This window comes from Saccharomonospora amisosensis, from assembly GCF_011761185.1.
Taxonomy (GTDB): domain Bacteria; phylum Actinomycetota; class Actinomycetes; order Mycobacteriales; family Pseudonocardiaceae; genus Saccharomonospora_A; species Saccharomonospora_A amisosensis.
Window position 1 is genome coordinate 961,069 of sequence record NZ_JAAOYM010000001.1, and the last position, 228,887, is coordinate 1,189,955.

Consider the following 228,887-nt stretch of genomic DNA (forward strand, 5'->3'; position numbering starts at 1 on the left):
CGGTGGCGCTGGCGAAGCGGTACGCGGCGCTGGTCGACGCGGACGAGGCGGCGGCGGTGAAGGTGGGGCCGTTGCTGCTGGACTGTCTGCGTGAGCTGCGGATGACGCCGAAGGCGCGGGCGGCGGTGGTGAAGGGAGCGGACGGTGACGGCGGTAAGCCTCGATCCAAGCTCGACGAGTTGCGCGAGCGTCGTCGGCAGCAGCGAACCGCGGATATGGACACCGCCACTTCGTGAGTTGACGCCGGCCACGAGCTACGGGTTCGACGTGATCGAGTTCGCCGACGGCGTGCTCGGGCAGCCGCTGGACCCGTGGCAAGAGTGGCTGGTGATCCATGGTGGTGAGTTGTTGCCGGATGGGCGGCCGAGGTTCCGTCAGGTCGTGGTGTTGGTCGCGCGGCAGAACGGCAAGACGCATCTGCTCGTGGTGCTGAGCCTGTTCTGGCTGTTCGTGGAGTTGCGGCGCACGGTGCTGGGCACGTCGACGAATCTCGGGTACGCCAAGGAGAGTTGGGAGAAGGCGGTCGGGATGGCCGAGTCGTCGCCGGAGTTGGCCGAGGAGATCGCGCGTGTGCGGCGGGCTGCTGGCGAGGAGTCGCTGGTCACTGTGCACGGGTGTCGGTACAAGATCGCTGCCAGCAACCGCAAGGGTGGCCGGTCGTTGACGATCGACCGGCTGATCTTGGATGAGTTGCGTGAGCATGATTCGTGGGATGCGTGGAACGCGGCCATTCCGGCGATGAACGCGGTGCCGGATGCTCAGGCGTGGGCGATCACGAACCAGGGTGACGACAAGTCGGTGGTGTTGGAGTCGCTGCGTGCGTCGGCGTCGCGGTTCTTGGACATGGGTGAGGGTGATCCGCGGCTGGGGTTGTTCGAGTGGTCGGCGCCGGATGGTGCCGAGCCTGACGACGCCTCGGCGCTGGCGGCCGCGAACCCGAACTTGGGGCACCGGGTCGAGCTCGACGGGCTGCTGGGCGACGCGCGCCGGGCGAAGGCGGCGGGTGGTGAGGAGTTGGCCGGGTTCCGGACCGAGATCTTGTGTCAGCGGGTCGCGAACCTCGATCCCGCGATCAACGGTGAGGCGTGGGCGGATTGTCTGGAGCCTGGCACGCTCGACGAGCTGCGCTCGCGGGTGGCGCTGTGTTGGGATGTGTCGCTGGATGGTCGGCACGCGACGCTCGCGGCCGCGGCAGTGCTGCCGGATGGTCGGGTGCGTGTCGAGGTTGTCGCGGCGTGGGATGGCACGGCGGCGCTGCGGCGTGATCTGCCGCGCGTGGTGGGGCGGGTGCGGCCGCGCGTGGTGGGGTGGCTGCCGGATGGCCCGTCGGCGGCTGTCGCCGCTGATCTGGCCGAGCGGAAGGGCAGGTCGACGTGGCCGCCTCGGGGTGTGACGGTCGAGGAGATCCGGGGCGAGATCAACGCCGTGTGTATGGGGTTGGGTGATCTCGTCGACGCGCGGCAGCTCGCGCACAGTGGTGATCCGCTGCTGGATGCTCAGGTGCCGGCGACGGAGAAGAAGCGTGTCGGTGATGGGTGGCGGTTCACGCGCAGGGGCGCGGGTCACTGTGATGCGACGTATGCCCTTGCGGGCGCGGTGCATCTGGCGAGGACTTTGCCGGCGACGGTGGGTAAGCCGCGGCTGGTTGTGGCCAGCGGCGACACGTGACATGCACGTCGGTTCATGTGTCTAGGTAGTCAGGTATCGTGCGGGGTGTGGGATGGTTCCGCACGCTGTTGCGCTGGTCTGAGGCGCCGTCGAGCGCGTCGACCAGTGATGCGGTGACGTTGGAGGCGCCGCCGCCGCGTGCACGGTTCGGTGTGGATGTGCCGTCGCAAATTCTGGAGGCGGCTACCGGTGGGGGCGCGATCGCGGCGCGGGTGTCGCGGGATGAGGCGCTGCAGGTGCCGGCGGTGTTGCGGGCGCGGAATCTGATCGCGGGCACGTTGTCGACGTTGCCGATGCGGTTCCACGACCGGGATCGGCGGCAGGCGACGCCGACGACGCTGCTGGAGCAGATCGACCCGGATGTGCCGAACTCCGTGACGATGGCGGCGACGTATGAGGATCTGCTGTTCGAGAGCGTGTCGTGGTGGCGGGTGACGCGGTTCGGGTGGCATGGCTATCCGGTGGAGGCGCAGCACGTCCCGATCGACAGTGTGCATGTGAGCGGCACGGGCCGCCTGCCGTCGCAGATGCTGATTTCGCCGGATGTGCCGTACCCGTCGGATGGGCAGGTGTTCATCGACGGGATTCCGGTGGACGACCGTGAGGTGATCCGGTTCGACAGCCCGAATCCGCCGCTGTTGGTGCACGCTGCCCGCGCGATCCGCACGGCGCTGCGGCTGGATCGGACGGCGTCGTCGTATGCGGATGAGCCGACTCCGCAGGGGCTGTTGTTGCCGGAGGACGGCACGGAGCCGCTCGACGACGGCGAGGTCGACGATCTGATGGATCGGTGGTCGACGGCTCGCCGCAACCGCACGTGGGCTTATCTGCAGGGGGTGAAGGCGCAGACGCTGCAGTGGTCGCCGGAGCAGTTGCAGTTGGCGGACGCGCGGCAGCACGCGGTGTTGGAGATCGCGCGGGCGACGGGTGTCGACCCGGAGGATCTGGGTGTGTCGACCACGTCGCGCACGTATGCGAACGCGGAGTCGCGGCGGCTGGCGCTGCTGGATTTCACGTTGGGCGCGTACGTGACCGCGGTGCAGGAGCGGTTGTCGATGCGGGATGTGTTGCCTCGCGGCTACTACGCGAAGGTCGATTTCGCCGGGTTCTTGCGCTCGGACGCGCGGACCCGCATGGAGACCTACGAGGTGGGGCTGCGGGTGGGCGCCTACACGCATGACGAGATTCGTGAGCTCGAGGACAAGCCGCTGTTGACAGGTGATGAGCGCGCCGAGATCGAGCGGCAGCGGGCTACCGCGCCGCCGGCGGAGGAGGACAACGAGATGCCACCGACCATGCACTTCGGCGCGGGAACGGCCCAGGTGAGTTTCGATGCCGCGGAGACGGTGTCGACGTTCCGGGTGAACACCGAGAAGCGGACGATCTCCGGTCTCGTGGTGCCGTGGGGCAAGGTCGCGAACAACGGCGAGGCGAAGTGGCGGTTCGCTGACGAGTCGCTGCACTGGGTCGATGAGACCCGCACCAAGTTGAATCTCAACCACGATTCGACGCAGGCGATCGGGTATGCGGTTCGTCTGCAGAACACGTCGGCCGGTTTGGACGCGACGTTCAAGATCGCCGATGTTCCTGAGGGAGACAGGGCGCTGAAGCTCGCTGAGGGCAAGGTGTTCGACGGGTTCTCTATCGAGGTCGATCTGGAGGACGGGTGGGAGAACGACCCGTCGGATCGGTCGGTTCGGCTCGTGCAAAGGGCCAAGTTGCGGGGTGTCGCGCTCACAGCGATGCCCGCGTTCGACGACGCCCGCGTGTCAGCGGTCGCCGCATCACTGGACAAACGGAAGGACACGGGTATGGGTGGCGAGGTCACCGCGGAGGCCGGTAAGACGGAGCAGTTCGACTTCGCGGGCTACATGAAGGGGCTCGGTGACCAGATCACCGAGTCGCACAAGAACCTGACGACCGAGCTTGCCGGTTCGATCGGCGAGTCGGTGTCGGAGGGCGTGAAGGCCGCGCTGGAGCAGTTGCCTGCGCCGCAGGACGGGCCGCAGGGGGTGCGTGCCGCTCGCTACACGGTGGGCCGTGAGGCGCCGGTGTACAGCTTCAACGGGTTCGGGAATTCGCTGGTGCGGGACGCCTGGTATGCGGCGCGTGAGCAGGATTCCGATGCGACGGAGCGGCTGCGGAAGTACCGGGCGCAGATGGATGAGATGTCGAAGTTGGCGGCGGCGAACTTCGCGCCGCAGTCGACGACCAGCGCGTCGCAGATCATTCCGCCCGGGTACCGGCCAGATCTGTATGTGCCGGAGTTGACGCGTGGCCGGCCGCTGGTGGGGTTGTGTTCGCGCGGGATGATCAGCAACGCGACTCCGTTCCTGGTTCCGACGTTCGGGTCGGTGACGGGCGCGACGGCTGATCACGTCGAGGGCACGAACCCTGCCGATGGGTCGCTGACGTTTGGTGAGGTGACGGTGACGCCGGGCGCGATCTCGGGTCGGTTGACGCTGACCCGCGAGATCGTCGACTCTTCGAACCCGGCGATCGATCAGATCGCGCTGGCGGCGATGCGCGAGTCGTACAACCAGCAGACCGAGGCCAAGGTCTACACGGAGATCAACGGGAAGGCGACCACCACCACGACATACGCGGCCGCGTCGGTGATCACCGATGTGCGGGACCTGCTCGCGCAGTACCCGTTCGTTCGGTTCGCCGCCCCGACTGGTGCGGCGATGAACCAGAAGGTGACGCGGGCGTTCGCGACCACGAATGGCAGCGATGGGCGGCCGCTGCTGCCGAGTGTGGGTGCGGAGAACACCTCGGGTCTCGGCAACGCGGTGAATCAGGGTTGGTTCATCGATGGGTTGACGTTCGTGCCCGCGTGGTCGATCGGTGACGCGTTGACCAACGATGTGGTGCTGATCGTGAACCGGTCGGATGTGTGGGTGTGGGAGTCGCCGCTGCTGTCGTTCCGGTTCGAGGAGAAGCAGGGTCCGGCGAACATCGAGATGAACGTGTTCGGGTATTTCGCCACCCGTGTGCTGCGCGCGTCCGGAATTTTCGCGATCAGGAACCCGTGAGGTCGACTATGCCATACAAGAATGTTGTTCTTGACTCTCATCTTTCTCCGGACGGGAAGATACATATCTTCGTCATCCAAGAAGATGCGGTGTCACTCAATGATTTTCGCGTGATATGCGACGCGGGATCCGATGAGACCACATCGAGATTGATCAGGAATTCATTGAATGCTTCAGAGACGGTGTGATTATGGTTGCTTCGAGGAGGAAGGACCCGCCAGAGTCGGCGGAGATCGAATCACCTGAGCCTGTCCAGCGGAAACGGTCCGAGCCGACGGTGTCTCAGGCCGATGCGATCGCCAGGGAACGGGCCAAGAATCTGCACCGTCGCGCCCGCCTGGGTCGCGTCGGGGATCGGAGGTAGATCGTGGCGCTGCTGGCGGTTCAGGATGCGACGGAGGGCGCGGCGGTCACTCTCACCGCAGCTTCGGCCGGTGGTGATCAGATCCCGCAGGGTGTGCGGGCGGGTGGCTGGCAGCTGGGACACCTGCTGCTGGTCATAAACGGTGGCGCGGCGGCGATCACGGTGACCGTCGCCGGAATGGCTCCGGTGAGTGTGCCCGCCGGCGGGACGGCGGTGATCCCGGCGTACGGGATCTATCGTGGATCTCCCCGCGACATCACCTACAGCGCGGTCACGTCGGTGACGGTCGCGGCGGTCCGGGTGTCGGGCTGATCATGGTGTGGCAGCCGGATTACGTGACGGTCACGGAGCTGGCCGACTATGTGCATGCCGACGAGATCGTCGACGGCGCAGAGTTGGGTTTGGCTGTGGCCGCCGCGTCCCGTGCTGTCGACCGGTTCACTAAGCGCCAGTTCGGACAGACCGACACGGCGGAGGAGCGGTTCTACACGCCCTACTGGTCGGAGCGGCGTGGTGTGTGGCTGGTGTTGACCGACGACGTGGCGGTCGCGCCGACCGATGTGGCCACGAGCAGCGATGGGGTCACGTTCACCGTGGTGGCGTCCGCGGTGTTGTTGCCGCGGAACGCGGCCGCCGAGCAGCGGCCGTGGACGATGCTGCAGCTGCCGGCGACTAGTGCGGGGATTGCGGTGGATGGGGTGCGGGTGACCGCACAGTTCGGGTGGACCGCGGTACCGGACACGGTGAAGCAGGCGACCCTGTTGCAGGCGTCGCGGGTGTTCACCCGTCGTGACGCGCCATTCGGGATCGCTGGGTCGCCGGATCAGGGTTCGGAGATGCGGCTGCTGGCGAAGTTGGACCCGGATGTTCAGGTGATGCTGGCGGATTATCGGCTGCGGCCGGTGAAGGTGGGATGACATGGCTGTCCTGAGTGTGCAGCAGGTACCGATCACGGGGTTGGCTGCGGTGACGTTCACCGCCGCCGATGTCGCCGGCGATGAGGTTCCCGCGAACCGGGGCGTGCTGTTGTTGGTGCGCAACGACGACACGCTCGCCAAGACCATCACTGTCGCGACACCAGGCACGGTGCGTGGCTTGGCGATCGAGGACCCGCAGGTGAGCATCGCCGCCGGCACCATCGGCGCGATCAGCGTGGTGCGGTCGGTGTTCGGGGCGACGGCGCAGATCACCTACAGCGCGGTCACGTCGGTGACGGTGGCCGCGGTTGTCGTGGACATGTAGGGGGCCGTCGTGAACCTCGCCGGTGTGATGGATGAGCTCGGGGCCGCGTTGGAGACGATCGGCGGGCTGCAGGTGTTTCCGTATTGGGCGGACAGGGTGACGCCGCCGGCGGCGGTGGTGGGGTGGCCGGATTCCTACAGTTTCGATGGCACGTATGTGCGGGGCGCGGATCGGATCACGGTGCCGGTCACGGTGCTGGTGGGTCGGCTGACGGCGGCCACGTCTCGGGATCGGTTGGCTGCCTACGCCGATGGGTCCGGGCCGTCCAGCGTCAAGCAGGCCGTCGACGGGCACGCATCGTCGGCGTACGACACGGCGACGGTCGCTGAGGTCACGGAGTTCGCCGTGTACACGGTGGCGGGTGTGGAGTATCTCGGGGCGACGTTCAGCGTCGACATCATGGGAAGCGGGAGCTAGCAATGGCCTTTGTGCACGGTCGTAACACGTATGTGTCGCTGGACGGCAACGACCTGTCCACGTATACGAACAACACCGAATGGTCGCGTGAGGCTGACACGCACGACACCACCACCTACGGCAAGAACAGCAAGGTGTATGAGGGTGGGTTGAAGGACGGCACGGCCACCATCTCAGGCACCTACGACAACACGGCGGTGACGGGCCCGAAGGCGGTGATCGAGCCGCTGCTCGGCACGAAGGTGGTGTTCGTGATGCGGCCGGAGGGCACCGGCACGGGCAGACCGGAACGCACGGTGGATGTGGTGGTGTCCTCCTATGAGGAGACGCTGCCGGTGGCGGACATGGTCACGTGGAGCGCGGAGCTGCAGTTGTCCGACGACGTGACCGACACCGCGCAGATCTGACGAGGAGCGACACGATGGCCGTGGACAAGGATCTGCTGTTCGAGCCGATGTTCGACGAGGACGATTTCGAGATCCCGGGGCGCGGCTCGATCCGGGTGCGTGGCCTGTCGTCGGCCGAGGTGCACAAGATCAAGGACGAGCCGCCGAAGAAGGCGGAATGCATGATCGTGGCGATGGCGTCGGTTGATCCGCTGTTCACGGAGGAGGAGGCGGCCCGGCTGCAACGCAAGTGGTCCGCTGGGTTGTGGAAGCGGCTGGTCGAGCAGGTCCAGCGGCTGTCCGGTTTGGCGGATGATGCCGCCAAAAGCGACGTACAAGAAGTTCGAGAGTGAACCGGGACTGGAGTTCGAGTTCTACCTGGCTGACCGGCTGGGGATGACGGTGGCGAGGTTGCGGGCGGAGATGCCGCATCACGAGCTCGTCGCCTGGCACGTGTACCACGGGCGCAAGGCGCAGCGGCGGGAGTTGGCGGAGAAGCAGGCGGCGAATCGGCGGCGGAGGAGGTGACCGGGTGGAGATCGAGCCGGTGAAGATCGAGGGGCTGAAAGAGTTCGTCGCTAATCTGAAGAAGATCGACGGGGAGCTGCCGAAAGCGGTGCGGCTGGCCGGGAACGAGGCCGCCGGGCTGGTCGTGTCCACAGCGAAGAAGAGCGTGCCGTTGGGCCCGTCGCGTGGCGGGCACGCTCGTAACTCGATCAAGGCGAAGTCGACGCGCACCGAAGCTCGCGTGCAAGGCGGCGGGAAGCGGTTCGCGTACTACCCGTGGTTGGATTTCGGTGGCCGCGCTGGCCGCAACAGGAAAGTGCGTCGCCCGTTCATCCGCGAGGGCCGCTACATCTTCCCTGCCTACTCCCAGCATGCCGACGAGGTGGTCGGCCGGTATGTGGAGGCGCTGGTGGATGTGGCGCGGCAGGCCGGGATCGAGCTCGACTGATGGCCGGCCCTACCGTCACGCTCACCTTCGCTGGTGACGAGAAGCAACTCACCAAGGCGTTCGGCAAGGTCGAACAGGCCGCCGAGAGCATGCAGGCCGAAGTTGGCAGTGCCGCGAAGAGCATGGCTGGCGACTTCGACAGCTCCGCGAAGAAGATGAGCTCGGCCGCGGACGATTCGTCACGCCGAATCCGCGATCACGGTGACGGGATGGAACGCTGGGCGGACCAGGCCGACAGCGTCGACACCCGGGCGATGGGGTTCCGCGACACGCTCACCGGTGTCCAAGACGGGCTGGCTGGTCTGCGTGGTGAGGGCGAGTCCACATTCGAGAACCTGATGCTGTTGGGATTCGGTATTGGTGACCTCGCATCCGGGTTCGCGAATTTCCTCATTCCCGCCATGGCGTCGTTCTGGGGATGGCTGACCAGCACCACCGCTGCGACGTGGTTGGCCACTGCCGCGCAGACAGCATGGGCCGCGATCACGAAGGGAGTGACGATCGCGACCGCCGCGCTGAATGCTGTCATGCGCGCGAACCCCATATTGTTTGTTGTTGGTTTGATCGCGGCACTCGTTATCGCGTTCGGCACTCTGTGGAACAAGTCGGAAGGGTTCCGCAACTTCTTCATCGGTATGTGGAACACGATCAAGAACGTCGTGTCCGGCGCGGTCAATTTCATCAAGAACCTGTGGAATGGTATCCCCGGGTTCTTCCGGGGCATCGTTTCCGGCATTGGACGCGTGTTCGGCGGGATCGGGAACGCGATCAAGAACGCGTTCAAGGGCGCGATCAACTTCGTCATCGACCTGTTGAACGGTGCGGTCACCGCGGTCAACGGCCTGATCGGCGGGATCAATCTCATCCCTGGTGTCAGCATTCCTCGAATTCCGCACATCCCGAAGTTTCACCAGGGTGGCATTGTTCCCGGAGCTCCGGGCTCGGAGACGCTGGCGATCCTGCAGGCAGGCGAGAGGGTCATTCCAGCCGGACGAGCAGACCGAGCCGGTGGCCAAGCGCAGATGTCGGTGGGATTCCACGGCAACACCGACAGCGCGGTCGCGACCTTGATCATGGGGTTGATCCGCTCTGGTGACATCCAGATCGCGGGGGTGGCGTGATGGCCGTGCCGCTGCTGCCGAACCAGCTCGACGGGGCCGAGTTCGCCGTGGAGGTGGCGTGGGGCGCTGACCCGAACCTGGTCGACACCAGCAGCTGGGTGTGGTCGGACATCACCGAGGATGTGCGATTCAGCGGCGGCCCCATTGGGATCACCACCGGTCGTGGTGACGAGGCCAGCCAGTCGCAGCCCGCGAAATGCGCGCTCACCCTGGACAACACGGGTGGTGCGTACAGCCTGGGTGGCCAGTCGCCGAACTATCCGAACGTGCGCCGTAACACCCCGGTGCGGGTGCGGGTGCTGGGGCCGCTGCGGGGGCTGATCCTCGACGGGCACCAGAGCTCGTTCGCGTCGACACCCGACGCGGCGGCGCTGGACATTCTCGGCGACATCGACATACGCGCCGACGTTCACCCCACCTCGTGGCGTCCCCGCTACTACCAGCTGATCGCCTCGAAATACGACGACAACAACCAGGCGTCGTGGACGTTCGCGCTGCTCGACTCGGGGACACTGGAATTGGGTTGGTCCAGCGACGGTGTCAATCGCGGAGTGCTCGAGTCCACGGTGCCCGTGCCGACCGACGCGGGGCGCCTCTCGGTGCGCGTGACCCTGGACATCGACAACGGTGTGGGACAGCACGTGATCACCTTCTACACGGCCGACACGATCGACGGGCCGTGGACACAACTTGGTGATGCGATCCTAGCTGTCGGCCAGCCGACAATCTTCTCCTCCACGGCGGCGGTGGTGGTGGGTTTCGCCGATACCTGGTTCTCCAGCATCGCGGGGGCATTCGACGGCACCGTGCACCGTTTCCAGCTGCGCAACGGGATCAACGGCACCGTGGCCGCCGACGCCGATTTCGACACACCCACCCCGGGTGCGTCCTCGTTCACCGACAGCACTGGCCTGCCATGGACGATCGCGGGGAACGCGGCGCTGTCGGCGGTATCGCTGTTCCACGGCTACGCCACGAGCTGGACACCGTCGTGGGATCTGACCGGCCGCATCCCGACCGTGACGCTCACCGCCGCCGGTGGGTTACGTCGATTGAAGCAGCGGACCAAGCCGGTGCAGTCCACGATGTTCCGGCAGCTGTCCACCCAGCCGGAAGTGGTCGCCTACTGGCCGATGGAAGAGGGTAAGAACGCGGCCGCGTTCACGTCTGGGCTGGGTAACGACACCACGATCCTGACACCCACCGGTGACGTGACATTCGCGGCGTCCACCGATTTCGTCGGCTCGGATCACATCCCCACCGTGCGCATCGGCAACATCCGTGGCAACACGCCCTCGTTCACTGGGGCCGCCGATCAACGATTCCTGACGCTGGCGTTGGTGCCCGAGGGTGGTGTCGCTGGGACGCGGCTGCTGTTCCGCGTGTGGACATCCAGTGGTGTGGTGCGCCGCTGGGATGTGGATGTCGACGCGGCCGGGTTGCTGCGGCTAGCCGGCTACGACGCGGAGAGCGTGAACGTGTTCACCTCCGCGTGGTTCACGTTCAACATGAACGGGCGGCCGCTCATGGCGTCGCTGTGGCTGTCGCAGGTCGGGGCGAACACCCAATGGCAGATCTCGACGTGGGACATCAACAGCGAGGGCGTCGCGGGGGACAGCTACCCCACCACCTACGGTCGGATCGTCGCCGTGCACCTCGGCGACAATTCCGGCGACCTCAACGGCACCGCCTACGGGCATGCCGCGGTTCTCAACGACGAGGTGCACGCGATCTGGGATGTCGCGCAGAACGGGTTGCGGGCCTGGTCGGGGGAAACCGCGGTGAACCGGGTGGACCGGGTGGCCCGCGAAAACCAGGTGCCGCTCGTCGTGCACGGCGGCAGCGACCTCACCATGGGCCCGCAGGGCCTGGACACGGTGTTGGAGCTGCTGCGCGAGTGCGAGATCACCGACCAGGGTGTGCTGTTCGACGGTGTCGGCCCTGGCCTGTCCTACCGGGCGCATGACCTGCGGGAAAACACCAACCCCGCACTCGTCATCGACGCGGCCGCCTCCGAGTTGGCACCCGTGTTCGCGCCGGTCGACGACGACCAGCGCACAGTCAACGCGGCCACCATCAAACAGAAAAACGGGAGCCAGGTCACCGCCGCCGACGAGGCGAGCATCGCCGCGATCGGGCTGTACGACGCGTCGGAGGAGATCTCCACCGATGACGCCGCCATGCTCGACCAGTACGCGTCATGGCGACTGCACCTGGGCAGCCTGCAGGGATACCGCTACCCGCAAGTGACGGTGGATGTGCGCGCCACACCAGGCCTGGCCGGGCAGGTGCTCGCGCTGCAGCCATCCGGACGGATCGACGTGACCGGTCTCGGTGGCGTGCTCCTCGGCCACCCCGCCGACACAGTGCCGCTCCTCGTCGAAGGGTTGTCGCATTCGATCAGCCCGCTGGAGTGGACGGTCACCGCGCAGTGCTCCCCATACGGGCCGTGGCGCATCGTCCAACTCGCCGCCGACACCAGCGACACCAGCGAATACGTGGGGCACCTCGACACCGACGGTTCCCAACTGGCCGCCTCGGCCGCGGCGGGGGCCGTCACGCTGTGGGTGACGACCCTGTCCGGGCCGGTGTGGACCACCACCCCCGACGACTTCCCGTTCGAGACCGAGATCAGCGGGTGGGTTGTCACCGTCACCGCCTGCGCCAGCGCGATCGCCGACACCTTCACCCGCACAGTCACCAGCGGCTGGGGCACCGCCGACAGCGGCCAAACCTGGACCACCAGCGGCGGGTCAGCCACCGACTTCTCCACCTCCGGCACCACCGGCGACATCACCCTCACCACCGTCAGCGTCGCCCGGTGGGCGCTGCTCGGCCTGGACCTCACCAACGTCGACCTCACCGCCACGGTGTCTCCCAGCGCGGTCGCCACCGGCGACTGGATCACCACCTCGCTCATCGCCCGCCGCGCCGACGCGAGCAACTACCTGTCCGCGCAGGTCGAGTTCAAACACACCGGCAACATCGGCATCGGCCTCTACGCCATCGTCGGCGGGACAGTCACCTTCCTGTCCGGCGCGGAAATCGGCACCTACAGCGCCGGGGCACAGTTCGGGGTGCGGATGCAGGTCGACGGCGACACGATCCGCGCGAAACTGTGGCCCGCCGCCAGCACCGAACCCACCGCGTGGACCGTGTCCAGCACCGGCGCCGACGCGTTCGCCTCGGGCGACACCGGCATCCGCGCGGCACTCAACCCCGCCAACACCAACATCAACCCCGTTGTGTCGTGGGACGACCTGACCGCCCCCAGCATGCAGCGGTTCACCGTCAACCCGCTGCCAGCCGTCCTGTCGGCCGGTGCGTCCGTGTCCGTGCACAATCCACCAGTATTGGGGCTGTGAGAGATGCCGTTCTTCGCTGGGCAGAAACTGCGCGCATCCGACCTGATCGCGTTGTCCATCGACGCGCACGGCCGCTGGTACGCCCCCGGCGGACAATCCATCGCCGCCAGCACCGACACCCCACTGCAGTTCAACAACATCACCACCGCCACCCCACTCGTGACGGTAACCGGAACCGGGAACTCGATCTTCACGCTGCAGCGGGACGGGGTGTGGGAAATCCACGCCGGCATCCGACACAACGGCGCCAACGTGCTGCAACTGTCGATCTACGAGGGTGCCGGCGGGTTCTCGTTAGCCGCGCTCCGCGCTTCCGACTCCGGAACCCCCACCGCAGCCTGCTCGCTGAACCGATATTTCACCGCCGGCTCCGCGATCCGCGTCAACGCCTGGCATCCCACCACCGCCGCCACCGTGTCCAGCACCGGGGAGTCCACCCACCTCGACATCACCTACCGCGGCATGTGGCTGTAACGGGAAGGGGGGAATCGACGTGCATTTTCTGGCCGGACAGAAACTGCGTGCTTCTGATCTGAATGAGGGCCCGTGGGTGCCGCTGACGCTGCTGGCCGGGTGGGTACAGCGCACCGGCTACTACGTTCCCGCGGTCCGGTTGTTGATGGACGAAAGCACAGTGCAGCTGCGCGGCGGCCTGTCCGGCGGCACCGTCACCGCCGGCACCGTGTTCGCCACGCTCGCCGCCGAGTTCCGGCCGGCCGCGTCGGTATCGTTCGCCGTATCCGCCAACGACTCCGGTGCTGGCGGCGCGGCCGGTAACCCGCGCGTGTTCGTGCGCACGAACGGGAACATGGAGATCTGGGGGATAGCCGGCACCTCACCGTTCCACATCGACGGTTGCAGTTTCAGCATCTAGGAGCACGTACATGGGTGATGACACGGTCGGTGAGCGGCTCGCCACGATCGAAACGAAGCTCGATCTGTTGATTGTGAAACGCGACGACCACGAAATACGGCTGCGGAAACTCGAGCGGTGGGCGTGGGTTGTGGCCGGCGCGGCCGGCGCGATCGGCGGCAGCATCGCACGACTACTCCCAGCGACAGGAGGCTGACATGCGGATCATCCCTCGCGAGGAGTGGGGCGCGCGGCACGGCGACGGTCGCTACTGGACGACGCTGCCTGCGTCGGAGGTGTGGCTGCATCACTCGGTGACGGTCGCGCCGGACACGGTGCCGCCGTGGACGGACGACTTCGAGGCCATCCGCACGATCGAGCGCATCGGCGCGCAACGCTTCGGCAGTGTGTACGGGTTTCCCTATACCTTCGGCATCACCCCGGCAGGGCTCATCTTCGAGGGCCACCACATCGCCAAAACTGGGGCGCACACGTACGGCCACAACACGATCGGCCGCGCGATCTGCCTGGTAGGCAACTACGAGACCGACGAGCCCACCGAGCTGCAGCTGGACGCGGTGGCATGGCTGCTGCGGCACGGCCAGGCGCAGGGATGGTGGCGCGAGGCCAGACTGGACGGTGGGCACCGGGACCTCACGGCCACCGCATGCCCCGGACGCCATGCCTACGCCGCGATCCCCCGCATCAACGCTCGCGCCACCCAACCCATCGGCGGTGGCGGCGCTTCCCCATCGACCGGTGGCGCACAGCGCCGCTACCTACAGGAGGAATCCACTATGCAGCTGCAGCCCGGCAAGCACGGCCAGTACCGGTCCATCCCCGACGGCGCCACGCGGGTGATCGTCGGGTGCCCGCACGGGCAGATGTCGGCCCGGATCATCTGGCACGGTCCCGGCTACCCGTCGACGCACGACATGGACACGCGGTGGCCGGATTTCGACTGGGTCGCGAAGGACGCGGTCCACAACACGATTCACCGGCTGCGGCCGTGGCGGGTGCCGATCCCGGAGAAGGCGACGGGGTTCGCGCTGTACTGGGATTACCCGCCGGTCGAGGGCCACTACGACGACTACACCGGAGAGGTGTCGTTCGAGTTCTAGGGAGGCAGCATGATCAGGGGCAGGATCGGCCGGATCGCCAAGGCCGTGGTCGCGGCGGTCGGCGGTCTGGCGACGGCGTTGACGCCGGTGGTGGCTGACGAGGTGATCGGGCTCGACGAGCTCGGCACCGTCGTGTCGGCGATCGTGGTGGCGGTGGGCACGGTGGCGGCGGTGTGGCGCGTCCCCAACCGGAGCAGCACCGATGGGTAGGGGCCAGCGGTCTGACGGTCGGGTCCCACCGACCCGGGACGGGCCGCAGACACCCCCGCCGCCACCCGAGCCGAAGAGGTGTGGCTGCCGCTGCGGTTGCCGCTGCTGAGACGTGAACCGCAGCCAAAAACTTCCCGCGACTGCAGTAAGTTTTCCGACCGTCCCCTGAGTGTGGTACTCAGGTGGCTGTTGCTTACTGCATGTCAGCAGTCGACGAGTTCAGCAGGCTGGACGCGGACGTTGTAGGTGTCCTCCACCGGCAGGCCTCCACGGTCCGTGCCGTCTATCCATCCACCAGTGAAGCCGCCCGCCTTATGGATCGCCGAGCGTGCCACGACAAGAGCCTGGCCGAACGCTGCCTGGTCATCGTCAGCGTCGATATACATGTTGATCCACACATTGCCAGTGGAGAGTTCGGCAGCGAGGTCGGCGTCCGTGGCACCCGGCTCCTCGACGAGAGCGTCCATCAGGTTGTCGAGGTCCTGATCCAGCGCATCGGGGGAGTCGGTGCGTACTGTGAACCCCAGTTCGATGTAGTACGTCATCGTTCCTCCTGCCAGCAAGTGCGACGCTTGAGTTGCATCCGCACGTTCAGGTTATAACTCTTATTGGGTGTGATACGGATCGTCTTCTTGTGACGATCCGGACATGAGCAGTACGCCTTGTAGTAGCCCTTGCCGCGCCATACCCTCCAGCCCTGCCGCTCCAGACTCTTGAGTAGCTTCTCCAGTTCAGGATCGGGATGTCTAGGGCGCGACATAAGACTCCATTCGGGCGATCTAGTACTTCCCGCTGCTCTGGGAGCATCGCAGTGGCTCGCTCACTCGTTAAGGTGATACCCCCAGTCGTGACATGCCTGTTATGTATCGGGCCGCCCACCCCCAGGGGCGGCCTCGGTCAACAACTCACTTTGGACGCGGATACCGGTCGGCGCACGCGCCACACTGCGGCGCGTCCCGCAGCCGCGCATCCAGCACCGACGGCCACACCAGCCAGCCGCACGCCGTGCGGCAGTACAGCTCACCGTCGTGGTCGCGGCCGTGGCCGATGACCGCGTGCCAGCCCTGGCCCACGATCCGCCACTGCGCCGTGGTCACGTGCGCAGGCAGGTCTCGCAGGGCTCGGCGTCGGCGGGTCTGTCGGCGAGCGGCAGCACACGACCACAGCAGGTCAGCACGACAATGTCGTCGTCGTGGTCGCGGGTCCAGCCGGCGATGTCGTGACGGGCACCATCGGCCGGCGCCAGTGTCGTGGTGCGAGTGCGCGCATCCATGCAGGTCACTGTAGAGCGCGTGGGGACGCGACCGTAAGCGTGCTCACCCGAATGGACGAGTGAGCGTAGGTTTGGCCGCGACACGTCCGGCTACGTTCCCGCGCGTGAGCGTCCCACCATTCGAGCCTGACCACGCGAGCCCGCGCTACCTGTATCAGCAGATCGCCGACCACGTGCAGGCACGCATCGAGGCCGGCGAGCTACCTGCAGGTGCACGATTGCCGCGCGAGACGGAGTTCGCCGACGAGTACGGGGTGTCGCTACGCACCGGCCGCCGAGCGGTGCAGGAGCTCCGCGAGCGCGGCCTGGTCTACACGGTGCCGATCAAGGGCACGTTCGTGGGCAAGCGCGACGAGTAGGCCTACATCGCTTGCTCGGCCTGGTCGTCATCGTCGTCGGGTCGCTGCCGAGCGCGCCGCACCCACTCCGTGGCCACGACCACCGGCGCGGCGATCAGCATCACCAGCTCCACAGCAGCCCGCAGCACCAGATCGAGGACGCGGGTCACCAGTCGCTCCACAACTCGTCGCCGTCGATGCCGGTGGCCTCGCACGCGGCGCACGGCACCCGGATGGTGCCGTCGTCGACGGTGACCTCGAGGAAGCCGCTCCCGCCGCAGGGGGCGCAGCTGGACGGCGCGGTCACCGTGTCACCGCCTGCAGCAGCGCGACGAGCTCGTCGCGGTCGACGGGGGTGTCGTCGGTGCGGTGCCAGCCGATCAGCCAGTGCAGCCCGTTCTGCAGCGCTTGATAGCGGTGCTCGAGCTTGGCGTTGTCGAGTAGTTGCTGGCGGCGGTACTCCGGCAACACGGCGCGGGATTCTTCGGCGGCGAGGGTCTCGGCGACGAGGCGGTCGCGGTCGGCGATGTCCTCGGCGAGTCGACGGAGCATCGCGACGACGGCGGGCTGCTCGAGGGTGTCGCTCATCGGTCGATCACCACCCGCTGCACGGGCTGGACCGAGCCGGTGAGGGCGCCGGGCTGGGTGAAACCGATCAGCGTGATCGCGATCGCGGTGGCCACGAGCGGCCAGGCGGCGAGGCGCTTGAGGTTGCGGCCCGCGGTGCGGCGCCGCCGTGAGTGTGGCCGGTCAAGGAAGGCGAAGCAGGTGTTGATCTGCCTGGCATGGGACATGGGTACCTCTTGGGTGGTAGACCCTTCGGTCCCACGTTTGTCCCATGCCAGTGTTTTGCTAGATCATCTTCTGCTACCTATTTGAGCTGGTAGAGATGAACGCCGCGAGGTCGGCCGACTGCCGCATCCGCGAGGGCTCGTGTACGTACATCATGTGACCCGCCGGGTAGTAGGCCGTCTCCACATTGGACCGCAACTCTTCGGGGATGCGCAGGGCAGCGATGACGTGCTCGGCGGCATAGTACGGGGTCGCGCCGTCGTAGTGGCCCAATGCCACGTGCACCTTCAGATGCGGATTCGCCCGCATCGCCGTGCTGAGACCCTCCACCACCGACACCGGCCGACCCTCGAAGTCCGAGTACGACCATTCCTTGTTGACGTCCAGCGCCAGGATCTCGTACGGAAGGTCGTTGGCGTACTCGAGTTCCGCACGGACATAGTGATTGAACGCGGCGGAGTAGGCTCCCATGATTCGGGAGATCGACGCGTCATCGCTCATGTGTTCCCTGCCGCCGTCGGGCTCCCACGTCGTGAACCGCCCGTCCATCCGGCCCGTGGTGAGTCCCTGGTCGCGCAACAGTTCGGTGAAGAAACGCACGTGCTCGATCCGGAGCCCTACGCGGTCTACATAGGACTCGCTGAGACCGGTGAGCGAGGCCAACCGGGAAACGACATCGGCGCGCTCGGCAGCCGAGAGCCTGGCACCCTGCCGCAACGCCCACGGCAGGTCACGCGAGGCGAACTCCTCGGCCTCGGCCAGCACCTCTTCCAGCGGGCGGTCACCGTGCTTGCCGTGGTAGTGGGCGATCGCCGCGTACGTCGGCACGTACAACGAGTACGGCAGGTCGTTGCCCTCGTGGAACATGATCGTGCCGAGATCGAGTACCGAGGAGATGAGCAGCAGCCCGTTGAGGTACAGGCCGTGTCGCTCCTGCAGGTGCGATGCCAGCGCGGCGGCACGCAGCGTTCCGTATGACTCACCCGCGACGAACTTGGGCGAAAGCCAACGCTCGTTGCGCGACGTCCACAGGCGGATCACCTCGCCGACCGACTCCACGTCGGGAGCGAACCCGTGGTACTCCTTCGGCGATTCGCCCGTCGCGGCACGCGAGTAGCCGGTTGACACCGGATCGATGAACACCAGGTCGCTGTGCGCGAGCAGGGTTTCGGCATTGTCGGCGAGCTGGTAGGGCGGTGGCTCGGGGTCGGCCACATCACCGGAGACCACTCGGCGAGGGCCGAGCAGTCCCATGTGCAGCCAGATGCTAGACGACCCGGGACCACCGTTGAAGGCGAAGGTCACCGGGCGAGTGGACGTGTCGGCGCCGTCGAGCGTGTACGCAGTGACGAAAACCTCGGCCTTCGGCCTGTGGCCGTCGAACTTGCCCTCGGTGAGCACTTCCTTACGCAACACGATGCGCCCCGTTCTCACGGTGTAGGCGAGCTTGCGGCGCTTGAGGCTGAGGGTGTGCCTCGTGGTGACCAGGTCGTCGGTAGGTTCGCCGTTCGAGGCACCGGCGGTCTTGCCCGCTGCGGCCTCGTCCTGGGTCTGTGGTTCCTCGGCTGTGTTGTCTGGCATTGCCCCAACCTAGATCAAGGCACAATGGCTGGTGTGGCGATTGCGGTGACGTCGATACCGGCACTTGACGAAGCGGTGAGCCAGTGCCGTGCCTGCCCGCGGCTGGTGGCGTGGCGTGAGCAAGTCGCGCGAACGAAACGTGCCTCGTACGCGGAAGAGACGTACTGGGGTCGCCCTGTGCCGGGCTTCGGTCCTGCGGACGCGGCGTTGCTGATCGTCGGTCTCGCGCCCGCGGCGCACGGTGGCAACCGAACCGGCCGGATGTTCACCGGCGACCGTTCCGGTGACGTGTTGTTCCAGGCGCTGTACGACGTCGGACTCGCCTCGCGGCCGACGTCGGTCCATGCGGGCGACGGGCTGCGACTGCGCGGAACTCGCATTACCGCTCCGGTTCACTGCGCCCCGCCCGGCAACAAGCCGACCCCGGCCGAGCGCGACACCTGCGGGATGTGGTTGCGGCGGGAGCTGGAGTTGCTGCGGCCGACGTTGCGTGCGGCCGTAGTGCTCGGCGCGTTCGGCTGGCAGGCGCTGCTCACCGCGCTCGGCGAGGCGGGCTGGTCGGTGCCGCGCCCCCGGCCACGGTTCGGACACGGGGTCAGGGTCACGCTGGCAGGTCCGGTGCCACTGCAACTGCTCGGCTCCTACCACGTGTCACAGCAGAACACCTTCACCGGGAGGCTCACGCCGGCGATGCTGCGTGACGTCCTTGCCAACGCGGCTTCACTCGCGGAACTCGACTGAATCGGTTACGCGACCGTAGCGACCCTGGTCACAGCGGAATAGGGGCCACGAGCGTCCAGCCGAACACGGTGCAACCATGGAGTCATGGCAGTCAAGTCGGAACCGACGCGGATCCTGATCCTCGGCGGCGGGTATGTCGGTCTCTACACGGCCCTCGGCCTGCAGAAGAGGCTGCGCGCCAACGAGGCTTCGGTGACGATCGTCGACCCGCAGCCGCACATGACCTACCAACCGTTCCTGCCGGAGGCGGCGGCCGGGGCCATCGAACCCCGGCATGTCGTGGTGCCACTGCGCCGATCCCTGCAGCGCTGCCATGTGCTCACCGCGCGCGTGACCAAGATCGATCACGAGCGCAAGAACGTCACGGTGGAGGCCGCCGACGGCCACATCGAGCAGCTCAGCTACGACGTGCTCGTGGTGGCGCTCGGCTCGGTCGCCCGGCTGCTGCCGATACCTGGCCTCGCTGAGGAGGGCATCGCCTTCAAGACCATCGGTGAGGCCATCTACCTGCGCAACTACGTCCTGACGAAGCTCGACCAGGCCGCGAGCACGCTGGATCCGGAGCTGCGCAAACGCTTGCTGACCTTCACCGTGGTCGGCGGAGGGTTCGCGGGTATCGAGGCGCTGGCCGAACTGGAGGACATGACCCGCTCGGCGACCCGCTACTACGAGAACATCGATCCCGCCGACATCCGTTGGGTGCTGGTGGAAGCCGCCGGGCGCATCCTGCCGGAGGTGCGGGAGACGCTGGGGGTGTGGACGGCCGAGCAGCTGGAAAAGCGCGGCATCGAGGTGTACCTGTCGACGGCGGCGAAGTCGTTCGAGAACGGCCACGTGGTGCTCTCCGACGGCACCGAGTTCGACAGCGACACCATCATCTGGACCGCGGGCGTGAAGGCCAATCCCGTTCTGGCGAACTCGGACCTGCCGCTTGACAAGCGCGGCAGGCTGCAGGCCACAGCGGCGCTGCAGGTGGTCGGCGTGCCAGGCGTGTGGACGGCGGGCGACATCGCCGCGGTTCCCGATCTGTCGCGCACCGAGGACGATCCGACCGCCACCTGCCCGCCCAACGCGCAACACGCGGTGCGGCAGGGCAGGCATCTGGCGAGGAACATCGTCCGCGTGCTGCGTGGCGAGGCGCCGACCGACTACTCCCACAAGAACCTCGGTTCGGTCGCCAGCCTCGGGCTGCACAAGGGTGTCGCCGACATGCTCGGGCTGAAGATCAAGGGTCTTCCGGCGTGGCTCTTCCACCGCGCCTACCACCTGAAGGCCATGCCTACGGTCAACCGCAAAACCCGCATCCTGTTGGACTGGCTACTCGGCGGGTTGTTCCGCCGCGAAGTGGTTTCGCTCGGCCAGATCAACAATCCGAAAGAGGAATTCGCCAGGGCTTCCAAGTCATGACGGCGGTGGGGGCTTAAGCTGCAGGTGCCCCCGTAGCCCAATTGGCAGAGGCAGTCGACTTAAAATCGATTCAGTGCGGGTTCGAGTCCCGTCGGGGGCACTTCCTGGCCGGTCAGCGGTTCGCGGTAACCGGATCAAGATCACTTCCCCGGTTTGTCCCCGGAATACTTCGGATCAACCGCGCGTAGCGGTGTAGCGCGATCATGTTCGGGCTCGGTCGTGCCGAGTACCAACGGTGTTGCGCCGTGCGTCGTCCCAGGCCGCCTGGCCTACAACCAACAGATTGATCGTGAACTCGGCCTGGTCGCTGGTTCTTGCAGTCGATCTCTGCAAGCCCAACATCGACCGCGCGAACCGGTCCCGTGCTCGCCCATGGCCGGATCGTAGACATAGAGCATGTCTAGGTGTTGCGCATCTGCTGGCAGACATCTGTCGCGCGTCGCCTGTCGGTTCACAGAATCCGCCGCACGCCGTGTGTTCCAACTTTCTCTACTTCTTCAAGGCGGCCCCGTCAGGGCCGCCGGCCTACTGCCCTTCTGCTCCGACCGAGCCTGCGCGGGGCGTGCGGCTGGCGCCGGTCCCCGCGCATCGGCCGGGGCCGTGGCTCGGCTGGTCCACGCGGCCGCAAGGCATCCCAAATCCCACGCTTTCCGTGCGATCGGCAGCGACAGCAAGCGCCGCACCATAGGGCGCGTATCGCAGGCCGATCCCGTCGCATCGACCGCAATCGATAGTTGCCTAGATCTATGACTGTCGATACGGTCGGTGCGATCAATCGATGACAGTCGATGAAAGGTGTCTCATGAGCGAGTATCCGGTGGTTGTGGTGGGCGCGGGCCCGGTTGGCCTGGCCGCGGCGGCCGAGCTGGCCGAGCGGGGAATCGAGCCGGTGGTGCTGGAACGTGGGGCCGAGGCGGGGGCCGCGGTCGCTCAGTGGCACCACGTGCGGCTGTTCTCGCGTTGGTCCGAGCTGGTGGCCCCGGCCGCTCGGCGGTTGCTCGACGCGGCGGGTTGGCGGCCGCCCTCGAGTGAGGCCTACCCGACCGGCGCGCAGTGGGTGAACGAGTACCTGCGTCCGCTCGCGGCGGCCCTTGGCGCGCGGGTGCGGTTCGGAGTGGAGGTGGTCGGTGCGGCCCGCAGGGGCAGGGACCGCGTGGTGGACGCGGGCAGGCACAGCGAGCCACTGACCGTCCACATCCGACACCGAGACGGCCGCGAGGGGCTGCTGACGGCCCGTGCGCTCATCGACGCGTCGGGAACCTGGGGCTCGCCGAATCCGCTCGGGGGCGACGGGCTACCCGCGCCCGGGGAGCGCGCGGCGGCGGATCGCGTCAGCTACCGGATGCCCGACCTGGCCGACGAGCTGACAAGGGCGCGCTACACCGGACGACACGTGGTCGTGGCGGGAAGTGGTCACTCGGCGCTGACAGCGCTGGTCGCGTTGGCAGGTCTTCCGGAAACGCGGGTGAGCTGGCTGCTGCGCCGAGGTGAGGTCGGCGACGCGTTCGGCGGTGGCGAGGCCGACCAACTGCCCGCGCGTGGGGCACTGGGGTTGCGCGCGAGGGAAGCCGTCGCCGCCGGTGGGGTGGAGGTGGTCACCGGATTCCGCACCGAGGCTGTACGGCGGCAGGACGATGGGCTACTGACACTGGTGTCCGCCCACGATCACCGGGTCACCGACGTGGCCGAGGTGGTAGCGCTGACCGGCTTCCGGCCGGACTTGAGCTGGCTGTCGGAACTGCGACTGGAGTTGGACGCGACGTTGCAGGCACCGGTAGGGCTCGCACCGCTGATCGACCCGAACGTGCACTCGTGCGGCACTGTCTACCCGCACGGCGCGCGCGAACTGTCCCATCCGGAGCCGGGTGTGTTCCTGACCGGAATGAAGAGCTACGGCCGCGCACCCACCTTCCTCGCGATGACGGGCTACGAGCAGGTGCGCAGCATCGCGGCGCACCTGGCAGGCGACCAGGAGGCCGCCGAGCGGGTGGAACTGGTGCTGCCCGAGACCGGGGTTTGCGGCGGAGCGGGATTGTTCGACGAGCCGGACTCCTCGGTGGCCGGAGGTTGTTGCGCCGACTCGGAGCCGCTCAGCCTGTCGACTCCCCGCACCGAAAGCTGATGGTGCTGCGGCGCGACAAGTAGGGCTATGACACGCGGCTGCCCGCCGGGCCCGCGACCCGGAACTCCAGCACGGCGGGCAGCGTGCTCAGGTCCAGCGCCTGCCGCAGCCGGGGAAGGCCGTGGGCCGCGATCTGCTCGCGGACCGCGGTCAGGTCGGCATCCTGCTCCGTGGTGACCACCAGCGACAGCAGCGGCGATTCGCGGTTTCCCGCCAGTGTGGCGTCGGCGGTGTGCACGCCCGGGTAGCTGACGATGTCGTGGACGAGCGGCTCGACGGCGGTACCCGGTGCGATATCGGTGTGTCCCCGTGCCGGGTCCGTCTCGAGGTGCCACGTCCGGGTTCTCGGTTCGCGGGTGAACTGGGCGGCCAGCCACAGCAGGCAGGCCACGGCCACCAGCACCGCGACCGCCGCCGTGACGTAGAGCGCCCACGTCGGTGGCTGTTGGGTGCCAGGTACGAGGGGCGCGGTCGGTTCGAACAGACCCGACCAGCCGAAGTATGTGCTCAGTGCGACCCCGCCTCCCGCCACCAGCACCGCCCCGACGACGGCGAGCAGGCTCCGGTTCAGCCGCGATGGCCGGTTCACACTCTTCACTGCGCGCTCCTGGTCGTCGCGATCCTGACTCGCAGGGCAGGGCGCGTGGCAGGTGAGATCCGGTCGAGCCGCTGCCGTAGCGCGCCGCCCACCGCCTCGACGAGTCCGCCGGTCGTCCCGCGGTCGGTACGTACCTTGGCGACGACCACGCCACGCCGCAGGCTCAGCTTGGCCCTCGTCACCCCGTCGACCGACTTCGCCGCGGCACGCAGGTCACGCAGCATGCTGTGGCGGGACACCCCCGAATCCAGCTCCGCCGGATCGTCGCTCAGCGGGAGCACTCTCGCCCTGCCCGGCAGGACCACAGCCACCAGTAGCGCCAACCCGAGCGCAACGGCGAGTGCGCCGAAGACGGCGACGACAAGGTCGTTCCACGTGGTGGAGTTCAGCGATCGGGCGATGGCGTCGTAGTCGAGCACCGGCGGGCTGTTCGTGAGCAGTTGGATGGCCGACATCGCGACGAGAACCGAGATCACCAGCAGGGCGAGCGCGGTGAGTGTCGCGGGAACGCCGCGGCGTGGGCGGCGAATCACTGGACCGTCCTCCGTGGTTCGGTGTCGCCGTGCAGCGCGGTGACCGTGACGTCCACGCGGGACACCTCGAGACCGGTCAGCTCGGTGACCCTGCGCATGATGTGGTCGCGGGCCCGCTCAACGGTGCGGGCCACAGACGTCGGGTACCGCACGGAGAGCTGTACCCGCAGCGAAGCGCTCCCGCCGCTCACGTGCGCGCTCGCCTGCACCGAACGCCGCGGTGCCTCGCCGGTGACCCTGACACCGAGCAGGCGGCGTGCCGACCCGCCTACCCCTTCCACCTCGCGGGCCGCGTGGACGGCGAGGCGTTCGACCACGCGGTCAGCGATCGTGGTCCGGCCCCTGGTTCCGCGTTCCTCGGCGAGGTCACTGTCGACGCTGTCGGTGAGTCGAACGGTGTCGGGCATGGTGTTGGGCATGGTGTCGGAAGCTGTCATGGGTCAGCGTCGACCGGTGAACTGGGAGACGTTGAGCTTCCCGTCGGCGACCAGGCCCACGAGGAGTCCCAGCGCGCCGAGCACCAGTACCAGCAGGAAGGCGCTGAAGCCCCCGAACGCGGCCGCGAAGCCCAAAGCGATGCCGGAGAGCAGCGCGAGTGCGGTGAAGTTCACGGCATTCTCCTTGCTGAGCCGACCGCTACCTGATCTTCGCTGGCCGAAGCCGTGCGGTCGGTCGTGTTCGTGTTCGTGTCGGCTTTGATGTCCATTACCGCGACGTGCACGGGCCGGTCCACGGGCCCGACCGCGGTGCGGACCGCGTCAGCCATCTCCGCGACGGTCGCGGGGTAGCGCCCGACGATCCCGACGGTGATGTCCGCTGGGCGTACCCGCACGCCGGTGACCCGCCGTCCGGGCAGGTAGGTGGCGATCTCGCCGAAACGGCCACCGTGCAGGTCCGCGACGGGCGGGCGCTCCCGGACCGCCGCGGCGATGCGGTCGACGTCGAGTTCGACGCCAACACTCACTGAACCCGTCCGCTCGATTCGGAGGACTCTTCCTCGTTGTCGTCGCCGGGCAGGTGGATGTCGTTGACGCTCAGGTTGACCTCGACGACCTCGAGACCGGTCATCCGCTCGATCGAAGAGATAACGTTGCGCCGTACGGCCTGCGCGAGGTCGACGATGGACACGCCGTACTCAACCAGTAATTCAAGGTCGACAGCGGCCTGCTTCTCCCCGACCTCGACGGCCACGCCCTGCCCCGCGCTGGCGGACGCGCCGGGAATGCGCTCCCGCAGCGCTCCCATCGCGCGTGCGGCGCCACCCCCCAGGCTGTAAACGCCGCTGACCTCACGTGCCGCCAGTCCTGCGATCTTTTGCACCACAGCGTCGGCGATCGTGGTGGTGCCCCGCGAGGTGCTCAACTCGTTGCCCCTTCGCTGGGCGTCGGCGCCGTCACCCGCCGTCCTGTCGGTGTTCTTCTGCGAGGTTGGAGTGCTCATAACCGCGGTCCTTCTGCTAGGCCATGGATCTTGGCTGCCGGTCGGGTGGTTGTGCGAGGTTGGCGAACTCGACGCCCGACACGGCCGATCGAGTGGACCTCAGCCGGCGTCGTGAGATCCGAAAGCGCTCACCGGGGAGCACACGATCGTAGATACGGCATACCCCACCACCGGTTCGATACACCTGACGAACCGGACAAACTCCCGGACCAGCGGGTCGCGCTCCGAGGCTGAACCACGACCGCACCGATGTGGGCATTCCGACTCTGTGCGGCCACCGTCGGTGTGGCGAGCATCGAAGCCGTGAAGAAGACCAAGCTCGCCGCCCTCACCACGGGCGCCCTCGCGGGCGCGATCACCGCCGCCGTCGCGTCCTACCCGCTGCTGTGGCGACAGTGGTGCCTGACCTGGGGGGCCACGGTAGAGGAAGCAGGCAACGCGATGCCGGGGGACGACCTCCTCGCGGGGCCGGACATGCTGGCGACAAGGGCCATCACGATCGAGGCGCCGCCTTCGGACGTGTGGCCATGGCTCGTTCAGATGGGCAGTGGCCGTGGCGGTGCCTACACCTACGACTGGGTGGAGAACCTACTTGGGCTCGACATGCACAGCGTTGCCGAGATCGTTCCCGAACTGCAGAACCTCCGGGTCGGTGACGTGCTCCCGGTCGGCTCGAACGGTCCCGCGCTGCGGGTGCAGATCCTTCGGCCTGAGCAGGCACTGGTGTTGCGTTCCGAGGACGGCCAGTGGGTGTGGGCGTTCACCCTTGCCGCCGTGCTCGAAGGCACCAGGCTGATCAGCCGAAACCGCATAGCCACCCCGGGCGCCTCGCCGCCGAGGAGGGCGTTCAACTTCGCGGTCATGGAACCGGGCAGTCTGATCATGGAGCGCAAGATGCTGCTCGGCATCAAGGAGCGCGCCGAGCGCCTGGCAGGCACTCGCTCCGCCGATCGCTCGATCGAGGTCCGTAACAGCTCGGATGTGTCCGCTGTGGACGGTCAAGGTTAGTCGTGCTCGGCGCCGAGGTCGCCAGGTCGATCGCGGCACGTGTTCGCCCGGCCGGTTGAAGCTCGGGGCACGGCCGGGGTGTGCCGCGTCCGGCCCGCGCTATCGAGGTCCATGCTCGGGGCCATGCCCCGCCGAGGACTTCCACGACCATGAACGCGGCCAGGAACGCGGCCAGGAACGCGGCCAGGAACGCGGCCAGGAACGCGGCCAGGAACGCGGCCAGGAACGCCCAGCCTGCCGAGCGCGCGACCAGTGGCGTCGAGCGGGTGGTGGCCTTCAGCGACGGCGTGTTCGCCATCGCCATCACGCTGCTGGTACTGCCATTGGCGCAGGCGCGGTTTCGTGAGGGTCACGTCGAGGAAGATCTGCTGGGGCTGCTGCCCGAGTTCGGTGCGTTCGCGTTGAGCTTCGCGGTGATCGGGCGGTTCTGGCGGGTACACCACCGAGGGTTCCTGCGCATCGCCCGTGCCGACAGCGTCCTGCTCACGCTAAACCTGGTGTTCCTGTTCTGGGTGGCTGTGCTGCCGTTTCCCACGGCCGTGCTGGGTCAGCACGGTGACAGCGTCGCCGCGGTGCTGCTCTACGCACTGAGCATCATCCTCACCGGCCTCAGCTCCAGCGGCGTGTGGTGGTATGCGGCGCGGGGGCGGCCAAGGCTGCGCCGGGGTACGCGGCCGCTGACACATCCCGACACCGACCCGGCGGAGATCCGGATGGCGCTGGCGAGGGGACTGGGTGCGGTGTCGGGATTCGTGCCCTCGCTGGGACTGGCGTTCCTCTCCACGACCGTCGCCGAGTTCTCCTGGTTGCTGGCCATCCCGCTGACCGTGCTGGCGGCACGGTTCGCGAGGCGGCGCCGCGGATAGGCCATCAGAGCAACTTGCCCAGCGGTGTCCGGGTGACCGCCAACCAGCCCAGTCCGAAACACGCCACGATCGCGAGTACCGCCAGCAGTGGCCCCTTGACTTCCGCGGGCAGTGGAAGCGGGCGCATCGCCACGGCGAGCAGGATCAGCACCGGGCCCTGAATCACGAAGGCCGCGAACGAGCCCCGTGCCGCTCCCGTGATCACCGGTCCGGTTCCGGAGAACCGTCGCTGCGCGAACCCCAGCAGCCACATCGACCCGGCGACAACGAGAGTCGCCTCGACAGTAGCCAGCAGCAGCGCCTGCCAGTGCCAGCCGCCGAGGAACGGATCGGCCTGCGCGGCGACGTCACCGACGCCCACCACCGCCGCCAGCACCGGAAGCGCGAGGATCACGCCCGCCACGGCAACACCGCAGCCGTGGTAAAGCCTGGTCGGCACCCGCTCACGCAGACCGGTGTGCGACTGGGTCACCCCGAGCCAGAACATCACGGCAAGCTGCGGCCACTGCCAAAGGTGCAGGTCGAGCACCTCCGTGGCGCGTGCCTGGGTCCACAGCCGCACGACGAAGGTGACCAGCGCAAGCGCGATGCCGACAACGACCAGTTGCTTGCCCGTGATGAGGCCCCGTGACCGCTGTTCACCGGTCATCGTCCGCCACGAGGCATAGGCCAGCGAGAACACCAGCAGCACCTCGGCGAACCACAGCGCGCCGGAGTCGAGCATTCGCTCCCGGCCGACGAGCACCCAGCCGAAGGTCACCGATCTGCCCGCCGCGTAGTAGGCGAGCCACACCGACAACGGCCACAGCACCAGCAGGCTGAGCACGAACGGCAGGCCGAGACGGACGGCCCTGTGCCCGGCGAACTTGGCGGGCCCCCTCCTGGCGAGCGGTCCCGGTGTGAACAGTCCGGCGATCATGAAAAAGGTGCCGAGTACGAACAGTGCCGACGGCCCGAGTATCCCGATCAGCACCAGTTCCACCACAGGAGTGAAAGTGACCTCGTTGACCTCGTCGTATGCCCAGCCACCGACCGCGGAGTAGCCGAGCAACGCGTGCCCGCCGATGATCCAGGCGACCAGCGCGGCCCGCAGGGTGTCGAGGGCGGGCACCCGCCTGGTCCGCTGATCGGTCACGCCGCCGTTCGCCTTGTCGTCGTGTGCTTGCCTGGCCGCGGTCACGTGTGCTCCAGTCGGATTCTCGTGTGGTTCCGGCCCTCACTGTGGGTGTCGGCAAGGGACCACGACAAGGGGCGAACTGCCCTGTGCCCTCGGGACTTGCGCGCCACCACACCGCCTGGTCGAGAGCCGGTGAGCGCGGCCGGGTCGGGTTACCGTCGGCTGCATGGCCAGGGATGCCGACCGAACCGAGGACAGCGCGGGAGGGGCAGTCGACCTGGAGGTCGGCACCCGCACCGTGCGCATCACCAACCCCGACCGCGTGTACTTCGCCGCGCGCGGGGAGACCAAACTGGACCTCGCGCACTACTACCTCGCCGTTGGTGAAGGGATCGTGCGTGCCCTGTACGAGCGGCCATGCATGCTGCACCGGTTCCCGTCCGGAGTGGCGGGGCAGAAGGTGCACCAGAAACGCGTTCCGCGCGGTGCGCCGCCATGGCTGCGGACCGTGCGGGTGCACTTCCCGCGCTACGGCAGGTACGCCGACGAACTCTGCGTTACCGAATTGGCCAGTGTGATCTGGGCCGTGCAGATGTCCACGGTCGAGTTCCACCCCTGGAACTCGCGCAGCGCCGACACCGAACACCCGGACGAGTGGCGCATCGATCTGGACCCGATGCCGCGCTGCCCGTTCGAAAGGGTCCGCAGGGTCGCCGGCGTCGCCCACGAGGTATTGACCGAACTGGGTATCGTCGGCTGGCCCAAGACGTCCGGTGGCGACGGAATGCACATCTATGTGCGCATCGAGCCGAGGTGGGGCTTCTCCGAGGTGCGCAGGGCCGCGCGTGCCTTCGCGGTGGAGGTCGAGCGGCGTGCGCCGAGGGATGTCACCACCGCGTGGTGGCGCAAGGACCGCGACCCGACGCTGCTGTTCGTCGACTACAACCAGAACGCCCGCGACCACACCATCGCAGGCGCCTACTCGGTGCGGGGCGTGCCGGAGGCCACCGTTTCCACGCCGATCAGGTGGGACGAGATCGCCGACGTGGAGCCTCGTGAGTGCACGATCGCCACCCTGCCGCGACGGTTCGCCGAACTCGGCGACCTGCACAGCGGCATCGACGACGTCGCCTACTCGCTTGAGCCGCTGCTGGAGTGGGCCGACCGCGACGGCATCGAGCAGTGAGTCGCTCGATCGGCTGGTCCACGCGGTGACAGCCCGTCACTCGCTGGTCGTGGGGTGACGATGATGGGATGCGATGCGTCGTCTTCGGTGCAACCGGGTACATCGGGGGGCGCCTGGTGCCCTGGCTGTTGGCGGAAGGACATTCGGTCCGTGCCGTGGCGAGAACCCCTGAGAAGCTGGCGGGTGTCGACTGGCGCGGCCGGGCGGAGGTCGTGCGTGGGGACGCGACGAATCCGGAAGACGTGGCGGCGGCGCTCGCGGGGCAGGATGTCGCGTACTACCTCGTGCACTCACTGCACCAGCGTGACTTCGTGGACGTAGACCGGCGCGCGGCGGAGATACTCGCGGGCGCCGCCGCCTCGGCGGGGGTGTCGCGCATCGTCTACCTCGGCGGCATCACCCCTGAGGGCGGGGAGCTTTCCGCGCACCTCGGCTCGCGCGCGGAGGTCGGCCGTATCCTGCTCGACTCCCCGGTGCCGGCAGTGGTGCTGCGCGCCGCGGTGATCATCGGCTCGGGCTCGGCCAGCTTCGAGATGTTGCGCTACCTGACCGAGAACCTACCCGTCATGATCACGCCACGGTGGGTGCACAACCGCATCCAGCCGATCGCGGTGGGTGATGTGCTGCACTACCTGGTGCGGGCGGCGACGATCGAGCGCCGACTCAACGGCGCCTTCGACATCTGCGGCCCCGACGTGCTGACCTACCTGGAGATGATGCGCAGGTACGCCAGGGTTGCGATGCTGCGCAGGCGCCTCGTGGTGCCGGTACCGGTGCTGACCCCGTGGCTGTCGGCGCAGTGGGTCAATCTCGTCACCCCGGTGCCGCGCAGCATCGCGGTGCCGCTGATCGAGTCGCTCGTGCACGAGGTGATCTGCCACGACCACGACGTCGAGCGCTACATTTCCGACCCAGACGGCGGACTCACCGGATTCGACAACGCCGTGCAGATGGCGTTGGCGAGAACCCGTAAGGCCGACGTGCCGACCCGCTGGTCGGACGCTGCGGCCCCCGGTGCCCCCTCCGACCCGCTGCCGACCGACCCCGACTGGGCGGGCGGGACACTCTACGAGGATGTGCGCGAGCAGCGGACCAGTGCGGACCCCGAGACGTTGTGGCAGATCGTGGAGTCGATCGGTGGGGAACAGGGCTGGTACTCCTTCCCACCTGCCTGGTCGGTGCGCGGCTGGCTGGACCGGTTGGTCGGCGGAGCTGGACTGCGCAGAGGCAGACGTGACCCCCGGCGGCTCCGGGTCGGCGAGGCGCTGGACTGGTGGCGGGTCGAGCGGCTGGACCGGCCGACGTTCCTCCGGCTGCGGGCCGAGATGCGGCTACCGGGGCAGGCCTGGCTCGAGCTGTCGGTGACCCCGACGGACTCCGGCGGCTCGCGGTACCGGCAGCGCGCGCTGTTCCAGCCGCATGGCCTGGCGGGGCACCTGTACTGGAAGAGCATCGCGCCGTTGCACGCGGTGGTGTTCGGTGGGATGGCCCGCAACATCACCGGAGCCGCGGAGCGTCGCGGCGGTTGAGGCGCTACCGCTGCGCCTGCTCGATCTCGAACAGCGGCAGCAACCCGGCGATCTGCAGCACCCTGTGCGCGAATCGGTCCACGTTGACCAGTCTCATGGTCCCACCGCGGTCGGTGATGGCGGCGTGTGCGCGCACCAGGGCGCTGATGCACGCGGAGTCGAAGAAGGAGAGCCTCGCGAAGTCCACCACCAGTCGCCGCGCCCCACCGGAGAGCAGCCGTTCGAGCGCGTCGTCGAGCTGCGGCGCTATGCCGTGATCGACCTCTCCGGCCAGGGTGATGCGTCCTTCGTCGCTGACGAGTTCGGCACGGACCGTCGGGGTCGGCGGAGGTGCCGGATTCTCGTCGTGTGTCATCGTGCGCCATCTCCCGTGAAGCTGGGGCCGGTTGAAACAGGGCCGCACCCCCGGTGGAGGTTCACCGTCTTGTGGCCTAAGTTTGCCAGGGAGCTAGGAAATCTTCAGTACGTGAGCCGCTGACGGCGTTCTTTGCGATGCGGGAGTTCGGATGACCCTCGACCCAGGCCAAATAGTTAGAGACCGCCTGGCTGAATTCCTGACGGAAAACCAGGAGCGCATCGCGCGAGAATGGGCGGCGACGCCGCTGTTCGGTACGCGCAATCCCGCCGACGCCGCCGAGGAGTCGGCGGCGCTGCTTTCCGGGGTACGGAAGGTGATCGACACCGGCGCGGAGGAGGACCCTTCGGCCGAGGGGTTCGCCGCGGTCAGGACCGTGCTCGGCTCGCTGGCGTCGCGGTCGGCGGGCGGGCCGTCGGGCAGCAAGCGGCCCGACGTCACATTGCTGAAGGAGCCGCTGCTGCGGCTGTGGGAAGAGCAGGACGTGCCTGCCGACATCGCGCAGCACGGCGCGATGGCACTGTCCACGGCACTCAACACGCTGCGCATCGCGCTGCTGGAGATCGAGCTTTCCGCGGGCGCCGACACGATCCTCGCCCAGCAGGAACAGCTCGCCGAGCTGTCGACTCCGGTGATAAAGCTGTGGAACGGTGTGCTCGCCATCCCGCTGATCGGAACGTTGGACAGCATGCGTAGCCAGGCGGCGACGGAGAGTCTGCTGCAGCAAATCGTGGCTCAGCAGGCACGTGTCGCGATCCTGGACATCACCGGAGTGACCGCCGTTGACACACTGGTCGCCCAGCACCTCCTCAAGACCGCCATGGCGGCGAGACTGATGGGCGCGGAGTGTGTCATCAGCGGAATCCGCCCGCAGATCGCACAGACGATGGTTCAGCTCGGGATCGACCTCGGCGAGGTCGCAACCCGCGCGACGCTTGCCGACGCCTTCGCCTACGCGCTCCGAAGCATCGGCATGTCCATCACCGCCACTGAGCGCGGGGTGGGATAGCCGTCATGAACGCGACCTCCGTTGTGGGCCTTGGCGACGTTCTGCTCGCCACGATCCGAGGCGAGCTGACCGATCAGGACGCTATCGGACTGCACGAGGAGCTGACCGCGCGAGCCGCGGACTCCGGCGCACGGGGGGTACTCATCGACATCTCCGGACTGGAGATCGTCGATTCGTTCTTGGCCAGAACACTGCACGACATCGCGGGCGCGTGCGACCTCCTCGCCGCGAGGACGGTCGTCGTCGGCATGCGCCCCGAGGTGGCCATCACACTCGTCGAACTCGGCCTGACGCTGCCGGGCATGCGAACCGCGCTCTCGGTGAGCGCGGGCATGTCCTTGCTGGACAGCGCAGGTCCGCGATGACGAGTCTGCTCACCGTGCACGAGGTCGCCATCCGCGATGAGGTCGACATCGTGCAGATCCGGCAGGCCGTTCGCGAGGTCGCGGTGTCGGTGGGTTTCTCCCTGGTGGAGCAGACGAAGCTGGTCACGGCGGCCAGCGAACTGGCCCGCAATACCCTCAAGCACGGCGGCGGCGGTATGGCCGAGGTGGAGCTGGAGCAGGACACCCACCGAGCCACGCTACGGCTGGTGTTCCGTGACGAGGGGCCTGGCATCGCCGACGTCGAACTTGCCCTCACCGACGGCTACAGCACCGCGGGAGGTCTCGGACTGGGTCTCACCGGCGCCAGGCGGTTGGCCGACGAGTTCGAGTTGAGGACGCAGCCGGGTCAGGGAACGACGGTCATCGTGGGCTTCCACACGGGTAGAGCGGCACCAAGATGACCGGTATGGCACTGCCGGTGCGCGAACCGGTGCACGTCAGGCAGGCCCGCCAGCAGACCGGTGTTCTCGCGCGCGAGGCAGGGCTCGCGGAACGGGAAGTGGAGCGGGTTGCCGTAGCGGCTACGGAGCTGGCGGGCAACCTGGTGAAGTACGCGGTGGACGGTCTGCTGGTGGCGGTCGGGCGGCTGGGCGCCTTCGATCTGATCGCCACCGATCGCGGCCCCGGCCTTCGGCACGTCGAGGACAGCATGCGCGACGGCTACTCCACTTCGGGAACGCTCGGGATCGGCCTCGGTGGCGTTCGCCGCATGGCCGATGAGTTCGACATCCTATCCCGCTACGGTGAGGGCACGGTTGTGCTGGCGCGTTGGCTCGTGGGTCCGCGGCCCCGGCTCGGTGTGCGGCCGGGGGTCGCCATGTTCACGGCGCTGGGAGAGACGGTGTGCGGGGACAGTTGGGTGGTGGCCGAGCGTGACGGCATCACTACGATCGCGGTCAGTGACGGGCTCGGGCACGGTCCGGAGGCGGCGATCGCGAGTGCGGCTGCCACGGCGCACGTCACAGCCGACCCCACTACGTCACCCAGCGAGCTCATCGCCGCGATGGACGCCGACGGTACGGCGCGACGCGGTGCGACGGTGGCCGTTGCGCAGTTCCACCCGGCACGCTCCAGCATGCTGTTCTGTGGGGTCGGCAACACCACCGTTCGGCTGTTCTCACCCCAGGGTGATCACGAGACACTCGTGTCGGTACCGGGGATCGTGGGAAGGAGGCAGCGCCGGGGCAAGCGGGTTCAGCCTTTGACGCGACCGTGGTCCGAAGGAAGCTGGCTGATCATGCACACCGATGGTGTCTCCGAACGATGGGGCGACGCGGAGTTGGCCGGTGCGTTCGACCGCGACCCCGCTACTGTGGCTGGGTGGCTGCTCGGGCGGCATGTGCGGCGCAGGGATGACGCCTGCGTGCTGGTGGCGGCAGGAGGTGCGGGGCCATGACGAAGGATGCGGGCGCCGAGCTCGGTCGGCTACTGCGGGGCAGGGAACTTCCACCAGGCGCATGGCGGGCCGTCGAAGCCGAGTTGGCCTCGGCGGGTGAACTGAGCGAGGTATTGAAAGCGCTCGTGGATGTGATCAACGAGCGTGACCGCGAGCTGCGCTGGCACCAGTCGGAGCTGGAACAGACCAATGCCGGACTGTTGGCACTGCACGCCGAGATCGACAAGCAACGGCAACGCACCGCCTTTCTCGACAAGGTCAGCCGGGCCTCGGCGACCTCGCTGGACCGCACGCACCTACTGGACGAGATCGCCGAATTGCTCCAGTCGCACGGATTCGCCGACTGGATCTGTGTGTGGACCGCGCTTGACCACCGGCTGAGCTGCGCCGCCGATCCTGGCCTCGAACCGGACGCGACCACGGTCGCTGCGGTGCGTTCGCAACGGCCGGAGTGCGAAGGCAGGCACAGGGTTAGCGTGCCTCTCACGGTGGGCCCACGCGTACTCGGGGTTTTCGACCTGCACCGCGACTCCGCTGAGTTCACCACCGACGACATCAGCCTCGCGCAGGGGGTCGCCAATCGAGCGGCCGCGGGACTGCGTAACGCCAACGAGTACGAGCGGGAACACGAATTGGCCGAACGGTTGCAGCGGGCCATGCTGCCCGTGCTCGGCCCGTACCGCGATCTGGGGCTGGTCGCCCGGTACCTTTCCGCGACAAGCGGGGTGCACGTCGGCGGCGACTGGTACGACGCGGTCCAGCGGGCCGACGGTACCGTGGTGCTCACGGTGGGTGATGTCACCGGTCACGGTGTGGATGCTGCCGTGGTGATGGGAAAACTGCAGAACGCCCTGCGGGCCTACGCCCTGGAAGGGCACGGCCCCGCCGTGTCGTTGCGGCTGGTGCACGAACTTTTGCGCGGTGCGGAAACGTCGCTGTACGCCACGGCTGTTGTCGTGGAGATCGAACCGGGCACCGGGGTGATGCGCTGGGCGAGCGCGGGACATCCGCCGCCGCTGCTGGAGGACGCCTCCGGCAGGATCGGCTATCTGGAGGCCGCGCACGCGCCCATGCTGGGCATTCATCTGCTTCCAGGTACTTCGATCCCCGAACACGAGCGAAAGCTGTCACCCGGCTCGGCTGTTGTGCTGTATACCGACGGCCTCATCGAACGCAGGAACAGCGATCTCGACGCCGGCATGGCTCGACTGGTGCAGGCCGTGCGCGGGTGTGAGCAGCGAGAACTCGATCATCGCGCCGAGTACGTGCTGCGGGAGATGCTCGGAGCCAGCGACCACGACGACGATGTGTGCCTGCTGATGTGTACGTGGGGGCAGCCCGCCGCCGACGAAAGCCGGCCTCGACTGTCCTATCGCGACGGTCATGGGCGTGAGCCGGTTTAACATGCTCCGTCCGAAACGGACGCCGAGAGTTGGTATGAGTACGTCGCGGGCATGGCGTCGGAGCTGACGGGATAGGGCGAGGCATGCTCGCCCAGGTTCGTGCCCGTCACCGTGAGGCACGCTTGCTCGTCGCCGTCGCCTGTGACCACGTAGTGCTCGACGAGTTGGTCACCCTCCTGCTGTGCGCCGCCCGCTTCCGTCTCGGTGACCTCGTCGTCGGCCCTGGTTACCCGTAGCATGACGGCGTTGTCCTTGGCCGTGGCCGATTCCCGCACCGCGTCCTCGACGTAGGGTTGGAAGCTGTCGAAGGTCACGCCACCGGCCAGCACGCCGTCCTCATCGGAGGCGAGCGCCCGCGCGGCCTCCTCGGCGGCCTCGTGTACCTCACCGCCGCTGAGCGACAGTTGTTGCGCGGAGTTGAAACCAGCACCGCGCCGGTGGCCATCGTCGCGGAGGCGATGAACCAGCCGGCGCGACGTGCCGTGAAGGCGACCTCGGACGGTTCGTTCGCCTTCGGGTCCGCGTGCCAGGGTGCGTACAGGGTCCACCACAGTTCCCGCTGGTCGCGGGTACCGAGGAAGGCGAAGAGCAGTGCGAGAGCGCCGGCCAGCAGCGCGACCACGAACATGCCGGTGGGACGTCGGTGGTGGCGGCGCCGGTTCCGTGAATCGGCGCCTTACGAGGTCAACCGGTCCGCTTCGCCGAAGGGCGTCTACGACCTCACGACCGGCGACAACCAGGCACTAGGCGTCGCTGACCGCCAGTTCGATGACGGCCACCGGAGCTCCGTCCGATTCCCTGACCGTCTGGCTGCGCACCTCGCGGACGAGCGCGTTCAACACGTGCCAGCTGAAGCCTTCTTGCGGCGGGGTCGCGCCGTCTTCGCAGGCGACCTCCGCGCGCGCGGTAATGGTGCGTTCGGAAAGCGTGAAGCGGCAGCGCAGCGTGGCCGGGGTCGCCGCCTGTTTCAGCAGTAGCCCGCAGGCCTCGTCGACCGCCAGTCGCAGGTCAGCGATGGTGTCGAGTTGCAGGTCCATCCGAATGGCAAGGTCGGCCGCGACATTACGGATCACCGGAACCAACTCTGGTTCCGCGTCGACGGAGACCTCCACGGACCGGTCTGTCAAGGTCGCCCCTTTCCTGACCAGTGCACGGTATGACTTCCGACCGGTAACTCTCTACCCGGCGAAGTGATGAGAGTGAAGTCTTTCTCGTCACACTCCGCATATCCTGCCAAGGGTCGGCTGAGCGACGCGGTACGGCTCGCATGACCTCGCACGACATTGTGCGGCTCAGCCCGCCTCGGCCCCAGCTGCTCCGTGGCGGGTCCTGAGCGCGCCGCCACGCCCTCACGACCTCGGCTGTGCCTTCGCCAGCTCGGTGTCTTCCTCCTGCACGGGGTGCAGCGCGGACTCGCCCTGCTGCAACACCTCGTCGGCCTCCCTCAGCCTGGCACGGGCCTCCTCGCGGATCTTGGTAAGGCGGGTGACCGTGGCGTTGGCCTCGGCGGTTCGCCGGTCGGCTTCCTCCGTGGCCTCCCTGACGAGCTTGCTCGCCTTCTCGGTAGCCTCCTCGACGAGCCGCTTGGCCTCCGCGGTGGCCTCCGCGACGCGACGCTCCGCGTCGCGCCGACTGGTCTCCTTCTGCTCGGTGATCTCTTGTTCGAGTGCCTGGCGCTCGGTCGTCATTCGCGACTCGAACTCGGTTTCGATGGCGCGCCGCTTCTGCTCGGCTTCGGCGTCCAACTGCTCGCGGCGTTTCACCGCCTCGGTGGTCATGCGCTCCACCTCGGCCCTGGTGGAGGCGAGGGCCTCCTCGTGCTCGCGCTGCAGCGCTTCGGCGTGTCCGTCGAGCGTCTCCAGCAGCTTCATGTATCGCTCGTGCAGCTTGTTGGACACCTCGCTGCTGCGCGCCCAGTTCTGCTCCGCTGCGGCCTCCGCGCGAGCGACGATCTCCCCGGCCTGCGTGTTGGCCAGTTCGACGGTTCTGCGCATCCGCTCGTCGAGATCCTCGATGCGCTCCGGCGGTTTCTTCAGCTCCTCGACGCGTTGCCGCAGTTCGGCGATCTCGGCTTTCGCGGTTTCCAGCTCTCGAGAGACCGCGGTCGTACGCGCGACGGCGGAATCGCGCTCCGCCATGAGCCTGCGCAACTGCGTCTCGAGATGATCGAGGTACTGCGCCACCTGATTGCGGTCGAATCCGTGCCATGCCTGGCCGAACTCCCGTCGCAGCGGGAGCAGCCGGTTGTCGTGGTCGGAAGCCATGCCCAGACCGTACCCCCGTACCTGGTTTCGTCACCGTCAGGCTGGCCGAGTGGGTGATCGATGTCCGTCCATCTCAGATTTTGCCTCCGAGGGGCGTCGCGAGCGGGGATTCGCGGTTCTACCAATGGAACCCACGGGTCAGTTTGACCAGCGTCGCGGCGGCTCGCGACAGGTGCCGCTCGCCCTTGCCGAGTTTGACCCGACCCGACCCGCCTGCGGCCGTGGAGTCCGGGAACACGCGGTAGCCTTCGTACGCGACGGCGTTGACAAGTCCCGGTGCCACAGCGTAGGCGGCCTGGATGAGATAACCCTCCGGCGTCCCGATGTGCTTCGGCCTTCGCCGCAACGCCCGCACCACCATGTCGGCGGCCTGTTCTGGGGATTTCGTCGGAAACGCGTCGTATATCTTGGTCGGCCGGATCATGGGGGTGCGCACCAGCGGCATATGGACGGTCGTGAAGGTGACGCCGTCGCCGTGCGTCTCGGTAGCCGCGATCTTGCTGAAGTAGTCGAGCGCGGCCTTGGAAGCCACGTACGCGGAGAACCTCGGCGCGATTCCCTGGACACCGATCGAGGACACGTTGACGATGTGGCCGAACTTGCGTCGCGTCATATGCGGTAGCAGTGCCAGGATCAGTCGCACCGCACCGAAGTAGTTGATCGCCATCGCCCGTTCGTAGTCGTGGAAGCGGTCGTAGGACAGCCGAATCGATCGCCGGATCGAGCGGCCCGCGTTGTTCACCAGCATGTCGACGTATCCGTGGTCGGCGAGCATCGCGTCGACGGCCTTGCGCACCGATTCGTCGTCGGTCAGGTCGGCCGGGTACACCGAGGCCTGCCCGCCCGCGGCAACGATCTCGTCGCGCACCTCCTGGAGTTCGTGCACGCGACGAGCGACGAGCAGCACCACGCCGCCCTCGGCCGCGACCTTCAGCGCTGTCGCCCTCCCGATACCCGACGAGGCACCCGTGATCGCGACGCGGCGCCCGTCGAGTTCACCGCGCGGGCCCGTTCTGCGAGCGCGGAACGGGTCGAGGTGTTCCCGCCAGTACCGCCACAGCACCCCTGCGTAGCTGTCCAGGCTCGGTACGTCGACACCGGAGCCCGCGAGTGCCCTTCGGGTGTCCGCCGAGGCGAACACCGAGGGAAAGGTGAGCGTGTTCAGCAGCACGGGCGGGATTCCGAGGCGTTCGAGAGCGGCGTCGCGCGCGAGGCACACTCCCGGCACGTGCTCGCTCAGCCGCGCCGCGCCAACCAGCCCGAGGGACAGCCGCCTGCCGAGCCGCACCCGGACGGTCGGCGCCCCCGCGGCCCTCGCGAACGCATTGTACACCTCCAACACCGGCTGCGGTTGCGGGTTGACCAGGTGGAAGGCGCGGCCGTCCAGGCCGTTCTTCGTCACCAGTTCGAGCAGAGCCTTGGTCACGTAGTCGACGGGAACGATGTTGGTGTCGCCGATGTCGGGTCCCACCGCGGGCAGGCTAGGCAGCGAGGCAAGCCTGCTGATGCCACTGAAGAAGTAGTAGGGACCGTCCACCTTGTCCATTTCGCCCGTCTCGGAGTGTCCGACGACCACGGCGGGCCGGTAGACCCGCCACGGCACGCGATCCTGCTCCCGTACCAGTCGCTCCGCCTCGAACTTCGTGCGGTGGTACGGCGTGGGCAGGCGCTGTCCCGCGTCGAACATCTCCTCGGTGAACACGCCCTCGTAGTCGCCCGCGACCGCCACCGAGGAGACGTGGTGCAGGCACCCTGCCCTCACGTCCTCGGCCAGTTCGACGACACCTCGGGTGCCCGCCACGTTGGCCCGTGCGCTCTCCTCGTCGTCCGCCGTCAGGTCGTACAACGCCGCGAGGTGAACGACGTGGTCGACCTTTCCCCGCAGCTCCTCGCGCATGCGCTCGGTGACTCCCAGCCGTTCGGCCGCGAGGTCGCCCGCCACGAGCGTTGTCTTCTCCGGGTGCGGCCACTGCCGGACCAGCTCGGCCAGCCGGGTCATGGAACGCTCACGCACCAGCAATGTGACGTGCTCGGTGTCCTCGCGCGCCAGCAGCGACCTGGTGAAGTGGCGACCGATGAAACCGGTCGCCCCTGTGACGAGATACGTGGCCATGATCGCCCCTTCGTCGCCTCGGCCTCGGACAACCGGACAACGCGCATTCTGTCAGCGCGATGCGCCTCAGCTGGTGGTTCGCGCCGGTTGAAAAGATCATTACCGATGGTTGGCACAGCCGGCCGTGCCGCTGGGCCCACGGTCGCCGCAGGTCACGAGCACGATAAGCGGTATCCCGCCGTGATCGTTCGGGCGGCCGGTGAGATACCCGGGTAGGCAATCGACCAGCCGGTTGACGTTTTGTGGGACGATCCGGGGAGGCACCATTACCGTTGGTGTACGGCCATCCGGTTCGATGTGGGTAAAGTGACCTTTACTGACCTACGGGAACCGGCCAGCACGAGCGGTCGTTATACCCAATGCAAGTGCCAGGAGATCCAGGAGGATCAGGTGCGAACCTCTAGCAACCCCGCATTCCGCAACCTGCCGACGGCTGCGGCGCGGGCACCCTACGCGGGCTTCAACCAGCCGCACGGTGGGGTACCCGGCTATGGCGCCCCGCAGACGGCAGAAGGCGCCGCCGACCGCCCGATGACCGTCGACGACGTCGTACTGAAGACCGGTGCGAGCCTCGGGGTGACCCTGCTGGTCGGGGTCATCACCGCGATCTGGGCGCAGTCGCAGGTCGCCGCCAACTCGATGGGTGCCGTCACCGGCGCGATGATCGCCGGGATGCTCGTCGGCCTCGTGCTCGCGCTCATCATCACCTTCAAGCAGCTGGCCAGTGGGCCGATGACGCTGGCCTACTCAGCGGCTGAGGGCGTCTTCCTCGGCGCGATCACCGGCGTTTTCGAACTGATGGTGCCGGGTATCGCGCTACAGGCCGTGCTGGCCACCGCGGCGGTGTTCACGGTGATGCTGGTGGTCTACAAGACCGGCGCGGTCAAGGTGACGCCAAAGCTCACCAAGTGGATCATCGGCGCGCTCGGTGGCGCGCTTGTCCTGATGCTCGCGAACCTGGTGCTCGGCCTGTTCGGCGTCAACATGGGGCTGCGTGACGGCGGCCCGCTGGCGATCATCTTCAGCCTTGTGGTGATCGGCATCGCCGCGTTCAGCTTCCTGCTGGACTTCGACATGGCCGACCGGATGATCCGCGAAGGTGTGCCCGCCAAGTGGTCGTGGTACGTCGCCTTCGGTCTGATGGTCACCCTGGTCTGGCTGTACCTAGAGATCCTGCGCCTGCTGTCGTACCTGAACGGCAGCGACTAGCACCCAGCCACTCCTGGTCCGAGGGGGCGCCCGGCTCGAGTAGCCGGGCGCCCCCTCGTCGTATGAACCTGTGCCCGGTCGAGGGCGGTCATCCGGGTTGTCGGTCACCCGGTGTTAGATGACAGGGTCCTGTTCGCCTGAAGATCGTGTGAGAGGTTCGTGGTGACGGTTCCGCCATACCCTGGTCAGCCGGACTCCGGCAGACCGAACCCGTACAGCCCGTCACCGGCTGGAGGGCCGTCCTACGGTCCGCCAGCCGGGCAGCAGCCGTACGGGCAGCCCCCCGCGGGGCAATCGCCGTTTCCGACCCCGCCGGGGCAACCCGGTGGCTTCGGTTTCGGCCAGCAGCTGCCGGGGCAGCCGCCTTACCCGGGCCAGCCGGGCATGAACCAGCCGCCGCTGCCGCCACCGCCGAAGAAGCGCGGGCTGTGGCTGAAGATCGGGGTGCCTGTGGCCGTGGCGGTCGTGGGCGCCGTCGTGGCACTCGGGGCGATCGGGCTGCGCAGCGTCGGATGGAACGCCGAGGTGGGCGACTGTCTCCACGTGCCGGAGTTCTCCTCTGACGCCGAGGAACAGCCGACGAAGGTCGACTGCGGCGACGACAAGGCCACGGTCAAGGTCGCAGTCAAACTGGACGAGGGGACCGGCAGTTGCCCGGACGGCAACTACGACGAGATCTCCTACGAAAGTGGCGCCAAGTTCTGCCTCATGATCAACGCGAGGGACGGTGACTGCTTCGCCAACGTGACCTCCCCGACCAAGGGCTACGAGCGCGTGGCGTGTACCGACCCGGCCGCGGAAGTGGCGATCGCCAAGGTGGTGAGCGGCACGACCGATATGGAGCAGGTTTGCGCGGAGTTCGACCAGGCGCAGGGCATCTACTACGCGGAGCCTGCCACGGTCGTCTGCCTGACCCCGCCGACCTCGGTCTGACCCCGTTCGAGCACAACGGCGTGAGTGTTCAGTGGCGCCTGGGGCCTGCTGAACACTCACGCCTTCCGGTCAGCTCAGCCGCTCCAGCACCATCGCCATGCCCTGGCCACCGCCGACGCACATGGTCTCCAGCCCGAACTGCTTGTCGTGGTGCCGCAGCGAGTTGATCAACGTCGAGGTGATGCGGGCACCGGTCATGCCGAAGGGGTGTCCCACGGCGATGGCGCCACCGTTGACGTTCAGCCGGTCGATGTCGATGCCCAGGTCACGGTAGGAAGGGATGACCTGCGCCGCGAACGCCTCGTTGATCTCCACGAGGTCGATGTCGTCGATCGACATCCCTGCCCTTGCCAGTGCCTGCCTGGACGCCTCCACCGGTCCGTAGCCCATGATCTCGGGGGACAGCGCGGAAACGCCGGTCGAAACGATCCTGGCCAGTGGTGTGATCCCCAGTTCCTTCGCCTTGGTATCGCTCATGATCACCAGCGCGGCAGCGCCGTCGTTCAGCGGGCAGCAGTTGCCAGCCGTGACCCGGCCGTCCGGGCGGAACACCGGCTTGAGTGCGGAAACGCCCTCCAGCGTCACGCCGGGGCGCGGACCGTCGTCGGTGGTGACCACGGTGCCGTCCGGCAGCGTGACAGGGGTGATGTCCTTTGCCCAGAAGCCGTCGGCGATGGCCTTCTCGGCGAGGTTTTGCGAGCGCACCCCGAAGGAGTCCATCTCCTCGCGGGAGACGTTCTTCAACAGCGCCAGGTTTTCCGCGGTCTGGCCCATCGCGATGTAGACGTCGGGCAGTTGGCCGCTCTGCCTCGGGTCGGACCAGCTTTCGGCGCCCTGCTCGGCGGTGCGGGCCGTGCGTGCCTTCGCGTCGGCGAAGATCGGGTTGTGCGTGTCGGGCCAGGAGTCCGAGCTGCCCTTCACCGAGCGGGACACGGTTTCGACGCCCGCCGAGATGAACACGTCACCCTCGCCCGCCTTGATCGCGTGCATGGCCATTCTGGTGGTCTGCAGGCTCGAGGAGCAGTAGCGGGTGATGGTGCATCCGGGCAGGTGGTCGTAGCCGAGTTCGACCGCGACCACCCTGGCCATGTTGAAACCGGACTCGCCACCCGGTAGGCCGCAGCCCAGCATCAGGTCCTCGATGTCGGAGGGGTCCAGCTGCGGCACCTTGTCCAGCGCGGCCCTCACCATCTGCGCGGTGAGGTCGTCTGGCCGCATATCCACCAGCGAGCCCTTGTTCGCACGGCCGATGGGCGAGCGAGCGGCGGAGACGATCACGGCTTCCGGCATGGCGGCACTCCTTCAAGTCTGCTAAGCGATTGCTTAGTAATATCGTGCATCCTCGCGGTTGGGAAGGCCAGGCGTCCCTGTGGCCGGGACGCGACACGGTGGTCTTCGTCGCACGGTCTCGCACAGCACAGCACAGCACAGCACAGCACCCGCTGCCGACGCGCGCCCGACAGCGGAGTCCTGTTCGGACCGTTGCACCGTCGCTCGCGCGGTGGGGGAGCGCATCGCCGGTGTCTAGGCTGACCACATGGACTACGTGGACCACGTCATCGACCTTGTGGGCAACACCCCGCTGGTCAGACTCAACGCACTCGCCGAAGGCCTGAGCCCACTCGTGCTGGCCAAGGTCGAGTACTTCAACCCCGGTGGCAGCGTGAAGGACCGCATCGCGCTGCGCATGGTGGAGGCCGCAGAGGCGTCCGGCGAGCTGCGGCCAGGTGGAACCATCGTCGAGCCGACCTCGGGGAACACCGGAATCGGCCTGGCCATGGTCGCTCAGCGCAAGGGATACAAGTGCGTCTTCGTGTGCCCGGACAAGGTCAGCGAGGACAAGCGCAACGTCCTCGCGGCCTACGGCGCCGAGGTGGTGGTCTGCCCGACGGCCGTGCCGCCGGACCATCCCGAGTCCTACTACAGCGTCTCCGACCGGCTTGCGCGGGAGATCGAGGGCGGCTGGAAGCCCAACCAGTACGCCAACCCGGAGAATCCGGAGAGTCACTACAGCTCCACCGGGCCGGAGATCTGGCGGCAGACCGAGGGCAAGGTGACTCACTTCGTCGCCGGAGTCGGAACTGGTGGCACCATCTCGGGCACGGGGCGTTACCTCAAGGAGGTGTCCGGCGGCCGGGTCCGCGTGGTCGGTGCCGATCCGGAGGGATCGGTCTACTCCGGCGGCGGCGGGCGGCCCTACCTGGTCGAGGGCGTGGGAGAGGACTTCTGGCCCGCGACGTACGACAGCGACATCGCGGACGAGATCATCGCTGTGTCCGACGGCGAGTCCTTCAACACCACCCGGCGGCTGGCCATGGAGGAGGGGCTGCTGGTCGGTGGCTCATGCGGCATGGCCGTCGCCGCCGCCCTGCGGCTGGCGCAGCGCTGCGACGCCGACGACGTAATCGTGGTCCTGCTCCCCGACGGCGGGCGCGGCTACCTCGGCAAGGTCTTCAACGACGCGTGGATGTCGTCGTACGGTTTCCTCCCGCCGGACTCCACCGGTGCCACGGTGGGCGACGTACTTCGTCGCAAGGACGGCACGCTGCCCGAACTGGTGCACAGCCACCCGAACGAGACCGTCGCCGAAGCGGTGGCCATCCTTCGCGAGTTCGGCGTGAGCCAGATGCCCGTGGTGAGCGCCGAACCACCCGTGATGGCCGCGGAGGTGGTCGGCGCGGTCAACGAGCGCGACCTGCTCGAAGCCCTGTTCACCGGTAAGGCGGCGCTGGCGGACCGGCTGGAGCGGCACATGTCGCCTCCGTTGCCGACCATCGGCTCCGGCGAGCGCGTCAGCGCGGCGATGAAGGCGCTGGGTTCGGCCGACGGTGCGCTCGTGCTGCTCGGTGGCAAGCCGGCGGGAGTGATCACGCGGCAGGACCTGTTGGCTTTCCTGTCCGGCCACCAGTGACCGCCGGTAACTCGGTGACGGCAATCGCACCAACTCTGTGGGGCATTGCGACCAATCCGGGCTCCCATCCGATAGCGTGTGCGCGAGCGAAATCACCAAGGTCCTCGTCAAGGGGGTTCAAGACCCACATGAGTGCTCCGCAACCGCCGAACCAACCCTGGGGCGGCGGGCAACAGCCACCTCAGGGCCCTCCCAGCGGCCCACAACCGCAGCAAGACAGCCCGTTCGGTTCCTCGGAGCCGACCCAGGCGGTGCAGCCGTCGCAGTCGCAGGAGGAGCAGCCGTTTGGCGACAATCCTGAGCAGACCCAGGTCGTGCAGCCGGGGTCCGGCCAGGAATCGGGAGAGCAGCAGGGCGAGGGCGGCGGTGCCGAGTCGACCCAACTCGTCGCGCCAGGGTCTGGTCCGCAGCCTTCGATCCCCTACGCGCCCCCGCCCAGCGCGGCCGACAACCCGGCCGCGATGAACCCCCAGGGCTTCGGGCAGCAGGCCCCCTTCGGTCAGCAGGGTGCTCCAGGTGGTTTCGGCGCTCCTCCACAGCAGCCGCCTCAGCCCGGCTTCGGCCAGCCAGGTGGTTTCGACCCCGCGCAGGGCCAGGGTGGGTTCGGCGCGCCGCCCCCCGGCCAGCCGTTCGGCGCACCTCCCGGGTTCGGTGGTCCACCGCGCGGCGGTGGAAACCAGCTGTTCGCCTGGATCGCGGGCGGTCTCGTCGCGGTGCTCGGCATCATCGGCGCGATCCTCGCCATCACGCTGCTCTCCGACATCGGGGCGCCGGGTGGTTCGCAGGTTGACCAGGCCGTCCAGCAATGTGCGCAGAGCAGTGGCATGAGCGAGGACGAGTGCCGCTCCGCCATCGAGGAGCAGATCGACAGTGCGATGAGTGAGATCCCCGGCCGGATCTACTTCTACCTCATCATGCTGTTGGTCGGCGGTGTGCTCGCGGCGGCGAGCGGGGTGGCGCACGCGCTCGTCGACAAGGTCGGTGCGGGGCTGAGGAAGTTCATCCCCTACGTCACCATCGGCGGTGGCTTCTTCCTGTTGCTGTTCTCGATCCTGCTGATGTCGGAGGGCGGTGAGCCGCCGACCCGGATCGTCTTCACGCTGATCTTCGGCATCTTCATCCTGGCCGTGGGCGTGCTCGCGGTCATCCCGCAGACCGCGTCCTACGTCGGGCTGGGAGGCCAGGGTCGACCGGGTCCGGGAGGCCCTGGCGGTCCGGGAGGGCCTGGCGGTTTCGGCGGCCCGGCAGGGTTCGGACCTCCTGGGGGTGGCTTCGGCCAGCCCGGCGGTTTCGGCCAGCCCGGTGGGTTCGGGCAACCGGGTCAGCCGCCGCAGCAGCCCGGCGGGCAGTACCCGCCGAGCGGTGGGTTCGGACAGCCCGGTCAGCCGCCGCAGCAGCCCGGCGGGCAGTACCCACCCAGCGGTGGGTTCGGGCAACCGGGTCAGCCGCCGCAGCAGCCCGGCGGGCAGTACCCGCCGAGCGGTGGGTTCGGACAGCCCGGTCAGCCGCCGCAGCAGCCCGGCGGGCAGTACCCACCCAGCGGTGGGTTCGGGCAACCGGGTCAGCCGCCGCAGCAACCAGGCGGGTTCGGTGGTCAGCCGCCGGGGCAGCCCGGCGGGTTCGGCCAGCCAGGTCAACCCGGTCAGCCACCGCAGCAGTGGTGATCCGCTGAAGTACCAGAACCGGCATCGTGCCCCCTGCCGACTCGGCAGGGGGCACGATGCCGTTGTGGCTGTGGGTCCGGCAGGCCTGCCGTCCACCGCCTGGGCCTAGGCTGGACCCATGGTTTCCGACCCTTCCGGTTACGGCTTCGAGACCCGCGCCATCCATGCCGGTCAAGAGCCCGATCCCCGCACCGGCGCCGTGATCGTGCCGATCTATCAGACCTCCACCTACGCCCAGGATCGTGTCGGCGAGACTCGTGAAGGCGGCTACGAATACTCGCGCACGGCCAACCCGACGCGCACCGCGTTGGAGCAGGCCCTTGCCGCGCTTGAGGGCGGGCGACACGCGCTGGCCTTCGCGTCAGGAATGGCGGCGAGCGACGCGGTGCTGCGCACCGCCCTTCGGCCCGGTGACCACCTGCTGCTCGGCAACGACGCCTACGGCGGCACGTTCCGGCTGATCGACAAGGTGTTGACCGGGTGGGGAGTCACCTACAGTGTGGTGCCGCTGTCCGACCCGGACGAGGTCAGGGCCGCGATCCGGCCGGAGACCAAGCTGATCTGGTGTGAGTCGCCCACGAACCCGTTGCTGGGGATCGCCGACATCTCGGCGCTGGCCGCTCTCGCGCACGAAGCAGGCGTGAGACTCGTCGTGGACAACACCTTCGCCACCCCCTACCTGCAGACGCCGTTGGCGCTGGGTGCGGACATCGTGGTGCACTCCACGACGAAGTACCTCGGTGGACACTCCGATGTGGTCGGCGGCGCGGTGGTGACCGATTCCGAGGAGATCGCGGAGTCGCTGTTCTTTCTGCGTAACTCCGCCGGCGCGGTACCGGGCGCGTTCGACGCGTGGTTGACACTGCGCGGGCTGAAGACGCTTGCCGTGCGGATGGAGCGGCACTGCGACAACGCCGAGTTCATAGCGCAGGCACTCACCACGCACCCGAAGGTGAGCAGGGTCTACTACCCGGGACTGCCGGACGACCCGGGACACGCGCTGGCGGCCAAGCAGATGCGTAGGTTCGGCGGCATGGTGTCGTTCACCCACGCGGACGGCGAGCAAGCCGCGCTCGACATGGCCGCACGGACCACGCTGTTCGTGCTCGCGGAATCGTTGGGTGGCGTGGAGTCGCTGATCGAGCATCCCGGCCGGATGACGCATGCGAGCGTGGCCGGTTCGATGCTCGCGGTGCCCGCCGAGTTGGTCCGGCTGTCGGTGGGTATCGAAGACCCCCGCGATCTGCTGGCGGACCTGCGTGCCGCGTTGGAGGATCAGGGACGGTAGTTGCTGTGTGAGGCTCCGGCGGTGCCGGTCGAGCCGTTGCTGGGTGTTTGGCCGAAACCGGACTCGCGTAGCTGTTCACCGTCGACGCAGCCGCCGACGAGTTCGACGTGGCTGTCGTGGCGGACGTACTGGCCAGGCTCGCAGGCAGCCTGGCCGACCGTGTAGACGGCGGCGCCGGTCAGTGCCAGCGCGGAGGTGAGGCCGGCCAGCAGGGAAAGCATGCCTACGGGACGTGAACCAGATGACGCTCTCGCCCGTGCCATGCCACATGACTCCCGCGTTTGGATACCGATTCGTGACAAGAGTACCCAATGGGGATTCAGGGCATGCAGGTAACCGTCCTGTCACGGTGTGCGCAGTGACATGATCTGTTGAATGCGACTCGTCACCGTGGACCAGATCCGCCAGGCGCGGCACCTACTCGAAGGAGTCGTCCGGAGAACACCGGTCGAGCACGCCCGCGACCTCGAGGGCTCCGTCGGCGGAGGGGTGTATCTGAAGTGCGAGAACCTGCAGCGGACCGGTTCTTTCAAGATCCGGGGTGCCTACACGCGCATTCACGGGCTGAGTGAGGAGGAACGCTCGCACGGTGTCGTCGCCGCGAGTGCGGGAAACCATGCGCAGGGGGTGGCGCTAGCCGCCAAGTTGCTCGGCATCAAGGCGACGGTGTTCATGCCCGAGCGTGCCCCGTTGCCGAAGCTGGCCGCCACTCGCGGGTACGGAGCCGAGGTTCATCTGCACGGCGAGGTGCTCGAGGAGACCCTTGCCAAGGCCAAGGAGTTCGCCAGCAGCACGGGTGCGCTGTTCATACACCCCTTCGACCACCTCGACATCATCGCCGGTCAGGGCACGGTCGGTCTCGAGATCCTGGAGCAGGTGCCCGACGTGGCCACGATCCTGGTGGCCACGGGCGGCGGCGGCTTTGTGGCCGGGGTGGCGTGCGCGGTCAAGGCGCTGCGCCCCGAGGTGCGCGTGGTGGGCGTGCAGGCCGAATCCGCAGCGGCGTTCCCTGCCTCGCTGGCGGCGGGGAAACCGGTACGGCTGCGGAGCATGCAGACGATGGCGGACGGGATCGCCGTCGGGGAGCCGGGACCGTTGACGTTCGAACACGTGTCCACGCTGGTTGACGACGTTGTGACGGTGAACGAGGAGTCGCTGTCGCGTGCCGTGTTGCTGTGCCTGGAACGGCGAAAGCTCGTGGTGGAACCCGCGGGAGCGGCGGCGGTGGCCGCGCTGCTGGAGCACGCGGGCGCGTTCGAACCGCCGGTGGTGGCTGTGCTTTCCGGTGGAAACGTGGACCCGCTACTGCTGCTACAGATCATCCAGCACGGTATGACCGCGGCGGGTCGGTACCTGAGCCTGCGGCTGTGCGTGCCAGACCGGCCGGGTTCGCTGGCCGGTGTGCTGACGCGGGTCAGCGAGCTGGGGGCCAACGTGCTGGACATCGAGCACTCCCGAATCTCGGGGAGGTTGGCCATGGGCGAGGTGGAGATAGCGCTGAAGCTGGAGACCCGAGGTGCGCAGCACTGCGAGGAAGTGGCCTCGCAGTTGCAGCGCGCGGGTTACACGGTGATGCCGTGACGTCCGTGCGGGTCCTCACGCGGACCCGCACGGACCGGGACGCGGGCTACAGGTTGACTACAGGTTGCCCCTGCGCTCCTGCTCGCGCTCGATGGCTTCGAACAGCGCCTTGAAGTTGCCCTTGCCGAAGCCGAGTGAGCCGTGCCGTTCGATGAGCTCGAAGAACACCGTAGGCCGGTCACCGATCGGTTTGGTGAAGATCTGCAGCAGGTAGCCGTCCTCGTCACGGTCGACAAGGATGCGGTGTTGCTTTAGCGTCTGGATCGGTAGGCGGACCTCACCGATTCGCCGCGCCAGCTCCGGGTCGTCGTAGTAGGAGTCGGGAGTGTCCAGGAACTCGACGCCCGCGGCGCGCATGGCCGACACCGTCGCGACGATGTCGCTTGTGGCCAACGCGATGTGCTGGCAGCCGGGACCGCCGTAGAACTCGAGGTACTCGTCGATCTGCGACTTCTTCTTGGCGACGGCGGGCTCGTTGAGCGGGAACTTGACCCGGTGGTTGCCGTTGGAAACCACCTTGCTCATCAGCGCGGAGTATTCGGTGGCGATGTCGTCGCCGATGAACTCCGCCATGTTCACAAAGCCCATCACCCGGTGATACCAGTCGACCCAGTAGTCCATCTTGCCGAGCTCGACGTTGCCGACGCAGTGGTCTACAGCCTGAAACAGCCGCTTCGGCGCGTCCGGCGGCCGCGTGACCGTGTTCTGCCTGGCCTGGTAGCCCGGCAGGTATGGGCCGGAGTAACGGGAGCGGTCCACCAGCGTGTGCCTGGTCTCGCCGTAGGTCGCGAGCGCGGCGAGCCGCACGGTGCCGTCCGCGTCGGAGACGTCGTGCGGTTCCTCCAGGATCGCCGCACCCTGCGCCCTGGCGTGCTCGACGCACTTGTCTACATCGGATACCGCGAGTGCGAGGTCGGTGACACCGTCGCCGTGTCTGCGATGGTGGTCGAGCAGCGGGGAGTCGGGACGCACGCCGCCGTTGATCACGAAGCGAGCGGCGCCGGACCGCAGCACGAACGACTTGTGGTCGGGGTTCCCGGTCTCGGGGCCGGAATAGGCGACGAGGTCCATGCCGAAGGCGGCCTGGTAGAACCACGCGGTCTGGGTGGCGTTGCCCGCGGTGAACACAACGGCGTCCAATCCCGTCACCGGGAACGGATCGGCCGAGATGTCGTGGTCGACGAGGCCGACGAGTTGCCGCAACTGGTCGTAGCTGAGGTCGTCGAGAGCGGGTTTGGTCATGTTCGGCAGGATGCGCCTGGCCGAACACATTGTGCAACACTAGGGAAGTTCACTGGACAATCTGCCCAGTAAAATCCAAGATTGATTGATCAGGTTGAGCAGATTGCGCAGGAGGGCGAGTGGACCTCGACGAGCTTGACGCGCGCCTGCTGCTGTTGCTCACCGACACTCCACGGCTGGGTGTGCTCGAATGCGCGCGCAGGCTCGGGGTGGCGCGCGGCACCGTGCAGGCACGGCTGGATCGCCTCACCAGCGCAGGGGTGCTGAGAGGCTTTCCTCCGGAACTCGACCTTGCCGCCATCGGTTACGGCCTCACCGCTTTCGCGGTGCTGGAAATCGCGCAGGGCCGTAGATCGGAGGTATCGAGCGCGCTCGCCGCGATCGACGAGGTCTGCGAGGTCCACGCGACAACGGGACAGGGTGACCTGTTCGTGCGGATGGTCGCACGCTCCAACGACGACCTGCAACGCGTCATCGACGAGGTGGTCGGTGTGCCGGGGGTGCGTAGGACGTCGACCTCCATCGCGCTGTCCACGCCGGTGGCGCCAAGGGTGCGGCCGCTGCTCGAGCGCGTCGCGCGAGGTCAGCCCACTCGCTCGAGGTAGCGCTGCACGGACCGGCGCACAACCTCCTTGCCGCCCGCGCGCACGACAGCGTCCCACCAAGCCCCGTAGATCTCCTCGAACTCCAGCGGTTCGAGCAACTCGGCGGCACGCCTGACCACAGACGGGCGCTCTGGAATGTAGTTGGGATAGCTGTACATGAAGGCCACGTGCGTGCGATCGGGGATCACCTGGACGATGTCGCCGCTGAACAGGGCCGCGCCGCCTGCCGTTCCTTCGGCACGGTGCAGCACCGTGCCTCCCGCGAAGTGCACCCCGAGATTGATCAGCGTGAACCCCTCGGCGAGGCGGTGGCTGACACCGTTCCACAGCCGGATGCGCTCGTGTGGCCTGCCGATCCACTGCTGGTCGTCGGCGTGCAGGTAGATCGGCGCATCGAAAGCCTCCGCCCACTCGACCATCGTCGTGTAGTAGTGCGGATGGCTGATCGCGATGGCCGAGACGCCCCCGAGCTCGTCGACCTGGGCGATCAGGTCGTCGTCGAGGTAGGCGACGCAGTCCCACAGGATGTTGCCCGAGGGAGTCGGAATCAGCAGCGCCCGTTGCCCGATCCCGAAGGACGGGTCCGTTCCGATGCCGACGATGCCTTGCCCCTGTTCGGCGAGCTTGCCGGTGTAGTCACCCGCCCGCAGTTCGGTGAGACTGGTCCAGCGCTGACCGCCCGCCGGTACGTACTGGCGCTCGTCCAGGCAAACCGGGCAGTCCGGCCGAGGAGCCGCGTACTGCATGGCGCAGGTACCGCAGATCGGCAGGTCAGTGGTCATGGGATGACGATAGCCGCCGGTATGTGCCCGGCGCCGTCACGCCGGGCACATACCGGGACACGTCGCTGGTCAGCCGCTGTAGGGCACCGCCTTGACGAGGGTCACCTTCTGGGTCTTGCCGTTGGGCAGGCTGTACTCGCGCGACTCACCCTCCCTGGCGCCGAGCAGCGCCTTCCCCAGCGGGGAATCGGGCGAGTACACCTCCATCGGGCCCTGCCCGCCCTCCTCGCGGGTCGCGAGCAGGAAAGTCTCTTCGTCGTCGTCGCCGTCATAGCGCACGGTGAGTACCATGCCCGGCTCTGCGACGCCGGAATTCGTGGGCGCCTCGCCGACCTTCGCGGTGCGAAGCAACTCCTGCAGGTGCCGGATGCGGGCTTCTTGCTGACCCTGTTCCTCACGAGCGGCGTGGTAGCCACCGTTCTCCTTGAGGTCGCCCTCCTCCCGGCTGTCGTTGATCTTCGCAGCGATGACCGGACGATTCTCGATCAACTCATCGAGCTCGCTCTTGAGCCTGTCGTAGGCTTCCTGGGTCAGCCAGGTCACCTTGGTGTCGCTCACGGTCACCATCTCCTCCTAGGGCCTGCCGATCTTGGGTATACAAGCCGGCCGCCACATTGGCGTGGCTGGAATATAAGGAAAGACACGGCCCGCCTGGGCCGTGCCGACGTATCAGGATAACACGCGAGGCGCGTCAAATGTTCCCGCTTTTTCCGCTGAGCGGACATTCAGCGCTCTATTCACCCCGTTGGCCGCTACGAGGTTGACATGTATTTGGGGACATTGTAAGTGCACCCGAACACGTCAGCGGTGACGGGTCGGTCGATGCCGCGGATCACCGTGGAGACCTGCTCGACACTCGGCGGGATGTAGACCTCTTTTCTCCCGCTCTCCGCGCCGGAGATGTCGCGTACCCGCACGATGCACACCCCGGGGCGGTTCTGGTCGTCGCGCCGGACGGCGATGGTGATCTCCATGGCGTTACCCGGCCGCTCCTCGAACCCGACCCGTTCAGCCTCGATGGGTGCGGCGCCGAGGTTGCGGTAGGCGATGTAGGTCAGGGCGGCTCCCGCGCCAAGGACCAGCAGCACAAGCAGCCACAGCCGCCAGCCGTGCGGCATTCGAGCGGAGCGACGGGTACGACCGTAGCGGTCCTGTGGCACGGTGGGCTCCGGCGAAACCTGCTGCGGTCGTCCGTGTGCCGAGTCGGCCTGCCCGTAGCTCAACCATGGCCTCCCGTCGGCTGTTGTCGTGGTCGTGGGGAGAATGAACAGCGCGTCTGGTGTGTTGAGTATCCGTGTAGGTGTTAAAGGCGTGGGCCAGGGGGTCCGCACGACGACGGGTGACCGGAGGGGTCATGGCGGTGTCCGAAAGCAAGGCGACCGGTGCAGAAGAGCGACTGCGGCTGATGGCGGTGCACGCGCACCCCGACGACGAGTCGAGCAAGGGCGCGGCCACGATGGCCCGCTATGTCGCGGAGGGCCACGACGTCATGGTCGTCACCTGCACCGGGGGCGAGGCGGGCAGCGTGCTCAACCCCGCGATGGACAAACCCGAGGTCCACGCGAACATGCCGGAGCTGCGCAGGGAGGAGATGGCGCGCGCCGCCAAGATCCTCGGTGTGCAGCACCGCTGGCTGGGCTTCATCGACTCCGGCCTGCCGGAGGGCGAGCCCATGCCGCCGTTGCCGGAAGGCTGCTTCGCTGCGATCCCGATGGAGGAACCGGTCCGCGAGCTCGTGCGCGCGATCCGCGAGTTCAAGCCGCACGTGGTAACCACCTATGACGAAAACGGTGGTTACCCGCATCCGGATCACATCCGGTGCCACGAGGTCTCCGTTGCCGCCTACGACGCCGCCTCGGACCCCGAGCGGTTCCCCGAGGCGGGACAGCCGTGGCAGCCGTTGAAGCTCTACTACTCGCACGGATTCTCCAGGGCGAAACTCACCGCCTTCCACCAGGCGCTGACCTCGCGTGGGCTCGACTCGCCGTACAGTGAGTGGCTCAGCCGGTGGGACCCGGACAAGGCTGACGTCATCGAGCGTGTCACCACCCGAGTACGCTGTGCGGAGTACTTCGAGGTGCGCGACGAGGCGCTCAAGGCGCACGCCACCCAGATCGACCCCAACAGCCGTTGGTTCGCCGTGCCGCTGGAGGTACAGCGTGAGGTGTGGCCCACCGAGGAGTACGAACTCGTGCGTTCCCTTGTCGACACGACCTTGCCGGAGGACGATCTGTTCGCGGGGGTCCGAGAGAAGGTGACCACATGACGCTTCCGGCCTTCGTGGCCGTTCCCGCGATGTCCGGCGCGGCCGTGCTCGCGCAGCCGGAGGGCGACGGCGGTGGCCAGGGCGCGGACTTCGGCAAGTCCTCGCCCGTCGGCCTGCTGCTCCTGCTGCTGTTCTTCATCGCCGTCGTGTTCCTGATCCGGTCGATGACCAAGCACCTCAAGCGCGTGCCCGCCTCGTTCGAGGAACCCGAAAAGGGGGCGCCCGGCTCGGACCCGGTGGGCGCGGCGGATTCGGTGAACTCAGTGGCTGAAAGCACGGTGGCGGCGGACGGAAAGCGGGAAGAACACCGCGACTCCTAGGCAGGCCGGGCGGTACCCCGTTGTTGCGGAGGCCTGCGCCGCCGCGGGCCTCCGAGTACGGGGCGGGTGACCCCGCGCGAGCGTTCGAGTTCGGGGTCGCGGGGCTGCTCGACGGTGTTGAAGTGCTCGTCGAACAGGCGGCACGGCGGGAACTGCGAGCTGACAGTGCGTGCGAGACGGGGCGTGTGAGACGCTGTCGCTGTGAACCGCCTAGCCAGCGCCACCTCGCCGTACCTGCTGCAGCACGCCGACAACCCGGTGGACTGGTGGCCGTGGAGTGCGCAGGCCCTCGACGAGGCGAAGCGCCGCGACGTGCCCATCCTGCTGTCCATCGGCTACGCCGCGTGCCACTGGTGTCACGTCATGGCCCACGAGTCGTTCGAAGCGGACGAGACGGCCGCGTTCATGAACGCGCACTTCGTCAACATCAAGGTGGACCGTGAGGAGCGGCCGGACATCGACGCCGTCTACATGACCGCCACCCAGGCGATGACCGGGCAGGGCGGCTGGCCGATGACGTGCTTCCTGACCCCGGACGGCAAGCCGTTCCACTGTGGCACCTACTACCCGCCGACGCCTCGACACGGGATGCCGTCGTTTCGACAGGTGCTCACGGCGATCGCGCGCGCGTGGTCGGAACGCGCGGACGAGCTGCGCCAGGGCGCCACCAAGATCGTCAGCCACATCCAGGAGCAGACGGCACCGTTGGCGCAGCGGCCTGTAGATGAGGAAACCATCGCGACCGCGGTGTCCACTTTGCGGGGACAGATCGATCCGGGTCACGGCGGCTTCGGTGGTGCCCCCAAGTTCCCACCCTCCATGATCATGGAGTTCCTGCTGCGCCACTACGAGCGGACCGGGTCGGCCGAAGCGCTGTCCGTTGTGGAGCTCACGGCGGAAGGTATGGCGCGCGGCGGCATCTACGACCAGCTCGCGGGTGGGTTCGCCAGGTACTCGGTTGACGCGGCGTGGGTCGTGCCGCATTTCGAGAAGATGTTGTACGACAACGCACTGCTGCTGCGCTGCTACGCCCATCTCGCCCGCCGCACCTCCTCCGCGCTGGCCACGCGTGTCGCCGCGGAGACCGCGGAGTTCCTGCTTCGCGACCTGCGCACGCAGGAAGGCGGGTTCGCTGCTTCGCTGGATGCCGACACCGAGGGCGTCGAAGGGCTGACCTACGTGTGGACCCCGGCGCAGTTGGTCGAGGTACTCGGGCCGGAGGACGGCTCGTGGGCGGCCGAGGTCTTCCGGGTGACCGAGGAAGGCACCTTCGAGCACGGTGCCTCCACGCTGCAACTGCCACGCGACCCCGACGACACGGCTCGGTGGTTGCGGGTGAGCACGGCGCTGCTCGAGGCGCGTGGCGCTCGGCCGCAGCCCGCGCGAGACGACAAGGTGGTCACCGCCTGGAACGGGCTGGCGATCACCGCGCTCGCCGAGGCCGGTGTGGCCCTCGAGCGACCGGACTGGGTGGAGGCGGCTGTCTCTGCCGCCGAGTTGCTGCTCGACCGGCATCTCGTTGACGCACGGCTGCGGCGCAGTTCTCGTGATGGTGTGGTCGGCGAGGCCGCGGGGGTGTTGGAGGACTACGCATGCCTTGCCGAGGGGCTGCTGGCGGTGCATCAGGCCAGTGGTGAGCCGGTGTGGCTGACGCAGGCGACCCTGCTGCTCGACACCGCGCTGGAGCTGTTCGCCGACGACGAGGTGCCTGGTGCGTTCCATGACACGGCCGCCGACGCCGAAGCACTGGTGCACCGGCCGTCGGACCCCTCCGACAATGCCACGCCTTCGGGGGCTTCCGCGCTGGCGGGGGCGTTGCTCACGGCTTCCGCGCTGGCGGGCCCCGACCGGGCGGGTGACTACCGGGAGGCCTGTGAGCGGGCGCTGGGCAGGGCGGGGACGATCGTCGCGCAGGCACCCCGGTTCGCAGGACACTGGCTGTCCGTGGCGGAGGCACTGCTCGCGGGACCCGTCCAGGTCGCCGTCGTGGGGCCGGACGCGGCTACGCGATCCGGTTTGCTCGTCGAGGCCGCGCGCGAGGTGCATGGCGGCGGCGTGGTGCTGGCGGGGCCGCCCGAGGCTGGTGGTGTACCGCTGCTCGCGGACCGGCCGCTTGTCGACGGGAATGCCGCGGCCTATATCTGCCACGGATACGTGTGCGAGCGCCCGGTGACGACACCGCAGCGACTGGCGGCGGCGTTGTCGACGCCCATTCGCCAGTAGTGAACAGCCCTGTCACATCTCGTCGGCCCGGCCTACCGTAAGCATTGGTGTAATCGTGTAATCGGGAGGCATCATGGGGCAGCGATGGCGTGGGCGTGGCGGCCAGCAGGGTGAGATGCCCAGCGCGGACGATGTGCCCGCGTGGTTCAGCGGAAGGCTGCCGGACGGCTGGTTCATAGGCGAACCGGAGATCACCGTGGACCGCGAGGAGATCATCGTGGTCGGTGAGTTGCCTCCGCTGACTCAGGAGTTCGGCGACGAGGTGGCGCGCGCGGCGGCCGAGGAGGGGCGGATCAGCCGGTTCCGGGAGGAGACCAGGGACCAGCGCATCGAGATCGCAAGGCAGGCCGAGCATCGCTACCGGAGAAAGGTGGCCTGGGGCGCCCGGCTCGGCGATACCAGGCAACTGTTCACCACGCTTTCGGTGCCGGTGATGACCCGGTTGCGGCAACCGGAGCGCCGGGTGCTGGACACGCTGGTCGACGCGGGCGTGGCGCGGTCACGTTCGGAAGCGCTTGCGTGGTCGGTGAAACTGGTCGGGCAGCACGCGGACTCGTGGCTGGCCGAACTTCGCGAGGCGATGTCGGAGTTGGACGATTTGCGGGCGAAGGGTCCCGACCTGGGCTGACCCGCGGGTGCCGATCATGCGGTCTCGCGAGTGCCGTCAACGCGAATGGCCGCGCCGTTCGAGGTCCTCGATGGCTTGCTTGGCTTCGGCCAGCGTGGCACCCGTGTGCTTTCGGTACTCCTTGATGGCTTGAATCCGCTTGCCCTCCAGGATCAGCGAGTTGACCCGCGCGAGCTCGGGTCGTGGCGCCGCGATCCCGAGGCTGTCCAACATGGCGTCGAGCTTGGTTTCGATCCGCAGGGTCTGCCGCGCGAGTCGTCTCACCGTGCGTTCGACGAAACTCAGCACAAGGATCGTCATTCCGAACAAGCTGCCAACGATGATGATGAGGGCGCCGTAGTCCACGGCGGCGCAGTGTACTGGGCGGGTGAGAAGGATTCGCCGTTTCGCCGCCGTCAGGCGTAGATGGCCAGCCAGATCGCGATGTAGTGGCAAACGGCGGCAAGCACCGTGCAGGCGTGGAAGAACTCGTGGTAGCCGAAGGTCGTTGGCCAGTAGTTCGGCCACTTGGTGGCATAGAACACTGAGCCGACCGTGTAGAACAGTCCACCGACGAGCAGCAGCACCAACGCGGCGATTCCCGCTGATCTGGCGAGTTCGGGCAGCACGAACACCGCCACCCAACCGAGCGCGATGTAGATTGGCACGCCTAGCCAGCGTGGGGCCCTCGGCCACAACATCTTCAGCGCGACACCTGCCACCGCGCCGCCCCACACAACGCCGAGCACGACATAACCGGTCGGTTGCGACATCGCGAGCAGCGTGAACGGTGTGTAGGTGCCCGCGATGAACAAGAAGATCATCGAGTGGTCGGCGCGCTTCATCCACTCGTACGCCCGCCTGCTCCAGACGCGCCGGTGGTAGAGGGCGCTGACGCCGAACACGCCGACCACGGTGACGCCGTAGACCGACGTGGCGAGTGCGGCCGTCGCTGACACCGTCGACCCTGCCAGCACGATCAGCGTGGCGGCGGAGGCCAGTGCACCGAAGAAGCTCCAGAAGTGGATGTGCCCCCGAAGCCGGGGCCGGTGATAGGCGGCGGACGGTACCGGAGGGGTATCGGTTGCTGCACTCACGACGCTCAGATTACGGAAATCGTAGCCGGGACCGCACCCGCCGACGGCAGGAGCGCCGCGAACATCACTTTCGGGCCAGGCGTACGCTCCCGTGACGTGAGCCTTAGGTCCTTCGCCTCGCGCATCGTCTACAGCGTGTACTCGTGGCGCCTGATCCAGCAAGCCGGAGGGCGGCATCCGCGCCACATCGGCGTGATCCTCGACGGCAACAGGCGCTGGGCGCGGGAGGCAGGCTTCACCGACGTCAACGGCGGCCACCGGATGGGCGCACAGAAGATCGCGGACTTCCTCGGCTGGTGCAGGGAGGCCGATGTGGAGGTGGTCACGCTGTGGCTGCTGTCCACCGACAACGTGCGCAACCGGTCCAACGAGGAGGTAGCCGCGCTTCTGGAGATCATCCCGGACGTGGTGGACGAGCTCGCCGCACCGGGAAACCCGTGGCGGCTTTCGATCGTCGGCGCACTGGACATGCTGCCTACCGAGGTCGCGGCAAGGCTCACCGCCGCCGCGCAGCGCACCGACAACCGCCGCGGCATGGTTGTCAACGTCGCCGTCGGCTATGGTGGGCGGCAGGAGATCGCCTATGCCGTCCGCAAACTGTTGAAGCAGCACGCGGACGAGGGAACCTCGATCCATGAGCTTGCCAAGATCCTCGACGTCGATCACATCTCCGAGCACCTTTACACCTCGGGGCAGCCTGACCCTGATCTGATCATCCGGACCTCCGGCGAGCAGCGGCTCTCCGGATTCCTGCTCTGGCAGTCGGCGCATTCGGAATTCTGGTTCACCGAGGCGTACTGGCCCGCGTTTCGCCGCGTGGACTTCCTGCGGGCACTGCGTGACTACGCCGTCCGAAACCGCCGGTACGGCGGCTGAATCGATCCCGACACGGCGGGCGGCCGAGATTTCACGGCGCGGTAGCCCAGTACCGGCCGTGAGGTGACGAATCGGCGAATCACCTACCTGGCTGTCTGCACGAACCGGCCGTCTGCAGGTAGCTTCCGTGGTGACGGGTCGCGAACCCATGTGGCTCGTCACGGGAGGCCCTGGTCGTGGCAGTGCTAGTGCGAGCGGCGAAGCCGTTCACGAGACGCACGAGGGGGCCGGCACCGGGCCCTCGTGGGCGCACACCCTGACGCCGCGGCGTCAGGGAAGCGACCAGCCAGGGCAGTGCCCGGCCCAGCGAGTGCGGGCGTGGTGCCAACGCCCAACGAGGGAGATGCCGTCGTGACTGCGCAGCGTTTGCCCCGAAAGGCCTCCGGCCACTCTTCGACCAGTGCTCTCGGTACTGACGGACCGTCCGACCCAGCCGGCTTACCGCGTTGCACCTATGTGCTCGACACCTCGGTTCTGCTGTCGGACCCGTGGGCGGTTACCAGGTTCGCGGAGCACTCCGTGGTGTTGCCGTTGGTTGTGATCAGCGAGTTGGAGGCCAAGCGGCACCACCCGGAGCTCGGCTGGTTCGCGAGGGAGGCGCTTCGGTTGCTCGACGACCTGCGGCGCACGCACGGTCGGCTGGACGCCCCCGTGCCCATCGGCGATGAGGGTGGGACCGTCCACGTCGAGCTGAACCACTCCGATCCCACGGTGCTGCCACCCGGCTTTCGTACCGACTCCAACGATCACCGCATCCTCGCCTGCGCGCTCAACCTCGCCACCGAGCTGGAGTTGGTGACGCTGGTGACCAAGGACGTGCCGCTGCGTGTGAAGGCGGGTTCGGTCGGGCTGACCGCCGACGAGTACCGGGCACAGGAGGTCACGCCGTCCGGTTGGACGGGCATGGCCGACCTCGATGTGCCGCAGGAGGCGCTCGACGCGCTGTTCGCAGGCGGCGTGGCTGATCTGGCGGAGTTCGGGCGGCCCGAGGTCGGCGAGTTGCCGTGCCACACCGGGCTTCGGCTGCTCGCGGGGACGTCGAGCGCACTGGCCAGGGTCACGCCGGAGAAGAAGGCAAGGCTGGTGCGCGGCGATCGCGAGGCGTTCGGGCTGCACGGGCGGTCGGCCGAGCAGCGCATCGCGCTCGACCTGCTGCTCGACCCTGACATCGGGATCGTCTCGCTCGGCGGCAGGGCCGGTACGGGTAAGTCCGCGCTGGCGCTGTGCGCTGGTCTGGAAGCCGTGCTGGAGCGCGGTATGCACCGCAAGGTCGTGGTGTTTCGCCCGGTCTACGCCGTCGGGGGGCAGGATCTCGGCTACCTGCCTGGCTCGGAGAGCGAGAAGATGCAGCCGTGGGCTCAGGCGGTCTTCGACACCCTCGGCGCGCTCGTCAGCCAGGAGGTGCTCGACGAGGTCTTCGACAGGGGGATGCTCGAGGTGCTGCCGCTGACACACATCAGGGGTCGCTCCCTGCACGACTCGTTCGTGATCGTCGACGAGGCGCAGTCACTGGAGCGCAATGTGCTGCTCACGGTGCTGTCCCGGCTGGGGAGCGCCTCGCGGGTCGTGCTGACCCATGACGTGGCTCAGCGGGACAACCTGCGGGTCGGCAGGCACGACGGTGTCTCGGCCGTCATCGAGAAGCTGAAGGGGCATCCGCTGTTCGCTCACGTGACGCTGACGCGTTCGGAGCGTTCGCCGATCGCGGCGCTGGTCACCGAGATGCTGGAACACCACGGGTAGCCGCTAGCCGACGTTCGTCGGCCGCGCTCGCCCGCTGCCCACCGGCCTCACCAGCCCGTGGGCAGCGGGCGACCCTCCGCGAACCCCGCGGCCGACTGCACGCCGAGCACCGCACGCTCGTGGAACTCTTCGAGGTTGGGCGCGCCCGCGTAGGTGCATGCCGACCGAACCCCCGCGATGATCGAGTCGAGCAGGTCCTCCACGCCGGGGCGCAACGGTTCCACCGGCATGCGAGAGGACGAGATGCCCTCCTCGAACAGTGCTTTGCGGGCCTGCTCGTAAGGGCTGTCCGACCGGGTGCGCGCGGTGACGGCTCGCTTGGACGCCATTCCGTACGACTCCTTGTAGGGCCTGCCGTGCTCGTCGTAGCGCAGGTCGCCGGGAGACTCGTGGGTGCCCGCGAACCAGGAGCCCACCATCGCCGCTGACGCACCCGCGGCCAGGGCAAGCGCGACATCGCGCGGGTGACGCACGCCGCCGTCGGCCCACACGTGCTTGCCGAGGCGTCTCGCCGCGGCGGCGCAGTCGAGCACGGCCGACAGTTGTGGCCGTCCGACGCCGGTCATCATCCTCGTCGTGCACATCGCGCCCGGACCCACGCCGACCTTCACAACGTCGGCGCCTGCCTCGATGAGGTCCGTCGTGCCATCGGCGGTCACGACGTTGCCCGCCACCACCGGCACCGAAGGCGAGAGCGATCGCACCGCCTTCAGCGCCGACAGCATCTTTTCCTGATGCCCGTGTGCGGTGTCCACAACCAGCACGTCCACCCCGGCGGCGAGCACGGCCTCCGCCTTGGCGGCGACGTCGCCGTTCACCCCGATCGCGGCGGCGATTCGCAGCCGCCCTTCGCCGTCGACCGCGGGCTGGTAGATGCCCGCGCGCAGCGCGCCCACCTGGGTCAGCACCCCGGCGAGCCTGCCGTCCCCGGTGACTCCCAGCGCCAGCTTCCCACCGTGCTCGTGCAGGGTCTCGTACACCTCGCGCTGTGGGGTGTCCAACCCGAACGTGGGCACAACCGGGTCGACGACGTCGCTGAGGCGTGCGAACCGGTCCACGCCGGCGCAGGCTGCCTCGTCGACGATCCCGACGGGTCGGCCTTCGCCGTCGACGACGACCACCGCGCCGTGTGCGCGCTTACCGACGAGGTTCAGCGCGTCGGCGACCGCGTCGCCGGGTGTGAGTACCAGCGGGGTGTCCCACACGACGTCGCGGTCCTTGACCCACGCGGTGATGTCGGCGACCGCCGCCGGGTCGACATCCTGCGGGAGTACGACGAGCCCGCCTCTGCGCGCCACGGTCTCGGCCATGCGCCTGCCTGCGACGGCCGTCATGTTCGCCACCACCACCGGGATGGTGGTGCCCGTCCCGTCGCTGGTGGAGAGGTCGACGTCGAAACGCGACTCCACCGCGGAGCGGTTGGGCAGCAGGTAGACGTCGTCGTAGGTCAGGTCGTGTACCGGCCGGTGGCCTTCCAGAAACCGCACGAGATCTCAGCCTACGTGGTTTGTCCGGTCTTCGCGTGCGCGCTACGGCTGCTCCCAGTCACGTGAGCCAGCCTGCTCGGCCCCGATCGTGGTGTCCTCGCCGTGCCCGGTGTGCACCACTGTCTCGGCGGGCAGCTCGAACAGCCGCCGCGTGATGGACGCCACGATGGTCGGGTAGTCGGAGTAGGAGCGGCCGGTGGCGCCAGGGCCGCCGTGGAACAGCGTGTCACCGGTGAACACCACGCCGAGGTCGGGCGCGTGCAGGCACACCGCGCCGGGAGCGTGGCCGGGGGTGTGCAACACTCTGAGTTCGGTGCCCGCGACGCTCAGCGACTGCCCGTCCGACAGTTCGCCGTCGGGGGCCCGGCCAGGGTGGGTCAGCTCCCACAGCACGCGGTCGTCGGGGTGAAGCAGGATCGGCGCCGCGGTCCGTTTCGCCAACTCAGGGGCTGCGTTGACGTGGTCGTTGTGCGCATGGGTGCACACGATCGCGCGCACGGTCGCATCGCCGATCGCATCGGCGATGCGGGACGCGTCGTGTGCCGCATCGATGACGATCACCTCGGTGTCGTCGCCCACGATCCACACGTTGTTCTCGACGTCCCAACTTCCGCCGTCGAGCTGGAAAACCCCGGAGGTAACCACATTTCGCACTGTCGCTGCCATGGGCAGACCCTAACCGTCAACCACGCAGCATCGCACGCACGGATTCGATGGTGTCGGCGTCGGCGGGCTCCTTGTCCGGCCGGTAGCGCAGCACCCTGGCGAAACGCAGCGCCACACCGCCGGGGTAGCGGGAACTGCTCTGCACCCCGTCGAGTTCGACTTCGACCACGAGTTCCGGCCGCACGTACACCGTCGCGCGGTCGCGGGCGGTTTCCATGGTCGGTAGCCGTTCGGTCTGCCAGGCGAGCAGTTCGTCGGTGAGGCCCTTGAAGGTCTTGCCGACCATGATCGGTGGACCGCCCGCCGGGTCGATGGCACCGAGGTGCAGGTTGGACAGGTAGCCGGTTCTCCTGCCGTGACCCCATTCGGCACCGAGCACGACCAGGTCGAGCGTGTGCACCGGCTTCACCTTCAGCCATGACCTCCCCCTGCGGCCCGCGGCATATGCGGAGTCGAGGGACTTGACCATGACACCCTCGTGTCCGTCGTCCAGCGCCCGCGTCAGGATGGCCGCCGGGTCGGCCGGCTCGCTCTGCCCGGGGATGACGTGCTCGCCCGCGACCTTTCGCAGCGCGTTGTTGCGCTCCCTCAGCGGTGCGTCCAGCAGGTCGGTGCCGTCGAGGTGCAGGCAGTCGAAGAAGTACGGCCGCAGCAGCAGCGCGCGCAGTTGCTCCTCCCTCGTGCTGCCGAACCGCGACATGGTCTCCTGGAACGGTCGAGGTCTGCCCTCGTCGGTGAGCGCCAGCGTCTCCCCGTCGAGCACCACGGAGTCGCACGGCAGTGACCGCACCAGTTCGGTCAGCTCCCCGACCCGCGCGGTGACGTCGCGCAGGGTACGGGTGTAGACGTGCACCTCGTCCCCTCGGCGGTGCACCTGGATGCGAGCGCCGTCCAGCTTGTACTCGACGACCACCGGCCCGAGTTCGGCCAGCGCTTCCTCCAGCGCCTCGGCGGGCGAGGCCAGCATCGGTCGGATCGGCCTGCCGACCTGTAGGCCGAACTGGCCGAGCGCGGCGCTGCCGCCGGACATAGCCGCCGCGGCCGTCGTCGGCAGGCTGCCGGAGAGCATGAAGGCCCTTCGCACCGCGTCGGGGGGCACTGCGACCGCCTCCGCGATGGCGTCCACCATGACCCCCTCCAGCGCGCCCTGCCGTAGTTCACCGGTGAGCAGCCGGAACAGGAACTCCTGCTCGGTTCGCGTCGCGTCGGCCAGCAGGCGGCGTAGAACGTGCGCGCGCCGCGCCGCCGAGCCGCTGCCGACGCTTTCCGACACCTCGCCGAGCGCGGTGTCGACCTCGGTGACAGTCAGCCTCGGTTCGGCGGAGGGCGGCGCGCGAAGTTGCGAAAGGGTGCGCCAGCCGACACCGATCCGGCCCTGCGAAGGCTGACCGGTGAGGAACGCCACCGCCGTGGCGAGTTCGCTCGCGGGCACGGCGCTCAGCAGTTCGGCGAGGATCGCCGTCTTGGCCCTTCGAGATCGTGTGGCTGACAGCCCTGCCGACGCGGCGACGACATCGTGGAACAGCATGTCGCCATCATCTCCTCCGGCACCGACATTTCGCGTCGCGAGCGCGGCGCGGTCGCGACGGCGACGCGGCGGACGGCGGGTCCGAGCAGGCCGGTGAGGCTCACGCATTCGCCGAACATCTGCCACGCCAGCACCGTGAACGCGACGGCACTGGCCGAACACTGGATCACCAGCGCCTCGCCCGGCGGCAGCTTCGAGCCTGCCTTGCGTTCGACGAAGGTGCCCCCGACACCTCCAACGTAAACCGACCGGTATGGTTACTAGACCTACTAAACCGATCGGTATACCGTCAAGGGGTGACCGAGGACCTCACCCTGACCCCGGCCGCCGAGCGGGTGCTCGAGGTGGCGGGGAAGTTGTTCTACGAGAACGGAATCCATGCCGTCGGCGTCGAAGCGATCGCGAGCGAGGCCGGAGTCACCAAGAAGACTCTCTACGACCGGTTCGGCTCCAAGGACGCCCTCGTCGGCCACTACCTGCGCCGCAGGGATGAGCGCTACCGCGAACACGTGGCCACCGTCGTCGGCAAGCGCGGGCGCATCACGCCCGCGCGCAGGATACTGCTGGTCTTCGACGCGCAGGAGGAGTGGATCTCCACCGAGAACTCGCGTGGCTGCGCCTTCGTCAACGCGCAGGCCGAGTTGACCGACGCCACCCACCCCGGACGAGAGGTGATCCGCGAGCAGAAACAGTGGTTACTCGACTACCTGCGGACGCTGGCTCGTCAGGCGGGCGTTCGCAACCCGAGGAAGTTGGCGACGTCGCTGCTGATGCTGCTGGAGGGCGCCACGGTGACCGCCTCACTCGGTGTCGTGCCAGGAGCGGTTGGCAACGCCAAGGAAGTCGCGAGGCAGCTCATCGAGTCGAGCTAGCGACGGCAACGCAGGCAGGGGAAGCGACGCGCTCAACCTTCACCCCCACCGTCGCGTTCGCCCCTTCGTTTCGTGGCGACCTGCACCGCTCCCACGACAACCTTGGCGATCACGCCCACCGCGATCACGCCGACGACCATCTGCACCATCGTCACTAGCCTGGCGCTCTCGGTAACCGGCACGATGTCGCCAGTGCCGACCGTGGAAAAGATCGTGACGGTGTAGTAGAGGGCATCGTTGCGGCTGAGCGACTCGGTGAATGATCCGGGAGTGCTGCGTTCCAGCACGATGTAGCTGGCCGAGAACAGCACCAGCAGGAACGGCAACCCAACGGCGACCGCTTCCATGGCACGCAACCGTGGTCTCGACGACTTGAGAATGACCCTGACCTGCCAGACCACGAACGTGGTGAAGACCAGCAGTCCCACCGCGAACTTGGTCCAGGCACTGATTCCCAGCTCGTGATCGAGCGGTATCAGGTAGTAGGCCACCAGCACGAGCGCGACCGCACCGGTCGAACGCAGCATCGAGATCGCGATCTCGCGACCGCTCAGTTCTTGGGGGTGGCCGTTAAGGTGCCTGCGCCGCAACGGATGCCGCCTTCTGCTCGTTCACCGTGATACCCGGTCCCGCCGGCGCGAGCCGGTGCCGGTTGCCTGTGCGCATCCGGCACCGGCTCGCGCCGTGTCAGCCGTGGCCACCGCGAGCCATCCGCAGTACGTCCAGTGCCTCGTCGAGTTGCTCCTCGGTGAGCTTTCCCTCGGCGACGTGCCCACGTTCCATTACGACCTGCCTGATCGGCTTAAGCTCCGCGAGCGCCTGCTTGGCGACCGCGGCGGCTTCCTCGTAGCCCAGGTACGCGTTCAACGGCGTGACGATCGAGGGTGAACCCTCCGCATAGGCGCGGGCCCGATCGATGTTCACCCGCAGGTCCGCGAACACCTTGTCCGCAAGCAGCCGTGACACGGCGGCGAGCAGCCGAGCCGACTCCAGCACGTTGCGTGCGATAACGGGCAGGTTCACGTTGAGTTGGAAGTTGCCCTGCGAACCCGCGAACGCCACCGCGGCGTCGTTGCCGATCACCTGCGCGACGACCTGGAGGGTTGCCTCCGGGATCACCGGGTTCACCTTGCCGGGCATGATCGACGACCCCGGCTGCAGGTCCGGCAGGGCCAACTCGGCCAGCCCGGTACGCGGTCCGGAGCCAAGCCAGCGCAGATCGTTGGCGATCTTGTGGAGTGAGACGGCCACCGTGCGAAGCGCTCCGGAGGTCTCGACCACGCCGTCCTGGCTCGCCTGTGCCTCGAAGTGGTTCCGTGCCTCGGTCAGCGGGAGGCCGGTGACCTTCGCCAGCTCCTCGGCCACCGCGGAGCCGAACCCGGGTGGTGCGTTCAGGCCCGAACCGACCGCGGTACCACCGATCGGCAGTTCACCGAGGCGGGGAAGACAGCCGCGCAGCCGCTCGATGCCGAATCGCACCTGGGCGGCCCAAGCACCCGCCTCCTGGCCGAGGGTGATCGGCACCGCGTCCATCAGGTGCGTGCGGCCGGACTTCACCACGTCCGCCCACTCCGCCGCCCTGCGCTCGACGACCGTCGCGAGGTGGTCGAGCGCGGGGATCACGTCCTTGAGCACGGCTTCGGTCGTCGCGACGCGAATCGAGGTCGGGAAGGTGTCGTTGGACGACTGGGACGCGTTGACGTGGTCGTTGGGATGAACGTCTCGGCCGAGTGAGCGCGAGGCGAGCGTGGCGATCACCTCGTTGGCGTTCATGTTGGACGACGTACCGGAACCGGTTTGGAAGACATCGATCGGGAAGTGCGCGTCATGTTTGCCGTCGGCGACCTCGTCCGCGGCGGCCGCGATGGCGGCGGCGAGGTCGGGTTCCAGCACGCCGAGCCGGGCGTTCACGCGCGCGGCGGCGGCTTTGACCAGGCCGAGCGCCCTGATCTGGGCACGCTCGAGGCCACGGCCGGAGATCGGGAAGTTCTCGACGGCGCGTTGGGTCTGCGCGCGGTACAGGGCGTCGGCCGGAACTCTGACCTCGCCCATCGTGTCGTGCTCTGTCCGGTACTCCTGTTCAGCCATGTCGCCAGTTTGGCGCAGCCGCGTGAGCCCCGCCCGGTGTGTTCGGGCACTAGGATCGTTTCGGACTGCCACCAGCATCGAAGGGTGGTGAGCCGATGAGCTCGCCCGAGACGTTGTCGGTCGACGTGTTGATTGTCGGGGCGGGACCGACCGGTCTGTTCGGCGCCTATTACGCGGGTTTCCGTGGCCTGTCCACGGCGATCGTGGACTCGCTTCCGGAGTCGGGAGGGCAGGTGACCGCGATGTACCCCGAAAAGATGATCTACGACGTCGGCGGGTTCCCCGCTGTCCGCGGCCGCGACCTCGTCAAGGGACTGGTGGAGCAGGCCGGGCAGTGGAACCCGACGTACCTGCTCGGACGCAAGGCCGAGGAATTGCGCACCGTCGACGACGGTCTGGAAGTGACGCTGGACGGTGGCCAGGCCGTGCGCACGGGCGCCGTGTTGATCACGGCGGGGATCGGGGAGTTCACCCCGCGCCCGTTGCCAGCGGGCGACGGCTGGCTCGGCCGGGGCCTCGTCCACTTCGTACCGTCGCTGGCCGCGCACGCCGGCAAGCACGTCGTGGTGGTCGGCGGAGGCGACTCCGCGTTCGACTGGGTCCTCGCCCTGCGGCCGATTGCCGCGAGTGTCGCGCTGGTGCACCGCAGGTCCAGGTTCCGCGCGGCGGAGTCGATCGTGCGAGAGGCGCGCGAGGCAGGAGTGCGGATCATCACCGACGCCGAGGTGACCAGCCTTCGCGGCGGAGACGACGGCGAACTCGCCGAGGTGGAACTCAGAACGAGGGCAGGGGAAGACATCGTGCTGCCCGCGCAGACCGTGATCGCCGCGCTCGGGTTCACCGCCGACCTCGGGCCCATCGAGAGCTGGGGCCTCACGATCGAGCAACGGTCGATCCAGGTGGACACCACGATGGCCACCGCGCGCGAGCGCGTTTACGCCGCCGGGGATGTGGCGGCCTATCCGGGCAAGGTGAAGCTGATCGCGACCGGATTCGGTGAGGCGGCCACCGCGATCAACAACATCGCGGTGCTGCTCGACCCGGCCGCACGGCTGTTTCCCGGCCACTCCAGCGACAAGATGTGAGCATGGTTTCGCCCCGCCACGCGCCCAGCCGTCTGGGTGCGGTGAGGTGGCCACGCCACCGAAAATCCGTTATGTGCCTCGTGCGCCACCTCGTGGCTCAGGGAAGCGGCGGGACCTCGTCCTCGCCGCCTGCGCTGCCGTCGAAGTCCACCGACGAGTAGGCGCGAAGCTTGGTCAACCGGTGGTAGCCGTCGATCATCCGCACGGTCCCCGACTTCGAGCGCATCACGATCGACTGCGTGGTGGCGCCGCCCGCGCGGTAGTGAACACCCCGCAGCAGGTCACCGTCGGTGACCCCGGTGGCGCAGAAGAACACGTTGTCTCCGCGAACGAGATCGTCGATGGTCAGCACGCGATCGAGGTCGTGTCCCGCGGCGAGAGCCTTCTCGCGTTCCTCGTCGTCCTTGGGCCACAGCCTGCCCTGCAACTCGCCGCCGAGGCACTTCAACGCGCATGCCGCGATGATGCCCTCCGGTGTGCCACCGATACCGAGCAGCATGTCGACGCCGGTGGTCGGGCGGGCCGCCGCGATGGCGCCTGCCACATCGCCATCGGTGATGAACCGGATGCGGGCACCCGCCGCGCGAACCTCCTTCACGATGTTCTCGTGCCTGGAACGGTCCAGGATGCAGACCGTCACGTCCGACGTGGAGCTGTGCTTTGCCTTGGCGACCCGCCGGATGTTCTCAGCGATAGGGGCGGACAGGTCCACCGCACCGGCCGCTTCGGGGCCCACCGCCAGCTTTTCCATGTAGAAGACAGCCGAGGGGTCGAACATGGCGCCCCGCTCGGCGACCGCGAGCACGGCGAGTGCGTTGGGCATACCCTTCGACATCAGTGTGGTGCCGTCGATCGGGTCGACGGCGACATCACACTCCGGCCCGTCGCCGTTGCCCACGACCTCCCCGTTGTAGAGCATGGGCGCCTCGTCCTTCTCGCCCTCGCCGATCACGACGACGCCCCGCATCGACACGGTGCCGATCAACTGGCGCATGGCGTCCACGGCGGCACCGTCACCGCCGTTCTTGTCTCCCTTTCCGACCCACCGGCCCGCGGCCATGGCGGCGGCCTCGGTCACCCGCACCAGTTCCATGGCGAGGTTGCGGTCAGGAGCCTCTACTTTCCTCGAACTACCGGCGGACTGGCTGGCGGCGGTCATGGTCCCTCCCGGATGGCGTTGTTCGGCGACAGCGTCGAGGAGATCTAACGGCCTTAACGGCCTCGGCCTCCCGCCGGTGTCGTGGACGTCACTCCGAGTTGCCGGCCACGTCCTCGGAGACCTCGACGTCAGGCGTGTCCTCTACCGTAGCCAGCGCCGCTTCGATGCGCTCGCGTGCACCCTCCAGATGTCGCTCGCACAGCCTGGCCAGCCGCTCGCCCCGCTCCCACAGCGCAAGGGACTGCTCCAGGGACAGCCCGCCGCTCTCCAGCTCCCTGACAACCTCGATCAGTTGGTCCCGCGCCTCCTCGTAACCGAGGTCGGCCAGTTGCTCGCCGTCCGCTTCACTCACCGTGTTCGTCTCACACTCTCCGCTGGCCGCCCTACCCGGTTATTCGCGCACACTACCGCTCTGGCCATCGCGTGGTCGTAGCCGACGAACGCCCTGGCGAACTCCTGGCCGTCGGCGTCGGCGATCGCGTCCTCGATATCTGACTGGGCGTTCGCCACGCGCCGCCGGTGAACCGCGCCGTCGGTCAACCACCAGCGAGAGCCCGCGTACAGCGAGGTCGCCTCCGACAGTTCACGCAGGCGGGGGGTCAACTCCCAGCGCACCGCTGAGTCACAGCCCGCGAGCAGCGCCGTCCAGCACCGTGCGGCAGCCGCCTCCGCTTCCGCGGCTCTGCGTCGTACCGTGGTGGCCCGGCCTCGCGCGTTCTCACCCAGGGCTTCCCGGCACAGCCGTGTGGCGACCTCGGTGGTCAGCGGAAGGAACGCACAGCTTTGCATCTGCCTTCACTCCTCTTGCGCGCCCGCGATCGCTCGGATGGCGCCGTCGGCGACCCGCACGCGAAGCGGTGTCCCTTCGGCTACTTGTGAGACCGATCGGAGCACCGCGAGGTTGCCTTGCTCGTCGTGGTACTGCACGACGGCGTAGCCGCGGGCGAGCGTGGCCGAAGGGCCGAGGGCATTGAGCCTCGCCCTTGCGGCGGCCAGCGCTGCCTGCTCGTTACCGACGACCGTGAGTATGGCGCGCCTGCCTCGCTCCAGATGGGTCTGGACATCCGCGGCGCGGCGCTCGATCGGCTCGAGTGGCTCGGCGAGCGACGGCCTGCTGCGCAACTGCTCGAGCAACCTGCGCTGGGTGTCCACCCACCCGTGTAGTGCGCGGCGTGCGCGGTCGCGAAGCTGGTGGACCCGGGCGGTCTCCTCCCGCACGTCCGGCACGACGCGCTTGCCCGCGTCGGTGGGGGTGGAGCAGCGCAGGTCGGCCACATGGTCCAGCAGCGGCGAGTCCGGCTCGTGACCGATCGCGCTGACAACCGGGGTTCCCGCCGCGGCCACCGCTCGACACAGCGTCTCGTCGGAGAACGGAAGCAAATCCTCGACGCTGCCACCACCGCGAGCGATGACGATCACGTCGATGTCGGGGTCGGCGTCCAAAGTGGATAGCGCGCGGACGATCTGTGGTACCGCCGCCGGACCCTGCACAGCGGTGTTCACGACCCGGAAGGCGACGGCAGGCCAACGTGCCTGCGCGTTGACGAGCACGTCGTGCTCGGCGGCGGAGGCCCTTCCGGTGATGAGCCCGACGCCTTTTGGCAGGAACGGCAACCTGCGTTTGCGTTCCTGCGCGAACAGCCCCTCGGCGGCGAGCAGCCTGCGCAGTCGCTCGATGCGAGCGAGTAACTCGCCGATGCCGACGGGACGGATCTCGTTGGCCCGCAGGCTGAGCGTCCCCCTGTTGAGGTAGAACGTCGGCTTCGCGTGCACCACCACCCTCGCCCCGTCACGCAACGGCGGATCGCAGTCACGTACCAGGCTCGCGGCACAGGTAACCGTCATGGACACGTCGGCGGCCGGGTCGCGCAATGTGAGGAACGAGGTCTGCGCTCCCGGCCGGGCCGAGATCTGCGTGACCTGGCCCTCGACCCAGACCGCGCCAAGGCGGTGGATCCAGTCGGCGATCTTGCGAGCCACCGTGCGCACCGGCCACGGGCACTCCGCGGTGGACGGCTCGGCCGTCCGTCTGGTGCGTTCGGTGCCGCTGCTCACCGCGCGGTCGAGCCTTCTGACCCGTCCTGCGGGGACTGCTGGCGCATGTTGCCGATCCGGCGGCCGAGCATGCCGACGAACGAGGGGCGGTTGGCATGCTCGCGCTCGTAGGTCAGCAGTTCCTCCAGTTGCTCGAGCGAGAGCGTCCGAAGCCGCGCTCGGACCTGCGGAAGGGTCAGCTGGTCGTAGCCCGCCAGCCCGCCCGGAGCCGCGGCGGCGCCCGGTGCGGTGGCCATGGCGTCACGCACCCTCACCTGCTGCTGGGTGGGTGGCTCCGGGCTGTCGAACTCGCCCTCGGAGTGCTCCTCACCGAGCGCGCGCTCTTCCAACGCCCACGGGTCGTCATCGCGCGATCGGGTGGTTTCGGTGCCGCCGTATCGCTGCCCGTTGCCGCCGGGCTCGTCCGTCGGTGGCTCGATATCCTCGTCAAAGGTCGCCCAGCTCGGGGTCTCCTCGACCGGGCGAAGGGTGGACAGCGCGTCGTCGCCCTTGATCGCCAGCTCGGTGACGTGCTGCTGCACTCGCATGGACGCCTGCAGCACCTGACTAGCGACGGTCACGGGCAGCTCCGTCAGTTGCTTGGGCAGGTCTCGCACCCGCTCCACCGTCGTGACGGCAAGTCCTGCGGCTACCCGGAGCGGGAACGGGAGATGCTTCATACCCCTAAGCGTGCCGCACATAGCCCTCCCTGCCCAGCCGAACGGGTTAACGCGTGTCGTGTATCCCAGGACATCGTCTCGGGTCTTGCCGTCCGGAGTCGGCCCGTACCCTGGTGGCATGAGTGCTGCGAGTCCAGGAACAGAGCCTGCCACCAGCGTATCGGTCGAGGGCGGCCAACCAAGCCCTTCTACCGGTGGTAAGCGCGTTCTGCTGGCCAAGCCGCGCGGTTACTGTGCCGGGGTCGACCGTGCCGTCATCACGGTCGAGAAGGCTCTGGAGAGGTACGGCCCGCCGATCTACGTCCGCAAGGAGATCGTGCACAACCGGCACGTCGTGGACACGCTGCGAGAGCGTGGGGTGATCTTCGTCGACGAGACGTCGGAGGTGCCGGAGGGCGAGTTGGTCGTGTTCTCGGCCCACGGCGTCTCCCCGGCCGTGCACGCGGAGGCGGAGCAACGCAACCTGCGCACGATCGACGCCACCTGCCCGCTGGTGACCAAGGTGCACAAGGAGGTCACCCGGTTCGCGCGGGAGGACTACGACATCATGCTGATCGGCCACGCCGGGCACGAGGAGGTCGAGGGCACTTCGGGTGAGGCGCCGGACCGGGTCCAGCTGGTGGACACACCCGAGGATGTCGACAAGGTAGCGGTCCGAGACCCCTCCAAGGTGGTGTGGCTTTCGCAGACCACGCTGAGCGTCGACGAGACGATGGAGCGTGTCGAGCAGCTGAAGCAGCGCTTCCCCGAGATCGCCGACCCGCCGAGTGACGACATCTGCTACGCGACCTCGAATCGGCAGGTGGCGGTCAAGGCGATGGCCGCCGAGTGCGACCTCGTGCTCGTCGTCGGCTCGGGCAACTCCTCGAACTCGCGTCGCCTGGTGGAGGTGGCGCTCCAAGCAGGGGCGAGCGACGCCCGCCTCGTCGACTTCGCCCATGAGGTTGACGAGGCATGGCTGGACGGCGTGCAGACCGTCGGTGTGACCAGCGGGGCGTCCGTTCCCGAGGTGCTTGTGATGGAGCTGCTGGAATGGCTCGCCGAACGCGGCTGGGCCGATGTCCAGGAGGTCACCACCGCGAACGAGAAGATCTCCTTCGCCTTGCCGAGAGAACTACGGGGTGATAGCGCGCGCAGCAGCGTGCGCTGACCGAACCGAGGTGCTGGCCAGGGCAGGGCTCAACCGCGGTCGTCCTCCCAGGGGCGGTTGCGGCGCGGCGGCATGCCGGACCGGCCGCCCCGAGGCTGCTGCGGCGGCTCCGGCTTCCTGCCGCGAGGGGGCTCCTCCGGGGGTGTAGGCCTTGGACGCCTCGGCCCGCCTCCGGCATCGGGCGGGGCAGGTGGGCGCCGGTGTGGACTCTTGGGCGCGCTTCGGCCGAGGTCGGCGCGGGTGGGATCGATCCTTACCGACTCGCGCTGGGGCCGGTCATCTTTGCCGCGCTCGCCACCACGACCCTCTCCCGGCCGACCGCGGCCACGCCTTGCCTGCTCCTCCTGTGGCTGGCGGCGTCCGCCCTGACCTGCTGCCGCACCGGGTCCGGGACGCCGTGGCTCGTCCACTCCGTCCCTGGGCCGCTTGCCGCCACCCGAACCACCGCGGCCACCCCTGTCGCGATCCTTGCCACCCTGACGAGCTGAGTCGCGTTCGCGCTTGGAATCCGTCCTCTGCTGGCCGTGCGGATCGCGCTCGCGGTAGATGCGGTAGAACCCGATGCCCACCGTCAACCCCGTCGTGATGGCCATGATCGGAAACGCATTGATCAACGGGGTACTGATGGCCAGGATCTTGGCCAGGGTGTCGCTACCCGATGGCAGCCCCGAGGCGGTCAGCACGAGCGTGGGCACGGTGACCGCGAGAACCAGTGGCGGCGCGACCATGGGTCCGAACAAGTTCCCCCTGCGGACCGCGGCGATGGCGGCAACCGAACCCACGAGGTAACAGCCCTGGAACAGGGCACCGATGGAGTCGGTGATCTGCAGGTCAACGATGGCGCCTACCACGGCGGTGCCCAACGCGACGAGCACCGCTGCCCACCACTGCAACCCGCGGCGCGAGCTGACAACGGAACGCTCGGCCCACGGGACAACAGCGTCGTCGGCAGCGGCTGGGTCGCTCCGGCGGTCTCGAATGGCGGTCACGAGGCAACACCGTATCCCTTGGCCGACCCGAACTCTTGACCACTGTGCAGATCCAGTGGTCGCCGTCCATCAATTCGAGTTCCGTGGTCCGGACCTTTTGGCGCTGCCTTCCCACGCTCGCTCAGCCGTCCGGATACCGGCGAGAACGCCCTGCGACTCCACAACCCCGCTGCACGCATGCCATGTGAAGTACCACACAGTGGGTCTTCTATGCCGCGTCGTCCAGCGATCGCGCGGACGGACGAGGCATGACGTCGTCAGGTGGTCGTCACGTCATCAGACCTCCGCACCGCGGCGACCGGCGAAGGGCTGGCCGCGGCCTCGCTGAGCGGGGCCACGCTGGAGCGGAAACTTTCCAGCGCTTCAAGTTCCCTGCGGCGTGCGGACAGGAAGCGTTGCAGGTGCGTGCTCGACAGGTTGACGGCCTCGACGGCGTTGTCAGCGGCGCGGTGAGCCGAGGCCGCCCGTGCCCGCACCTGTTCCACGTCCTCGAGCAGCGTGCGTTCGGTCGCCGCGAACATCGCGGCCGACGCGACCACCGCGAAACCGGTGGGCCCGCACAGGAACACGCGGCGGTCCAGCAACCAGCGCAGCAACTCCGGGTCGGTGTCCAGTGCCGCAACCACCGCCGCGTCGGAGGGCACGAACATCACGGTGCCGTAGATGGCGTCCGCCCACCGCTGGTACCCCTTGCCTGCCAGTTCCGCGGCACGGGAGCGCAGGTTGCGCACGTGCACCCGCAGCGCGTCAAGTCGTTCCTCCGGATCGTCGGTCTCCACGGCCTCAGCCCAGCAGGCCAGGCTCGCCTTGGCGTCGACGGGCACGGTTCGGCCGCCGCCGACCATCAGCACCATGTCGGGCTTCGCCGCGCCGCCTCCGGCCAGATCGGTCTGCAACGTGAAATGCAGCCCCTCCCGCAGCCCGAGCGCACGTGCCGTCTCGACAAGGACCTGCTCACCCAACTCCCCTCGGCCGCTGATCGAGGCGAAGGCGACCTCGTAGCGCCGAAGCGCGGCCTGCTGCTCATCGACCCTCGCGCGCTCGGCTGCCACCTGCCGCGCCGCCGCGTCGGCCCTGCGCATGCCGTCCTGATACAGGCGCCACAGCATGGCGACCGCTGCCGCCAGCAGCAGGGCGACCACGGAGGCGGCCGTGGCGAGCACAGCCGGAGTCGCAGAAGCCGCAGAAGCCGCAGAAGCCGCAGAAGCCGCAGAAGCCGCAGAAGCCACCGGGTCGCTCCTTCCTCGTGACGGGACCGGCCCATCATGGCGCAGCGGGCCGACGGAAAACGACCAGCCAGACAGTCGAACACACGTTCGAGTGACACGCCGAGGATTTGTCCGGTGTTCTGTCGGGTCCGGCCTCTACGTTGATCGCGTGCGCCTGCTGCATACCTCCGACTGGCACGTGGGAAGAACGTTCCACGGTACGGACCTGCTCGCCGAGCAGGAGGCCGTTCTTGATCACCTCGCGGCCGTAGTGGTCGACGAAGCGGTCGACGTCGTACTGGTCGCGGGTGACGTCTACGACCGCGCGGTCCCTTCGGCCGAGGCGGTACGGGTGGCCGGTGGAGCGCTCAGCCGCATCCGCGACGCGGGCGCGCAACTTGTCATCACGTCGGGCAACCACGACTCGGCCGCCAGGTTGGGTGCCTTCGCGGACTTCGCCGCGCGGGGCGGGCTGCACCTACGTACCACCGTGGCAGCCATCGATCGTCCGGTCGTGCTCGACGACGAACACGGTCCGGTGGCTGTGTACGGCATCCCTTACCTGGAGCCGGAACCGGCAAGGCACGCACTGGGCGTGCCGGAAGCCAGGGGACACACCGGAGTGCTCACCGAGGCAATGCGTCGTATCGGTGCCGACCTCGCGTCCAGGCCTGGCCGCACCCGCTCGGTGGTGCTGGCGCACGCGTTCGTCACCGGTGCCGCGCCGAGCGAGTCCGAACGCACCATCGCGGTCGGCGGTGTCGAGCAGGTTCCCGCCTCGGTGTTCAACGGCGTGGACTACGTCGCCCTCGGGCACCTGCACCGACCGCAGCGCGTCACCGAACACCTCAGGTATGCGGGCAGCCCGCTCGCCTACTCCTTCTCCGAGACCGCTCGCAAGTCGGTCTGGCTGGTCGACCTCGACGCCGACGGCCTGGCCGAGGTGCGGCGAAGGGAATTGCCCGTGCCGAGGCGGCTCGCGACGGTGACCGGCCCGCTGGAACACCTGCTGCGGGCCCCGGAGTACGACGACGTCGTCGACTGCTACCTGTCGGTGACGCTGACCGACCGGGTGCGTCCGGTCGACGCCATGCGCAGGCTGCGCGAACGGTTTCCCTACGCGGTGCATCTCGACTGGCGGCCCGAGACGGGGGCGGAGACGGTGCTGCGTTATGCCGAGGCGGTTCGAGGCCGCTCGGACATAGAGATCGCCTCAAGCTTTCTCACCGATTGCAGAGGAGCTCCGCCCACCGAGCGGGAGCACGCGCTCCTCGCCACCGCGCTGGAGGCGGCGGGCAAGGCCGATCCGGGAGAAAGGGACCGGGAATGAGACTGCACCGGTTGGAGATCGCCGCGTTCGGGCCTTACGCGCGCCGCGAGGTGGTCGACTTCGACGCGCTCGGCGCCGACGGGCTGTTCCTGCTGCACGGCGACACCGGCGCAGGCAAGACGACGCTGCTCGACGCGGTCGCGTTCGCGCTCTACGGCACGGTGCCAGGGGCGCGTGGACAGGTGAAGCGCCTGCACTGCGATCTCGCCGAGCCCGACACCGACACCGAGGTCGCTCTCGAACTCACCGTGCAGGGACACCGCATTCGGATCGTGCGCGGCCCCGAATACCGCAGGCCCAAGCGGCGAGGTGACGGGTACACCACCCAGCAGGCGCGCGCCTCGCTGACCTGGTTGAGCTGCCCGCCGCACGGCCACGCGGCCGAGGGTGTGACTCGCATCGACGAGGTCGGTCGCACTGTGCAACGGCTGCTCGGGATGAGCGCCGAGCAGTTCTTCCAGGTCGTGCTGTTGCCGCAGGGCGAGTTCGCGCGGTTTCTGCGGGCCGAGACCACCGAACGCGAACAACTACTGGAGCGGCTGTTCGGCACGCAGCGCTTCGCCGACGTCGAACGCTGGTTTCGTGACCTGCGGACCACTCGCGGCAGGGAACTCGAACGGCGACGCGCTGCCGCACGAGAATGGGTCGCCAGACTCGCACAGGTCGCGCAGACGGAGGCGCCGGAAGAACCAGGGCTGGACTGGGCCACCGAGATCAGGCAGCATGCGACCGCCGCACTGGCCGCCGCGCGGGGGGAGGAGCGCGCCGCGAGCGCGGCGAGGCGGGACGCCGAGGCCACGTTGCAGGAGCGCCGCGCGGCCGCCGACCGGGTGCGCAGGGTGCGGGCCGCGCACCGCAGGCTGGTCGAGTTGTGGGAGCAGGCCGACCAGCGCGCGAGCTGGAAGTCGGAACAGGCCGCGGCGCGGCGGGCACACCCGGTAGCGGAGCTGGCAGCCGAGCTGGATCGGGTGACCGAGCGGCTTGAGCACGCACGGCGGGACGAGACGGTGGCCGAGCGAGCCTGCCTGGCCCTGGGGTTCGAACAGCCGCAGGCCGAGGTCGCTGTGCTACGGGCCAGGGCGGCGGCGCTGCGGGAGCAGGCAGGGCAACTGGCAGGTCTGGTCGAAGAGGCCGGGCGGCAGACCGGGGACCGCGACCGGTTGGCCCGATTCGAGGAGCGGGCTGCCTACGCGGCGGAACAGGCGGCAGCCATCAGCCAGAAGCTGGAAGGCTTCCCCGAGCGCATGAGGCAGCTCAACGCCGAGTACGAGCTGGCGAGGCAGGCGGAGGCCGGGTTTGAGGCGATCCGGGCGAGGGAACAGGAGGCGGCGGCCGCGCTCGCCGACGCCGACCGGCTGCCCGAGCTGGAGCGGGTTGTACAGCACGCGCTGGACGCGGAGCGCGTCGCCGTCGACGACCATCAGTCGGCCCGCGCCACGCTGCTCGACCTGCGCGAGCGGCGGTTGGCAGGGATGGCGGCCGAGTTGGCGGCCGGGCTGGCTGACGGCGCGCCTTGCCCGGTGTGCGGCTCGGCTGAGCATCCGGCACCGGCCGAGGCGAGTGCCGACTCCGTGGGCGATGCCGAGGAGCGTGCCGCGGCCGAGCGGGAGCGGCAGGCCGAGCAGCGCCGGGACCTCGCCGTGGACGCGCGCTACCGAGCGGAAAACGAACTCGCTCTCGTGAGGGAACGACTGTCCGGCCAGACCCGCGAGCAACTCGCGAAGAACCTCACCGCGCTCGGTGCCGAACTGCGGTCGCTGACTCAGCGAGCGACAAGTAAGGCGCGGCTGGAGGAGTCGATCCGGAACGCGCAGGCGGAGGCCGACGAACTCACGGCCGATCGGACGAGGATGCACAGCGAGGAAAGCGAGGCTCGGGCCAAGCAGCGTGCCCTCGCCGAGCGGATCGACGAACGGGCGCAGCGCCTCGACGCCGCCCGGGGTGACTTCGATGACGTGGGCAAGCGGCGGGAACACCTGGTGTTGCTGGGCGAGGCGGCAGAAGAACTCGCCGATGCCCGGTCCGCTCGCGCAGCGGCCGAGGAGTTGCTCGAAGAACGACATGGCGCGGTGCTGGACGCTGCGCGGCGCGCGGGCTTCGCCACGGTGGAGGACGCGCTGTCGGCGGCAAGGCCACAGTCCCGCCTCGCCGAACTTGAGCGGTGGCTGACCGAGGCCGAGCGCGCCGAGGCAGCCGCTAAGGGAGTGCTGGAGGAACCCGAGCTGCGTGGCGTTTCACCCGAGGAAGAGGTGGACGTCGAACCCGCACAGCAGGCGGTGGAGGACGCACGGAGCCGGGCGGAGTCCGCTGTCGCCGCCGTGCGGGCGTGTTCGCAGCGGGCACACGACCTCGACACCCTGGCCGAGCACTTCCGCTGCGCACTTTCCGAGCTGGAACCCGCGGAGCGGGAGTATGCCGAACTGGAAGCGCTCACCGACGTGGTCAACGGCAGGGGACAGAACGCGAGGCGGATGTCGCTGCGGTCCTACGTCCTCGCCGCCCGGTTGGAAGAGGTCGCGGTGGCCGCCACCGCCCGGTTGCGGTCGATGAGTCAGGGCCGGTTCTCGTTCGTTCACTCCGATGCCGCCGGCTCACGGGGCACCAGAGGCGGGCTCGGCCTCGATGTGCTCGACGACTACTCGGGCACCGTGCGTCCCGCGAAGACACTGTCAGGGGGAGAGTCGTTTCTGGCATCGCTGGCGCTGGCGCTCGGTCTGGCCGACGTGGTCGCCGCACAGACCGGGGGTGCGCTACTCGACACGCTGTTCGTGGACGAGGGGTTCGGGACGCTGGACAGCGAGACGCTGGATGTCGTGATGGATGTGCTGGACGAGTTGCGTGCGGGCGGGCGTGTCGTCGGCCTGGTGTCCCATGTGGAGGAACTGCGGCAGCGCATCCCGATGCGGCTACGGGTGCGCAAGTCGCGGACGGGCTCCACGGTTCGGCTGGAAGGGGGGATGCCGGTGGCGTGCTGACCGGCCGGGCGCTGGTACGTCACCTCGGCGAGGGCCCCGCCGGGGATTCGTGGGCGAGCAGCCACCGCTTGACATGTAGACCCCAGCGGAAACCACCGAGTCCACCGTCGATTCGCACGATCCGGTGGCATGGCACGAACAGTGCCGTTGCGTTGCGGGCACAGGCGGCGGCCGCGGCGCGGACAGCCTGTGGCCTTCCCGCGAGCTCGGCGAGATCACTGTAGGTCAGCGGCTTGCCCGCGGGGACGCCACGCAACACCTCCCAGGTGTGTGCGATGAACTCGCCTGATCGCTGCCGTACGGGTACCTGATCGACGGCGTCGAGCTCACCCTCGTGGTAGCGGCGAACGGCTCGGGTGACCGGCCCGAGTTCGTCGCGGGCGCGCAGCTCGGTGGGCGTCAGCGCGGCGGGGACCACTTTCAGCAACTCGTGCGGTTCCGCGGTCCAGCCCGAGGCGATCACAGCTCCGTCGGCCGCGACCAGGGCGGTGAAGGGGCCGATCGGGGTGTGGTGTGTGGACCAGCTGGCGATGTTCACGTGGTTCCTCCGTTGTTGTGGTTGGCGCTGACTCGCCACAGGTACATGGCCGCGTAGGAACGCCAGGGGCGCCACGTCGCGGCGTGGCGGGCCAGCTGTGTCGTGCTGTCACCGATGCCGATGCTTGTCGCGCCCCTGCGCAGCGCGAGATCGTTGTGCGGCAGGATGTCCGGCTGGCCGAGTAGCCGCATCAGCACGTAGTCGGCCGTCCACGGGCCGATTCCGGGTGCGGACAGCAGTTGCTGCCGAAGTTCGTCGGGGTCACGTCCGACGTGCGGGTCGAGTTCGCCTGCCGCCAGCGCTTCGGCCACCGCGCGGATCGAGTCGACGCGTCTGCGCGGTCCTCGCAGCACAGCCTCGGCGTTCCGCGCCACGGCGGCCGCGGTGGGGAACAGCAGGCCAGGGTCGTCGGTACCGGCGAGCGGCACGGGCTCGCCCAGTTCGGCGACCAGCTTGCTCGCCGCTGTGCGGGCGGCCGCGACCGACACCTGCTGTCCCAGCATCGTGCGCAGCAGCAGCTCGGGGCCGTCCACCGCGCCGGGCACCCGGATGCCGGGCGCCTCCGCGACGGCAGCGGCCAGTGCGGGATCGGCGGCGAGGACATGGCCGACGGCGGCGGGGTCGGCGTCCAGGTCCAGCAGGCGGCGCACGCGGGCGACGGCGCTCGCGAGGTCCCGGACGTCGGTGAGCCGAAGATCGCAGCGCACGTAGGTGTCCGACGGGTTGAGCGCGACCAGCCCGCTGCCGTGCGGCAGTCGAAGTGTCCTGCGGTAGTCGCCTGCGGTGGACTCGACACCGGGCAAGGCCCTTTCACGGAGAAAGCCGAGTAAGCCGACAGCGTCGAGTGGTGGCCGAAACGGCAGTCGCAGGCTGAGCCGGGCCCCCGCTCGCGTGGTCGGAGCAGGGGGTTCGACTCGTGCGCGCTTGCCGTGGGCCGCCGCCCGCAACTGCGACGGTGTCGTCGCGAACACCTCCCTGATCGTGTCGTTGAACTGCCGCACGCTGGCGAACCCGGCGGCGAACGCGACGTCGGTCAGTGGCATGGCGGACAGTTCGATGAGCAGCCGGGCGGCGTGGGCGCGGTGAGCGCGGGCCAGTGCGAGCGGTCCCGCGCCGAGTTCGGCGGTGAGCACCCGCCCCAGTTGCCGCTGCGAGTAGCCGAGCTTTCGGGCCAGTCCCGAGACACCTTCGCGCTCCACCGTCCCCTCGGCGATGAGGCGCATCGCGCGAGCGGCCAGATCGGCGCGGACGTTCCACTCGGGCGAACCGGGCACGGCATCAGGAAGGCATCGCTTGCACGCGCGGTAGCCGTTCGACTGCGCGGCCGCGGCGGTGGGGAAGAACTTCACGTTACCGGCCTTGGGTGGCATCGCCGGGCAGGAGGGCCTGCAGTAGATCCCGGTAGTACGCACGGCGACGATGAACTGCCCGTCGAAGCGGGCGTCCCGCGACGTGACGGCGCGGTAACAGCGCTCTGTGTCCCGCCACAGCGAGTGAGGCGCCGAATGCGTTGCCGTTGCCTGAGCCATGCTCTGATCGTGCCAGCAGCTCAGCAGCGTGACTGGCGGAAATCGGACAGTAATGTCGCGGTGCGGTCCTCGGCAGGCGGCAGTACCGTCGTGCCCATGACGAAGGGTGTGCGCGTACGTCCGCTGCGTGCCTGTGTCGTGGCCATGGGTGCGCTGGCGGCGATCGTGTTCGGTTCCGCCTGCGACGAGCCGCAGCGAGGATACGACGGCGGCGACCAGGAACAGGAGCGGGAGCAGGACGGCGACGGTGAGCGCGAGCAGGACGGCGACGGCGGCTGAGCAGGGTCGCGGTCCCGGCACGTACACTGGATCTCCGTGAGTCTGACCCTCGGCATCGTCGGCCTGCCCAACGTCGGCAAGTCCACCCTGTTCAACGCGCTGACCCGTAACGACGTGCTCTCCGCGAACTACCCGTTCGCGACGATCGAGCCGAACGTCGGCGTGGTCGCCCTGCCGGACCCACGGCTGGACAAGCTGGCGGAGTTGTTCGGCTCGGCTCGGACGGTCCCAGCCACGGTGTCCTTTGTGGATATCGCGGGGATCGTGAAGGGTGCTTCGGAAGGCGCGGGCCTCGGCAACAAGTTCCTGGCAAACATCCGCGAGGCCAACGCGATCTGCCAGGTGATCCGCGTGTTCGAGGACCCCGATGTCACGCACGTCGAGGGCAATGTCGATCCGATGTCCGACATCGAGACGATCAACACGGAGCTGATCCTGGCGGATCTGCAGACGCTGGACAAGGCGCTGCCAAGGATGGAGAAGGAAGCGCGGACCAGGAAGGAGGCCAGGCCTGCCTTCGACAACGCCAAGCGCGCCAAGGAAGTCCTCGACTCCGGCCGCACGCTGTTCTCCGCGCAGGACGAGGTCGATCTGGACGGCCTGCGCGAGCTGAGCCTGCTGACCGCCAAGCCGTTCCTGTACGTGTTCAACGCCGACGAGGGCGTGCTCACCGACCAGGCAAGGCGTGCCGAACTGGCGAAGCTGGTCGCTCCAGCCGATGCCGTGTTCCTCGACGCCAAAGTGGAGTCCGAACTGCTCGAACTGGACGACGAGGAGTCGGTCCGCGAACTGCTGGAGTCGGTGGGGCAGGCCGAACCTGGGCTGCACGCGCTGGCTCGGGCCGGATTCCACACTCTCGGCTTGCAAACGTTCTTGACCGCTGGGCCGAAGGAAGCGCGGGCGTGGACGATCCGAAAGGGCGCCACCGCGCCACAGGCGGCTGGTGTGATCCACACCGACTTCGAGCGCGGGTTCGTCAAGGCCGAGGTCGTGTCCTTCGACGATCTGGTGGAGGCGGGTTCGATGGCCGCCGCCCGTGCGGCGGGCAAGGTGAGGATGGAGGGTAAGGACTACGTCATGGCCGACGGTGACGTGGTCGAGTTCCGGCACGCGCCGGTCTCAGGGCGGTAGCCACACCCTGGCCTCAGCTCAGGCAGGTCACCGGCACCCGGTGCGGGAGGTTGTTGGCGAAGCCGCCCCGGTTCCACGAGCCGTCGTCGGGCTGGGTGTTGCCCTCGGCGTCGACCGCCCGAACAGCGAGCGTGTGCCTTCCCGGCACGGCGTCCCATACCGCGCTCCACCGCCGCCACGCCCAGCGGCCACCGTCGTCGGGGCCAAGCCTCGCGCGTGACCAGGTCCTGCCGTCGTCGTGGCTGAACTCCACCGCGGCCAGCGGTGCCCTGCTCGACCACGCTCGGCCGGTCAGTCCCACGGGCCCCGGGTGCACGAAGCGCTCCCGCGTCTGGAAGTCGGGGAATCCGGGCGGGACGAGCAGCGCCCTCGGCGCTATCCACGAGACCGCCTCTCCTTGCTCTTCGCGATCCTGCCGGATGCGGTAGGCCACCGTGTTCTGAAAGCCGGTGAACAGCTCCTCGATCAGTTCGATCGAACGCAGCCACTTCACGTGTGCCATCCCGTACCAGCCTGGGACCACCAGCCGCAGCGGGTAGCCGTGCTGGGGTGGCAGTGGCGCGCCGTTCATCTCGTAGGCCAGCAGCACGTCATCGCCGAGCGCGTCTGTGACGGCGAGGCCACGCTGGTAGTCCTGCTCGACGCCGCGTTCCACGCCGTGGTCGGCGCCGGTGAAGACGGCATCGACCGCCGATGAGGTGACGCCCGCCGTTTCCAGCACCGTGCGCAGCGGCACCCCCGTCCAGTCGGCGGTGCCCACCGCTTCCACCAGCCACGGCTGGCTGATCGGACGCGGACGCAGGTGCGCGCGACCGTTTCCGGCGCACTCCATCGTCACGCGCACCGTGCGGGAGGGCAGCGCGCGCAGTTCGGCCAGGGACAGCGTCAGTTCGGTTTCGACCGCCCCTGCGACCTTGAGCTGCCAGGTCGCTGGGTCGAGGTGCGGGATGTCGTAGTGGATGAGCAGGTAGTGCAGTCCTTGCGGCGTCACGTCGTGGCGCAGTGCCTCCAGCGGCATGCCGTGGTTGCGCGCCGCGAGCGCGAGTTCGTCGATCGTGATGCCCTCGTCGTCAGCCGCGAGCCGCGCCGGCCGGCTGACCTCGCTCAGCTGTGTGGTCATCCTCACAGCATGCGCCTCGGCCGGGTACGCGGTCGAGCCACAGCCGCAACTCAGTGACTTTACAAAAGGTTCCCTCTTGTCAAAGTAGGTGTACAACTCCTACGGTTCTGTAAACCCGAGCCGTAGGAGGTCAGGCCATGGTGAGTGTCAGCGGTGACACCGGCACGATCCCGCCAGGATCGACGCAGCGATGGAAGGACAGGAAGCGCTACCTGTGGTTGATCGGCCTGGTGGTGCCGTCGCTGGCCTTCGTGGCACTGGGCATGCATTCCGTCACCGGTTGGGGAGTGTGGTTCTGGATCGGCCCCATCGTGATCCTGGTGGTCGTTCCCGTCATCGACCTGGTCACCGGGCTGGACAAATCCAACCCGCCCGACGACATGATCGAGGCACTCGAGCGGGACAAGTACTACCGCTGGATCACCTACCTGTTCCTGCCCGTCCAGTACGCGGGCTTCATGATGGCGTTCTGGCTGATAGCGCGGGGCGACCTGGGCGTGGTCGACAACATCGGGCTGGCGATCTCCATCGGCTGCATCGGCGGTATCGGCATCAACACCGCCCACGAACTGGGGCACAAGAAGGAGAGCCACGAGCGCTGGCTTTCCAAGATCGCGCTCGCGCAGAGCGGCTACGGCCACTTCTACATCGAGCACAACCGCGGTCACCACGTGCGGGTCGCTACACCGGAGGACCCGGCAAGCAGCAGGCTGGGCGAGAGCTTCTACCGGTTCTGGCCACGCACCGTCGCCGGTTCGCTGAAGAGCGCATGGCGGCTGGAGAAGCGCCGCTATGCCCGTCGTGGCCAGCACCCCTTCCGCATCGGCAACGACGTGCTCAACGCATGGGCGATGACGGCCGTGCTGTGGGGCGCGATGATCGCATGGCTCGGCGTCGGCATCCTGCCCTACCTGCTGATCCAGGCGGTCGTCGGACTGTCCCTGCTAGAGGTCGTGAACTACCTGGAGCACTACGGCATGCTGCGGCAGCAGGTCGGCCCCGAAGGAAGGCGGCGTTACGAGCGGGTCGACCCCAGCCACAGCTGGAACTCCAACAACATCGCCACCAACGTGCTGCTGTATCACCTGCAGCGGCACAGCGACCACCACGCCAACCCCACCCGCCGCTACCAGACGCTGCGTGACTTCGCCGAATCCCCGGTGCTGCCCACCGGCTACGCCGGGATGATCGTGCTGGCGCTGCTGCCGCCGCTGTGGCGCAGGGTGATGGACCCGAAGGTTCTCGCGCACTTCGACGGCGACATCTCGCGCGCCAACATCGACCCGCGCCGTAGGGAGAAGGTGCTGGCCAGGTACCCGGTGCCCGCACGAGCGGCCGAGGAGCGGGCCACCAGGAGCGCGGGAAGCGTGACCGCGGCGCCTGCTTCCTCGGGCGCGGCACAGTGTCCCGGTTGCGGCTACGTGTACGACGAGGCGGTCGGCGATCCTAGGGAAGGCTTCCTCGCTGGCACCCCGTGGTCGGCCGTTCCGGACAACTGGTGCTGCCCTGACTGCGGTGTGCGCGAGAAGGTCGATTTCGTCGCGCTGCCCGCGCTGACGAGGGGACAGGCGTGATGCGGATCGAGGCCGATCGCGGCAAGTGCGAAGGGCTGGGCATGTGCGAAGCCATGGCGCCGGACTTCTTCGAGGTCGCCGACGACGGTAGCGTGCGCGTGCTCGAGGAGCGCCCGGCCGAGGAACATCGGGAACACGTCTCGGCCGCCGTCGACGCCTGCCCCATGCTGGCGTTGAGGCTGCGGGGCTGATCGTCATGGACAGGCTCGTGGTTGTGGGTGCCTCCGTGGCGGGCTTGCGTGCGGTCGAGGCGGCCCGCCGCGGTGGCTACGGCGGGCGAGTCACCCTTGTGGGCGCGGAGGAACACCTGCCCTACGACCGCCCATCGCTTTCGAAAACCTTCCTCGAAACGGCGGGTCCGGTGCGGGCTCGCCCGCTGCGCAGCGAGCAGGAACTGCGGGAGGAGTTGGGGGTTGAGCTGATGTTCGGCACACCGGCGGACGCGCTGGACACCACGGCCAAGGAGATCGCCGTGGCGGGTGAGGCGGTGCCCTACGACGCACTGGTGATCGCCACCGGCGCTGCGCCGCGACCACTGCCGGGCGCGCAGCGGGTTCACGGGGTGCATCACCTGCGCACCGTCGAGGACGCGTTGGCGGTGCGTGCCGCACTGGACGCCGGTGCCCGCGCCGTGGTCATCGGGGCCGGGTTCATCGGCTCGGAGGTCGCTTCCGCAGCCCGCAGGCGAGGGCTGCCGGTGACGGTCGTCGAGGCCGACGAGCTGCCGCTCACCCGCTCGGTGGGTCCCGAGGTCGGTGCGATCTGCGCGGAGCTGCACCGTGAGGCAGGCACCGACCTGCGGCTGAACACCCTGGTGAGTGCGGTGGAGTCCCGGCACGGCCGGGTCAGCGGCGTACGACTGGCCTGCGGGACGGTGTTGCCCGCCGAACTGGTCGTACTGGGCACCGGGGTCGCACCGTCGACGGGTTGGCTGGCGGGCAGTGGACTGTCGCTGCACCCCCGCGACAGTGGCGTCGTCTGTGCCGCCACGCTGTCCGCCGAGGGCGCCTCAGGGGTGTACGCGGCGGGGGACGTGGCGCACGTGCCGAACGCCCTGTTCGACGGTGAGCTGCTGCGACCGGAGCACTGGATGAACGCGACCGAGCAGGGTGCCGCCGCGGGCAGCGCCGCGGTCGGGGCGCGTTCGCCGTCGGGTGGGGTGTCGGTGCCGTACTTCTGGTCGGACTGGTACGGCCACCGGATTCAGTTCGTTGGCATCCCGCACGCCGACGAGGTGGTCGTCGCGGGCGGGTCCGGACCCGGGTTCACGGCGCTGTACCGGCGGGGTGACCGGTTGGTCGGCGCGCTCACGGTGGACCGGCGCAGGCAGGTGCACAGCTTCCGCAAGTTGATCACGCAACGGGCTCGCTTGGCTGAGGCGTTGACGCTCGCGGAGGAGGCGGCGACGCCTGCCTAGGATGGCGGTCATGACACAGGCCGTGGCGACGGGTTCCAGCCATACGCGGCAGCGGATCATCGCGGCGGCGATCGAGTTGACCGCCCGCGACGGGTGGTCGAGCGTGACCATGGCGCGGCTGGCTGAGGCGGTCGGGGTCAGCAGGCAGACGGTATACAACGAGGTGGGCTCCAAGCCCGCACTGGCCGAGGCGATGGTCCTCGACGAGTTGGGCCGGTTCCTCGACGCGGTCGAGCGAGCGTTCGACGAGCACCCGGGTGACCTCATGGCGGCGATCCGGTCGGCGGCTCGCGCGGTGCTCGAACTGGCCGAGGACAACGTGCTGCTGCGCGCGATCGTGTCGGCCACTCATGCCGCGGGCACCGACCTGCTTCCGCTGCTGACCACTCACGCCGGTTCGCTGCTTTCTACGGCGAGGGCCGTGCTGACCGAGCGGCTGGCGCGGTTCGAGTTGCCCTTCGACGAACACCAACGCACCGTCGTGATCGACGTGGTGGTGCGGGTGGTGCTCAGTCATGTCATGCAGCCCTCCGACACCCCGGCGCGCACGGCGGAGGACATCGCGTGGGTTGCTGGCCGGGTACTGGGCGCACCGCACTGACCGGTGTCGGAACGCAGAACTCGCGGGCGAGAGCGGGGGACTCGCGGTGGGGGTTACGGGCGGGTTGTCGGTGAGCCCATCACCGGTTCGTCGGGTCGCCGCCTGCCCTTGGCTGTGTAGAACAGCACGCCTCCCGCGACCGCGATAATCATCGCGAACGCGGTGCTGCCCACGACGAGCGCCTGAACGACCCCGTCCGAGGTTGGACTAGCGGCCTGCTCCTGGGTGTCCTTCGTCGCGGCGGCCGCGGGCAGCACCCCGGCGCCGAGCAACATCATGATCAGTAGCCCGAGCGCAGAGGCGGACGGGACACGCCGCACGGAACGGTTCATCGCGCACTCCCTTCGACACGGATCGGCTACCCACAACCACGTCCGTTGCCACGTCAGGAGTTGCCCACGATGCCCGAGATCACACCGAGTCGATCACCTCGTCGATTTCTTCGGCGAAAGTCACGTCCTTTTCGGTGATACCGCCCTCGGAGTGTGTGCTGAGCCGGAACTTCACGGTGCGCCAGCGGATATCGATGTCGGGATGGTGGTTGACACTTTCCGCGATCTCGGCGACCCGGTTCACCACCTGGATCGCCTGCGGGAAGTTCGCCAGCTCCACCGACCGCTCGATGGCGTCGCCGTCGCGCCGCCATTGCGGAAGGTGCGTCAGTGCTTCGTCGATGCGTTCTTCGCTGAGTACATCTGCCATGCGTCCATGGTGATGTCAGGGCGAGTACGCTGCACCTCTGCCACGGGAGTCCGGCCCAGCCGGGCTGAGAGGTGGGCCGAAGCCCCACGACCGTTCGCACCTGATCCGGATCATGCCGGCGAAGGAAGGCTCGCGCCATCCTTGCCGCGGCGACAAGGAGGCCGCATGAGTGGACAATCGCGGAGCTTGCGACGCCTTGCTCATGCGGGCCGACCGGGGTGGGCCCCCGCTGTGGCAGGTTTGTGGGCCACAGCAGGGGAGGGTGTCCCGCAAGATGCCGGAGGCCGCACGAGATACCTGCGGGTGATCGCCGTGCTCGTCGCGGTCGTGTTGCTCAGCGCTGGCTGCACGCTGGTCGGCGAATCGGGGGAGCAGGAGCAGGGCCCGGTCACGGTCACGCTGGTAACCCACGACTCGTGGGCGGTCCCGAAGGACGTGCTCGCCGCTTTCGAGCAGCGCGCGGGTATCCGGGTGCGCGTGCTCAAGGAGGGCGACGCGGGAGAACTCACCAACAAGCTGGTCCTGACCAAGGCCAACCCGATCGGTGATGTCGCGTACGGCGTGGACTCGACGTTCGCCTCGCGCGCGCTCGCCGAGGGCGTGTTCGAGCCGTACACCAGCCCGGAGGCCGACCGTGGCCCGCAGCGTTACGCGATCGACCGGCAGCACCGGCTGTCGGCGGTGGACGTGGGCGACGTCTGCGTGAACGTCGACACCCAGTGGTTCGCCGAGCGTGACCTGCCGCTGCCGCGGACGCTCGACGACCTCACCAAGCCGGAGTACCGCGGCCTATCGGTGGTGCAGAACCCCGCCACCTCGTCGCCGGGGCTGGCGTTCCTGCTCGCGACCGTAGCCGAGTTCGGCGAGCCGGGGTGGGCCGACTACTGGCGCCGGCTGGCCGACAACGGGGTGCAGGTGGTCAGCGGCTGGACCCAGGCCTACACCCAGGAGTTCTCCGGTTCCTCCGGCAAGGGGCCGCGCCCGATCGTGGTGTCGTACGCCTCCTCTCCCGCCGCCGAGGTCGACGCCGAGGGCAGGCCACGCACCGAGGCGCTGCTGGACACCTGCTACCGGCAGGTGGAGTACGCGGGCGTGCTCGCGGGCACATCGCGGCCGCAGAAGGCGGGCCAGGTCGTGGACTTCCTGCTGTCGCAACAGTTCCAGTCCACCGTGGCCGAGAACATGTACGTTTATCCCGCGCGGCAGGGGGTGGCGCTGCCGTCCGGCTGGGACAAGGTGGCGCCGCCGCCCGCGGACCCGGCCTCGTTGCCGGGTGAGCGAGTGCGTACCGAGCGCGAACGCTGGATCAAGCAATGGCGCGACCTGCTGGGAACGTAGCGGCCGGCACGCTGTCGGCCGCACTGCCGATCGGGTTCCTCGCGGTGTTCTTCGCCTGGCCGGTCGTGGCGATCCTGCGGCTGGGTTTCAGCGAAGGGGCCGTGATCACCACGCTGGCGCAGGCGCAGACCTGGGAGCTGGCGACCTTCACGGTCGGGCAGGCCGCGGCCGCCACCGCGGTCGCCGTCGTGGCAGGGCTCCCGGTCGCGTACCTGATCGCCCGGGTGCGGCTGCCCGGTGTCGCCGCCGTTCGCACGTTCGTGCTGGTGCCGTTCGTGCTGCCGACCGTGGTGGTCGGGCTGGCGTTTCGCACGCTGTGGCCGGGTGGCGGGGTGATGACGATCGTGCTGGCCAACGCGTTCTTCAACGTCGCTGTCGTGGCGCGGACCGTGGGTGGGCTGTGGGGGCAGCTCGACCGCAGAGGGGAGGACGCGGCGCGGGCGCTGGGCGCCTCGCCGTGGCAGGCTTTTCGATCGGTGACCCTGCCCGCGCTGGCACCGGCGATCGCGTCGGCTGCGGCCGTGGTGTTCCTGTTCTGCGCCACCAGCTTCGGGGTCGTGCTGCTTCTCGGTGGCTCGCGGCTGCGCACGCTGGAGACCGAGATCTACCTGCGCACGGTGGAGCTGCTCGACCTGTCCGGCGCCGCCGCGCTGTCACTGGTACAGCTCGCCGCGGTCGTCGCCGCGTTGGCGATCGGTGCGGTGGCTCGCGGACGCGGGGAGAAGGCGGCCGTTCTGAATGGTCGCGCCAGGTCGGCACGGGCGCCGCGACGGAGTGAGTGGTGGGTCGTCGGCGGGGGTTTCGCCGTGATCGCCCTGCTGGCCGTCCCGATTGTCGCGCTGCTCGTCCGCTCGGTGTCCGGCCGGGACGGTTGGAGCCTCGCGGGGTACCGCGCGCTCTCCGGCGCGGGCGAGGGCGGCGTGCTCACCGTGACTGGATGGCAGGCGGCGATGAACTCGCTGCGTACGGCCTTTGACGCCACGGTGTTCGCGATGCTGGTCGGCGTGGTCGCGGCGGTGACACTGGTGTCGTTTCGACGTTCGAGGCAGCGTGCGGCACGTCTCGGCGGCGATCTGATGGATGCGGCGTTGATGCTGCCGCTCGGTGTGTCCGCGGTGACCGTCGGGTTCGGCTATCTGGTGACACTCGGTGACCTGCCCTGGGACCTGCGCACGTCGCCGCTACTGGTTCCGTTCGCCCAGGCCCTCGTCATCATCCCGCTGGTCGTGCGGATGGTGCTGCCCGTGCTGAGATCGGTGGACGAGCGGCTGCGCCAGGCCGCCGCCACCCTCGGGGCACGGCCGGCCCGGGTGTGGCGGGAGGTGGATCTGCCGCTGGTCGGCCGCTCGCTCGCGGCGGCGGCGGCCTTCGGCTACGTGGTAGCGCTCGGCGAGTTCGGCGCCACCAGCTTCCTCGCCAGGCCGGAGGCCCCCACGCTGCCGGTGGCGATCGCCGACCTGGTGAGCAAGCCCGGCGAGTTGAACAGCCAGTTGGCGTACGCGGCGTGCGCGTTGCTGATGGTGGTCACCTTCGCGGTGGCGGCGGTGATCGACCGGCTGCGTTCGCCGCAGTCGCGGGTCGGGGAGTTCTGATGCTCACCGTGTCGGGGTTGACCGTGCGATACGGCGGTTTCGTCGCGGTGAGGGAGTCGAACCTGGAGATCGCGGACGGCGAGGTGCTCGCCCTGCTCGGGCCGTCGGGATCGGGCAAGTCGACGCTGCTGCGCGCGATCACCGGGTTGGAACCCTCGGCAACCGGCGAGGTGCGTTGGGACGGTGCCGACCTCTCGCGGGTGCCGGTGCACCGCCGCAACTTCGGGTTGGTCTTTCAGGACGGCCAGCTGTTCCGGCACCGCGACGTCGCGGGCAACGTCGCCTTCGGGCTGCGGATGCGCGGGGTGAGCGCCGCTGAACAGGCGGAACGGGTGAGCGAACTGCTGGAGTTGGTGGGGCTGTCCGGCTACGAGCGGCGCGCGGTGGGCGAGCTGTCCGGAGGTGAGGCGCAGCGGGTCGCGCTGGCGAGGGCGCTCGCGCCCCGCCCGCGGCTGCTGCTGCTCGACGAGCCGCTGTCCGGGCTGGACAGGGAACTGCGGGAACAGTTGGCGATCGACCTCGCCGAGGTGTTGCGCCGAGCCAAGATCACCACGCTGCTGGTGACGCACGACCAGGAGGAGGCCTTCACGCTCGCCGACCGGCTCGCCGTGCTCGACGCGGGCGAGATCCGGCAGGTGGGCGATCTGCTTGACGTGTGGCGGCGGCCGGTGGACGAACGTGTGGCGCGGTTCCTCGGCGTCAGCACGGTACTGGCAGGGCAGGTGACCGACGGCGTGCTTCGCTGCCCACTTGGCGAGTGTCCGCTGCCATGGGCGCCGTCGGGAGCGCTGACACTGGGCCTTCGGCCCAACGCCGTGCGGGTGGCTCCCGAAGGGCAGGGGGCCGAGGTGCTGGCGAAGGTGCACCGGCGCGACCATGTACGGCTGTCGGTGCGGCCGGACACCGGAGCGGACCGGGTGGACGCCGTCGCGTCGATGACCGACGACATCCATCCCGGCGACCGCGTTCACCTCGCGCTGGATCCCGACGGGATCGCGGTGATCGGCCGGTGAAGCAGGCTCAACCGTCCTTGGTGGCCAGCCGCGCGTAGGCAAGGCAGAGCCCGATGACGAGGTAGCACGCCGCCCGGAGCGCGCCCTCTCCTAGCGCGTCGGCAGGGATCGGGTCGCGCAGCACGTCGGCGATGGCGGTCCAGGAGGAGTTGAGCAGGAACGGGTGCAGCCAGTCCAGCGCGTCCAGCAGGTTGAGCACCGAGAACACCACCACGCCGCCCAACACGGACGCCACGACCAGCATCGGGTGCTCGGTGGTGGCGGAGATGGCCAGCGCGACCGCGGCGACCGCCCACAACTGCAGCGCCACCCAGCCGGCAGCCAGCAGTACCCGCAGCAGCGCGCCGGGAAACGACAACGTCGTACCCGACAACGTGAGCAGGGAGTCGGTCCCGTTGATCGCGAGGCCGGTCAGCACGCCGGTCAGCGCCATCACCAGCACCGCGGTGAGGGTCAGCACGGCGACGCCGACCGCCTTCACGAACAGCAACCTGCCCCTGCTCACCGGGGCCAGCAGCATGCCGCGCAGCGTGCCGTGTGCCTGCTCGCCCGCGATGGCGTCGGCTCCCGCCATCGCCGCGCTCAGCGGCAGCAGCAGGCTGAGCGTCATCGCCATCGCGCCGATCGGCAGCACCATCGCGTTCGCGCCCGCCGTGGCGAGAAGTGCGCCGTTGCCATCGCCGCCCCGGCCAGGCGGTCCAGGGGAATCGACCAGCGTCAGCGCGATCCCCACGATCACGGGGACGACGGCGAGCAGACCGAGCACCACAAGGTTGCGTGGTCTGCGGAAGATCCAACGCAACTCGGCTCGCAACAACCGGACCAGTGGCGCCCGCAGCCGACCCGCACGCTGCTCGACCCCGGAAACCGAGGTCGGTGTCACATCGGTGGTCACGTCGCCGCCTCCTGCTGCTCTTCCGGACCCTCCTGCTGGGTCAGTCGCGCGAACAGGTCCTCAAGGCCCGTTCGCGCCCTGCGCACCTCGTGCACCGGCACCTCGGCGTGCACCAGCGCGGCCACAACGTCCGGCGCGGTGGTCGCGGACAGGTCCACCCGAACTCCCTGCGGGGTCAACCGGGACGGCACCCGCCGCTCGCGCAGTGCCGCCACCGCTCGCGATCCGTCCGGTGTGGACACCAGCAGCGCGGGCGAGCCCGATTCCAGCAACTCCGACAACTCACCCTGCGCCACGACACCGCCCTCGTGCAGCACCGCCACGTGCGTGCACGTCGCCTCCACCTCGGCGAGCAGGTGTGACGACACCAGCACGGTCACCCCCGCGGCATGCAACTCCGCGATGATGGCGCGTACTTCCCTGGTGCCCGCGGGATCGAGGCCGTTGGTCGGCTCGTCGAGCACCACCATGCGTCTGGGAACCAGCAACGCGCCCGCGAGGCCGAGTCGCTGCTTCATACCCAGCGAGTAGGCCCGGTAGCGGCGGCCCGCCGCCGCCGACAGCCCGACCCGCTCCAACGCGGAATCGACAGCGCCCGCGACGTCGGCCGTTGCCAGTCTCGGCTCCGCCGAGGCAAGGCGCAGCAGGTTCTCGCGGCCGGAGAGGAACGGGTGGAACCCCGGAGCCTCGACCAACGCGCCCACGTCGGGCAGTGCCCTGCCCGCCCCGTCCGGCATGGGATGCCCCAGCAGCCGCACGTCCCCCGCCGTCGGGCGCACCAGCCCGAGCAGCATGCGGATGGTGGTGGTCTTGCCTGAGCCGTTGGGGCCGAGCATGCCAAGCACGGCGCCCTGCGGCACGTCCAGGTCCACGTGGTCGACCGCGACCGTGCTGCCGTAGGTCTTGCGCAGCCCCCTGGCCCGCGCCGCCAGCGGTACGGTCGGCGTGGCCGCTTCCTCGGAAACGGCCACGCCGGTCAGTGCCGTGCTCACCGGCGGCCCAACGCCTGGGTCAGCACCTGTTCGGGCACCGCGCCTACCGCGACCCGACCGTCGTCGGTGATCAGTGCCGTCGCCACGGTGGTCTCGATCAGGTAGCCGGAGCCGTATGGCCCCCGCACCCGCTGCCCGACCTGTTCCAGCATCCCGCGCAGGTCACCGCCCGCTTCCGCCTCGTGACCGGTGTCAATCTCGGCTGGCATCCTGGTGAGCAGCACGGTGTCCCAGCCCGACCCGACGACCTCGGGCGCGACTTCCCCGTGCTGTCGCGGACCCCTCGGCCCGTTGGCCTGCTCTTGCTCCACCTCGGCCCCCTGCGGCGGGGTGAAGCTGAAGAGTTCCGCCGGTTGAGCGCCGAAGGAGATGTCGGTGAATCCCAGTCGTAGCGCGGGCTCGGTGGTGCCGTTGGTGAACGCCGACACCCGCAGCGGCAACCGCGTCTCGCTGTCGACGGCGACGCGCACCTCCCGCAGCAGGGTCCGCTCGTCCGGCTTCGGTGTCAGCACCAGCTCATAGGCGGCGCGGTCGGCGACGGTGGCCGTGCCGTCGACGGCCACCGTGCTGCTCTGCCGTACCTCGTTGAGCAGGCGGTTGGTCAGCGTTGCCGGGTCGGCGAGTTCGCTGTCGGCGGGCGGTGCTGCCCTGTCATGGGTGAGTGGAGTGCGGGTCACCGTGTTCTCGGCCGAGTCATAGGTCCACAGCACGTCCTTTCCGTGCACCACCGTGTACTCGCTCGTGTCGCGCTGGATCGCGAGCCTGCTGCGGCCCGAGCCGTCGTAGAAAACCCGGGTCGAGTCGGCCTCCAGCGCGGGCATCCCCGGCACGGTGGGCAGCCCGAGCCGGTTGTCCAGCTCCACCGTGCCCGACAGCGCCGGAGCGTCCGCCCGCAGTACCGATTCCACCAGGTTCTCCGCGCTGACCGGCGGCAGTTCCGGTGCCTCCCCCGCACCCGCGGGCAGCGCGAGCAACGCCAGCCCGACCGCCCCTGCCGCCGTGCCCGCGACAGCCACGGTCACGGCCCTTCGTTTCGGATTCACCATGCCCCTCCTTCTCACTACTTGCCAGTGTGTCCCACTTCGCCATGAACACTGCACGTCGTGCGCTGAGACGGACCTGAGATGCTGAGAGCGCGCTGAGAGCGGCGGCGCGAACGACCAGGAAAGCGGCATGCTGGCAACCGTGAACCCTCGAGTACTTGTGGTCGACGACGAGCCCGGAGTGCGCAAGGCCCTGCAGCGGGGGCTTGCCGCGGAGGGCATGGACGTCGTGCCCGCGGCCGACGGACCCGAGGCGTTGCGGCTGGCACGAACCGGTTCGTTCGACGTGCTGCTGCTGGACATCATGCTTCCCGGGCTGTCCGGCTACCGGGTGCTGCAACGGTTGCGCGAGTTGGGCGTGCACACCCCGGTGCTGCTCATCTCGGCCAAGGACGGTGAGGTCGACCAGGCCGACGGGCTTGACCTGGGTGCCGACGGTTACCTGGTGAAACCCTTCTCGTTCGTGGTGCTGGTCGCGCAGGTGCGGGCCGTGTTGCGGCGGGCGGCGGCCCAGACGGCGCGTGGCCCGCTGCGAGTCGGCGGGCTCGTGCTGGACAGGGCCACCAGGCAGGTGCACTGGCACGACGACCCGGTGGTGCTGAGCCCACGGGAGTTCGCGCTGCTGGAGGTACTCGTCGGCCGGGCAGGGACCGTGGTGACGAAGGGCGAGCTGCTGCGCGCGGTTTGGGGTGACGAGCACGCGGCGACCAGGAACGTGGTGGAGGTCTACGTCGGTTACGTGCGCCGCAAGCTGGAAGCGGCGGGCGCGGGGTCGTTGCTGAAGACCGTGCGCGGTCACGGCTACGTCGCGGCCGACCCGGCAGTGAACGGGGCGAACGCGGGGTGAGGTCGCCGCGCCGCTGGTGGCGGCGGCGCAGCTTGCGCTTCCGGATCACCCTCATCACCACCACGATCACCCTGGCGTTCCTGTTCGGGCTCGCGGTACTCGCGGGCAGGGCACTCGGTCCGCTGCTGGTCGGTTCCGTCGACGAGGAACTGGCCTCGGTGCTCGGCTCGGCCGCTCCGGTGGTGGCAGCGGGTGAGTTGCCTGCGGCCCCGCGCGGAATCGAGGTGCGGGTGCTGGACACGGCGGGCGACCCGGTGGACGGCGAAGCGCCGACCGGGTTGTCCACCGCGGCGATCGGCGAGCTGAAGGCGGGGCTCGCCGTCACGGCGGAACCTGGCCGTGCCGACGTGCCCGCCTGGCGCTGGCAGGGCTGGGTCGTGACGGCTCCCGACGGCTCGCAACGGCTGGTGGCGGTAGGCGCGCCGATGGTCGGCTTCGCCGAGGCCGTCGCCGACGGCTCGAGCTGGCTGTTGCTGGCGGCGTTGCTCGGGGCGCTGGTGGCCACGCTGGCGACGGCGATCGGGGTGCGCGCCGCGCTCGCACCGGTGAGCCGGATGCGGCGCAGCCTGCGCACGCTGCCTGCGGGCAGGCGGCTGCCGCAGCCGGAGGCAAGCGACGAACTGCGCGCGCTCGCGGGTGCCTTCAACGCGCTGCTCGCCAGGCAGGAGGAGGCCACGCAGCGGCTGCGCCGCTTCACCGGCGACGCCGCGCACGAACTGCGCTCACCGGTGGCCTCGATCAGGGTGCAGTCCGAGGTCGCCGTCGCCAATCCCGACCCGACGCTGGCGCAGGAGACACTGGAAGACGTGCTCGCCGAGTCGGAACGGCTCACCGCGCTGCTGGACGGTCTGCTCGCGCTGGCCCGGTCGGACGCGGGTGAGCTGCCGCCCTCAGAGCCGGTCGAACTGGTCACCGAGGTGCGTGAGGCGGTGGCGCGGCTACCGTCCGGTTCGCCGCCGGTGCGCGTCAGCGCCGTCGTGGCGGCCGCGTGGGCGCTGGCCACCAAGGCGGAGGTGGAACTGGTGCTGAACAACCTGCTGCGCAACGCCTGCCGCTATGCCGAGACGCAGATCGTGGTCTCGGTGCTCGCGGCGCGGTCAACGGTGCGGGTGGTGGTGGACGACGACGGTCCCGGCATCGAGCCGGAGCACCGGGAGCGGGTGTTCGACCGCTTCTACCGGATCTCCGACGACAGGGCGCGCAGCTCGGGTGGAGCGGGGCTGGGCCTGGCGCTCGTCGCAGAGGCGGTGCGCAGGAGGGGCGGGCAGGTGCTGGTTGGCGAATCACCCGAGGGTGGCGCGCGGTTCCAGGTGAGCTGGCGCCGCTACCGCGAGCAGGGTGCCGGTAGGTTGTCGTGAGCCATGGAACCTGTCGTGATCGTCGGAGCCGCCCTCGTGCGCGACCACGCCGTGCTGGCGCAGCAGCGCGCCTACCCCGCCGACATGGCAGGCCGGTGGGAGCTGCCGGGTGGCCGGGTGGAGCCGGGCGAGACCGAGCGCGAGGCTCTGCGCCGCGAGTGTGTCGAGGAACTCGGTGTCGAGGTCGTGGTGCACGGCCGCCTCGGTGAGGACGTACCGCTCTCGCCGGGCACGGTGCTGCGGGTGTTCACCGCGACGCTGGTCAGCGCCTCTGCAAGGCCACGGGCGGTCGAACACAGCGCGCTGCGGTGGGTGGACGCGGCCGGGCTCGCCGAACTCGACTGGCTGCCTGCCGACCGGGTGCTCGTGCCCGAGTTACGGCGGCTGTTGCGTACGGCCAACGCGCGCTGACGCGTCGGCTCCGACCACTGCCGACCGTGCCCAGCGGCCTTACCGTGGTGGCATGTACGTCGTCTTGCTGACCTACACCGCGCCGCTGCAGGAGATCGACTACGCGCTCGGCGACCACGTGGAATGGCTCGCCAAGCAGTACGAGCACGAGTACCTGCTGGCCTCGGGGCGGCGGGAGGCGCACCTCGGTGAGGTGTTGCTGGCCAGGCCCATGCCGCGCGGCAAGCTCGACGCGGTGCTCGCGTCGGACCCGCTGGCGCTGGAGCACCTCGCCCACCACGAGGTGATCGAGTTCGCTGTGACGAGAACGGCGGCGCAATTGCGCGAGCTGAACGAGTCCATCACACACTGAGCGGCGTTTGCCCTGCTCAGCCACCGCGGTGCCGGTGCGGACCCGGCACTGCCGGTCGGCGGCGCCAGCGGCGCGGCTATCCTGGTCGAGACCCAGCCCGGGCGACCGCCCGCTGGTCATTCCACCCTTTTTCGCACCAGGGAGCTCACGCGTGCCCACAGCCGCCGCCGCGAGGACCAGGACGGACCTGCGCAACATCGCTATCGTCGCGCACGTCGACCACGGCAAGACCACGCTGGTCGACGCGATGTTGCGGCAGTCTGGAGCGTTCGAGGAGCGTGCGGAACCCGTCGATCGGGTGCTCGACTCCGGTGAGCTCGAGCGGGAGAAGGGCATCACGATCCTGGCCAAGAACACCGCCATCCGCCGCCAGACCGCCGACGGTCCCGTGACGATCAACGTCATCGACACTCCAGGTCACGCCGACTTCGGCGGTGAGGTGGAGCGCGGGTTGTCCATGGTCGACGGCGTGGTGCTGCTCGTGGACGCCAGCGAGGGTCCGCTGCCGCAGACCAGGTTCGTACTGCGCAAGACCTTGCAGGCGGGGCTGCCGGTGATCCTCGTGGTGAACAAGGTCGACCGGCCGGACGCGCGCATCGCCGAGGTGGTCGAGGAGACGCACGACCTGTTGCTGGAGCTGGCCGGAGAGGCTGAAGGAGGAGAGGGCACCGCCGCCGACGACGCCGCACTGGAGGCCGTGCTGTCCATGCCGGTGGTCTACGCGGCCGCCAGGGACGGGGTAGCCAGCCTGCAGCGACCGGCCGACGGCACGGTGCCAGAGGGCGGCAACCTTGACCCGCTGTTCGACGTGCTGCTGAGCCACATCCCGGCACCCGTTGCCGACGCCGAGGCGCCGCTGAGCGCACTGGTGACCAACCTCGACGCCTCCAGCTTCCTCGGCCGCATCGCGCTGGTGCGTATCCACGCGGGGCGGCTGCGCAAGGGACAGACCGTCGCGTGGCTGCGCGAGGACGGCACCGCGCAGTCGGTGCGGATCTCAGAACTGCTGGTCACCGAGGCGCTCACCCGGGTGCCCGCCCAGCAGGCCAGCGCAGGGGATCTGGTGGCCATCGCCGGTATTCCCGACATCACCATCGGCGACACGCTGGCCGACCCGGAGCACCCCGAGCCGCTGCCGAGGATCACCGTCGACGAGCCCGCGATCTCGATGACCTTCGGTGTCAACACCTCCCCGTTGGCAGGCAGGGGCGGCGGCGACAAGCTCACCGCCCGACTGCTCAAGGCGAGGCTCGACGCCGAACTCGTCGGCAATGTCAGTGTCCGCGTGCTGCCGACCGATCGGCCCGACACCTGGGAGGTGCAGGGCAGGGGTGAGCTGGCGCTGGCCGTGCTGGTCGAGCAGATGCGTCGTGAGGGCTTCGAGTTGACCGTCGGCAAGCCGCAGGTGGTTACCCGCAGCATCGACGGCAAGCTGCACGAGCCGTTCGAGCGGCTGTACGTGGATGCTCCGGAGGAGCATCTCGGGTCCATCACGCAACTGCTGGCGGCTCGCAAGGGCCGCATGGAGCACATGACCGGGCACGGCAGCGGTCGGATCAAGCTTGAGTACATCCTGCCCGCGCGCGGCCTGATCGGCTTTCGTACCGACTTCCTCACCGAGACCCGCGGCACCGGCATCGCCAACCACACTTTCGAGGGGTATTTCCCGTGGGCAGGGGAGATCAGGACCCGGCACAGCGGCTCACTGGTCGCCGACCGCGCCGGTGCGGTGACCACCTACGCCCTGCTGCAACTCGCCGACCGAGGCACCTTCTTCGTCGAGCCGGGCGCGGAGGTCTACGAGGGCATGGTCGTCGGCGAGAACCCGAGGGCGGAGGATCTGGACGTCAACATCACCAAGGAGAAGAAGCTAACCAACATCCGCTCCTCCACAGGTGACGAGCTGGAACGACTGGCCAGGCCGCGCAGGATGGGCTTGGAGGAGGCGCTGGAGTTCTGCTCGGTGGACGAGTGCGTCGAGGTGACGCCGAAGTTCGTACGGGTGCGCAAGGTCACCCTGGACGTCTCTCAGCGCGCCAAGGAGCGGTCGAAGGCCAAGAGCCGAGACAACGGCTGAGCCTCACGGGAACCGTGACGCGCGCCGCTGCGTCACTCGGACAGCGGTACCCGTACCGCCATCCGGACTTGACATGCGATCTGGCAGTCTCGACACGACGGCGCACCCGGGTCGCGGGCGCGGTGAAACATAGTTCGACGAGCAGGGAGGGGCTGCGGCGTGCGAGCGAAGAACGGTAAGGCGGCTCATCCGTTACTGGTGCTGGTGCTCGCCGTGCTGCTCGCCGCGTGCTCGAACACCCCGCCTCCACCGGTGGTGAGCACTCCGATCGCGCAAACCTCGGTGCCGCCCGTCGAGACGCCCTCGCAGATCGTGGTCGGCATCGACGACGTGGTTGGCGGCTACAACCCGCACAACCTCGGCGACCTTTCCACGATCACGCAAGCGCTTTCGCAGCTACTGCTGCCTTCACCGTTTCGTTCCGACGACGACGGCACCCTCACCCTCGACGAGAACCTGATGACCTCCGCAGAGGTGACCTCCGAGGAACCGTTCACAGTCACCTACCGCATTCGCCCCGAGGCATCCTGGTCCGACGGCGCCCCGATCGCCGTCGAGGACTTCGTCTACCTCGCCGAGGCGATGAAGAACCAGCCCGGTGTGGTCGACCCCGCCGGTTACCGGCTGATCTCCTCGATCGAGCCGGGAGAGGGCGGCAAGCTCGTCGAGGTCACCTTCAGCGAGCCCTACCCAGGGTGGAAGACGTTGTTCGACAACCTGTTGCCCTCGCACGCGCTCAAGGACGCGCCCGGCGGGTGGCAGGGTGCCCTCGCCGACAGCTTCCCCGCCTACGGCGGCCCGTTCTCCATCAAGACCGTCGACAACGAGCGTGGCGAGGTCATCCTGGAGCGCAACGAGCGCTACTGGGCCAAACCCGCCGCGGTCGACAGGATCGTGTTGCACAGGTCGGACCAGCAGGGGATGGCCGCGGCTCTGCGAAGCGGCACCGACCAGTTCGCGCTCGCCCCCACCGACGCCGACGGCGTGAAGCTGTTCTCCGAACTCGGTGAGGACGCACAGTCCCACACCGTGGCGAGGCCCTACCTCGCCGAGGTGCTGCTGCGCCCGGCCGGGCCCGCGCTGGCCGACGACAAGGTACGTGCGGGGATCGCCGCACTGCTCGACAGGGAACGGTTGATCGCGGAAGGAACCCAGGGCGGCCCCTCCGCCCGGCTACGGGCGGGCTCGCAGGTGCTCGCACCCTCGGCGGAAGGCTACGCACCCACCATCCCTCCCGGGCCCCCTCGTCGCCCCGCTCCGCGCCAGGCGGAGCGGCTGCTGACCGAGGCGGGCTACACCCGGGAAGCAGGCACCTGGGTCAAGGACGGTCAGACGCTGTCGCTGGTGGTGGCCTCACCCGGGCAGCGGGAACCCTATGCCCGCGTCGCCAGGGAACTCAGCAGGCAGCTCATCGCGGCGGGAATCGAGGTAACGACAGTCACACCGCAGCCGAGAGAGCTGTTCTCCACCATGCTCGCCACACCGGTGAGCACGACCGAGCCCGACCAGCCGACCGGGCAGGGCCAGTCACAGCCACAGAACGGGGAGGTCACGGTGGACATCGCGGTGGTACCGAGGCCGGTGAGCGTCGACCCTGCTTCGACGCTGGCCTCGACGTTCGGTTGCGGTCCGGGCTGGGACTCCGAGCCGCCCGAGGGCAGCGGCGTGCGCACACCCGCCAACTCCGCGGCCTTCTGTGACGAGGAACTGCAACCCATGATCGACGCCGCGCTCAGCGGCGCTGAGCCGCTTCGGGACAGCCTTGCGGAGCTGGAGCCACGGCTGTGGCAGTCCAACGTGGCCATCCCGCTGTTCCAGCTGGCCGACACGCTGGCCATCGGGTCCACCGTCTCCGGCGTCACTCCCGGTCCGCCGCTGGTCGGGCCGTTCTCCTCCGCGGTCAACTGGACCAGAGGGCCCCGCTGAGGGGCCTGCCGACGGGCGAAACACCCACCGGCAGGCCCAAGAAGTTCACAGCAGTTGGGCACTCTCGGCGTAGTGGCACGCCGAAGGATGTCCCTGCCCGCGATCGATCAGTTCGGGCTCGGTGTTCACACACAGGCTGCGCTGGTTCTCCGACAGCGTGTTGGCGAACTTCGGGCACCGGGTGCGGAACCGGCATCCCGTCGGTGGGTTCACCGGGTTCGGCACGTCGCCGGTGATCACGATTCGCTGCCTGCTGCGTTCCTTGCGCGGGTCGGGCACCGGGATCGCGGAGATCAGCGCCTGGGTGTAGGGGTGGGCCGGGCTCTGGAAAAGTTGCTCGGCCGGTGCGAGTTCCACGATCTTGCCAAGGTACATCACCGCGATACGGTCGGCGATGTGCCGCACGACGGAAAGGTCGTGGGAGACGAACAGGTAGGAAAGATCCAGCTGGGACTGTAGATCCTGCAGCAGGTTCAGCACACCGGCCTGGATCGAAACGTCCAATGCGGACACCGGCTCGTCGAGCACGAGTACCTTCGGCTCCAGTGCGAGTGCCCTCGCGATGCCGATCCGCTGCCGCTGGCCGCCGGAGAACTCGTGCGGGAAGCGGTTACCGTGTTCGGGCCGCAGCCCAACCGTGCTCAGCAGCTCGCGTACCCGCTCCTTGCCGTTATCGCCGTAGAGACCGTGAATCCGAAGCGGCTCGGCCACGATCTCGTTCACGGGAATGCGCGGGTCCAGCGACGCGTAAGGGTCCTGGAACACGATCTGCAGGCTGCGACGCAGCCGGCGCATTTCCTTGTTCGGCAGGTCGTTGAGCCGCTTGCCCTGGAACAGCACCTCTCCGGAGGTTGCGGGCTGCAGGTTCAGCACCACTCGCGCGGTGGTGGATTTGCCGCAGCCGGACTCGCCGACGAGGCCGAGTGTCTCGTTGGGATAGATGTCGAAGGAAACGCCGCACACCGCGTGCACGTCTCCGATCCTGCGGCGCAGCAGCCCGCCACCGCGGACAGGGAAGTGCTTAACGAGGTCGCGGGCGGAAAGCACCGGTTCCTTGCCGGTGTCGATCGGCGCTACGGCCAGCGATGTCTCCGTCATGAGCGTGCCTCGCCTTCGAACGCAGCGGCAGGCTGTGGGTCGTCGGTCCTCGGGTGGAACAACTCGCCCGGCTCGTGGCCCTCCACCCGGTAGGCGAAGTGGCACGCCGCGAGGTGCTCCGGGGTGGAACCCGGTTGTAGCGTGGGCTCCTCGGAGTCACAGACCTCCTCAGCGAGCGGGCAGCGAGGGCTGAACGGGCAACCCGGCGGCATGTTCACCACCGAGGGTGGTGAGCCGGCGATCGGGTTGAGCCGCTCGGCCTTGACGTCCAGCCGGGGAAGGCTGCCGAGCAGTCCGAGCGTGTACGGCATCCGAGGGGTGTAGAACACCTCTTCCGCGGTGCCCGCCTCGACGACCTTTCCGGCGTACATCACCTGCACCCGGTCGGCCTGTCCCGCGATGACACCGAGGTCGTGGGTGATCAGGATCATCGCGGCGCCCGTCTCGCGCTGCGCGATCTGCAGTGACTCCAGGATCTGCGCCTGCACCGTCACATCCAGCGCCGTTGTCGGTTCGTCGGCGATGATCACGTCCGGCCGGTTGGCCATCGCGATCGCGATGACGATCCGCTGCCGCATGCCACCGGACAACTCGTGCGGGTAGGCCTTCGCCCGCTGCTTCGGGTTCGGGATGTGCACGGTCTCGAGCAGTTCGACGGCCTGGTCGCGGGCGGCGTCCTTGCGGATGTCGTTGTGCGCCAGGATCGCCTCGGCGATCTGGTCGCCCACCGTGTAGACCGGGTTCAGCGAGGTCATCGGGTCCTGGAAGACCATCGAGATGCCGCGGCCTCGCACCGTGGACATCCGCTTGTCGTTGGCGTCCAGCAGCTCCTGGCCCTGGAAGCGCACGGACCCGGAGATCTGGGCGGTCTTGGGCAGCAGGCCCATGATCGCCATGGAGGTCACCGACTTGCCAGAACCGGACTCACCGACGACACCGAGTACCTCCCCCCTGCGCAGCTGGTAGCTGACTCCCCGGACGGCCTGCACGAGCCCGTCGTCGGTGGGGAACTGGACGGTCAGGTCTTCCACCTCGAGTACTGGGTCGGTGGAGGTCATGCGCGCACCTTCGTCTGCTGGGGGTCGAACGCGTCACGCAGTCCGTCCCCGATGAAGTTGATCGTCAGCGCGATCAGGATGATGAACAGGCCGGGGAAGTAGAACAGCCACGGCCGCGTCGAAACGGCGGTCTGGTTCTGGCTCACCAGCAGCCCCAGTGAGGTGTCGGGCGGCTGCACACCGAAGCCGAGGAACGACAACGCGGTCTCGATGAGAATCGCGAGCGCCACCAGAATCGTGGCGTTGACGATCACCGAACCGAGCGCGTTGGGCACCAGGTGCCGGAAGATGATCCGCAGGTCGCTGGCACCGAGGGCCCTTGCGGCCTCGATGAATTCCTTCTCCCGAAGCGAGAGCACCACACCTCTGGCGACGCGGGACACGTATGCCCAGTACAGGCCGCCCAGCACGACCGCGATCAGCCACCAGCTGCCGCCGACGTTGTGCCCGAGCACCGCGGCGACGGCGAGCAGGGGGAGGGTCAGCACCAGGTCGGCGATGCGCATCAGGACGGTGTCGATCCAGCCGCGGTAGAACCCGGCCACCGATCCCCAGATCGTGCCGACGAAGGTCGCGAAAAGCGCGACCAGCACGGCGATCCCGATCGAGATCTGGGTGCCGCGCAGTACCTGCGCGAAGCTGTCGTGGCCGACGGCGTCGGTGCCGAACGGGTGGTCCCACGACGGCGGCTGCGAGTTGTCCCCGGTGAGGTCGGCCACGTCGTACTTCCACAGCGCGCCACCGACGAAGGCCAGCAACACGATCGCCAGCAACACGAAGAGGCTGCCCACGGCAAGCTTGTGTTGCAGGAACCTGCGGATCACCAACTGCGCCTGGCTGCGCTCGGCGACGGTGAACTCGCGCTCGACGGGTGGCTGTGTCGGCGTGGTCACGGGCGGGGCGGTTTCGATGTTGTCAGGCATAGCGGATCCTCGGGTCGAGCACGCCGTAGAGCAGGTCGGCGACCAGATTCAGCACGATGATGATGGTCGCCGAGAACAGCAGCCACGCCGTGATGGCGTAGACGTCGTCGCGCTGGATGGCCTGCAGCAGGAAGTGGCCCGCGCCGCGCCACTGGAACACGGTTTCGGTGACGACGGCTCCGGAGATGATCGAACCGAGGTCGAGTGCGGTGACGGTCGCCAGCGGGATCAGGGCGGTGCGCAGCGCGTGGCGGCGCATCACTCGGCCCCTGCTCAGGCCCTTCGCCCTCGCAAGCCGGACGTAGTCGCTGTTGAGCACCTCGAGCATGGAGCCGCGCTGGAACCGGCTCCATGCGGCGAAGGAGATGAGTGCCAGCGAGATAGTGGGCAGCACCATGTGGCCGAGTGTGTCGGCGAGCTGCGCCCATGCGCCGCCCGCGACATACACCGAACTGTCGCCGATGGTGTAGAGCACTTGGTCGCCGACGGCGTTGTTGAAGCTGATGCCCGCTTCCTTGAGCAGGATCGCGAACCAGAACGACGGCATCGCGAGGAACAGGAAGCCGGTGAAGGTGAAGGTGTAGTCGATGCCGGAGTACTGCTTCACGGCGCTGACCACACCGACGATGACCGCGAGGATGAGCGCGATGAGCATGGCGGCGGCGATGAGCCGCAGCGTCACGAGATAGGCGCTGGTGACCTCGGAGCCGATGTCCATGGTCGACTGCACCGAAGGGCCGAAGTCACCCCGGAAGATGCCGGTGAGCCAGTTCCAGTAGCGCTCGAGCAGCGGCTGGTCGAGGTTCAGCCGTTGCCGCTCCAGTTCGATGGTGTGTGGCGGTGGCGGCGGGTTCTTCGCCATCAGTTGATTCAGCGGATTGCCCGACAGCGACGCCATGAGGAAGACGACGAACGTCGAGGCGATGAGGATCGGCACCGATATCAGGAATCGGCGCAGGGCGTAGGCGAGCATGGAGGTCTTCCTGCTGTGAACGAATCGACGTGCGGCGACGTAGCTGGTGGCTGCGTCGCCGATTCAGCGTAGGTGGGGCCGGTCCGCATCCGGTGGGGAGGCCGCCTGTGACGAAGGCCTCCCCACCGGTGGGTAGTGGTTCAGACGCGTGGCGTCAGCCTGCCCGCAGGCCCCACTCGCCGATGTTGTACACCGGACCGTCCAGCGTCGAGTTGTTGCGGATGTTGGCGATGTTGTCGTACGCCGCGATGAACGTCGGCTTCTGGTACAGCGGAAGCACGTAGGCGTCCTCGGCCATGATCTTGTTGGCCTCGTTCACCTTGCTGATCGCCTCCTGCCGGTCGGTCTCGGCCGCGGCCTCGCCCAACAGCTTGTCGACCTGCTCGTTGCTGTAGTTGCCGAAGTTGTTGCCCTGGCCGGTCGTCCAGTTCTGCACGGCGTTGGCGAACGGGTACGGCGAGGCGACCCACGCGAACACCATCACGTCGTAGTCGCCGCTGTCCAGCGTGCCACCGAGGTCGTCGGTCGGCTCGACCTTGACGTTCACGCCCAGCTCCTTGGCCGACTGCGCGAACAGCTCACAGGAGTCCTGCCGGATCTGGTTGCCGGTCGTGTAGCGGATGCGAAGCTGCGGCACGGCCTTGCCGTCGGGGTCCATCAGCTTGCCGCCCTCGACCTTGTAGCCGGCGTCGGTCAGGATCTGCTTGGCCTTCTCGACGTCACCGGCACCCTGCCCGGTCTGCGAGATGACGTCCTCGTAGCCCTCCTGCTGCGGCATGAAGTTGTTGCTGTTCAGCGGCTTCACCTTGTCGGTGAACTGGCCGACGGTGCCGTCGATCAGCGCCTGCCGGTCGACCGCGGTGAACAGCGCCTGCCGCAGCGCCTTGTCCTTCAGCGCGGGGGTGTCGAGGTTGAAGTCGAAGTGCTCCCAGGTGAGGCCAAGCCCGACGTAGGACGACACGTTCGGGATGTTGCGCACCTGGTTGACGAGGTCCACCTGCGGCTGCGGGTAGATGACCTGCACCTCGTTGTTCGCCAGCGCGGTCGGCTCCTGTGCCGCCTCGGTGATGATCCGGAAGATCACCCGGTCCAGCTTCGGCTTCTCGCCCCAGTACTTCTCGTTGGGCACCAGCGTGACCGACTTGTCGTTCTCGAACTTCTCGATCTTGTAGGGACCAGCGGAGAAGTCGGGCACGGTCTTGCCGAACCACTCGAACGACGACTTCAGGCCCTTGGGCGTGTTCAGGTCACCGTGCTCGGCGGCGATGTGGGCCGGGTACATCGGGGCGCCGGACTCCCACAGCTGCTGCCAGTCGGTGAACGGCTTCTTGTAGGTGACGGTGACCGTCTTGCCGTTGTCCGAACCCTTCACGGACTCGACCTGGTCGTAGCCCGCGGTGGCGGCCACGGCGCAGTCCGGGCAGTCCTTGCCGTTCTGCACCTTCCAGTTGTAGACGAAGTCGTCGGCGCTGATCGGCGTACCGTCGGACCAGACGGCGTCCTGGTTGATCTTGTAGACGATCGTCTGCGGGCTGTCCTTGGTCTGCTCCGCCGACTCCAGCACGGCCTCGTTCATCTTGAAGGACAGGTCGGGCTGGCTGTAGAAGGTGGAGGGGAGCACGCCCTTGAGCACCATGGCGGTCTCGAAGACGTTCCCCTCGGACGATGTGACGTTCCAGTTGGGGATGTTCTTCTCGATGGCCATGGTGATCTCGCCGCCGTCCTGCAGCTGATCGGCCGGAGCGGAGTTGCACTCATTGGGGTTGGCATCACACTCGGCGAACGCCTGGCCGGTCTGGCCGCCGCCTTCGCCGTCGCCTTCCCCTCCCCCTCCGCACGCGGACAGGACGAGTGCCGCTCCTGCGACAAGCGCGGCGTACCGCGCCACGCGTGACTTGCTTCTCAACATTGACTCTCCTTGCTGGACGCCATCGGGGTTCGAGGCGATCTCTGGCGCTTCGCGGTGAGCTGTTCGATGTGATCGAGTTCGCGCACCGTTAACCCTGCACGCTAAGCACTGTGGCGACGCGTGCACTGCTGCGGACAGCGATCGTGATGCAACAGTGATTCCCTAACGGTTACGCCGAACGAGTGAAATGCCGGTATTGCCGGTTCTCCAGCGTGACGGCCGTACGGGTTCCTCACCCTTGCTCCCTGCTTCCTCGACGTGGCGCTTCTCGTAACGCCGGGAGAATAGCCGAGGTGTTCCGAGATGTGGACACCTCGAAAGAACTGAATGTCATTCAGTAACCAACCGGCAACACGTTGGTGTGTCGATTACCTCGTTAGGCTGAAGCCGTGATCCCAGCCGAACGCAGGCTCGTGATGGTGCACGCGCACCCGGACGACGAGAGCATCACCACGGGCGGCACGATCGCTCGCTACAGCGCCGAGGGTGCCCAGGTCACCGTGGTGACCTGCACGCTGGGCGAGGAGGGCGAGATCATCCCGCCCGACCTCGCGGAGCTGGGCTCCTGGGCGGGTGACCAGCTCGGCGGGTACCGCGCGAGCGAGCTCGCGGCGGCGGGCAGCGCGCTGGGCTGGACATCACAGCGATACCTGGGCGGCATCGCGGCCTGGCGAGACTCCGGCATGGCGGGTACGCCCGCCGCCGAGCATCCGCGCGCGTTCGTGCGGGGCACGGTGCGCCAGCAGTCGGAGCAGTTGCTGGACGTGCTGAACGAGCTGCGCCCGCAGGTGGTCGTGACCTATGACGCCAACGGCGGCTACGGCCACCCCGACCACATCCGCGCGCACGAGATCACCACCGCCGCGGCAGCGCGAGCCGAGTCGGTGGCGCGGGTGTTCCACACGGTCAACTCCGCGGAGGCGACCGCGCGCGGTCTTGCTCGGCTTCGCGCTCGAGACGATGTGCCCTTCCGAGTGCCCGATGCCGGTGAGTTGCCGACCACCGACGACGAGCTGATCACTACGGAAGTGGACATCAGTGCCCACCGCGACGCCAAGCTCGCCGCGTTGCGCGCCCACGAGACTCAGCTCACCGTGGGAGCTGACTGGTTCGCCCTTTCCAACAACCTCGCGCAACCGGTGCCGGACACGGAGTTCTTCGTACTCGCCGACGGGCCGCGCGCCGGTGCCGACACCGACCTGTTCGGGGGCCTTTAGCCGTGCGAGAAAGGACAGTCGACCGGCTGCTGATCGCGGTACTCGCCGTCGACGCCGCGCTGCTGGCCGTGCTGGAGCTGTTCTACCTGCCGTTGCGGCTCGACGGTCTGCTGCTGCCCCGCTTGCAGGACGCCCCTGTGCCTGTCAGCGCCGTTGTCGCCGCCGTGACCACGCCGCTGCTGGTGGTCGTGGCGGCCAAACTCACCTCCCGCCGGACGGCGACGGTGCCGTTGCTGGTGTGGTTGCTCACACTGCTGGTCCTCGGCGTGCTCGGACCGGGCGGGGACGTGGTGCTGCTGGCCGACTGGCGCACGCTGCTGTTGCTGGCGGCAGGAGCGCTGCCGGGGGCTCTCGCGCTTGGTGGCGCGCTGGCACCGGCTACCGGCCGGTCCCGATAGGCTCGCCGACCGAGGCGGTGCTACCAGGAAGGGTGGGTGTGTCCTATGGGGGAGGCCATCACCGACCGGCACGTCGTCGCCGCGTTGCGGCCGTTCGTGCGTGCCACCGGGCCGATGGTGGACGCGCTACGCGAGGCCGACCCGTTCGGACTTGTCGCGGGTAGCGAGGCGGGCGAGGAACCCGAGCTGAAACCCAAGTCGCGGGCGAGGCTCGTCGAGGGGCTGCGGTCGGTGCGGGTGCCGGGTACCACGGCGTGGAGCCGGATGGCTGCCGGTGAGCGCACCGACTGGTGGATCAACCGGGTGGGCCGGTTCACCTCGCTGCTCACTGCCGTTCCCGGGCTGGGCGGGGCGCTCGCGGACCGGTTGCCCATCCAGGACACCCTCGGCGCCGCCTCGCAGGGCGTGCTGTTGTGTGCCATCGCGGGCGAGCGCGGTGTGACCGACGTCGGCGATCGGGTTCGGCTTGTCGCCTGGGTGCTGTTCGAGCGGGAGATCCCGCCGGACCTCGCGCAAGGGCGTTTCGCGGGGCACGACACGGCCGAGGAGGACGCCGAGACCGGCAAGCTGACCGAGGAGTTGGACGAGTCGTCGAGGCGGTACGGCAAGGTCACGCTCAAAGCCTCCGCGCGAACGCTGTGGCGGCTGGGCCGCTCATTACTGGCGATCTCCGACGAGTTGGAGAAGCGGCCGAGTGGCCGCTTCTACCACCACGCCATCGGGATGCTGCCCGTCGTCGGAATGGTGGGCGGCTACTTCGGGGAACGCGCCGGGCTGAAACGGGCGGCCAAGCGCGCGGACGAGTGGTTCGCCCGCCACGCCTGACCCGCGAGTCCTGCGTTCCTGCCCGCGAGTCCTGCGTTCCTGCCCGCGAAGTCGGTCAGTAGCGCCAGAACATGAAGATCATCTGGCCGAGTTGCGCGGCCCGCTCGTCGCCGCCGACGGCGCCGAACAGCGTGTCCGTGATGTCCCACAGCACCTGCGCGAAGCCGGGCAGCGCGAAGATCAGGGCGAACAGCACCAGTGGCGCCCACGGCCGTGCCTTCGCGCCGAACTCCCGCGCCTGCGGCGACAGGTACGGCTCGATGGCACCGAAGCCGTCCAGTCCGGGCACCGGCAAAATGTTGATCACGAACGCGAGGATCTGCAGCGAGGCGAGGTAGGAAAGGCCGACCAGCAGACCGAGTGGCATGTCCACCAGCGTCACCACGATCGTGAGCACGATGCCGAGGCCGAGGTTGCTCAGCGGGCCCGCGAGCGAAACCCACGACGAGACCGAACGGGACCGAAGTGCCCACCGGTTGATCCAGACGGCGCCACCAGGCAACGGGATCCCGCCGATCGCCAGGATGATCAGCGGAAGCACCAGCGACAGGACCGGATCGGTGTAGCGACGGATGTCCAGCGAGAGGTAGCCCTTGGCGGCCACCTCGCGGTCGCCGCCTCGGTAGGCGACCAGCGCGTGCCCGAACTCGTGGAACGTCAGCGACAGCGCCCACCCGCCGATCACGAGGACGAACACCCCGAGGGTGCCGAGCACGGTCCGGCCGGTGATGGTTACCGGGTCGACGAGCGCGGCCAGGATGCCGCCCGCCACGGTAACGGCGAGAATGACGTAGAAGAGCAGGCTGGGGCGAACCACTGAACGTTGCACGGGCCTAGTTTGTCCCATCCGGCCGCGGCGCGGACCACCCATGTCGGATCCGGACGCGGTCTTCTCGGCGTGTCCCCTTGCGCACGGCGCCGGAACTATCCCCCAACCTCGCTACTCCGCTTGACCCAGCCTTACTACACGGGTGTAATCACATTGATGTCATTTTCGCTGTCTGAAGGGGGGCAGTGCGTGGCATCCCATACCGCCAAGCCTGGGAGTGCGTGAGAGCGAGGAGGCGGACGTGCGGTTAGACACTACTGGAATGGAATGGGGGCACGTCATGGAGTGGGGTGGACACCCGGACGACGATCTGGGCGTTCTCACCGACCTCCTCGATGTGGCGGGGGAGCAGGATTGGCAGGAGCGGGCCCTGTGCGCGCAGACCGATCCTGAGGCCTTCTTCCCGGAGAAGGGGGGCTCCACCCGGGAAGCGAAGCGGATCTGCCAGGGCTGCGAGGTCAAGGACGACTGCCTTGAGTACGCCCTGGCGCACGACGAGCGGTTCGGAATCTGGGGGGGACTCTCGGAGCGCGAGCGGCGCAAGTTGAAGAAGCGCGCGGTGTGATCGTTGACCGGGGCTCGTCGTTAGGGTAGGCGAACCGCCCGCCCTTTCGAGCTACGGAGAGGTACTTGCCCCGGTCCTCCACTGAGTCAGCCGAGCTGTCGCTGCCACCGCTTTCGACCGCGCCGGTACTCGCCGTCCTGGTCTGCCACAACGGAGCGGAGTGGCTGCCGCTTGTGCTGTCCGCCTTGCGGCGCAGCACGATTCGGCCACGGCACATTCTCGCCGTCGACACCGGTTCCAGCGACGACACGGCTGAACTACTCGCCGAAGCCGCGGACCACGACGAGGGCACCGGACCGGTCATTCTCGACGGTGTCATCACGCTCGAAGCCGGCACCGGTTTCGCCGACGCTGTCGCCGCGGCCGTCGACACCGCCCGCGATCGCTGGGGTGATCCCGGCGCGTGGATCTGGCTGCTGCACGACGACAGCGCACCCGAGCCAACGTGCCTCGACATGCTGCTGCGAGCCGCGGACACCGCGTCATCGGTGGCTGCTCTCGGCCCGCTCGCCGTGGACTGGACCGATCCTCGGCTGATCGTGGAGGCGGGACTGTCCACCGATGCCTCAGGTCAGCGCAGGCACGCTGTGCCGCGACGGTTCGGTGACGGCGAGCAGGCGCCGGAGCAGACCACGGAGGTGCTGGCGCTGCCGAGTGCTGGCGCATTGATCCGCAGACAGGTGTGGGAGGACCTCGGCGGTTTCGACAGCGAGTTGCCGTTGCTGCGTGAGGACATCGACTTCGGCTGGCGAGCCAACGCGGCGGGCAACGTGGTGCTGTGCGTGCCACCGGCCCGGCTGCGGCACGTTCGGGCGATGGCGACCGGCCACAGGAAGGCGCACGCGTTGCCCGGTTCGCTCGCCTCGACGGCGGCCGCCGACCGCGCGTACGGGTTGCGCACCTACCTGGTCAACTGTTCGACCGTCGCGTTCGTACTCGGACTGCCGAGGCTGGCGTGGCTGGGTCTGCTGCGCGGTGCCGGGTTCGCCGTGCTCGGCCGCCGCGAGCGGGCACGCGCCGAGTTCGCCGCGATCGCCTTCCTGTTCGGTGGTCGTGCGAACCTGCGGGCCGCTCGTGCGACGAGAATCGCCCGCGGCTCCGTGCGGGGGTTGTTCACCGGAAGGTTGACCCGGCTACGGGAAGCGATCGCCGCTCTGGCCGTGCGAATGGTGCGCAGGCACGTGGAAAGCGACGCGGCGCTCGGCCGGTTGCCACAGGCCTCCGGGGAGGAGTCCGCGTGGATTCCTCCCGAGGCTCGCTACAGCCGCGAAAGGCCGGTAGGGCCGGACGCGCTGCCCGCGGGCGCGCGCCGCTCGATCCGGTCACCGAGCACGGGGTTGCGCAGGCCCGCCGAGGTCGTCGCCGTCAGCGTGCCGCAGGACAACGCCGCTGCCGAGCCATCGGCCACGCAGCCCTCGCCGGGCCCGCAAGGCGGGAGCAGCGGCAGGGACCTGGTGTTCGTCGAGGTCGATCGCCGCAGGCTGCTCGCGGCGACCGTGTTCGCACCCCCTTCCGTGTTGCTGGTGGCGCTCACCGCGATCGCGCTCGCAGTGAACTGGCAGCGGCTGGGGCTCGACCTTTCGGGCGGTGCGCTGCTGCCGGTCGGCGCGCTAAGTCAGGTGTGGACCACCTACCTGGAGTCGTGGCACGCGGTGGCGGGAGGCACGGCGAGTGCGGCTCCCGTCTCGCTGGCCGTGCTCGGTGTTCTCGGTGCGCCGTTGGCGCCCCTCGGCGGCCCCGCCGCGGTTGTCGCCGTGCTGCTGCTCGCTGACGCACCGCTGGCCGCACTGGTGGCCTACTTCTCCACCCGGCGGCTGCGGGTTGACCGCTGGGTGCGCGCGGCCGTGGCCGCCGCCTACGGCCTGCTGCCGTCGGCGACGGCCGGGGTCGCGCAGGGCAGACTCGACGTGGTGGTGGCGCACATCCTGCTGCCCGCCGTGCTCGCGGGCGTCGCTGCCGTGCTCACCCGATCGGACCGGCGTTGGTTGAGCACAAGCGTGCTTTGCGCGTTCGCGCTCGCGGTGCTCGGTGCCTTCTCGCCACTCGCGCTGGCGTTGTCGCTCGTGCTGGCGCTGATCGGGTTTGTGGCGTTGCCGCAGCCGACGCATCGGCCCGCCAGGTCCATGGCCTCCGTCGCGATCGTTGTGCTGCTGCCGCTGGCGCTGCTGCTGCCGTGGCTGCCCACGCTGTTCACCCATCCCGCGTTGCTGCTGCACGGTGTCGGCGGGCCGGCCTTGGTGCTTCCGGGTGGCACCGACTTCGCCGGACTGGACCCCGCAGGGCCAGGCGCGTTGCCGGTGGGGATCGCCGTGGTCGCCGCGGCGCTCGTGGCCGCCGTGGTGCGGCGGCCCACCGTGCGGCTTGTGCCAGGACTGGTGCTGCTCGTGCTCGGCGCGGCAGGTGTGGCGGTGGTGTCACTGCTGAGGGTGGTCCCGCTCGGTGGTGTCACACCGGCGCCTGGTTTCACCGGGGTGCCGCTGCTGTTCGCCGGCGCCGGCCTGCTCGCCATGGTGCTCGGTGCAGGCGTCGCCGACCGGCACGCCGTGCCGAGGCAGCTCACCTGGCTGGTGGCGGTTGCCTGTGCCGCGCTCGTCGTCGCGCTCGGCGCGGGCGGAGTGGCGGCAGGCAGACAGGGTCCGCTTCAGCCGGACGGCGGCGGGCAACTCGCCCCGTCGCTGACCGCCGAACTCGCCGAGACCGGGCGCGGTGTGCTCGTGCTGGGCGAGCGGGTTCGCCAGGTGGCCGGACGTACCCCGAGATTCGGTGACGACGCCATTGCCCCCGTTGCGGGTGTGCCGCAGCGGCTCGCGGGCTGGCAGCGGGAACTACTCGCGGGCTCGCCGGAAGCGGTGACCTCGGCGGCGGCCGCCGGTGTGCTCTTCGTGGTGCTGCCGCCGGGTGAAACCGGTGCCGCGCTGAGAGCGGCCGCGCCTGACCTGGTGGCCGGGGCGCCACCGACCAGCGACGGCCGGGCTGTACTGCGGCTTTCGCCGGTGTCGGGCAGGGTTACGCTGGTGTCGCCGGAACAGGCCAGGCGCGCGGTGAGCGGCCAGCCTCCGAGCGGAGAGCTGATGGGTGGCGCGGCCGTGGCAGCTGTGGACGCCTGGCCGCCCGAGGTGCGGGTACGGGTCTCCGACGGGCCCGCCGGTCGCCTGCTGGTGCTCGCGGCCGAGCACGAACCGGGCTGGCGCGCGACCGTCAACGGCGAGCCGGTGCCGATCGTGCCCGCGTGGGGCCATCAGGTGGCGGTCTCGGTACCGCCGAGGCAGTCCGACGTCGCCGTCGAGTACCCGGCCGTGCTGCACAACCTGCTGCTGCTCGGCCAGGTCGCGGCGCTGCTGTTCACTGTGCTCACCGCGATCCCGGCCCGGCGCGAGCCGGAGGCCGGCAGGTCTCAGCCGCCGTCGATGATGTCGGGTTCCACACCCAAGTAGCTGGCCACCTGCTCCACCAGCACGTCGTGGACCAGGTCCGCCAGTTCTGTCGGGTCCTTCGCGCGTGCCTCGAGCGGCCTGCGGTACAGCACGATCCTGGCTCTCGTAGGCAGGCCGGTCTTGTCGACGCCCGCTGGCACCAGCCGGGAAATGGGCACCGAGCCATCGAGCAACAGGCCGTCGGCCTGCGTCTCGGGCAGCTCCGTGCGTACCTCCGGCACGTCGTCAACCGCCACGTCCAGCTTGGTGAGCTCGTGCCGCCAGCGGGCCTCGATCGGTTCCAGCGCGTCGAGCACCAGCGCGTCGAACTTCTCGGCGCGGCTGGCCGCGGCGGGCAGCGTAGCGGGATACAACGGCCCCCGCAGGCCGCGACCGTGCCGGTCGCGGCGGTGCCGCCGCCGCTGTCGCGAACTCCGAGCCGTAGCCACGTGGGGAAGGGTACGCTTTCGCGCGCCGACCTTCCCGGTGTGTCTGCGCCGCGTCTGGCGCCACACCGGCTATCGTGACCAACCGTGCCGAGCGTGCGGAAGTGTTCGCGGACGGGCTGCCTTGAGCCCGCGGTCGCCACGCTGACCTACGCCTACAGCGACTCCACGGCAGTGGTGGGGCCGCTCGCCACAGCATCCGAGCCGCACTCCTACGACCTTTGCGAGGCGCACGCGCTGCGGCTGACCGCGCCGAGGGGCTGGGAGGTCGTACGGCACGAGGGCGAGTTCGCGGCGCCGGAGCCGTCCAGCGACGAGCTCACCGCGCTCGCCGAGGCCGTCCGAGAGGCAGGCCGCACCGACCGCGCTCCCGCCCCCGCAGAGCAGCCTGAGACCGGCTCCGGCAGGCGTGGCCATCTGCGCGTGCTGCCCGGCCGCGCCTGACAACACAGCGCGTGTCGGTAGGCTCTGGCGCGGGTATCGACGCTTGCGAGAAGCCACCAGCACGACGATCGGGGAGAGGCGTGTCAGACCTGTCGGCCATCGTGAAGGCCTACGACATCCGGGGTGTCGTCGGTGAGCAGTTGAACGAGGACCTGGTCACCGACTTCGGGGCGGCGTTCGCGCTGCTCATCAAGCCGGACTCGCCGTCTGTGGTCATCGGCCACGACATGCGGGAGTCCTCGCCCGGCCTCGCGGACGCGTTCGCGCGTGGCGTCACCTCACAGGGTCTCGACGTCGTGATGATCGGACTGGCGAGCACCGACGAGTTGTACTTCGCCTCCGGCCGGTTGAACATGCCGGGTGCGATGTTCACCGCCAGCCACAACCCTGCCCGGTACAACGGCATCAAGCTGTGTCGTGCGGGTGCCGCGCCAGTGGGGCAGGAGTCCGGCCTCGCCGAGATCAGGGACACCGTCGAGCAGGGTGTTCCCGAGTTCGCCGGCCAGCCGGGCACGGTGACCGAGCGCGACATGCTCGCCGACTACGCGCAGTACCTGCGCACGCTGGTCGACCTTCGCGGCATCCGACCGCTGAAGGTGGTCGTCGACGCGGGCAACGGCATGGCGGGGCACACCGTGCCCGCCGTGCTTGGGCAGGGCCTGCCCATCGAGATCGTGCAGCTGTACTTCGAGTTGGACGGCAGCTTCCCCAACCATGAGGCGAACCCGCTCGACCCGGCCAACCTTGTCGACCTGCAGGCGAAGGTTCGTGAGGTCGGCGCCGACGTGGGACTGGCCTTCGACGGCGACGCCGACCGCTGCTTCGTGGTGGACGGTGACGGCCAGCCGGTTTCACCCAGCGCCGTCGCCGCGCTCGTCGCCGTGCGCGAACTGGCCAAGGAGCCGGGTGCCACGATCATCCACAACCTCATCACGTCCAAGGCCGTGCCCGAGATCGTCAGCGAGCACGGCGGCAACCCAGTGCGCACGAGGGTGGGTCACTCCTTCATCAAGGAGAAGATGGCGGAGACCGGTGCGATCTTCGGTGGCGAGCACTCCGCGCACTACTACTTCCGCGACTTCTGGCGTGCCGACACCGGCATGCTCGCTGCCATGCACGTGTTGGCCGCGCTGGGGGAGCAGGACCGCCCGCTGTCGGAGCTCGCAAGGCGGTTCAACCGGTACGCGGCCTCCGGGGAACTCAACTCGACGGTGGAGGACCAGGTCGCGCGACAGTTGGCCGTCAAGGACGCTTTCGCGGATCGGAGCGGGGTGAGCATCGACGAACTGGACGGGCTGACCGTCGACCTCGGCGAGCGCGGCTGGTTCAACCTGCGGGCCTCCAACACCGAGCCGCTGCTGCGCCTCAACGTGGAAGGCCCCGACGACGCTTCCGTGAAGGCCCTCACCGACGAGGTGCTGTCGATCGTTCGCGGTTAGGCCGCGACCGGCCACGGTGGGGCTCACAGTGGTAGAGAGGAAGAGTGGGAGGACAGATGGCGGTCACCATCGATGCGGGCCTGTTGGAGATTCTGGCATGCCCTTCGCCGGATCACGCGCCGCTGACGCCAGGCTCGCCGGACGACCCGGACGCGGACGCACTGACCTGCACGGCGTGCGGCCGGGTGTTCCCCGTGCGCGACGGTATCCCCGTGCTGCTGCTCGACGAGGCGACGCCCCCGACGAAGGGCGACGAGCGAGAATCCCGTGACGAATCCAGCCCAGACGGTGCTTGACGACTCCTTACTCGACGACCCCGCACGTTTGGCCGAAGCCGACGGTGCGGGGCTGCTGCGCGCCGCCGCGATGGCGGGTGCGCAGGTAAGGGCCACCTCGGAGGCTGCGGCCGAGTTGGAACTGTCCGAGCGGCTCGACCTGGGCCGACCCCGCTGCCTCGTCCTCGTGGTGCGGCCGGGTGTCAGCCGCTCCTCGGCTCTCGTGCTCGAGGCGCTGCTGGCCCACACCAGCCCGGTTCCCGTGGTGCTAAGTGACCTCGTGCCCAGTTGGATCGGCGCGCTCGACGTGGTGCTGGCCCACACCGACGACCCATACGACCACGACCTCGCGACCTCGCTGGAGCGCGCGGCCCGCTACGGCTCGACCGTGGTGGTATCCGCGCCGCCGGACGGCCCCGTGGCGTCGTCGGTCGCGGGTAGGGGGCTGCTCATCGCGCCCCGTGTCCCGGTGCCGCCCGAGCTGGCATTTCCGAGGGCACTCGCCGCCGGGCTGCTCACCGCCAACACGCTCGGCCTCGTGGTCGCCGACATCGAGTCCCTCGCCGACCAGCTCGACAACGAGGCCGAGAAGTGCCACCTCGGCCATGAGTCGTTCGTGAACCCGGCCAAGGGACTCGCCCTTCGACTTGCCGAGCACACTCCGATGTTGTGGGGCCTCGACCACATCGCAGTGGCCGTCGGCCACCATGCCGGTCACGCGCTGGCCGCACACGCGGCGCTGGTCAGTGACGTCGCCGACTACCGGCAAGCGATGGCAAGGCCCGCCCTCTACCGCGCGGCGCTGGAATCCGCGGGAAACCGTGACATCTTCGCCGATCCCGACGATCACCTTGCGGAAGGCCTGCCACCGCGGGTACTGCTGCTTGCCGTGCGTACCGGACCTGCCGCGGACAGCGCGCGGGCCCGGACGGGCGCGGCACTGCCTTCGGCGGACGTGCTCGCCCCTGCCGACGAGATCGAGGCCGACGACGTCGGCCGGGCCGCCGTGCTGGCATTGCGGTTCGAACTCGCCGCCGTGTACCTGGGTCTTGCGGCCGGGACCGTCGGTCGAGCAGGCCATGCCGGGCCAGTCACCGCTTAGGAGGCGCGGCGCGAGAGGAAACGGAGATGTTGTGGCTGACATGCGTCGCGGTCGGCTCACGCGCACGCATCCGACGCAAACGCTGCCGGTGCAGCGGACCGGCGAGGAGTTGAGTTGACGGTGGAACTGCTGCGCAACGCGGTACGGCCGTACGCATGGGGCTCCAGGACGACGATCCCGGAGCTGCTCGGCAGGCCGGTGCCCGCGCCGCACCCGGAGGCCGAGCTGTGGATGGGCGCCCACCCGGGCGACCCGTCGCGCGTGGTGGGTGTGGACGGAACCGAGCGCAGCCTGCTGGACGTCGTCGAGTCCGACCCGGTCGGCCAGCTCGGCGAGCGATGCGCGAGCCGCTGGGGCGGCAGGCTGCCGTTCCTGCTGAAGATCCTCGCGGTCGAGGAACCGCTGTCGATGCAGGCGCACCCGTCAGCGCGGCAGGCGGCGGAGGGGCACGCACGCGAGGAAGCCGCAGGCATCCCGAGGGACGCGGCCAACCGCAACTACCCCGACCCGACGGCGAAACCTGAGCTGGTGTGCGCGCTGACGGAGTTCCACGCGCTCGCCGGGTTCCGCGACCCCAACCGCACGGTGGAACTGCTGAAGGCGATCGACACGCCGGGCCTGACCAAGTACACCGAGTTGCTCGCGGCACAACCCGATCCCGACGGCCTGCGGACGTTGTTCACCACGTGGATCACCCTGCCGCAACCCGCGCTGGACCGGCTGCTTCCTGAGGTGCTCGACGCGTGTGTGCACCACGTCAAGGAGCACGGTGAGTTCGACACCGAGTGCCGTACCGTGCTCGGTCTTGGTGAGGCCCACCCCCGTGACGCGGGGGTGCTCGCCGCGCTGCTGCTGAACCGGCTGACGCTCAGCGCGGGCGAGGCCATCTACCTGCCCGCGGGAAACCTGCACCTCTACCTGCACGGCACCGCCGTTGAGATCCTGGCCAACTCCGACAACATCCTTCGCTGCGGGCTGACGCCCAAGCACGTCGACGTGCCGGAACTGCTGCGGGTGGTCGACTTCGCGTGCGGCGACATGCCGGTGTTGCGTGGCGAGCCACGGGGCCGGATGGCCGTCTACCGCACCGACGCGCCGGAGTTCGAGCTGTCTCGGATCGCGTGGGACGCCGGTGACCGCGGCGAGCTGGAACTGCGAGGCACCGGCCCGGAGATCTTGCTGTGCACGGCGGGTGAACTGCTGCTGTGCTCCGACGACGGCACCAAGGTCGAACTGCGCAGGGGAGAGTCGGTGTGGCTGCCCGCCTGTGAGGCGGAAGTGCGGCTGCGCCCGGTCACGGCAGGACCCGCACACCTGTTCCGGGCCACGGCCGGTACCTGCACCGACCTGCCGTGACGTCGACGGGGCAGTAACAGGCACACGAACGGTGTAGCAACTGTGTTCGTTCCGTGTGGTGGCCTTCTCCATACTCGCCTGTGTGAGTGACACACCACGTCACTCGACTGGGATCGAGTTCAAGGAGAACAACGCTGTGACATCGCAACCGACAGCGTCGGCCGGGCAGGTCGGGCAGGCGGCTGCCACCTCGGCCGTGCGCCGCCCCGGCACCCTGCTCGCGGCCATCGGCGTCGCCGTCGCCGCCGCCGTCGCCACGATCGTTAGTGGGATCGTGATGGTGACCGGCGGGGAGGACCTCGCGATCGACATCGTCGCGACGATCGCGGGCGAGGACGCCGGCAGTGTGCGTGATGTGATGGGCGGGTCCGCTCTCATGCAGGAGGCAGTGGACACGCTCAACGCCCGCGGCATCATGGCGCTCGTCACTGGGGCGGCCCTGCTGCTGTTCGCGCTGCTCATGGGTCGCGCCGCGGTCTGGAGCCGGGTGCTGGTGACGATCTCGGCCGCGCTAGTCCTTTTCGTCGACCTTGTGGTGCTCGGCGACGAGGGGACCAAGTTGATGCAGATGCCCGCCGCACTGGGCATCTTGGGGACGATCGCGACCTTCGTGCTGGTGTGGCTGCCTGCCAACAACCGCTACGCCAGGCAACTCAAAGCCAATCGCTGACAGGGGGTGGTGCCGGGCGCGTGCCGACGAGCGCGCGTCCGGCATCTCGCGTCAGCTCAAGCAACAGTGCGACCAGGGTGACCGCGCTGGCGTCGGAGGGGTTGCCGAGCCGATCGGCCTCCGCGGCAGCGCGCTCCGCGAGCCCGTCCTCACCCACCACCTCGTAGGCCCTGGCGAGCACCCGCAGCGTGATCACCACCGATGCGACGCTTCCCATCTGCCTGAACTCGGTGAGGCAGTCCCGCAGCGTCGCGATGGCCTCGGCCACCTTTCCCTCACCTATCATCGCGGCAGCGATCGCCCGGCCACACGACAGTTGTCGCGGTCGCTCGTCGAGTTCGCTTGCCAGCAGGTGAGCCTCGGTGTAGGCGGCCATGGCGCCCTGCCGCCGCCGCAGACCGGCACGGATGGCGCCCAACGTTCGTAGCGAACGAGCCAGCGCGGAACGCACGGGTAGCGGCCGCAGCAGTGAAACCGACTCCTCGGCCAGTTCGTGTGCCGTTTCCAGTTCTCCGCGCAGTGCCAGCGACCAGGAAAGCCCGTGCAGGGCCAGCGCGATCCGCAGCGGGTCGCCGGACAACCGTGCCGCGGCGAGCGTTCGCCTGCAGGCACGGACCGACTCGTCCAGCCTGCCGAGCCGGTTGAACGCCTCCGCCTTGATCAGCTCGACGTGCTGCACGCCCACCTGGTCGGTGCCGAGCAGCTTCAGTGCCCTGTCGGCGATGTCTAGTGCCTCCTGCGGCCTGCCGAGACCGATCAGGCAGCCTGCCAGATTGCCCGTGATCCACGCCGCTGTGCCGCGCTCGCCCAGCTCGCTCAGCAGCGCCGCGCACCGCCGGTACCTTCGCTCTGCCTCGTCGTGCTCGCCCCGGGCATGCACCAGCACGGCGATGTTGGCCTCCGCCCATGCCTCGATCCTGCGCTCGCCCGCCCTGCGCGCCCGCAGGCGCAGCCGCTCATGGCAGTCCCGCATTTCCGCGTACTGACCACGAAGCCACAGGTAGGCGCCCAGCCGTTCGAGGATCATGACCGCCTTGTGGTGCCAGCCGATCCGGAAGATCGAATCGATGACCGTCACCAGGTTCGCCTGTTCGGCCGCGAACCACGCCTGCGCGTCGTCCACCAGCCGCGCGACGGTCTCCCTCGGCAACGGCTGCGGTGGCAGGCCGGCCGGTGAACGCATCGGCAACGGAACGGTCCACGGCAACTGCCGCGCGGCCGCGTCGGTGAGCCCGAGCGTGGCGTCCACGATCCCGCGCACGGTCCGCACCTGCTCCTCGCCGCTGTGGAGCTGGTCCTGCTGCTCCCGCGCGAATACCCGCACCAGATCGTGCAGCCGGTACCTCGGCTCGCCTGTGCTGTCGGTGCTGATCGGGGCGAGCAGGCTGGCCTCCACCAGTTCCTCGATCACCGCGTCGGCTCCAGGACGGCCGATCAGCACCGCGATCGCCCATGCGGGCGCGCTGATGTCACCGCACAGCGCCAGTGCGCGGATGGCATCGCGAGCCGCCGGGCTCAGCGCGTGGTAGCTGAGCGCGATGCTGGTGCGCACCTGCCGGTCGCTGACGGCGAGTTCGTCCAGCCGGTTGCGCTCGTCGTCCAGCCGATCGGCCAGGGCCGACAGTCGCAGATTCGGGCGCATCGCCAGCCGGGTGCCCGCGATCCGCAGGGCGAGCGGCAGGTTGCCGCAGGCGGCCGCGATTCGCCCGGCCGCCGCGGGTTCGGCAGTGACGCGCTGCTTGCCGACAATGCGTTCGAGCAGCGCGGTGGATTCGGCATCGGTGAACGGGCCGAGCGGCACCCGGTAGGCGCCGTCGAGCCCGCTGAACCTGAACCTGCTCGTCACCAGCACGGCACAGCCGGGCGTGCCCGGTAACAGCGGCCGCACCTGCTCCGGTGACGCGGCGTCGTCGAGCACGACCAGCACCCTGCGGTCGGTGAGCCTTCCCCGGTAGGCGGCGGCCCTGGCCTGCGGATCGTCCGGGATGGTCGGTCCGGCAACCCCGAGCGCGCGCAGCAGGTCGGCCAGCACGTCGGCCGGGTCGCGCGGCGCGCTCGCCCCGGCGAGGTGTACGAACAGCTGGCCGTCGGGAAACGCCGCGCGCACCCGGTGAGCCGCCCGAGCGGCCAGCGCGCTCTTGCCCGATCCCGGCTCGCCGCTGACAACGGTGACCGGCACGGTTCCTTCGCCTGCCGTGAGCAGTTCGGTGATGGTGGCGAGTTCGGTTCGCCTTCCGAAGAAGTCGTTGAGGTCAAGAGGCAGCTGGCAGATCGGCCATGGCGCCGTGGTCGTGGTCGCGGTGGCTGCGGCGGTCGCCGTCGCGGCGCTTCGGGCCCGGTTCTCCTCGTCGTCCCCGCTGAGCACCATCGCCTGTGCGCGGCGCAGCTCCGCGCCCGGCTCCACTCCCAGCTCCTCGACCAGCCGCGACCGGGTCCTGGTGTAGACGGCGAGCGCGTCGGCCTGCCTGCCGCCGCGACGCAGCGCCAGCATCAGTTGTGCGGCGGCGCGCTCACGCAGCGGGTGCTCGGCCAGGAAACCCTCGAGTTCGCCGACGACCTCGGTGTGTCGGCCGAGGTCGAGTTCGGCGTCGAGGCAGTCCTCCAGCACGGTGAGGCGTTCGGCGTCGAGCGCGGCCGTGAGTGCGGCGAGTTGCGGCACGTGGACGTCGGCGAGCGCGGCAGGGCCACGCCACTGTGCGAGTGCGTGGCGCAGACACGCAACGGCGGTCGCGAAGTCCCCTTCCCGCATCGCGCGCCTGCCCTCGGCAGCCTTCAGCCGGAACATCCGCAGATCCAGGTCGCCGGGGTGGGCCAGCAGCCGGTAACCCCTGGACTCGTGGCGGATGTCTATCCCGCCGAGGCGCTCGCGTAGGCGTGAGACGTAGGTATGCAGGTTCGAGGCGTAGGACTTGGGTGGGGTTTCCGGCCACAAGGCCTCCACGAGCCGGTCCACCGGCACGAGTTCTCCCTCGTGGCACAGCAGCATCGCCAGTAACGCGCGCTGTCGCTGTCCCCGCAGTCGAACCTGTTCCCCAGTGACGCTCGTGGCGGTGAGTGGCCCCAGCACTCCGAACCTGGTCATCGTGTCCTTCCCCGCACGAAGTGGGTCATCCTACGCAGGCCGTACAGCCACGTGGCCGACGAGGTGAGGTGGGCGCCGGCGAGGACGGCCAAGCCTCTAAGCTGCAACCCGACCGAGTGTCGAATGCGACAGGGGGCAGCCGTGGCGGCAGGCGGTGGGTTGAAGGCGATCATCGCGGCGTTGTTGGCCAACGCGGGTATCGCGATCGCCAAGTTCATAGGCTTCTTGATCACGGGTTCGTCGTCGATGCTCGCCGAGTCGGTGCACTCGGTGGCCGACACCTCCAATCAGGGCTTGCTGCTGCTCGGCCACAAGACGTCGAAACGGCGGGCCACCTCCGAACACCCGTTCGGCTACGGCAGGGACCGCTACTTCTACTCCTTCATCGTGGCGCTGATGCTGTTCACGCTCGGCTCCGCGTTCGCGTTGTACGAGGGAATCCACAAAGTTCAGCATCCGGAGGAGCTGACCAGCCCGGTCGTCGCTATCACCATCCTCGTCGTGGCGATCGTGTTGGAGACATTCAGCTTCCGCACGGCCATCGTGGAGTCGCGAGCGATCAAGGGCGACAAGACCTGGTGGGCGTTCATCCGGCAGTCGAAGACACCTGAACTGCCGGTGGTGCTACTTGAGGACGCAGGCGCGCTGTTCGGCCTGGTGTTCGCGCTGATCGGCGTCGGGCTTTCGGTGGCAACGGGCGATCCGGTGTGGGACGGCATCGGCACCATCATGATCGGTGTGCTCCTCGGGATCATCGCGATCATTCTGATCGTCGAGATGAAGAGCCTGCTCATCGGCGAGGGCTCCGGCCAGCGAGAACTGGCCACGATCATGGCCGAGCTGACTGCCGACGGCATCGAGCGCGTCATCCACATCCGCACCCAGTACATCGGGCCGGAGGAGCTGTTGGTGGCGGCGAAGCTGGCGATGCGCAAGGGCCTGTCGATGTCGGAGGTGGCCCGAGCCATCGACGATGCCGAGACCAGGGTCCGGGCGAAGGTGCCGGTGGCCCGGCTGATCTATCTCGAACCGGACCTGGATCGCACGACCGATGGCAGCGCCACCGTCCCTCGTTGAGGTGGCATTGAGGCGGCACCTTTCTCGCTTTCTGTAGCGCTCGGGTGGGCGCTGCGTGTTTCGAAGCGCGCCGAAGTGCGCCGAAAGTTGCGATATGGGCCCGGTTTGGCGCGTTATGGTCACCGATCGAGATCGATAGCGTTACCGGCTGGTCCACGCGTGCGTCGATCTTCATCCGGTCGGGTTAAGGTCCGTGCGGCTTAGCGCCCTGGCCCCCGGGCGCGTCACCTACTCGTCCCCACCCCGCACGGGAGATACCGCATGTCTGTGAGTCCGAGATCCCTCCTGCGCGTCGTCGCGGCCTCCGCGATGACGCTCGGCCTGCTGTCAGGCACGACCGGCCTCGCCTCGGCGACGAACGAGCCCCGTCCCAGTGACGACCGCGCGACCGTCCACAGCGGCAATGTCGATGCGGGTCAGGAGCAAAAGGACCCGTGCGGCACGGCCGGCCTCGGCGGCGAACCGCTGGACAAGGGCGACCTCACGTTCGAACGCGGCGAGGAAGATGCTGAGCAGCACGTCGACATCCTTGGCGTGGCTGACGGGGTGACAGTGACCGGAATCGTCGTCAAGGGCGGCAACGGGTACAACGTCTACTCCGCAGCTGGTCTGGAGGGCCTGCCCTGGGAAGGTCTGCGCGCGCCGCTGACCGGTGAGAAGGGCAACCTCCCGACCATCAGTCACTGGTTCGCCTGCGGCGAGAAGGACGACGAGGACACGACAACCACCACGAAGCCCTCGGAGACCGGCACCACGACCGAGACCTCCGCGCCCACCACCAGCGGTACCGAGCCGACGAGCACACAGCCCTCCGGGACCACCGAAAGCGCCACCTCGAGCGGCGCGGTCGCGGTCACCACGACCACCCAGCCCGCGGTCTCACCCGCCGGTGACAGTGGCGACCTGGCTTCCACCGGCTTCAGCGGCGGCTGGCTGCTCGGTGTCGGTGGCGCGCTGCTTGTCGGCGGCGGTGCACTGCTGGCGCTCGCAAGGGCACGCCGAGGCAAGGCGTAGCACTTCGCCCGGGAGAGTCAGCTTTCTTCCGGGTCCGGCCTGCCGAGCGGATCGCCACCGTTGGCGATCCGCTCGGCAGCCCGCTCGACGCCTTCGCTGCTCTGCCGGTCGAGTCCGGCTGCCAGCACAACGGCGCGATCCCACTCCGGGTCGGCCACGTAGTCGGTGTGGCGACGCACACCCGCGATCCACCTGCGCCCGCTTCGCGGTTCCCGCATCGGGTCCGGCAACCAGTGGTCACCACCGAGCACCAGCACTCCTCCCGGTCCCCGCACCGCGGGTTCCAGCGCCCCGACACCCCCGTCGCGCAGATACCCGACGCCGAGCAGTTTCCCGCCCGCGACCTGGTGCCGCCACGTCGTCGCACCGCCGCCGAAGCTGTCGGTACCCCGGCACAGCCCGCGCCACCTGCCACCCAGCAGCCCGTATAGCCGTGCCAGCGAAGCGTGCGAGAAGACGGCGGGAAAGGCCCGCTGGTACCCCCACTGCAGCGGGGCGCCCGCCGTCAACACCCCGATCCGTTCGCGATCGTGTGCGGGCAGGTCCGCGGCGAGCCTTCCCGCGGCCGCGACGGCGAGCAGCCCGCCAAGGTGATATCCGGCGAGTACCACCCGGCTACCCGGCTCCTTCAGGTGTTCGCGTGCCCGCTGCGCGACTTCGGGCACGACTTTGACCGCGTAGCACGGCGGCACGGCCGGATGTGCCGCTCTCGGCCAGAAACAGACGAGGTCGGCGAACGCGCCGAGGTGCCTGCTCCGCTGCGTGCCCGTCGCGGCCGTGTACACCGCCCGCAGCAGCCCGGCGGCCAGCAATCCCAGCGCCGCCACCCCGACGGCGGACAGCGGTGCCAGCCAGCCCGGGATCGAGCCGAAACCCAACCGAACCGCTGCCAGCGCGGCCGCGCCGATCCCCATCGTCACCACCACGGCGAGCACCAGCCGGTGCAGGTACTTGCGTTCCCAACTGGCGCGGGCCCACGCGTCGGCCGCCCGCTTCTCGTCGGCCTGTTTCGTGCCCATCAGCCGGATCACCTCAGGAACACCCCTGCCCGCCCTGCGCAGCGGTATCGCCACGGCGAGGCTGAACACCGCGAGCAGTGCCGCGAAGACCAGCACGCCGCCCCACAGCAGCGTGACGAGTGTGTATCCGGCCGGTAGCCGAAGCCCGGCATCGCCGATCAGCCCGCGAGCCGCGATGGCGAGTCCGGCTCCGAACCCACCGCCGAGCAGGCCCGCCAGCGCCAGCGCGGGTGCCGCCGCCCAGCCACCCGCCCACGGACGCAACCGCTTCGGCAACGCCGACCACGCCTGCCTCGCCAGCAGCGCGGCAGGCACGAGCAACAACGCGAACAGCGCGCACACCACGAGCAGGGCGGCACCGATGCCCTCCACCATGCCGTTGCTGCCCGCCAGCGCGGGCGGAAGCGGGGTTCGCAGCAGCGCGACAGCCACGACCAGGCCGGTCGCGGCGACCAGCAGCACACCGCGCAGCACCGGAACGAGTAGCCGGCGGGCGCGCAGCGCCACCGCACCCGCCGCGAACCCCAGCAGTGCCACCGCCAGCGCCCACGAGATCACCTGCGGCGTGCCGTGCGGTGCCCGCAGCGGGCCACCGAGCAGCAGCAGCGCGACACAGGCCAGCGCGGCCACGGTGTGCAGGCAGCGCAGCATCGGCGTGTCTCCGGGGTCGACGAGTTGGTCACCCGGCAGCTCCGGCCCGGCAACCCGCGCGCGCTCGGCGTCGGCCGCACCGCTGGACAGCGACCAGTTCACCGACGAGATCCGGTACAGCACCCCCACCACGAGCAGCAGCGGCAGCACCCCCACGGCGGTACGGGCCCAATCGGTGCGGCGAAGCCACTCCGGCGCGTACGGAAGGCAGGGCGAGGCGGGCCGCAGGCACTGCACCGCGATCAGGTCGAGCGTGACGACAGCGAGTTGACTGATGAGCAGCATCGTCAGCAGCAGTGCCGCGATTCTGAGCAGGCCGCGGCACACGGCACCAAGCAACGCGGGCACCGCCCTGCCCGGCGGCACCGGTGGCAGCATCCAGTGCGCCACGTTCGCGAGTGAGAACGGGAACAGCAGTGCCCACGTCGCCTTCGCGGCGCCACCCGAGGTCATCCCGCTCCACAGGTAACCCTCCAGCGTGCGAGGCACCGAGCGGTCGAGCGCCTGCACCACCGGGCCAGGCGCGGGTCGGCTCAGCCGATCGGAAGGGCGAATCACCCTGCCCACGCCGTCACCGGCGACGTCCACGGTGCCCGCCGAATCGAGCAGTGACTCGCCACTCGTGCCGATCAGCCCGGGAACTCGCAGTTCGACCACGCGGGTGTCGGGACCGGGGATAGGCACAGGCGGCTCCTCGTCGTATTCGGGGTATTGGTCCTCGTTACCGCAGGTAGGCGACGAGCGGAGACCAACCGTAATCGGCGGGGACGCACCGCGCCCTGTCGGTGACACCGCGAGTCCGAAGAATCGAGTGGCAATGACCCCCGATAGCGTTACGTCGCGGCGGAGGTGGGACCGCGAGGCGCGAGCCCTAGGCTGGGCCGATGGGCCGGTTGGTTGTCATCGAGGGACTCGACGGGGCGGGCAAGCGAACTCTCACCGAAGCGTTGACCAAGGCGCTGCACGACCGGGGCCGCAGTGTGTCCACCATGGCGTTTCCCAGGTACGGCGAAAGTGTGCACGCCGACCTGGTACGGGAGGCGTTGCACGGCGAGCACGGGGACCTGGGCGGCTCGGTCTACGGCATGGCGCTGCTGTACGCGCTCGACCGCAGGGAGGCCGCACCGGACATCCGGGCCGCGATGGGCACCCACGACGTGGTGCTGCTCGACCGCTACGTCGCCTCCAACGCCGCCTACCAGGCGGCCAGGCTGCACCAGGACACCGACGGCAAGGTGGTCTCCTGGGTGCGCGCGCTGGAGATCGACCGCTTCGGGCTGCCGGTGCCCGATGCGCAGGTGCTGCTCAGGGTGGCGCCCACCCTCGCGCGCGTGCGGGCGCGGCACCGCGCGGCCGCCGACACCGCGCGGCCGCAGGACGCCTTCGAGTCCGACGACGCGTTGCAGGCCCGCTGTGCCCGGCTGTACGACCGGCTGGCGGAAGAGGGCTGGCTCGCGCCGTGGCACATCGTCGACGGAACCGCGCGGGTCGACGCGGACGCGCTGGCGGCCGACCTGCTCGCGTCGCCGTAATCTGGGGCGGAGGCTACCTCGGGAAGTGCCCGAGCTGACCGGACAGCTCGGCGGCCGCCTCCGACATCGGCCGCACCAGTTGCTGGATGCGCTCCCTCGACAGCCGGTACGCGGGCCCCGACGCGCTCATGGCGGCTATCACCTCGCCGTCACCGCCGTAGATGGGAACGGCTACCGCGTGCATGCCGAGTTCGAACTCCTCGAAACAGGCCGCGTACCCGCGCTCGACGATGTGCCGCAACTCGGTGTTGAGCACCTGCGTCGTCGTCGTGGTGCGCGGGGTGTACCGCTCCAGACCCGTTCCGAGCAGTTCGCTCCTTGCCTCCTCGTCCATGTAGGCCAGTAACACCTTGCCGCTGGAGGTCGCGTGCAGCGGCGTGCGTCTGCCCGTCCAGTTCTGTGCCGTGACCGCGGCCGAGCCGAAGGCCTGGCTGATGTTGATGGCGACCCCACCGTCGGCGACCGCGATGTTGACCGTCTCGCCGAGGCGCTCCGCCAGTGACTGGCACGTCTGGTTGCCGAGCTTGGCCAGGTCCATTCGCCCGGTCGCCGCGCCGGCGAGCCGCACGATCCCGAAGCCGATCGCGTACTTTCCCCTGTCGCCGAGCTGCTCGACCAGCCCTCTCAACTCCAGAGCGCTCACCAGCCTCGACGCGGTGGACTTGTGGACGCCGAGTTCGGCGGCGATCTCGGTGATACCCGCCTCTCCGGCCTGGGCGAGCAGTTCGAGCACCGTGATGGCGCGGTCGACGGACTGGACCGGGCTTGCGGCGCTCTTGGCTGCCTTCGCTGCATCGGAGTTCCGCACAGCGCAACACTAACGTCCGATGGCAAGAGCGCCGGTCACGACGATCGCCTTCCAGCGGCGGCCGGCGGCATTGTCGCTGGTCCCACGGGCTCGGTACCGAACCGAAATGACGGGTCGTGCACGGTTACGACTCCGGTAGTGCGAATATGTGCGGTATGAAGGCACGTGTGCTGGTCGTCGACGACGACCCCGCTCTGGCTGAGATGCTCACCATCGTGCTCCGTGGCGAGGGGTTCGACACAGCCGTGGTCGCCGACGGTTCCCGGGCGCTGCCTGCACTACGTGAGCTGAAACCCGACCTTGTGCTGCTCGACCTCATGCTGCCCGGCATGAACGGTATCGACGTGTGCAAGGCGATCCGCGCCGAGTCCGGTGTGCCGATCGTCATGCTCACGGCCAAGAGCGACACTGTTGACATCGTGCTCGGACTGGAATCCGGCGCCGACGACTACGTGGTCAAACCGTTCAAGCCCAAGGAACTCGTCGCCCGCGTGCGCGCGAGGATGCGGCGCACGGAATCCGAGCCCGCCGAAACGCTTACCATCGGTGACCTGACCATCGATGTCCCTGGACACGAGGTGACCAGGGACGGCAAACCGATCCCGCTGACCCCGCTCGAGTTCGACCTGCTCGTCGCGCTGGCCCGCAAACCGCGCCAGGTGTTCACCCGCGAGGTGCTGCTGGAGCAGGTGTGGGGTTACCGGCACGCGGCGGACACGCGGCTGGTGAACGTGCACGTGCAGCGACTGCGCTCGAAGGTCGAGCGGGACCCCGAGCACCCCGAGGTGGTACTGACCGTCCGTGGAGTGGGGTACAAGGCGGGGCCACCGTGAGGAGACTGAGGCAACGGAGCACATGAGACATCGGCTGGCCCGGCTCGGCCGGTCGGCGGTGGAGTTGGCCGGCCGTGTCGCGGGCTACGGTCGAAGCAGGGCACACGCGGTTGGGGAACTGTGGAAGCGATCGCTGCAGTTCCGGGTCACCGTGTCCACGCTGGCGTTGTCGTCCGCGGTGGTGTTCGTGCTCGGCATGGTCTTGCAGAACCAGATCACCGACCGGCTGCTGGACAACAAGGAACGCGCGGCGATGGCGCAGCTTCGCGTTGTCGTGTACACGGCGGAGAGCGAACTCGTCGGTGACGCGGGCCAGGACGACGCGTTGCGCAACCGGCTGGGCAACGCGCTGAAGAAGATCACCAGCAGTTCGGTGGCGACGCAGGACGCCCAGAATTCCGCCGCGGGGGCATTCGAGCCGGTGCTCGCTGCGGGCGATCCGGAGGTGTCCTCGGAGAACGCCATCCACGCGGGCCCCTACGAGAAGGTGCCCGCGGGGATGCGCAACTTCGTCGAGAACAACCAGCGCACCACCCAGATCCACACCGTCTCCGGCGTCACGTATTTCATGGTCGGCGAGCCGGTCACCACCGCGACCAGGCCGATCCAGCTCTACCTGCTGTTCCCGCTGACGACCGAGCAGAACACCGTGACCACCGTGCAGAACACACTGCTGGTGGGTGGCCTTGTGCTGTTGTTGTTGCTCGCTGCAATCACCAACATCGTCACCCGACAGGTGGTGCGGCCGGTGCGCAGGGCGGCCGAGGCGGCGGAGACCTTCGCTGGCGGTGACCTCGATCGACGACTCGACGTCGTCGGCGAGGACGACCTGGCCAAGCTGGCGACCTCCTACAACGAGATGGCGGCGAGCATTCAGGACCAGATCCGCCAGCTGGAGGAGTTCGGCCAGCTCCAGCGCCGGTTCACCTCCGACGTCTCCCACGAGTTGCGCACGCCGCTGACCACCGTGCGCATGGCCGCCGACGTGCTGCACGCCTCCAGGGAACAGTTCCCCGCAGGCCTGGCCAGGTCCACCGAGTTGCTGGTCGACGAACTCGACCGGTTCGAGACGCTGCTTCGGGACCTGCTGGAGATCAGCAAGCTCGACGCGGGCGTGGAAGAGCTCTCCGCCGAGCACATCGACGTGCGCCCCATCGCCGAACGGGCCGTTGAACAGGTCAGCGTCATCGCGGGCACGGCAGGCAGCGCCATCGAGTTCGATGCGCCACAGGAGCCGGTGAACGGCGAGGTCGACGCGCGCCGCGTGGAGCGCATTCTGCGCAACCTGCTGGCCAACGCCATCGACCACAGCGAGGGCAGGCCGGTACGCCTGCTGCTGGCCGCGGACGAGCACGCGGTGGCCTTCGCCGTCCGCGACTACGGGGTCGGCCTGCGGCCAGGGGAGGCCGAGCTGGTGTTCAACCGGTTCTGGCGAGCCGACCCGTCCCGAAACCGGCGCACCGGCGGCACCGGCCTCGGACTCGCGATCAGCCAGGAGGACGCCAGGTTGCACGGCGGTTGGCTGGAGGCGTGGGGCGAGCCAGGCATCGGCTCGTGCTTCCGGCTCACGCTGCCGCGCCGCGTTGGTGAACCGGTCGAGCAGAGCCCGATCGGGCTGCCGCCCGACCCGCCGTCCGTTTCGCCGCATGACGGCACGCGGGAGTCTCCCGAGACCACCTCGCCCTTCGGCCACGACGGGGGCGTCTCCGAAGGGGCCCAGCCGGCCACGCCGGTGGGGGCGCCCGAGCGCGAGGAGGTTCGATGATCCGCCGCCGCTACCGTGCCCTGCTCGCCACATTCGCGGCCGCGCTGACCGTGGCGGGCTGCGCGGCGGTACCCACCGAGACCCAGCCGAAGGCGGTGCCACAGGAGCGGGTCGCACCGCAGACCCAGGAGATTCCCGAACCCGCGTCCGGCCTCGATCCGCTTTCGGTCGTGCGCGAGTTCGTGCGCGCCAGCGTGCAGCCGACCAACGACCACGCGGCCTCGCGCGCCTACCTCAGCCCGGCTGGTCGCAAGCAGTGGCGACCTGATCAGACCGTGACCGTCATCCAGGACGAGTTCGGCACGGTGTACGCGCCGGACAAGGATCAACCCCAGAACGAGACCGAGCGTGTCGTGACGCTTCGGGGCGCGCAGGTGGGCAGGCTCGGCCAGGACAGCTCCTTCATCCCTTCCGACGAACCGGTGTCCGAACCGGTGCGGGTGAAGCTGCAACGAGACGGCCAGTGGCGCATCGTCGATCCGCCGGACAGCATCATGATCACCGAAACCGACTTCGGTGAGGCCTACTTCCGCGTGCCGGTCTACTTCTTCGGACCGGATTCCACCGCGCTCGTGCCCGACCTGCGCTACGTCGTCGCGCGGCCACAGTCCGGCCTGCCCGCGCGGGTGGTGGACCTGTTGCTCGCCGGGCCTTCGAACGCGTTGACCGGTGCGGTGCGCAACCCGCTGGACTCCGCTTCGCTGGAAAGCAACGTGACCGGGACCAACGACGGGGCGCTCGTGGTGCCACTTTCCGGCGTCGCGGAGCAGAGCCAGCAGGACAAGAAACTGATGGCGGCTCAGATGGTGCGCTCGCTGCAACACGTGACCACCAGCAGGATCAGGCTGCTTTCCGACGGCACGGCACTGGTGTCGGGGCAGAGTGAGTGGCGACCCAGCGACCTGCCCGCCTACGAGGCGGTCTCGTCCCCGAACTCGGAACTGCCCGGGCTGATGACCGTAGGTGGACTCGTACGTTCGCTCGGCTCAGGTGCCCCCATCGACGGGCCGGTTGGCGCGGGGGCGGTCGATGTCCGCAGCGCTGCGCAGTCCATCAACGGCCAGCAACTGGCGATCGTGGAGAACACCCGTGGCGGGGTGCGGCTGCGGGTGGGCGACTACGGCACCGAAGGTCAGGTTGTGGACTACCCCGCGAAGAACATGACACGCCCTACCTGGTTGCCGCCGACCAGTAACGGTGGCAAGTCCGGGGAGCTGTGGACCGTTGTCGACGGCGAGCAGGTGGTGCGGGTGCAGCAGGCACCGAACGGGCAATGGATTCCACAACGGGTGAACGCCTCCGAACTCGCCGCCGTCGGGGCGATCACCGGGCTGCGCCTTTCCAGGGACGGGACCAGGGTGGCGATGATCGTGGGCGGTCAGCTGGTCGTGGCCTCGGTGGTACGCGCACCCGACGGAACCTCGGTGTCGCTGCGCGCTCCTCGGATTCTGAAGGGCGACCAGCTGGACAGCGTCGTGGACGTCGACTGGATCAACCAGGACACCCTGATCGTGGCCAGTTCCTCCGAGCGGATTCCCGTTGCCAGGGTGCCCGTGGACGGCCTGGGGCTGGACCAGTTCAACAGCTCCAACCTCACGCCGCCGATGCGGGCGATCACCGCGGCGCCGGGGAGGCCGATCGTGGTGGCCGACGCCAGCGGGTTGTGGACGGCCAACGACGTCGGCGCGGTCTGGCGTCCGCATCCACAGACACTGCCCGCCGCGGAACCGTTCTACCCGGGCTGAGCCGGTTTTGTCGGTACCTTCCGGCAGGCTTGCTCGGTGTGAGCGCGACAACCCGATCGGTAACCGGCGCCTGCGTCAAAACAGTGCTCGAGCTGCTGCTGCCGCAGCGGTGTGCGGGCTGCGGCTCGCCCGACGGCCCGTGCTGCCCGGCATGTGCCCGCTCGCTCGACGGCCAGCGACTGTTCAGGCACGGCAGCGGGGCACACGCTCTCGCGCGCTACGACGGCGAGGCAAGGCGACTGGTACTCGCCTACAAGGAGCGCGGCACGCGCAGCCTCGCTCCCGTGCTCGGGAGTGCGCTCGCCGACGCGGTGCCCCGGCTGCCCCACGGCCGCCCCGGCCAGGACGGTGTGTGGTGGCTGGTTCCCGCGCCGTCGCGCCGCTCGGCTTCGCGGGCACGGGGCGGCCAGCACATGCTGCGGGTGGCCAGGCACTGCGCGAAAGCACTCGCGGCACGCGGTGCGGCTTCGGCGGTCGCGCCCGCGCTGGAACTCGCGCCGGGCACGCGCGACGCGGTCGGACTGAACAGGGCCCAGCGCGCCGCGAACCTGGCTGGCCGGGTGCGCTCGCGGCGCGCGGGACTGCCTCCGCCCGGCACGCCGGTCGTCCTGCTCGACGACGTGGTGACCACGGGCGCGACCGTGGCGGCCTGCGCGCGGGTTCTCAGCGCGGTGGGCATCGAGGTGACCGCCGCCCTCACCCTCACCGGAGTTTGAATCTCACTCGTTCGAGTGGCCGGGAACCGCTACCGGGGGGTCGTGCGTTGACCGGATATGACGCAGCCCACCGTCACCCTCGGACATCGAAGCAGGGGGCCGGTGCGCCGCGGGAATGAGAGCCCGCCGAGCGCGCTGCTCCGAACGGGCTGGGGGAAGCGGGCGAACACCCTTTGTCGGCTGCGTTTCGTAACGACTTTCGACGGTTTCGCGTCCCCCGCACCGGGGGCTGTTGCATCCGCTGTGAGCGGGCTAACGTGCTGCGCTAACAGCGGTTCCCGCAGGCAAGGGAGGTGACATCACATGTCCCTGGCGCCGGAGGAACGCTGAGTCCGCAGGACGCCCGCGAGACGTCGCGTCGCGTCCCGTCCTCCGCCCCGGCGTTTGTGGTCGCAATAGGCAACTCGCACGCACGTAAGCGAGGGAGGTCGTGTATGGACATCGTCATCAAGGGTCGCAACGTGGAGGTGCCCGATCACTATCGGGTGCACGTCAGCGAGAAGCTGGCGCGGCTCGAGCGCTACGACAAGAAGGTCATCCGCTACGACGTGGAGCTGTTCCACGAGCCCAACCGAAGGCAGGCCAAGAGCTGCCAGCGCGTCGAGATCACGGGCAAGGGCAAGGGCCCTGCCGTTCGCGCCGAAGCCTGCGCGGGCGACTTCTACGCGGCACTCGACTCCGCGATCAACAAGCTGGAGAACCGGATGCGCCGGATGCACGACCGGCGCAAGATCCACTACGGCCGTCGCGCTCCCGAGTCGGTGGCCGAGGCGACCTCGACGGTGGAGGGCCTTTCGTCCGGCTCGGCACCGGGTGGAAGGGCGCCCGCGTCCGCCACAGCCGTGCTCGAGGCACCGGCGGAGCCGATCGCCACCGAACAGGCGACAACAGCCGACCCCTTCGAACTCCCGGAGCAGCGCTGGGACGACGGTGTGACCGCATACGAACCCGGTCGCATCGTCCGCGAGAAGGAACATTCGGCAGAGCCGATGACGATCGACCAGGCTCTCTACCAGATGGAGCTGGTCGGACACGACTTCTACCTCTTCAACGACTCCCGGACCGGCAAGCCGAGCGTCGTTTACCGCAGGAAGGGCTTCGACTACGGCGTGATCCGCCTGGCGTGACTACCAGGCGGTGAGCTCGTCGCGGCCCGCACGCGCTCGCGTGCGGGCCGCCGTGTGCACGCGGGCCTGCGCATTCCCTACGATGGAGGTGCTGCCCGGTGTCCTCCGGGCCCGCGACGACCACCGGACACAGCTAGTGAGGTCGACTCGATGCTTCTGAACCGCCTGCTCCGCGCGGGCGAGGGCAAGATGGTCAAGCGGCTACGCCGCATCGCCGACCACATCAACACCCTCGAGGACGACGTCAAGGACCTCTCCGACGCTGAACTCCAGGCCAAGACCGACGAGTTCCGCAAGCGCCACTCCGAAGGAGAGTCACTGGACGACCTGCTCCCGGAGGCGTTCGCCGTAGCGCGGGAGGCGGCCAAGCGTGTGCTCGGGCAGCGTCCCTTCGACGTACAGCTGATGGGCGCCGCCGCGCTCCACCTCGGCCAGGTCGCCGAGATGAAGACCGGTGAGGGCAAGACGCTCACCAGCGTGCTGGCGGTCTACCTCAACGCCATCTCCGGCAAGGGCGTCCACGTCGTCACCACCAACGACTACCTCGCCAAGCGCGACTCCGAGTGGATGGGCCGTATCCATCGGTTCCTCGGCCTGGAAGTGGGTGCGATCCTCTCCGAGCTGCCTCCCTCCGCGCGACGCGAGGCGTACCACGCGGATGTCACCTATGGCACCAACAACGAGTTCGGCTTCGACTATCTGCGCGACAACATGGCGTGGAGCCTCGACGACTGTGTGCAGCGCGGCCACAACTTCGCGATCGTCGACGAGGTTGACTCGATCCTCATCGACGAGGCACGCACCCCGCTGATCATTTCCGGGCCCGCCGACCAGTCGTCGCGCTGGTACACCGAGTTCGCGCGCATGGCGCCGCTGATGAAGAAGGACGTCCACTACGAGGTGGACGAGCGCAAGCGCGCCGTTGGTGTCACCGAGCAGGGTGTCGAGTTCGTCGAGGACCAGCTCGGGATCGACAACCTCTACGAGGCGGCCAACACCCCGCTGGTGGGTTTCCTGAACAACGCGTTGAAGGCCAAGGAGCTCTACCACCGCGACAAGGAGTACATCGTCCGCAACGGCGAGGTGCTCATCGTGGACGAGTTCACCGGCCGCATCCTGGCCGGTCGCCGGTTCAACGAAGGCATGCACCAGGCGATCGAGGCCAAGGAAGGCGTGGAGATCAAGGCGGAGAACCAGACCCTCGCCACGATCACCCTGCAGAACTATTTCCGGCTCTACGACAAGCTCGCGGGCATGACCGGTACCGCCGAAACCGAGGCGGCGGAGTTCCACCAGACTTACAAGCTCGGCGTGGTGCCGATCCCGACGAACAAGCCGATGGTCCGGGCCGACCAGGCCGACCTGATCTACAAGACGGAGCAGTCCAAGTTCGAGGCCGTAGCTGACGACATCGCCGAGAAGAACGAGCGTGGCCAGCCGGTACTCGTCGGCACCACCAGCGTCGAGAAGTCGGAGTACCTGTCCAAACTGCTCGTCAAGCGGGGCGTCCCGCACGAGGTGCTCAACGCCAAGCAGCACCACCGTGAGGCGCTGATCATCGCCAAGGCCGGTCGCAAGGGTGCGGTCACCGTCGCCACCAACATGGCAGGCCGCGGTACCGACATCGTGCTCGGCGGCAACCCCGACATCATCGCCGACGAGGTGCTGCGCGAGCGTGGTCTCGACCCGGTGGAGCACTCCGAGGAGTACGAGGCGGCCTGGGCGAAGGTGCTTGAGGAGGTCACCGCCGAATCGGAGGCCGAGGCCGAGGAGGTCATCGCCGCGGGCGGTCTCTACGTGCTCGGCACGGAACGCCACGAATCCCGGCGCATCGACAACCAGTTGCGTGGTCGTTCCGGCCGTCAGGGTGACCCAGGCGAGTCCCGCTTCTACCTCTCCCTCGGCGACGACCTGATGCGCCGATTCAACGCGGCGATGGTGGAACGAGTCATGACCACCATGCGGCTGCCCGACGACGTGCCGATCGAGCACAAGATCGTCAGCAGGGCGATCAAGAGCGCTCAGACGCAGGTCGAGCAGCAGAACATGGAGATCCGCAAGAACGTCCTGAAGTACGACGAGGTGCTCAACCAGCAGCGCAAGGTCATCTACGGCGAGCGCCGCAGGGTGCTCGAGGGTGAGGATCTGCGCGACCAGGTCGAGCACATGCTGCGCGACGTCGTCTCCGCCTACGTCGACGGCGCCACCGCCGAGGGCTACGCCGAGGACTGGGACCACGAGAAGCTGTGGACGGCGCTCAAGACGCTCTACCCGGTGGGTGTCAGCTGGGAGGAGATCGTCGAGGAGGACGACGACGTAGACGCCGACCGGCTGCGGGAGATCCTGCTCGACGACGCCGCGAAGGCCTATGCCAACCGTGAGGCCGAGATCGACGCGAAGGTCGGCGAGGGCGCGATGCGCGAACTCGAGCGGCGGGTCGTGCTGTCGGTGCTCGACCGTAAGTGGCGCGAGCACCTCTACGAGATGGACTACCTGAAGGAAGGCATCGGCCTGCGGGCGATGGCCCAGCGCGACCCACTCGTGGAGTACCAGCGCGAGGGCTTCGACATGTTCAACGCGATGCTGGAGTCGCTGAAGGAAGAAGCGGTCGGCTTCCTGTTCAACCTGCAGGTCGAGCAGGCCGAACCGACTCCGCAGCCGCAGCCGTCCCCGGCGGCGGTACCCGCTCCCGCGGGCGGGGACGGCCAGCGTGCCGCCGCCTCAGGCGGGCGGCATGCCCGGCAGGTGCCGCCGCAGCCACAGCCGGAGCCGGCCCCCGCCGCGCTGCGGGGCAAGGGCCTGGACGGTGGCGGCTCCGCGCCTCAGGCCCTGACCTTCTCCGGGCCGTCCGAGGGTGGTGGCGTGCAGTCCCGTGGCACCGGCGACGGCAGCGACGAGGAAGGCGGAGGGTCGGCCGCGGGTGGTACCAGGCGGGAACGCCGCGCAGCCGCCCGGCAGCAGGCGAAGAAGAACAAGAAGGGCGCCCGCCGCTAGCAGGTGTTCGGTGGCGGCCGCGGGTGCCGGTGGGCGCCCCGCGGCCGCGTCGCTACCGCCGCGGGTGGCCCTGCCGTCGCGTCAGCGGGTTCACCGCATCCGCCTGCGCGGGGCCAGCACGGTGAACGAGGTGCAGCGCCATCCCTGGTCACCGTGTTCGAACCGGGCCGCAACGGCGGACGCCCGGCCGTAGGCGTAGGCAGTCCCGCACACTTCCACGGTGCGCTCCGACGGGCGGCAGATGTGTATGTGTCGCAATCCGTAGCGTGTCGCGCTGGCGCGGGTGCGGACACGAAGCGCGTGGAACAGCGCGGGCGCCAGCCACCCCGCGAGCTGGGCCAGCGGCCGCCGTCCCGTGTGGACCTCGAGCAATGCGGCCAGTACCCCGTGAATCGCACGTCGGCCGAGTTCCGGCAGTGGCTCACCCTCCGCGTCTCGCTGCCGCGCCTCCTCCAGCAGCTCATCGATCGTCAGCTGCCCCTCCGGTACCGCAGGACCGGGCGCGGGGCCGCCCCGGTTGACCGGCTCGTACGGGGTGAGCGGAAGCAGTCCGCTTCTCGCCGAGTTCGTCCGCATTCGCAGTTCCCTCCAGACTTCTCAAGGACGGCCCCCCTGACCGCCCGTAGATAAAGAGCAAGAAGCGGCCCGTTTCGACTCAGAAAACGCCCGTACAGGTGAACCCGGTCGGTGTCGTTCGTAGGGTGAGGGCGTGCTGAAGGGGATCGTCGTCGACTACGCGGGTGTTCTCACCGACGCTGAGGCGTCCCGCCTGTTTGCCGCGCTGCACCTTGCCCGCGGCCATGGGATGCGCACCGCGCTGCTGTCCAACGCCGATGGCGGCGGGCTGGTGCGCGACCGGCTCGCACCGTGGTTCGACGCGATGGTGTTCTCCGGTGAGGTAGGGCTGGCCAAGCCCGATGTCGAGGTGTATCGGCTCGTCGCGCGACGGCTGGGCCTGACGCCGGGGGAATGCGCGTTCGTGGACGACTCGGCGGGCAACGTCGCCGGCGCGGTGGCCGCGGGTATGGCTGGTGTGCGGCACGTGTCGGTGGAACAGACGTTGACCGAGTTGGCCGTGCTCTTCACCGGTGTTGTGCCCGGAATCGCCTGACGCGCGGGAGCTGGTCGGCTACGCTCGTGTACCGGTTGGTGACCGTCAGCGGGGAGGGCTTGGATGGCCGACCGAGTGTCGAGTGGGGAGCGTAACGCTGCCTTGGACATCTTCGCGGGGAGTTCGAGCGCGGTCGCCGCGGTGCAGGGTGTCTTCGGGCCTGCGGGCGCGGCGGTTGGCGCGGCGAAGGTCGGTGCCGCGATGGCCGGTGCTACAGCGGGCGCTGCCTCCGGCTCTTGGGCCTTCGACCGGGAGCAGATCGACGCGGTGATCCGCCAGTGGGAAGACCTGAGAGACGACCTCGAGCAAGATCGGCAGTCGATCAACTCGATGATCAGGAATGCGGTTCCTCCGTCATCTGACGACCCGAGTGGTCAATTCGTGAAGTCGATTCTCGACGGGTTGCGTTCGTTGGACGAATCGAACAGTTCCATGGCCGAGTACGTGCAGGATTTCCTTGACAAGTTGTACAAGGCGAGGAACGTCATCAGTCAGACCGAAACGGACAACACAGATCCGTTTCGGTCGGCAACGTCCCCTTCGGATAAGTCACTATGAAGGACCAAACAGTGCTTCGTGCGGCACTCCTGCTGTCGACCATAGCAGCAATGATCGCCATCGCGGGATGTTCCGGAAAGGAGCCGGGTACGCCCACAAATCCCTCGGATGATGCGCAGCGGTTGCCCGTGTCGAGTTCCGGCCAGACAGAGAACGGTGACGTTCCGGCCGTTGCGGATGAGCTGGATATGTCGCCGTATCTGGCTCGACCGTGTGAACTCGTTCAGGCCGAGACGATGGAGTCTTTGGGCTATACAGCTCCGGGAAAGACGATGACCGCAGAAGACGACAGCATCTCGGAGTTGACCGGACCTTCGTGTGGATGGAATATGTCCGATACTGCCGCCTCGCTGACATTGACAGTGCAGACCGGTAACCGGGAGGCGGGCATGGGAGGACTACAGGGTATGTATGACGCCTACCAGAACGGGCAGTTCGAATACTGGGAACCCACAACGGTAGGTGACTACCCGGCGGCCTACAGCGGGCTTTCAGACAGACGTACTGAAGGCGACTGTGGGCTCGTAGTAGGTGTAGCGAATGACCTGGCCTTCTCTGTGGACGCCAATCTATACCGAGAATCGCCCCGGGAGGCGTGTCCGGCCGCCAAAAGGTTGGCGACCGCAGTGGTCAATACACTCAAGAGCGGTTCGTAGTGGAGGCGGTTGACACATGCCTGATGGATGGAGCGGCCGCGAGATTTACGAAAACTTTCAAGGCGCGAAAGGGACTGACCGATTGCAGGCCATCGCCGAGGCGATGGTCAAGCTGCGAAATACCTACGGGCAACGGGCAGCGTCGATCGCGCGTATCAAGTCGGAGATGGAGTCGGCTTGGACCGGGGAGGGTGGCGAAAGCGCGCGGGACGGCGCGAGCCCACTGATGCCCGCACTGCTCGGCTCGGCCGTCAGTATGGACGCCACTGCTCAGTCGCTGCAGCACCAAAGCACCGACTGGCACAACGCCGCCAACTCGGTGGAGCCGGTGCCTCCGATGCCGGAGAAGCCGAGTCCGTGGACCAGTGGGCTCAAGGCTGCCATCCCGATCGTCGGTCCTGGCATCGTTGCCGACGAGCAGGAGGCATACCAGGCGGGAGCTGAGGCACACAACCGGGCCGCGCAGCACAACGTGCAGGTCTTTTCCACCTACGCGACCCAGACCACCACAAACTCAGAGGTTCCACGAAACTACGAGGTGCTGCAGCCGAGCAATGCCGAGATCTCGATCTCCAGCACCGGGCCGAGCTCCGTTTCCGGTGACCTGAACGCCGGCGCGGACTTCACCCGTGGAACCACTGGGCAGGCCACGGTCAGTCCTGGCGGCACGATGTCTGGTTCGGTCGCGGGATCGGTGCCCTCGGCCGGTCCCCTCACGCCCGCCGCTGGTTCCGGCGGCGGGCCGGCGCACTCGGTCAACCCGACGGGTACGGCGGCGACCACCGCGCCGTATCCGGTCGGGACGTCCGGAACCGAGCGCACCAGGCAGGAGAGGGCGAAGCAGGCGTTCGGGGCGTTGCCCGGCACCGGCAGGTCGGGCGGAAACCGCGGCGCGGGCGACTCCGGCGGAACTCGTGGTGGAGGCGCTGGGGAGCGCGCGGGCAGCCGCCTCTACGGTCCGGGCGGCCGTGGCGCCGGCGCCGAAGGGGCGGGCGGTCGCGCGCCGGGCGAGGTCGCTCGGGGTGGCGCGCGGGCAACGGGAGCCGGCTTGCCCGGCACGGCGGCCGCCACAGCCGAAGCTGCCGCCGCCAGGAGCGCCGCCCCGGCCAGAGGCGCGGGAATGGCGCCCGTGGGCGCCGGCGCGGGCCGCGGTAAGGGCGGTGAGGACGAAGAGCACCAGCGTCCCGCGTTTCTGCAGGAGAACGACCCGGACGAGACCTTCATCGGCGACCTCGGCAAGACGGCACCGCCGGTGATCGGGGAGTGAGGTCCGGCAGAGTCGACCTGCCACTGTCGGCTCTGGCGGGCGTCGTCGAACGGGAAGGTGTGGGGTCGCTGCACCTCGCACTTCAGCCGGAGCCGATGTGGTTACCACAGGATGAGCGCGGCGATGCCGAGTCGCGTGTGGACAAGTACCTCGCCGACGCTGGGCTCGTCGACGGCCGGGGCCGGGTGGACGCCGACTTCCTGGACTGGTTGCCGCTGCTCACCCATGCCTCGGTGGAGTACTACGGTTGGCTCAACCACGGCGACACCACGTGGAGCGTTCTCGCGGCATCGCGGGGCCTGCAGGGGCTGCTCGCGGTGCGGAGGGACGAGCGGGTGAGCCTCGCTCCGGTCAGCAGGCACGAACTGCCGCAGGCAGCGGTGGGGCAACTGCCCGACCTCGTTCCCGGCGGCGGTACCCACTGGTCGGTACGGGTCTGCGAGCTGCGGGAGGCTGGTGAACGCGGACCGAACGAAAGGGCACTGCCCAACGAGATTCGCGAGATCGTCAAGGTGCTGCGGCGGCCGGTCGCCGGTGGCGGCGAACTGTACGTGGCCGAGCGGGACGACGTCGGTCGCTATCGGAGGCTGGCCGACCCACTGCACTATGTGGACACCGACTGGGGCAGATACCTCAACTACACCAGCGGTTGCGGCGCCGATAGCGTGGTGCACATGGCGCCGGGCGACCCGGGCGCCATGGTTTCGGCGCTGGAAGTGCTTCGCGCCTGCCTGCGCTAATCCCGCTGCCGACGCCGCACCAGTTCGAAACACAGCACGGCCGCGGCGGCGGAGACGTTCAGCGACTCCACCTCGCCCGGCATCGGGATCGTCACCCAACCGGCCACCTGGGAGGCGACCTCGTCGCTGACGCCCGCGCTTTCGCCACCGAGCACGAACGCCACCCGCGCGGGCAGTTCGACCTCGAACAGCGAGCGCGCACCCGATGCGCCGAGTGCGTAAACCGTGTACCCGGACTCGGTGAGTTGCTCGACCGCATCCCCCGCGGTGCGGCAGCGCAGCACCGGTGCGCGAAAGGCCACCCCAGCGGAGGCCTTCACCACAAGCGGGTCCAGCGCGGCGACACCTCGCCGGGGTACGACGATGCCCGCCAGACCCGCCGCCGTGGCGGTGCGCAGGATCATCCCGACGTTGGCCTGCGTCGTGATGCCGTCGAGTACCAGTACCGGCGAAGGCGGGGGACGATCTGCCAGCGCGGCAGCCAGCGGGCGCATCCGGGGGGCGACGACGTCGGCCACCACACCCTGGTCCTGCTTGCCGTTGCCCGCGAGCACCTTGACTCGGTGCGCGCTGGCCCGGCGCACCTCGACGCCCGCCGACCTCGCGGCTCGCTCGATCTCGGTAACAGCCGGTCCCCGCGCGATGTCGGCCAGTATCACCTTGTTGACTTCCAGCGTGGGGTCGGTGAGTGCCTCCAGCACGGGTTTACGCCCGTACACGGTCAGGAAGCGGTCCTTGGGGGACACCGCCTGCTCACTCACAGGTGGCAGTCTCGCACAGCCTCCGAACCGGGTGCGCCGCGAGGAGGTCGCATCCGGTGCTGGGCGAGAGCGGGTCGGCCGGATTTCTGTCAGGATCGCGTCATGGCCGATCGTCTCTCCGCGCTGGACGCCTCGTTCCTGTATGTGGAGACCCCCACCACGCCGATGCATGTCGGAAGCGTGGCGATCTTCGAGCGGCCGCGGTCGGGGTTCGGCTACCGGCAACTCCTCGCGCTCATCGAGCACAGGCTCGGTTACCTTCCGCGCTACCGGCAGCGGGTGCTGCAGGTGCCCGGCCACCTCGCAAGACCGGTGTGGGTCGACGACGTCGACTTCGACCTCAACTACCACGTCCGCCGCTCCGCGCTGCCTGAGCCGGGTGACACCAGGCAGTTGTTCGAGCTGGTGGCAAGGCTCATGGCCCGGCCGCTGGACCGCGAGCGCCCGTTGTGGGAGACCTATTTCGTGGAGGGTCTGGCGGCGGGCAGGGTCGCGCTCGTGACCAAAGCCCACCAGTCGATGATCGACGGGGTCGGCACTGTCGACCTCGGCCAACTCATCCTCGACAGCACGCCGACACGGCGGGAGGCAGGCGACGACCTCACCTGGACGGCTCGCCGCCCACCCAACCGCACGCAACTCGTGCTCGACGCGATCGAGGAGACCGCGCGGCGGCCGGGCGAGCTGGTGGACAACGCTCGCTCCGCCGTTCGAGACCTGGCCAGCGCTGCCGAGAAGACGCTCACCGCTGTCGGAGGAGTCGCCACGATGCTGCGTTCGGTGCTGCGGCCACCGCCGTCGGGGCCGCTCAACGCACACGTCAGTGGCGGCAGGGTGTTCGCGGGAGTGCGGACCGGCCTCGACGACTACCGGGCCGTGCGTGCCAGGCATGGCTGTGCCGTGAACGACATCATTTTCGCCGTGCTCACCGGTGCGCTGCGGGAGTGGCTCGCCTCACGCGGCGACCTGCTCAGTTCGGAGGCGACGGTGCGGGCGCTGGTGCCGCTGGCCGTGCTCGACCCTGACACGGCCGAGTTCTCGCCTGCCGGGCTGGTGAACAACCGGGTGGAGCCGTGCCTGATCGACCTTCCGGTCGGTGAGCCGAACCCGGTGTTGCGGTTGCAGCACATCGCACACGCCATGGCCGAGCAGTTGGATTCCGAACGCTCGGTGGCCGCGCGGGCGATGCTCAAGGTGGGTGGGTTCGCGCCCGCGACCATGCAGGCGCTCGCGGCTCGCGCGGCGAGCCCGTTCTCCGGACGGCTCTTCAACGTGCTCGTCACCAACTCGCCGGGCCCGCAGCAGCCGCTGTTCGCGGGCCCGGCGAGAATGAGCGAGATCTATCCGGTCGTGCCGCTCGCGCGAGACCAGGCGCTCGCGGTCGGTGTCACCTCCTATCACGGCAGTGTCTACTTCGGATTAAACGGGGACAGGAAGGCGCTGTCCGACGTGGACGTCCTCGCGGGGATGATTACCGAATCGCTAGAGGAACTGAAAGGGACTGACTGGTGAGGGTCTACCTGCCTGCCACGATCAACATGCTCCGGCAGTTGGTCAACGAGGGTGAGTTCATGCCGCTGAGCGGGACGGCGTTCGCGCTCACGCCCGCGTTGCGGGAGTCCTACACCAGTGGCTCAACGGAGGAGTTGGAATACGTCGCGCTGATGGACGCCGCTCGGGCCTCACTGCGCCTGCTCGCCGCCGCGCAGGAGGGCGGCGGGGACGTGAAGGAGCCGCCGAGGCGAGTCGTGGTGTCGGCCGACGTGGCGGACCCGACGCTTCGGCCGGACCTCGACCACGCCGTCGTGCGACTGTCCGGCCCGGTACGGCTGGACCAGGTCGCCGCCGTGCATGTCGACGCGGAGGAGGCGGAACCCGCGGTGATGGCAGCGGCGGCCGTGGTGGACGCCGCCGACCTCGGTGACGAAGACGCGGAGTTCACGCTCGGCGATGTCGAGGACCACGAACTCGCCTGGTACGCGCCCGGAGAACTGCCGTTCCTCCTCGAGCTCATGTAACCATGAGGGCAGCCCGCTCACGAGGCGGACAGACCGGGAGGCGAGAAACCATGGACGCTGTGACAACGGTCCCCACACCGGTGAACGAACCGGTTCGCTCGTACGCGCCGGGCACACCCGAGCGCGAGTCGCTGCGGCGCAGACTGGCCGAGCTGGAGGGCGACAAGCACGAGCTGACCCAGACCATCGCAGGGCGACGTAGGCAGGCGGGCGGTGAGCCGTTCGATGTCGTGCAGCCGCACGACCACGGTCATGTGCTCGGCGTGAGTGCGCAGGCGACACCGCAGGACGTGGCTGACGCGGTGGCCGCGGCCAAGGCCTCGGCCCGCGAATGGAGCGAGCTGCCCTTCGACGAGCGTGCGGCGGTATTCCTGCGTGCCGCCGACCTGATCGCGGGACCCTATCGCGACACCCTCAACGCGGCCACGATGCTTGGCCAGTCGAAGTCCGTACAGCAGGCCGAGATCGACGCCGCCTGCGAGCTGATCGACTTCCTGCGGTTCAACGTGGCCTACGCGCGCCGAATCCTGGCCGAACAGCCGAATTCGGCGCCCGGCGCCTGGAATCGCATGGACTACCGGCCACTGGACGGTTTCGTCGTGGCGATCACTCCGTTCAACTTCACCGCGATCGCCGGCAACCTGCCGAGCTCACCCGCCCTCATGGGCAACACGGTGGTGTGGAAACCGACGCCGTCACAGCAACTCGCCGCCCACTACACCATGCAGGCCTTCGAGGAGGCCGGACTGCCGCCAGGCGTGATCAACATGGTTACCGGCGACGGGCAGGCGGTGAGCCAGGTCGCGTTGCGCGATCCAGGGTTCGCCGGGCTGCACTTCACCGGGTCCACCGCCACGTTCAAGTTGTTGTGGCGCACCATCGCCGACCATCTCGACACCTACGGCAGCTACCCCCGCATCGTCGGCGAGACCGGCGGCAAGGACTTCGTCGTCGCACACCCCTCGGCGAACCCGGACAAGCTCGTGACCGCGCTGGTACGTGGCGCGTTCGAGTACCAGGGGCAGAAGTGCTCCGCCGTTTCCCGTGCCTACCTGCCGCGTTCGCTGTGGGAGGACGGGCTGCGGGAACGGCTGGCCGACCTGACGCGCGGTGTGACCTACGGCGACATCACCGACTTCTCGCTGTTCGGTGGCGCCGTCATCAACGCGCGCGCGTTCGCCAAGCACCGCGAGCTGCTGGCGTCGGTCGATGCCGATCCGGCGGTGGATGTCCTGGTAGGCGGCGGCTGCGACGACCGGGTCGGCTACTTCGTCGAGCCGACGGTGCTGGTGTCGCAGGACCCGGCGCACACGCTGTTCTCCACGGAGTACTTCGGACCCATCATGGCGGTACACGTCTACCCGGACGCGGACTACGAGCGAATCCTGGACGTGGTGGACACCAGCGCCCCGTATGCGTTGACCGGTGCGGTGTTCGCCGACGATCGGGCGGCCGTCCAGCAGGCGCACCGCGCGCTTCGACGCACGGCGGGCAACTTCTACGTCAACGACAAACCGACCGGTTCCGTCGTGGGTCAGCAGCCGTTCGGCGGTTCGCGGGCGTCGGGCACCAATGACAAGGCGGGCTCGATGTTCAACCTGCTGCGCTGGGTGAGCCCGCGCTCGATCAAGGAGACCTTCGACGCTCCGACCGACATTTCCTATCCGCATATGGGGTGACCCCGAAAACGGGAATGCCCCCGGGTGAGGCGCGACTGCGGCTCACCCGGGGGCAGTTCACCTCGGATGATCAGAACGACGGCATCTCGCCGATCTGGTCGGCGGGCGGCGCCTCGACGTTCACCGGCGCGCCCCAGTCGGTGTACTTCATGACCATGGAGCCACCCTGTCCGGGAGCACCCATGCTCTCGGCGATCTTGCCCATGTCCATGGACACCTGCACGGGGAGGTTGTCACCGTTGAGCCACAGCTCCATCGGAAGCTTGCCCACCTTGTCGGCCAGCTGCTTCGCCTGCTCCTTCGAGATGCCCGAGCTTTCGGCCATGTCGTCGGAGATCTTGGCGTAGTCCAGCTCGATCCAGTAGTGGGTGGCGTCCTGGCCGTCGAGCGTGGTCTCCTCGCTCTTGGTGATCTCACCCGCCTGCTGGACGTACTCCAGCGTCTTGCGCGGGTCACTCTGCTCGGCCATCTGGTCGAACGTGCCACCGAGTTGCTGCGAGAGCGGGTCGGTGCCGTCGGCCGAGATCTTGATCCAGGTCTTGCCATCCATCTGCGATGCCAGCTCGTCGGGCATCTTCATGTACATGGCCTTGTCGACGAGCCGGATCTCGAAGCTCTGTCCCTGCATCTCCATGGACATCGACATCTTGGAGTCGGCACCCGCGTAGAGCGCTTCGCCGTTGGCGGTCATCTGCTGACCGGCCATGTCCATTTCCATGGTGAACTTCGAAGACTGGCTCTCGTTGGTGCGTTCCGTGGCCGCCTGGACCAGATCCTGGGTACTGGTGAACAGACCACCCCCGGAGTCCCCGCCGGTACCGACGGCGGTGCCACCTTCGGTCCCGCCACCGCAGGCGCTGAGCGCGAGAACGAGAGCGAAACCGCTCGCCGCCAGGGCTGACTTACGCATGGAGTCCCCTTGAATGCTTGGTTTGATACGTCCGATCGCACAGATCGGACGGATAACTCTCGCACAGGGTTCCATAGCGGTACTCACGACATGTGCGAAAGGCGTGAAGTATCGCGAACCGTCATGACTCTGCTCCGCTACGTGACGCCAGAAGTCTTCGCAACGAAGCCAGCCTGCCCGGCCGTGCCCTTCCGGACGCGACCACGTCGTCCAGCGCGCAGTCCGGGTCCTCGGTGGGACCGAGGTGACCACACCCGGGCGGGCATTCCTCCGCGGCCTCGGCGAACTCGCCGAAGGCGCGCACGATGTCGTCGCCGGTGACGTGGGCGAGGCCGAAGGAGCGGATGCCGGGCGTGTCGATCACCCAGCCGCCGCCGGGCAGCGGTAGCGCTACGGCCGCCACGGACGTGTGTCTGCCCTTTCCCACGGCGCTCACCTCGCCCGTCGCCAGGTCCGCTTCCGGGACCATGCGGTTGACCAGCGTGGATTTACCGACCCCGGAGTGCCCGACGAGGGCGGAGACCCGGCCGTGCAGCACGTCGAGCAACTCGGTGGGCTCCTGGTCGTGGCGGGTGACGACCGCGGGGACGTCGAGATCGGCGTAGGAGGCCAGCAACTCGTCCGGCTCGGCGAGGTCGGCCTTGGTCAGGCACAGCACCGGCTCGAGCCCGCCCGTGTAGCAGGCGACGAGGCAGCGGTCGATGAATCCCGTCCTCGGCGGTGGATCGGCCAGCGAGGTGACGATCAGCAACTGCTCCGCGTTGGCGACAACGACCCGTTCGTAGGGATCGGTGTCGTCCGCTGTGCGACGCAGCACGCTGTCGCGTGGCTCGACACCCACGATCCTGGCCAGGGTGTCCTGCCTGCCGCTGACGTCGCCGACCAGCCGAACCCGATCTCCGACGACCACGGGAGTGCGCCCCAGTTCTCGCGCCCGCATAGCGGTGACCAACCGAGCGGGATCGGACTCGACCGCGCACCGCCAGCGTCCCCTGTCCACCGACGTCACCATCGCGGACACGGCGTGGGCGTGGGTGGGGCGGCGCTTGCTGCGTGGCCGGGTTCCCTTGCCTGGGCGGACCCGGACGTCGCTCTCGTCGAGCCTGCTCCAGTCACTGCGGGCCAAACGCTTCACCCTCCTCGCGCGACGCCGACTGTCCCAGACGATGATCCCCCATGCCGCTCGCCATGGCCCGGCAACCGTGTAACGATGGCGCTCAGTAACTGGAGAACAGGGAGGCCGATGCGATGTGCGGCCGTTATGCCGCCACCAAGGACCCTGCCACGTTGATGCGCGAGTTCGACGCGGTCGACGGCACGGAGGGACAGGCGCCGGAGCCGAACTACAACGTCGCCCCGACCAAGAACGTTGTGACCGTGGTGGAGCGGCATCCGCGCGACGTGGAGGGCAACGTGCTCGCCGAGGAACCACCGGTGCGCAGCCTGCGGGTGATGCGTTGGGGGCTGGTGCCGTTCTGGGCGAAGGACCCTTCGGTGGGCAGCCGAATGATCAACACCCGCGCCGAGACCGCGACGCAGAAGCCCGCGTTCCGCAAGGCACTTTCTCGCAGGCGCTGCCTCGTGCCCGCTGACGGCTGGTTCGAGTGGCGTGCGGCGACACCGGCCAAGACGGCGGGCAAGAAGACACCGAAGGAACCCTTCTACATGACCTCGCCGGATGGTTCCTCGCTGGCCTTTGCCGGGCTGTGGGAGACCTGGCGTGACCCGAAAGGCGACCCGGACGCCCCGCCGCTGATCACCTGCTCTGTGCTCACTACCGATGCCGTGGGCAGGCTCGCCGAGATCCACGATCGCATGCCGTTCGCGCTGCCGCCGCAGCGCTGGCAGGGCTGGCTGGACCCGGACCGCGCCGATGTCGCCGAGTTGCTGGCGCCGCCGGAGCAGGCGTGGGTGGACTCGCTGGAGGTGCGGCCGGTGTCCACCAAGGTGAACAGCGTGCGCAACAACGGACCCGAACTGCTGGAGCGCGTCGAGCCGGAACCCGCCGACCTGGACGCGGCACTGTTCGACATCGGGAAGCGATGACCCGCAAGGAGATCGACACGCCGCACGGCCCGGCACGGGTCGAGCTGCACTGCGCGGAGGAAGGTGTCGCCGGGCTGTTGCTCGGCCACGGGGCGGGCGGCGGTGTCGAGGCACCGGACCTGGTGGCGGTCACCAGGGCGGCGCAGCAGGCCGGGGTACACGTGGCGCTGGTCGAGCAGCCCTACCTGGTGGCGGGGCGCAAGGCCCCCGCGCCCGCGAAGCAGCTGGACACCGCCTGGCTCGCGGTGGCAGACGACCTGTCGAGGACGTGGTTCGACGGGATGCCGTTGGTGTTCGGCGGCAGGTCATCCGGTGCCAGAGTCGCCTGCCGCACCGCCGCAACCGGGCAGGCGGTAGCGGTGCTGTGCCTGGCGTTTCCCGAGCATCCTCCCGGAAGGCCGGAGAAGACCAGGCAGGAGGAGTTGGACGCGGTCACCGTGCCGACCCTCGTGGTGCAGGGTGAGCGTGACCCGTTCGGCCGTCCCGAACCAGGTCCTCACCACGAGATCGTCGTGGTCGCTGGCGACCACAGTCTGAAGGCGGACCTGGCCGCCGTCGCTCGAGCGACGGCGGAGTGGTTGCAGCGGGTACTGCGCCCGCTCGCGGCCTGAGTCAGCAGGCGATGGCGGCGACCGTGGCGCCGGTGAGCCGCACCAGGTCGGCCGGTGCCAGTTCGATCTCGAGGCCGCGCCTTCCTCCCGAGCACAGCACGGTGTCGAACCGCTGTGCCGAGGTGTCAACCACGACGGGCAGGCTGCCGCGCTGGCCGAGCGGCGAGATGCCGCCAACGACGTAGCCGGTGGCCCGCTGAGCGGCCGAGGGGTCGGCCATTCGGGCCTTCTTGCCGCCCACCGCAGCGGCCAGCGCCTTCAGATCGAGCTGGGCCGTGACCGGAACGACGCCGACGGTGAGCTTTCCGCCGACATCGGCGACCAACGTCTTGAACACCCGCTCCGGTGCCACCCCGAGCGCCTCGGCTGCCTCCGTCCCGTACGACTCGTGCCGGGGATCGTGCTCGTAGGTGTGCACCGTGTGCTCGATGCGCTTCTTGCTCAGCAGCGCGGTCGCGGGAGTGCCCTTACCAGCCACGAGCGGATCCTAGCGATCGGCTCCTCCACCGAACGGAGCGGAATGGAGCATCGCGGCCAGGCGTTGACAGATACGTGCTGACAGCCTCCGTAAAGACGCCGACAGTGCGAGCGGCGTTGTCCAGAAGTTCTTCGAGCTCCCGCGTATCCTTGAAGGCGACCCATGCGCGTTCGGCCACGGGTGGTCACCGCGCAGGCAGCGATCGGGAAGGGAACGGTTTGCCGAGCACCGAGGACTCTGCCGAGGCGATGGCCGAAACGGCGGTGCAGCCCGACAGCGAGCAGGAACCGGAGCGCGAGCAGGAACTGGTGGAGCGCTTCGAGCGTGACGCCATGCCGTTGCTCGACCAGCTCTACTCGGCTGCTCTGCGGATGACCCGCAACCCCTCCGACGCCGAGGACCTGGTCCAGGAAACCTACCTGAAGGCATACGCCGCGTTCTCGTCCTTCAAGAAGGGCACGAACCTCAAGGCGTGGATGTACCGCATCCTCACCAACACCTACATCAACGGCTACCGCAAGCGGCAGCGCCAGCCTTTCCAGCAGCCGACGGAGGAGATCACGGACTGGCAGCTCGCGCAGGCGGAGAGTCACACCTCGAGCGGGTTGCGCTCGGCCGAGGTGGAGGCCATGGACAACCTCCCTGACACCGACGTCAAGGCTGCGTTGCAGCAGCTGCCGGAGGAGTTCCGGCTCGCGGTGTACCTTGCCGACGTCGAGGGCTTCGCGTACAAGGAAATCGCTGAGATCATGGACACACCAATCGGCACGGTGATGTCTCGCCTGCACCGCGGGCGTAGCCAGCTTCGCGGTCTGCTCGCGGATGTCGCCAAGGAACGGGGCTTCGTTCGCTCCACCCAGCAGGAGGTGGCAGGCCGATGAGCGCGTGCGGCGGTTCGGACGAGCCCGGCAAGGTCAACTGCGACGAGGCGCTCGCTGAGATTTACCTGCTGCTCGACAAGGAGTGCACCCCGGAGCGTGACGCCGAGCTGCGTAAACACATCGAGGACTGCCCGCCGTGCCTGGAGGAGTACGGCATCGACGTGCAGATCAAGCAGTTGCTCGCGCGCAAGTGCGGCGGTGACCTCGCGCCCGCCGAACTGAAGAGCAGACTGCGGGCCTCGATCCGCCAGACCGTGCAGCAGCGAGGCGGGTTGCGCTACGCCGAGACCGAGATCGACATTGAGGAGTTGCAGACCCCTGACGGCCGTGGGTAAACGGCGAGCGCCGTTCACCCACGACTCGGCGTCAGGCGTTGGGCTTCTTGCCGTGGTTGGCGCCCTTCTTCTTCCGGTCGCGGCGCTTGCGGGCTCGCTTCGACATCGCTCACTCCTCCATGGCTAACTCGGCGTCTAGTGTGTCACGTGGGAGCGGGTTCGCTCGCATTGCCTCCGAACCGTGGGAGGGCCGGGAGGGGAATGTCCACGCTAGCTGAGCTGCTCGCCGACAACACCGGCCTACCGGGCGAGGCGGTCGACCACCTGCAGATGGTGGTCGCCGAGTGGCAGTTGCTCGCCGACCTGTCCTTCGCGGACTTCCTGCTGTGGGTTCCTTCGGAACAAGACGATGGCGACTTCGTCTGCGTGTCGCAGGTGAGGCCAACGACCGGCCCGACGGCTCACCCCGAGGACGTGGTCGGCACCAGGTTCACAACGGCTGACCACCCGCAGCTGGGCAGGGCGATGCGGGAGGAGCGCATCTGCCGCGAGGAGGAACCGCACTGGTACCGGGACCTGCCGATGCGCAGGGAAGCCATTCCGGTGCGCTTCGGCGACTCCGTGATCGCCGTGCTCAGCCGCGACACGAACCTCGCTTCACCGAGGGTGCCGAGTCCGCTGGAGATCGCCTACCTCGGTAGCGCCGCCGACCTGTGCCAGATGATCGCAGACGGCACCTTTCCCAGCGTCGACGGCACTTCCGACGTGCACACCAGTCCCAGGGTTGGGGACGGGCTGATCCGTGTGGACTCCAGCGGGACCGTTGTGTTCGCCAGTCCCAACGGGCAGTCGGCGTACCACAGGATGGGGCACGAATCCGATCTCATCGGGACCAGGCTGGCTCCGCTGACCCGGTCGCTCATCAGGGACCCGTTCGACGCGACGGAGGTCTCGCACCGCATTCTGGACGCACTGGACGGTAAGCCGGGCAGCCGCACCGAGGTCGAGTCGAGGCGTGGCGCCGTGGTGCTGTTCCGAGCGCTGCCGCTGCGGCCAGGGGGCCGAGCGGCCGGAGCCCTGGTGCTGGTTCGCGACGTCACCGAGGTCAAGCGCAGGGACAGGGCCCTGTTGTCCAAGGACGCCACCATCCGCGAGATCCACCACCGGGTGAAGAACAACCTGCAGACGGTGGCAGCGTTGCTGCGGTTGCAGTCGCGCAGGACGCCCTCACCCGAGGCACGCCAGGCACTCGGCGAGTCGGTGCGCAGGGTCTCGTCCATCGCCATGGTGCACGAGGCGCTGTCGATGTCGGTCGATGAACGGGTGGATCTGGACAAGCTGCTCGACAACGTGCTCCCCATGGTGGGTGAGGTCGCCACGGCGGAGTCGCAGGTGACGCTCTCGCGGACCGGCTCGTTCGGGGTGGTGGTCGCCGAGATCGCGACGCCGCTGGTGATGGTGGTCGCCGAGCTCGTGCAAAACGCCGTCGGCCACGCGTTCGCGGGCGGGCGCAACGGCAAGGTGGAGATCGTGGTCGAGCGATCGGCCCGCTGGCTCGACGTGCTGGTACGCGACAACGGCAAGGGCCTGCCCGCGGGGTTCTCCCTGGAGCGTGCCGACGGGCTCGGGCTGCAGATCGCGCGGACTCTCGTGGAGTCGGAGCTGCGTGGTTCGCTGTCACTGCGCGGAATCCGGGAGGACGACACTGCCGCGGGTGGGGCTGCCACCTCCGCGGGTCGGCGTCTCGGTGGAACCGAGGCCGCGCTGCGCATCCCGCTCAGCCGCCGAGTGTGATCGCGATTCGGGGGCGAATCGCCGGGCTTTTCGCGGAGGCACATCCGGAGCGCTTGAGGGCCGACACCCGAAATGGATGTCGGCCCTCAAACCTTTTGCCTTGGGGCAAAAGGAAATCGCTCTTGTGCCCGCGGCTTGAGTGTTCTCAGTGAATGCTTAACACTCGCTCCCGGCCCCTTCGTGAAACGCCAGGTGATCCGGGAACTGCCACGAGGTCATCTCAGAAATTGCTGCGCGTGCCGATCTGCGCACGGCGACGCTTGAGTGCACGCCGCTCGTCTTCGCTCATGCCGCCCCAGACGCCTGCGTCCTGGCCGCTGGCCAGTGCCCAGGCCAGGCAGTCGGAAGCGACGGTGCAGCGGTGGCACACGGCCTTCGCCGCGGCAATCTGCGAGACAGCCGGGCCGCTTGTTCCCACGGGGAAGAACAGTTCCGGGTCCTCGTCTCGGCAGGCCGCGCGGTGGCGCCAGTCCATTTTCGTGAGCTCCTTTTGGGGCGCGGCTGTCCGCGCCACAGTCGTCATGGCGGTCGTTTCTTGGGGTGCTTGTGAATGCTTTCACGAAGCTCCGGCTTCGACAAGTGTTTCGAGGAGATCGGTGAGTCAGCTCACCCGGCCAAGCGACCGGCCTGACCTGCGAATTTGTGGTGTCGCGGGGTCTGTTGACCGGTCGACGTTGCGGTGAGTGGGCTCTTTCCGTCGCTGAGCGGCAAAGCCAGTTTGCCGCAGGTGATCACGTCGATGCGTTGACCGACAGCAACCACTCAGCTCACGACGGTGAGCGCACGGGGCACGCTGACGAACTCCACGTGCCGACGCTGCCCGACCAGATCTCCGTCGACCTGCAAGTTTACCTGCTCCTTCGCGGTGATGCTGACGATCGCCAGGTCATCGTGACGCAGCAGACGCCCGCCCCGGTGTCTCGCACGCTTGCGCAGTGCCTGTCCAACGTGCCGAAGCACCGTCGGCAGGCCGAGGCTTGTCAGTGCGAACAGCCCGAGTCCGGTGTCGAACGAGCACTCGGTATTGAGCTGAACCGGTCGCGCGCCGAGGTAGCTCCAGGGAGCGGTGTTGGAGACGAACGCGGTGCGCACCTCCACCGGTTCCTCGCCGGGAAGGCGGACGGTCAACGATGTCCTGCCCCGAGGGTGGCGCAGATAGCAGGACACCGCGGTGCGCAGGTACAGCGATGGTCCCGTCTGCTTGCCGCGCCGTTGCTCCACTTCCGCCACGACGTCGGCGTCCCAGCCCATCCCGGCGTTGAAGGTGAACCATCGCTCGCCAGCTCTGCCGAGTCCGACCTGCCTGCCGTGCCCGCCCTCCAGTGCGCGCAGCAACACGTGCGTGGCCTCGACCGGATCGCGGGGCAGTCCAAGTGCCCTGGCGAAGACGTTCGCTGAACCGCCGGGAACGACGCCGAGCATCGGCACCGAGTCGAACTGTCCCGGGCGGCCGTCGGTGTCGGCGAGCAATCCGTTCACGACCTCGTTGACGGTGCCGTCCCCGCCATGCGCGACGACGAGTCCGATGCCGTCGGCGGCCGCCGCTCTCGCGACGGCCATGGCATGACCCCGGTGTTCGGTCTCGACGACGTCGAGCTTGACCTGACTGGCCAGTGCGTGCGCCAGCACGTCGCGGCCACCCGGTGTGGTCGCGGTGGCTTGCGGATTCACGACGAGAACTGCACGCACTACCGCAGAGTAGGTGACCCGGCAGCGGTTCCGGGCCGGTTGACCGCACAACTTCTGCGAATCTCGTCACTGCGTGATGAACGCGATGAACCCGGTGGACACGTGGTCTCGTTCGCTCCTGCCGGTTGCCCTCCGTTCGCCTGGCGGCCGTTGGCCGCACCGGACTCCGCGTCGCGACGAGTGCACCCCGAGCCGACCGCTCGCTCATCGACGACAACAGAATCTTTGCTCGCGGCCCGGCCACGCGAAAACGGCCGTCCGGGTGGCATACCATCGATGGTGCTCACGCACGGTCACCTGACGGGAGGGCCGCAACCCGTGCCCATTCGCGACAAAATCTCTCCCGCTCCCCGCGAGGTGCGTCTCGCGGGCGCGATCACCGTGCTGCCCGGTTTGGCCCTGCTGGCCATCGGTGTCGTGCTGACCGTCGACTCCGGTGGCGAGGCGGCAGCGCCGGGCAACAACATCTACGCCGAGATCGCCTACTACGCCGTGCTCGCCGCTGGTGTGCTGGCGGTCGCAACCGGTCTGCTCCTCGGCAAGACCTGGGCTCGCTCGCCCGCGCTGGTGGTAGGCCTGCTGCTCGTCGGAATCGGCTGGTACGCGGCTGGGCCGTCCGCCCAGCCCGGCTACGGCGTACCGATCATGCTTGCCGGCGCCGCCGTTGTGGTGTTGCTGTTCCGCAGGGCGTCGAGGGCCTGGGTGCTCGGGATGCGTGAGGGAGAGACCGAGGAGGAAGCCGCCCGGCGAGGTGGGGCGGCCGGCAGGGCCGCCGCTCGGGACCAGGACGAGGACCAGCCGTAGCCGGCGGACCTCTTCGGTAGTCCGACAGGGCGATAAAAAAACGAATAGTCTTCACAAATTCCGGTACTCGTCGGTAATGTGCCCGCGGCACAGGCGCCGAAGGAGGCCGGTATGCGGGCACGTATCCCCGTCTTGATCGCGACCGCGGTTGTCACCATGGCGGGGGTGGTTGTACCCGCCGGGTCCGCGACGGCCCGGCAGTCGGACCCTCCACCCGCCGCGCCCGACTACTGCGAAGGCCAGTGCACCGACATCCTGCCTCCCGGCGAGAACGGCAACGCCACTCTCGCTCAGATCCTCGCGCACCGGCTGCTCGGCACCCGGCCCGCGCACGCGGACGACCAACTCGGTGCCTACGCCGCACTCGCCGACGAGTACCCCACCCTCACGACCGACACCATTCGCCGGTTCTTCAACGACGCCTCCTTCGGTGTCGAGCCGGACGACGTGGAAAGCGTCGTCCGGCCGCGCGACGACGTGACGATCATCAGGGACAAGTCGACCGGGGTGCCGCACATCTACGGCACCACCAGATCCGGTACCGAGTTCGGGGCCGGGTTCGCCGCCGCGCAGGACCGGCTGTGGCTGATGGACATCATGCGCCACGTCGGCAGGGGGCAGCTCACCTCCTTCGCGGGTGGCGCGCAGGGCAACCGCGAACTGGAGCAGCAGTTCTTCAGCGCGGCGCCCTACACCGAGCAGGAACTGGCCGAGCAGATCGAACGGGTGGCCCGGTCAGGCCCGCGCGGCGCGCGGGCGCTCGCCGACGCACGCTCCTACGTGGACGGCATCAACGCCTACATCGAGCGAGCCCACCGCGGTCGCTACTTCCCGGGCGAGTACGTGCTCACCGGGCACGTCGACCCGCTCACCAACATCGGTGAGATCGAGCCGTTCGAGCTGACCGACCTGGTGGTGCTGGCCTCGGTGGTGGGCGCACAGTTCGGTGCGGGCGGCGGCGGCGAGGTGCGCGCCGCTATCGCCAAACTGGCCGTCCAGGAGCGTTACGGGGTCGAGCAGGGTGAGCGGGTCTGGCGCGGCCTGCGCGCGGAGGACGACCCGGAAACCGTTCGCACGCTGCACGACGGCCAGCGGTTTCCCTACGGCAGGACCCCCGAGCACGCCAGGGGAACGGCCATGCCCCGACCCGACTCCGTGCGCGCTCAGCAGCTCGTCTTCGACCGGTCGGGTTCGGCCGCCGACGACGACACGGCCGCGTGGCACGTGCCGGCTCCCGCCGAGCTGGAACCCGCACGCGGCATGTTCTCCGACGGCGTGCTGCCAGCAGACCTGCTCAGCGAGAAGCACGGCATGTCCAACGCGCTGCTGGTCTCGGGAAGGCACACCGAAAGCGGTAACCCCGTCGCCGTGTTCGGCCCGCAGACCGGTTACTTCGCCCCGCAGCTGCTGATGCTGCAGGAGCTACAGGGCCCAGGCATTAGCGCACGCGGCGCTTCGTTCGCGGGACTGAGCTTCTACGTGTTGCTCGGAAGGGGACAGGACTACGCGTGGAGCGCGACCACGTCGGCGCAGGACATCGTCGACACCTACGCCGTGGAACTGTGCGAACCCGGAGGCGCGCGGCCGACGCCGGAGTCCGACCACTACCTCTTCGAAGGGCAGTGCCTTCGGATGGAGACGGTGGAGCGCGAGAACTCCTGGCGCCCGACTGTCGCGGACCCGACGCCGCCCGGCTCCTACACGCTGCGCAGCTACCGCACCAAGTACGGTCCGGTCACCCACCGCGCGGTCGTCGACGGCAAACCGGTGGCCTACGCATCGCTTCGCTCGACCTTCTTCCACGAGGTCGACTCGATCGTGGGCTTCCAGGAACTCAACGATCCCGGCGCCATCGGCTCCGCCCGTGACTTCCAGCGGGCCACCTCGAAGATCAATTACACCTTCAACTGGTTCTACGCCGACGCCGACGACACCGCCTACTTCAACTCCGGTGCCAACCCGGTGCGCCACTCCGACGCTGACCCGAGCATGCCGGTGTGGGGAAACGCGGGGCTGGACTGGCGCGGCTGGAATCCGGAAGGCAACTCGGCCGAGTACACCTCGTTCGAGGCTCACCCACAGTCGATCAACCAGGACTACTACATCAGCTGGAACAACGCGCAGGCTCTGGAGTACGCGGCGGCGGGGTACGAGAAGTCGTCGGTGCACAGAGGGGACCTGCTCGATCGCCGGGTGCGTGAGCTGATCGCGGACAGCGGCAAGGTGAACCGCGTGAAGCTGACGCAGGCGATGGCCGAGGCGGGTCTCGCGGATCTACGGGCCGAGCGGGTGCTGCCGGAACTGCTGCGGGTGATCGACACCGCGCCGGTGACCGACGAGGTGGCGGCCCGTGCCGTGGCCGAACTGCGTTCCTGGGCGCGGGACGGCGGCCTTCGCGCCGAAACCGAGCCCGGCAGCCAGCGGTACCGGCACGCGACGGCGATACGGGTCATGGATGCCTGGTGGCCGCTGCTCGTGCGGGCGCAGTTCGAGCCGGGCATGGGTGAGCGGGCCTTCGACGCCATGGTGTCGGTACTCAAGATCAACGAATCTCCCTCCGGGTTCCAGAACGAGGTGCCCGGCAAGCACGTCGGGCAGCCTCATCAGGGCTCGGCCTACCAGTCCGGTTGGTGGGGGTATGTGCACAAGGACATCCGCGCGGTCCTTGGCGAGCAGGTGCGTGGCGACCTCGGCGAGCGGTTCTGCGGCGGAGGGGATCTGTCCACCTGCCGCGCACTGCTGCTGGACACGCTGCGGCAGGCCGCGCGGCAGCCGATCGAGGACACCTACCCCGGTGACGCGGACTGCGAGGCGGGGGACCAGTGGTGCGCCGACTCGATCGTGCACCGGCCACTGGGCGGGATCACTCACGACAAGATCAGCACCCAGAACCGGCCGACCTTCCAGCAGGTGGTGGAGTTTCCGGCACGGCGCTGAGCGATGAGGGGCACGGCAGGCGGCGGTGGCCCCGGCCGTGCCCTGCCGGTAGCGACTAGCTGGTTCGGCCTGCCTCGGCGGCGAGGGTGTGCAGCGGTTCGTCGGTGAGCCGGTAGACCGTCCACTCGTCCATCGGTTCGGCGCCGAGGCGGGTGTAGAAGCTCCTTGCTGGGTTCCAGTTCAGTACCCACCACTCCAGCCGCGCGTAGCCGCGGTCCACACACTCCCGCGCCAGCGTGGCGAGCAGCGCCTTGCCGAGGCCCGACCCGCGAAACTCCTCACGCACGTAGAGGTCCTCGAGGTAGATACCGTGCACGCCGCGCCAGGTGGAGAAGTTGAGAAACCACAGCGCGAAGCCGACCACCTCGCCATCGACCTCGGCGACATGGCCGAACAGGGCCGGGTTCTCGCCGAACAGTGCCGTGGCGAGTTGTCGGGAGGTGAGCAGGCATTCCTGCGGTGCCCGCTCGTACTCGGCCAACTCGTGGACCAGTTTCACGACGGCGTCCACGTCGCCGTCGCGGATGCGCCTGATGCGGTTGTCCGGGTCGTTCAAGGAGAGCCTCGCGTTTGTCGTCAGGACGGTGGGACGTTGAGATGCTGGATCTGTGGCACGCCTCGCTCGTGCCCCAGTACGGTCACGCTCGCCGGATCGAACCGGAAGTGGACTCCGGCGCAGGGAGCGAGGCCGAGCCAGCGGGCGATGAGCACCCGGCTGAGGTGCCCGTGCCCGACGAGGATGACGGCTCCTTCGGTGAGTGGGTCGCGCACCCTGGTGAGTAGCCGGTCGGCCCTCGCGCCGACCTCGTCCGCGCTCTCGCCCCCGGGTGTCTCGTGCGACCACACCGTCCAACCCGGCACTCGCTCGCGGATCTCGGTTGTGGTCAGCCCCTCGTAGTCGCCGTAGTCCCACTCGGACAACTCCTCGGTGACCTCGTCCACGCGCAGCCCCGCCAGCTCGGCGGTGCGCAGCGCCCTGCGGCGCGGACTGCTGAGCACCAGCACGGGTGAGCGGTCGTTCATCATGGCGTAGGTCCTGCCCGCCGCGTGCGCCTGCCGCTCCCCGACGGCGGTCAGCGGCAGGTCGGTGCGCCCGGTATGCCTGCCCTCGGCGGACCACTCGGTCTGGCCGTGGCGTAGTAGGACGAGCGGGTGCTGATCCACACAGCGAATATAGCCGCAGGCGGTGACGGGAACCGGTGTCGATTCGTGGCGGCGGTGTCGTCGCCACGTTCCACTCTTCGGGTGAAACTTAACAGCGTTTACCCAGGTGAAGTGAAAGTGACTCATGTTCGTGCTTGTTCGTCGCGGCACCCACGGGAAACATGCCCGCCATGTCCATGTCACGCAGGCGCCTGCTCGGTCTCGCCGCACTCAACTCGGCCGCGGCTCTCGGTCTGACCACCATCACCACCTCGCGGGCAAGGGCGTCCGCCCCTGCCGACTTCTCGCCCGCCGTGGTCATCGGCACCGGGTACGGCGCCGCCGTCACCGCGCTGCGGCTCGGACAGGCGGGGGTGCCCACGTTGATGCTCGAGATGGGCCAGCTGTGGGACACCGCCGCGGACGACGGGCGGGTCTTCTGCGACATGCTCGCCCCCGACCGGCGCTCGATGTGGCTCAAGACGCGCACCCAGGCGCCACTGGCGACCTTCCTGTGGGCCGACATCAACCGCGACATCGAGCGGTACGCGGGTGTGCTCGACCGGGTGGATCACGGCGCGATGTCCGTCTACGTCGGCAGGGGTGTCGGCGGTGGCTCGCTGGTCAACGGGGCGATGGCGGTCACGCCGAAGCGGTCGTACTTCGAGGAGATCCTTCCCGGTGTCGATGCCGACGAGATGTACGGCACCTATTTCCCCCGAGCCAACGCCGCACTCGGGGTCAACAACATCGACCCGGACTGGTTCGAGACCTGCAAGGCCTACCAGTACGCGCGGGTGTCCAGGAAACACGCCCACAATGCCGGGCTGAACACCACCTTCGTTCCCAGCGTCTACGACTTCGACTACATGCGAAGGGAAGAGGCGCAGGAGGTGCCGCGTTCGGCACTGGCGTCGGAGGTCATCTACGGCAACAACCACGGCAAGGGCTCGCTGGACAAGTCCTACCTGCCCGCCGCGCTCGGCACGGGCAACGTGACCATCCGCACGCTGCACGAGGTGCGCGGCATTCGCAGGCAACCCGACCGCACCTACGTGCTGCAGGTGCGTGAACTGGACACCGCGGGCAACGTGGTCGCGACCAGGGAGATCGGCGCCCGGTACGTGTTCCTCGGCGCGGGCAGCCTGGGTTCGACCGAACTTCTGCTGCGGGCACGTGACACCGCGACACTGCCGAACCTCGGGGCCGAGGTGGGGCAGGGCTGGGGCACCAACGGCAACGTCATGCTCGGGCGGGCCAACCATATGTGGGACACCACCGGCGCGGTGCAGTCCGGGATGCCCGCACTCGGTATCGATGCGTGGGACGACCCCGCACACCCGGTGTTCGCCGAGATCGCCCCGATGCCCGCGGGCACGGAGCTGTGGGTGAGCCTGTACCTCGCCATCACCCGCACCCCGGAGCGCGCGCACTTCACCTACGACCCTGCGGCCGACGCGGCCCGGCTGAGCTGGACAGCGGATCAGGGACAGCCGTCCATCGAGGCGGCGAAGGTGATGTTCGACAAGATCAACCGGGTGAACGCCACGGTTTACCGAACGGATCTGTTCGGCGACACCCGGGCGTTCGAGGACCGGTTCACCTACCACCCGCTCGGCGGGCTGGTGCTCGGCGAGGCGACCGACTCCTACGGCCGCGTTGCCGGCTACGACAACCTCTACGTCACCGACGGTTCGCTGATCCCGGGCAGCACCGGCGTCAACCCGTTCGTGACCATCACCGCGCTCGCCGAGCGCAACATCGAGCGAGTGCTGGCCGAGGACATCAGCTAGTCGTCGGCTCGCGCTGCTCGACTCAACCTCGATTCAACCCGCCCGCAGGCGTTCGTAGTGGGCCACACACGCTTCGTATTCCGGCAGCAGGCCCGCCGACCGGGCCTGCTCCAGCGTCGGCGCGCAGGAGTCCTTCTCGGACAGGATCGGCTCCACGTTCGGCGGCCACGGCAGCTCGAGTGCCGGGTCCAGTGGCGTGATCCCGTGTTCGGCGGGCGGGTTGTAGCTCGTGGAGCACAGGTAGGCCATCGCGGTGCCGTCCTCGAGCGCCATGAAGGCGTGGCCGAGCCCCTCCGCGAGGTAGACGGCGCGGAACTCGCCGCTGTCCAGCCTCACCGCGTCCCACCGGCCGAACGTCGGCGAGCCGACTCGCAGGTCCACCACGACGTCCAGCAACGAGCCGCTCGGGCAGTAGACGTACTTGGCCTGCCCCGGCGGTGTGTCGGCGAAGTGGACACCACGCACCGTCCCCTTGCGCGACACGCTGTGGTTCGTCTGCGCGACCCGCATGGGGTGTCCTACCGCCTTGACGAAAGCCGGTTCCTGGAACGGGGCCACGAACAGCCCGCGCTGGTCGGGGAAGACGGGTGGGCTGAATTCGTAGGCGTCTCGCACGGCCAGTTCGCGCACGTCCATGACGGGCAGCTTAACGCCGGGTTCCCAAGCCGGATGGTCGTCTTGCTAATCGGCCGCTGACCAGGGCGAAGTCCCGCGAGAAGCCCACCCGATGTTGTGATGTCAGGCGCACCCCGGCGACACGGTCCGGGCGGGGCCTGTCACACTGGTGGAACCGCCGCGTCCGCGGCTACGGTGCCAAGACGGGCCAAGCCTCACCACGGGCTTCGATGCCACACCGAGTCGGCAGTCCGCGCTACCGCGCTGGATCGCCGCGTTGGAAGAGCCCTTTTAGTGCGGGACGCCCCTGGCGTCCCTCTTTTTCCAGCTACTGGAGATTGACGTGTCCCAAGCTCAGGTGAGCGACGAGGAGATCTTCTCCGGTCACGAGGGCGGCAAGCTCTCCGTGACCGCCAACCGTTCCATCACACAGGCACGCGACCTTTCCATCGCGTACACGCCCGGGGTAGCGAAGGTCAGCCGCGCGATCGCCGACGACGCGGCGCTGGCGCAGCGCTACACCTGGGCGCAGCGCCTCGTCGCCGTGGTGAGCGACGGCACAGCGGTACTCGGACTCGGTGACATCGGCCCGAGCGCGGCGTTGCCCGTGATGGAGGGCAAGTCGGTGCTTTTCAAGAGCTTCGCCGGGCTGAACTCGATTCCGCTCGTGCTGGATACCGTCGACGTCGACGAGATCGTGGAGACCCTGGTCCGGCTGCGGCCCTCGTTCGGCGCGGTGAACCTGGAGGACGTCGCCGCGCCGCGTTGCTTCGAGCTGGAGGAGCGTCTCAAGGAGGCGCTCGACTGCCCGGTGATGCACGACGACCAGCATGGCACGGCGATCGTGGTGCTTGCCGCGCTTCGTGGCGCCAACATGGTGCTGGACCAGGCGCTGGCCGATCAGCGGGTGGTCATCTCCGGCGCGGGTGCGGCAGGTGTGGCGTGCGCCAAGATCCTGCGCGCGGCCGGTGCGGGCGACATCGTCGTGCTGGACTCCAAGGGGATCATCCACGAGGGCAGGAGCGGGTTGAATCCGGTCAAGGAGCGCCTCGCTGCCGACACGAACAGTGGCGGACTGCGCGGCGGGCTCGCGGAGGCACTCAACGGCGCCGACGTGTTCATCGGCCTTTCCAGCTCCACCGTGGACGAGGGCCTGCTGAGCACGATGGCGGACGACTCCATCGTATTCGCACTGTCCAATCCGGACCCGGAGGTGCATCCGGACGTCGCGGCACGGCACGCCTCGATCGTCGCGACCGGACGCAGTGATTTCCCCAACCAGATCAACAACGTGCTGGCCTTCCCTGGCGTGTTCCGCGGCGCGCTCGACGCGGGTGCACGGGCCATCACGGAGAACATGAAGCTGGCCGCCGCCGACGCGATCGCCTCGGTGGCCGCCGACAAGCTGGCGCCCGATCACATCGTGCCGAGCCCGCTCGACCCGAGGGTCGCCGCCGAGGTGGCCGCCGCCGTGGCCAAGGCGGCCGAGGCCGACGAGGTGACCGACTAGCGCCCGGCGCGGGTTACCTCGGGTCGAGTTGGTGCCGGACGCCGGCGATCCGGTGTCTCGGTAGGTCGATCAGGCGGAGGTCGGCTATGTCGGCACCCGCCCGCGGCCAGACGTTGCCGAGCCGGGCGTGCGCGCGGGTCCATACCGCGTGCACGCCCGAATCCGCCTCCGTGGCGGGTCGGGCCTCGGCGACCACGACGGCGTGGCTGTTGTCGGGGGTGCTGCGCAGTAGCCGCAACCGGTACTTGGGCTCGATGAGGTCGATCAGCGCCGCCTGCGCTCGTGCGTTGGTCAGGTCGGGATGGGCGTTGGGAACCAGTGCCGCCACCCGGTCGGCGTTCACCGCCAGCAGCACCCGCAACAACCATGGACCCGGGTCACCGGTGAGGTCCACGGCGATCGCCACGCCCTCGGATACGGCCCGCGGCCTCGTCCAGTCGGGGTCGCGCTGCTCGACCGCTCTTCCACCCTCGGCCGCGATCGCCGCGAGCGCGTCACGCAGTGGCCGCGGCGCCTGGTTCGCCTCCACCGACCTCGGACCCCGCGTGTAGATGGCCTGTTCCGCCTTGCCCTTCCTCGCGCCCTTTCCGGAAGCGCGCGCGGTCGGTTGGCACACGTACAGGTCGGCGGCGCTGCCGACCGCCTGCGCACCGGTGTAGCGGTGGAAGTCGGGAATGATCGCCTCGAAGGTCAGCCCAAGCGAAAGCAGCTCGCGCTGCACTTGCCTGCCGAGTGTGGGGTGGCGCTCGCTGTAGCCGTACGCCAGCAGCAGGCGGCTTTCCCGCTGCCGCACGAGGCACTCGACGCCGCGGGCCGCGAACAGCGCCATGCCCGCCTGCGTGTAGGGCGGGTCGCTGAACACCACGTCCGCGCTGCCTGCCACCGCCAGCGGCAACCCGAATCGCAGGTCGGTGTGCACGGTGCGGATCGAGGAGTCGCTGAGGTCGTCGAGGTACTCCAGGACGCGGTCGTCGACGTCCACCACCGTGAGTCCGGCATCGGGCCGCAGCGCTCGAACCGCCAGCGAGGTCAGGTCGTGGTCGCCGAGGAACAGCAGCCGTGCCTGCCGCAGGTCGTACTCCTCGTCCAGCCAGCGGGCCCTGCGCAGCACGGTCTCGGGCGTGGCCTGCACGTGATCGAGAGCGGGCAGCGGTGCGGGAACACCTTCGATGTGGGAGCGAATCCGGTCGAGCAGGTCGCCCGGTGGCTCCGCGGGCAGGCCCGCCAGCTCGGCCGCGCGCGCGGCCGAGCCCTCGCGCAGCCTCACCAAGTCGCCACGATGTTCGAGGTCGTCACCTAGTTCGGCCAGCAGTTCCTCGACGCTGCGCCTTGGCAGTGCGCTGCCATGTACGAGCTCGTCGATGTCACGCCAGCCCTCATTCAGCAGTGCTGTCACCAGCCGGACGGGGCGTGCTCGCGGGCGCAACGGGTTCACGGCAGCGAGCCTAGAGAAACGTCGCCGAGCAGCGGTCGGCGGGCGGTTTCCTGGCAACTGGCCTGAACCATAAGTATGGTCCGAACCTACTTTCGTCCCGGGCCAATCGGGTGGTGAGTGGCACCAAATGCCCGTTCGTTACCCGGAGTTCCGAAAAAGCACAAGATCTACCTTCTACCCGTCTCGCGCCCGTACGGTCGCGGCCACGTTCACCGGAACGTGTGTAGGAGGAGACCTTGCGAACCAACAGGAAGTTCAGGCACAGGTCATTGGCAGGCCTCGGCCTGGCCGCCGGCGTCGCCACCATAACCCTGGTCGGCGGCATTCCCGGCGCGGCAGCACAGGAGGGAACCATCCTGGGTGCCGGCGCCGAAGGCGCGATCGACAACAGCTATATCGTCGTACTGAACGACGGCTCGTCGGTCGATCGCGTGGCCGATCGCCACGGCGCGGATGTCGAACGCCAGTACCACAGTGCGTTGCGGGGCTTCGCGGCCACGATGAGCGAGGCCGAGGCGAAGCGGGCGGCCGCGGACCCGGCCGTGGCCTATGTCGAGCAGAACAGAACCGTGCACACCATGGCCGACCAGGCCAACCCCCCGTCGTGGGGACTCGACCGGATCGACCAGCGTGACCTTCCGCTGGACGACAACTACAGCTACTCCACCACGGCGTCGAACGTCACCGCCTACGTCATCGACACCGGCATCCTCACCTCGCACAGCGACTTCGGTGGCCGCGCGCGGTCCGGTTACGACTTCGTGGACAACGACTCCAACGCCACTGACTGCAACGGGCACGGTACCCATGTCGCGGGCACCATCGGTGGCTCGGCACACGGCGTCGCCAAGGCGGTCGACCTCGTCGCCGTGCGCGTGCTGGACTGCAACGGCTCCGGCAGTTACGACGGCGTCATCGCAGGCATCGACTGGGTGACCAACAACGCGCAGGGCCCCGCGGTGGCGAACATGAGCCTCGGCGGCGGTGCCTCCACGGCGGTGGACGACGCGGTGCGCCGCTCGATCAACGCGGGCGTCACCTACGCGCTCGCGGCGGGCAACGACTACGGTGCCGACGCCTGCGGCACCTCCCCCGCGCGTACCGCCGAGGCGATCACCGTGGGCTCCACCACGAGCTCCGATGCCAGGTCGAGCTTCTCCAACATCGGAAGCTGCCTCGACATCTTCGCGCCGGGCAGCAGCATCACGTCCACCTGGATCGGCAGCAACACGGCGACCAACACGATCAGTGGTACCTCCATGGCGACACCGCACGTGGCGGGCGCGGCGGCGCTGTACCTGGCCGACAACCCGTCGGCAAGCCCGCGGCAGGTCCGCGACGCGCTGGTGAACAACGGCACCACCGGCGTGGTCGGTAGCCCCGGCAGTGGTTCGCCCAACGTCCTGCTCTACACCGGCACCGGCTCCACCACGCCGCCGGAGCCGACCAACTGCGACCCGGTCACCAACGACACCAACGTCAACATCCCCGACGCGGGTCCCGCGGTGACCAGTTCGGTGACGGTCAGCGGCTGCGACCGTGCCGCCTCCAGCTCCGCGACGGTGGAGGTCGACATCCGGCACAGCTACCGGGGTGACCTGGTGATCGACCTGGTGGCCCCGGACGGCACCACGACGCGGCTGAAGAACTCCGGATGGGACTCCGCGGACAACGTCCAGCAGGCCTACACCGTTGACGCGTCGGCCTCGGCGGCCAACGGCACCTGGAGCCTGCGAGTGCAGGATGTGTACAGCTACGACACCGGCTACATCAACAGCTGGACGTTCACCCCGTAACGCCTGCTGACGCACCACGACGGCAAGGGGCCGTGCTCGCCTCCGGTTGGCACCGGGAGTGAGCACGGCCCCGCGCTGTGTCCCCTACTCGAACGCCTTCTCGATCAGCGCACGCTGCTCGACCTCGTGCACCTTCGACGAGCCCGCTGAGGGTGCGGCCATCGGCCTGCGCGTGACCGCATGCAGGCCGGAGAACACCTCAGGCAGCTTGCGCGGCAGGTGCAGCCCGAAGAACGGCCATGCACCCTGGTTCTCCGGTTCCTCCTGCACCCACACGACCTGGCTCGCAGCCGAGTACCGCTGCATCGCGGCGAGCAGCTTCTTCTTCGGCAGCGGGTAGTACTGCTCGACACGCACGATCGCGATGTCGTCGAGTTGCCGCTTCTGCCGTTCCACCACGAGCTCCCAGTACAGCTTCCCCGAGGTGAGCAGCACCTTGCGAGCCTTGCCCGGGTCGATGTCCGCGTCGTCGACGACCGAGAGGAACTTCGACTGACCGGTGAAGTCCTCGATCGCGGAGGTCGCGAGCTTGTTGCGCAGCATCGACTTGGGCGTGAACACGATCAGCGGCCGGTTGACGCCGTCGAGCGCGTGCCTGCGCAACAGGTGGAAGTAGTTCGCGGGCGTCGAGGGCACCGCGACGGTCATCGAGCCCTCCGCGCACAGTTGCAGGAACCGCTCGATGCGTCCGGAGGTGTGGTCCGGCCCCTGGCCCTCGTGGCCGTGCGGCAGCAGCAGCACCACGTCGGACAGCTGGCCCCACTTGGCCTCACCGGAGGAGATGTACTCGTCGATGACCGTCTGCGCACCGTTGACGAAGTCGCCGAACTGCGCCTCCCACATCACGAGCGCGTCGGAGTTGGCCACCGCGTAGCCGTACTCGAACCCGACGGCCGCGTACTCCGAGAGTGCCGAGTCGTAGATCATCACCCGGCCCTGGCTCTGCGCCAGGTGTTGCAGCGGCGAGTACTCCTGGCCGGTCTTTCGGTCTATGAGCACGGAGTGGCGCTGGGTGAAGGTGCCCCGCCGGGAGTCCTGCCCGGAAAGTCGCACCAGCTTGCCCTCCATGGCGAGCGAGCCGAAGGCGAGCAGCTCGCCGAACGCCCAGTCGATGCCGCCCTCGCGCGACATCTTGTGTCGCCGCTCCAGTACCGGCTTGACCCGCGGGTGCGGGGTGAAGCCCTCGGGCAGGTTCACGAACGCGTCGCCGATGTGGGAGATCACCTCGGAGCTGACCGCGGTCGGCACCTTGGTGGGAACCTGCTGTTCCTCCTCCACCGACGGGCTTGGCGCGATCGGGTGCTTCTCGAGTTCCCGCACCTCGTTGAACACGTGCTCCAGTTGGCTGGAGAAGTCACGCAGCGCGGCCTCGGCCTCTTCCATGGAGATGTCGCCTCGGCCGATCAGCGCCTCGGTGTAGGTCTTTCGCACGCTGCGCTTGGCGTCGATGATGTCGTACATCGCGGGCTGGGTCATCGAAGGGTCGTCGCCCTCGTTGTGCCCGCGCCGCCGGTAGCAGATCATGTCGATCACGACGTCCTTGTTGAACGCCTGCCGGTAGTCGACGGCGAGCCGGGCCACCCAGTACGCCGCCTCGGGGTCGTCGCCGTTCACGTGGAAGATCGGCGCACCGATCATCTTCGCCACGTCGGTGGCGTACTGCGAGGAGCGCGCGTGTTCGGGTGCGGTGGTGAAACCGACCTGGTTGTTGATGATGACGTGCACGGTGCCGCCGGTGCGGTATCCGCGCAGCAGCGCGAGGTTCAACGTCTCGGCCACCACGCCCTGTCCGGCGAACGCCGCGTCGCCGTGGAGCAGCACGGGCAGGACGGTGAAGCCGCCGGAATCACGGTCGCCCTTGTCCAGGATGTCCTGCTTGGCACGGACGATGCCTTCCAGCACCGGGTCCACGGTCTCCAGGTGCGACGGGTTCGCGGTCAGCGACACCTTGGTCTCGCCGTCGCCGAACATCCGGAAGTACTTGCCCTCGGCGCCAAGGTGGTACTTCACGTCACCGGAACCGTGTGCCTGGCCAGGGTCGAGGTTGCCCTCGAACTCCTGGAAGATCTGCGAGATCGGCTTGCCGACGATGTTGGCGAGCACGTTGAGCCTGCCTCGGTGGGGCATCCCGATGACGACCTCGTCCAGCTCGTGCTCGGCCGCCTTGTCCAGCACGGTGTCAAGCAGCGGGATCACCGTTTCGCCGCCCTCGAGCGAGAACCGCTTCTGTCCCACGTACTTGGTCTGCAGGAACGTCTCGAACGCCTCGGCTGCGTTGAGCTTGGACAGCACGTACTTCTGCACGGACGGTTCCGGCTTCTCGTGCGGTACCTCCACGCGCTCCTGGATCCAGCGCCGCTCGTCTGGGTCGAGGATGTGGGTGTACTCCACCCCCACCGTGCGGCAGTAGGAGTCGCGCAGCACACCGAGTACGTCGCGCAGCTTCATGCGCTGCTTGCCCGCGAACCCGCCGACGGCGAACTCTCGGTCGAGGTCCCACAGCGTCAGCCCGTGGGAGAGGATGTCGAGGTCCTCGTGCCTGCGCTGCCGGTAGTTCAGCGGGTCGGTGTCGGCCATCAGGTGGCCGCGCATGCGGTAGGCGTCGATCAACTCGAGCACGCGTGCCGTCTTGTCGATCTCGCCTTCGGGGATGTCCTCGACCCAGCGCACCGGCTCGTATGGCAACCGCAACGACGTGAAGATGTCGTCGTAGAAGCCGTCCTCGCCGAGCAGCAAGCCGTGGATGCGCTTGAGGAACTCGCCCGATTCCGCGCCCTGGATGATGCGGTGGTCGTAGGTCGAGGTCAGCGTCATGATCTTGCTGACGCCGAGGTTGACCAGCGTTTGCTCACTGGTGCCCTCGAAGTGGGCCGGGTACTGCATGGCGCCGACACCGATGATCGCGCCCTGTCCTGCCTGCAGCCGGGGCATCGAGTGGTTGGTGCCGATGCCGCCGGGGTTGGTCAGTGAGATCGTGGTGCCCGCGAAGTCGTCGGCGGTGAGCTTGTTGTTCCTGGCCTTCTTGACGATCTCCTCGTATGCCTGCCAGAACTGGAGGAACGTCATGTTCTCCGTGTTCTTGATCGAGGCGACCACGAGGGTGCGCTGGTCGTCCTTGCCCTTCATGTCGATCGCGAGGCCGAGGTTGACATGCTCGGGGGTCACCGCGTGCGGCTTGCCGTCGATGACCGCGTAGTGACGGTTCAGGTTCGGGAAGTCGCGAAGCGCCCTGACCATCGCGTAGCCGATCAGGTGCGTGAACGAGATCTTCCCGCCTCGGGTGCGCTTGAGGTGATTGTTGATCACGATGCGGTTGTCCGCCATCAACTTGGCGGGCACCGCGCGCACGCTGGTGGCCGTCGGCACGCTCAGCGAGGCGTCCATGTTCTTCGCGATGGCCGCGGCCGCGCCGCGCAACGGCTTGGTCTCCTGCTCGGGTCTCTGCTTCGCCGCGGCGGACGCGGGCTTGGATGGCGCGGGCTTGGCGGGCGCGGGCTGGGCCTTCGGTGGTTGGGCGGGCGCCGGTGGAGTGCCCGCGGGCGGGGTTGCTGGTGCGGCTGAACTCGGCCTGCGTTGCTCCGTAGTGGGGGTGGTGGACTGCCCGTTGGGCGAGGGGGTGCGCTCGGCGGTCGTGGTGTCCGGCTTGGCCTGTGTGGTCTGCGTTGGCTGAGTTGGCTTGAAATCGGTGAAGAACTCATGCCAGGCGGCGTCGACTGAGGAGGGGTCGGCGAGGAACTGGTCGTACATCTCCTCGACGAGCCATTCGTTGGGGCCGAACTGTGACGCAGGGCTGCTGCTGGACACGGCTTGGACTCGCCTCTATCCGTCTCGTCTCGATCTTGGTTGGTCCGATTACGCGACTACCAGGCTAACCCCCTGGCGCGGCCTGTCAGCAGCGAACTGGGGCAACCGCGGTACCTGGGCTCTGGTATTTGTCACTGAATCGATCAGGGGCGGTTTTATACTGGGAACCGACTGCTCACTGTGCCGCGTCAGTGACAGTGAGGCCGAGAAGGGGGCATCGTGGCCGATCTGGGGGACGTCGAGCGCATGGTCGACAATTGGGAGCGCGACGCCGCGGAACGCGCACGGCGCTACGAGCAGATGCGCGAGCAGGTGGAGCGGATCTCCATCACCGAATCCGTCGCCAAGGGCGCGGTGAGTGTGACGGTGGGCGCCAACGGGGTGCCGACCGACGTTTCGATGACCGACGGCGTGCGCAAGATGAGCCCCGACGAGATCGCGGCCAACGTGGTGCGCGCGATGCGCAAGGCGCAGGCGAAGTATCCACAGCGGTTGCAGGAGATCACCGCCGCCACGGTGGGTGAGGACGCGACGACGCGGCACCTGCTGGCGACCGCGGCCGAACGGTTCCCTGAGCCGCCTGACGAGGACGACGATCCCGCCCGGCCCGCGCAGGGTAGGCAACTGCGGGTGGAGATCGAGGAAGAAGAGCCCGCGGCCCCGCGAAGGCCGCGCGGGCAGGCACCTCGACGGCGACCGGCGCGGGCGAGCGAGGAAGAGGACGGTGACTTCGGCGATCAGTCCTTCCTGAGACGCGACTGAACCGGCGATGACCGGCGACTGGGGGTGAACGGTGAGCGACGGGCGGGGATACCAGGTCCTGACCGAGGAGCTGGACACGCACGCGGGCAAGGTGGACGGCTTCGCCGAGCGGATGCGTACCGCGGTGGACGCCGCGCGCCAGGTGACGATGGACAACAGTGCCTACGGCGTGATCTGCCAGCCGTTCGCGTTGTTGCTACAGCCGTTCGAGGAGATGGGCGTGCGGGCGCTGGAACAGGCGGCCGAATCCATCACCGAGACGGCGGACAAGGTCCGCGAGGCCGCGTCGGCGTACACGGCACGCGAGGGTGAGACCTCGGCCGCGGTGCGGCAGGCGGGGAGTGGTCTGTGATGCCAGAAGGCAACCCGCTTGTCGCGCAGGAGCAGTCGCAGACCACGGCGGTGACCGGGATCGGGATCGCCGAGTCGGCGCAGGGGCTGGCGCAGGGCATTTCAGACGGCTCCTGGGTGGCGGCCGGGCTCGGCGCCGTCGGCACCGGTCTCGAGGTGCTGTCGATGGTGATCGACCCGGTCGGCACGCTCATGCAGTACGGCGTGTCGTGGCTGATCGAGCACGTGCAGCCACTGAAGGAGGCGCTGGACTGGCTCGCGGGGGACCCGCCGGTGATCCAGTCGTTCTCGCAGACCTGGGCCAACGTGGCCGCCGAGGTCTCCGCGATCGCGCAGGAGGTCGGCAACGAGGCCAACAACGGGACCTCGGGCTGGACCGGTACGGGGGCCGATGCCTACCGGGGGTCGGCCGCGCAGCAGGCCGATGCGATCGCCGGGGCGGCATCGCTGTCCGAAGGTATCTCCACCGGCGTGATGATCATGGGCGAAGTCGTCGCGGCGGTGCGGGAGACCGTCCGTGACCTGGTGGCCGAGTTGGTCGGGAAGCTGATCACCTGGGCGCTGGAGGCGGCGGCGACGCTGGGCTTCGCCACCCCGGCGATCGCGGCGCAGGCCACGGCGGCGATCAGCAAGGCGATCTCCACGATCAGCGACCTGATCCGCAAGCTGGTCAAGACGATCAGCAACGTCTCACCGCTGATCCGTAAGGTGATCACGAAGCTGGACGAGATCATCCAGGCACTGGCCAAACTGGGCCGCAAGATCGACGGCGGCAGCCCTTCCGGTGCGACCACACCGTCCGGCGCGACCACACCGTCGGGTTTCGACGGGCCGAGCGGTTTCACCACGCCATCGGGCTCCACCACACCCAGCGGCTCCACGACCCCGAGCGGCAGCACAACGCCGGACGCCCCGTCGAGCAGTCCCAAACCGGACGGCACCTCACCGTCGTCCACCAGCCCCGACGGCACCACCAGCCCGAACGGCAGCACGACCAAACCGGATACCAGTTCGCCGGGCTCGTCTCGCCCCGACGGCTCCCTTCGCAGCGATGCGCAGACCCCTCGCGACCGCGCGCAGGAACCCGTCGGCAGGTGCGGGCGCCGCGAACCGATCGACGTGGCCACCGGCGAGATGTACCTGGTACAGACCGATCTCGAGCTACCCGGCCTACTCCAGTTGGTCATCACCAGGGTCCATGTCTCGTCGTACCGGTCGGGAAGGCTTTTCGGCGACACCTGGGCATCCACACTGGACCAGCGGCTGGAACTCGACGAGGACGGTGCCTGCTACGCGGGCCCGGACGGTGTCATTCTCGTGTATCCGAGGCTCCCACGACACGAATCCGACCGGGTACTTCCGGTGGAAGGTGCCCGGTGGCCACTGACACGGGCGGCCGATGGCTTCCTGATCAGCCAGCCGGAGAGCGGTCGTGTCCTGACCTTCGCCGGTGAAGGGTCACGCCGGCCGCTGGTGGCGGTCAACCACCGCAACGGCGACTGGATCAGATTCCTCCACGACGCCGGGATGCCGACGGGAATCCAGCATTCCGGTGGTTACGACGTGCGGATCGAAACCACCGATTCCAGGGTGACCGCGCTCCGCTTGCGCGAACCCGGAAGTCTGAACTTGATGACCGTCGTTCGGTACGGATACGACGATGCGGGACGCCTTTGCGAGGTCGTCAACTCCTCCGGCCAACCATGGCGCTGCGAATACGACGAGCAGGGCCGTATCACGCGGTGGGTCGCCCGCAACGGCGAATGGTATCGGTATCACTACGACGAAGCGGGCCGCTGTGTGCGGACGGAAGGATCGGGGGGCGCTCTCACCGGACGACTTGACTACGAACCAGCCCGTCGACTCACCCGGGAAACCGACTCGCTGGGTAACGTCTCGCACTACTACTTCAACGAAGCCAATCAACTTGTGCGCCAGCTCGACCCACTCGGCGGGGAAACCAGGTACGAGTGGGATCGCTACGATCGGCTGCTGTCCAGGACGGACGCGCTCGGCCGCACGACCCGATTCGAGTACGACGACAACGGCAACCGGACCGGTATCGTCCGCCCCGATGGTAGTCGGCTCGTGTCCGAGTACAACGAACTCCGGCAGGTTGTGTACCTCAGAGCGCCTGACGGTCGCGAATGGCGAAGGAACTACGACGAACGAGGAAACCTCCTTTCGGTCACGGACGAGCAGGGAGGGGTGACTCGGTACGGCTATGACTCGAAAGGGCATCTGAGCTCTGTCGTCGATCAGTCCGGCAACGTGACCCGGATCGAAACAAATCGGGCCGGATTACCGATCCGGGTGATCGGCGCGGGCGGCGCCGTCACGTCGTACACCAGGGACGTCTTCGGACGGATATCACGCATCGAGGATGCGGCAGGCGGGACGACGTTCATCGGCTGGACCGTGGAGGGATTGCCTACCTGGCGTAAGGCGCCCGATGGAACCGTGGAACGCTGGTCGTACGACGCCGAGGGCAACCGTACCGAGTACGTCGATCAGCTCGGGCGCACGACGAAGACGGCGACCACGCACTTCAATCTTCCCGCGCGGTCGGTCGGTCCGGACGGCCAGGAATTCCGCTTCACCTACGACACGGAGCTGCGCCTGACATCCGTGCGCAACGGGCGGGGAGAGGTGTGGCGCTACGAGTACGACGCGAACGGCAATGTCGTCAGGGAGACGGACTTCAACGGCCGTGAGATGCACTACTCCTACGATGCGGCCGGTCAGTTGGTCGAGCGGCGCAATGGTGCGGCAGAGGTGGTCCGATACACGAGGGACGTTTTCGGCAACGTTGTCGAACGGGATGCCGACGGTAAAACCTCGTGGTTCGAGTACGACTCGCTGGGGCGCACGCTGCGCGCTCGCAATGGCGACGCCGAAGTCGTTCTCCAGCGAGACTCCACCGGCCGGGTCGTGCGTGAGATCATCAACGGTCGAGCGGTGGACACCGGGTACGACTTCATCGGACGCAAGGTCTCTCGCCGCACTCCCACGGGTGCTCAGGCCTACTGGAGCTACGACAGCACGAACCGGGCTTCCGAGTTCCGCACCGGAACACACTCGATCGCGTTCGAGTACGACACTGCCGGGCGTGAGATCGAGCGGCTTCTCGACAGCGGAGTGACTCTCGCGCAGCGTTGGGACTCCAACCATCGGCTGGCGAGTCAGACGCTTTCTGCCACGGGTACCGACGAACGTGGCCACGACTCCCTGCTGGCATGGCGGCGGTTCGGCTACGACGCGGGCGGGCAGCTCCGGTCGATCGAGGAGAGCGGGCTGCGACGCCGTTTCGACGTCGACGTCGCCGGTCGCGTTACGGCTGTGTCCGGATCGGGCTGGAGCGAACGCTACGCCTACGACGCCGCGGGGAACGTCACCGCCGCCGCCTGGCCTGCCACTGACACCGATGTTCAGGGGCTTCGCACCTACCGCGGTGCCCTGCTGCGGGATTCCGGGCTGGTTCGTTACGAGTACGACCGGCAGGGGCGGGTGGTACTGCGCCAGAAGAAGCGCCTGTCGAAAAGACCGGCTACCTGGCGGTATACCTGGGATGCCGAGGACCGGCTCGTCGGCCTGGTGACGCCGGAAGGGGATCGGTGGCGGTACCGGTACGACCCATTCGGGCGTCGGGTCGCGAAGGAGAGGCTGTCCGCCGATGGCGCGTCGGTCGTCGAATGGACGGTTTTCGCCTGGGACGGGCCGCTGCTCGTCGAGCAGGCCGACAGCACCGGCAAGGCGTTGGTGTGGGACTACGAGCCCGGCAGCTTCCGTCCGGTCTCGCAGCAGGAACGTGTAGGCGGCTCGCGTGAGGCCCCCGACGAGTGGTTCGAGAACAGGTTCTGGGCGATCGTGTCCGATCTGGTCGGAACGCCAGCCGAACTCGTCGACGAGCACGGATCGGTGGTGTGGCAGGCCCGGACCACCTTGTGGGGTGTGCCTGCCCAGTCGTCACCAGCGGGTGTCGGTACACCGTTGCGCTTTCCCGGGCAGTACCACGACGCCGAAACCGGACTGAGCTACAACTACCAGCGTTACTACGACCCGGAAACGGGGCGGTACCAAAGTTTCGACCCGCTCGGACTGGCACCGTCGCCCAACCCGAACTCCTACGTACCGAATCCCACGGCGCAGATCGATCCGCTGGGCCTCGAAGGCGGCCCGCTGTTTCGTGGAACGACGGAGGGATACGAGGGTGGAAACGCCGCGCGGAAGCTGGGTGTCACCTTCACCTCGTCTGATCCGGCGGTCGCCACGGCGTTCGGTACGGAGGCCTCCCAGTACGGCAACGGGGTCCTGCAGATCGCCACCCCGGACGACGTGGCCGGTGTCGAACGCTACCCACCCACGCTCGGCGCACTCGAGGCCGAGGTGCCCATCGATATGCTGCCGAAAGATTTCGCGGCGCGGGCCAGCCATACCATCCCGGTCGGCGAGGCCAGGGACATTCTCAACGATATGGGGATATCCGTGCCTGCCCGCATCTACGACAAGGGGCAGCTCGACGCGTGGTTACATCAGCGGACTCCGATGACGGAGAGCCAGATCCAGGAGTTCTACGATCGAGCCTCCAGGAGTTCCGGCGCGGGCAACGCGTGTGGATGACTCCGTGCGTCGAAGCAGCGGTTCCAGACGGAGGGGAGTGCCGGTGGTGGAGATCGCCTTCGCCGAGCTACGCGGCGATGTCGAGGTCGTCGCCGACCAGGCCCGCTTGGCCGGGCGGTGCTATGCGGGCGTGGTCCATGTCGGTGATGTGTTCACCGCCGTGGAACAACCCGACGGCACCGGACACGAGGTCTCGCTTCGGGTGCAGCGAATCGACTTCTACGGACGCGATGTTCCAGAGATCAGTTACGGAGAGACGGCAGTGCTCACCGTGACCGGCGACGGAGCGGATCGGATCGTGCACAGGTCGATCCTGCGCGGCGACGCCGAACCGGGTGACGGTCGGGACCGCTAACCGTCGCCCAGTCGCCACAGGTTGGCGTAGTGGCCGCCTGCCCCGAGCAGTTCCGCGTGGGTGCCTCGCTCGACGATGCGGCCGTGGTCGAGGACCACGATCTCGTCGGCTCTCGCGGCGGTGGCCAGGCGGTGGGCGACCACGAACGTCGTGCGCTTCTTCGCCAGTTCGTCGGTGGCCCGCAACACCACCGACTCGGTAGCCGGGTCCAGCGCCGCCGTGGCCTCGTCCAGCAGCAGCACGTCCGGGTCCACCAACTCCGCCCTTGCCAACGCGACGAGCTGCCGCTGCCCAGCCGAAAGCGACCGCCCCCGCTCACCGACCTGCTGGTGGAACCCGTCGGGCAGCGCGGCCACCGCCTCCAGCGCCCCCACCGAACGAATCGCGGCCTCCACCTCCGCATCGGAGGCCGACGGCGTGCCGTAGCGCACGTTGTCGGCAACCGTCCCTGAGAACAGGTGCGCCTCCTGCGGCACGACTCCCAGCCGGGCGCGCAGCCCCTGTAGGTCGTAGTCGCGCACGTCCACACCGTCGATGCGCACGGTGCCACCGGTAGCGTCGTAGAACCGCGCGACCAGTTTGACCACTGTGGACTTTCCGGCGCCGGTGGCTCCCACCAGCGCCACGGTGGTACCCGCGGGCACGTGCAGCGAAAGGTCTCGCAGTGCCGGGGTGTGTGTGCCGGGGTAGGTGAACTCCACCCCCTCCAGCTCCACCTCCCCGCGCAGCCGCGACGGCACCAGCACGGGGTTGTCCGCGACCGGCACCGATGTGGGCGTTCGCAGCAGGTCGCCGATCCGGCGTAGCCCCACTTTGGCCTGCTGGTAGCCGTCGAACACCGACGACAACTGCTGCACGGGGGAGAAGAACAGGCCCAGGTAGAGCAGGAACGCAAGCAGCACGCCTGCGGAAAGGGTGCCCGCCGCCACCCGCTGCGCCCCCGCGATCAGCACGATCGCCTCCGCCACTCCCGAGAGCAGGGTGACGAACGGGAAGTAGGTGGCCACGTAGCGCTGCGCCCGCAGCCGGGAGCGGCGGTAGGCGTCGCTGCGGGAGGCGAAGTCCCGCGCCGAGCGCTCCTCGCGCGTGTAGGCCTGCGCGACTCGCAACCCGCTCACGTTCTCCTGCATGTCGGCGTTGACGGCGCTTACCCGCTCCCTCGCCTCGGTGTACGCCGCCGAGGCCAGCCTGCGGAACACCACCGTGGCCACCACGAGCACGGGCAGCACCGCGAAGGCGTACAGCGCGAGGCCGGGATCGGTCACCAGTAGCGCGCCGCTGATACCCGCGATGGTCAGCGTGCTCACCACCGCCGTGGCCAGCCCGGTCTGCAAGAACGAGGAAAGCGCGTCGACGTCGGTCGTCATCCGCGTCATGATCCGGCCCGCGAGTTCGCGCTCGTAGTAGTCGAGGCCGAGCCGCTGTAGGTGGGCGTAGCTGCGCACGCGCAGCAGGTACAGCACCGACTCGCCGGTCCGGGCGGTGAGCCGGGTCTGCGCGTTGATGACGACCCAGTCCAGCGCGATCACCAGCGCACCGGCAGCGGCGGCGAACCACACCGCCGACTCGACGCCGACGCGGACGCCGTCGTCGACACCGCGCTGATACAGCGCGGGAAGCGCGATGGTGGCCAGCGCGTCGAGCGCCACGAGCACCACGACGACGCCGAGCAACGCCCGGACCGGGCGCAGCAGCCCCCGCAGCCGAAACCGCGGGTCCGGTGCGGTTGGGTCGGCCTCGCCCAGCTTGGGTGTCCCAGTGGCAGGTGGTAGTTCGCGCACGCGCCGCAACAGCTCCGGCGTCGGTGGCAGGTCCAGCGACGCCCGCGCGCCGGGCCCGCCACCTCCTCCGGCGGGCCTGGCCGTGTCGGGGACGCGGCCAGCCGCCGAAACCGCCAGCCGCTCCACCTCGTCGCGGCTTTCGTGGCTCGGCCATAGTTGCGGGGTGATCCCGGACGCGTTCCTGGTGAGCGTCTCGCTGCGGTAGGTCTCCTCCACGTCGTCGCCGGGACCGGCGAGCAGGTCACGAAACAGCGGGCAGCGCGCCAGCAACTCCTCCGAGGTGCCGACGTCGACGACCCGGCCGCCGTCGAGCACGGCGATGCGGTCGGCGAGTGCGAGTGTGGAACGGCGGTGGGCGATCAGCAGCGTTGTCCGGGCCGCGGTGACGTCGCGAAGCGTCTCGTGGATCGCGGCCTCGGTCACCGTGTCGACCGCCGAGGTGGCGTCGTCGAGCACGAGCACCCTCGGATCGGTCAGCAGCGCCCTCGCCAGCCCTAGTCGCTGCCGCTGGCCGCCCGACAACGTTAGCCCCCGCTCGCCCACCAGGGTGTCGTAGCCGTCCGGGAGTGCGCTGATGAACTCGTGTGCTTCGGCGGCCTTCGCCGCGGCCACGATCTCCTCGTCGCTCGCGTCGGGTCTGCCGTAGGCGATGTTGTCGCGTACCGAGGTGGAGAACAGGAACGCTTCCTCGAACACCACGCCGATGGCGCTGCGCAGCTCGCAAAGGCGGATGTCGCGGACGTCGACATCTCCGAGAAGGATTCGGCCCTCGTGCACGTCGTAGAAGCGTGGCAGCAGTAGTGAGGTCGTCGACTTCCCGGAGCCCGCCGTGCCCACGAGCGCGAGCGTCTCGCCGGCTCTGGCGTGCAGTGACAGCCCGTCAAGCACCGGTTCGCTGCGGGAGTATCCGAACCGTAGGTTCTCGAACCGGATATCGAGCGGTCCGTCGGGCAGTCGCACCGGATCGCTCGGGTCGTGGACCTCCGGTTGGGCGTCGACGAGTTCGTGCACGCGTTCCGCGCCCGCCCGCGTCAACTGCGCCTGTACGACGAGGCCTGCCAGCATCCGCGCCGGCCCAACGAGCGCGGAGACGTAGGTGGCGAACGCGAGGAACGTTCCGAGGCTGATCTGCCCGCGCAGTGCCAGGATGCCGCCGACGGCGAGCACGGCAACCTGGCCCGCCGCGGGCAGCGCCGAGGTGGTGGCCGTGGGCAGAGCCGAGAGCCTGGCCGCGCGCAGCCGCTCGGCGTAAAGCTGGCGCGCAGTGGCGGACAGCTTGCCGACCTCGCGGGACTCCTGGCCGAAGCCTTTCACCACGCGCACGCCGGTGACCGTTTCCTCGACCTGCTGGGCGACGTCGGCGGCCCGCTGCTGCGCCGACCAGGTGGCGGGGAAGAGCCTTCGCCTGCTGACGGCCACCACGATCGCCACGGCGGGTGTCACGACCAGTGCGATGAGTGTGAGCAGCGGCGACATCCACAGCATCGCCCCCAGCGCGAGCACGGCGAACACCACCGAACCCGCCGAGAGCGGCACCTGCATCAGGATTCCGGTGACCAACTGCAGGTCGGTGATCGCGCGCGAGACGATCTGACCGGTGCGCATCGAGTCCTGCTTGCCGCCGTCCAGCCGGGAGACGGCGGAGAACACCGAGCGGCGCAGGTCGTGCTGCACGTCGAGGGCGAGCCGTCCGCCGACGTAGCGCCGAGCGAACGCGGTACCGAAGGCCAGTAAGTGCAGGCCGAGCAGTCCCGCGGCGAGCAGGCCGAGCCGTGCGGTCACGCCCGCGACGGCGTCGTCAACGGCGGCTCTGACCAGCAGTGGAATGGCCGCCTGGAAGCCGACTCCCACCACCGCGGCGCCGAGCGCCAGCACGACCAGCACCGGGTGGCGCCAGCAGGCGGCAGCCAGCCTGCGGATCCAGCCGGTCGGCTTCGGGTCGTGAGTGTGCGCGTGGGAGGCGGCCCTGCTACCCACTCACGACCCCCCTGCCACTAGGTGATGTCGCGACGCTGGTTGGCGGCCCAGCCCGCCAGGAAGAACACCATGGTCCACGCGAAGAAGACAAGTGCGGACAGCCACCACGAGAACGCGCCCGGCGCGCCCGCGGTGTACTGCATCAGCCACTGGAAGTCCTTGTCGATCTGGTCGGGCACCGAAAGGCCTGCCGCACCGAAGGCCTCGGCTCCGATCGCGCCCACGATGCCGTTCAGCGTGCCGTTGGGCAGGAACCCGCCTAGCCAGCGGACCCCGAACCAGCCGAAGCTGACGAACACCAGGACGTTTTCCACTACCAGCATCCAGATTGCCAGAGTGACGGTCGGGCCGGTGACACTGTTCCACACGGCGCCGACTCCGATGCCGAACAGCGTGGCCAGCGTGGTGGCGAGGACGCCAGCACCCAGCACGCCCAACCATTGCCCCGCCGAAGGCAGGCCGCGGTCGTCCACGGTGAGCAGTGTGCCGAGGCTCGCCGCGGCTACGACCACGACGCCGTACAGGGCGCCCCAGCCGATGTAGGTGAGCATCTTCGCGGTGAGCGCGGAGCCTCGGGTGGGAGCGGTCAGAAAGGTCGTCGTGATCGTCTTCTTGGTGTACTCGCCCGCCAGTGCGAAGACTCCGAAGATGACAGGGAAGAACGCGCCGATGTTGATGCCGTGGGCCAGTGAGAGCAGCCCGACGGGAAGGGCACCGAGTTCGATGCCGACCAGGCCCGCCAGCTCCTGGGCGTCGGAACTGCCGAGGTAGTCGTTGATGTCGTTGGTGATGGCGCCCCAGCCGAGGGAGAACAGGAAGGCGAACGCGAACGCCGGGATCAGCAGGGCCCACCAGCTCTTCGTGGTGAGGATCTTGCGCATCTCTGCCTTGATCAGGTTTCCCATCACTGCTGCTGTCCTCCCCAGCCCTGATTCGGCTGCTGTGGCTGGTATCCCGGTTGCTGAGGCTGCTGGTAGCCCATCGGAGGCGAGGGTGGTGCCGTGGCCGTCGGCGGAGGCGGCGGGCCGCCCCAGCCGCCGTGCTGCTGCGGTACCTGCTGGCCGTACGGCGCTGCTCCGTACTGCGGGTTGGTGAGCTGGAAGAACAGCTGCTCCAGGTCCGCCTTCTCCTCCTGCATCCCGTAAACAGCGATACCCGCCTTGGCGGCGATGTCGCCGATCTGCTGCACGGTCGCTCCCGACACCGCCACTCGGCCGTCGGGTGTTGGCTCCACCTGGTTGACGCCCGCCTGTTGCAGCGCGCTCACCAGACCGGTGGCATCCGCCGGTTGCACCAGCACCCTGGCCTGCTGGCTGTTGCGAAGCTGCTCGAGCGGGCCGTAGTACCGCGTCATCCCCGCGCTGATGATCACGACCTGGTCGATGGTCTGCTCGACCTCCGACAGCAGGTGGCTGGACACCAGCACGGTGCGGCCCTGCTGGGCGAACGAGCGCAGGAACGAGCGAAGCCAGGCGATGCCTTCAGGGTCGAGGCCGTTGGAAGGTTCGTCGAGTACCAGCACTTGCGGGTCGCCCAACAGTGCGGTCGCCAGCGCGAGTCGCTGCCTCATACCGAGTGAGAACTCGCCAGCCTTGCGTTCCGCGGCGGGGGTGAGGCCGACCAGCGCGAGTAGTTCGTCGACCCGCTGGTCGGGAACGCCGATCGCCGCGGCGTACACCCGCAGGTGATTGCGTGCCGTCCGCTTGGGATGGAAGCCCTCGTTCTCCAGCACCGAACCCACGACCCTGGCAGGGTTGCCCAGTTGATGGTGCGGTCTGCCGTTGATCGTGGCCGTACCCGCCGTCGGTGTCACGAGCCCGAGCAGCATCCGCAGGGTCGTGGTCTTACCGGCCCCGTTCGGACCGAGAAAGCCCGTAACCGAGCCCGGTTCGACGGAGAAGCTGAGGTTCGCGACCGCTGTCACGGGTCCGAACTGTTTGGTGAGGTTCTGCACCGCGATGCGGCCGCTGCCGTCGTGCATGCTGCCCTCGTTCCCCTCGTGGTCTGCGCTGTGGCGCTGCCATCCTGCCGTACGGCCTTGTTGGACGGACTGGGAGGGCCTCGGGTTCCATCTCTGGGCCGCCCGCGACGAAGATCACTATCGCGGCGGTCGAACTGATTGAGCTGCGCCGACGCCGGAGTGCCGGTCGGCGTCCGGCCTGGTGAGGATTCATTTCCGGCGACTCACCCCGCCCCGACGAGCGAAGTCGCGAGTTATTACTTAGACTAGTAAGTGGCGGCCCGCTCCCGGTGACCCCCAGGCTGGTTGAGCGGGCCGCCCCTTCATGTCGAGACCTGTGTCCGGGTTGCCACTCAGAGTTCGAATTCGCCGTGTGGCAGGCCGTGTGCCGAGGCCACCGGTTCATTGGTCAACGCGCCCGCGTGGGTGTTGAGCCCCCGCGCCAGGATCGGATCGGATCGCAGCGCCGCCCGCCAGCCCTGCTCAGCCAGGCGCAGCACGTAGGGCAGGGTGACATTGGTGAGGGCGTAGGTCGACGTCCTTGGCACCGCACCGGGCATGTTGGCGACGCAGTAGAACACCGAGTCGTTCACCTGATAGGTCGGTTCGTCGTGGGTCGTCGGCCGTGAGTCGGCGAAGCAGCCGCCCTGGTCGATGGAGACGTCCACCAGGACGCTGCCCTGCCGCATCCGCGCGACGAGTTCGTGCGAGACGAGTTTCGGCGCCTTGGCGCCCGGGACGAGCACGGCCCCGATCACCATGTCCGCCTCCAGCACGGCGTGCTCCAGCGCCAGCGCGTTGGAGGCCACCGTACGGATGCGGCCCGCGAAATCGTGGTCTATCTGGCGCAGCCGCTCCGGGTTGGTGTCGAGTACCTCCACGTCCGCACCCATGCCGGACGCGACACGGGCGGCGTTCAGCCCGGCGACGCCGCCGCCGATCACCACCACCCTGGCTGGGTGCACACCGGGAACCCCGCCGGGCAGTACCCCCCTTCCGCCGCTGGGTTTGAGCAGCGCGTGAGCGCCGACCTGCGGAGCGAGCCTGCCCGCGACCTCCGACATCGGCGCGAGCAACGGCAGCGCGCCGTCGTCGGTCTGCACCGTCTCGTAGGCGATCGCCGTGGTGCCCGCCGCGAGCAGCGCTTCGGTGAGCGCGCGGTCGGCAGCCAGGTGCAGGTAGGTGAACAGCACGAGGTCGCGGCGCAGCAGGCCGTACTCGGCGGGGACGGGTTCCTTGACCTTCAGCACGAGGTCGCCCTCGGCCCAGGTCTCCTCAGCCGTGGCGATGATCTTGGCGCCCGCCGTGACGAACTCCTCGTCGGTGATCGCCGAACCGGAGCCCGCGCCGGTCTCGATGAGGACGTCGTGCCCAAGCCTGGTCAGCTCGTGCACCCCCGCCGGTGTGATGGCCACGCGGTATTCGTGTTTCTTGACCTCGCGGGGGACGGCGATGCGCACGACTGCCTCCTGCCGACTGTCTTCGGTGTCGCTGACCACGGTGAACCACCCGTACGGCGGTGTCATCGTGGGCGCACAACAATGGTCGGTCATCGCCGTGGTCGCGGCAGCACAACCGGCCGTGGTGGCACGGAAGGTGCTATCTCCAGCGCAACGCGACGAGCTGGCTGAGCAGCGCCAGCCGCACGTCGGGGTCATCGAGGTCCAGCGCCACCAGCTCGAGCAGTCTGCGCATGCGGTAGCGCAGGGTGTTGGGGTGGATGGCCAGCGCACTGGCAGCGCAGCGCGGCTGCCCGGGATGCCGCAACCACTCGTACAGCGTGTTCACGAAGTCGGTGCCGTTCGTCGCGTCGTGCTCACGCAGCAGCGGCAGCGGACCGAGCTCGCCGACGCTGGCCTCACCCGCCGCGCTCGCCGCTCTGTGCAACACCAGCGACGGCCACACCTCGTCGAAGCAGGCGGGGCCGCCGGGCAGCACACCCGAACGCAGCAGGCCGAGTGTCTCCTCGGCCTCGGCTCTCGATCGGGCCAACTCGTCGAGCTCGCCTGCGCTGCCCGCCGCCGCGCGCAGTTCACCGGCACCGCGGTTGGTGGGCACCTCGGCGAGCACCGTACGCAAGTGCGCCCAGGTTCCCCGGCCGGTGCCGTCGGGCACCACCAGGTACACCAGACCACCGCTCTCGGTGCCGACCGGCCCTCGGCCGATGCCCTGGGTGAGGCGTTCGAGCAGCGCCAGCCGTAGCCCTTCACCGTCGAGGGCATCCTCGCCCGTGGTCTCCACGGCGACGACGCGGTGCGGTCCGGGTTCGAGGTCCAGCTCCGCGGCGGCCTTTCGCGCGCTGACCTCGCCGCCGAGCAGCGCGCGCAGCAACTCGGCGGACGCTTGCCGCCGCATATCGGCGTGGGCCCTGCGGCGCAGCAGGTGCAGCGCGACCACGGGTGCGGTGTCGGCGAAGGCCGCCGCCCGCTCGTCGGGTACCGGCCCAGGCACGACCGCCCACATCGAGCCGAGCAGCTCGCCGCCCATCCGGATCGGCACGATCAGCCTCGGCAGCGTTCCGTCGCGCTGCGCGGGGACGAAGATGGTCTGCCGGCCTCGGGAAAGTTCACGGAACACGCCACGTGAGCGAAATCGGGCGAGTACGTCGTCGGGGATGCGCCTGCCCATGATGGTCGCGACCCTGGCCGGGTCGGTGATGTCCTGCCGCGCGGAGTAGGCGAGCACCCTCGAGTTGGTGTCCTCGATGGTCACCGGTGCGTCCACAACGGACGCCACAGCGTCGGCGAGCCGGAACAGATCGCTCGCGGCTGGGTCGTGGCGAGTGTCGAGCGCGTCGGTCTCGTCGGCGATCGCGTCCAGCACGGTCCGCAGCAGCCACACCAACTGTGCCCACGACGTCGCGGCGTGCACCTCGACAAGGCCGATGCCCGCCGCGTCGGCGGCTCTACGAACGGCGGGTTTGCCGGCCAGCGGTGGTTTGAGCAGCACCGCGGCCGCGCCCTGCCGCGCGCACGCGCGCACGAGCTCGACCGAGGCGTTCGCGTCACCGACGGCGACGCCAAGCACGAGGTCTCCCGCGGCGAGCTGGCTCGTTCCGGGTTCGGCGATCACGACGTCGGCCACGGTGGGGCAGTCGGCGGGAAGTAGCACGGCGCGCAACAGTGTCGGCCCGACCCGGTCGACCACGCTACGCACGGAGATCATCGGCTCAGCCGGTGGGGGTGTCGGCGATCCAGTCGGGCACCGGTAGGCCGCGCTCGAGACATTCGGCCGACAGCCGCGCGGTCCACCGCAACGCCTGCAGCAGCAAACTGTCCACTTCGTCCGGTGCGGCGTTCGCCATCGCGATCTCCACCTGCTCTTGCGCGGCCTCCTGGTTGCCGTGCACCTGGGCGAGCAGGGTGCGCACGGCCGTTCGCACCGGTGGGTCGGCCTCGTCGATGGAGACCTCCTCGCCGGTCTCGTCGAACACCTGCACCTTCACCGGTGCGGTGCCGCCGTCGCCGAGGGTCGCCACCAGCTCGCTGCACGCGCCGAACAGCAACAGCATGAGTTCACGGGCCTCACCACGTTCACCTGACTCAGCCCAGGTGAGCTCGTCGAGCGCCCCGGCGTCGTCGCCGAGCCGCATGGCGAGCAACGCCAGCTGTGTCCTTCTGACGAGCCCACGTCGCTCGTCCTCGCTGCGGTCCGCGTGCACGTGCCCCATCCAACACCAGGGCCATCCCGGTCGCTGCCGTCCGGCAGGGTGATCGTCACTTCGCCGCGTACAGCGCGCCCAGTGCCAGCCGTTCGAGCAGCGCGGCGAGGTCCGCGTCGGGCAGGTACCTGCTGTGTGGGGTGGAGTTCATCAGCCCGAACACCGCGTGGGCGGCCGATCTCGCGCGGGTCTCGTCCAGGTGCGCCACCGCGGCGCGCAGCGCCCGCACCCACACCTCGACGTAGCGCCGCTGCAATGCCCTGACCTGCCTGCGGTCGGTGTCGGTCAGGTTGCCCAGGTTGCGCTCCTGCACCGTGATCAGCGCGGGCTGGCTGAGCGCGAAGTTCACGTGGAACCGCACCAACCGGGCAAGCACCTCGTCGGGGTCGCCGCCCTCGGCCGCGCGGGCGGTGCCACCCTCGAGCAGGTACCTGCTTATCGACGTCAGCATCTCCCCGAGCATCGCGTCCTTGCTGCGGAAATGCCGATACAGTGCGGGCCCGGAGATTCCCACCGCCGCGCCGATCTCGTCTATTCCCACACCGTGGAAGCCGTGCTTGGCGAACAGTTCGGAGGCCGCGGCGAGGATCTGGTCGCGGCGGCCGGTCTTCTCGCCACGGCGCAGCGGTGTGGGTCGGGAGGACACCATCGGAATTCTACGCGGGCATGGTTAGCGCACGCTAACGTCAGATACCGACTTCTGGTGTGGACCGGTCGGGTAACGCCCCGCTTGCCCGCTTTTTCGTGAGCGTTGCACCTGGTAAAGCTTGCTTCGGCCAACAATTGACGAAGGAGTGCCCATGTCGGTGCGTGCTCGTCGGTCCCTCTGGTTATCACTGATCACCGCGCTCGCCTTGGTGGGCGCGGCCTTCCCGGCGGGTGCCGCCCCCGCCGTGCACTACGTCGCCCTCGGTGACTCCTACTCCTCCGGGGTCGGCGCGGGTTCCTACGGCGACTCCGGCAACTGCAAACGCAGTGCCAACGCCTATCCGCGACTGTGGGCGGATTCGCGCGACGTGGCCGGCTTCGACTTCCTCGCGTGTTCGGGTGCGCGCACCTCCGACGTGCTGGAACAGGCCGCATCGCTGGATTCGACCGCCACGCTGGTCACCGTTTCGGTGGGTGGCAACGACGCGGGATTCGCGGATGTGATGATCGACTGCACGGTCGGCACCGACCAGCAGTGTGTCGACCGGGTAGAGGAGGCCAAGGCCTACGCTCGCGACACGTTGCCTGGCCTGCTCGACAACGTCTACGCGACGCTGGAGAGCAAGGCGCCGGGCGCGGAGATCCTAGTGCTCGGCTACCCACGCTTCTACAAGATCGGCGGCTCCTGCAACGCGGGTCTCAGCGACACCAAGCGCGCGGCGATCAATTCCGGTGCCGACACGCTCGCCGAGGTCACCGCCCAGCGGGCGGGCGCGGCCGGGCTCACATTCGTCGACGTACGTGGGGCATTCAGCGGGCACGAGATCTGCTCGGACGGGGACTGGTGGCTGCACAGCCTTACCTGGCCGGTCGACGAGTCCTACCACCCGACAGTGAGTGGCCAGTCCCAGGGTTACCTGCCCGCGCTGGAATCCGTGACGGGCTGATCGCGGGCACACCGAGGTTGGCGGCCGTTGACATCGCGCCGGAGTGTTAACGGCTGCTAACCTTGTCGGTGTGATGGACACCCCGGCGCTGACCAGCTCCGCCGACCCGCGGAGCGAGGCATTCGCTCGCAACGTCACCTGCCACACCGAACTGGTCGCTGAGTTGCGCGACCGCCTCGCCCTGGCTCGGCTCGGGGGCCCGCCCCAGGCAAGGCAGCGGCACGTGGCCCGCGGCAAGCTACTGCCCCGCGACCGCGTGGACGCGCTGCTCGATCCCGGCTCGCCGTTTCTCGAACTCTCACCGCTGGCCGCGAGCGGGATGTACGACGAAGAGGCTCCCTCGGCGGGCATCATCACCGGCATCGGCCGGGTTTCCGGCCGAGAGTGCGTCGTGGTGGCCAACGACGCGACCGTCAAGGGCGGCACCTACTACCCGATGACGGTCAAGAAGCACCTGCGCGCGCAGGAAGTCGCGCTGCACAACAACCTGCCGTGCGTGTACCTGGTCGACTCCGGTGGCGCGTTCCTGCCGCGCCAGGACGAGGTGTTCCCCGATCGGGAGCACTTCGGCCGCATCTTCTACAACCAGGCCACCATGTCCGCTCGCGGGATCCCGCAGCTCGCCGCCGTGCTCGGTTCGTGCACCGCGGGAGGGGCCTACGTGCCTGCCATGAGCGACGAGGCCGTGATCGTGCGCAACCAGGGCACGATCTTCCTCGGGGGACCGCCGCTGGTGAAGGCCGCAACCGGCGAGGTCGTCACCGCCGAGGAACTGGGCGGCGGAGATGTGCACGCGCGCTCCTCCGGCGTCACCGACCACCTCGCGGTCGACGACGCGGACGCACTGCGTACGGTGCGCTCCATCGTGTCGACCCTCGGTCCGCGCTCACCTCGGCCGTGGGACGTCGTGCCGACGGAGGAACCCGTCGTCGATCCGGGTGAGTTGTACGGCGTGGTCCCCGTCGACACCCGCACTCCCTACGACGTGCGCGAGGTGATCGCCCGCATCGTCGACGGCAGCCGGTTCGGCGAGTTCAAGAAGGAGTACGGCAACACGCTCGTGACCGGGTTCGCCCGCATTCACGGTCACCCGGTGGGGATCGTGGCCAACAACGGCGTGCTGTTCGCCGAGTCGGCGATGAAGGGTGCTCACTTCATCGAGTTGTGCGACCGCCGCTCGATCCCGCTGCTGTTCCTGCAGAACATCACCGGCTTCATGGTGGGAAGGGACTACGAGGCGGGCGGCATCGCCAAGCACGGCGCGAAGATGGTCACCGCCGTCGCGTGCGCGCGGGTGCCGAAGTTCACCGTCGTCATCGGCGGGTCATTCGGGGCGGGCAACTATTCCATGTGCGGCAGGGCTTATTCTCCCCGGTTCCTGTGGATGTGGCCGAACGCCCGCATTTCCGTGATGGGTGGTGAGCAGGCCGCCTCGGTACTGGCCACCGTACGAAGGGACGCCTACGAGGCCCGTGGCGAGGAATGGTCCGAAGCGGATGAGGAAGCGTTCAAGGAACCCATTCGTGCCCAGTACGAGCAGCAGGGCAACCCGTACTACTCCACCGCACGGCTGTGGGATGACGGGGTGATCGATCCGATGGACACCCGGACCGTGCTCGGACTGGCACTGTCGGCCGCGGCGAACGCGCCGTTGGAACCCGTCGGCTACGGCGTATTCAGGATGTGAGCGTTGTGAGCGATAGTTCGATGTTCGACACCGTCGCTGTCGCCAACCGTGGCGAGATCGCCGTGCGCGTCATCCGCACGCTGCGACGCATGGGGATCCGGTCCGTCGCCATTTACAGCGACGCCGACGCGGGTGCGGCTCACGTGCGCGAGGCGGACGCCGCCGTTCGGGTGGGGCCCGCGGAGGCGGCGCGCAGCTATCTGTCCATTCCGGACGTCGTCGCCGCGGCGGTCGAGTCCGGTGCGCAGGCCGTGCATCCCGGTTACGGCTTCCTTTCGGAGAATCCAGCGTTCGCGCGTGCGTGCGAGGAAGCCGGGCTGGTCTTCGTCGGCCCGCCGGCGAGCGCGATCGAGGCGATGGGGGACAAGATCCGGGCCAAGCAGACCGTGTCCGGTGCGGGGGTTCCCGTCGTGCCAGGCCGGTCCGAACTCCACGGCAGCGCCGACATCGAGGCCGCGGCGGCCGACATCGGCTATCCCGTGCTGCTCAAGCCCTCCGCGGGCGGTGGCGGCAAGGGTATGCGGCTGGTGGAGTCGGCCGGCGAGCTCGCCGGGGCAGTCGAGTCGGCACGCAGGGAGGCGATGAGCGCCTTCGGTGACGACCGGCTGCTGCTGGAACGGTTCGTCGAAACGCCGAGGCACATCGAGATTCAGGTGCTTGCCGACCGGCACGGCAACGTGGTCCACCTCGGCGAGCGGGAATGCAGCCTGCAGCGCAGGCACCAGAAGATCGTCGAGGAGGCGCCGTCGGCGTTGCTCGACGAGGCGACACGGGCGCGGATGGGCGCTTCGGCGGTGGGGGCCGCTCGCGCGGTCGGCTACGTCGGCGCGGGCACGGTGGAGTTCATCGTGTCGGCACGTGAGCCGGAGCGGTTCTATTTCCTGGAGATGAACACGCGGTTGCAGGTCGAGCACCCGGTGACCGAGTTGGTCACCGGTATCGACCTGGTGGAGTGGCAGTTGCGCGTCGCCGCGGGCGAGCGGCTCTCGTTCGCGCAGCACGACGTGCGGCTTGCGGGCCATGCAGTCGAGGCACGGGTGTACGCGGAGGATCCGGCCAGGGACTTCGTACCCACCGGCGGAACCGTACTCGCACTCGCCGAGCCCTCCGGCCCGCGGGTGCGCGTGGACTCGGGCCTACGTGAGGGTTTCGTCGTCGGCTCCGACTACGACCCCATGCTCGCCAAGGTGGTGGCGTGGGGGCCTGACCGCGCCGCGGCGCTGCACCGGCTCGACCGGGCGCTGGCGGACACCGCCGTGCTGGGGGTCACGACGAACATCCCGTTTCTGCGGGCACTTCTCACCGACCCCGACGTGCTGGCGGGCGAGCTGGATACCGGCTTGGTGGAGCGCAAGCTCGCCGCGCTCGTCAACGAGGGTGCCGAGGGTGATGCCGAGGAGTTCCTGATCGCGGCCGCACTGGACCGGCTGCTTTCGTTGTGGCCGTCCGGGCGAGTGGTGGACCCGTGGGAGGTGCCAAGCGGTTGGCGGCTCGGCGCCCGCGCCGGGGTGACGCTTCGGTTGCGTGCGGGCCGGACCGAGGCTCTCGTGCTGGTCGAGGGTCCGCCGTCGGACGCACTGGTCAGTGTGGACGATCGCGCGCCGTTCGCGGCCTCGGCCGAGCGCGACGGCGACGATCTGGTCGTGCGCGGCACGGGTTTCGAAGGTCGGTACGACCGGTACCGCCGGTACCGGCGTGCGAGGGCGGGTGACGGCACCGTCTGGCTCGCAAGGCAGGGTAGGGCCGTCGCAGTCGGGGAACGACCGAACCTGCTGGCGAGCCACGGGGAGTCCGTTGAGGTCGGTCCGGTGACCAGCCCGATGCCGGGCACGGTCCTGGTGGTGAAGGTGGCACGCGGCGACGTTGTGAGTGCGGGGGCGCCGCTGCTCGTCGTCGAGGCGATGAAGATGGAGTACACGATCACCGCGCCGGTGGATGGCGTCGTCAGCGAATTGCATGTTCAGGCGGGCCAGCAGGTGGCGCTCGACCAGCCGCTCGCCGTCGTGACACGGGAGGAGCACACCTCATGATCGACTTCAGGCTCGGCGACGAGTACGAGGCGCTGCGTAAGACGGTCCACGACTTCGCGCAGGCGGAGGTGGCCCCGGTGATCGCGGGCTACTACGAGCGCGAGGAGTTTCCCTACGACCTCGTCGCGAGTATGGGCAGGATGGGACTGTTCGGGCTACCGCTGCCCGAGGAGTACGGCGGCATGGGCGGAGACTACTTCGCGCTGTGCCTGGCGCTGGAGGAACTGGCGCGGGTGGACTCGTCCGTGGCGATCACGCTGGAGGCGGGAGTCTCGCTCGGTGCGATGCCGATATACCGGTTCGGCACCGAGGAGCAGAAGCGCAACTGGCTGCCCGCATTGTGCTCGGGCGAGGCGCTCGGTGCGTTCGGGCTCACCGAGCCCGGCGGTGGGTCCGATGCGGGCGCGACCCGGACCACGGCCAAGCTCGACGGCGATGAGTGGGTCATCAACGGTAGCAAGGCGTTCATCACCAATTCCGGCACCGAGATCACCAGGCTCGTCACCGTGACCGCCGTGACGGGCAGCAAACCCGACGGGCGCAAGGAGATCTCCGCGATCACCGTGCCGTCGGGCACGCCGGGTTTCACCGTGGCGCCCAAGTACTCGAAGGTGGGCTGGAACGCATCGGACACGCACGAACTCGCGTTCGACGACTGCCGGGTGCCCGCGCAGAACCTGCTCGGTGAGCGCGGCAGGGGGTACGCGCAGTTCCTCTCGATCCTGGACGAGGGCAGGATCGCCATCGCGGCGCTCAGTGTCGGCCTGGCGCAGGGCTGCGTGGACGAGTGTCTGCGCTACGTCGGTGAGCGGGAAGCGTTCGGGCACAAGATCGGGACCTACCAGGCTATCCAGTTCAAGATCGCCGACATGGAGGCGCGGGCGCACACCGCGAGGCTGGCCTACTACCAGGCTGCCGCGAAGCTGCTGCGTGGCGAGCCGTTCAAGAAGGAAGCCGCGATCGCGAAGCTGGTGTCGTCCAACGCCGCGATGGACAACGCGCGCGATGCCACCCAGATCTTCGGCGGCTACGGGTTCATGAACGAGTTCGCCGTCGGCCGGTTCTACCGCGATGCCAAGATCCTGGAGATCGGGGAAGGCACCAGCGAGGTGCAGCGGATGCTGATCGCGAGGGAACTCGGACTGCACTGATCGCGGCGCCCACCGAAGGGCCGCGTATTCTCACCCTGCGCGGCATGGCGACGCATCCCGGCCTGCTCATCGCGGAGACGAGCCAGGGCTTCACCCCGACCGAGCGATTCGAGGTCGATGGTTGGCTGGGGCAGGTCTTCGAGGACCGCCTCGGATGAGGAGGAACGAATGACCGTACCCGCGCTGCGTCTGGCCGCCGCGACGTCGAACGTCGTGCGGAAGGTGCTGCACGGAGGTGTCGCCGACCTGCGACCCGCGCCGAGGCTGCTCATCGACACCGGACCCAACCGCCGCGTCTACCGTTTCACGGGGGCGGCGCGGGGCAGCCAGGACGGCGAGCCCGTGTTGCTCGTCCCTCCGCTCGCGGCACCCACGCTGTGTTTCGACCTGCGGCGGGGGTGCAGCCTGGTCGAGCACCTCGTCGACGGCGGCAGGCGCACCTACCTGGTGGACTACGGCACCGTGGCCTTCGCCGACCGGGGGCTCGGGGTCGAACACTGGGTCGGGCAGGTGCTGCCTAACGCCATTCGCAAGGTCAGCGCCGACGCGGGCGGCCGGGAGGTTCACCTGGTCGCGTGGTGCCTGGGCGGGATCTTCTCCCTGCTCGCCGCGGCCGAGCAGGCCGACCTGCCGATCGCCTCCATCACAACGATCGCCGCGCCGTTCGACTTCACCGCCATTCCGCTGATCGCGCCGCTGCGGCCACTCGTGGAACTGACCGGGGGCCACCTGCTCACACCGTTCTACCGGCTGCTCGGCGGCGCACCGCCCTACCTTGTCAGCCAGGCCTTCCGGCTGACCAGGCTGGACAAGGAACTCACAAGGCCGATCGCGATGCTGCGGAACCTGCACGACCGGGATTTCCTCGCGCAACTGGAGGCGGTCGACCACTTCATGGCCAACATGGCCGCCTACCCCGGACGGACGTTCGGGCAGCTCTACCACAGGTTCTTCCGGGCCAACGATCTCGCCGAGGGCAGCATCGAGATCGACGGCAGGTTGGTATCGCTGTCCGAGGTGCGGGTGCCGACGCTGGTCGTGGCGGGCGAGAGCGACGCGATCGCGCCCAAGCGCGCCGTGCGGCGGCTGGTCGATCTGCTCACCGGCGCCCCCGAGGTGCGCTTCGAGTCGGCGCCGGGCGGGCATCTCGGGGTGCTGACCGGCCGGGCGGCGCGCACGACAACCTGGCGCTATCTCGACGAGTTCCTCGACTCCCGGCGGAGCCCGGCATGAGGCTCCAGAGTGGAGCCGTGGGGCTTGCCGGGAAGGGACCTATGACCCTTAGCCCGGGCCACCGTCCTTTCGGACGCTGGACGGATGATGACCTACAGCATCAGCAGCGAGACCTTGCCAGAGCAGCCGACGCTGGTGGCGGAGGCGACGCTCTTCGTGGACGAGATCGGGCCCTGGCTCGGCCAGGTCTACCAGCGCATCGCCGAGGCCATCGCCAGCCGTGACTCCTACCCGGTCGGGCCGCCGTTCGCCCGCTTCCGGATGCTCGACGACGACCGGTTCGCCGTCGAGGCGGGCTTCCCGGTTCCCGCGCCGGTCGAGGGTCTCGGCGACGACGTGCGCTCCTCGGCACTGCCGGGCGGCACGGCCGCCGTCACCGTCCACGTCGGGGGATACGACGAGATGGAACCCGCCTACGAGGCACTGGCGTCGTGGGTGGCCGACCACGGCGGCGAGTTGGCGGGGGAGGCTTGGGAGAACTACCTGACCAACCCGGAGGAGGAGCCGGATCCGGCCGCGTGGCGCACCGAGGTCGTGCAGCCGTACCAGCTGGGCTAGGACTTCACCCGCGCCGACAACGTGGAGTGGGTGGGCGGCTCGGCGACACCCGGTTGCCGCTTGGCGGCGAACTCGGTGCGCAGCACAGGGAGGATCTCCCCAAGCAGGTCGAGTTGCTCCAGCACCGTCTTCAACGGCAGACCAGCGTGGTCGACGAGGAAGAGTTGGCGCTGGTAGTCGCCGAAGTTATCCCGAAACGTCAGTGTCTTGTCGATGACCTCTTGCGGACTCCCGACCGTTAGTGGCGTTTGCTCGGTGAACTCCTCGAGTGAGGGTCCGCCGCCGTAGACGGGTGCGTGGTCGAAATACGGCCGGAACTCCCGCACCGCATCCTGAGAGTTGCGGCGCATGAACACCTGACCGCCGAGACCGACGACAGCTTGCTCCGGGCTGCCGTGGCCGTGGTGGGCGAAACGCTCCCGGTACAGCCCGACGAGACGCATGAAGTGTTCCTTGGGCCAGAAGATGTGGTTGGCGAAGAATCCGTCGCCGTAGTAGGCGGCCTGTTCGGCGATCTGCGGGCTGCGGATGGAGCCGTGCCACACGAACGGCGGTACGCCGTCCAGCGGACGGGGCGTGGCGGTGAACCCGTGCAGCGACGTGCGGAAGCGACCTTCCCAGTTCACCACGTCCTCGCGCCACAGCCGGTGCAGCAGCGCGTAGTTCTCGATGGCGAGCGGGATGCCCTGGCGGATGTCCTGCCCGAACCAGGGATACACCGGCGCGGTGTTGCCGCGCCCGAGCATCAGGTCCACGCGGCCGTCGGCGAGGTGCTGCAGCATCGCGAAGTCTTCCGCGATCTTGACGGGGTCGTTGGTAGTGATGAGGGTCGTCGCGGTGGACAGGATCAGGCGGTCGGTGCGCGCGGCGATGTAGCCGAGCATGGTGGTCGGTGACGAGGGCACGAACGGCGGGTTGTGGTGCTCGCCGGTCGCGAACACGTCGAGCCCGATCTCCTCGGCCTTGAGCGCGATGGTCACCATCGCCTTGATCCGCTCGTGCTCGGTCGGCCTCCGGCCGGTCGTGGGATCGGGCGTGACATCGCCGACGGTGAAGATCCCGAACTGCATGCTGCCTCGCTAGATAGTTGTCCATTCAACTACCACTGTAGCGCAGCGGTACGCCTGGAGTGTCGGGCTCGGCGCCAGGTGTCGATGTCCCCCTATCGTGTTCGAACGTATGTTCGATATTTCGCTAGAATGTCGGATGTGACCAGGACTTTCGCACTCGATGAGGCGTCCTCGCTCGCCCGCTTGGGAGACGAGGAGGTCGTGGCGGCCCTGCGCCGGCTCGAAATCGAATCCCGCCGGTTGTACGCCGCGCGACTGCGGCTGATCGCCGAAATCGACGCGCGCGGGCTGGCCGGGCCGCTGGGGTACAGCGGAGCGGCGGCGCTCGTGCGTGAGGTGGGCGGACACAACCCGGGCGCGGCACGAAAGTTGGTCGCGCAGGCCCGCGCGCTCAACTCGTCGGTGACGCGCACCGGTGCGGTCGTGGAGGCGGAACTGCCTCGTACGGCCGAAGCGCTGTGGGACGGCTCGATCGGGCCGGAGCATGTGGAGGCGATCCGAGCGGCGGTGGAGATCCTGCCTCGCAAGGTCTCCCCGGATGATCGGCAGTCGGCGGAAGCCATCCTGGTCGAGGCCGCACAGGCAAGCGAACCGAGGATCGTGACCAGACTGGGCAGGGAGATTCGCGCCCGGCTGGATCCCGACGGTGAGCCGCCGGAGGAGGGGTACGGAGCCGGATCGGGCCCGTGGCTCGCGCTGCGCCCGCGCCCCGACGGTGGTCTCACCGGAGTTTTCGGCCTGGACGCCGAATCCGGCGCGCTGCTCACCAACCTGCTGTCGCCACTGACCGCGCCGCGAGTCGAGGGCGGCGCAGTGGATTCGAGGAGCCGGGACGAGCGCTACGGCGACGCGCTGGTGGATGTCCTGCGGTTGGCGGCTCGCAGCCCGCGGGCCCCGGACGAAGCAGGGGAACCGGTAACCGTGCTGGTCACGGCCGATCTCATCGACCTCGAGCGAAGGGCGGGGCCCGGGTTGCTTGACGGGCACCTTTCACTTTCCTCGGCAAGAATTCGCAGGCTCGCCTGCGATGCCAGCGTGGTACCGGCTGTGTTCGGCGGGCGTGGGGAGATCCTGGACGTGGGCAGGGCGAGCCGGACCGTGCCGCGAGCGATCCGTCGCGCGCTCATCCTGCGCGACGCCGGCTGCACGTTTCCCGGCTGCGACCGCAAGGCCAAGTGGTGCCAGGCGCATCACATCGTCCATTGGGCGGACGGCGGACCGACAGCCCTGGACAATCTCGCGCTGGTCTGCGCGTACCACCACCGGCTGCTACATCGGACTGACTGGACCGTCACGATGATCGACGGGCGGCCTTGGTACCGACCACCTGGCTACGTAGACCCCGACCGTGTCCCGCGCCGGAACGTCCTGCATGCCCATAGGGTCGGCTCGGTCGTGACCACCCGTCAGTCCACAGTGGCTTCTTGCCACGAAACCGATGACGGCACGCTGCCGCCGGTCTCCACGAATTCGCGCAGCGCCGCACGCAAGGTTTCCAGCGGTACACCGCTGCCCGCGGGAAAGGCGCTCTCGGACCGATCCGTCAGCGCGGGAGATGCCGGATCGCCAACGCTGTACGCCAGCAGTTCCTCGCCCGCGTACAGCAAATAGCCGTATCCGCCATGTACCTGCACGTCCATGGCCGGATCCTCCTCGCCGTCCCGCACGGTGACGGTGTGCACCTCGTCGCGGTCCAGTACGGTCAGCAACTCGTCGATGTCATCCGGTGTGGACACCGGCAACTCCTGGTACGTCTGGCTGCCGTTCGTGAGCGCGGCGCGGTAGGTCATCGATCGCACCTTTCTTACGCTTGTTTCCTGGCCTGCTGCCAGGCGGCGAAGGCTTCGGCGCTCGTACGCGAGGGGATGTAGCCGAAAACCTCCTTCAACCGCCGATTGTCCAGCACCGGTCGGTGGCGCAGGAACACCGTTTGTTCAGGGCCGTAGGGGGACACGCCCAGCCGCTTACCCACCGCCAGCACGGCGCGCAGCAGCGGTTCCGGGATCACCAGCGTGCGCCTGCCCAGTGCGGCAGCGATGTCGTCGACCGTCATCGCCCCGTCCCCAGCGACATTGAAGATCCCGGTGACGGTACTGGTCACGGCCTGCTGGATGATCGCGACGACTTCGGTATCCCAGATGAACACGAACGGCGAGTCGGACCCGCGAATCTTGAGCAGCCGGGGCTTTTCGAACAGTGCGGTGATCTGGTTGTCCACCCGCTCGCCGAGAATCGTGCCGATGCGCAGCACCACCTGCTCCAGTTCGGGGTTCGACGACCGCGACTCGGCCAGCATCTCCTCCACCAGTCGCTTGTGGTGGCTGTAGGCGAATGCCTCGTTGCCGCGCACGGGATCGTCCTCGGTGAGCCAGCCCCCGTTGGCCGCGCCGTTGTCCGGGTGGTAGCCGTAGGCCGCGCCGGAGGAGGAAACCACGATCCGCCGCACGCCGTGGGCGAGGCACCCGTCCAGCACGTTTCGCGTGCCGGTGACGTCGACGGCGTACTCACGCTCCCGCGACGATTTCCGGCCGGGTGTCACGACGGCCGCCAGGTGCACCACCACCTCCACGTCGCGGTCGGCGAAGGCGGCGCGCACCGAGTCCGGGTCGGTCACGTCGAGCGACACGCGCTCCACGCCGGGCACGGGGGGCTCCGGCTCGGTGATGTCGCCGCTGACAACGCGATGACCAGCCTCGGCCAGGCCGCGCACCACCGACGAGCCGAGGAAGCCGTTGCCCCCGGTTACCAGGACGGTCCTGTGCTCGCTCATGCGGGTTCCACCTCCGGTTTCGCGGCAGGTCGTGCGCGGCGACCCCACCACTGGGCAACGGCCAGACCGGCGATGATGTCCCAGATACCCCACCACGCGGCCACCAGTGCCATGCCACCCAGCCCGCCGAAGAAGCTGAACACCAGCAGCAGGCCGAGCCCGGCGTTGCGGATGCCGACCTCGAAGGTCATGGCACGGGTGCTGGCGTCGGGCAGCCGGGTGATCCTGGCGACCCCGTAGCCGGTGAACAGTGCCAGCGCGTCGTGCAGGAACACCGCCAGCAGCACTACCCCGATGTAGTCGAGGAAGATGCCCCAGTTGTTGGCGACACCCGTGGCGATTACCGCACCCAGCGCCAGGAACGACACCGGGCCGATGATCCGTGCCGCACGCTTGGCGATGCCCGGACGCAGCCGCGCGATCGTCAGCCCGACAGCGAACGGCACGCCGATGACGAGACCGACCTCGGCGAGCATGTCGGCCGCGCTTAGTTCGATCTTGGCGAGCAGCGCCTGCCCAGTCGGGTGTAGCCCGCCCCAGAACGCGACGTTCAGTGGCATCAGGAAGATCGCCAGCACGTTGCCGACCGCCGTCATCGACACCGACAGCGCGACGTCGCCCCGAGCGCGGTGGGTGAGGATGTTGGAGACGTTGCCTGGTGGGCAGCAGGCCACCAGGATCATGCCAAGCGCCACCGAGCCTCGCACGTCCAGCAGGAGGGTCAGCCCGAAGGTGATCGCGGGCAGCAGCAGGAACTGCGCCAGCACCCCCAGCGCGATGGTGCCCGGTCGTCGCGCGGCGGCCACGAAATCGGACGGCCTGGTGTCCAGCGCGATGCCGAACAGGATCGCACCGAGCACGATCTTCAGAGTCGTCAGCGAAGCGGAGTCGAAGGCGATCCTGATGTCATCGACGTCGGTTGGCGCGATCACGGCGCCACGTCCAGTCTCGCGAGTTCGTCGCGCACGGCCCTGCGGTAGGCGTCCTTGTTGACGTAGTAACTCATCCGCTCCAGCCCCAGGTAACGGTAGCCACCTGTCAGGTCCGGGCGCGGCCCCCGCATCCGGGCCTCCAACTCGGCCGCGCGCCCGGGTGCCCGCTCGCGTGCCGCGAGGTAGGCGGCCACGAGTTCGGCCTGCTCGTAGCGTCCCTGCCAGCCGAGCCCGGAGGCTTCCACCATTCCGAGTACGAACAGGCCCGGTGCGGACTCGGGGAAGATGTTCAGGTAGAGGTCGGGTGCGGTGCCGCTGCCGGGCCCGGCCCAGTTGAGCAGTTTCGGTTCCACGAACGGGTAGTGCAGGTGGTACCCGGTCGCCAGCACGATCGTGTCGTAGCTGCCTCGCTCCCCGTCGGTGAAGCGGACCCCGTCGCCGTCGAGCCGTTCGATGTCGCGGCGCACGCGGATGTCGCCATGCCCGATGTGGTGCAGGACCAGCGAGTTCACCACCGGATGCGACTCGTAGATCTTGTAGTCGGGTTTGGGGAAACCGAACCGCACCGGGTCGCCGGTGAACAGCTTCAGCAGGCGTGAGTCGATGGCTTGTTTGAGTCGCGGTGGCAGCGGCCTGCCCTGGTTCAGGGTGTCGGCGGGGCGGCCGAACAGGTACTTCGGCACGAAGTAGTAGCCGCGCCGCACGCTGATGTCCACCGAGTCGGCGTGATGCACGGCGTCCACGGCGATGTCGCATCCGGAGTTGCCCGCACCGACGATCAGCACCCGCTTGCCCTCGAAGATCTTCGCGCGCTTGTAGCGGCAGGTGTGGAACAGTTCGCCGTCGAAGCTGCCCCGAAACGTCGGGATCGCGGGCTCGCTGAGCGTGCCGCAGGCAATGAGCACGCTCGCGTGGCGCTGGGTGCGCGTTCCGTCCGGCCCGGTGCTCGTCACCGCCCAGCTGTCGCCGTCCGGCTCGACGCGGGTGACCTCGGTGTTGAACCGGTAGTCCTCGCGCAGCCCGAACGTGTCCGCGAAGTCGCGGAAGTAGGTCAGCAACTCCCGGTGGCTGGGGTAGTCGGCCACGGTGTCCGCCATCGGGAACTCGGCGAACTCGGTGGTGGTGCGCGAGGAGATCAGGTGCGCCGATTCGTAGACCGTGCTGCGCGGGTTGTCGATGTTCCACAGCCCGCCGACGTCGCCGGAAAGCTCGTAACCGGTGTAGGCGTGCCCGTAGCGTCGCAGGTTGCGGGCTGCCGCGAGACCCGACGGGCCGGCGCCGATGACGGCGACAGGTGTGCTCACGTGGCCTCCGTTGGCTCGGTGGCGGCGGCTTGTCAGCGCTTGGCCAACGAGGATCGTACCTACGGCAGGCCGTGTCCTTCGCGGATGTGAACCCGCTCTACTTCAGCTCCGCGCTGGTCTTGCCGAGCAACCTGCGGGCGACGATCAACTGCTGGATCTGCTGGGTGCCTTCGAAGATGTCCAGGATCTTGGCGTCGCGGCTCCACTTCTCCAGCAGCAGTTCCTCCGTGTAGCCGAGGGTTCCCGCCAGCTCCACGCACTTCAGGGTGATGTCGACGACCGAGCGGCCCGCCTTCGCCTTGGCCATGGAGGCCTGCAACGAGTTGGGCTTGCGGTTGTCCGCCATCCAGGCCGACTCCAGGGTCAGCAGGTACGCGGCCTCGTAGTTGGCCTCCAGTTCCAGGTACGCCGCGGCGGCGGCGTGCTGGGCGTTCGCTGGCCTGTCGTAGTCGATTTTGACGCCCGCTTCCTGCAGCAGCCGCTTGGTTTCCTCCAGCGCCGCCCGCGCCACGCCGATCGCCATGGCGGCCACCAGCGGCCGGGTGTTGTCGAAGGTCTGCATCACCCCGGCGAAGCCCGACTTGGTGTCGATCTCCGGCGAGCCGAGCAGGTTCTCCTTCGGCACTCGGCAGTTGTCGAAGCGCAGCACAGCGGTGTCGGAGGCACGGATGCCGAGCTTGTGCTCCAGCCGGACGACCTCGAAGCCGGGCGTGCCCTTCTCCACCACGAACGACTTGATGGCCGCGCGGCCCTTGCTCTTGTCCAGCGTCGCCCACACCACCACGGCGTCGGCACGCTCGCCGGAGGTGACGAAGATCTTCTCCCCGTTGAGGATGTAGTCGTCGCCGTCCGGGGTGGCCGTCGTGGTGATGGCAGCCGAGTCGGAACCACACCCTGGCTCGGTGATGGCCATGGCCGCCCACAGCCCGGAGAAGCGGTTCAACTGCTCCTCGTTGGCCACCGATGCGATGGCGGCATTGCCGAGTCCCTGGCGCGGCATGGAAAGCAGCAGCGCCACGTCGCCCCAACACATCTCGATCGCGCCGAGGACGGTGCTCAGGTTTCCGCCGTTGCGGTTGCCGTTGTGCTTGTCTTCGTCGTTGCGGCGCACGCCGGCCGCGCCCGCGCCACCCTCGCCGGAGGAGTTGAGCCCGTCCAGCAACGAGGCGAGCATGTCCAGTTCGGTGGGGTAGGAGTGCTCGGCGCGGTCGTACTTGCGCGAGATGGGCCGAAACACCTCGGCCGCGGCCTGCCGTGCCTGGTTGACCAGTGCCCGGGCCTTCTTCGGAACTTCCAGATTGATCATGATTACCCTTCGCCGGTCAGAGCAGGACGACGCCTTCGAGTACGCCGATTGCCCGCAGGTCGCGGTACCAGCGCTCCACGGGGTGTTCCTTGACGAACCCGTGCCCGCCAAGCAACTGCACGCCCGTGCTGCCGATGGCCATGCCCTTGTCGGTGGCGAGCTTGCGCGCCAGCGCCGCCTCCCGGGCGTAGGGCTTGCCCTGCTCGGCTCGTGCCGCGGCTCGCAGCGTCACCAGCCGCAGGCCTTCGAGTTCGATGCCGATGTCGGCGACCTGGAAGGCGACGCCCTGCCGGTGGCTGACCGGCTCGCCGAACGCCTGCCGTTCGTTGACGTAGGGGATGACGTAGTCGAGTACGGCCTTGCCGGTGCCGCAGGCCAGCGCGGCCCATCCCAGCCGGGACAGCCGGACCACCTCGGTGAACGTTTCGGACCTGCCGCCGCCGAGCAGGGCGGTCGCGGGCAGCGAGACCTTGTCCAGCACCAGCCTGCCGGTCGCCGCGCCGCGCAGACCCATGGCGGGCTCGGCCTCCACCGAAACCCCCGAGGTGGCGGCCTCCACGATGAACAGTGCGGGGCCTCGCCCCTCCAGGTCGGCCGAGACGACGAACAACTCCGCCTGCGCGGCGCGCGGCACCAGCGACTTCACGCCGTCGAGCCGGTAGCCGTTCGGGGTGCGCTTGGCCGTTGTCCTCGGGCGGAACGGGTCGAACAGCGCGGCCCGCTCCTGCAGCGCGAGCGCGGCGGCGGGCACGTTCTCACCGACGAACGCGGGCAGGTAGGTCGCCTGCTGGTCGGCGTCGCCCCACTGCACCAGTGCGGTGCTGACCGAGGACGGGGCGAGCACCGCGACGGCCAGCCCGAGATCGCCGTGTGCCAGTGCCTCGGCGACCAGCGCGCCGGTGACCACCGAGCGCTCCGTGCCGACGCCGCCCAATTCCTCGGGGATGCCGAGCAGTGTCACGCCGAGTTCGGCGGCCCTGCCTAGCAGGCCGTCCGGCGGGGTGAGCGACTCGTCGGCCTTGGCCGCGGCTGGCCGCAACTGCTCGGCGGCGAACTCGGTGACCGTTTCCACGATCAGCTGTTGCTCGTCGCTCGGGGTGAGGTCGAACAGGTCGGCTTCGGGCGCGGTGGCGGGCCTTGCCGGTTTGCCGAGCCGCGTGGTCGCCTTGAACGTGCGCCGAGCGGCTCCCGCCGCACGGAACCCGCCGCGGGTCGCCGCGGCGACGACGTTGCGCACGGGCTCGGTCAGCCCGGCGCGCTCCAGCGCTTTGCTTCCGGCCAGCCGGTTCAGCACCGCAAGGCCGAACCCCATGGCGTCGCGCTTGTGGTGGGACGTCTTTTGGGCCACGGCTATCCCTTCACGAGTACCTACTCGTCAGTAGGTTAGCTCGCTTCGCCGGTTCCGCGCCACCGGGGGGCCTTGTGGTCAGGTGATGTCCAGCACAGCCTCCAGCAGCGCCACCAGTTCCGCGGTGAGATTCGGGCGCGTACTGACCCGCCTGGTCCTGGTGAGGTCGTTGGCGATGGTCAGCGCCGCGTGCACCGTGATCTTGGCCTGCCGAGTGTCGAGTTCGGGGTGCACCGCCTCCAGCAGGTGCACCCATCGCGCCACGTAGTCGCGCTGGATGCGCAGCAGCTCGGAGCGGTCGCGCTCCTCGATGTGCACCCGGTCCACCGAGAACGACACCAGCAACTCCGGCGGGCCGGTAAGGGTGCGCACGTAGGAGCGAGTCAACCTGCGCAGGGCCTCGCGCTCGTCGGGCGGGCCGCTGGTGCGAAGTGCGTGTTCCGCGGCCAGCGAGAGCCGGTCGGCCGCCCTGCGCCCTATCGCGCCTAGCAGGCTTGCCTTGCTCGGGAAATGCCGGTACACGCTGGGTCCGGCGATGCCCGCGGCCTTGCCGATGTCCTCCATGCTCACCGACGAGAAGCCGTGCCTGCGGAACAACTCGGCAGCTTCGGTGAGCAGCTGCTCCCTGCGGGACGGCGCGCCGAGCGCGAGCGGTGACTGGCTCGGCTCGGCAGGCTCCTGCGCTCTCGGCAGGCTGGCGTGGAAGACGCGCAGCGCGATGTCGACCAGCAGCTGGGCGAAGCGCTTGCGCGCGATGCTGGTGTGGTGGACCGACACACTGCCGAACACCGAAAGGCCCGCCCAGCAAAGCAGCTCCGCCTCGTCCGGCTCGAGTTCCGGGCGCAGCCGCATCAGCACCTTCGCCCAGGTGACGAGCATCGCGGCGGATCGGGTACGGATGAGGTGCTGGCTGTCGGCATCGAGGTGGCGGCCCTCCCAGCGCCAGAGCGCGGCGACCTCGCGCCGCTCCACCGAACTCGTCGCCAGCCGCTCCAGCAGGGTGCGGACCTGCTGCGGCGTGGGCAGCTCGGCGGTGGCGAGCGCGGCGTCGGTGGCGGTCTCCATCTCCTGGAATCCGGTGAGCAGCACGTGGGCGAGGATGGCCTGCTTGTCGGCGAAGTGTCGGTAGAGCGCGGGCCCGGTGACCCCCGCGGCGGCGGCGATGTCGTTGATGCCGACACCGTGGTAGCCGCGCGCACGGAACAACTCGGAGGCGACGGCGGCAATCTGCTGCCTGCGGTCGCGGGGGCGCTTGGTCTTGCGGGCCTTCTCGTCCATACGTGAGTCAACTCTAGCGTCTGTCGTCAGGGCGACAACCCGTTGACACCCTCACATAAAGCGGGACTATGTTAGTAGCGATTAGCACCACGACAGCCAACGTGCGCCAGGAAGGACCGTGGGTGTGAGTACAGAGGCGTTCATCTACGAGGCAATTCGTACGCCTCGTGGCAAGAACAAGGGCGGTTCCCTGCACGGGACCAAGCCGATCGACCTGGTAGTCGGCCTGATCAACGAGCTGAAGGCGCGGCACCCGAACCTGGACCCCGCGCTGATCGACGACATCATCCTCGGCGTCGTCAGCCCCATCGGCGACCAGGGCGCCGACATCGCACGCGGGGCGGCGGTCGCGGCCGGGCTTCCCGACACCGTCGCGGGTGTGCAACTCAACCGGTTCTGCGCGTCGGGCCTCGAGGCGGTGAACCAGGCCGCGCAGAAGGTGCGCGCGGGCTGGGACCAGCTCATCGTCGGCGGTGGCGTTGAGTCGATGTCACGTGTCCCGATGGGCTCCGACGGCGGCGCGATGTTCACCGACCCGGCGACCAACTACGACTCCTACTTCGTGCCGCAGGGCATCGGTGCCGACCTGATCGCCACCATCGAAGGCTTCTCGAGGGAGGACGTCGACGCGTTCGCGGTGCGCTCCCAGGACAAGGCCGAGGCGGCGTGGTCGGGCGGCTACTTCGCCAAGTCCATCGTGCCGGTCAAGGACATGAACGGCGTGACGATCCTGGACCACGACGAGCACCGCCGTCCTGGCACCACGGTGGAGGCCCTCGGCAAGCTGAAGCCCTCGTTCGAGGGCATCGGCGAGATGGGCGGCTTCGACGCCGTGGCGCTGCAGAAGTACCACTCGGTCGAGAAGATCAACCACGTTCACACCGGCGGTAACTCCTCGGGCATCGTGGACGGTGCCGCACTGGTGCTCGTCGGCAACGAGGAGATCGGCAAGACCATCGGGCTGGCTCCGCGTGCCCGGATCGTCGCCACCGCCGTCACCGGTGCCGACCCGACGATCATGCTCACCGGCCCGACGCCCGCCACGCAGAAGGTGTTGCGGAAGGCTGGTCTGACGATCGACGACATCGACCTGTTCGAGCTGAACGAGGCCTTCGCGTCCGTGGTCCTGAAGTGGATGAAGGACCTGAAGATCCCGGAGGAGAAGGTCAACGTCAACGGCGGTGCCATCGCCATGGGTCACCCGCTGGGCGCCACCGGCGCGATGATCCTCGGCACGATGGTCGATGAGCTGGAGCGGCGCCAGGCCCGGCGTGCGCTCGTGACCCTGTGCATCGGCGGCGGCATGGGCCTCGCCACGATCATCGAGCGCGTGTGAGGGACGTAGAACACGATGACTGAATCCAAGACCATCCGCTGGGAGCAGGGCTCCGACGGCATCGTCGTGCTCACGCTCGACGACCCCAAGCAGTCGGCCAACACCATGAACGCCGACTTCCGCGAGTCGCTGGCCGCGACCGTGGACCGGCTCGAGGCGGAGAAGGACTCCATCAGCGGCGTGGTGCTGACGTCGGCGAAGAAGACCTTCTTCGCCGGTGGTGACCTCAACGACCTGATCCAGGCCGGGCCGGAGCACGCCGAGGAGATCACGCGCAGCACCAACGAGATGAAGGCCAACCTGCGCCGGTTGGAGACCTTCGGCAAGCCGGTGGTCGCGGCCATCAACGGTGCCGCGCTCGGCGGCGGGCTGGAGCTCGCGCTCGCGTGCCACCACCGCATCGCCGCCGACGTGAAGGGCAGCCAGATCGGGTTGCCCGAGGTGACGCTTGGCCTGCTGCCAGGTGGTGGCGGGGTCGTGCGGACCGTGCGGCTGCTCGGCATCCAGAACGCCGTGCTGAACGTGCTCGTGCAGGGCCAGCGTTACAAGCCCGCCAAGGCGCTGGAGATCGGCCTGGTGCACGAGCTGGTCGGCAGCGTGGACGAGCTGCTGCCGAAGGCCAAGGAGTGGTTGAAGGCCAACCCGGAGGCCTCGGTTCAGCCGTGGGACGCCAAGGGGTACAAGATCCCGGGCGGGTCGCCTTCGAACCCGAGCTTCGCGGCCAACCTGCCCGCGTTCCCCGCGAACCTGCGCAAGCAGCTCAAGGGCGCCCCGATGCCCGCGCCGAGGGCGATCCTCGCGGCGGCTGTCGAGGGCGCGCAGGTGGACGTGGACACCGCCTCGCTGATCGAGACGCGCTACTTCGTGAGCTTGGTGACCGGGCAGGTCGCCAAGAACATGACGAAGGCGTTCTTCTTCGACCTGCAGCACATCAACTCGGGCGGCTCCCGGCCGGACGGCTACGAGAAGTACCAGGCTCGCAAGGTCGGTGTGCTCGGCGCGGGCATGATGGGCGCCGCCATCGCGTATGTGTCCGCCAGGGCGGGCATCGAGGTCGTGCTCAAGGACGTCTCGCTGGAGAACGCCGAGAAGGGCAAGGGCTACGCCGTCAAGCTCGAGGAGAAGGCGCTCAAGCGTGGTAAGACCACGAAGGAGAAGTCCGACGAGCTGCTGGCGCGAATCAAGCCGACGGCCGACCCGGCCGACTTCAAGGGCGTCGACTTCGTGATCGAGGCGGTGTTCGAGAGCACCGAACTCAAGCACAAGGTCTTCTCCGAGATCGAGGGTGTGGTCAACCCCGACGCGGTGCTGGGATCCAACACCTCCACCCTGCCGATCACCGGGCTCGCCGAGGGCGTTCAGCGGCAGGAGGACTTCATCGGCATCCACTTCTTCTCGCCGGTGGACAAGATGCCGCTCGTGGAGATCATCCGCGGTGAGAAGACCTCCGACGCCACGCTGGCGAAGGTGTTCGACTACACGCTGCAGATCAAGAAGACGCCGATCGTCGTCAACGACAGCCGCGGTTTCTTCACCAGCCGGGTGATCGGCACGTTCATCAACGAGGCCGTGGCCGCGGTCGGTGAGGGCGTCGAGCCCGCGAGCATCGAGCAGGCCGGTTCGCAGGCGGGCTACCCCGCGCCGCCGCTACAGCTGATGGACGAGCTGACGCTGACACTGCCGCGCAAGATCCGCCAGGAGACCCGCGCGGCGGTCGAGGCCGAGGGCGGCACCTGGAGCGCGCACCCGTCCGAGGCCGTCATCGACCGCATGATCGACGAGTACGACCGTAAGGGCCGCTCCAGCGGCGCAGGCTTCTACGACTACGACGCCGACGGCAAGCGGGTCGGCATCTGGCCGGGGTTGCGTGAGGCCTTCAACAGCGGCAGCAAGACCGTGCCGTTTGAGGACCTGAAGGAGCGAATGCTCTTCGCCGAGGCGCTGGAAACGGTCAAGTGCTTCGACGAGGGCGTGCTGAACTCGGTGCAGGACGCCAACATCGGTTCGATCTTCGGGATCGGATTCCCGGCGTGGACCGGTGGTGTCGTGCAGTACATGAACCAGTACGAGGGCGGGCTGAAGGGCTTTGTCGCGCGTGCCAGGCAGCTCGCCGAGCGCTACGGCGACCACTTCCTGCCCCCGCAGTCACTGGTGGACAAGGCGGAGAAGGGCGAGATCTTCGAGTAACCGGATGTGGGGGACGGCCCGCCATCGACCTCGTGTCGGCGGCGGGCCGCTCCGGGGACGGCGACCGGCATGCCGGTCGCGGTTGATCGAAGTACGTCCGAATGGCGCAGCCAGTGAAATGATCTTCACGTTAGTGTCTTCGGTACTTCGGTGGTGACGTTCGGTGGACGACAACCCGGTCCACGGTGCGGCCGCCGAATGGCAGGGCGCGGTGATCCCGCGCCCTTTTCCTCATCAGCCCTTCTTCATCAGCCACCGTGCGTTCGGTGAGCGGCAGGCCTCACCCGAGCAGCCGGTCCACCACGAGCGCGGTGGCGTTGTCGGTGCTGCCGTGCTCGCGGGCGGCATCGACCAGCGACCGTGCCGCAGCGGCAGCCGAGGTGGCGCCGGCGAGCAGGTCCCTGATCGCGGTCAGCTCCAGGCTCTTGTGCACGCCGTCGCTGGACAACAACAGCCTGCCAGGGCCCGCGCCGATCCTGGCGTGGCCGATGTCGTTCTCGCCCGCCGTGCGGGCGGAACCGGTGACGATGTGCTCCATCCGGGCGGTGGGTCGCCGCCCTCGCGAGCGCCAGAACTCGGCGAGGGTGTGGTCGGTGGTCACCTGGTGCAGCACGCGGCCGTTCCACCGGTAGGCACGGCAGTCGCCCACCCAGGCGATCTCACTGACCTCCTCGTCGCCGCCCGCAGGCGGATAGACCGCGACCACCAGCACGGCGTCAGCCTCGGTCTGGCCGAACTGCGTCGTGAGTTCCCGCTGGGCACGGATCAGGCCCTCCACCGCGCCCAGCCGTACGGCGGAGGTCGCCGCGGTCCTGGCGACCAGTCGCGCGGCCCTCGCCGCCAGCAGGTGGTCGCCGACGCCGTCGGCCACCACGAAGGCTGATCTTCCAGTGGCGGCGTCGGTGCGGGTGGCGAGTGCGTCGGCGTTGACCGCGCGAGGGCCCTTGTCACTCGCCGCGTCCGACGTGGTGTGTTCGGTCGGTCGCGGGTGCGCGGTGGTCGGCATGGGCCGCCTCCTAGTTCACCGGGCCGACCCCCGATGACCGGCCCTCACCCACCTCAACGCACGGCCGCCACCAGCAACTCCGAGAAGAACCTGTGAGTTTCCAGACTCCACTTCACAGCAGCGGCGGCACCATCGCCTCGATGAGGTGTGGCCCGGGTTCGGCGACCGCCCGCGCGAACTGCTGTGCCAGTTCCTCGGCAGTGGCCGCCCTCGACGCGGGAACGCCCATCCCCTCGGCGATCTTGACGAAGTCCAGGTCTGGGCCGGACAGGTCGAGCAGCTCCTTCGCCTTCGGCCCGGAACCCTCCGCGCCAACCCGCTGCAACTCCATTCGCAGGATCGCGTACGCGCGGTTGTTCAACAGCACCGTGGTGACGTTCAGGTTCTCCCTGGCCTGCGTCCACAGTGCCGAGATGGTGTAGAGCGCGCTGCCGTCGGATTCGAGGTTCACCACCGGACGGTCCGGTGCGGCGATCGCGGCACCCGTGGCGACCGGAATTCCCTGCCCGATCGCTCCTCCGGTCAGTGTGAGCACGTCGTGCCGGGGTGCCCCCGCCGTCGCGCCGGGCAAAAGCAGCCCGGAGGTGTTGGCCTCGTCCGAGATGATCGCACCATCCGGCAGCGAGGCGCCGATCACCTGAACCCAGTTCTGCGGGGTCAGCGCTCCGGTCGGCAGCTCAGGGCGGTGAGCCTGCGACACCACCGCCTCCGTGCCGGGTGCCACCAGTTCGGCCAGTTCCTCCAGCGCGGCCACCACGTCCTCTTCCACGCCCGCGAGCGTGTGCACCTGCGCGCCCTCCGGGACGAGGTCGCTCGCCTTGCCCGGGTAGGCGAAGAACGACACCGGCGGGCGAGTACCAGCCACCACCACGTGCCTGCTGCCCTCCAACTGATGGGCGACCTGTTCGGCCAGGTAGCCGAGCCGTTCCACGACGGGGACACCCGCTCCGCGTTCCAGCCTGGCGGGGAAGGTCTCGACGAACGGCTTGGCGCCGGTGGCCGCCGCGATGCGGCTCGTCGCCCGCAATCCCCGCTCGCGGCATGCGGCGCCGCCGATCAGCAACGCGACGGGTTCGCCCGTGCGCAGCAGTTCGGCGACCGCCTTCACCGTGGTGTCGGCGACGGGTTTGGCACGGCGCGGCGGCACCGGGGCGCAGGGCTGCCCGCCGTCGCTCCAGGACACGTCGGCGGGCAGGATCAACGTCGCCACCCTGCCGGGCGCGTCCTGCGACGCGGCGACCGCGGCGGCGGCGTCCGCGCCCACGTCCGCCGTGCTGGAGCAGCGGCGGACCCAGCCTGTAAGCGAACCCGCCACGGCCTCGATGTCGGATTCCAGCGGCGCGTCGTAGGCCTTGTGGTAGGTGGCGTGGTCGCCGACGACGTTGACGATCGGCGTGTGCGCCCTGCGGGCGTTGTGCAGGTTCGCCAGCCCGTTGCCGAGCCCGGGACCGAGGTGCAGCAGGGTGGCCGCGGGCTTGCCCGCGATGCGAGCGTAGCCGTCGGCCGCGCCGGTGACAGCGCCCTCGGCCAGACCGAGCACGCCACGCATGTTCGGCACCGTGTCCAGCGCGGCGACGAAATGCATCTCCGAAGTACCGGGGTTGGAGAAGCACACCTCGACGCCCGAGTCGACGAGCGTGCGGATCAGGGCCTGCGCGCCGTTCATGATCTCCTCTTTCTCGCTCTGCTAGTCGAATAGCACGCCGGGGTTGAGGATTCCCGCGGGGTCGAAGGCGTGCTTGATCCGCGACATCAGCTCGATCTTGGCCGGGTCCTCCAGTTGCAGGAAGTGCTCCTTCTTCGCTCGGCCGATGCCGTGCTCACCTGAGATCGCGCCACCGAGCTCCATGCCGACGGCGAAGATGTCGTGAAGCAGGCTCGCACGCTTTACCGGGTCCTTCTGGAAGACGCCGAGGTGGACGTTGCCGTCCCCCGCGTGCCCGCACCCGGCTACACCCGACTCGGTCTTCGCGGCGAGCTCGCGTGACCTCGCCAGGAACTCGGGCATCGCCGACCGGGGTACCACGACGTCGATCACCTCGTCGGCACCCGCAGCCTTCGCGGTCCAGAACGCCTTCTCCCTTGCTTCGATGAGCTTGCGGGCCGAGCCGCCGTCGAGCACGTACACGTCCGAGGCACCCAGTTCGCCGAGCAGTTCGCCCAGGCTCGCGACGTCGCCTTCGAGCCGGTCGGGGTCGCGGTTCTCCATCGCCACCACCAGGTAGGCCTGTGAAGCCTCGCGAACCTCGTCGGGGACACCCAGCGACAACCCGGTGGTGTAGGTAATGGCGGCCATGGTCAGCGCGTCGATGTACTCGAGAATGTGCGGCTCTAGCCCGGCCGCCAGGATCGTGGGTACGGCCCGCACGACAGTGTCGAGGTCGGTGAACGGCGCGAGCACCGTGGCGCCGTGCCGCAGTCTCGGGTGCAGCTTGACGGTGATCTCCGTGGCGAGCGCGAGCGTGCCTTCGGAGCCGATGATGAGCTGGGTCAGGTCGTAGCCGGTGGAGGTCTTCACCGGCTTCCCGCCGGTTCGGATGATCTCGCCGGTGGGCAGTACAGCCTCGAGTCCGAGCACGTTGTGGCGGGTCACGCCGTACTTGACGGCTCGCATTCCGCCCGCGTTGGTGCCCACGTTCCCGCCTACGCTGGCGCTCATCTCGCCGGGATAGACGGTGTAGCCGAGCCCCGCTTCAGCTGTCTTTTCGTCCAGTTCGGACAGTGTGACTCCTGGCTGTACCACCGCGACATGGTTGACCGTGTCGATCTCGAGGATCGCGTTCATCCGCTCGAAGGAGATCAGCAGGCCGTCGGGGCGGGGGCGGGCCGCGGCCGAGAGGCCGCTGCCCGAGCCGCGTGCGGTTACCGGGACACCGTGCTCGGTGGCCGCACCCAGCAGCTGTGCCACCTCTGCCGTGGTGGCCGGTTTGGCGACGTACGCGGGCCGGTGCACCTCGCCGACCAGCGCCTCGTCGCTCGCGTAGTGGTCAGGGATGTCCTCGCCGGTCAGGACCTGGTTCGCGCCGACGATCTCGGCCAGCCGCTGCGCAACGTCGCCCATGGGGATGCAGCCTAGTACGCATTGGAGCGGCTCGGCTATGAATGTTCTTCATATTTTTGCCGGCGGCGGGTGGGGCTGCTCCGCGCCACCGTGCTGTCAAAGATCAGTCCACTGTAGACAAGAACCGATGTGAAATCCCCTCAGTGTAAACACGTATGGCTTTCGGGTTTTTCGTGGGGGTCAGCTTGGCCGGATGGCGTGACCACCCGTGCCTGCCCGCCGTGGGCGGGCGGTCACGGGTCGGTTCGGGTTCGAGAGCCGGCCCCTCGTTGCCCGATCGGGTGACCAGTCGGCCGACAATTCGTGATCTTGAAAGGTTCACCCTTTCGGGTGATGTCGGATGCCGTGTCAGGCGCGGGCGAAGGTCAGCGTCTCGCCCTCGACCCCCCGCAGCCAAAGGTCCTGCGCGGCTTCGGCCATCTCAGGGAGGCCCTCGACGATCGTGGCGAACACGTTGCCGGGCACCCAGCCCGCATCGCCGTTGATCAACAGGTTGTTGCGGCCGTAGAAGATCGCGAGGTCGGTCGCGCCCTGCTCACCGTGCGCCGCACTGCCTTCCTCGTAGCCGTAGGCCGGGTTGCCGATCTCCCATGACTCGAAGCCGAAGTACACGACGTCGCCGGGGATGGGAGTGACGGTGGGGTTCTCCCTCCCCGGTTGCGGGTCGGCGAACGGCCGCAGCAGCGTGTACACCTCGTTGCGGGCGTACTTGGCGTGGTAGGCGGAGCCGCTCTGCGGCAGCGCGTCCCACACCGCCCTGCAGGTTCGGGGCGCCTCGTCATCCAGCAGTCGCGCCCGGCAGGAGACCCCGCGCTTGTCCAGTGAGATGGTGATGTAGCGGGCCATGTTCACTCCTGGTTCGCCGCTGTTCGGTGACTACGCTGTTCGGTGACTACTTGCTGACGGAGGTGACCACGTCGGTCCAGATCTCCAGAGCCTGCTCGATCTGCTCGGAGGTGACCACGAGCGGCGGGATCATCCGCACGACGTTCATGAACGCGCCGCAGGTCAGCAACAGCAGCCCTCGCTCGGCCGCCGCCTTCTGCGCTGCCTGGGCGGTCGCGTTGTCCGGCTTGCCGTCAGCCGTGGTGAACTCCGAACCAACGAGCAGCCCGAGCCCTCGCACGTCACCGATCGCCTGTGTCTTGCCCGCGATCGCACGCGCGCCCTCCAGCAACTGCCGACCTCGCTCGGCGGCGTTGTCGACGAGACCCTCCTCCTGGATCACGTCGAGTGTCGCGAGCGCGGCGGCGCAGGCGACGGCGTTGCCGCCGTAGGTGCCACCCTGCGAACCCGGCCATGCCTTACCCATCAGTTCCTCGGATGCGGCGATGCCCGAAAGCGGGAAACCGCTGGCCAGTCCCTTCGCGATCAGTACGACATCGGGGCGGACGTCGAAGTGCTGGTGGCCCCAGAATCGGCCGGTGCGCCCGAACCCGGTCTGGATCTCGTCGAGCACCAGCAGGATGCCGTGCTCGTCGGCTCGCTGCCGCAGTCCGGCGAGGAACTCGGTGTTGGCCGGCACGTAGCCACCTTCGCCGAGCATTGGCTCGACGAAGAACGCGGCGGTCTCCTTCGGCGAGGTCTGCGTCGCGAACAGGTAGTCCAGTTCGCGCAACGCGAAGTCGGTGGCCGTCTTCTCGTCCCAGCCGTAGTGGTAGGCGTAGGGGAAGGGGGCGACATGCACTCCGGACATCAGCGGGGAGAACCCCGCGCCGAACCGGGTGCCGGATGTGGTCATCGACGCGGCGGCGACGGTGCGGCCGTGGAAACCACCCTGGAACACCACGATGTTCGGCCTGCCGGTGGCCTGCCGGGTCAGTCGCAGTGCGGCCTCCACCGCCTCACTGCCGGAGTTGGCGAAGAACAGCGAGTCCAGACCCTGCGGAAGAACCTCGCCGAGGCGCGCGGTCAGTTCGAGCAGCGGCCGGTGCATCACGGTGGTGTACTGGCCGTGGATGAGCTTGCCGACCTGCTCCTGGGCGGCCCGCACGACCCGTGGGTGGCAGTGACCGGTGCTCGTCACCCCGATGCCGGCCGTGAAGTCGAGGTGGCGACGGCCGTCGGTGTCGAACAGGTACGCACCCTCGCCGTGTTCGACGACGACGGGAGTGGCCTGCTTGAGGATGGGGGAGAGCTGGGCCATGACGACGTGCTCCTTAGCGCGGCGAGGTTGTAGATTGTTGACAATATTCGTAGCATGGCACCGGCAGCGGCGCAAACACCTCAACTCGCAGGGAGCAACGCATGAGCACCGTCAGTGAGACCGGCGTGGTGGACGCGGTCGCCAAGGAGTTGTTCATCGGTGGCAAGTGGACGCAGGCCGCGGGGGGCAGGACCTTCCCCGTGCACGACCCAGCCACCGGCGAGGTGCTGTGCGAGGTGGCCGATGCCGCGCCCGAGGACGGCATGGCCGCGCTCGACGCCGCCGTCGCGGCGCAGGCGGACTGGGCGGCCCACCCGCCGCGCGAGCGGGGTGAGATCCTGCGCGCCTCCTTCGAGGCACTGATGGCGCGGCAGGAGGAACTGGCACTGCTCATGACGCTTGAGATGGGCAAGCCGCTCGCCGAGGCACGCGGCGAGATCGCCTACGCGGCCGAGTTCTTCCGCTGGTTCGCCGAGGAGGCGGTGCGCATCGACGGCGGGTACGCCGTCGCACCCAACGGCAGCGGGCGGTTCCTCGTCGCCAAGCAGCCGGTCGGGCCATCGCTGTTGATCACGCCGTGGAACTTCCCCATGGCCATGGGAACGCGCAAGATCGGACCCGCCGTCGCCGCGGGCTGCACCATGGTGATCAAGCCCGCCGCGCAGACGCCGCTTTCGATGCTCGCGCTCGCGCAGATCATGGTGGACGCCGGGCTGCCCGACGGCGTGCTCAACGTGCTCACCACCACCAGCTCCGGCGCGGTGATGGAGCCGTTGATCAGGGACGGGCGGGCGCGCAAGCTGTCGTTCACCGGCTCCACGGCGGTCGGCCGCAAGCTGCTTGAGCAGTGCTCGGACAAGGTGCTGCGCACCTCCATGGAACTCGGTGGCAACGCGCCGTTTCTGGTGTTCGACGACGCGGACATCGACGCTGCCGTCGACGGCGCTATGCAGGCGAAGATGCGCAACATCGGAGAGGCGTGCACGGCCGCCAACCGGTTCTACGTGCAGCGTGGGGTCGCGGACGAGTTCGCACGCAGGCTCACCGAGCGGATGGCCGCGCTGCCCATCGGCAGGGGAACCGAGGACGGTGTCGTCGTCGGCCCGCTGATCGACCAAGCCGCGGTGGAGAAGGTCAGCGGCCTCGTCAGCGACGCCGCGAGCCGAGGCGCCGAGGTGCTCACCGGCGGTTCCACTGTGGATGGACCAGGTAACTTCTACCGCCCGACCGTACTCACCGGTGTGCCCGCCGACGCCCGGATGGCCGACGAGGAGATCTTCGGACCCGTCGCGCCGATCTCGGTGTTCGACACGGAGGAGGAGGCGCTGGCCGCCGCCAACAACACCGAGTACGGGCTGGTGGGCTACGTCTACACCAACGATCTCAAGCGGGCGCTGCGGGTCTGTGAGCGGATCGAAACCGGCATGGTCGGGTTGAACCAGGGCATCGTTTCCAACCCGGCCGCCCCCTTCGGCGGGGTGAAGCAGTCCGGGCTGGGCAGGGAGGGCGGCACCGTCGGCATCGAGGAGTTCCTTGAGACGAAGTACATCGCGGTGAACCTGTGACGGCATACGAGATCGCCGCAATCCCCGGCGACGGTATCGGCGTCGATGTCACCGCGCAGGCGCGCAAGGTGCTCGACACCGCCGCAGGGGAACACGGTTGCCAGCTGAAGTGGACCGAGTTCGACTACAGCTGCCGGCGCTATGCCGAAACCGGTGCCATGATGCCGGAAGACGGTGTCGATCGACTGTCCTCGTTCGACTCGATCCTGCTCGGCGCCGTAGGGTTCCCCGGGGTAGCCGACCACGTCTCGCTGTGGGGCCTGCTCATCCCGCTGAGAAGGGCGTTCGGACAGTACGTCAACCTGCGGCCGGTGCGCCTGCTGCCCGGCACCACATCCGTGCTCGCCGGGCGCACCGGCGACGAACTGGACATGCTGATCGTCAGGGAGAACTCCGAAGGCGAGTACTCCACCCTCGGCGGCAGGCACAACCAGGGGATGCCAGACGAGTTCGCGTTGCAGGAGTCGGTGTTCACGCGCATCGGGGTGCAGCGCATCGTCCGGTACGCCTTCGAACTCGCCCGCACCCGAGGTGGCCGGGTGTGTTCCGCGACGAAGTCGAACGGGATCATCCACACGATGCCGTTCTGGGACGAGATCTTCGCAGAGGTGGCCAACGAGTACCCCGACGTGGCCTCCGAGCAGTGCCACATCGACGCGCTGGCGGCCCGCATGGTGCAGCACCCCGACCGCCTCGACGTGGTTGTGGCTTCGAACCTGTTCGGGGACATCCTCAGCGACCTCGCGGCGGCGGTGACCGGCGGGCTCGGTATGGCTCCCTCTGGCAACATCAATCCGGAACGGACGCACCCGTCGATGTTCGAAGCCGTGCACGGCAGTGCGCCCGACATCGCGGGGCAGGGCATCGCCAACCCGGTGGCGCAGGTACTCGCGGGTGCGATGATGCTGGAGCAGTTGGGAGAGTCGGAGGCGGCGAGTGCCGTCCGGTCGGCGGTGGAGCTGGTGCTCGCCGAGGGCACGGTTGCCACGCCCGATCTGGGTGGAAAGGCGACCACGGAGGAACTCGGCTCGGCGATCGCGGAAGCCGTTTCGTCCCACTGATCCACACCGGGGCCGAGTGGCAGGGGTGTGGGACCTGCCGAATTGGGCACCCACAGCCCATGAAAGTGCTCGGCGTAGGTATACCGGGACCCCTTTCAGTTGTCGGGACAGCTATCGGCACCGCCCGCGGTGTCGCGGGCCTGCTCACCCGGCCGAGGCGGCACGTCTGGTCCTGCCCCGGCCGGGTCTATCTTGAGGTGCACGGTGTGCACGGCCAGGGCGGCGAACGCGTGGCGAGACGCATCGAGCGAGAACTCGAGCGCGACACCCGCGTGGAGTGGGCCCGTGTCAACGCGCCTTCCTCCCGTGTGATCATCGCGGTCTCCGACCCTCCACGAAGGACAGACGAGCTGACGTCGATCGTCGAACGCGCCGAGGCGCAGCCCGTCGACCCGGAAGAGGAGGCGGCCGAGGACGAGTTGCAGCATCCCGCCGACGGCCCCGAAGGCACCCGGCTGCTGCCCACACTGGCCGCCGACCTCATCGGACTCGGGGTGTCACTGCTCACCCGCATCGCACCGTGGACGCCCGTTCCCACCGAACTGGCCGCACTGCCCGGACTTGTCGACCACCACCCCCGGTTGAAGGAATTCGCCGCGAGTAAGGCGCACAGCCACGCGAAGTCGGACTCGCTGACCTCCATGATCGGCGCCGTCGCCCAGGGACTCGCCGCGGGCGGCGAGGGCGCGATGCTGGACATCGTGCAACGCACCGGGCAGTGGACCGAGGCGCGCGCCCATGAACGTGCCTGGTGTGGGCTGGAGCGCAGGCTCGTCACCGGTCCCGAAGCCGCCGCGGCCGACCCGGCACCGGCGCGACGGCCGACGCCGCTGCCGGAGGGGCCGGTGGAGCGCTACCAACGCGGAGTGCTCGGGCTGGGAGCGGTCGCCGGTGCCGCAGCGGCCCCGTTCACGGGACCGCGCAAAGCCATGGCACTGGGCCTGTGCACCATGCCGAAAGCGGCAGAGGCGGGCCGTACCGCGTTCGCCAGCCACCTCGGCAGCGCGCTGGCACGCAGGGGAGTCGTCGTGATGGAGCGCGGCGTGCTGCGGGTCATGGATCGCATGGACGCCGTCGTACTCGACCTCCCCGCGTTGCGGACCGGGCGCTACACCCTCGACGATCTCGTCGCGCTGCCGGAAAGTGACTCGCACGCGGTGGCGGAGGTCGCGTGGCGGCTGTTCGACCCGGCCGATCCGCGACGGACCCGTACCGAAGGCGACTGGTGGCTCGGGCCGCTCGACGGGAAGAGCTCCCTCGGCCGATACGGTCGGCAGGAGCGGGCGAGCGTGGAGCAGCGAGGCGCGCAAGCCGTACTCGGCCTCGCTCGCGAAGGGCGGTTGGAGGCCGTGCTCGGTGCTTCGAGGGAGCCTCTGGCAGGGCTGGATACCCTCACCGCCGCCGTGAACGAGGCGGGGATTGCCATGTTCGAGACCTCGGACCCGCGAGCGAGTGTGCGCGAACTGCAGCACGAAGGCAGGGGTGTGCTGCTGGTGTCGTCCGACCGGCAGGCACTGGGCGCCGCGGACTGCGGCATCGGTGTCCACCGGGACGGGCACGCCCCGCCGTGGGGGGCGCATGTACTCGTCGGCACCGATCTGGGTGCCGCGGCACTGCTGGTGGAGTCGGTGGTGGTGCTGCGCGGTGTCAACGCGCAGAGCGTGCGCATCGCGCAGGCGGCCACCGGTATCGGCACCGTGGCCGCCTTGCGCGGCGGTAGGAGCAACCCGACGAGCAGGGGAATGCACGCGGTCAACGCGGGCGCTGCGGTGGCACTGTTCAACGGGAGGAGGCAGGCGAGAAGGCTGCGGTTGCCGGACCCGGCCGCGACCAGGGTCGAAACCCCGTGGCACCTCATGCCGAAACAGACCGTGCTCGATCGGCTCGGCTCCGGCGAAGCGGGACTCACCGACAAGGAGGTGAGGCGAAGGGCCACCCCGGGTGGTGTGGGCGGCCCAGACGGCGTCAGTCTTGGCAGCGCGTTCCTCACCGAGCTGGCCAACCCGCTCACTCCGGTGCTGGCGGGAGGCGCCGCGTTGTCGGCCGCGGTCGGCTCGCCGGTCGACGCCGCACTCGTGGCGGGCGTGGCGGGCCTTTCCGCGCTGGTAGGCAGTGTGCAGCAGGTACGAACCGAGCGGGAACTCGCCGACCTGCTCAGCCGGTCGTCGGTCAGCGCGAAGGTGGTGCGTGACGGTGAGCGGCGAGTGATCGTCGCCGACGAACTGGTTCGCGGCGATGTCGTCAGGCTCTCCGCCGGAGATGTCGTGCCCGCTGACTGCCGGTTGCTCGACGCGGACGGCCTCGAGGTCGACGAGTCCTCGCTGACCGGAGAGTCGCTGCCGGTTGCCAAGGACCCCGCGCCCGTGGTCGCGGGCAACGTGGCGGAGCGGACGTCGATGGTGTACGAGGGCACCACCGTGGCGGCGGGAACGGCCTCGGCGGTGGTCGTCGCCGTCGGGAACGACACCGAGGCGGGCCGCAGCATGGCCATCGCGCGCGAGGGCGCGCCTACCACCGGGGTGGAGTCGCGGCTGGCCGAGCTGACCGAGAAGAGCATGCCGCTGGCCGCGGGTTCGGCCACCGCGGTGGTGGGCGCCGGGTTGCTGCGACGTGTGCCGATACGCGAGAGCCTCAGCTCCGCGGTGAACCTTGCCGTCGCTTCGGTGCCGGAAGGCCTGCCGTTTCTGGTCAACGCCGCCCAGCTGGCAGCGGCGCGACGGCTGGCGGAGCGCGGCGCGCTCGTGCGCAACCCCCGCAGCGTCGAGGCGCTCGGCAGGGTGGACGTGCTCTGTTTCGACAAGACCGGCACGCTCACCGAGGGCACGCTCAGCGTCAGCGAGGTGGACGACGGTTCCACGCGAGGCAGGCTGGACGCGCAGCACCTCGCCCGTTCGCTGCGGTCGGTGGTGGCCGCCGCGTTGCGCGCCACCCCGAATTCCAGGCGGCCCGAGGACCTGCCGCACGCGACGGACCGGGCGGTCGCGAAGGCGGGCAAACGGTTGCGGGTAAGCGTCGTAGCGGGCGCGGCAGGCTGGAAATCGGTGTCGACGGCGCCCTTCGAACCCTCGCGGGGTTACCACGCCTCGGTCGGGCGCACCGGTGACGGGCTGCTGCTGAGTGTGAAGGGCGCGGCCGAGGAGGTGTTGCCGCGATGCGCGCTCGAGCAGGCCGAGCGCGGCAGGCTGGAGCAGCGCATGCGGGAGCTCGCCGGCCAGGGACACCGGGTGCTGGCCGTCGCTGAACGGCCGGTGGACGCCGACAGGGTGGACAGCGAGGAAAGCGTCCGTGACCTGCGTTTCCGTGGCTTTCTCGCCATCGCCGACCCGGTTCGCCGCAGCGCGGGACCGGCCGCCGCGCAGCTCCGTGAGGCAGGGGTACGGACCGTGATGATCACCGGAGATCATCCCGTCACCGCCGAGGCGATCGCCTCGGAGATCGCGGGCCCCGGCGCCGAGTTGGACATCGTGACGGGAGCGGAACTCGACGGACTCGACGACGAGGAACTGCGCGAGCGGCTTCCCGCGGTGGACGTGATCGCCAGGTGCAGTCCCTCGCAGAAGGTCCGGATCATCAAGGCCTACCAGGCACTCGGCAAGACCGTCGCCATGACAGGCGACGGAGCCAACGACGCGCCCGCGATCCGCCTCGCCGATGTCGGCATCGCGCTGGGCGAGCACGGCACGCCCGCCGCGAGAGCGGCGGCCGACCTGGTGCTGACCGACGACCGGCTGGAGACCATCAGCGCCGCCCTGGTCGAGGGCAGGGCGATGTGGGCGTCGGTTCGCGCGGCGCTTGGCGTGCTGCTCGGCGGCAACCTCGGCGAGTCGGGGTTCAGCGTGCTCGGCGCCGCGCTCACCGGCCGCTCACCACTGGGCGCGCGGCAACTGCTGCTGGTGAACCTGCTGACCGACCTGGCGCCGGCGATGGCGATCGCGTTACGTGGCCCGGACGGCACCACCGTGGAGGAACTGCTGCAGGAAGGGCCCGAGCGGTCGCTGGGCAGACCGCTGTACAACGAGATCGGCCTGCGAGCGGGCACCACCATGTTCGGTGCGACGGCGGCGTGGACGATCGCCAGGCTGACCGGCAGGCGGCGCAGAGCGGGCACCGTGGCGCTGGCCGCCGTGGTGGGCACCCAGTTGGGGCAGACGCTGCTGATGGGCGGCCGCAGTCGCGCGGTGCTCGGCAGTAGCGTCGGCTCGGCCGCGGTACTGGCCTCGGTGATCCAGATCCCTGGGTTGAGCCACTTCTTCGGCTGCACGCCGCTGGGCCCGGTCGGCTGGGGGATCGCCCTCGGCAGCGCGGCGGCGGCGAACACGCTCGCCGTGGCGGTGGCGGGCACCGGACGCCGGTGAACCCGGCTCAGTCCTGCTTGCCCTCCGCGGAGCCAGAGGTCAGGGTGGTGCCAGGGGCCAGCCTGCGCACGGCGTCCTCCATGTGCGCCTCCAGCAGTTCCAGCACGAGTTTCTCGTCCCGGTCGCGCAGCGCCTCGATGATGCGGTTGTGCTCGGCGATGCGCTCGTCGACCCCCTGGTAGTTCTTGCGGTAGGTGCTCTGCAGCGCCGAGAGGCACATCCGCGTTTCGATCAGCAGGGTGCGGGCCATGCGAACGAGGCGCCTGCTGCCGGAGGCCTCGATCAGTGTCTCGTGGAAGGTGAGGTCGGCCTCGGCCAGTGCGGCGGGGTCGTCCTCTTCCTCTGCCTGTGCCATCGCCTGCACGGCGTCGGCGAGTCGCGCTGCGATCCGGCTCGTCTCGTTGCCGCGCACCACCTGGATCGCCGCGGCACGCTCGACGGCCCAGCGAGCACCGTAGATGTCGTGCACGTCGCCGGGTTCCAGCTCGATGACGAACAGGCCCCTGTGCCGCTCGCTACGCAGCAGGCCCTCGGAGACCAGTCGCTGCATCGCCTCCCGTAGCGGGCCGCGGGAGACCTCGAAGCGTGCCGCGAGGTCGGTCTCCCCGAGCTGGGTGCCGGGTGGCAGCGAGCCGTTCATGATCGCGTCCCGCAGCTGGCGCGCGATGATCGACGCCGTTGACTCCCTGTGGACCGGTTCGATGTCGGCCAGCATGCTCAGGCAACCTTTCCGTTGAACAGCGCACCAAGTCCCGCGACGTCACGGACGGCACCCGTCAGGCGCAGCCCTTCCCACACGGTGACCTGGTTGGCCGTCAGCACGGGTTTGCCCAGCCGCTGCTCCATGGCCTCGACCAGTGCGACGGTTCGCATCGCCGTGTCGGGCACGAGCAGCGCGTCGGCATCTCCTCGGTTGCGTTCCGCCACCAGTTCGACAACCTCTTCCGGCGACAACCTGCCCACTTCCGCCGCGGTGTCGATGTCGGCGCTGGACATGCCGACCACGTCGATCCCGCCCGCGGCGAGGAACTCCACGAACAACTTGGCCACGTCATCGGGGTAGCTCGCGGCCACGGCGACGCGCCGCAGCCCCAGCGCCCTGGCGGCGTGCACGAACGCGAACGACGTGCTCGATGCTGGCAACCCGCCCGCGGCTTCGGACAACGACGCGACCTGCTCGCGCGCGCCTTCCCAGCCGTAGACGAAACTGCCGCTGGTGCACGCCCACACCACCGCCGAGGGCTGGTGCCGTGACAGCAGTTGGGCGCCCTGGGTGAGCCGTTCCGGGCTGCCGAGGTCGAGCAACTCCTCGACGGCGTGCAGGTCGGTGCCGTAGATGTGCTCGACAGCGAGCCGGGTACCGTCGCCGAGCATGCGCTCTGCGAGCGGGTAGTCGTCCTCGGCGGCGTGGTCGGGATAGATGAAGCCGATCGCGCGGGAGTCGGGCAACGGGCACCTCCGAATAACTTTCGTCGGATTGTCGACAATCCTCGTGCTCTTGGTCAAGTTTTCGGTCAGGTGACCTCTCTCAACCATTTGCCGGGCCCGACGACGGGTAGGTTCATGCGTTTGAGGCTGGCCCACATCGTCAGTTGGTTGGCGGTGAGCACCGGTTTGCCGAGCGCCCGCTCGAGCGGCTCGATGACGTCGTAGGTCGGCAGGTTGGTGCAGCTGACGAAGATCGCCTCCGAGTCCTTGTGGTCGGCGGCGAGAATGCGCTCGGCGATGGTGCGGTAACTCACCTTCCAGATACCGCCGCCGAGGCCGAGGTGGTCGCTCGACATCGTGTTGACCCCGAGCTCGTCGAGGTACTCGTGCAGCTTCAGCGTCAGATCCTCCACATACGGCGTGAGCACCGAGACGCGGCTGATGTTGAGTTGCTCGAACACCTCGGCCAGTGCGCCAGAGGTGGTTACCGAGTCGGGCGCACCCGCGTCGCAGATGACCTTGCGCATCGAGCGCTCACCGTCGACGCCGTTGACGAAACTGCCCGAGGTGCACAGGTAGGCGACGACCTCGGGCTCGACGTGCAGCACGTCCCTTGTCGCCGCCGTGAGGTGCTGGGAGTTGCTCACCAGGTGGGCCATCTGCATGCACACCGGAACCGGTTCGTACGGCGTCCGGGCCAGATGCAGCGACACCTCCATCGGCACCCAGCGCCACAACTCCCTTTCGAGCGCCATGTCGAACGGTGCGATGATGCCAATACCCCGCTGCGCCAGCGGGCCCTCGAACTCGAGGGAATCCAGAGCGGCGAAATCCAAGGCTCGACCTCCGACGGCTTATGTGCAGCAGAGTGCCTCCGGGGTGACTCCTCGGATTGTTGACAATCATACGACTGCCTCATACCGTGTCAACGTGGTCGGCACGGATAACCCGGTGCTCGCCGTACTGTGTGGCGAAAAGCACCCCCCGGACATGGAGCCCATCGAACAACTGGCGACGGTCCGTTACACCCGGGCGGAAGGGCTTGCCGACGCACTACGCGGAGCCGACGTCCTGTTCGTCTACGACTTCCTCTCCACAGCCGTGCCCGACGCGTGGCCCGCCGCCGACCGGTTGCGCTGGCTGCACATCGCCAGCGCGGGCGTGGATCCGGTGATGTTCCCCGCGCTGCGGGACAGCGATGTCGTGCTGACCAATTCGCGGGGAGTGTTCGACGAGTCGATCGCCGAGTACGTCCTGGCGGTGGTGCTTGCCTTCGCCAAAGACCTCCCCCGCTCGATCCGGTTGCAGGACGAGCGCACCTGGCTGCACAGGGAGACCGAGCGAATCTCGGGCAGGTCCGCGCTGGTGGTGGGCACCGGCCCCATCGGAAGGGCGATCGCACGGCTGCTGCGGGCCGCGGGCCTGCGGGTGAGCGGCGCGGGCCGCACCGCGCGCGCGGACGACCCCGACTTCGGCACCGTGCACGCCTCCTCTCAACTGACGCGGCACTTGCCGGACGCCGACTTCGTGGTCGCCGTCGCACCACTGACCGAACAGACGAAGGGCATGTTCGACGCCGAGACGTTCGCCGCGATGAAGCAGGGAGCGCGCCTGATCAACGTGGGCAGGGGCGAGTTGGTGGTGACCGAGGACCTGGTCGAGGCCCTGCGTGCCGGGCAACTCGCCGGCGCGGCTCTCGACGTGTTCGAGACCGAACCGCTGCCGCAGAGCAGTCCGCTATGGACAATGGAGAACGTGCTGGTGTCGGCGCACATGTCGGGCGACTTCGTGGGCTGGCGCAATGCGCTGGTGGCGGTGTTCGTCGACAATTTCCTGCGGTGGCGAGAGGGCCGCCCGCTGCGCAACGTCGTGGACAAACGCCTAGGCTACGTGCCCTCGAACGGCTAGCCCACGCTCACGACACCGCACGCAGCGCGCTCGCAGAACGACGCACCGAGGAGAACAATGCCGAGCACCGGAACCCTGCTGACAGCGAGCGAACTCGTCGCCGCCTACTCGTCGGGCGAGCTGTCGCCGGTCGAGGCCACGCACAGCGCGCTGGAAGCCATCCGGGAACGAGACAAGGACTACAACGCCTTCACGCTGGTCGATCCGGAAGCCGCGCTGGATCAGGCGCGCGGCTCGGAGGAACGCTGGCGGGAGGGTAATCCGATCGGCTGGCTCGACGGGGTGCCCGCGTCGATCAAGGACATGTTCCTCACCCAGGGGTGGCCGACCCTGCGGGGGTCGCTGTGCATCGAACGCGACCAGCCGTGGCAGGTCGACAGCCCCGTCACGGCGAGGATGCGCGAGAACGGTCTTGTGCTGCTCGGCAAGACCACGACGCCGGAGCTGGGCTGGAAGGGTGTCACCGACAGCCCACTCGACGGCGTCACCCGCAACCCCTGGAACCCCGCGCTCACACCGGGCGGTTCCAGCGGCGGCAGCGCGGTCGCGGTCGCCACTGGGATGGGTGATCTCTCCGTCGGTACGGACGGCGGCGGATCGGTGCGGATACCGGCGTCGTTCTGCGGCATCGTGGGCTTCAAGCCCACCGGCGGTCGCATCCCGCTCTACCCGGCGAGCCCGTTCGGCCCGCTCGCGCACGCGGGGCCGATGGCAAGGTCGGTCGACGACGTGGCACTGCTGCTGGATGTGCTGGCCACCCCGGACCACAGGGACCCAGGCGCGCTCCCGCCGCCGCTGGGCACCTACCGCGAGGCGGTGCGCCGGGACGTGCGCGGGTTGCGGGCGGCGTTCTCGCCCGCGCTGGGCTACGTCGACGTGGAGCCGGAGATCGCCGAGCTCGTGGTTTCGGTGGTCGCGGCGCTCAGCGAGGCGGGCATCACCGTTGAGGAGGCCGACCCCGGGT

The 228,887-nt window shown here is 68.6% G+C and carries 214 protein-coding genes, 1 tRNA gene, 1 pseudogene and 1 riboswitch (2 of these 217 only partly in view); of the genes and pseudogenes, 122 read left to right on the plus strand and 94 right to left on the minus strand.

Annotation, left to right across the window (positions count from 1 at the left end; genetic code table 11):
• From FHU38_RS04725 to FHU38_RS04810, 18 genes are all read left to right on the plus strand, one after another.
• Positions 1-236, plus strand: partial view of a terminase small subunit gene (locus FHU38_RS04725; protein WP_167166855.1) — the 3' portion only. 85 nt of this gene lie to the left of the window's left edge; 236 of the gene's 321 nt are visible here — the last part of the coding sequence; its start codon lies beyond the left edge, outside the window; it ends in the stop codon at positions 234-236.
• A gap of 1 nt (position 237) precedes the next feature.
• Positions 238-1,668 carry a terminase large subunit gene (locus FHU38_RS04730; RefSeq protein ID WP_208415560.1) on the plus strand — a complete coding sequence of 477 codons (1,431 nt, stop codon included), beginning with the start codon at positions 238-240 and terminating at the stop codon, positions 1,666-1,668.
• Positions 1,669-1,715: 47 nt separating this feature from the next.
• Complete coding sequence (locus tag FHU38_RS04735) at positions 1,716-4,703, plus strand: phage major capsid protein (RefSeq protein WP_167166859.1); 2,988 nt, start codon at positions 1,716-1,718, stop codon at positions 4,701-4,703.
• Positions 4,704-5,070: 367 nt separating this feature from the next.
• Positions 5,071-5,379: a hypothetical protein gene (locus tag FHU38_RS04740; RefSeq protein WP_167166861.1), complete on the plus strand. Its 309-nt coding sequence runs from the start codon at positions 5,071-5,073 to the stop codon at positions 5,377-5,379.
• A 2-nt stretch (positions 5,380-5,381) separates the two neighbouring features.
• Positions 5,382-5,984 (plus strand): phage gp6-like head-tail connector protein, encoded by a 603-nt coding sequence (locus tag FHU38_RS04745; protein WP_167166862.1) that lies wholly within the window; start codon positions 5,382-5,384, stop codon positions 5,982-5,984.
• A 1-nt stretch (position 5,985) separates the two neighbouring features.
• Positions 5,986-6,309 (plus strand): hypothetical protein, encoded by a 324-nt coding sequence (locus FHU38_RS04750; RefSeq protein WP_167166864.1) that lies wholly within the window; start codon positions 5,986-5,988, stop codon positions 6,307-6,309.
• A gap of 24 nt (positions 6,310-6,333) precedes the next feature.
• Positions 6,334-6,726, plus strand: coding sequence for a hypothetical protein (locus tag FHU38_RS04755; protein WP_167166867.1), 393 nt, complete (start codon positions 6,334-6,336; stop codon positions 6,724-6,726).
• Positions 6,727-6,728: 2 nt separating this feature from the next.
• Positions 6,729-7,133: a hypothetical protein gene (locus FHU38_RS04760; RefSeq protein WP_167166869.1), complete on the plus strand. Its 405-nt coding sequence runs from the start codon at positions 6,729-6,731 to the stop codon at positions 7,131-7,133.
• A 14-nt stretch (positions 7,134-7,147) separates the two neighbouring features.
• Entirely contained in the window at positions 7,148-7,465 is a 318-nt protein-coding gene (locus FHU38_RS04765; protein ID WP_167166871.1) for a hypothetical protein, read from the plus strand.
• Entirely contained in the window at positions 7,425-7,640 is a 216-nt protein-coding gene (locus FHU38_RS04770) for a hypothetical protein (protein WP_167166873.1), read from the plus strand. Before FHU38_RS04765 ends, FHU38_RS04770 begins: the two co-directional genes overlap by 41 nt.
• A gap of 4 nt (positions 7,641-7,644) precedes the next feature.
• The gene (locus tag FHU38_RS04775; protein WP_208415561.1) at positions 7,645-8,067 is read left to right on the plus strand and encodes a hypothetical protein; all 423 of its coding nucleotides are present in this window, start codon (positions 7,645-7,647) and stop codon (positions 8,065-8,067) included.
• Positions 8,067-9,188, plus strand: coding sequence for a hypothetical protein (locus tag FHU38_RS04780; protein WP_167166875.1), 1,122 nt, complete (start codon positions 8,067-8,069; stop codon positions 9,186-9,188). Before FHU38_RS04775 ends, FHU38_RS04780 begins: the two co-directional genes overlap by 1 nt.
• Positions 9,188-12,553, plus strand: a complete 3,366-nt coding sequence (locus FHU38_RS04785; protein WP_167166877.1) for a hypothetical protein — start codon at positions 9,188-9,190, stop codon at positions 12,551-12,553. Before FHU38_RS04780 ends, FHU38_RS04785 begins: the two co-directional genes overlap by 1 nt.
• Positions 12,554-12,556: 3 nt before the next feature.
• Positions 12,557-13,027, plus strand: coding sequence for a hypothetical protein (locus tag FHU38_RS04790; protein ID WP_167166879.1), 471 nt, complete (start codon positions 12,557-12,559; stop codon positions 13,025-13,027).
• Between the two features lie 19 nt (positions 13,028-13,046).
• A complete protein-coding gene (locus tag FHU38_RS04795; RefSeq protein WP_167166881.1) occupies positions 13,047-13,427 on the plus strand; it encodes a hypothetical protein in 381 nt (126 codons plus the stop codon).
• A gap of 10 nt (positions 13,428-13,437) precedes the next feature.
• Entirely contained in the window at positions 13,438-13,623 is a 186-nt protein-coding gene (locus tag FHU38_RS04800) for a hypothetical protein (protein WP_167166883.1), read from the plus strand.
• 1 nt (position 13,624) lies between these two features.
• A complete protein-coding gene (locus FHU38_RS04805) occupies positions 13,625-14,527 on the plus strand; it encodes an N-acetylmuramoyl-L-alanine amidase (RefSeq protein ID WP_167166885.1) in 903 nt (300 codons plus the stop codon).
• Between the two features lie 9 nt (positions 14,528-14,536).
• Positions 14,537-14,737 (plus strand): hypothetical protein, encoded by a 201-nt coding sequence (locus tag FHU38_RS04810; RefSeq protein WP_167166887.1) that lies wholly within the window; start codon positions 14,537-14,539, stop codon positions 14,735-14,737.
• 203 nt (positions 14,738-14,940) lie between these two features.
• Here the strand turns inward: FHU38_RS04810 and FHU38_RS04815 are convergent, their stop codons facing one another.
• The 3 genes from FHU38_RS04815 to FHU38_RS04825 form a co-directional block, all read right to left on the minus strand.
• Positions 14,941-15,282: a hypothetical protein gene (locus FHU38_RS04815; RefSeq protein WP_167166890.1), complete on the minus strand. Its 342-nt coding sequence runs from the start codon at positions 15,280-15,282 to the stop codon at positions 14,941-14,943.
• A gap of 360 nt (positions 15,283-15,642) precedes the next feature.
• Entirely contained in the window at positions 15,643-15,834 is a 192-nt protein-coding gene (locus tag FHU38_RS04820) for a hypothetical protein (protein ID WP_167166892.1), read from the minus strand.
• Positions 15,831-16,010: a hypothetical protein gene (locus FHU38_RS04825; protein ID WP_167166894.1), complete on the minus strand. Its 180-nt coding sequence runs from the start codon at positions 16,008-16,010 to the stop codon at positions 15,831-15,833. The genes FHU38_RS04820 and FHU38_RS04825 overlap by 4 nt, the downstream gene beginning before the upstream one ends.
• Before the next feature lie 104 nt (positions 16,011-16,114).
• Here FHU38_RS04825 and FHU38_RS04830 point away from each other — a divergent pair, with 104 nt between their 5' ends.
• Entirely contained in the window at positions 16,115-16,369 is a 255-nt protein-coding gene (locus FHU38_RS04830; RefSeq protein WP_167166896.1) for a winged helix-turn-helix domain-containing protein, read from the plus strand.
• 2 nt (positions 16,370-16,371) lie between these two features.
• Here FHU38_RS04830 and FHU38_RS04835 read toward each other — a convergent pair whose 3' ends face one another.
• From FHU38_RS04835 to FHU38_RS04855, 5 genes are all read right to left on the minus strand, one after another.
• Positions 16,372-16,518, minus strand: a complete 147-nt coding sequence (locus FHU38_RS04835) for a hypothetical protein (protein WP_167166898.1) — start codon at positions 16,516-16,518, stop codon at positions 16,372-16,374.
• On the minus strand, positions 16,515-16,655 hold the full coding sequence (locus tag FHU38_RS04840) for a hypothetical protein (protein WP_167166900.1): 141 nt from the start codon (positions 16,653-16,655) through the stop codon (positions 16,515-16,517). Before FHU38_RS04840 ends, FHU38_RS04835 begins: the two co-directional genes overlap by 4 nt.
• Positions 16,652-16,936: a hypothetical protein gene (locus tag FHU38_RS04845; protein ID WP_167166902.1), complete on the minus strand. Its 285-nt coding sequence runs from the start codon at positions 16,934-16,936 to the stop codon at positions 16,652-16,654. The genes FHU38_RS04840 and FHU38_RS04845 overlap by 4 nt, the downstream gene beginning before the upstream one ends.
• The gene (locus tag FHU38_RS04850; protein ID WP_167166904.1) at positions 16,933-17,142 is read right to left on the minus strand and encodes a hypothetical protein; all 210 of its coding nucleotides are present in this window, start codon (positions 17,140-17,142) and stop codon (positions 16,933-16,935) included. Before FHU38_RS04850 ends, FHU38_RS04845 begins: the two co-directional genes overlap by 4 nt.
• A 73-nt stretch (positions 17,143-17,215) precedes the next feature.
• Positions 17,216-18,721, minus strand: coding sequence for a S10 family peptidase (locus FHU38_RS04855; protein ID WP_167166906.1), 1,506 nt, complete (start codon positions 18,719-18,721; stop codon positions 17,216-17,218).
• Between the two features lie 24 nt (positions 18,722-18,745).
• On the opposite strand from FHU38_RS04855, the gene FHU38_RS04860 reads away from it, so the two are divergent.
• The 4 genes from FHU38_RS04860 to FHU38_RS04875 all read left to right on the plus strand — a co-directional run bounded on the left by FHU38_RS04860 (position 18,746) and on the right by FHU38_RS04875 (position 22,991).
• Complete coding sequence (locus FHU38_RS04860) at positions 18,746-19,462, plus strand: uracil-DNA glycosylase (protein ID WP_167166908.1); 717 nt, start codon at positions 18,746-18,748, stop codon at positions 19,460-19,462.
• Positions 19,463-19,546: 84 nt separating this feature from the next.
• Positions 19,547-20,869, plus strand: a complete 1,323-nt coding sequence (locus FHU38_RS04865; protein WP_167166910.1) for an NAD(P)/FAD-dependent oxidoreductase — start codon at positions 19,547-19,549, stop codon at positions 20,867-20,869.
• 26 nt (positions 20,870-20,895) lie between these two features.
• Positions 20,896-20,969 (plus strand) — tRNA-Leu (locus tag FHU38_RS04870).
• Positions 20,970-21,671: 702 nt separating this feature from the next.
• Entirely contained in the window at positions 21,672-22,991 is a 1,320-nt protein-coding gene (locus FHU38_RS04875; RefSeq protein ID WP_167166912.1) for an FAD-dependent oxidoreductase, read from the plus strand.
• A gap of 25 nt (positions 22,992-23,016) precedes the next feature.
• Here the strand turns inward: FHU38_RS04875 and FHU38_RS04880 are convergent, their stop codons facing one another.
• From FHU38_RS04880 to FHU38_RS04905, 6 genes are read right to left on the minus strand one after another with little or no spacing between them, the layout of a single operon-like run.
• Entirely contained in the window at positions 23,017-23,589 is a 573-nt protein-coding gene (locus tag FHU38_RS04880) for an alkaline shock response membrane anchor protein AmaP (RefSeq protein WP_167166914.1), read from the minus strand.
• On the minus strand, positions 23,586-24,122 hold the full coding sequence (locus FHU38_RS04885; protein ID WP_167166916.1) for a DUF6286 domain-containing protein: 537 nt from the start codon (positions 24,120-24,122) through the stop codon (positions 23,586-23,588). The genes FHU38_RS04880 and FHU38_RS04885 overlap by 4 nt, the downstream gene beginning before the upstream one ends.
• Positions 24,119-24,559, minus strand: a complete 441-nt coding sequence (locus FHU38_RS04890; protein WP_167166918.1) for an Asp23/Gls24 family envelope stress response protein — start codon at positions 24,557-24,559, stop codon at positions 24,119-24,121. Before FHU38_RS04890 ends, FHU38_RS04885 begins: the two co-directional genes overlap by 4 nt.
• 3 nt (positions 24,560-24,562) lie before the next feature.
• Positions 24,563-24,733: a hypothetical protein gene (locus tag FHU38_RS04895; RefSeq protein ID WP_167166920.1), complete on the minus strand. Its 171-nt coding sequence runs from the start codon at positions 24,731-24,733 to the stop codon at positions 24,563-24,565.
• On the minus strand, positions 24,730-25,086 hold the full coding sequence (locus FHU38_RS04900; RefSeq protein ID WP_167166922.1) for a hypothetical protein: 357 nt from the start codon (positions 25,084-25,086) through the stop codon (positions 24,730-24,732). The genes FHU38_RS04895 and FHU38_RS04900 overlap by 4 nt, the downstream gene beginning before the upstream one ends.
• On the minus strand, positions 25,083-25,562 hold the full coding sequence (locus FHU38_RS04905; protein WP_167166924.1) for an Asp23/Gls24 family envelope stress response protein: 480 nt from the start codon (positions 25,560-25,562) through the stop codon (positions 25,083-25,085). The genes FHU38_RS04900 and FHU38_RS04905 overlap by 4 nt, the downstream gene beginning before the upstream one ends.
• Before the next feature lie 285 nt (positions 25,563-25,847).
• Between FHU38_RS04905 and FHU38_RS04910 the strand changes: the two genes are divergently transcribed.
• Both FHU38_RS04910 and FHU38_RS04915 read left to right on the plus strand, forming a co-directional pair.
• Complete coding sequence (locus FHU38_RS04910) at positions 25,848-26,570, plus strand: SRPBCC family protein (protein WP_313886666.1); 723 nt, start codon at positions 25,848-25,850, stop codon at positions 26,568-26,570.
• 149 nt (positions 26,571-26,719) lie between these two features.
• On the plus strand, positions 26,720-27,436 hold the full coding sequence (locus FHU38_RS04915) for a TMEM175 family protein (protein ID WP_243852198.1): 717 nt from the start codon (positions 26,720-26,722) through the stop codon (positions 27,434-27,436).
• Between the two features lie 4 nt (positions 27,437-27,440).
• Here FHU38_RS04915 and FHU38_RS04920 read toward each other — a convergent pair whose 3' ends face one another.
• On the minus strand, positions 27,441-28,616 hold the full coding sequence (locus tag FHU38_RS04920; RefSeq protein ID WP_167166931.1) for an acyltransferase family protein: 1,176 nt from the start codon (positions 28,614-28,616) through the stop codon (positions 27,441-27,443).
• 163 nt (positions 28,617-28,779) lie between these two features.
• Here FHU38_RS04920 and ligD point away from each other — a divergent pair, with 163 nt between their 5' ends.
• A complete protein-coding gene (gene ligD / locus FHU38_RS04925) occupies positions 28,780-29,739 on the plus strand; it encodes a non-homologous end-joining DNA ligase (protein WP_167166933.1) in 960 nt (319 codons plus the stop codon).
• Between the two features lie 68 nt (positions 29,740-29,807).
• Positions 29,808-31,268: an SDR family oxidoreductase gene (locus tag FHU38_RS04930; RefSeq protein WP_167166935.1), complete on the plus strand. Its 1,461-nt coding sequence runs from the start codon at positions 29,808-29,810 to the stop codon at positions 31,266-31,268.
• A 4-nt stretch (positions 31,269-31,272) separates the two neighbouring features.
• Here the strand turns inward: FHU38_RS04930 and FHU38_RS04935 are convergent, their stop codons facing one another.
• Positions 31,273-31,623 carry an STAS domain-containing protein gene (locus FHU38_RS04935; protein WP_167166937.1) on the minus strand — a complete coding sequence of 117 codons (351 nt, stop codon included), beginning with the start codon at positions 31,621-31,623 and terminating at the stop codon, positions 31,273-31,275.
• Positions 31,624-31,774: 151 nt separating this feature from the next.
• Between FHU38_RS04935 and FHU38_RS04940 the strand changes: the two genes are divergently transcribed.
• From FHU38_RS04940 to FHU38_RS04960, 5 genes are read left to right on the plus strand one after another with little or no spacing between them, the layout of a single operon-like run.
• On the plus strand, positions 31,775-32,632 hold the full coding sequence (locus FHU38_RS04940; protein WP_167166939.1) for an STAS domain-containing protein: 858 nt from the start codon (positions 31,775-31,777) through the stop codon (positions 32,630-32,632).
• A 5-nt stretch (positions 32,633-32,637) separates the two neighbouring features.
• A complete protein-coding gene (locus FHU38_RS04945) occupies positions 32,638-32,997 on the plus strand; it encodes an STAS domain-containing protein (RefSeq protein ID WP_009156040.1) in 360 nt (119 codons plus the stop codon).
• Complete coding sequence (locus tag FHU38_RS04950) at positions 32,994-33,419, plus strand: anti-sigma regulatory factor (protein ID WP_167166941.1); 426 nt, start codon at positions 32,994-32,996, stop codon at positions 33,417-33,419. Before FHU38_RS04945 ends, FHU38_RS04950 begins: the two co-directional genes overlap by 4 nt.
• Entirely contained in the window at positions 33,416-34,414 is a 999-nt protein-coding gene (locus tag FHU38_RS04955; protein ID WP_167166943.1) for a SpoIIE family protein phosphatase, read from the plus strand. Before FHU38_RS04950 ends, FHU38_RS04955 begins: the two co-directional genes overlap by 4 nt.
• Positions 34,411-35,817: a PP2C family protein-serine/threonine phosphatase gene (locus FHU38_RS04960; RefSeq protein WP_243852199.1), complete on the plus strand. Its 1,407-nt coding sequence runs from the start codon at positions 34,411-34,413 to the stop codon at positions 35,815-35,817. The genes FHU38_RS04955 and FHU38_RS04960 overlap by 4 nt, the downstream gene beginning before the upstream one ends.
• On the opposite strand, the gene FHU38_RS04965 is transcribed toward FHU38_RS04960, so the two are convergent.
• The 4 genes from FHU38_RS04965 to FHU38_RS04980 all read right to left on the minus strand — a co-directional run bounded on the left by FHU38_RS04965 (position 35,814) and on the right by FHU38_RS04980 (position 40,194).
• A complete protein-coding gene (locus tag FHU38_RS04965; protein ID WP_167166945.1) occupies positions 35,814-36,365 on the minus strand; it encodes a hypothetical protein in 552 nt (183 codons plus the stop codon). The two genes, FHU38_RS04960 and FHU38_RS04965, sit on opposite strands and share 4 nt — an antisense overlap.
• Before the next feature lie 195 nt (positions 36,366-36,560).
• Positions 36,561-36,944, minus strand: coding sequence for an ATP-binding protein (locus tag FHU38_RS04970; protein ID WP_167166947.1), 384 nt, complete (start codon positions 36,942-36,944; stop codon positions 36,561-36,563).
• Between the two features lie 222 nt (positions 36,945-37,166).
• Positions 37,167-38,081 (minus strand): cell division protein DivIVA, encoded by a 915-nt coding sequence (locus tag FHU38_RS04975; protein WP_167166949.1) that lies wholly within the window; start codon positions 38,079-38,081, stop codon positions 37,167-37,169.
• 118 nt (positions 38,082-38,199) lie between these two features.
• Positions 38,200-40,194 carry an SDR family oxidoreductase gene (locus FHU38_RS04980; protein WP_167166951.1) on the minus strand — a complete coding sequence of 665 codons (1,995 nt, stop codon included), beginning with the start codon at positions 40,192-40,194 and terminating at the stop codon, positions 38,200-38,202.
• A 390-nt stretch (positions 40,195-40,584) separates the two neighbouring features.
• Between FHU38_RS04980 and FHU38_RS04985 the strand changes: the two genes are divergently transcribed.
• Together FHU38_RS04985 and FHU38_RS04990 are read left to right on the plus strand one after the other, a co-directional pair.
• Complete coding sequence (locus FHU38_RS04985; protein ID WP_167166953.1) at positions 40,585-41,403, plus strand: Bax inhibitor-1/YccA family protein; 819 nt, start codon at positions 40,585-40,587, stop codon at positions 41,401-41,403.
• A gap of 162 nt (positions 41,404-41,565) precedes the next feature.
• Complete coding sequence (locus FHU38_RS04990; RefSeq protein WP_167166955.1) at positions 41,566-42,336, plus strand: LppU/SCO3897 family protein; 771 nt, start codon at positions 41,566-41,568, stop codon at positions 42,334-42,336.
• Positions 42,337-42,405: 69 nt separating this feature from the next.
• On the opposite strand, the gene FHU38_RS04995 is transcribed toward FHU38_RS04990, so the two are convergent.
• Complete coding sequence (locus FHU38_RS04995) at positions 42,406-43,626, minus strand: acetyl-CoA C-acetyltransferase (RefSeq protein ID WP_167166957.1); 1,221 nt, start codon at positions 43,624-43,626, stop codon at positions 42,406-42,408.
• Positions 43,627-43,873: 247 nt separating this feature from the next.
• Between FHU38_RS04995 and FHU38_RS05000 the strand changes: the two genes are divergently transcribed.
• From FHU38_RS05000 to FHU38_RS05010, 3 genes are all read left to right on the plus strand, one after another.
• On the plus strand, positions 43,874-45,247 hold the full coding sequence (locus FHU38_RS05000; RefSeq protein ID WP_167166959.1) for a cystathionine beta-synthase: 1,374 nt from the start codon (positions 43,874-43,876) through the stop codon (positions 45,245-45,247).
• Between the two features lie 128 nt (positions 45,248-45,375).
• Complete coding sequence (locus tag FHU38_RS05005) at positions 45,376-46,911, plus strand: hypothetical protein (RefSeq protein ID WP_208415562.1); 1,536 nt, start codon at positions 45,376-45,378, stop codon at positions 46,909-46,911.
• A 118-nt stretch (positions 46,912-47,029) separates the two neighbouring features.
• A complete protein-coding gene (locus FHU38_RS05010; RefSeq protein ID WP_167166961.1) occupies positions 47,030-48,199 on the plus strand; it encodes a cystathionine gamma-synthase in 1,170 nt (389 codons plus the stop codon).
• On the opposite strand, the gene FHU38_RS05015 is transcribed toward FHU38_RS05010, so the two are convergent.
• On the minus strand, positions 48,187-48,462 hold the full coding sequence (locus FHU38_RS05015; protein ID WP_167166963.1) for a hypothetical protein: 276 nt from the start codon (positions 48,460-48,462) through the stop codon (positions 48,187-48,189). The genes FHU38_RS05010 and FHU38_RS05015 overlap by 13 nt on opposite strands.
• 112 nt (positions 48,463-48,574) lie before the next feature.
• Here FHU38_RS05015 and ilvA point away from each other — a divergent pair, with 112 nt between their 5' ends.
• On the plus strand, positions 48,575-49,780 hold the full coding sequence (ilvA, locus tag FHU38_RS05020) for a threonine ammonia-lyase (protein WP_167166965.1): 1,206 nt from the start codon (positions 48,575-48,577) through the stop codon (positions 49,778-49,780).
• A 57-nt stretch (positions 49,781-49,837) separates the two neighbouring features.
• Here the strand turns inward: ilvA and hppD are convergent, their stop codons facing one another.
• Complete coding sequence (gene hppD / locus FHU38_RS05025; RefSeq protein WP_167166967.1) at positions 49,838-51,022, minus strand: 4-hydroxyphenylpyruvate dioxygenase; 1,185 nt, start codon at positions 51,020-51,022, stop codon at positions 49,838-49,840.
• A 119-nt stretch (positions 51,023-51,141) separates the two neighbouring features.
• On the opposite strand from hppD, the gene FHU38_RS05030 reads away from it, so the two are divergent.
• Positions 51,142-51,627, plus strand: a complete 486-nt coding sequence (locus tag FHU38_RS05030) for an Lrp/AsnC family transcriptional regulator (RefSeq protein WP_167166969.1) — start codon at positions 51,142-51,144, stop codon at positions 51,625-51,627.
• Here the strand turns inward: FHU38_RS05030 and FHU38_RS05035 are convergent.
• From FHU38_RS05035 to FHU38_RS05045, 3 genes are all read right to left on the minus strand, one after another.
• Positions 51,606-52,409 carry an MBL fold metallo-hydrolase gene (locus FHU38_RS05035; protein WP_167166971.1) on the minus strand — a complete coding sequence of 268 codons (804 nt, stop codon included), beginning with the start codon at positions 52,407-52,409 and terminating at the stop codon, positions 51,606-51,608. The two genes, FHU38_RS05030 and FHU38_RS05035, sit on opposite strands and share 22 nt — an antisense overlap.
• A 69-nt stretch (positions 52,410-52,478) precedes the next feature.
• Positions 52,479-52,973, minus strand: a complete 495-nt coding sequence (greA, locus tag FHU38_RS05040; protein WP_009156016.1) for a transcription elongation factor GreA — start codon at positions 52,971-52,973, stop codon at positions 52,479-52,481.
• A 188-nt stretch (positions 52,974-53,161) separates the two neighbouring features.
• Positions 53,162-53,632 carry a DUF4307 domain-containing protein gene (locus tag FHU38_RS05045; protein WP_167166973.1) on the minus strand — a complete coding sequence of 157 codons (471 nt, stop codon included), beginning with the start codon at positions 53,630-53,632 and terminating at the stop codon, positions 53,162-53,164.
• Positions 53,633-53,763: 131 nt separating this feature from the next.
• On the opposite strand from FHU38_RS05045, the gene mca reads away from it, so the two are divergent.
• The 4 genes from mca to FHU38_RS05065 all read left to right on the plus strand — a co-directional run bounded on the left by mca (position 53,764) and on the right by FHU38_RS05065 (position 57,846).
• Entirely contained in the window at positions 53,764-54,675 is a 912-nt protein-coding gene (gene mca / locus FHU38_RS05050) for a mycothiol conjugate amidase Mca (protein ID WP_167166975.1), read from the plus strand.
• Positions 54,672-54,995, plus strand: a complete 324-nt coding sequence (locus FHU38_RS05055) for a hypothetical protein (RefSeq protein ID WP_167166977.1) — start codon at positions 54,672-54,674, stop codon at positions 54,993-54,995. The genes mca and FHU38_RS05055 overlap by 4 nt, the downstream gene beginning before the upstream one ends.
• Before the next feature lie 201 nt (positions 54,996-55,196).
• Positions 55,197-57,218 carry a thioredoxin domain-containing protein gene (locus FHU38_RS05060; protein ID WP_167166979.1) on the plus strand — a complete coding sequence of 674 codons (2,022 nt, stop codon included), beginning with the start codon at positions 55,197-55,199 and terminating at the stop codon, positions 57,216-57,218.
• 73 nt (positions 57,219-57,291) lie between these two features.
• A complete protein-coding gene (locus tag FHU38_RS05065) occupies positions 57,292-57,846 on the plus strand; it encodes a hypothetical protein (protein WP_167166981.1) in 555 nt (184 codons plus the stop codon).
• Positions 57,847-57,882: 36 nt separating this feature from the next.
• Here FHU38_RS05065 and FHU38_RS05070 read toward each other — a convergent pair whose 3' ends face one another.
• Both FHU38_RS05070 and trhA read right to left on the minus strand, forming a co-directional pair.
• Positions 57,883-58,191: a hypothetical protein gene (locus FHU38_RS05070; RefSeq protein ID WP_208415564.1), complete on the minus strand. Its 309-nt coding sequence runs from the start codon at positions 58,189-58,191 to the stop codon at positions 57,883-57,885.
• A gap of 50 nt (positions 58,192-58,241) precedes the next feature.
• Positions 58,242-58,922 carry a PAQR family membrane homeostasis protein TrhA gene (trhA, locus tag FHU38_RS05075; RefSeq protein ID WP_313886667.1) on the minus strand — a complete coding sequence of 227 codons (681 nt, stop codon included), beginning with the start codon at positions 58,920-58,922 and terminating at the stop codon, positions 58,242-58,244.
• Between the two features lie 96 nt (positions 58,923-59,018).
• Between trhA and FHU38_RS05080 the strand changes: the two genes are divergently transcribed.
• Positions 59,019-59,798 (plus strand): isoprenyl transferase, encoded by a 780-nt coding sequence (locus FHU38_RS05080; RefSeq protein ID WP_009156005.1) that lies wholly within the window; start codon positions 59,019-59,021, stop codon positions 59,796-59,798.
• A gap of 351 nt (positions 59,799-60,149) precedes the next feature.
• Positions 60,150-61,541: a PhoH family protein gene (locus tag FHU38_RS05085; protein ID WP_167166983.1), complete on the plus strand. Its 1,392-nt coding sequence runs from the start codon at positions 60,150-60,152 to the stop codon at positions 61,539-61,541.
• Positions 61,542-61,588: 47 nt separating this feature from the next.
• Here FHU38_RS05085 and guaB1 read toward each other — a convergent pair whose 3' ends face one another.
• Genes guaB1 through FHU38_RS05100 form a run of 3 tightly spaced genes read right to left on the minus strand, consistent with a single transcriptional unit; the run spans position 61,589 to position 65,222 of the window.
• Positions 61,589-63,028 carry a GMP reductase gene (gene guaB1, locus FHU38_RS05090; protein WP_167166985.1) on the minus strand — a complete coding sequence of 480 codons (1,440 nt, stop codon included), beginning with the start codon at positions 63,026-63,028 and terminating at the stop codon, positions 61,589-61,591.
• Between the two features lie 42 nt (positions 63,029-63,070).
• Positions 63,071-63,694 carry an MBL fold metallo-hydrolase gene (locus FHU38_RS05095; RefSeq protein ID WP_167166987.1) on the minus strand — a complete coding sequence of 208 codons (624 nt, stop codon included), beginning with the start codon at positions 63,692-63,694 and terminating at the stop codon, positions 63,071-63,073.
• A 16-nt stretch (positions 63,695-63,710) separates the two neighbouring features.
• Positions 63,711-65,222, minus strand: coding sequence for an ATP-dependent DNA ligase (locus tag FHU38_RS05100; protein WP_167166989.1), 1,512 nt, complete (start codon positions 65,220-65,222; stop codon positions 63,711-63,713).
• Between FHU38_RS05100 and FHU38_RS05105 the strand changes: the two genes are divergently transcribed.
• Positions 65,211-65,465, plus strand: coding sequence for a hypothetical protein (locus FHU38_RS05105; protein ID WP_167166992.1), 255 nt, complete (start codon positions 65,211-65,213; stop codon positions 65,463-65,465). The two genes, FHU38_RS05100 and FHU38_RS05105, sit on opposite strands and share 12 nt — an antisense overlap.
• Positions 65,466-65,518: 53 nt before the next feature.
• Complete coding sequence (locus FHU38_RS05110; protein WP_167166994.1) at positions 65,519-66,094, plus strand: TetR/AcrR family transcriptional regulator; 576 nt, start codon at positions 65,519-65,521, stop codon at positions 66,092-66,094.
• 32 nt (positions 66,095-66,126) lie between these two features.
• On the opposite strand, the gene FHU38_RS05115 is transcribed toward FHU38_RS05110, so the two are convergent.
• Both FHU38_RS05115 and FHU38_RS05120 read right to left on the minus strand, forming a co-directional pair.
• Positions 66,127-66,684, minus strand: coding sequence for a potassium channel family protein (locus FHU38_RS05115; protein WP_167166996.1), 558 nt, complete (start codon positions 66,682-66,684; stop codon positions 66,127-66,129).
• A 97-nt stretch (positions 66,685-66,781) separates the two neighbouring features.
• A complete protein-coding gene (locus tag FHU38_RS05120; protein ID WP_167166998.1) occupies positions 66,782-68,182 on the minus strand; it encodes a class II fumarate hydratase in 1,401 nt (466 codons plus the stop codon).
• 95 nt (positions 68,183-68,277) lie between these two features.
• On the opposite strand from FHU38_RS05120, the gene FHU38_RS05125 reads away from it, so the two are divergent.
• On the plus strand, positions 68,278-69,267 hold the full coding sequence (locus tag FHU38_RS05125; RefSeq protein WP_167167000.1) for an NAD(P)/FAD-dependent oxidoreductase: 990 nt from the start codon (positions 68,278-68,280) through the stop codon (positions 69,265-69,267).
• Between the two features lie 97 nt (positions 69,268-69,364).
• Here FHU38_RS05125 and glpX read toward each other — a convergent pair whose 3' ends face one another.
• The 5 genes from glpX to FHU38_RS05150 form a co-directional block, all read right to left on the minus strand.
• Positions 69,365-70,426, minus strand: coding sequence for a class II fructose-bisphosphatase (gene glpX / locus FHU38_RS05130; RefSeq protein ID WP_167167001.1), 1,062 nt, complete (start codon positions 70,424-70,426; stop codon positions 69,365-69,367).
• An 88-nt stretch (positions 70,427-70,514) separates the two neighbouring features.
• Entirely contained in the window at positions 70,515-70,778 is a 264-nt protein-coding gene (locus FHU38_RS05135) for an exodeoxyribonuclease VII small subunit (protein WP_167167003.1), read from the minus strand.
• Positions 70,775-71,215 (minus strand): hypothetical protein, encoded by a 441-nt coding sequence (locus tag FHU38_RS05140; RefSeq protein ID WP_167167005.1) that lies wholly within the window; start codon positions 71,213-71,215, stop codon positions 70,775-70,777. The genes FHU38_RS05135 and FHU38_RS05140 overlap by 4 nt, the downstream gene beginning before the upstream one ends.
• Before the next feature lie 6 nt (positions 71,216-71,221).
• Positions 71,222-72,481 carry an exodeoxyribonuclease VII large subunit gene (xseA, locus tag FHU38_RS05145; RefSeq protein ID WP_167167007.1) on the minus strand — a complete coding sequence of 420 codons (1,260 nt, stop codon included), beginning with the start codon at positions 72,479-72,481 and terminating at the stop codon, positions 71,222-71,224.
• Entirely contained in the window at positions 72,478-73,140 is a 663-nt protein-coding gene (locus tag FHU38_RS05150; protein ID WP_167167009.1) for a lipid droplet-associated protein, read from the minus strand. Before FHU38_RS05150 ends, xseA begins: the two co-directional genes overlap by 4 nt.
• A gap of 118 nt (positions 73,141-73,258) precedes the next feature.
• Here FHU38_RS05150 and FHU38_RS05155 point away from each other — a divergent pair, with 118 nt between their 5' ends.
• Complete coding sequence (locus FHU38_RS05155; protein ID WP_167167011.1) at positions 73,259-74,290, plus strand: 4-hydroxy-3-methylbut-2-enyl diphosphate reductase; 1,032 nt, start codon at positions 73,259-73,261, stop codon at positions 74,288-74,290.
• 29 nt (positions 74,291-74,319) lie between these two features.
• Here the strand turns inward: FHU38_RS05155 and FHU38_RS05160 are convergent, their stop codons facing one another.
• Together FHU38_RS05160 and rmuC are read right to left on the minus strand one after the other, a co-directional pair.
• Entirely contained in the window at positions 74,320-75,279 is a 960-nt protein-coding gene (locus FHU38_RS05160) for a DUF6542 domain-containing protein (protein WP_167167013.1), read from the minus strand.
• Positions 75,280-75,536: 257 nt separating this feature from the next.
• Entirely contained in the window at positions 75,537-76,442 is a 906-nt protein-coding gene (gene rmuC / locus FHU38_RS05165; RefSeq protein ID WP_167167015.1) for a DNA recombination protein RmuC, read from the minus strand.
• A gap of 214 nt (positions 76,443-76,656) precedes the next feature.
• Between rmuC and FHU38_RS05170 the strand changes: the two genes are divergently transcribed.
• Both FHU38_RS05170 and FHU38_RS05175 read left to right on the plus strand, forming a co-directional pair.
• Positions 76,657-77,817 carry an exonuclease SbcCD subunit D gene (locus FHU38_RS05170; protein ID WP_167167017.1) on the plus strand — a complete coding sequence of 387 codons (1,161 nt, stop codon included), beginning with the start codon at positions 76,657-76,659 and terminating at the stop codon, positions 77,815-77,817.
• On the plus strand, positions 77,814-80,792 hold the full coding sequence (locus tag FHU38_RS05175) for an AAA family ATPase (protein WP_167167019.1): 2,979 nt from the start codon (positions 77,814-77,816) through the stop codon (positions 80,790-80,792). The genes FHU38_RS05170 and FHU38_RS05175 overlap by 4 nt, the downstream gene beginning before the upstream one ends.
• Before the next feature lie 19 nt (positions 80,793-80,811).
• Here the strand turns inward: FHU38_RS05175 and FHU38_RS05180 are convergent, their stop codons facing one another.
• Together FHU38_RS05180 and FHU38_RS05185 are read right to left on the minus strand one after the other, a co-directional pair.
• Positions 80,812-81,330, minus strand: a complete 519-nt coding sequence (locus FHU38_RS05180; RefSeq protein WP_167167021.1) for a methylated-DNA--[protein]-cysteine S-methyltransferase — start codon at positions 81,328-81,330, stop codon at positions 80,812-80,814.
• Positions 81,327-82,859 (minus strand): DNA-3-methyladenine glycosylase 2 family protein, encoded by a 1,533-nt coding sequence (locus FHU38_RS05185; RefSeq protein WP_167167023.1) that lies wholly within the window; start codon positions 82,857-82,859, stop codon positions 81,327-81,329. Before FHU38_RS05185 ends, FHU38_RS05180 begins: the two co-directional genes overlap by 4 nt.
• 96 nt (positions 82,860-82,955) lie before the next feature.
• Between FHU38_RS05185 and FHU38_RS05190 the strand changes: the two genes are divergently transcribed.
• A complete protein-coding gene (locus FHU38_RS05190) occupies positions 82,956-83,138 on the plus strand; it encodes a hypothetical protein (RefSeq protein WP_167167025.1) in 183 nt (60 codons plus the stop codon).
• A 36-nt stretch (positions 83,139-83,174) separates the two neighbouring features.
• Complete coding sequence (gene ychF / locus FHU38_RS05195) at positions 83,175-84,269, plus strand: redox-regulated ATPase YchF (protein ID WP_167167027.1); 1,095 nt, start codon at positions 83,175-83,177, stop codon at positions 84,267-84,269.
• 13 nt (positions 84,270-84,282) lie between these two features.
• Here the strand turns inward: ychF and FHU38_RS05200 are convergent, their stop codons facing one another.
• Positions 84,283-85,389, minus strand: coding sequence for a sulfite oxidase (locus FHU38_RS05200; RefSeq protein WP_167167029.1), 1,107 nt, complete (start codon positions 85,387-85,389; stop codon positions 84,283-84,285).
• A gap of 137 nt (positions 85,390-85,526) precedes the next feature.
• Here FHU38_RS05200 and FHU38_RS05205 point away from each other — a divergent pair, with 137 nt between their 5' ends.
• Genes FHU38_RS05205 through FHU38_RS05220 form a run of 4 tightly spaced genes read left to right on the plus strand, consistent with a single transcriptional unit; the run spans position 85,527 to position 88,981 of the window.
• Positions 85,527-86,963: a fatty acid desaturase gene (locus tag FHU38_RS05205; protein ID WP_167167031.1), complete on the plus strand. Its 1,437-nt coding sequence runs from the start codon at positions 85,527-85,529 to the stop codon at positions 86,961-86,963.
• Positions 86,963-87,154, plus strand: a complete 192-nt coding sequence (locus FHU38_RS05210) for a ferredoxin (protein ID WP_167175552.1) — start codon at positions 86,963-86,965, stop codon at positions 87,152-87,154. The genes FHU38_RS05205 and FHU38_RS05210 overlap by 1 nt, the downstream gene beginning before the upstream one ends.
• A gap of 5 nt (positions 87,155-87,159) precedes the next feature.
• Positions 87,160-88,380 (plus strand): NAD(P)/FAD-dependent oxidoreductase, encoded by a 1,221-nt coding sequence (locus FHU38_RS05215; RefSeq protein WP_167167033.1) that lies wholly within the window; start codon positions 87,160-87,162, stop codon positions 88,378-88,380.
• Between the two features lies 1 nt (position 88,381).
• Positions 88,382-88,981, plus strand: a complete 600-nt coding sequence (locus FHU38_RS05220; RefSeq protein ID WP_167167035.1) for a TetR/AcrR family transcriptional regulator — start codon at positions 88,382-88,384, stop codon at positions 88,979-88,981.
• 53 nt (positions 88,982-89,034) lie between these two features.
• Here the strand turns inward: FHU38_RS05220 and FHU38_RS05225 are convergent, their stop codons facing one another.
• Both FHU38_RS05225 and FHU38_RS05230 read right to left on the minus strand, forming a co-directional pair.
• Complete coding sequence (locus tag FHU38_RS05225; protein ID WP_167167037.1) at positions 89,035-89,313, minus strand: hypothetical protein; 279 nt, start codon at positions 89,311-89,313, stop codon at positions 89,035-89,037.
• Between the two features lie 79 nt (positions 89,314-89,392).
• Complete coding sequence (locus FHU38_RS05230) at positions 89,393-89,683, minus strand: 4a-hydroxytetrahydrobiopterin dehydratase (RefSeq protein ID WP_167167039.1); 291 nt, start codon at positions 89,681-89,683, stop codon at positions 89,393-89,395.
• Between the two features lie 32 nt (positions 89,684-89,715).
• Positions 89,716-89,827, plus strand: a riboswitch (TPP riboswitch).
• A gap of 153 nt (positions 89,828-89,980) precedes the next feature.
• Here FHU38_RS05230 and FHU38_RS05235 point away from each other — a divergent pair.
• From FHU38_RS05235 to FHU38_RS05245, 3 genes are read left to right on the plus strand one after another with little or no spacing between them, the layout of a single operon-like run.
• On the plus strand, positions 89,981-91,021 hold the full coding sequence (locus tag FHU38_RS05235) for a thiamine ABC transporter substrate-binding protein (RefSeq protein ID WP_167175555.1): 1,041 nt from the start codon (positions 89,981-89,983) through the stop codon (positions 91,019-91,021).
• Positions 90,997-92,613 carry an ABC transporter permease gene (locus FHU38_RS05240; protein ID WP_167167041.1) on the plus strand — a complete coding sequence of 539 codons (1,617 nt, stop codon included), beginning with the start codon at positions 90,997-90,999 and terminating at the stop codon, positions 92,611-92,613. The genes FHU38_RS05235 and FHU38_RS05240 overlap by 25 nt, the downstream gene beginning before the upstream one ends.
• Entirely contained in the window at positions 92,613-93,626 is a 1,014-nt protein-coding gene (locus FHU38_RS05245) for an ABC transporter ATP-binding protein (RefSeq protein ID WP_167167043.1), read from the plus strand. The genes FHU38_RS05240 and FHU38_RS05245 overlap by 1 nt, the downstream gene beginning before the upstream one ends.
• Before the next feature lie 7 nt (positions 93,627-93,633).
• Here the strand turns inward: FHU38_RS05245 and FHU38_RS05250 are convergent, their stop codons facing one another.
• The 3 genes from FHU38_RS05250 to FHU38_RS05260 are packed head-to-tail and all read right to left on the minus strand — an operon-like array spanning position 93,634 to position 96,559.
• Entirely contained in the window at positions 93,634-94,509 is an 876-nt protein-coding gene (locus FHU38_RS05250) for an ABC transporter permease subunit (protein WP_390623316.1), read from the minus strand.
• 8 nt (positions 94,510-94,517) lie between these two features.
• The gene (locus FHU38_RS05255) at positions 94,518-95,513 is read right to left on the minus strand and encodes an ABC transporter ATP-binding protein (RefSeq protein ID WP_167167045.1); all 996 of its coding nucleotides are present in this window, start codon (positions 95,511-95,513) and stop codon (positions 94,518-94,520) included.
• On the minus strand, positions 95,510-96,559 hold the full coding sequence (locus tag FHU38_RS05260; protein ID WP_208415565.1) for a LolA family protein: 1,050 nt from the start codon (positions 96,557-96,559) through the stop codon (positions 95,510-95,512). Before FHU38_RS05260 ends, FHU38_RS05255 begins: the two co-directional genes overlap by 4 nt.
• A 127-nt stretch (positions 96,560-96,686) precedes the next feature.
• Here FHU38_RS05260 and FHU38_RS05265 point away from each other — a divergent pair, with 127 nt between their 5' ends.
• From FHU38_RS05265 to FHU38_RS05290, 6 genes are all read left to right on the plus strand, one after another.
• Positions 96,687-97,403, plus strand: coding sequence for a response regulator transcription factor (locus FHU38_RS05265; protein ID WP_167167047.1), 717 nt, complete (start codon positions 96,687-96,689; stop codon positions 97,401-97,403).
• Complete coding sequence (locus FHU38_RS05270; RefSeq protein ID WP_167167049.1) at positions 97,400-98,761, plus strand: sensor histidine kinase; 1,362 nt, start codon at positions 97,400-97,402, stop codon at positions 98,759-98,761. The genes FHU38_RS05265 and FHU38_RS05270 overlap by 4 nt, the downstream gene beginning before the upstream one ends.
• 3 nt (positions 98,762-98,764) lie before the next feature.
• A complete protein-coding gene (locus FHU38_RS05275; RefSeq protein ID WP_167167052.1) occupies positions 98,765-99,172 on the plus strand; it encodes an NUDIX domain-containing protein in 408 nt (135 codons plus the stop codon).
• A 52-nt stretch (positions 99,173-99,224) separates the two neighbouring features.
• Positions 99,225-99,524 (plus strand): YciI family protein, encoded by a 300-nt coding sequence (locus FHU38_RS05280; protein ID WP_167167054.1) that lies wholly within the window; start codon positions 99,225-99,227, stop codon positions 99,522-99,524.
• Between the two features lie 151 nt (positions 99,525-99,675).
• The gene (gene typA, locus FHU38_RS05285) at positions 99,676-101,601 is read left to right on the plus strand and encodes a translational GTPase TypA (protein ID WP_167167056.1); all 1,926 of its coding nucleotides are present in this window, start codon (positions 99,676-99,678) and stop codon (positions 101,599-101,601) included.
• Between the two features lie 159 nt (positions 101,602-101,760).
• Positions 101,761-103,527: an ABC transporter family substrate-binding protein gene (locus FHU38_RS05290; RefSeq protein ID WP_313886668.1), complete on the plus strand. Its 1,767-nt coding sequence runs from the start codon at positions 101,761-101,763 to the stop codon at positions 103,525-103,527.
• A 45-nt stretch (positions 103,528-103,572) separates the two neighbouring features.
• Here the strand turns inward: FHU38_RS05290 and FHU38_RS05295 are convergent, their stop codons facing one another.
• The 5 genes from FHU38_RS05295 to FHU38_RS05315 form a co-directional block, all read right to left on the minus strand.
• On the minus strand, positions 103,573-104,625 hold the full coding sequence (locus FHU38_RS05295) for an ABC transporter ATP-binding protein (protein ID WP_167167058.1): 1,053 nt from the start codon (positions 104,623-104,625) through the stop codon (positions 103,573-103,575).
• On the minus strand, positions 104,622-105,683 hold the full coding sequence (locus tag FHU38_RS05300; protein ID WP_167167060.1) for an ABC transporter ATP-binding protein: 1,062 nt from the start codon (positions 105,681-105,683) through the stop codon (positions 104,622-104,624). Before FHU38_RS05300 ends, FHU38_RS05295 begins: the two co-directional genes overlap by 4 nt.
• A complete protein-coding gene (locus tag FHU38_RS05305; RefSeq protein ID WP_167167063.1) occupies positions 105,680-106,606 on the minus strand; it encodes an ABC transporter permease in 927 nt (308 codons plus the stop codon). The genes FHU38_RS05300 and FHU38_RS05305 overlap by 4 nt, the downstream gene beginning before the upstream one ends.
• Entirely contained in the window at positions 106,599-107,579 is a 981-nt protein-coding gene (locus tag FHU38_RS05310) for an ABC transporter permease (protein ID WP_167167065.1), read from the minus strand. The genes FHU38_RS05305 and FHU38_RS05310 overlap by 8 nt, the downstream gene beginning before the upstream one ends.
• Before the next feature lie 154 nt (positions 107,580-107,733).
• Positions 107,734-109,488 (minus strand): ABC transporter family substrate-binding protein, encoded by a 1,755-nt coding sequence (locus FHU38_RS05315; protein WP_167167067.1) that lies wholly within the window; start codon positions 109,486-109,488, stop codon positions 107,734-107,736.
• A 389-nt stretch (positions 109,489-109,877) separates the two neighbouring features.
• Here FHU38_RS05315 and mshB point away from each other — a divergent pair, with 389 nt between their 5' ends.
• From mshB to FHU38_RS05330, 3 genes are read left to right on the plus strand one after another with little or no spacing between them, the layout of a single operon-like run.
• Complete coding sequence (gene mshB / locus FHU38_RS05320) at positions 109,878-110,705, plus strand: N-acetyl-1-D-myo-inositol-2-amino-2-deoxy-alpha-D-glucopyranoside deacetylase (protein WP_167167069.1); 828 nt, start codon at positions 109,878-109,880, stop codon at positions 110,703-110,705.
• Positions 110,706-110,707: 2 nt separating this feature from the next.
• Positions 110,708-111,103 (plus strand): hypothetical protein, encoded by a 396-nt coding sequence (locus FHU38_RS05325; protein WP_167167071.1) that lies wholly within the window; start codon positions 110,708-110,710, stop codon positions 111,101-111,103.
• A 45-nt stretch (positions 111,104-111,148) separates the two neighbouring features.
• Complete coding sequence (locus FHU38_RS05330; RefSeq protein WP_167167073.1) at positions 111,149-111,928, plus strand: hypothetical protein; 780 nt, start codon at positions 111,149-111,151, stop codon at positions 111,926-111,928.
• A 55-nt stretch (positions 111,929-111,983) separates the two neighbouring features.
• Here FHU38_RS05330 and FHU38_RS05335 read toward each other — a convergent pair whose 3' ends face one another.
• The gene (locus FHU38_RS05335) at positions 111,984-112,757 is read right to left on the minus strand and encodes a site-2 protease family protein (RefSeq protein WP_167167075.1); all 774 of its coding nucleotides are present in this window, start codon (positions 112,755-112,757) and stop codon (positions 111,984-111,986) included.
• A gap of 241 nt (positions 112,758-112,998) precedes the next feature.
• Between FHU38_RS05335 and FHU38_RS05340 the strand changes: the two genes are divergently transcribed.
• Together FHU38_RS05340 and FHU38_RS05345 are read left to right on the plus strand one after the other, a co-directional pair.
• A complete protein-coding gene (locus tag FHU38_RS05340; RefSeq protein ID WP_009155954.1) occupies positions 112,999-113,322 on the plus strand; it encodes a WhiB family transcriptional regulator in 324 nt (107 codons plus the stop codon).
• Between the two features lie 65 nt (positions 113,323-113,387).
• Positions 113,388-116,756: a glycosyltransferase family 2 protein gene (locus FHU38_RS05345; protein ID WP_208415566.1), complete on the plus strand. Its 3,369-nt coding sequence runs from the start codon at positions 113,388-113,390 to the stop codon at positions 116,754-116,756.
• Here FHU38_RS05345 and FHU38_RS05350 read toward each other — a convergent pair.
• Positions 116,717-117,184, minus strand: coding sequence for a metallopeptidase family protein (locus FHU38_RS05350; RefSeq protein ID WP_167167078.1), 468 nt, complete (start codon positions 117,182-117,184; stop codon positions 116,717-116,719). The genes FHU38_RS05345 and FHU38_RS05350 overlap by 40 nt on opposite strands.
• Before the next feature lie 84 nt (positions 117,185-117,268).
• Here FHU38_RS05350 and FHU38_RS05355 point away from each other — a divergent pair, with 84 nt between their 5' ends.
• From FHU38_RS05355 to FHU38_RS05380, 6 genes are all read left to right on the plus strand, one after another.
• Positions 117,269-117,625: a DUF3499 domain-containing protein gene (locus FHU38_RS05355; protein ID WP_009155951.1), complete on the plus strand. Its 357-nt coding sequence runs from the start codon at positions 117,269-117,271 to the stop codon at positions 117,623-117,625.
• An 80-nt stretch (positions 117,626-117,705) separates the two neighbouring features.
• Positions 117,706-119,064, plus strand: coding sequence for a phosphomannomutase/phosphoglucomutase (locus tag FHU38_RS05360; RefSeq protein ID WP_167167080.1), 1,359 nt, complete (start codon positions 117,706-117,708; stop codon positions 119,062-119,064).
• 56 nt (positions 119,065-119,120) lie between these two features.
• Positions 119,121-119,360 (plus strand): Trm112 family protein, encoded by a 240-nt coding sequence (locus tag FHU38_RS05365; protein WP_167167082.1) that lies wholly within the window; start codon positions 119,121-119,123, stop codon positions 119,358-119,360.
• The gene (locus tag FHU38_RS05370; protein WP_167175570.1) at positions 119,353-120,441 is read left to right on the plus strand and encodes a hypothetical protein; all 1,089 of its coding nucleotides are present in this window, start codon (positions 119,353-119,355) and stop codon (positions 120,439-120,441) included. The genes FHU38_RS05365 and FHU38_RS05370 overlap by 8 nt, the downstream gene beginning before the upstream one ends.
• 114 nt (positions 120,442-120,555) lie before the next feature.
• The gene (gene manA, locus FHU38_RS05375) at positions 120,556-121,797 is read left to right on the plus strand and encodes a mannose-6-phosphate isomerase, class I (protein WP_167167084.1); all 1,242 of its coding nucleotides are present in this window, start codon (positions 120,556-120,558) and stop codon (positions 121,795-121,797) included.
• A gap of 136 nt (positions 121,798-121,933) precedes the next feature.
• Positions 121,934-122,467, plus strand: coding sequence for a hypothetical protein (locus tag FHU38_RS05380; RefSeq protein WP_167167086.1), 534 nt, complete (start codon positions 121,934-121,936; stop codon positions 122,465-122,467).
• Here FHU38_RS05380 and FHU38_RS05385 read toward each other — a convergent pair.
• Positions 122,451-125,549, minus strand: coding sequence for an AfsR/SARP family transcriptional regulator (locus FHU38_RS05385; RefSeq protein ID WP_167167089.1), 3,099 nt, complete (start codon positions 125,547-125,549; stop codon positions 122,451-122,453). The two genes, FHU38_RS05380 and FHU38_RS05385, sit on opposite strands and share 17 nt — an antisense overlap.
• A 141-nt stretch (positions 125,550-125,690) precedes the next feature.
• On the opposite strand from FHU38_RS05385, the gene FHU38_RS05390 reads away from it, so the two are divergent.
• Together FHU38_RS05390 and FHU38_RS05395 are read left to right on the plus strand one after the other, a co-directional pair.
• Positions 125,691-126,626 carry a cation diffusion facilitator family transporter gene (locus FHU38_RS05390; RefSeq protein WP_167175573.1) on the plus strand — a complete coding sequence of 312 codons (936 nt, stop codon included), beginning with the start codon at positions 125,691-125,693 and terminating at the stop codon, positions 126,624-126,626.
• Positions 126,627-126,887: 261 nt separating this feature from the next.
• A complete protein-coding gene (locus tag FHU38_RS05395; RefSeq protein WP_167167092.1) occupies positions 126,888-127,640 on the plus strand; it encodes a hypothetical protein in 753 nt (250 codons plus the stop codon).
• 17 nt (positions 127,641-127,657) lie between these two features.
• On the opposite strand, the gene FHU38_RS05400 is transcribed toward FHU38_RS05395, so the two are convergent.
• Positions 127,658-129,994 carry a hypothetical protein gene (locus tag FHU38_RS05400; protein WP_167167096.1) on the minus strand — a complete coding sequence of 779 codons (2,337 nt, stop codon included), beginning with the start codon at positions 129,992-129,994 and terminating at the stop codon, positions 127,658-127,660.
• Positions 129,995-130,194: 200 nt separating this feature from the next.
• On the opposite strand from FHU38_RS05400, the gene FHU38_RS05405 reads away from it, so the two are divergent.
• Entirely contained in the window at positions 130,195-130,842 is a 648-nt protein-coding gene (locus FHU38_RS05405) for a dTMP kinase (RefSeq protein WP_167167099.1), read from the plus strand.
• Positions 130,843-130,855: 13 nt separating this feature from the next.
• Here the strand turns inward: FHU38_RS05405 and FHU38_RS05410 are convergent, their stop codons facing one another.
• Complete coding sequence (locus tag FHU38_RS05410; protein WP_167167102.1) at positions 130,856-131,650, minus strand: IclR family transcriptional regulator; 795 nt, start codon at positions 131,648-131,650, stop codon at positions 130,856-130,858.
• Between the two features lie 155 nt (positions 131,651-131,805).
• Between FHU38_RS05410 and mtrA the strand changes: the two genes are divergently transcribed.
• The 6 genes from mtrA to secA all read left to right on the plus strand — a co-directional run bounded on the left by mtrA (position 131,806) and on the right by secA (position 140,830).
• Positions 131,806-132,483, plus strand: a complete 678-nt coding sequence (gene mtrA / locus FHU38_RS05415; protein WP_167167105.1) for an MtrAB system response regulator MtrA — start codon at positions 131,806-131,808, stop codon at positions 132,481-132,483.
• A 22-nt stretch (positions 132,484-132,505) separates the two neighbouring features.
• Positions 132,506-134,248 (plus strand): MtrAB system histidine kinase MtrB, encoded by a 1,743-nt coding sequence (gene mtrB / locus FHU38_RS05420; protein ID WP_167167108.1) that lies wholly within the window; start codon positions 132,506-132,508, stop codon positions 134,246-134,248.
• Positions 134,245-135,993 carry an LpqB family beta-propeller domain-containing protein gene (locus tag FHU38_RS05425; RefSeq protein ID WP_167167111.1) on the plus strand — a complete coding sequence of 583 codons (1,749 nt, stop codon included), beginning with the start codon at positions 134,245-134,247 and terminating at the stop codon, positions 135,991-135,993. Before mtrB ends, FHU38_RS05425 begins: the two co-directional genes overlap by 4 nt.
• Before the next feature lie 38 nt (positions 135,994-136,031).
• Entirely contained in the window at positions 136,032-136,709 is a 678-nt protein-coding gene (locus FHU38_RS05430; protein ID WP_167167114.1) for a ComF family protein, read from the plus strand.
• Positions 136,710-137,143: 434 nt separating this feature from the next.
• A complete protein-coding gene (gene hpf / locus FHU38_RS05435) occupies positions 137,144-137,836 on the plus strand; it encodes a ribosome hibernation-promoting factor, HPF/YfiA family (RefSeq protein WP_167167117.1) in 693 nt (230 codons plus the stop codon).
• Between the two features lie 150 nt (positions 137,837-137,986).
• The gene (gene secA, locus FHU38_RS05440; protein ID WP_167167120.1) at positions 137,987-140,830 is read left to right on the plus strand and encodes a preprotein translocase subunit SecA; all 2,844 of its coding nucleotides are present in this window, start codon (positions 137,987-137,989) and stop codon (positions 140,828-140,830) included.
• Positions 140,831-140,920: 90 nt separating this feature from the next.
• Here secA and FHU38_RS05445 read toward each other — a convergent pair whose 3' ends face one another.
• Positions 140,921-141,406: an Rv3235 family protein gene (locus FHU38_RS05445; RefSeq protein WP_167167123.1), complete on the minus strand. Its 486-nt coding sequence runs from the start codon at positions 141,404-141,406 to the stop codon at positions 140,921-140,923.
• 133 nt (positions 141,407-141,539) lie between these two features.
• Between FHU38_RS05445 and FHU38_RS05450 the strand changes: the two genes are divergently transcribed.
• The 5 genes from FHU38_RS05450 (at position 141,540) to FHU38_RS05470 (ending at position 145,162) form a co-directional block, all read left to right on the plus strand.
• Positions 141,540-141,941 (plus strand): HAD family hydrolase, encoded by a 402-nt coding sequence (locus FHU38_RS05450; RefSeq protein ID WP_167167126.1) that lies wholly within the window; start codon positions 141,540-141,542, stop codon positions 141,939-141,941.
• A 63-nt stretch (positions 141,942-142,004) separates the two neighbouring features.
• A complete protein-coding gene (locus tag FHU38_RS05455) occupies positions 142,005-142,499 on the plus strand; it encodes a hypothetical protein (RefSeq protein ID WP_167167129.1) in 495 nt (164 codons plus the stop codon).
• Positions 142,500-142,549: 50 nt separating this feature from the next.
• Complete coding sequence (locus FHU38_RS05460; protein ID WP_167167132.1) at positions 142,550-143,155, plus strand: DUF3558 domain-containing protein; 606 nt, start codon at positions 142,550-142,552, stop codon at positions 143,153-143,155.
• An 82-nt stretch (positions 143,156-143,237) separates the two neighbouring features.
• Positions 143,238-144,422, plus strand: coding sequence for a hypothetical protein (locus FHU38_RS05465; RefSeq protein ID WP_243852200.1), 1,185 nt, complete (start codon positions 143,238-143,240; stop codon positions 144,420-144,422).
• The gene (locus tag FHU38_RS05470; RefSeq protein WP_167167137.1) at positions 144,419-145,162 is read left to right on the plus strand and encodes an ESX secretion-associated protein EspG; all 744 of its coding nucleotides are present in this window, start codon (positions 144,419-144,421) and stop codon (positions 145,160-145,162) included. The genes FHU38_RS05465 and FHU38_RS05470 overlap by 4 nt, the downstream gene beginning before the upstream one ends.
• Here the strand turns inward: FHU38_RS05470 and FHU38_RS05475 are convergent.
• Positions 145,159-145,923, minus strand: coding sequence for a TrmH family RNA methyltransferase (locus FHU38_RS05475; RefSeq protein ID WP_167167140.1), 765 nt, complete (start codon positions 145,921-145,923; stop codon positions 145,159-145,161). The two genes, FHU38_RS05470 and FHU38_RS05475, sit on opposite strands and share 4 nt — an antisense overlap.
• A 102-nt stretch (positions 145,924-146,025) precedes the next feature.
• On the opposite strand from FHU38_RS05475, the gene FHU38_RS05480 reads away from it, so the two are divergent.
• Genes FHU38_RS05480 through pruA form a run of 3 tightly spaced genes read left to right on the plus strand, consistent with a single transcriptional unit; the run spans position 146,026 to position 149,620 of the window.
• Positions 146,026-147,435, plus strand: a complete 1,410-nt coding sequence (locus tag FHU38_RS05480) for a WS/DGAT/MGAT family O-acyltransferase (RefSeq protein ID WP_167167143.1) — start codon at positions 146,026-146,028, stop codon at positions 147,433-147,435.
• Positions 147,432-147,941 carry a DUF6912 family protein gene (locus FHU38_RS05485; protein WP_167167146.1) on the plus strand — a complete coding sequence of 170 codons (510 nt, stop codon included), beginning with the start codon at positions 147,432-147,434 and terminating at the stop codon, positions 147,939-147,941. The genes FHU38_RS05480 and FHU38_RS05485 overlap by 4 nt, the downstream gene beginning before the upstream one ends.
• Before the next feature lie 50 nt (positions 147,942-147,991).
• Positions 147,992-149,620: an L-glutamate gamma-semialdehyde dehydrogenase gene (gene pruA, locus FHU38_RS05490; protein WP_167167149.1), complete on the plus strand. Its 1,629-nt coding sequence runs from the start codon at positions 147,992-147,994 to the stop codon at positions 149,618-149,620.
• Positions 149,621-149,690: 70 nt separating this feature from the next.
• On the opposite strand, the gene FHU38_RS05495 is transcribed toward pruA, so the two are convergent.
• A complete protein-coding gene (locus FHU38_RS05495) occupies positions 149,691-150,530 on the minus strand; it encodes a hypothetical protein (protein WP_167167152.1) in 840 nt (279 codons plus the stop codon).
• A gap of 121 nt (positions 150,531-150,651) precedes the next feature.
• Positions 150,652-151,656, minus strand: a complete 1,005-nt coding sequence (rsgA, locus tag FHU38_RS05500) for a ribosome small subunit-dependent GTPase A (protein WP_167167155.1) — start codon at positions 151,654-151,656, stop codon at positions 150,652-150,654.
• Between the two features lie 122 nt (positions 151,657-151,778).
• On the opposite strand from rsgA, the gene FHU38_RS05505 reads away from it, so the two are divergent.
• Positions 151,779-152,576: an SOS response-associated peptidase gene (locus FHU38_RS05505; protein ID WP_167167158.1), complete on the plus strand. Its 798-nt coding sequence runs from the start codon at positions 151,779-151,781 to the stop codon at positions 152,574-152,576.
• Positions 152,573-153,187, plus strand: coding sequence for an alpha/beta hydrolase family protein (locus FHU38_RS05510; RefSeq protein ID WP_167167161.1), 615 nt, complete (start codon positions 152,573-152,575; stop codon positions 153,185-153,187). Before FHU38_RS05505 ends, FHU38_RS05510 begins: the two co-directional genes overlap by 4 nt.
• 1 nt (position 153,188) lies before the next feature.
• Here the strand turns inward: FHU38_RS05510 and ybaK are convergent, their stop codons facing one another.
• Complete coding sequence (ybaK, locus tag FHU38_RS05515) at positions 153,189-153,665, minus strand: Cys-tRNA(Pro) deacylase (protein WP_167167164.1); 477 nt, start codon at positions 153,663-153,665, stop codon at positions 153,189-153,191.
• A 218-nt stretch (positions 153,666-153,883) separates the two neighbouring features.
• Here ybaK and FHU38_RS05520 point away from each other — a divergent pair, with 218 nt between their 5' ends.
• Positions 153,884-154,546: a sigma-70 family RNA polymerase sigma factor gene (locus tag FHU38_RS05520; RefSeq protein WP_390623230.1), complete on the plus strand. Its 663-nt coding sequence runs from the start codon at positions 153,884-153,886 to the stop codon at positions 154,544-154,546.
• Positions 154,543-154,881, plus strand: coding sequence for a mycothiol system anti-sigma-R factor (gene rsrA, locus FHU38_RS05525; RefSeq protein WP_167167168.1), 339 nt, complete (start codon positions 154,543-154,545; stop codon positions 154,879-154,881). Before FHU38_RS05520 ends, rsrA begins: the two co-directional genes overlap by 4 nt.
• A gap of 31 nt (positions 154,882-154,912) precedes the next feature.
• On the opposite strand, the gene FHU38_RS28120 is transcribed toward rsrA, so the two are convergent.
• On the minus strand, positions 154,913-154,987 hold the full coding sequence (locus tag FHU38_RS28120; RefSeq protein WP_390623317.1) for a 50S ribosomal protein bL37: 75 nt from the start codon (positions 154,985-154,987) through the stop codon (positions 154,913-154,915).
• Positions 154,988-155,082: 95 nt separating this feature from the next.
• Here FHU38_RS28120 and FHU38_RS05530 point away from each other — a divergent pair, with 95 nt between their 5' ends.
• The gene (locus tag FHU38_RS05530; protein WP_167167171.1) at positions 155,083-156,615 is read left to right on the plus strand and encodes a sensor histidine kinase; all 1,533 of its coding nucleotides are present in this window, start codon (positions 155,083-155,085) and stop codon (positions 156,613-156,615) included.
• 220 nt (positions 156,616-156,835) lie between these two features.
• Here the strand turns inward: FHU38_RS05530 and FHU38_RS05535 are convergent, their stop codons facing one another.
• On the minus strand, positions 156,836-157,090 hold the full coding sequence (locus FHU38_RS05535) for a WhiB family transcriptional regulator (RefSeq protein ID WP_167167174.1): 255 nt from the start codon (positions 157,088-157,090) through the stop codon (positions 156,836-156,838).
• Between the two features lie 287 nt (positions 157,091-157,377).
• On the minus strand, positions 157,378-158,304 hold the full coding sequence (locus FHU38_RS05540) for a diacylglycerol/lipid kinase family protein (RefSeq protein ID WP_167167177.1): 927 nt from the start codon (positions 158,302-158,304) through the stop codon (positions 157,378-157,380).
• Positions 158,305-158,580: 276 nt separating this feature from the next.
• Here FHU38_RS05540 and FHU38_RS05545 point away from each other — a divergent pair, with 276 nt between their 5' ends.
• A complete protein-coding gene (locus FHU38_RS05545) occupies positions 158,581-159,108 on the plus strand; it encodes a hypothetical protein (protein WP_208415570.1) in 528 nt (175 codons plus the stop codon).
• A gap of 111 nt (positions 159,109-159,219) precedes the next feature.
• Complete coding sequence (locus tag FHU38_RS05550; RefSeq protein ID WP_167167180.1) at positions 159,220-162,045, plus strand: penicillin acylase family protein; 2,826 nt, start codon at positions 159,220-159,222, stop codon at positions 162,043-162,045.
• 55 nt (positions 162,046-162,100) lie between these two features.
• On the opposite strand, the gene FHU38_RS05555 is transcribed toward FHU38_RS05550, so the two are convergent.
• Together FHU38_RS05555 and FHU38_RS05560 are read right to left on the minus strand one after the other, a co-directional pair.
• Positions 162,101-162,601 (minus strand): GNAT family N-acetyltransferase, encoded by a 501-nt coding sequence (locus FHU38_RS05555; protein ID WP_167167183.1) that lies wholly within the window; start codon positions 162,599-162,601, stop codon positions 162,101-162,103.
• Positions 162,602-162,621: 20 nt separating this feature from the next.
• Positions 162,622-163,209 (minus strand): acid phosphatase, encoded by a 588-nt coding sequence (locus FHU38_RS05560; RefSeq protein ID WP_167167186.1) that lies wholly within the window; start codon positions 163,207-163,209, stop codon positions 162,622-162,624.
• A 170-nt stretch (positions 163,210-163,379) separates the two neighbouring features.
• On the opposite strand from FHU38_RS05560, the gene FHU38_RS05565 reads away from it, so the two are divergent.
• Complete coding sequence (locus tag FHU38_RS05565) at positions 163,380-164,981, plus strand: GMC oxidoreductase (RefSeq protein WP_167167189.1); 1,602 nt, start codon at positions 163,380-163,382, stop codon at positions 164,979-164,981.
• Between the two features lie 33 nt (positions 164,982-165,014).
• Here FHU38_RS05565 and FHU38_RS05570 read toward each other — a convergent pair whose 3' ends face one another.
• The gene (locus FHU38_RS05570; RefSeq protein WP_167167193.1) at positions 165,015-165,617 is read right to left on the minus strand and encodes a dTDP-4-dehydrorhamnose 3,5-epimerase family protein; all 603 of its coding nucleotides are present in this window, start codon (positions 165,615-165,617) and stop codon (positions 165,015-165,017) included.
• Between the two features lie 322 nt (positions 165,618-165,939).
• Here FHU38_RS05570 and FHU38_RS05575 point away from each other — a divergent pair, with 322 nt between their 5' ends.
• Complete coding sequence (locus tag FHU38_RS05575; protein ID WP_313886669.1) at positions 165,940-167,106, plus strand: NAD(P)-dependent malic enzyme; 1,167 nt, start codon at positions 165,940-165,942, stop codon at positions 167,104-167,106.
• A gap of 13 nt (positions 167,107-167,119) precedes the next feature.
• Here FHU38_RS05575 and FHU38_RS05580 read toward each other — a convergent pair whose 3' ends face one another.
• On the minus strand, positions 167,120-168,541 hold the full coding sequence (locus FHU38_RS05580) for a bis-aminopropyl spermidine synthase family protein (protein WP_167167196.1): 1,422 nt from the start codon (positions 168,539-168,541) through the stop codon (positions 167,120-167,122).
• A gap of 236 nt (positions 168,542-168,777) precedes the next feature.
• Between FHU38_RS05580 and FHU38_RS05585 the strand changes: the two genes are divergently transcribed.
• Positions 168,778-170,337, plus strand: a complete 1,560-nt coding sequence (locus FHU38_RS05585; RefSeq protein WP_167167199.1) for a S8 family peptidase — start codon at positions 168,778-168,780, stop codon at positions 170,335-170,337.
• Positions 170,338-170,421: 84 nt separating this feature from the next.
• On the opposite strand, the gene FHU38_RS05590 is transcribed toward FHU38_RS05585, so the two are convergent.
• On the minus strand, positions 170,422-174,141 hold the full coding sequence (locus tag FHU38_RS05590; protein WP_167167202.1) for a multifunctional oxoglutarate decarboxylase/oxoglutarate dehydrogenase thiamine pyrophosphate-binding subunit/dihydrolipoyllysine-residue succinyltransferase subunit: 3,720 nt from the start codon (positions 174,139-174,141) through the stop codon (positions 170,422-170,424).
• A 219-nt stretch (positions 174,142-174,360) separates the two neighbouring features.
• On the opposite strand from FHU38_RS05590, the gene FHU38_RS05595 reads away from it, so the two are divergent.
• From FHU38_RS05595 to FHU38_RS05610, 4 genes are read left to right on the plus strand one after another with little or no spacing between them, the layout of a single operon-like run.
• Positions 174,361-174,903 carry a YbaB/EbfC family nucleoid-associated protein gene (locus tag FHU38_RS05595; protein WP_167167205.1) on the plus strand — a complete coding sequence of 181 codons (543 nt, stop codon included), beginning with the start codon at positions 174,361-174,363 and terminating at the stop codon, positions 174,901-174,903.
• 31 nt (positions 174,904-174,934) lie between these two features.
• Positions 174,935-175,255, plus strand: a complete 321-nt coding sequence (locus FHU38_RS05600; protein ID WP_167167208.1) for a type VII secretion target — start codon at positions 174,935-174,937, stop codon at positions 175,253-175,255.
• Positions 175,255-179,874: a DUF6531 domain-containing protein gene (locus tag FHU38_RS05605; protein ID WP_167167211.1), complete on the plus strand. Its 4,620-nt coding sequence runs from the start codon at positions 175,255-175,257 to the stop codon at positions 179,872-179,874. Before FHU38_RS05600 ends, FHU38_RS05605 begins: the two co-directional genes overlap by 1 nt.
• A gap of 43 nt (positions 179,875-179,917) precedes the next feature.
• Complete coding sequence (locus FHU38_RS05610) at positions 179,918-180,229, plus strand: hypothetical protein (RefSeq protein ID WP_167167214.1); 312 nt, start codon at positions 179,918-179,920, stop codon at positions 180,227-180,229.
• Here FHU38_RS05610 and FHU38_RS05615 read toward each other — a convergent pair.
• From FHU38_RS05615 to FHU38_RS05645, 7 genes are all read right to left on the minus strand, one after another.
• A complete protein-coding gene (locus tag FHU38_RS05615) occupies positions 180,226-183,987 on the minus strand; it encodes an ABC transporter ATP-binding protein (protein WP_167167217.1) in 3,762 nt (1,253 codons plus the stop codon). The two genes, FHU38_RS05610 and FHU38_RS05615, sit on opposite strands and share 4 nt — an antisense overlap.
• Before the next feature lie 17 nt (positions 183,988-184,004).
• Positions 184,005-184,892, minus strand: coding sequence for an ABC transporter permease subunit (locus tag FHU38_RS05620; RefSeq protein WP_167167220.1), 888 nt, complete (start codon positions 184,890-184,892; stop codon positions 184,005-184,007).
• On the minus strand, positions 184,892-185,968 hold the full coding sequence (locus tag FHU38_RS05625) for an ABC transporter ATP-binding protein (RefSeq protein ID WP_167167223.1): 1,077 nt from the start codon (positions 185,966-185,968) through the stop codon (positions 184,892-184,894). The genes FHU38_RS05620 and FHU38_RS05625 overlap by 1 nt, the downstream gene beginning before the upstream one ends.
• Positions 185,969-186,300: 332 nt before the next feature.
• Complete coding sequence (gene ald / locus FHU38_RS05630) at positions 186,301-187,407, minus strand: alanine dehydrogenase (RefSeq protein WP_167167225.1); 1,107 nt, start codon at positions 187,405-187,407, stop codon at positions 186,301-186,303.
• Between the two features lie 139 nt (positions 187,408-187,546).
• Entirely contained in the window at positions 187,547-189,112 is a 1,566-nt protein-coding gene (locus FHU38_RS05635) for a helix-turn-helix domain-containing protein (RefSeq protein WP_167167228.1), read from the minus strand.
• Between the two features lie 4 nt (positions 189,113-189,116).
• A complete protein-coding gene (locus FHU38_RS05640) occupies positions 189,117-189,617 on the minus strand; it encodes a hypothetical protein (RefSeq protein ID WP_167167231.1) in 501 nt (166 codons plus the stop codon).
• A gap of 46 nt (positions 189,618-189,663) precedes the next feature.
• Positions 189,664-190,257: an SACE_7040 family transcriptional regulator gene (locus FHU38_RS05645; protein ID WP_167167234.1), complete on the minus strand. Its 594-nt coding sequence runs from the start codon at positions 190,255-190,257 to the stop codon at positions 189,664-189,666.
• Between the two features lie 151 nt (positions 190,258-190,408).
• Here FHU38_RS05645 and FHU38_RS05650 point away from each other — a divergent pair, with 151 nt between their 5' ends.
• From FHU38_RS05650 to FHU38_RS05675, 6 genes are all read left to right on the plus strand, one after another.
• On the plus strand, positions 190,409-191,203 hold the full coding sequence (locus FHU38_RS05650) for an SGNH/GDSL hydrolase family protein (protein WP_167167237.1): 795 nt from the start codon (positions 190,409-190,411) through the stop codon (positions 191,201-191,203).
• A 73-nt stretch (positions 191,204-191,276) separates the two neighbouring features.
• Positions 191,277-192,890 (plus strand): carboxyl transferase domain-containing protein, encoded by a 1,614-nt coding sequence (locus FHU38_RS05655; protein ID WP_167175589.1) that lies wholly within the window; start codon positions 191,277-191,279, stop codon positions 192,888-192,890.
• Positions 192,891-192,910: 20 nt separating this feature from the next.
• Complete coding sequence (locus FHU38_RS05660; protein WP_167175586.1) at positions 192,911-194,920, plus strand: acetyl/propionyl/methylcrotonyl-CoA carboxylase subunit alpha; 2,010 nt, start codon at positions 192,911-192,913, stop codon at positions 194,918-194,920.
• Entirely contained in the window at positions 194,917-196,071 is a 1,155-nt protein-coding gene (locus FHU38_RS05665) for an acyl-CoA dehydrogenase family protein (RefSeq protein WP_167167240.1), read from the plus strand. The genes FHU38_RS05660 and FHU38_RS05665 overlap by 4 nt, the downstream gene beginning before the upstream one ends.
• A gap of 168 nt (positions 196,072-196,239) precedes the next feature.
• Positions 196,240-197,304 carry an alpha/beta fold hydrolase gene (locus tag FHU38_RS05670; protein WP_167167243.1) on the plus strand — a complete coding sequence of 355 codons (1,065 nt, stop codon included), beginning with the start codon at positions 196,240-196,242 and terminating at the stop codon, positions 197,302-197,304.
• Positions 197,305-197,388: 84 nt separating this feature from the next.
• Positions 197,389-197,862 (plus strand): GyrI-like domain-containing protein, encoded by a 474-nt coding sequence (locus FHU38_RS05675; protein ID WP_167167246.1) that lies wholly within the window; start codon positions 197,389-197,391, stop codon positions 197,860-197,862.
• On the opposite strand, the gene FHU38_RS05680 is transcribed toward FHU38_RS05675, so the two are convergent.
• Complete coding sequence (locus FHU38_RS05680) at positions 197,859-198,932, minus strand: LLM class flavin-dependent oxidoreductase (RefSeq protein ID WP_167167249.1); 1,074 nt, start codon at positions 198,930-198,932, stop codon at positions 197,859-197,861. The genes FHU38_RS05675 and FHU38_RS05680 overlap by 4 nt on opposite strands.
• A 129-nt stretch (positions 198,933-199,061) precedes the next feature.
• On the opposite strand from FHU38_RS05680, the pseudogene FHU38_RS05685 reads away from it, so the two are divergent.
• A pseudogene (locus FHU38_RS05685) lies at positions 199,062-200,198 on the plus strand (DUF222 domain-containing protein); the annotation flags it as partial.
• 140 nt (positions 200,199-200,338) lie between these two features.
• On the opposite strand, the gene FHU38_RS27170 reads toward FHU38_RS05685, so the two are convergent.
• The 7 genes from FHU38_RS27170 to FHU38_RS05715 all read right to left on the minus strand — a co-directional run bounded on the left by FHU38_RS27170 (position 200,339) and on the right by FHU38_RS05715 (position 207,870).
• Positions 200,339-200,722 (minus strand): Imm1 family immunity protein, encoded by a 384-nt coding sequence (locus FHU38_RS27170; RefSeq protein WP_243852201.1) that lies wholly within the window; start codon positions 200,720-200,722, stop codon positions 200,339-200,341.
• A 14-nt stretch (positions 200,723-200,736) separates the two neighbouring features.
• On the minus strand, positions 200,737-201,702 hold the full coding sequence (locus FHU38_RS05690) for an SDR family oxidoreductase (protein ID WP_167167255.1): 966 nt from the start codon (positions 201,700-201,702) through the stop codon (positions 200,737-200,739).
• Positions 201,699-202,634 (minus strand): bile acid:sodium symporter family protein, encoded by a 936-nt coding sequence (locus FHU38_RS05695; RefSeq protein ID WP_167167258.1) that lies wholly within the window; start codon positions 202,632-202,634, stop codon positions 201,699-201,701. Before FHU38_RS05695 ends, FHU38_RS05690 begins: the two co-directional genes overlap by 4 nt.
• Positions 202,631-203,938: a flavin-containing monooxygenase gene (locus FHU38_RS05700; protein ID WP_167167261.1), complete on the minus strand. Its 1,308-nt coding sequence runs from the start codon at positions 203,936-203,938 to the stop codon at positions 202,631-202,633. The genes FHU38_RS05695 and FHU38_RS05700 overlap by 4 nt, the downstream gene beginning before the upstream one ends.
• Before the next feature lie 97 nt (positions 203,939-204,035).
• Positions 204,036-205,244, minus strand: coding sequence for an acyl-CoA dehydrogenase family protein (locus FHU38_RS05705; RefSeq protein ID WP_167167264.1), 1,209 nt, complete (start codon positions 205,242-205,244; stop codon positions 204,036-204,038).
• 16 nt (positions 205,245-205,260) lie between these two features.
• Positions 205,261-206,556: an acyl-CoA dehydrogenase family protein gene (locus tag FHU38_RS05710; protein WP_167175592.1), complete on the minus strand. Its 1,296-nt coding sequence runs from the start codon at positions 206,554-206,556 to the stop codon at positions 205,261-205,263.
• Positions 206,557-206,670: 114 nt separating this feature from the next.
• Positions 206,671-207,870, minus strand: a complete 1,200-nt coding sequence (locus tag FHU38_RS05715) for a TetR/AcrR family transcriptional regulator (protein WP_167167267.1) — start codon at positions 207,868-207,870, stop codon at positions 206,671-206,673.
• Positions 207,871-207,994: 124 nt separating this feature from the next.
• Here FHU38_RS05715 and FHU38_RS05720 point away from each other — a divergent pair, with 124 nt between their 5' ends.
• Together FHU38_RS05720 and FHU38_RS05725 are read left to right on the plus strand one after the other, a co-directional pair.
• Positions 207,995-209,206, plus strand: coding sequence for an acetyl-CoA C-acetyltransferase (locus FHU38_RS05720; RefSeq protein ID WP_167167270.1), 1,212 nt, complete (start codon positions 207,995-207,997; stop codon positions 209,204-209,206).
• Between the two features lie 15 nt (positions 209,207-209,221).
• Positions 209,222-211,393, plus strand: a complete 2,172-nt coding sequence (locus tag FHU38_RS05725) for a 3-hydroxyacyl-CoA dehydrogenase NAD-binding domain-containing protein (RefSeq protein WP_167167273.1) — start codon at positions 209,222-209,224, stop codon at positions 211,391-211,393.
• A 280-nt stretch (positions 211,394-211,673) separates the two neighbouring features.
• On the opposite strand, the gene FHU38_RS05730 is transcribed toward FHU38_RS05725, so the two are convergent.
• The 5 genes from FHU38_RS05730 to FHU38_RS05750 all read right to left on the minus strand — a co-directional run bounded on the left by FHU38_RS05730 (position 211,674) and on the right by FHU38_RS05750 (position 217,606).
• A complete protein-coding gene (locus FHU38_RS05730) occupies positions 211,674-212,399 on the minus strand; it encodes a PP2C family protein-serine/threonine phosphatase (protein ID WP_167167275.1) in 726 nt (241 codons plus the stop codon).
• 112 nt (positions 212,400-212,511) lie between these two features.
• Positions 212,512-214,065: an acetolactate synthase large subunit gene (locus FHU38_RS05735; RefSeq protein WP_167167277.1), complete on the minus strand. Its 1,554-nt coding sequence runs from the start codon at positions 214,063-214,065 to the stop codon at positions 212,512-212,514.
• Between the two features lie 21 nt (positions 214,066-214,086).
• Complete coding sequence (locus FHU38_RS05740) at positions 214,087-215,460, minus strand: FAD-binding oxidoreductase (RefSeq protein ID WP_167167279.1); 1,374 nt, start codon at positions 215,458-215,460, stop codon at positions 214,087-214,089.
• A gap of 348 nt (positions 215,461-215,808) precedes the next feature.
• Positions 215,809-216,306, minus strand: a complete 498-nt coding sequence (locus tag FHU38_RS05745) for a DUF3830 family protein (protein WP_167167281.1) — start codon at positions 216,304-216,306, stop codon at positions 215,809-215,811.
• Between the two features lie 46 nt (positions 216,307-216,352).
• Positions 216,353-217,606, minus strand: a complete 1,254-nt coding sequence (locus FHU38_RS05750) for an aspartate aminotransferase family protein (RefSeq protein ID WP_167167283.1) — start codon at positions 217,604-217,606, stop codon at positions 216,353-216,355.
• Between the two features lie 101 nt (positions 217,607-217,707).
• Here FHU38_RS05750 and FHU38_RS05755 point away from each other — a divergent pair, with 101 nt between their 5' ends.
• The 3 genes from FHU38_RS05755 to FHU38_RS05765 are packed head-to-tail and all read left to right on the plus strand — an operon-like array spanning position 217,708 to position 224,587.
• Entirely contained in the window at positions 217,708-219,171 is a 1,464-nt protein-coding gene (locus FHU38_RS05755) for an NAD-dependent succinate-semialdehyde dehydrogenase (protein ID WP_167167285.1), read from the plus strand.
• The gene (locus FHU38_RS05760) at positions 219,168-220,232 is read left to right on the plus strand and encodes a tartrate dehydrogenase (RefSeq protein ID WP_167167287.1); all 1,065 of its coding nucleotides are present in this window, start codon (positions 219,168-219,170) and stop codon (positions 220,230-220,232) included. Before FHU38_RS05755 ends, FHU38_RS05760 begins: the two co-directional genes overlap by 4 nt.
• Positions 220,233-220,291: 59 nt before the next feature.
• A complete protein-coding gene (locus tag FHU38_RS05765) occupies positions 220,292-224,587 on the plus strand; it encodes a cation-translocating P-type ATPase (protein ID WP_167167289.1) in 4,296 nt (1,431 codons plus the stop codon).
• 7 nt (positions 224,588-224,594) lie between these two features.
• Here the strand turns inward: FHU38_RS05765 and FHU38_RS05770 are convergent, their stop codons facing one another.
• The 3 genes from FHU38_RS05770 to FHU38_RS05780 form a co-directional block, all read right to left on the minus strand.
• The gene (locus FHU38_RS05770; RefSeq protein ID WP_167167292.1) at positions 224,595-225,302 is read right to left on the minus strand and encodes a GntR family transcriptional regulator; all 708 of its coding nucleotides are present in this window, start codon (positions 225,300-225,302) and stop codon (positions 224,595-224,597) included.
• Positions 225,303-225,304: 2 nt separating this feature from the next.
• Positions 225,305-226,036: a maleate cis-trans isomerase family protein gene (locus FHU38_RS05775; protein ID WP_208415571.1), complete on the minus strand. Its 732-nt coding sequence runs from the start codon at positions 226,034-226,036 to the stop codon at positions 225,305-225,307.
• Positions 226,037-226,101: 65 nt separating this feature from the next.
• Positions 226,102-226,851 (minus strand): maleate cis-trans isomerase family protein, encoded by a 750-nt coding sequence (locus FHU38_RS05780; RefSeq protein WP_167167294.1) that lies wholly within the window; start codon positions 226,849-226,851, stop codon positions 226,102-226,104.
• A gap of 154 nt (positions 226,852-227,005) precedes the next feature.
• Here FHU38_RS05780 and FHU38_RS05785 point away from each other — a divergent pair, with 154 nt between their 5' ends.
• Together FHU38_RS05785 and FHU38_RS05790 are read left to right on the plus strand one after the other, a co-directional pair.
• Positions 227,006-227,923 (plus strand): D-2-hydroxyacid dehydrogenase, encoded by a 918-nt coding sequence (locus tag FHU38_RS05785; protein ID WP_208415997.1) that lies wholly within the window; start codon positions 227,006-227,008, stop codon positions 227,921-227,923.
• A gap of 57 nt (positions 227,924-227,980) precedes the next feature.
• Positions 227,981-228,887: the 5' portion of an amidase gene (locus tag FHU38_RS05790; RefSeq protein ID WP_167167298.1), read on the plus strand. It continues 503 nt past the right edge of the window; 907 of the gene's 1,410 nt are visible here — the first part of the coding sequence; the start codon lies at positions 227,981-227,983; its stop codon lies beyond the right edge, outside the window.

Bases quoted from the DNA above. Each gene is read 5' to 3' on its own strand.
- FHU38_RS04745 (WP_167166862.1), top strand. From the start codon at position 5,382: ATGGTGTGGCAGCCGGATTACGTGACGGTCACGGAGCTGGCCGACTAT.
- FHU38_RS04750 (WP_167166864.1), top strand. From the start codon at position 5,986: ATGGCTGTCCTGAGTGTGCAGCAGGTACCGATCACGGGGTTGGCTGCG.
- FHU38_RS04760 (WP_167166869.1), top strand. From the start codon at position 6,729: ATGGCCTTTGTGCACGGTCGTAACACGTATGTGTCGCTGGACGGCAAC.
- FHU38_RS04765 (WP_167166871.1), top strand. From the start codon at position 7,148: ATGGCCGTGGACAAGGATCTGCTGTTCGAGCCGATGTTCGACGAGGAC.
- FHU38_RS04770 (WP_167166873.1), top strand. From the start codon at position 7,425: ATGATGCCGCCAAAAGCGACGTACAAGAAGTTCGAGAGTGAACCGGGA.
- FHU38_RS04780 (WP_167166875.1), top strand. From the start codon at position 8,067: ATGGCCGGCCCTACCGTCACGCTCACCTTCGCTGGTGACGAGAAGCAA.
- FHU38_RS04785 (WP_167166877.1), top strand. From the start codon at position 9,188: ATGGCCGTGCCGCTGCTGCCGAACCAGCTCGACGGGGCCGAGTTCGCC.
- FHU38_RS04790 (WP_167166879.1), top strand. From the start codon at position 12,557: ATGCCGTTCTTCGCTGGGCAGAAACTGCGCGCATCCGACCTGATCGCG.
- FHU38_RS04800 (WP_167166883.1), top strand. From the start codon at position 13,438: ATGGGTGATGACACGGTCGGTGAGCGGCTCGCCACGATCGAAACGAAG.
- FHU38_RS04805 (WP_167166885.1), top strand. From the start codon at position 13,625: ATGCGGATCATCCCTCGCGAGGAGTGGGGCGCGCGGCACGGCGACGGT.
- FHU38_RS04810 (WP_167166887.1), top strand. From the start codon at position 14,537: ATGATCAGGGGCAGGATCGGCCGGATCGCCAAGGCCGTGGTCGCGGCG.
- FHU38_RS04815 (WP_167166890.1), bottom strand. From the start codon at position 15,282: ATGACGTACTACATCGAACTGGGGTTCACAGTACGCACCGACTCCCCC.
- FHU38_RS04825 (WP_167166894.1), bottom strand. From the start codon at position 16,010: ATGGATGCGCGCACTCGCACCACGACACTGGCGCCGGCCGATGGTGCC.
- FHU38_RS04845 (WP_167166902.1), bottom strand. From the start codon at position 16,936: ATGAGCGACACCCTCGAGCAGCCCGCCGTCGTCGCGATGCTCCGTCGA.
- FHU38_RS04850 (WP_167166904.1), bottom strand. From the start codon at position 17,142: ATGTCCCATGCCAGGCAGATCAACACCTGCTTCGCCTTCCTTGACCGG.
- FHU38_RS04855 (WP_167166906.1), bottom strand. From the start codon at position 18,721: ATGCCAGACAACACAGCCGAGGAACCACAGACCCAGGACGAGGCCGCA.
- FHU38_RS04860 (WP_167166908.1), top strand. From the start codon at position 18,746: ATGGCTGGTGTGGCGATTGCGGTGACGTCGATACCGGCACTTGACGAA.
- FHU38_RS04865 (WP_167166910.1), top strand. From the start codon at position 19,547: ATGGCAGTCAAGTCGGAACCGACGCGGATCCTGATCCTCGGCGGCGGG.
- FHU38_RS04875 (WP_167166912.1), top strand. From the start codon at position 21,672: ATGAGCGAGTATCCGGTGGTTGTGGTGGGCGCGGGCCCGGTTGGCCTG.
- FHU38_RS04890 (WP_167166918.1), bottom strand. From the start codon at position 24,559: ATGACAGCTTCCGACACCATGCCCAACACCATGCCCGACACCGTTCGA.
- FHU38_RS04905 (WP_167166924.1), bottom strand. From the start codon at position 25,562: ATGAGCACTCCAACCTCGCAGAAGAACACCGACAGGACGGCGGGTGAC.
- FHU38_RS04915 (WP_243852198.1), top strand. From the start codon at position 26,720: ATGAACGCGGCCAGGAACGCGGCCAGGAACGCGGCCAGGAACGCGGCC.
- ligD (WP_167166933.1), top strand. From the start codon at position 28,780: ATGGCCAGGGATGCCGACCGAACCGAGGACAGCGCGGGAGGGGCAGTC.
- FHU38_RS04930 (WP_167166935.1), top strand. From the start codon at position 29,808: ATGCGATGCGTCGTCTTCGGTGCAACCGGGTACATCGGGGGGCGCCTG.
- FHU38_RS04935 (WP_167166937.1), bottom strand. From the start codon at position 31,623: ATGACACACGACGAGAATCCGGCACCTCCGCCGACCCCGACGGTCCGT.
- FHU38_RS04940 (WP_167166939.1), top strand. From the start codon at position 31,775: ATGACCCTCGACCCAGGCCAAATAGTTAGAGACCGCCTGGCTGAATTC.
- FHU38_RS04945 (WP_009156040.1), top strand. From the start codon at position 32,638: ATGAACGCGACCTCCGTTGTGGGCCTTGGCGACGTTCTGCTCGCCACG.
- FHU38_RS04950 (WP_167166941.1), top strand. From the start codon at position 32,994: ATGACGAGTCTGCTCACCGTGCACGAGGTCGCCATCCGCGATGAGGTC.
- FHU38_RS04955 (WP_167166943.1), top strand. From the start codon at position 33,416: ATGACCGGTATGGCACTGCCGGTGCGCGAACCGGTGCACGTCAGGCAG.
- FHU38_RS04960 (WP_243852199.1), top strand. From the start codon at position 34,411: ATGACGAAGGATGCGGGCGCCGAGCTCGGTCGGCTACTGCGGGGCAGG.
- FHU38_RS04975 (WP_167166949.1), bottom strand. From the start codon at position 38,081: ATGGCTTCCGACCACGACAACCGGCTGCTCCCGCTGCGACGGGAGTTC.
- FHU38_RS04980 (WP_167166951.1), bottom strand. From the start codon at position 40,194: ATGGCCACGTATCTCGTCACAGGGGCGACCGGTTTCATCGGTCGCCAC.
- FHU38_RS04995 (WP_167166957.1), bottom strand. From the start codon at position 43,626: ATGCCGGAAGCCGTGATCGTCTCCGCCGCTCGCTCGCCCATCGGCCGT.
- FHU38_RS05000 (WP_167166959.1), top strand. From the start codon at position 43,874: ATGGACTACGTGGACCACGTCATCGACCTTGTGGGCAACACCCCGCTG.
- FHU38_RS05005 (WP_208415562.1), top strand. From the start codon at position 45,376: ATGAGTGCTCCGCAACCGCCGAACCAACCCTGGGGCGGCGGGCAACAG.
- FHU38_RS05010 (WP_167166961.1), top strand. From the start codon at position 47,030: ATGGTTTCCGACCCTTCCGGTTACGGCTTCGAGACCCGCGCCATCCAT.
- FHU38_RS05015 (WP_167166963.1), bottom strand. From the start codon at position 48,462: ATGGCACGGGCGAGAGCGTCATCTGGTTCACGTCCCGTAGGCATGCTT.
- ilvA (WP_167166965.1), top strand. From the start codon at position 48,575: ATGCGACTCGTCACCGTGGACCAGATCCGCCAGGCGCGGCACCTACTC.
- hppD (WP_167166967.1), bottom strand. From the start codon at position 51,022: ATGACCAAACCCGCTCTCGACGACCTCAGCTACGACCAGTTGCGGCAA.
- FHU38_RS05035 (WP_167166971.1), bottom strand. From the start codon at position 52,409: ATGACCACTGACCTGCCGATCTGCGGTACCTGCGCCATGCAGTACGCG.
- mca (WP_167166975.1), top strand. From the start codon at position 53,764: ATGGCGGTGTCCGAAAGCAAGGCGACCGGTGCAGAAGAGCGACTGCGG.
- FHU38_RS05055 (WP_167166977.1), top strand. From the start codon at position 54,672: ATGACGCTTCCGGCCTTCGTGGCCGTTCCCGCGATGTCCGGCGCGGCC.
- FHU38_RS05065 (WP_167166981.1), top strand. From the start codon at position 57,292: ATGGGGCAGCGATGGCGTGGGCGTGGCGGCCAGCAGGGTGAGATGCCC.
- FHU38_RS05095 (WP_167166987.1), bottom strand. From the start codon at position 63,694: ATGGCAGCGACAGTGCGAAATGTGGTTACCTCCGGGGTTTTCCAGCTC.
- FHU38_RS05100 (WP_167166989.1), bottom strand. From the start codon at position 65,222: ATGCTGTTCCACGATGTCGTCGCCGCGTCGGCAGGGCTGTCAGCCACA.
- FHU38_RS05120 (WP_167166998.1), bottom strand. From the start codon at position 68,182: ATGGCTGAACAGGAGTACCGGACAGAGCACGACACGATGGGCGAGGTC.
- FHU38_RS05125 (WP_167167000.1), top strand. From the start codon at position 68,278: ATGAGCTCGCCCGAGACGTTGTCGGTCGACGTGTTGATTGTCGGGGCG.
- glpX (WP_167167001.1), bottom strand. From the start codon at position 70,426: ATGACCGCCGCCAGCCAGTCCGCCGGTAGTTCGAGGAAAGTAGAGGCT.
- FHU38_RS05140 (WP_167167005.1), bottom strand. From the start codon at position 71,215: ATGCAAAGCTGTGCGTTCCTTCCGCTGACCACCGAGGTCGCCACACGG.
- FHU38_RS05150 (WP_167167009.1), bottom strand. From the start codon at position 73,140: ATGAAGCATCTCCCGTTCCCGCTCCGGGTAGCCGCAGGACTTGCCGTC.
- FHU38_RS05155 (WP_167167011.1), top strand. From the start codon at position 73,259: ATGAGTGCTGCGAGTCCAGGAACAGAGCCTGCCACCAGCGTATCGGTC.
- FHU38_RS05175 (WP_167167019.1), top strand. From the start codon at position 77,814: ATGAGACTGCACCGGTTGGAGATCGCCGCGTTCGGGCCTTACGCGCGC.
- FHU38_RS05185 (WP_167167023.1), bottom strand. From the start codon at position 82,859: ATGGCTCAGGCAACGGCAACGCATTCGGCGCCTCACTCGCTGTGGCGG.
- FHU38_RS05190 (WP_167167025.1), top strand. From the start codon at position 82,956: ATGACGAAGGGTGTGCGCGTACGTCCGCTGCGTGCCTGTGTCGTGGCC.
- FHU38_RS05200 (WP_167167029.1), bottom strand. From the start codon at position 85,389: ATGACCACACAGCTGAGCGAGGTCAGCCGGCCGGCGCGGCTCGCGGCT.
- FHU38_RS05205 (WP_167167031.1), top strand. From the start codon at position 85,527: ATGGTGAGTGTCAGCGGTGACACCGGCACGATCCCGCCAGGATCGACG.
- FHU38_RS05210 (WP_167175552.1), top strand. From the start codon at position 86,963: ATGCGGATCGAGGCCGATCGCGGCAAGTGCGAAGGGCTGGGCATGTGC.
- FHU38_RS05215 (WP_167167033.1), top strand. From the start codon at position 87,160: ATGGACAGGCTCGTGGTTGTGGGTGCCTCCGTGGCGGGCTTGCGTGCG.
- FHU38_RS05220 (WP_167167035.1), top strand. From the start codon at position 88,382: ATGGCGGTCATGACACAGGCCGTGGCGACGGGTTCCAGCCATACGCGG.
- FHU38_RS05225 (WP_167167037.1), bottom strand. From the start codon at position 89,313: ATGAACCGTTCCGTGCGGCGTGTCCCGTCCGCCTCTGCGCTCGGGCTA.
- FHU38_RS05230 (WP_167167039.1), bottom strand. From the start codon at position 89,683: ATGGCAGATGTACTCAGCGAAGAACGCATCGACGAAGCACTGACGCAC.
- FHU38_RS05240 (WP_167167041.1), top strand. From the start codon at position 90,997: ATGGCGCGACCTGCTGGGAACGTAGCGGCCGGCACGCTGTCGGCCGCA.
- FHU38_RS05245 (WP_167167043.1), top strand. From the start codon at position 92,613: ATGCTCACCGTGTCGGGGTTGACCGTGCGATACGGCGGTTTCGTCGCG.
- FHU38_RS05260 (WP_208415565.1), bottom strand. From the start codon at position 96,559: ATGGTGAATCCGAAACGAAGGGCCGTGACCGTGGCTGTCGCGGGCACG.
- FHU38_RS05265 (WP_167167047.1), top strand. From the start codon at position 96,687: ATGCTGGCAACCGTGAACCCTCGAGTACTTGTGGTCGACGACGAGCCC.
- FHU38_RS05275 (WP_167167052.1), top strand. From the start codon at position 98,765: ATGGAACCTGTCGTGATCGTCGGAGCCGCCCTCGTGCGCGACCACGCC.
- FHU38_RS05280 (WP_167167054.1), top strand. From the start codon at position 99,225: ATGTACGTCGTCTTGCTGACCTACACCGCGCCGCTGCAGGAGATCGAC.
- FHU38_RS05295 (WP_167167058.1), bottom strand. From the start codon at position 104,625: ATGACGGAGACATCGCTGGCCGTAGCGCCGATCGACACCGGCAAGGAA.
- FHU38_RS05300 (WP_167167060.1), bottom strand. From the start codon at position 105,683: ATGACCTCCACCGACCCAGTACTCGAGGTGGAAGACCTGACCGTCCAG.
- FHU38_RS05305 (WP_167167063.1), bottom strand. From the start codon at position 106,606: ATGCCTGACAACATCGAAACCGCCCCGCCCGTGACCACGCCGACACAG.
- FHU38_RS05310 (WP_167167065.1), bottom strand. From the start codon at position 107,579: ATGCTCGCCTACGCCCTGCGCCGATTCCTGATATCGGTGCCGATCCTC.
- FHU38_RS05315 (WP_167167067.1), bottom strand. From the start codon at position 109,488: ATGTTGAGAAGCAAGTCACGCGTGGCGCGGTACGCCGCGCTTGTCGCA.
- FHU38_RS05330 (WP_167167073.1), top strand. From the start codon at position 111,149: ATGGGGGAGGCCATCACCGACCGGCACGTCGTCGCCGCGTTGCGGCCG.
- FHU38_RS05365 (WP_167167082.1), top strand. From the start codon at position 119,121: ATGGCGGTCACCATCGATGCGGGCCTGTTGGAGATTCTGGCATGCCCT.
- FHU38_RS05385 (WP_167167089.1), bottom strand. From the start codon at position 125,549: ATGACCAGGTTCGGAGTGCTGGGGCCACTCACCGCCACGAGCGTCACT.
- FHU38_RS05395 (WP_167167092.1), top strand. From the start codon at position 126,888: ATGTCTGTGAGTCCGAGATCCCTCCTGCGCGTCGTCGCGGCCTCCGCG.
- FHU38_RS05405 (WP_167167099.1), top strand. From the start codon at position 130,195: ATGGGCCGGTTGGTTGTCATCGAGGGACTCGACGGGGCGGGCAAGCGA.
- mtrA (WP_167167105.1), top strand. From the start codon at position 131,806: ATGAAGGCACGTGTGCTGGTCGTCGACGACGACCCCGCTCTGGCTGAG.
- mtrB (WP_167167108.1), top strand. From the start codon at position 132,506: ATGAGACATCGGCTGGCCCGGCTCGGCCGGTCGGCGGTGGAGTTGGCC.
- FHU38_RS05425 (WP_167167111.1), top strand. From the start codon at position 134,245: ATGATCCGCCGCCGCTACCGTGCCCTGCTCGCCACATTCGCGGCCGCG.
- hpf (WP_167167117.1), top strand. From the start codon at position 137,144: ATGGACATCGTCATCAAGGGTCGCAACGTGGAGGTGCCCGATCACTAT.
- secA (WP_167167120.1), top strand. From the start codon at position 137,987: ATGCTTCTGAACCGCCTGCTCCGCGCGGGCGAGGGCAAGATGGTCAAG.
- FHU38_RS05445 (WP_167167123.1), bottom strand. From the start codon at position 141,406: ATGCGGACGAACTCGGCGAGAAGCGGACTGCTTCCGCTCACCCCGTAC.
- FHU38_RS05455 (WP_167167129.1), top strand. From the start codon at position 142,005: ATGGCCGACCGAGTGTCGAGTGGGGAGCGTAACGCTGCCTTGGACATC.
- FHU38_RS05460 (WP_167167132.1), top strand. From the start codon at position 142,550: ATGATCGCCATCGCGGGATGTTCCGGAAAGGAGCCGGGTACGCCCACA.
- FHU38_RS05480 (WP_167167143.1), top strand. From the start codon at position 146,026: ATGGCCGATCGTCTCTCCGCGCTGGACGCCTCGTTCCTGTATGTGGAG.
- pruA (WP_167167149.1), top strand. From the start codon at position 147,992: ATGGACGCTGTGACAACGGTCCCCACACCGGTGAACGAACCGGTTCGC.
- FHU38_RS05495 (WP_167167152.1), bottom strand. From the start codon at position 150,530: ATGCGTAAGTCAGCCCTGGCGGCGAGCGGTTTCGCTCTCGTTCTCGCG.
- FHU38_RS05505 (WP_167167158.1), top strand. From the start codon at position 151,779: ATGTGCGGCCGTTATGCCGCCACCAAGGACCCTGCCACGTTGATGCGC.
- FHU38_RS05510 (WP_167167161.1), top strand. From the start codon at position 152,573: ATGACCCGCAAGGAGATCGACACGCCGCACGGCCCGGCACGGGTCGAG.
- rsrA (WP_167167168.1), top strand. From the start codon at position 154,543: ATGAGCGCGTGCGGCGGTTCGGACGAGCCCGGCAAGGTCAACTGCGAC.
- FHU38_RS05530 (WP_167167171.1), top strand. From the start codon at position 155,083: ATGTCCACGCTAGCTGAGCTGCTCGCCGACAACACCGGCCTACCGGGC.
- FHU38_RS05535 (WP_167167174.1), bottom strand. From the start codon at position 157,090: ATGGACTGGCGCCACCGCGCGGCCTGCCGAGACGAGGACCCGGAACTG.
- FHU38_RS05545 (WP_208415570.1), top strand. From the start codon at position 158,581: ATGGTGCTCACGCACGGTCACCTGACGGGAGGGCCGCAACCCGTGCCC.
- FHU38_RS05550 (WP_167167180.1), top strand. From the start codon at position 159,220: ATGCGGGCACGTATCCCCGTCTTGATCGCGACCGCGGTTGTCACCATG.
- FHU38_RS05565 (WP_167167189.1), top strand. From the start codon at position 163,380: ATGTCCATGTCACGCAGGCGCCTGCTCGGTCTCGCCGCACTCAACTCG.
- FHU38_RS05570 (WP_167167193.1), bottom strand. From the start codon at position 165,617: ATGGACGTGCGCGAACTGGCCGTGCGAGACGCCTACGAATTCAGCCCA.
- FHU38_RS05605 (WP_167167211.1), top strand. From the start codon at position 175,255: ATGCCAGAAGGCAACCCGCTTGTCGCGCAGGAGCAGTCGCAGACCACG.
- FHU38_RS05620 (WP_167167220.1), bottom strand. From the start codon at position 184,892: ATGGGAAACCTGATCAAGGCAGAGATGCGCAAGATCCTCACCACGAAG.
- FHU38_RS05625 (WP_167167223.1), bottom strand. From the start codon at position 185,968: ATGCACGACGGCAGCGGCCGCATCGCGGTGCAGAACCTCACCAAACAG.
- FHU38_RS05635 (WP_167167228.1), bottom strand. From the start codon at position 189,112: ATGATCTCCGTGCGTAGCGTGGTCGACCGGGTCGGGCCGACACTGTTG.
- FHU38_RS05640 (WP_167167231.1), bottom strand. From the start codon at position 189,617: ATGGGGCACGTGCACGCGGACCGCAGCGAGGACGAGCGACGTGGGCTC.
- FHU38_RS05645 (WP_167167234.1), bottom strand. From the start codon at position 190,257: ATGGTGTCCTCCCGACCCACACCGCTGCGCCGTGGCGAGAAGACCGGC.
- FHU38_RS05650 (WP_167167237.1), top strand. From the start codon at position 190,409: ATGTCGGTGCGTGCTCGTCGGTCCCTCTGGTTATCACTGATCACCGCG.
- FHU38_RS05655 (WP_167175589.1), top strand. From the start codon at position 191,277: ATGGACACCCCGGCGCTGACCAGCTCCGCCGACCCGCGGAGCGAGGCA.
- FHU38_RS05660 (WP_167175586.1), top strand. From the start codon at position 192,911: ATGTTCGACACCGTCGCTGTCGCCAACCGTGGCGAGATCGCCGTGCGC.
- FHU38_RS05665 (WP_167167240.1), top strand. From the start codon at position 194,917: ATGATCGACTTCAGGCTCGGCGACGAGTACGAGGCGCTGCGTAAGACG.
- FHU38_RS05670 (WP_167167243.1), top strand. From the start codon at position 196,240: ATGACCGTACCCGCGCTGCGTCTGGCCGCCGCGACGTCGAACGTCGTG.
- FHU38_RS05675 (WP_167167246.1), top strand. From the start codon at position 197,389: ATGATGACCTACAGCATCAGCAGCGAGACCTTGCCAGAGCAGCCGACG.
- FHU38_RS05680 (WP_167167249.1), bottom strand. From the start codon at position 198,932: ATGCAGTTCGGGATCTTCACCGTCGGCGATGTCACGCCCGATCCCACG.
- FHU38_RS27170 (WP_243852201.1), bottom strand. From the start codon at position 200,722: ATGACCTACCGCGCCGCGCTCACGAACGGCAGCCAGACGTACCAGGAG.
- FHU38_RS05690 (WP_167167255.1), bottom strand. From the start codon at position 201,702: ATGAGCGAGCACAGGACCGTCCTGGTAACCGGGGGCAACGGCTTCCTC.
- FHU38_RS05705 (WP_167167264.1), bottom strand. From the start codon at position 205,244: ATGATCAATCTGGAAGTTCCGAAGAAGGCCCGGGCACTGGTCAACCAG.
- FHU38_RS05710 (WP_167175592.1), bottom strand. From the start codon at position 206,556: ATGGGGTTCGGCCTTGCGGTGCTGAACCGGCTGGCCGGAAGCAAAGCG.
- FHU38_RS05715 (WP_167167267.1), bottom strand. From the start codon at position 207,870: ATGGACGAGAAGGCCCGCAAGACCAAGCGCCCCCGCGACCGCAGGCAG.
- FHU38_RS05725 (WP_167167273.1), top strand. From the start codon at position 209,222: ATGACTGAATCCAAGACCATCCGCTGGGAGCAGGGCTCCGACGGCATC.
- FHU38_RS05730 (WP_167167275.1), bottom strand. From the start codon at position 212,399: ATGCCGACCACCGCGCACCCGCGACCGACCGAACACACCACGTCGGAC.
- FHU38_RS05735 (WP_167167277.1), bottom strand. From the start codon at position 214,065: ATGAACGGCGCGCAGGCCCTGATCCGCACGCTCGTCGACTCGGGCGTC.
- FHU38_RS05740 (WP_167167279.1), bottom strand. From the start codon at position 215,460: ATGGGCGACGTTGCGCAGCGGCTGGCCGAGATCGTCGGCGCGAACCAG.
- FHU38_RS05745 (WP_167167281.1), bottom strand. From the start codon at position 216,306: ATGGCCCGCTACATCACCATCTCACTGGACAAGCGCGGGGTCTCCTGC.
- FHU38_RS05750 (WP_167167283.1), bottom strand. From the start codon at position 217,606: ATGGCCCAGCTCTCCCCCATCCTCAAGCAGGCCACTCCCGTCGTCGTC.
- FHU38_RS05755 (WP_167167285.1), top strand. From the start codon at position 217,708: ATGAGCACCGTCAGTGAGACCGGCGTGGTGGACGCGGTCGCCAAGGAG.
- FHU38_RS05765 (WP_167167289.1), top strand. From the start codon at position 220,292: ATGAAAGTGCTCGGCGTAGGTATACCGGGACCCCTTTCAGTTGTCGGG.
- FHU38_RS05770 (WP_167167292.1), bottom strand. From the start codon at position 225,302: ATGCTGGCCGACATCGAACCGGTCCACAGGGAGTCAACGGCGTCGATC.
- FHU38_RS05785 (WP_208415997.1), top strand. From the start codon at position 227,006: ATGGAGCCCATCGAACAACTGGCGACGGTCCGTTACACCCGGGCGGAA.